At 54.0% G+C, this 230,686-nt stretch carries 198 protein-coding genes, 3 rRNA genes, 1 pseudogene and 5 riboswitches (1 of these 207 cut by a window edge); of the genes and pseudogenes, 152 read left to right on the top strand and 50 right to left on the bottom strand.

The window, feature by feature from the left end; translation table 11 throughout:
- The 4 genes from NST04_RS01010 to NST04_RS00995 all read right to left on the bottom strand — a co-directional run.
- A protein-coding gene (locus NST04_RS01010) for a polyprenyl synthetase family protein (protein ID WP_341182800.1) crosses the window boundary here: on the bottom strand, positions 1-260 show its start. 721 nt of this gene lie to the left of the window's left edge; the window shows 260 of its 981 coding nt (coding positions 1-260); it begins with the start codon at positions 258-260; its stop codon lies off the left edge, out of view.
- Positions 261-278: 18 nt separating this feature from the next.
- Positions 279-728, bottom strand: a complete 450-nt coding sequence (locus NST04_RS01005; protein WP_341182799.1) for a hypothetical protein — start codon at positions 726-728, stop codon at positions 279-281.
- A 238-nt stretch (positions 729-966) separates the two neighbouring features.
- Positions 967-2,844 carry an FAD-dependent oxidoreductase gene (locus NST04_RS01000; protein WP_341182798.1) on the bottom strand — a complete coding sequence of 626 codons (1,878 nt, stop codon included), beginning with the start codon at positions 2,842-2,844 and terminating at the stop codon, positions 967-969.
- A 49-nt stretch (positions 2,845-2,893) separates the two neighbouring features.
- Positions 2,894-3,799 (bottom strand): FMN-binding protein, encoded by a 906-nt coding sequence (locus tag NST04_RS00995; RefSeq protein ID WP_341182797.1) that lies wholly within the window; start codon positions 3,797-3,799, stop codon positions 2,894-2,896.
- Between the two features lie 484 nt (positions 3,800-4,283).
- Between NST04_RS00995 and NST04_RS00990 the strand changes: the two genes are divergently transcribed.
- The 5 genes from NST04_RS00990 (at position 4,284) to NST04_RS00970 (ending at position 8,649) form a co-directional block, all read left to right on the top strand.
- Positions 4,284-4,487: a CsbD family protein gene (locus tag NST04_RS00990; protein ID WP_341182796.1), complete on the top strand. Its 204-nt coding sequence runs from the start codon at positions 4,284-4,286 to the stop codon at positions 4,485-4,487.
- Positions 4,488-4,680: 193 nt separating this feature from the next.
- Positions 4,681-6,096: an ATP-binding protein gene (locus NST04_RS00985; protein WP_341182795.1), complete on the top strand. Its 1,416-nt coding sequence runs from the start codon at positions 4,681-4,683 to the stop codon at positions 6,094-6,096.
- Positions 6,097-6,197: 101 nt separating this feature from the next.
- Positions 6,198-7,472, top strand: coding sequence for an MFS transporter (locus NST04_RS00980; RefSeq protein WP_341182794.1), 1,275 nt, complete (start codon positions 6,198-6,200; stop codon positions 7,470-7,472).
- Between the two features lie 24 nt (positions 7,473-7,496).
- Positions 7,497-8,159, top strand: a complete 663-nt coding sequence (locus tag NST04_RS00975; protein WP_341182793.1) for an oxidoreductase — start codon at positions 7,497-7,499, stop codon at positions 8,157-8,159.
- Between the two features lie 109 nt (positions 8,160-8,268).
- A complete protein-coding gene (locus NST04_RS00970; RefSeq protein ID WP_341182792.1) occupies positions 8,269-8,649 on the top strand; it encodes a RidA family protein in 381 nt (126 codons plus the stop codon).
- A 121-nt stretch (positions 8,650-8,770) separates the two neighbouring features.
- On the opposite strand, the gene NST04_RS00965 is transcribed toward NST04_RS00970, so the two are convergent.
- A complete protein-coding gene (locus NST04_RS00965; protein ID WP_341182791.1) occupies positions 8,771-9,535 on the bottom strand; it encodes a TspO/MBR family protein in 765 nt (254 codons plus the stop codon).
- A 198-nt stretch (positions 9,536-9,733) separates the two neighbouring features.
- Here NST04_RS00965 and NST04_RS00960 point away from each other — a divergent pair, with 198 nt between their 5' ends.
- The 4 genes from NST04_RS00960 (at position 9,734) to NST04_RS00945 (ending at position 16,960) form a co-directional block, all read left to right on the top strand.
- Positions 9,734-12,184 (top strand): glycoside hydrolase family 31 protein, encoded by a 2,451-nt coding sequence (locus tag NST04_RS00960; protein WP_341182790.1) that lies wholly within the window; start codon positions 9,734-9,736, stop codon positions 12,182-12,184.
- A gap of 125 nt (positions 12,185-12,309) precedes the next feature.
- Complete coding sequence (locus tag NST04_RS00955; protein ID WP_341182789.1) at positions 12,310-12,528, top strand: hypothetical protein; 219 nt, start codon at positions 12,310-12,312, stop codon at positions 12,526-12,528.
- A 328-nt stretch (positions 12,529-12,856) separates the two neighbouring features.
- Entirely contained in the window at positions 12,857-15,946 is a 3,090-nt protein-coding gene (locus NST04_RS00950) for a DEAD/DEAH box helicase (RefSeq protein WP_341182788.1), read from the top strand.
- Between the two features lie 39 nt (positions 15,947-15,985).
- Positions 15,986-16,960, top strand: a complete 975-nt coding sequence (locus tag NST04_RS00945) for a hypothetical protein (protein ID WP_341182787.1) — start codon at positions 15,986-15,988, stop codon at positions 16,958-16,960.
- A 724-nt stretch (positions 16,961-17,684) separates the two neighbouring features.
- Here the strand turns inward: NST04_RS00945 and NST04_RS00940 are convergent.
- Positions 17,685-18,347, bottom strand: coding sequence for a GTP pyrophosphokinase (locus NST04_RS00940; RefSeq protein ID WP_341185151.1), 663 nt, complete (start codon positions 18,345-18,347; stop codon positions 17,685-17,687).
- 284 nt (positions 18,348-18,631) lie between these two features.
- The gene (locus NST04_RS00935) at positions 18,632-19,006 is read right to left on the bottom strand and encodes a hypothetical protein (protein WP_341182786.1); all 375 of its coding nucleotides are present in this window, start codon (positions 19,004-19,006) and stop codon (positions 18,632-18,634) included.
- A 278-nt stretch (positions 19,007-19,284) separates the two neighbouring features.
- Here NST04_RS00935 and NST04_RS00930 point away from each other — a divergent pair, with 278 nt between their 5' ends.
- The 3 genes from NST04_RS00930 to NST04_RS00920 are packed head-to-tail and all read left to right on the top strand — an operon-like array spanning position 19,285 to position 21,325.
- Entirely contained in the window at positions 19,285-20,115 is an 831-nt protein-coding gene (locus NST04_RS00930) for a zinc ribbon domain-containing protein (protein ID WP_341182785.1), read from the top strand.
- Between the two features lie 36 nt (positions 20,116-20,151).
- Positions 20,152-20,970, top strand: a complete 819-nt coding sequence (locus NST04_RS00925) for a TrmB family transcriptional regulator (RefSeq protein WP_036722147.1) — start codon at positions 20,152-20,154, stop codon at positions 20,968-20,970.
- 49 nt (positions 20,971-21,019) lie between these two features.
- Positions 21,020-21,325 (top strand): hypothetical protein, encoded by a 306-nt coding sequence (locus NST04_RS00920; protein WP_341182784.1) that lies wholly within the window; start codon positions 21,020-21,022, stop codon positions 21,323-21,325.
- A 345-nt stretch (positions 21,326-21,670) separates the two neighbouring features.
- Here the strand turns inward: NST04_RS00920 and NST04_RS00915 are convergent, their stop codons facing one another.
- Positions 21,671-22,624: a diacylglycerol/lipid kinase family protein gene (locus NST04_RS00915; protein ID WP_341182783.1), complete on the bottom strand. Its 954-nt coding sequence runs from the start codon at positions 22,622-22,624 to the stop codon at positions 21,671-21,673.
- Between the two features lie 190 nt (positions 22,625-22,814).
- On the bottom strand, positions 22,815-23,153 hold the full coding sequence (locus NST04_RS00910) for a DUF4870 domain-containing protein (RefSeq protein ID WP_341182782.1): 339 nt from the start codon (positions 23,151-23,153) through the stop codon (positions 22,815-22,817).
- A gap of 527 nt (positions 23,154-23,680) precedes the next feature.
- Here NST04_RS00910 and NST04_RS00905 point away from each other — a divergent pair.
- The 7 genes from NST04_RS00905 (at position 23,681) to NST04_RS00875 (ending at position 29,694) form a co-directional block, all read left to right on the top strand.
- A complete protein-coding gene (locus NST04_RS00905) occupies positions 23,681-23,869 on the top strand; it encodes a hypothetical protein (protein ID WP_019913840.1) in 189 nt (62 codons plus the stop codon).
- A gap of 409 nt (positions 23,870-24,278) precedes the next feature.
- A complete protein-coding gene (gene coxB, locus NST04_RS00900; RefSeq protein WP_341182781.1) occupies positions 24,279-25,328 on the top strand; it encodes a cytochrome c oxidase subunit II in 1,050 nt (349 codons plus the stop codon).
- 128 nt (positions 25,329-25,456) lie between these two features.
- Complete coding sequence (ctaD, locus tag NST04_RS00895) at positions 25,457-27,295, top strand: cytochrome c oxidase subunit I (RefSeq protein WP_341185150.1); 1,839 nt, start codon at positions 25,457-25,459, stop codon at positions 27,293-27,295.
- Between the two features lie 6 nt (positions 27,296-27,301).
- Positions 27,302-27,928 carry a cytochrome c oxidase subunit 3 gene (locus tag NST04_RS00890; protein WP_341014855.1) on the top strand — a complete coding sequence of 209 codons (627 nt, stop codon included), beginning with the start codon at positions 27,302-27,304 and terminating at the stop codon, positions 27,926-27,928.
- A 4-nt stretch (positions 27,929-27,932) separates the two neighbouring features.
- A complete protein-coding gene (locus NST04_RS00885; protein ID WP_341014852.1) occupies positions 27,933-28,256 on the top strand; it encodes a cytochrome C oxidase subunit IV family protein in 324 nt (107 codons plus the stop codon).
- Between the two features lie 28 nt (positions 28,257-28,284).
- Complete coding sequence (gene ctaG, locus NST04_RS00880; protein WP_341185149.1) at positions 28,285-29,193, top strand: cytochrome c oxidase assembly factor CtaG; 909 nt, start codon at positions 28,285-28,287, stop codon at positions 29,191-29,193.
- Between the two features lie 36 nt (positions 29,194-29,229).
- The gene (locus NST04_RS00875; RefSeq protein ID WP_036722160.1) at positions 29,230-29,694 is read left to right on the top strand and encodes a DUF420 domain-containing protein; all 465 of its coding nucleotides are present in this window, start codon (positions 29,230-29,232) and stop codon (positions 29,692-29,694) included.
- Between the two features lie 112 nt (positions 29,695-29,806).
- On the opposite strand, the gene NST04_RS00870 is transcribed toward NST04_RS00875, so the two are convergent.
- Together NST04_RS00870 and NST04_RS00865 are read right to left on the bottom strand one after the other, a co-directional pair.
- Positions 29,807-30,190 (bottom strand): DUF6516 family protein, encoded by a 384-nt coding sequence (locus tag NST04_RS00870; protein ID WP_341182780.1) that lies wholly within the window; start codon positions 30,188-30,190, stop codon positions 29,807-29,809.
- A 29-nt stretch (positions 30,191-30,219) separates the two neighbouring features.
- Entirely contained in the window at positions 30,220-30,897 is a 678-nt protein-coding gene (locus tag NST04_RS00865) for a helix-turn-helix domain-containing protein (RefSeq protein ID WP_341182779.1), read from the bottom strand.
- A 195-nt stretch (positions 30,898-31,092) separates the two neighbouring features.
- Here NST04_RS00865 and NST04_RS00860 point away from each other — a divergent pair, with 195 nt between their 5' ends.
- Positions 31,093-32,076, top strand: a complete 984-nt coding sequence (locus NST04_RS00860; protein ID WP_341182778.1) for a phosphotransferase enzyme family protein — start codon at positions 31,093-31,095, stop codon at positions 32,074-32,076.
- Positions 32,077-32,396: 320 nt separating this feature from the next.
- On the opposite strand, the gene NST04_RS00855 is transcribed toward NST04_RS00860, so the two are convergent.
- The 3 genes from NST04_RS00855 to NST04_RS00845 are packed head-to-tail and all read right to left on the bottom strand — an operon-like array spanning position 32,397 to position 36,474.
- Positions 32,397-33,986 carry a methyl-accepting chemotaxis protein gene (locus tag NST04_RS00855; protein WP_341182777.1) on the bottom strand — a complete coding sequence of 530 codons (1,590 nt, stop codon included), beginning with the start codon at positions 33,984-33,986 and terminating at the stop codon, positions 32,397-32,399.
- 29 nt (positions 33,987-34,015) lie between these two features.
- Positions 34,016-36,016: a chemotaxis protein CheA gene (locus NST04_RS00850; RefSeq protein ID WP_341182776.1), complete on the bottom strand. Its 2,001-nt coding sequence runs from the start codon at positions 36,014-36,016 to the stop codon at positions 34,016-34,018.
- Positions 36,017-36,045: 29 nt separating this feature from the next.
- Positions 36,046-36,474, bottom strand: a complete 429-nt coding sequence (locus tag NST04_RS00845) for a chemotaxis protein CheW (RefSeq protein ID WP_341182775.1) — start codon at positions 36,472-36,474, stop codon at positions 36,046-36,048.
- 211 nt (positions 36,475-36,685) lie between these two features.
- Here NST04_RS00845 and NST04_RS00840 point away from each other — a divergent pair, with 211 nt between their 5' ends.
- From NST04_RS00840 to NST04_RS00810, 7 genes are all read left to right on the top strand, one after another.
- Positions 36,686-37,645: a tyrosine-type recombinase/integrase gene (locus tag NST04_RS00840; RefSeq protein ID WP_341182774.1), complete on the top strand. Its 960-nt coding sequence runs from the start codon at positions 36,686-36,688 to the stop codon at positions 37,643-37,645.
- Positions 37,646-38,529: 884 nt separating this feature from the next.
- A complete protein-coding gene (locus NST04_RS00835; protein ID WP_341182773.1) occupies positions 38,530-39,258 on the top strand; it encodes a hypothetical protein in 729 nt (242 codons plus the stop codon).
- Positions 39,259-39,310: 52 nt separating this feature from the next.
- The gene (locus tag NST04_RS00830) at positions 39,311-39,721 is read left to right on the top strand and encodes a GntR family transcriptional regulator (protein WP_341185148.1); all 411 of its coding nucleotides are present in this window, start codon (positions 39,311-39,313) and stop codon (positions 39,719-39,721) included.
- A complete protein-coding gene (locus NST04_RS00825) occupies positions 39,721-40,650 on the top strand; it encodes an ABC transporter ATP-binding protein (RefSeq protein ID WP_341182772.1) in 930 nt (309 codons plus the stop codon). The genes NST04_RS00830 and NST04_RS00825 overlap by 1 nt, the downstream gene beginning before the upstream one ends.
- 2 nt (positions 40,651-40,652) lie before the next feature.
- Positions 40,653-41,555, top strand: coding sequence for an ABC transporter ATP-binding protein (locus NST04_RS00820; protein WP_341182771.1), 903 nt, complete (start codon positions 40,653-40,655; stop codon positions 41,553-41,555).
- A complete protein-coding gene (locus NST04_RS00815) occupies positions 41,548-42,837 on the top strand; it encodes an ABC transporter permease (RefSeq protein WP_341182770.1) in 1,290 nt (429 codons plus the stop codon). Before NST04_RS00820 ends, NST04_RS00815 begins: the two co-directional genes overlap by 8 nt.
- 41 nt (positions 42,838-42,878) lie before the next feature.
- Entirely contained in the window at positions 42,879-43,079 is a 201-nt protein-coding gene (locus tag NST04_RS00810) for a hypothetical protein (protein ID WP_341182769.1), read from the top strand.
- A 77-nt stretch (positions 43,080-43,156) separates the two neighbouring features.
- Here NST04_RS00810 and NST04_RS00805 read toward each other — a convergent pair whose 3' ends face one another.
- The gene (locus NST04_RS00805) at positions 43,157-44,050 is read right to left on the bottom strand and encodes an AraC family transcriptional regulator (RefSeq protein WP_341182768.1); all 894 of its coding nucleotides are present in this window, start codon (positions 44,048-44,050) and stop codon (positions 43,157-43,159) included.
- A 139-nt stretch (positions 44,051-44,189) separates the two neighbouring features.
- Between NST04_RS00805 and NST04_RS00800 the strand changes: the two genes are divergently transcribed.
- Positions 44,190-45,848, top strand: a complete 1,659-nt coding sequence (locus NST04_RS00800; RefSeq protein WP_341182767.1) for a family 43 glycosylhydrolase — start codon at positions 44,190-44,192, stop codon at positions 45,846-45,848.
- 18 nt (positions 45,849-45,866) lie between these two features.
- Positions 45,867-46,073 (top strand): hypothetical protein, encoded by a 207-nt coding sequence (locus NST04_RS00795; RefSeq protein ID WP_341182766.1) that lies wholly within the window; start codon positions 45,867-45,869, stop codon positions 46,071-46,073.
- A gap of 431 nt (positions 46,074-46,504) precedes the next feature.
- On the opposite strand, the gene NST04_RS00790 is transcribed toward NST04_RS00795, so the two are convergent.
- Complete coding sequence (locus tag NST04_RS00790; protein ID WP_341182765.1) at positions 46,505-46,960, bottom strand: hypothetical protein; 456 nt, start codon at positions 46,958-46,960, stop codon at positions 46,505-46,507.
- A gap of 134 nt (positions 46,961-47,094) precedes the next feature.
- Positions 47,095-47,264, bottom strand: a riboswitch (cyclic di-AMP (ydaO/yuaA leader).
- Between NST04_RS00790 and NST04_RS00785 the strand changes: the two genes are divergently transcribed.
- Positions 47,238-47,498: a hypothetical protein gene (locus tag NST04_RS00785; RefSeq protein WP_341182764.1), complete on the top strand. Its 261-nt coding sequence runs from the start codon at positions 47,238-47,240 to the stop codon at positions 47,496-47,498. (Overlaps the previous riboswitch by 27 nt.)
- A gap of 1 nt (position 47,499) precedes the next feature.
- Here NST04_RS00785 and NST04_RS00780 read toward each other — a convergent pair whose 3' ends face one another.
- The 3 genes from NST04_RS00780 to ytxJ form a co-directional block, all read right to left on the bottom strand.
- Positions 47,500-48,831, bottom strand: coding sequence for a WD40 repeat domain-containing protein (locus tag NST04_RS00780; RefSeq protein ID WP_341182763.1), 1,332 nt, complete (start codon positions 48,829-48,831; stop codon positions 47,500-47,502).
- A gap of 107 nt (positions 48,832-48,938) precedes the next feature.
- The gene (locus NST04_RS00775; protein WP_341182762.1) at positions 48,939-49,181 is read right to left on the bottom strand and encodes a glutaredoxin family protein; all 243 of its coding nucleotides are present in this window, start codon (positions 49,179-49,181) and stop codon (positions 48,939-48,941) included.
- Complete coding sequence (gene ytxJ / locus NST04_RS00770; RefSeq protein ID WP_036700214.1) at positions 49,178-49,504, bottom strand: bacillithiol system redox-active protein YtxJ; 327 nt, start codon at positions 49,502-49,504, stop codon at positions 49,178-49,180. The genes NST04_RS00775 and ytxJ overlap by 4 nt, the downstream gene beginning before the upstream one ends.
- A 229-nt stretch (positions 49,505-49,733) precedes the next feature.
- Here ytxJ and NST04_RS00765 point away from each other — a divergent pair, with 229 nt between their 5' ends.
- Entirely contained in the window at positions 49,734-50,456 is a 723-nt protein-coding gene (locus tag NST04_RS00765) for an SDR family NAD(P)-dependent oxidoreductase (RefSeq protein WP_341182761.1), read from the top strand.
- 48 nt (positions 50,457-50,504) lie between these two features.
- On the top strand, positions 50,505-51,140 hold the full coding sequence (locus NST04_RS00760) for a ThuA domain-containing protein (protein WP_341182760.1): 636 nt from the start codon (positions 50,505-50,507) through the stop codon (positions 51,138-51,140).
- A gap of 106 nt (positions 51,141-51,246) precedes the next feature.
- Here NST04_RS00760 and NST04_RS00755 read toward each other — a convergent pair whose 3' ends face one another.
- On the bottom strand, positions 51,247-52,134 hold the full coding sequence (locus NST04_RS00755) for a CHAD domain-containing protein (RefSeq protein WP_341182759.1): 888 nt from the start codon (positions 52,132-52,134) through the stop codon (positions 51,247-51,249).
- 224 nt (positions 52,135-52,358) lie between these two features.
- Between NST04_RS00755 and NST04_RS00750 the strand changes: the two genes are divergently transcribed.
- Positions 52,359-53,264 carry a lipoate--protein ligase family protein gene (locus NST04_RS00750; RefSeq protein WP_341182758.1) on the top strand — a complete coding sequence of 302 codons (906 nt, stop codon included), beginning with the start codon at positions 52,359-52,361 and terminating at the stop codon, positions 53,262-53,264.
- A 298-nt stretch (positions 53,265-53,562) separates the two neighbouring features.
- On the opposite strand, the gene NST04_RS00745 is transcribed toward NST04_RS00750, so the two are convergent.
- Positions 53,563-54,345 (bottom strand): carbon-nitrogen family hydrolase, encoded by a 783-nt coding sequence (locus tag NST04_RS00745; RefSeq protein WP_341182757.1) that lies wholly within the window; start codon positions 54,343-54,345, stop codon positions 53,563-53,565.
- A gap of 107 nt (positions 54,346-54,452) precedes the next feature.
- On the opposite strand from NST04_RS00745, the gene NST04_RS00740 reads away from it, so the two are divergent.
- From NST04_RS00740 to NST04_RS00705, 8 genes are all read left to right on the top strand, one after another.
- Positions 54,453-54,881 (top strand): MarR family winged helix-turn-helix transcriptional regulator, encoded by a 429-nt coding sequence (locus NST04_RS00740; protein ID WP_341182756.1) that lies wholly within the window; start codon positions 54,453-54,455, stop codon positions 54,879-54,881.
- Between the two features lie 39 nt (positions 54,882-54,920).
- Positions 54,921-55,556 (top strand): nitroreductase family protein, encoded by a 636-nt coding sequence (locus tag NST04_RS00735; RefSeq protein WP_341182755.1) that lies wholly within the window; start codon positions 54,921-54,923, stop codon positions 55,554-55,556.
- 24 nt (positions 55,557-55,580) lie between these two features.
- Positions 55,581-55,877, top strand: coding sequence for a putative quinol monooxygenase (locus tag NST04_RS00730; protein WP_341182754.1), 297 nt, complete (start codon positions 55,581-55,583; stop codon positions 55,875-55,877).
- A gap of 209 nt (positions 55,878-56,086) precedes the next feature.
- A complete protein-coding gene (locus NST04_RS00725; RefSeq protein WP_341182753.1) occupies positions 56,087-57,715 on the top strand; it encodes a phospholipase D-like domain-containing protein in 1,629 nt (542 codons plus the stop codon).
- Positions 57,716-57,782: 67 nt separating this feature from the next.
- Positions 57,783-58,163 (top strand): hypothetical protein, encoded by a 381-nt coding sequence (locus NST04_RS00720; RefSeq protein ID WP_340944898.1) that lies wholly within the window; start codon positions 57,783-57,785, stop codon positions 58,161-58,163.
- 116 nt (positions 58,164-58,279) lie between these two features.
- Entirely contained in the window at positions 58,280-58,606 is a 327-nt protein-coding gene (locus NST04_RS00715; RefSeq protein WP_036700195.1) for an ArsR/SmtB family transcription factor, read from the top strand.
- A 106-nt stretch (positions 58,607-58,712) separates the two neighbouring features.
- Positions 58,713-60,491: a SulP family inorganic anion transporter gene (locus NST04_RS00710; RefSeq protein WP_340944895.1), complete on the top strand. Its 1,779-nt coding sequence runs from the start codon at positions 58,713-58,715 to the stop codon at positions 60,489-60,491.
- A gap of 547 nt (positions 60,492-61,038) precedes the next feature.
- The gene (locus NST04_RS00705; protein ID WP_341182752.1) at positions 61,039-61,746 is read left to right on the top strand and encodes a DUF1361 domain-containing protein; all 708 of its coding nucleotides are present in this window, start codon (positions 61,039-61,041) and stop codon (positions 61,744-61,746) included.
- Here NST04_RS00705 and NST04_RS00700 read toward each other — a convergent pair.
- A complete protein-coding gene (locus tag NST04_RS00700) occupies positions 61,743-62,108 on the bottom strand; it encodes an MGMT family protein (RefSeq protein WP_341182751.1) in 366 nt (121 codons plus the stop codon). The two genes, NST04_RS00705 and NST04_RS00700, sit on opposite strands and share 4 nt — an antisense overlap.
- 295 nt (positions 62,109-62,403) lie before the next feature.
- On the opposite strand from NST04_RS00700, the gene NST04_RS00695 reads away from it, so the two are divergent.
- The 10 genes from NST04_RS00695 to NST04_RS00650 all read left to right on the top strand — a co-directional run bounded on the left by NST04_RS00695 (position 62,404) and on the right by NST04_RS00650 (position 72,357).
- On the top strand, positions 62,404-63,951 hold the full coding sequence (locus NST04_RS00695; RefSeq protein ID WP_341182750.1) for a spore germination protein: 1,548 nt from the start codon (positions 62,404-62,406) through the stop codon (positions 63,949-63,951).
- Between the two features lie 38 nt (positions 63,952-63,989).
- Entirely contained in the window at positions 63,990-65,105 is a 1,116-nt protein-coding gene (locus NST04_RS00690; protein ID WP_341182749.1) for a Ger(x)C family spore germination protein, read from the top strand.
- 2 nt (positions 65,106-65,107) lie between these two features.
- Positions 65,108-65,311, top strand: coding sequence for a hypothetical protein (locus NST04_RS00685; RefSeq protein ID WP_076083870.1), 204 nt, complete (start codon positions 65,108-65,110; stop codon positions 65,309-65,311).
- A gap of 27 nt (positions 65,312-65,338) precedes the next feature.
- On the top strand, positions 65,339-66,463 hold the full coding sequence (locus tag NST04_RS00680; RefSeq protein WP_340944886.1) for a GerAB/ArcD/ProY family transporter: 1,125 nt from the start codon (positions 65,339-65,341) through the stop codon (positions 66,461-66,463).
- A 127-nt stretch (positions 66,464-66,590) separates the two neighbouring features.
- Positions 66,591-67,211, top strand: coding sequence for a hypothetical protein (locus NST04_RS00675; protein ID WP_341182748.1), 621 nt, complete (start codon positions 66,591-66,593; stop codon positions 67,209-67,211).
- 15 nt (positions 67,212-67,226) lie between these two features.
- Positions 67,227-67,523 carry an antibiotic biosynthesis monooxygenase family protein gene (locus tag NST04_RS00670; RefSeq protein ID WP_341182747.1) on the top strand — a complete coding sequence of 99 codons (297 nt, stop codon included), beginning with the start codon at positions 67,227-67,229 and terminating at the stop codon, positions 67,521-67,523.
- 16 nt (positions 67,524-67,539) lie between these two features.
- Positions 67,540-68,340, top strand: a complete 801-nt coding sequence (locus tag NST04_RS00665; RefSeq protein ID WP_341182746.1) for a phosphotransferase family protein — start codon at positions 67,540-67,542, stop codon at positions 68,338-68,340.
- Positions 68,341-68,380: 40 nt separating this feature from the next.
- A complete protein-coding gene (locus NST04_RS00660; RefSeq protein WP_341182745.1) occupies positions 68,381-68,926 on the top strand; it encodes a DUF1697 domain-containing protein in 546 nt (181 codons plus the stop codon).
- Between the two features lie 161 nt (positions 68,927-69,087).
- Positions 69,088-71,289, top strand: coding sequence for a glycosyltransferase family 39 protein (locus NST04_RS00655; RefSeq protein WP_341182744.1), 2,202 nt, complete (start codon positions 69,088-69,090; stop codon positions 71,287-71,289).
- 84 nt (positions 71,290-71,373) lie between these two features.
- Positions 71,374-72,357: a glycosyltransferase family 2 protein gene (locus tag NST04_RS00650; RefSeq protein WP_341182743.1), complete on the top strand. Its 984-nt coding sequence runs from the start codon at positions 71,374-71,376 to the stop codon at positions 72,355-72,357.
- A 159-nt stretch (positions 72,358-72,516) separates the two neighbouring features.
- Here the strand turns inward: NST04_RS00650 and NST04_RS00645 are convergent, their stop codons facing one another.
- The 4 genes from NST04_RS00645 to NST04_RS00630 all read right to left on the bottom strand — a co-directional run bounded on the left by NST04_RS00645 (position 72,517) and on the right by NST04_RS00630 (position 77,249).
- A complete protein-coding gene (locus NST04_RS00645; RefSeq protein ID WP_341182742.1) occupies positions 72,517-73,923 on the bottom strand; it encodes a transposase in 1,407 nt (468 codons plus the stop codon).
- A gap of 376 nt (positions 73,924-74,299) precedes the next feature.
- Positions 74,300-74,866, bottom strand: coding sequence for an FAD-dependent oxidoreductase (locus NST04_RS00640; RefSeq protein WP_341182741.1), 567 nt, complete (start codon positions 74,864-74,866; stop codon positions 74,300-74,302).
- Positions 74,867-75,096: 230 nt separating this feature from the next.
- Complete coding sequence (locus NST04_RS00635; RefSeq protein ID WP_341182740.1) at positions 75,097-76,566, bottom strand: sensor histidine kinase; 1,470 nt, start codon at positions 76,564-76,566, stop codon at positions 75,097-75,099.
- Positions 76,563-77,249 (bottom strand): response regulator transcription factor, encoded by a 687-nt coding sequence (locus tag NST04_RS00630; RefSeq protein ID WP_341182739.1) that lies wholly within the window; start codon positions 77,247-77,249, stop codon positions 76,563-76,565. The genes NST04_RS00635 and NST04_RS00630 overlap by 4 nt, the downstream gene beginning before the upstream one ends.
- 489 nt (positions 77,250-77,738) lie before the next feature.
- On the opposite strand from NST04_RS00630, the gene NST04_RS00625 reads away from it, so the two are divergent.
- The 3 genes from NST04_RS00625 (at position 77,739) to NST04_RS00615 (ending at position 82,570) form a co-directional block, all read left to right on the top strand.
- The gene (locus tag NST04_RS00625; RefSeq protein ID WP_341182738.1) at positions 77,739-78,902 is read left to right on the top strand and encodes a glucose-1-phosphate adenylyltransferase; all 1,164 of its coding nucleotides are present in this window, start codon (positions 77,739-77,741) and stop codon (positions 78,900-78,902) included.
- 24 nt (positions 78,903-78,926) lie between these two features.
- Complete coding sequence (gene glgD, locus NST04_RS00620) at positions 78,927-80,030, top strand: glucose-1-phosphate adenylyltransferase subunit GlgD (protein WP_341182737.1); 1,104 nt, start codon at positions 78,927-78,929, stop codon at positions 80,028-80,030.
- 107 nt (positions 80,031-80,137) lie between these two features.
- Positions 80,138-82,570, top strand: a complete 2,433-nt coding sequence (locus tag NST04_RS00615; RefSeq protein WP_341182736.1) for a glycogen/starch/alpha-glucan phosphorylase — start codon at positions 80,138-80,140, stop codon at positions 82,568-82,570.
- Positions 82,571-82,805: 235 nt separating this feature from the next.
- Here the strand turns inward: NST04_RS00615 and NST04_RS00610 are convergent, their stop codons facing one another.
- Positions 82,806-83,285: a GAF domain-containing protein gene (locus NST04_RS00610; protein WP_341182735.1), complete on the bottom strand. Its 480-nt coding sequence runs from the start codon at positions 83,283-83,285 to the stop codon at positions 82,806-82,808.
- Between the two features lie 231 nt (positions 83,286-83,516).
- On the opposite strand from NST04_RS00610, the gene NST04_RS00605 reads away from it, so the two are divergent.
- From NST04_RS00605 to NST04_RS00595, 3 genes are all read left to right on the top strand, one after another.
- Entirely contained in the window at positions 83,517-83,816 is a 300-nt protein-coding gene (locus tag NST04_RS00605) for a hypothetical protein (protein ID WP_036700151.1), read from the top strand.
- Positions 83,817-83,995: 179 nt separating this feature from the next.
- A complete protein-coding gene (locus tag NST04_RS00600) occupies positions 83,996-84,574 on the top strand; it encodes a GNAT family N-acetyltransferase (protein ID WP_341182734.1) in 579 nt (192 codons plus the stop codon).
- A gap of 9 nt (positions 84,575-84,583) precedes the next feature.
- Positions 84,584-86,098: an MDR family MFS transporter gene (locus tag NST04_RS00595; protein ID WP_341182733.1), complete on the top strand. Its 1,515-nt coding sequence runs from the start codon at positions 84,584-84,586 to the stop codon at positions 86,096-86,098.
- 147 nt (positions 86,099-86,245) lie between these two features.
- Here NST04_RS00595 and NST04_RS00590 read toward each other — a convergent pair whose 3' ends face one another.
- Positions 86,246-86,713 (bottom strand): MarR family winged helix-turn-helix transcriptional regulator, encoded by a 468-nt coding sequence (locus NST04_RS00590; RefSeq protein ID WP_340757330.1) that lies wholly within the window; start codon positions 86,711-86,713, stop codon positions 86,246-86,248.
- A 335-nt stretch (positions 86,714-87,048) separates the two neighbouring features.
- Between NST04_RS00590 and NST04_RS00585 the strand changes: the two genes are divergently transcribed.
- Together NST04_RS00585 and NST04_RS00580 are read left to right on the top strand one after the other, a co-directional pair.
- A complete protein-coding gene (locus tag NST04_RS00585; protein ID WP_341182732.1) occupies positions 87,049-87,849 on the top strand; it encodes an ABC transporter ATP-binding protein in 801 nt (266 codons plus the stop codon).
- Entirely contained in the window at positions 87,846-89,096 is a 1,251-nt protein-coding gene (locus tag NST04_RS00580; RefSeq protein ID WP_341182731.1) for an ABC transporter permease, read from the top strand. Before NST04_RS00585 ends, NST04_RS00580 begins: the two co-directional genes overlap by 4 nt.
- Positions 89,097-89,234: 138 nt before the next feature.
- Here NST04_RS00580 and NST04_RS00575 read toward each other — a convergent pair whose 3' ends face one another.
- Positions 89,235-90,494, bottom strand: a complete 1,260-nt coding sequence (locus NST04_RS00575) for a BaiN/RdsA family NAD(P)/FAD-dependent oxidoreductase (protein WP_341182730.1) — start codon at positions 90,492-90,494, stop codon at positions 89,235-89,237.
- A gap of 197 nt (positions 90,495-90,691) precedes the next feature.
- On the opposite strand from NST04_RS00575, the gene NST04_RS00570 reads away from it, so the two are divergent.
- From NST04_RS00570 to nadE, 3 genes are all read left to right on the top strand, one after another.
- The gene (locus NST04_RS00570) at positions 90,692-92,377 is read left to right on the top strand and encodes an ATP-binding protein (RefSeq protein ID WP_341182729.1); all 1,686 of its coding nucleotides are present in this window, start codon (positions 90,692-90,694) and stop codon (positions 92,375-92,377) included.
- 182 nt (positions 92,378-92,559) lie between these two features.
- A complete protein-coding gene (locus NST04_RS00565; RefSeq protein WP_341182728.1) occupies positions 92,560-92,994 on the top strand; it encodes a BrxA/BrxB family bacilliredoxin in 435 nt (144 codons plus the stop codon).
- A 146-nt stretch (positions 92,995-93,140) separates the two neighbouring features.
- A complete protein-coding gene (nadE, locus tag NST04_RS00560) occupies positions 93,141-93,950 on the top strand; it encodes an ammonia-dependent NAD(+) synthetase (protein ID WP_341182727.1) in 810 nt (269 codons plus the stop codon).
- Positions 93,951-94,025: 75 nt separating this feature from the next.
- On the opposite strand, the gene NST04_RS00555 is transcribed toward nadE, so the two are convergent.
- The gene (locus NST04_RS00555; protein WP_341182726.1) at positions 94,026-94,844 is read right to left on the bottom strand and encodes an alpha/beta hydrolase family protein; all 819 of its coding nucleotides are present in this window, start codon (positions 94,842-94,844) and stop codon (positions 94,026-94,028) included.
- Positions 94,845-95,125: 281 nt separating this feature from the next.
- Between NST04_RS00555 and acpS the strand changes: the two genes are divergently transcribed.
- Both acpS and mutY read left to right on the top strand, forming a co-directional pair.
- Positions 95,126-95,530, top strand: coding sequence for a holo-ACP synthase (acpS, locus tag NST04_RS00550; RefSeq protein WP_341182725.1), 405 nt, complete (start codon positions 95,126-95,128; stop codon positions 95,528-95,530).
- A 31-nt stretch (positions 95,531-95,561) separates the two neighbouring features.
- A complete protein-coding gene (gene mutY, locus NST04_RS00545; protein WP_341182724.1) occupies positions 95,562-96,935 on the top strand; it encodes an A/G-specific adenine glycosylase in 1,374 nt (457 codons plus the stop codon).
- Positions 96,936-97,315: 380 nt separating this feature from the next.
- On the opposite strand, the gene NST04_RS00540 is transcribed toward mutY, so the two are convergent.
- A complete protein-coding gene (locus tag NST04_RS00540) occupies positions 97,316-97,738 on the bottom strand; it encodes a hypothetical protein (RefSeq protein ID WP_341182723.1) in 423 nt (140 codons plus the stop codon).
- A 194-nt stretch (positions 97,739-97,932) separates the two neighbouring features.
- On the opposite strand from NST04_RS00540, the gene NST04_RS00535 reads away from it, so the two are divergent.
- From NST04_RS00535 to NST04_RS00485, 11 genes are all read left to right on the top strand, one after another.
- Complete coding sequence (locus tag NST04_RS00535; protein WP_341182722.1) at positions 97,933-98,970, top strand: LacI family DNA-binding transcriptional regulator; 1,038 nt, start codon at positions 97,933-97,935, stop codon at positions 98,968-98,970.
- An 862-nt stretch (positions 98,971-99,832) separates the two neighbouring features.
- Positions 99,833-101,248 carry an extracellular solute-binding protein gene (locus NST04_RS00530; RefSeq protein ID WP_341182721.1) on the top strand — a complete coding sequence of 472 codons (1,416 nt, stop codon included), beginning with the start codon at positions 99,833-99,835 and terminating at the stop codon, positions 101,246-101,248.
- 156 nt (positions 101,249-101,404) lie between these two features.
- Positions 101,405-104,314: an extracellular solute-binding protein gene (locus NST04_RS00525; RefSeq protein WP_341182720.1), complete on the top strand. Its 2,910-nt coding sequence runs from the start codon at positions 101,405-101,407 to the stop codon at positions 104,312-104,314.
- Between the two features lie 72 nt (positions 104,315-104,386).
- Positions 104,387-105,292 (top strand): carbohydrate ABC transporter permease, encoded by a 906-nt coding sequence (locus NST04_RS00520; RefSeq protein ID WP_372238099.1) that lies wholly within the window; start codon positions 104,387-104,389, stop codon positions 105,290-105,292.
- Between the two features lie 5 nt (positions 105,293-105,297).
- Entirely contained in the window at positions 105,298-106,161 is an 864-nt protein-coding gene (locus NST04_RS00515) for a carbohydrate ABC transporter permease (RefSeq protein ID WP_036700030.1), read from the top strand.
- A gap of 19 nt (positions 106,162-106,180) precedes the next feature.
- Positions 106,181-107,623, top strand: a complete 1,443-nt coding sequence (locus tag NST04_RS00510) for a tetratricopeptide repeat protein (RefSeq protein ID WP_341182719.1) — start codon at positions 106,181-106,183, stop codon at positions 107,621-107,623.
- Complete coding sequence (locus tag NST04_RS00505; RefSeq protein WP_341182718.1) at positions 107,610-108,233, top strand: Yip1 family protein; 624 nt, start codon at positions 107,610-107,612, stop codon at positions 108,231-108,233. The genes NST04_RS00510 and NST04_RS00505 overlap by 14 nt, the downstream gene beginning before the upstream one ends.
- A gap of 18 nt (positions 108,234-108,251) precedes the next feature.
- Positions 108,252-110,792 (top strand): DUF5696 domain-containing protein, encoded by a 2,541-nt coding sequence (locus NST04_RS00500; RefSeq protein ID WP_341182717.1) that lies wholly within the window; start codon positions 108,252-108,254, stop codon positions 110,790-110,792.
- Positions 110,792-111,691 (top strand): carbohydrate ABC transporter permease, encoded by a 900-nt coding sequence (locus NST04_RS00495; protein WP_209877854.1) that lies wholly within the window; start codon positions 110,792-110,794, stop codon positions 111,689-111,691. The genes NST04_RS00500 and NST04_RS00495 overlap by 1 nt, the downstream gene beginning before the upstream one ends.
- A 22-nt stretch (positions 111,692-111,713) precedes the next feature.
- Positions 111,714-112,727 (top strand): carbohydrate ABC transporter permease, encoded by a 1,014-nt coding sequence (locus NST04_RS00490; protein ID WP_081751074.1) that lies wholly within the window; start codon positions 111,714-111,716, stop codon positions 112,725-112,727.
- 15 nt (positions 112,728-112,742) lie between these two features.
- Positions 112,743-115,412 carry a glycoside hydrolase gene (locus tag NST04_RS00485; protein ID WP_341182716.1) on the top strand — a complete coding sequence of 890 codons (2,670 nt, stop codon included), beginning with the start codon at positions 112,743-112,745 and terminating at the stop codon, positions 115,410-115,412.
- Positions 115,413-115,612: 200 nt separating this feature from the next.
- Here the strand turns inward: NST04_RS00485 and NST04_RS00480 are convergent, their stop codons facing one another.
- Positions 115,613-116,221, bottom strand: a complete 609-nt coding sequence (locus NST04_RS00480; protein ID WP_341182715.1) for a superoxide dismutase — start codon at positions 116,219-116,221, stop codon at positions 115,613-115,615.
- Positions 116,222-116,637: 416 nt separating this feature from the next.
- Here NST04_RS00480 and NST04_RS00475 point away from each other — a divergent pair, with 416 nt between their 5' ends.
- From NST04_RS00475 to folE, 5 genes and pseudogenes are all read left to right on the top strand, one after another.
- A complete protein-coding gene (locus tag NST04_RS00475) occupies positions 116,638-117,057 on the top strand; it encodes a GNAT family N-acetyltransferase (RefSeq protein WP_341182714.1) in 420 nt (139 codons plus the stop codon).
- A 231-nt stretch (positions 117,058-117,288) separates the two neighbouring features.
- Positions 117,289-117,879: a signal peptidase I gene (gene lepB, locus NST04_RS00470; RefSeq protein WP_341182713.1), complete on the top strand. Its 591-nt coding sequence runs from the start codon at positions 117,289-117,291 to the stop codon at positions 117,877-117,879.
- A gap of 35 nt (positions 117,880-117,914) precedes the next feature.
- A pseudogene (gene queG / locus NST04_RS00465) lies at positions 117,915-119,105 on the top strand (tRNA epoxyqueuosine(34) reductase QueG); the annotation flags it as partial.
- A gap of 119 nt (positions 119,106-119,224) precedes the next feature.
- On the top strand, positions 119,225-119,470 hold the full coding sequence (locus tag NST04_RS00460; protein WP_076161298.1) for a YneF family protein: 246 nt from the start codon (positions 119,225-119,227) through the stop codon (positions 119,468-119,470).
- A gap of 65 nt (positions 119,471-119,535) precedes the next feature.
- Positions 119,536-120,129, top strand: coding sequence for a GTP cyclohydrolase I FolE (gene folE, locus NST04_RS00455; RefSeq protein WP_341182712.1), 594 nt, complete (start codon positions 119,536-119,538; stop codon positions 120,127-120,129).
- Between the two features lie 418 nt (positions 120,130-120,547).
- Here folE and NST04_RS00450 read toward each other — a convergent pair whose 3' ends face one another.
- Together NST04_RS00450 and NST04_RS00445 are read right to left on the bottom strand one after the other, a co-directional pair.
- On the bottom strand, positions 120,548-121,735 hold the full coding sequence (locus NST04_RS00450; RefSeq protein ID WP_341182711.1) for a Fe-Mn family superoxide dismutase: 1,188 nt from the start codon (positions 121,733-121,735) through the stop codon (positions 120,548-120,550).
- Between the two features lie 186 nt (positions 121,736-121,921).
- Positions 121,922-122,920 (bottom strand): alpha/beta hydrolase, encoded by a 999-nt coding sequence (locus tag NST04_RS00445; protein WP_341185147.1) that lies wholly within the window; start codon positions 122,918-122,920, stop codon positions 121,922-121,924.
- A gap of 285 nt (positions 122,921-123,205) precedes the next feature.
- On the opposite strand from NST04_RS00445, the gene NST04_RS00440 reads away from it, so the two are divergent.
- The 3 genes from NST04_RS00440 (at position 123,206) to NST04_RS00430 (ending at position 127,586) form a co-directional block, all read left to right on the top strand.
- Positions 123,206-123,958, top strand: a complete 753-nt coding sequence (locus NST04_RS00440) for an IclR family transcriptional regulator (RefSeq protein WP_341182710.1) — start codon at positions 123,206-123,208, stop codon at positions 123,956-123,958.
- Between the two features lie 165 nt (positions 123,959-124,123).
- Positions 124,124-126,343 (top strand): response regulator transcription factor, encoded by a 2,220-nt coding sequence (locus NST04_RS00435; protein WP_341182709.1) that lies wholly within the window; start codon positions 124,124-124,126, stop codon positions 126,341-126,343.
- 223 nt (positions 126,344-126,566) lie between these two features.
- Complete coding sequence (locus NST04_RS00430; RefSeq protein ID WP_341182708.1) at positions 126,567-127,586, top strand: ABC transporter substrate-binding protein; 1,020 nt, start codon at positions 126,567-126,569, stop codon at positions 127,584-127,586.
- Between the two features lie 94 nt (positions 127,587-127,680).
- On the opposite strand, the gene acnA is transcribed toward NST04_RS00430, so the two are convergent.
- Positions 127,681-130,425, bottom strand: a complete 2,745-nt coding sequence (gene acnA, locus NST04_RS00425; RefSeq protein ID WP_341182707.1) for an aconitate hydratase AcnA — start codon at positions 130,423-130,425, stop codon at positions 127,681-127,683.
- A gap of 309 nt (positions 130,426-130,734) precedes the next feature.
- Here acnA and NST04_RS00420 point away from each other — a divergent pair, with 309 nt between their 5' ends.
- The 8 genes from NST04_RS00420 (at position 130,735) to def (ending at position 137,786) form a co-directional block, all read left to right on the top strand.
- Positions 130,735-131,763, top strand: coding sequence for an amidase domain-containing protein (locus NST04_RS00420; protein ID WP_341182706.1), 1,029 nt, complete (start codon positions 130,735-130,737; stop codon positions 131,761-131,763).
- A 19-nt stretch (positions 131,764-131,782) separates the two neighbouring features.
- Positions 131,783-132,874: a D-alanine--D-alanine ligase gene (locus NST04_RS00415; RefSeq protein ID WP_341182705.1), complete on the top strand. Its 1,092-nt coding sequence runs from the start codon at positions 131,783-131,785 to the stop codon at positions 132,872-132,874.
- A gap of 47 nt (positions 132,875-132,921) precedes the next feature.
- Positions 132,922-133,239, top strand: coding sequence for a hypothetical protein (locus NST04_RS00410; RefSeq protein WP_341182704.1), 318 nt, complete (start codon positions 132,922-132,924; stop codon positions 133,237-133,239).
- Positions 133,236-134,243 (top strand): UV DNA damage repair endonuclease UvsE, encoded by a 1,008-nt coding sequence (gene uvsE / locus NST04_RS00405; protein WP_341182703.1) that lies wholly within the window; start codon positions 133,236-133,238, stop codon positions 134,241-134,243. The genes NST04_RS00410 and uvsE overlap by 4 nt, the downstream gene beginning before the upstream one ends.
- Before the next feature lie 180 nt (positions 134,244-134,423).
- On the top strand, positions 134,424-135,311 hold the full coding sequence (locus NST04_RS00400; RefSeq protein ID WP_341182702.1) for an inositol monophosphatase family protein: 888 nt from the start codon (positions 134,424-134,426) through the stop codon (positions 135,309-135,311).
- Positions 135,312-135,327: 16 nt separating this feature from the next.
- Positions 135,328-135,618 carry a hypothetical protein gene (locus NST04_RS00395; protein ID WP_341182701.1) on the top strand — a complete coding sequence of 97 codons (291 nt, stop codon included), beginning with the start codon at positions 135,328-135,330 and terminating at the stop codon, positions 135,616-135,618.
- A 207-nt stretch (positions 135,619-135,825) separates the two neighbouring features.
- Positions 135,826-137,118, top strand: a complete 1,293-nt coding sequence (locus NST04_RS00390) for a stalk domain-containing protein (RefSeq protein ID WP_341182700.1) — start codon at positions 135,826-135,828, stop codon at positions 137,116-137,118.
- A gap of 104 nt (positions 137,119-137,222) precedes the next feature.
- Positions 137,223-137,786 (top strand): peptide deformylase, encoded by a 564-nt coding sequence (gene def, locus NST04_RS00385; RefSeq protein ID WP_341185146.1) that lies wholly within the window; start codon positions 137,223-137,225, stop codon positions 137,784-137,786.
- Between the two features lie 432 nt (positions 137,787-138,218).
- Here the strand turns inward: def and NST04_RS00380 are convergent, their stop codons facing one another.
- Positions 138,219-139,535: a glutamate-1-semialdehyde 2,1-aminomutase gene (locus NST04_RS00380; RefSeq protein ID WP_341182699.1), complete on the bottom strand. Its 1,317-nt coding sequence runs from the start codon at positions 139,533-139,535 to the stop codon at positions 138,219-138,221.
- Positions 139,536-139,640: 105 nt separating this feature from the next.
- The gene (locus NST04_RS00375) at positions 139,641-140,699 is read right to left on the bottom strand and encodes an LCP family protein (protein WP_341182698.1); all 1,059 of its coding nucleotides are present in this window, start codon (positions 140,697-140,699) and stop codon (positions 139,641-139,643) included.
- A gap of 102 nt (positions 140,700-140,801) precedes the next feature.
- On the opposite strand from NST04_RS00375, the gene bcp reads away from it, so the two are divergent.
- Together bcp and NST04_RS00365 are read left to right on the top strand one after the other, a co-directional pair.
- Positions 140,802-141,263, top strand: a complete 462-nt coding sequence (gene bcp, locus NST04_RS00370; protein WP_341182697.1) for a thioredoxin-dependent thiol peroxidase — start codon at positions 140,802-140,804, stop codon at positions 141,261-141,263.
- 120 nt (positions 141,264-141,383) lie between these two features.
- Positions 141,384-145,670, top strand: coding sequence for an acyl-CoA dehydratase activase-related protein (locus NST04_RS00365; RefSeq protein WP_341182696.1), 4,287 nt, complete (start codon positions 141,384-141,386; stop codon positions 145,668-145,670).
- 208 nt (positions 145,671-145,878) lie between these two features.
- Here the strand turns inward: NST04_RS00365 and NST04_RS00360 are convergent, their stop codons facing one another.
- Positions 145,879-146,562: a DinB family protein gene (locus tag NST04_RS00360; RefSeq protein ID WP_341182695.1), complete on the bottom strand. Its 684-nt coding sequence runs from the start codon at positions 146,560-146,562 to the stop codon at positions 145,879-145,881.
- 130 nt (positions 146,563-146,692) lie between these two features.
- Between NST04_RS00360 and NST04_RS00355 the strand changes: the two genes are divergently transcribed.
- Positions 146,693-147,145, top strand: coding sequence for a MarR family winged helix-turn-helix transcriptional regulator (locus NST04_RS00355; RefSeq protein WP_341182694.1), 453 nt, complete (start codon positions 146,693-146,695; stop codon positions 147,143-147,145).
- A complete protein-coding gene (locus NST04_RS00350; protein ID WP_341182693.1) occupies positions 147,142-148,674 on the top strand; it encodes a DHA2 family efflux MFS transporter permease subunit in 1,533 nt (510 codons plus the stop codon). Before NST04_RS00355 ends, NST04_RS00350 begins: the two co-directional genes overlap by 4 nt.
- A gap of 278 nt (positions 148,675-148,952) precedes the next feature.
- Here the strand turns inward: NST04_RS00350 and NST04_RS00345 are convergent, their stop codons facing one another.
- Both NST04_RS00345 and NST04_RS00340 read right to left on the bottom strand, forming a co-directional pair.
- Positions 148,953-149,906 (bottom strand): helix-turn-helix transcriptional regulator, encoded by a 954-nt coding sequence (locus NST04_RS00345; RefSeq protein WP_341182692.1) that lies wholly within the window; start codon positions 149,904-149,906, stop codon positions 148,953-148,955.
- 38 nt (positions 149,907-149,944) lie between these two features.
- Positions 149,945-150,625: a DedA family protein gene (locus NST04_RS00340; RefSeq protein WP_341182691.1), complete on the bottom strand. Its 681-nt coding sequence runs from the start codon at positions 150,623-150,625 to the stop codon at positions 149,945-149,947.
- 108 nt (positions 150,626-150,733) lie between these two features.
- Between NST04_RS00340 and NST04_RS00335 the strand changes: the two genes are divergently transcribed.
- From NST04_RS00335 to NST04_RS00325, 3 genes are all read left to right on the top strand, one after another.
- A complete protein-coding gene (locus NST04_RS00335) occupies positions 150,734-152,158 on the top strand; it encodes a polysaccharide deacetylase (RefSeq protein WP_341182690.1) in 1,425 nt (474 codons plus the stop codon).
- A gap of 225 nt (positions 152,159-152,383) precedes the next feature.
- Positions 152,384-153,859 carry a DUF58 domain-containing protein gene (locus NST04_RS00330; RefSeq protein ID WP_341182689.1) on the top strand — a complete coding sequence of 492 codons (1,476 nt, stop codon included), beginning with the start codon at positions 152,384-152,386 and terminating at the stop codon, positions 153,857-153,859.
- The gene (locus NST04_RS00325; RefSeq protein WP_341182688.1) at positions 153,828-156,218 is read left to right on the top strand and encodes a DUF4129 domain-containing transglutaminase family protein; all 2,391 of its coding nucleotides are present in this window, start codon (positions 153,828-153,830) and stop codon (positions 156,216-156,218) included. Before NST04_RS00330 ends, NST04_RS00325 begins: the two co-directional genes overlap by 32 nt.
- Before the next feature lie 47 nt (positions 156,219-156,265).
- On the opposite strand, the gene NST04_RS00320 is transcribed toward NST04_RS00325, so the two are convergent.
- Positions 156,266-156,514 (bottom strand): hypothetical protein, encoded by a 249-nt coding sequence (locus NST04_RS00320; protein ID WP_341182687.1) that lies wholly within the window; start codon positions 156,512-156,514, stop codon positions 156,266-156,268.
- 295 nt (positions 156,515-156,809) lie between these two features.
- Here NST04_RS00320 and guaA point away from each other — a divergent pair, with 295 nt between their 5' ends.
- A complete protein-coding gene (gene guaA / locus NST04_RS00315) occupies positions 156,810-158,348 on the top strand; it encodes a glutamine-hydrolyzing GMP synthase (RefSeq protein ID WP_341182686.1) in 1,539 nt (512 codons plus the stop codon).
- A gap of 118 nt (positions 158,349-158,466) precedes the next feature.
- Here the strand turns inward: guaA and NST04_RS00310 are convergent, their stop codons facing one another.
- The 4 genes from NST04_RS00310 to rsgA all read right to left on the bottom strand — a co-directional run bounded on the left by NST04_RS00310 (position 158,467) and on the right by rsgA (position 161,397).
- Complete coding sequence (locus NST04_RS00310; protein ID WP_341182685.1) at positions 158,467-158,976, bottom strand: DUF3278 domain-containing protein; 510 nt, start codon at positions 158,974-158,976, stop codon at positions 158,467-158,469.
- Entirely contained in the window at positions 158,966-159,169 is a 204-nt protein-coding gene (locus NST04_RS00305) for a helix-turn-helix transcriptional regulator (RefSeq protein WP_341182684.1), read from the bottom strand. Before NST04_RS00305 ends, NST04_RS00310 begins: the two co-directional genes overlap by 11 nt.
- Before the next feature lie 150 nt (positions 159,170-159,319).
- Positions 159,320-160,327 carry an aminoglycoside phosphotransferase family protein gene (locus NST04_RS00300; RefSeq protein WP_341182683.1) on the bottom strand — a complete coding sequence of 336 codons (1,008 nt, stop codon included), beginning with the start codon at positions 160,325-160,327 and terminating at the stop codon, positions 159,320-159,322.
- Positions 160,324-161,397, bottom strand: a complete 1,074-nt coding sequence (gene rsgA / locus NST04_RS00295; protein WP_341182682.1) for a ribosome small subunit-dependent GTPase A — start codon at positions 161,395-161,397, stop codon at positions 160,324-160,326. The genes NST04_RS00300 and rsgA overlap by 4 nt, the downstream gene beginning before the upstream one ends.
- 538 nt (positions 161,398-161,935) lie before the next feature.
- Positions 161,936-162,035, top strand: a riboswitch (purine riboswitch).
- 128 nt (positions 162,036-162,163) lie between these two features.
- Here rsgA and NST04_RS00290 point away from each other — a divergent pair.
- The 13 genes from NST04_RS00290 (at position 162,164) to NST04_RS00230 (ending at position 181,060) form a co-directional block, all read left to right on the top strand.
- Positions 162,164-163,564, top strand: a complete 1,401-nt coding sequence (locus tag NST04_RS00290) for an NCS2 family permease (RefSeq protein ID WP_341182681.1) — start codon at positions 162,164-162,166, stop codon at positions 163,562-163,564.
- Between the two features lie 157 nt (positions 163,565-163,721).
- Positions 163,722-165,722, top strand: coding sequence for a hypothetical protein (locus NST04_RS00285; RefSeq protein ID WP_341182680.1), 2,001 nt, complete (start codon positions 163,722-163,724; stop codon positions 165,720-165,722).
- Positions 165,719-169,555 carry a glycosyltransferase family 39 protein gene (locus tag NST04_RS00280; RefSeq protein WP_341182679.1) on the top strand — a complete coding sequence of 1,279 codons (3,837 nt, stop codon included), beginning with the start codon at positions 165,719-165,721 and terminating at the stop codon, positions 169,553-169,555. Before NST04_RS00285 ends, NST04_RS00280 begins: the two co-directional genes overlap by 4 nt.
- 95 nt (positions 169,556-169,650) lie before the next feature.
- Entirely contained in the window at positions 169,651-170,628 is a 978-nt protein-coding gene (locus tag NST04_RS00275; protein WP_341182678.1) for a glycosyltransferase family 2 protein, read from the top strand.
- Entirely contained in the window at positions 170,618-171,022 is a 405-nt protein-coding gene (locus tag NST04_RS00270) for a GtrA family protein (RefSeq protein ID WP_036696898.1), read from the top strand. Before NST04_RS00275 ends, NST04_RS00270 begins: the two co-directional genes overlap by 11 nt.
- A gap of 67 nt (positions 171,023-171,089) precedes the next feature.
- Positions 171,090-171,743 (top strand): class D sortase, encoded by a 654-nt coding sequence (locus tag NST04_RS00265; RefSeq protein WP_340944387.1) that lies wholly within the window; start codon positions 171,090-171,092, stop codon positions 171,741-171,743.
- A gap of 126 nt (positions 171,744-171,869) precedes the next feature.
- A riboswitch (cyclic di-GMP riboswitch) is annotated at positions 171,870-171,951 on the top strand.
- Between the two features lie 73 nt (positions 171,952-172,024).
- Positions 172,025-172,105: riboswitch (cyclic di-GMP riboswitch) on the top strand.
- A gap of 13 nt (positions 172,106-172,118) precedes the next feature.
- Positions 172,119-172,928, top strand: a complete 810-nt coding sequence (locus tag NST04_RS00260; RefSeq protein ID WP_341182677.1) for a transglutaminase-like domain-containing protein — start codon at positions 172,119-172,121, stop codon at positions 172,926-172,928.
- A 365-nt stretch (positions 172,929-173,293) separates the two neighbouring features.
- Positions 173,294-174,854, top strand: a 16S ribosomal RNA gene (locus NST04_RS00255).
- A 250-nt stretch (positions 174,855-175,104) separates the two neighbouring features.
- A 23S ribosomal RNA gene (locus NST04_RS00250) occupies positions 175,105-178,032 on the top strand.
- A gap of 78 nt (positions 178,033-178,110) precedes the next feature.
- A 5S ribosomal RNA gene (gene rrf / locus NST04_RS00245) occupies positions 178,111-178,227 on the top strand.
- The 16S, 23S and 5S rRNA genes sit together here, the layout of an rRNA operon.
- Positions 178,228-178,457: 230 nt before the next feature.
- Positions 178,458-179,204, top strand: coding sequence for an acyl-[acyl-carrier-protein] thioesterase (locus tag NST04_RS00240; protein ID WP_341182676.1), 747 nt, complete (start codon positions 178,458-178,460; stop codon positions 179,202-179,204).
- Positions 179,205-179,364: 160 nt separating this feature from the next.
- Positions 179,365-179,952 carry an RNA polymerase sigma factor gene (locus NST04_RS00235; RefSeq protein ID WP_341182675.1) on the top strand — a complete coding sequence of 196 codons (588 nt, stop codon included), beginning with the start codon at positions 179,365-179,367 and terminating at the stop codon, positions 179,950-179,952.
- A complete protein-coding gene (locus tag NST04_RS00230; protein ID WP_341182674.1) occupies positions 179,927-181,060 on the top strand; it encodes a DUF4179 domain-containing protein in 1,134 nt (377 codons plus the stop codon). Before NST04_RS00235 ends, NST04_RS00230 begins: the two co-directional genes overlap by 26 nt.
- 111 nt (positions 181,061-181,171) lie before the next feature.
- On the opposite strand, the gene NST04_RS00225 is transcribed toward NST04_RS00230, so the two are convergent.
- Together NST04_RS00225 and tsaA are read right to left on the bottom strand one after the other, a co-directional pair.
- Positions 181,172-182,077 carry an AraC family transcriptional regulator gene (locus NST04_RS00225; RefSeq protein ID WP_341182673.1) on the bottom strand — a complete coding sequence of 302 codons (906 nt, stop codon included), beginning with the start codon at positions 182,075-182,077 and terminating at the stop codon, positions 181,172-181,174.
- A gap of 18 nt (positions 182,078-182,095) precedes the next feature.
- Positions 182,096-182,539, bottom strand: coding sequence for a tRNA (N6-threonylcarbamoyladenosine(37)-N6)-methyltransferase TrmO (gene tsaA / locus NST04_RS00220; protein WP_341182672.1), 444 nt, complete (start codon positions 182,537-182,539; stop codon positions 182,096-182,098).
- 130 nt (positions 182,540-182,669) lie between these two features.
- Between tsaA and NST04_RS00215 the strand changes: the two genes are divergently transcribed.
- The 23 genes from NST04_RS00215 (at position 182,670) to NST04_RS00105 (ending at position 211,372) form a co-directional block, all read left to right on the top strand.
- Positions 182,670-184,808, top strand: a complete 2,139-nt coding sequence (locus NST04_RS00215) for a DNA topoisomerase III (protein WP_341182671.1) — start codon at positions 182,670-182,672, stop codon at positions 184,806-184,808.
- 146 nt (positions 184,809-184,954) lie between these two features.
- A complete protein-coding gene (locus NST04_RS00210; protein ID WP_341182670.1) occupies positions 184,955-186,235 on the top strand; it encodes an MFS transporter in 1,281 nt (426 codons plus the stop codon).
- A 45-nt stretch (positions 186,236-186,280) separates the two neighbouring features.
- A complete protein-coding gene (locus NST04_RS00205) occupies positions 186,281-186,544 on the top strand; it encodes a DUF1294 domain-containing protein (RefSeq protein ID WP_036693313.1) in 264 nt (87 codons plus the stop codon).
- 50 nt (positions 186,545-186,594) lie between these two features.
- On the top strand, positions 186,595-187,029 hold the full coding sequence (locus NST04_RS00200) for a universal stress protein (RefSeq protein ID WP_209992053.1): 435 nt from the start codon (positions 186,595-186,597) through the stop codon (positions 187,027-187,029).
- Positions 187,030-187,182: 153 nt separating this feature from the next.
- A riboswitch (purine riboswitch) is annotated at positions 187,183-187,284 on the top strand.
- A 243-nt stretch (positions 187,285-187,527) separates the two neighbouring features.
- Positions 187,528-188,013, top strand: coding sequence for a 5-(carboxyamino)imidazole ribonucleotide mutase (gene purE / locus NST04_RS00195; RefSeq protein ID WP_341182669.1), 486 nt, complete (start codon positions 187,528-187,530; stop codon positions 188,011-188,013).
- Entirely contained in the window at positions 188,010-189,365 is a 1,356-nt protein-coding gene (purK, locus tag NST04_RS00190) for a 5-(carboxyamino)imidazole ribonucleotide synthase (protein ID WP_341182668.1), read from the top strand. The genes purE and purK overlap by 4 nt, the downstream gene beginning before the upstream one ends.
- A 6-nt stretch (positions 189,366-189,371) precedes the next feature.
- Complete coding sequence (purB, locus tag NST04_RS00185) at positions 189,372-190,667, top strand: adenylosuccinate lyase (RefSeq protein WP_341182667.1); 1,296 nt, start codon at positions 189,372-189,374, stop codon at positions 190,665-190,667.
- Positions 190,668-191,036: 369 nt separating this feature from the next.
- Positions 191,037-191,927: a phosphoribosylaminoimidazolesuccinocarboxamide synthase gene (locus NST04_RS00180; RefSeq protein WP_341182666.1), complete on the top strand. Its 891-nt coding sequence runs from the start codon at positions 191,037-191,039 to the stop codon at positions 191,925-191,927.
- A 119-nt stretch (positions 191,928-192,046) separates the two neighbouring features.
- Positions 192,047-192,292, top strand: coding sequence for a phosphoribosylformylglycinamidine synthase subunit PurS (gene purS / locus NST04_RS00175; RefSeq protein ID WP_039298247.1), 246 nt, complete (start codon positions 192,047-192,049; stop codon positions 192,290-192,292).
- Between the two features lie 5 nt (positions 192,293-192,297).
- Positions 192,298-192,987, top strand: a complete 690-nt coding sequence (gene purQ, locus NST04_RS00170) for a phosphoribosylformylglycinamidine synthase subunit PurQ (protein ID WP_341182665.1) — start codon at positions 192,298-192,300, stop codon at positions 192,985-192,987.
- On the top strand, positions 192,965-195,211 hold the full coding sequence (purL, locus tag NST04_RS00165; protein ID WP_341182664.1) for a phosphoribosylformylglycinamidine synthase subunit PurL: 2,247 nt from the start codon (positions 192,965-192,967) through the stop codon (positions 195,209-195,211). Before purQ ends, purL begins: the two co-directional genes overlap by 23 nt.
- Positions 195,196-196,692, top strand: a complete 1,497-nt coding sequence (gene purF, locus NST04_RS00160; protein WP_341182663.1) for an amidophosphoribosyltransferase — start codon at positions 195,196-195,198, stop codon at positions 196,690-196,692. Before purL ends, purF begins: the two co-directional genes overlap by 16 nt.
- Positions 196,693-196,815: 123 nt before the next feature.
- Positions 196,816-197,196: a hypothetical protein gene (locus NST04_RS00155; protein WP_341182662.1), complete on the top strand. Its 381-nt coding sequence runs from the start codon at positions 196,816-196,818 to the stop codon at positions 197,194-197,196.
- Between the two features lie 236 nt (positions 197,197-197,432).
- Positions 197,433-198,473, top strand: coding sequence for a phosphoribosylformylglycinamidine cyclo-ligase (purM, locus tag NST04_RS00150; RefSeq protein ID WP_341182661.1), 1,041 nt, complete (start codon positions 197,433-197,435; stop codon positions 198,471-198,473).
- Complete coding sequence (purN, locus tag NST04_RS00145; protein WP_341182660.1) at positions 198,473-199,090, top strand: phosphoribosylglycinamide formyltransferase; 618 nt, start codon at positions 198,473-198,475, stop codon at positions 199,088-199,090. Before purM ends, purN begins: the two co-directional genes overlap by 1 nt.
- Before the next feature lie 573 nt (positions 199,091-199,663).
- A complete protein-coding gene (gene purH / locus NST04_RS00140) occupies positions 199,664-201,211 on the top strand; it encodes a bifunctional phosphoribosylaminoimidazolecarboxamide formyltransferase/IMP cyclohydrolase (RefSeq protein WP_341182659.1) in 1,548 nt (515 codons plus the stop codon).
- A 23-nt stretch (positions 201,212-201,234) separates the two neighbouring features.
- Complete coding sequence (gene purD / locus NST04_RS00135) at positions 201,235-202,500, top strand: phosphoribosylamine--glycine ligase (RefSeq protein WP_341182658.1); 1,266 nt, start codon at positions 201,235-201,237, stop codon at positions 202,498-202,500.
- A 211-nt stretch (positions 202,501-202,711) separates the two neighbouring features.
- Complete coding sequence (locus NST04_RS00130; RefSeq protein ID WP_341182657.1) at positions 202,712-204,034, top strand: SEC-C metal-binding domain-containing protein; 1,323 nt, start codon at positions 202,712-202,714, stop codon at positions 204,032-204,034.
- Positions 204,035-204,170: 136 nt separating this feature from the next.
- The gene (locus tag NST04_RS00125) at positions 204,171-205,013 is read left to right on the top strand and encodes an NmrA family NAD(P)-binding protein (RefSeq protein WP_341182656.1); all 843 of its coding nucleotides are present in this window, start codon (positions 204,171-204,173) and stop codon (positions 205,011-205,013) included.
- 19 nt (positions 205,014-205,032) lie between these two features.
- Positions 205,033-205,569, top strand: a complete 537-nt coding sequence (locus NST04_RS00120) for a PadR family transcriptional regulator (RefSeq protein ID WP_341185145.1) — start codon at positions 205,033-205,035, stop codon at positions 205,567-205,569.
- Between the two features lie 287 nt (positions 205,570-205,856).
- Positions 205,857-207,899 carry a methyl-accepting chemotaxis protein gene (locus NST04_RS00115; protein WP_341182655.1) on the top strand — a complete coding sequence of 681 codons (2,043 nt, stop codon included), beginning with the start codon at positions 205,857-205,859 and terminating at the stop codon, positions 207,897-207,899.
- A 197-nt stretch (positions 207,900-208,096) separates the two neighbouring features.
- The gene (gene ilvA / locus NST04_RS00110) at positions 208,097-209,359 is read left to right on the top strand and encodes a threonine ammonia-lyase IlvA (protein ID WP_341014658.1); all 1,263 of its coding nucleotides are present in this window, start codon (positions 208,097-208,099) and stop codon (positions 209,357-209,359) included.
- A gap of 1,302 nt (positions 209,360-210,661) precedes the next feature.
- Positions 210,662-211,372, top strand: a complete 711-nt coding sequence (locus NST04_RS00105; protein WP_209875501.1) for a hypothetical protein — start codon at positions 210,662-210,664, stop codon at positions 211,370-211,372.
- Positions 211,373-211,535: 163 nt separating this feature from the next.
- Here NST04_RS00105 and NST04_RS00100 read toward each other — a convergent pair whose 3' ends face one another.
- Entirely contained in the window at positions 211,536-212,474 is a 939-nt protein-coding gene (locus NST04_RS00100) for a hypothetical protein (RefSeq protein WP_341182654.1), read from the bottom strand.
- Positions 212,475-212,515: 41 nt separating this feature from the next.
- Entirely contained in the window at positions 212,516-213,178 is a 663-nt protein-coding gene (locus NST04_RS00095) for a DUF1129 family protein (protein ID WP_341182653.1), read from the bottom strand.
- A gap of 185 nt (positions 213,179-213,363) precedes the next feature.
- Between NST04_RS00095 and NST04_RS00090 the strand changes: the two genes are divergently transcribed.
- From NST04_RS00090 to corA, 13 genes are all read left to right on the top strand, one after another.
- Positions 213,364-213,564: a hypothetical protein gene (locus tag NST04_RS00090; protein WP_341028655.1), complete on the top strand. Its 201-nt coding sequence runs from the start codon at positions 213,364-213,366 to the stop codon at positions 213,562-213,564.
- A 204-nt stretch (positions 213,565-213,768) separates the two neighbouring features.
- Positions 213,769-214,599 carry an alpha/beta hydrolase family protein gene (locus NST04_RS00085; protein ID WP_341182652.1) on the top strand — a complete coding sequence of 277 codons (831 nt, stop codon included), beginning with the start codon at positions 213,769-213,771 and terminating at the stop codon, positions 214,597-214,599.
- Positions 214,600-214,682: 83 nt separating this feature from the next.
- Complete coding sequence (locus tag NST04_RS00080; RefSeq protein ID WP_341182651.1) at positions 214,683-215,459, top strand: DODA-type extradiol aromatic ring-opening family dioxygenase; 777 nt, start codon at positions 214,683-214,685, stop codon at positions 215,457-215,459.
- Positions 215,460-216,148: 689 nt separating this feature from the next.
- Positions 216,149-217,258, top strand: coding sequence for a DUF3048 domain-containing protein (locus NST04_RS00075; RefSeq protein WP_341182650.1), 1,110 nt, complete (start codon positions 216,149-216,151; stop codon positions 217,256-217,258).
- Positions 217,259-217,463: 205 nt separating this feature from the next.
- Entirely contained in the window at positions 217,464-218,081 is a 618-nt protein-coding gene (locus tag NST04_RS00070; RefSeq protein ID WP_036693257.1) for a DUF47 domain-containing protein, read from the top strand.
- A gap of 12 nt (positions 218,082-218,093) precedes the next feature.
- Positions 218,094-219,083: an inorganic phosphate transporter gene (locus tag NST04_RS00065; protein ID WP_341014650.1), complete on the top strand. Its 990-nt coding sequence runs from the start codon at positions 218,094-218,096 to the stop codon at positions 219,081-219,083.
- A gap of 333 nt (positions 219,084-219,416) precedes the next feature.
- Positions 219,417-220,145: an amino acid ABC transporter ATP-binding protein gene (locus NST04_RS00060; RefSeq protein ID WP_036693252.1), complete on the top strand. Its 729-nt coding sequence runs from the start codon at positions 219,417-219,419 to the stop codon at positions 220,143-220,145.
- A gap of 33 nt (positions 220,146-220,178) precedes the next feature.
- On the top strand, positions 220,179-221,033 hold the full coding sequence (locus tag NST04_RS00055) for a glutamate ABC transporter substrate-binding protein (protein ID WP_341182649.1): 855 nt from the start codon (positions 220,179-220,181) through the stop codon (positions 221,031-221,033).
- Between the two features lie 185 nt (positions 221,034-221,218).
- Positions 221,219-221,869: an amino acid ABC transporter permease gene (locus NST04_RS00050; protein ID WP_341182648.1), complete on the top strand. Its 651-nt coding sequence runs from the start codon at positions 221,219-221,221 to the stop codon at positions 221,867-221,869.
- 29 nt (positions 221,870-221,898) lie between these two features.
- On the top strand, positions 221,899-222,549 hold the full coding sequence (locus NST04_RS00045; protein WP_340944346.1) for an amino acid ABC transporter permease: 651 nt from the start codon (positions 221,899-221,901) through the stop codon (positions 222,547-222,549).
- An 87-nt stretch (positions 222,550-222,636) separates the two neighbouring features.
- Entirely contained in the window at positions 222,637-223,926 is a 1,290-nt protein-coding gene (locus NST04_RS00040; protein WP_341182647.1) for an ATP-binding protein, read from the top strand.
- 3 nt (positions 223,927-223,929) lie between these two features.
- On the top strand, positions 223,930-224,832 hold the full coding sequence (locus tag NST04_RS00035; protein WP_341182646.1) for a response regulator: 903 nt from the start codon (positions 223,930-223,932) through the stop codon (positions 224,830-224,832).
- Positions 224,833-225,033: 201 nt separating this feature from the next.
- A complete protein-coding gene (gene corA / locus NST04_RS00030) occupies positions 225,034-225,993 on the top strand; it encodes a magnesium/cobalt transporter CorA (RefSeq protein ID WP_341182645.1) in 960 nt (319 codons plus the stop codon).
- A 26-nt stretch (positions 225,994-226,019) separates the two neighbouring features.
- On the opposite strand, the gene NST04_RS00025 is transcribed toward corA, so the two are convergent.
- The gene (locus tag NST04_RS00025; protein WP_341182644.1) at positions 226,020-226,568 is read right to left on the bottom strand and encodes a tyrosine protein kinase; all 549 of its coding nucleotides are present in this window, start codon (positions 226,566-226,568) and stop codon (positions 226,020-226,022) included.
- Between the two features lie 374 nt (positions 226,569-226,942).
- On the opposite strand from NST04_RS00025, the gene NST04_RS00020 reads away from it, so the two are divergent.
- The 4 genes from NST04_RS00020 to rlmD all read left to right on the top strand — a co-directional run.
- Positions 226,943-227,233 carry a YerC/YecD family TrpR-related protein gene (locus tag NST04_RS00020; RefSeq protein WP_019913624.1) on the top strand — a complete coding sequence of 97 codons (291 nt, stop codon included), beginning with the start codon at positions 226,943-226,945 and terminating at the stop codon, positions 227,231-227,233.
- Positions 227,234-227,236: 3 nt separating this feature from the next.
- Complete coding sequence (locus NST04_RS00015; protein ID WP_341182643.1) at positions 227,237-228,001, top strand: sirohydrochlorin chelatase; 765 nt, start codon at positions 227,237-227,239, stop codon at positions 227,999-228,001.
- 242 nt (positions 228,002-228,243) lie between these two features.
- Positions 228,244-229,134: a diacylglycerol kinase gene (locus tag NST04_RS00010; RefSeq protein ID WP_341182642.1), complete on the top strand. Its 891-nt coding sequence runs from the start codon at positions 228,244-228,246 to the stop codon at positions 229,132-229,134.
- Between the two features lie 34 nt (positions 229,135-229,168).
- On the top strand, positions 229,169-230,686 hold a 1,518-nt coding region (rlmD, locus tag NST04_RS00005), incomplete at its 3' end, for a 23S rRNA (uracil(1939)-C(5))-methyltransferase RlmD (RefSeq protein ID WP_341182641.1).

The raw sequence follows: 230,686 nt of genomic DNA, 5'->3' as shown, positions 1-230,686 counted from the left end.
TCATGAATCAGTGAGGCCACATGGATAAATTCAGCCGCAGCGGATAATTGCAGGGTTCGGCGTTCGGCGGGTTTCAGTCCAAAACGGCTGCCGACAATGACCATCAGCGGGCGGAGGCGTTTGCCGCCGGAGCCTGTCAGTTCAAGAATGCTCTGCGCCAGCTGCGACTTTTTGGGAACATCCTTATCGCGGGTCACCAGATTCTTAATTTCGCGGTTAATTTCATTCAGATCGATATTCAGTGCTTCATGCAGCTTCATCGTTCGTGTTCCCACCTGTCAAATGGCTTTGCTGGTACGGCTTCGTTGTCTGCGCTCCTGAATGAGGAATTCACCCAGCTCCCTGGCAGGATTGTGTTCCGTGAACTCTCCATTTGAACGTTCGATCTGCATTTTTTTGATGGAAGGGGCCATGTAGGCCACCAGATCCAGCTCCCGGCATTTCACTGCAAATTGCAGATAGAAGCTGTAGAGGTAATCTCCATCCAAAATATTGCGGGTCAGGTCAGGATGATGTGGGACACATTCCATATGGCGCTGTGCTGCCACGGTAAGAATGGTATAAATGCCTAGTAAATGGATTTTGCGGTCATATTCCAGATCATGGCGTTCCAGTACCGAGAGCATTTGCTCACATTCTGCCGGAGAGAGAGACAACTGAATTCCGGCAATATCAGACATTTCAGCCTGAAGCAACCGGAACGTATCTTCAATGATTTTTTGGTCCACAAGCTTCTCTCCTTCTTGTCGGTTTTGCTGGAGGATCCGAATCCCTGATTATCCCTACAAAACCACTTTGTTGAAAATGCGCACATAAATGTACAAGCACCTCGTTAAACAAGGAGAGTAATGTGTCCTAGGGACACATTACTCTTAAGAATATCCTATTCAGCTTGCAGCAGCGCAGCTTATGCATCCGCCGCTGTTATAAATGAATGTAGTTCTTAAACACCGGTTACCCGGTTCATCAGTCGGTATACAGATACCAGCGCCGGACGAGGGGAATCCTCTTCCACTGCTTCTTGAGCCAAGGAAGAACATAGTAATCCAGACCGAACACGCTGCCGGAACCGCCGATGCAGGCAATCGCTGCCCCAACATACCAGAGCATTTCTGTCGCTGCCATCTTGGTGGTCCAGATCATAACCGCCATACCTATCGTGGCCAGAGCCGAGATAGCTGTGAACAGACCAACGATCAGCATTACACCGAAGACGATCTCGGCACAAACCATACCGATTTGGAACCATTTAGCCAGGAAGGTGTAAGAACCGTCCGGGTTGTAGAACATGAGATCCATGAACCAGTTAGAGATATCATAAATGAAGCCTGGAACCGGAAGAGCCGATACAGCTTCTTTGGCAGTGGATACTGCGGAAGCGGCAGATTGGGCATCTACGGTAGTTTTGACTGCATCCACAGCCTGACTTGCTGCTGATGTGGCGTCTGCATAAGGAGCCGCAGGAATCAGGAAAATCTTATTTGGATCAACCCAGATTTTGCGGATCTTCTCTATACCTTCATATAACCACATTCCCCCTAGCAGCATACGGAGCGGAACGAGCCAGAAGTTCGGCGAGCGCTTGGAGAAGTAACCGCCGACGAAGCTCTTGCGGTTCTCAACATGGAAGAACTCGTGCATCATGTATGTCCAGACCTTGTTGAAGCCCACAACCTGGGACAGATAGAACATATTGATGAAATGTTTGGACAACATAGCCATGAAGCCGGTCAGCATGAAGAACTTGCCGGGAAGACCAACGTTCGCTACACCGTAGCGGCTGCCGATCGAAACCATAGTGCCGTGGAAGCCTGGTTTGTATGCTTTTTTAGGCGTACCCTTGATATCTGCAGTGATATTCCCTGCGATAATCGGAGCGGCTTGTTCAGCATTCTCAACCATTTGCGGAACTGGACGCTCTTCGCCTTCAGGGATGAAGAAGATGTTATCCCCTACAACGTATACGTTCTTATGGTCAACACTTTCAAGGTGTTCATTGGTAACAATACGTTTGCGGCCTTGCTGCTGAACATCAAGGTTGCCGACGATTTCGGAGCCTTCAACACCGGCTGTCCAGACGATGGTCTGTGCATCCACGATGTTCTTCTCGCCGAGGGCAACGGAGCCTGCGCCTACTTCGGTGATTTTGGCGCCGGTAACGATTTCTACCTTCAGCTTGCGCAGACGGGCTTCGGCTTTCTGAATCAGCTTATCCGGCAGGATAGGCAGAATCTTCGGAGCCATATCAGCCACGACCAGTCTGACTTCGGAAGGATCGATGAAGAATTCTCTGCAGAGCTCGTCGCGCTGTTCGGCCATTTCACCTACAAGCTCAACGCCGGTGAAGCCGGCACCGATGATTACGAAGGTCAGCATAGCGCGGCGTGTAGCCGGGTTCTTTTCCTTCGCAGCTTTGGTGTACATGTCGCGGATCTGACGCTTCAGGGCAACTGCATCATCGTAGGACCAGAAGGAGAAGGTGTTCTCTTCTGCTCCAGGAATTCCGAAGAAGGTTGGCTTGCTTCCTGTGCCGATGACCAGATAATCATAAGCATAAGTGGCTTTGTCGGACTTTAGCTTCTTGTTCTTGAAATCAATGTTGCTGATCTCATCCAGAACAACATCTACCTTCAGGCCGGCAAAGATTTTCTTCAAGTCAATTTTGATCGAATCCTCAGGTGCGCGATTCGCAGAAACCTCATGCAGCTCAGTCAAAAGAGTGTGATATGGATTTCGGTCGATCAGTTTGATTTCTACATCTTTGTCGTTCTTAAATTTCTTTGCCAGTTTCTTAGCCGTGAGTACGCCGCCGTAGCCGCCGCCCAAAATGACTATTTTCTTCAAGAGAAACTCACCTCATTCATCTGATTAGCTGCAAAAGGGTAGCGAATAATTATTTCGCGCCTTCGAGTGCTTTTTGTGCAAGTGTGAAATATTCACCAACGTGGATAGATACGCCGGAGATTGCGTCTGTCTTACCTTCAGCATCCAGGGTAGGAGCTACGCCTTTGTTCTCAAGGAAGTATTTCTCGGCAAGGGCGATTTCTTCATGCCATTCAGCAGCAGCGCCGCCGGCTTTCATGCCGTATTTGCCGTCTACAGAATATTGTTTCTTATCGTCGCCTGCAGCATTCACACCGCTGAAATTAACAGCTACAACGTTGCCGTTAGCAACAGACAGAGCTACAGTGGACTTCCAGCCGGATTTAGCATCCATTTCGCCTTCAGCGGTATATCCGCCATCTTTGTATGGGCCTGCTTGTGCAGGGCCGGCAGCAAGTGCAGCCTGAGCCGCGCCAACGAAATCACTAACGTGTACGGATACACCGGAGATTGCATCTGTTTTGCCTTCAGCATTTACAGTAAGAGCAGCAGGATCTTGTTTTTCAATCAGGTAGGCTTCAGCAAGAGCAGCCTGTTCATGCCATTCGGACTTTGCACCACCGATTTTAACCAGACCGTAGTTGCCGTCCTCGGATACTTTTTTCTTCAGGTCGCCCGCATTTTTAACATTGAAAGCATTCCAGTCAGCTTTGGTGATTTTGCCGCCTTCTACAGTCAGTTGTACAAAGGTCTGCCAGCCAGTCTCTGGATCGGCATCCACTGTACCGTAGTAGGTTCCGTCCTGGTACTTGCCTGTTTCGGCTGCTGGTGCAGCAGTTGCTTCAGCTGCGGCAGTAGCAGTTGCTACAGGTGCTGTTGTTGCAGCAGCGTTCTCTGCTTTGTTGCTGTTGCCACAACCTGCGAGTAAAGTACCCAGTACCAGAGCGCTCGACAAGATTACAGAAGCTTTTTTCATTTTGATATGACCTCCAAGAAAATAGTTTAAAATATATATATTAAAATGTAAAACATTTTAATAGCGTTGGAAGTGATAAAAATCACTTTATAAATGATAAATGTCACTCTCATCTCGGTCTTAAGTCCCTTTTTGTAGCAGGCATACGACATATATCGGCAGGCAATAAGAAAAAATTTAATCATATCGTTTCTTGTTCGATGGCATTTTAGCACAAGCATTGAAACTATCATGTGAAAATAATCACTTAAATCATAAATAAATTTACTTCTGAAGTATATCAAATTTTAAGATAGTTGAATAGCTTTTTATAAAGACTTTTATGTGACAAAAGTTGAGTTATTTTGCACGGTTTTACCCCGTTGCAGGTTGCAGCCCCTGCACTCCTTGGCGATTCAGCGAAAAGTCATAGGGGTAATAGATCACAAGCAATTATAAGCTTTCGCCAGACATTAAATTAGACAACTAAGGAGATGAGCTTGTAGTGGATAACAATGTGATCAAAGGTAAGTGGCTGCAGATTAAAGGTGAAGCCAAGAAGCAATGGGGCAAGCTGACAGATGATGATCTGGATGTCATCGACGGTGAAAAAGACAAGCTGGTAGGCAAGCTGCAGGAGCGTTACGGCCATTCCAAAGATGAAGCCGAAGCGGAGTACCATAAGTGGGAGTCCTCCCACCGCAGCTAATCAGCAGTTCATAATAAAGGAAAGAGCGCAAATTGTATCTGATTTGCGCTCTTTTGCTGTCTTCCGGACATGCGGCAGCTTTCATTCTCATATATATACATATGCAATAGCCCTCACGCTTCATGTTTTCATTCCTCCAGTATGATACTATAAATATTATATGTGAACTTATTTTCGCTGCAGGAGTGAAGCCATGGAATATGTCAAAATCTTTTTTGTGAATACAGCTTTACTAATCACTCTGTCCTATCTGGCGAATCTAATATACAAGTACACCGTAACCCACGCATCCGAGCCTGTTAAAAGAGTAAGCTGGGTGCTGCTCGCGGTCTTCGCAGGGTGGATCAGCACCTTTTTCGGCTACAGACTGCATGAGCATGTCATTTTTGACCTGCGGTACGTACCGCTTATCATCTCAACACTGGCTTACCCCCAGCCCTTGGTTCTGATTATCATTGGAATCGCAACCGGGCTTACGCGCCTGACCTTCGGAGTGAACGAGGCAGCGCTGGTAGGCGTGCTGAATCTGACTATCCTGGGCTTTGTCTGTGCCGCTCTAAGCCTATGGATGAAGCGTTCGTCTTTCTCGATGATGCATAAGGGGATTGTCACCATCTTGGTAGTCAATGTAGTGAATGTGCTGAATATTGCCGTATTTGGGGTCATTCCCACACATGATTACATAACGAAGATTCTGCCGGTTACCTTTCCCGCAGGCCTTGTCCTCAGCGCTCTGTTCGCGCTGATTATCCGCGATTTCCATCTGGACCTGATGCGTACCGGACAGATCATTAGAGCGAATAAGCTGTTGTCCGAGCAGACGGAGGAGCTGCATAAGAATAAAATTGTGCTCGAGGAAAGAGCCAAGCAGCTCATGCTCGCCTCACAGTTCAAATCGGAGTTCCTGGCGAACATGTCCCATGAACTAAGAACCCCGCTGAACAGCATTATTAATCTGTCCCAGATGATAGAAGAAGGCGATGGGTCCCTGAGTGCGGAGGAGCTTGCTGAATATGGCGGGATCATTCACCGGTCGGGGGAGGATCTTCTGTCGCTCATCAATGATATTCTCGATCTGTCCAAGGTGGAGGCCGGGAAGCTGGATATTATTATAGAGGATTTAAATACCAGCGAGGTCCCTGATCTGCTCGTTCAGCAGTTTGGCGTCTTAGCCAGACAGAAACAGCTCACCTTCAGCGTCTCTCTGGACGAAGGGGTACCGGCCGTGATCTACACGGACCCCCAGCGGGTGCAGCAGATTCTGCGCAATCTGCTCTCGAATGCGTTCAAATTCACGATGACTGGCGGGGTCACTATGAATATCCGTGTAGTGGAACGTCAGGAGGGGGCTGCTTCGCAGAAGTGGATTGCCTTTGAGGTGCAGGATACCGGAATCGGCATTCCCCCGGAGAAGCATGATTTGATCTTCGAAGCCTTTGAACAGGCGGATATCAATGTCAGCCGCAAGTATGGCGGTACGGGACTGGGTTTGTCTATCAGCAATGATCTGGCCAGGCTCCTGGGCGGATTCATTACCCTGCATAGCCATGAAGGCCAGGGCAGTATATTCTCCCTACATTTGCCTCTACATTCAGGCGCGTCCGTCTAATCCCCGCAGCTCCAACTTTATTTGTGATTTCGGTGTATTGACAGGAATCTGGTGCTGAGTAGAATGAAGCAAAAGCCGCATCAAAGGAGAGTCATTCCCCCATGAACATCATGAGAAGCCGGCCGCTGCGGAACCGTTCCAAGGATTTGCGCAAGGCCTCCGTACACCGCAAGAATCTGCAGATCGCTACCTTTGAGGGGATACCATCCACCATATTCCAGGTGCTGCTGCAAGGCCAATTTCTTACAGGATTCCTGTTATACCTGGGTGCCAGCTCCAGTCAGATCGGATTTGTCCTGGCGCTTACTACGCTGGTGAACGTCGCACAGATCGGTGTGGCCTTCCTGATCCAGAGGCTGCCGAGCCGTAAGTGGGCGCTCGTGACTTTTATTGGCTTACACCGTCTGTTGTGGGGATCTACGGGGCTGGTTCCGTTTATTTTCCCGCAAGAGCACTGGGTTACCGCCTTCATCGTTCTGTATACCATTGCTTTCATTGCGAACACCGCCGGTGGTGTGCTCTGGAACTCGGTTATCAGTGACCTGGTGCCTGCAAGGGTCCGGGGCCGGTATTTCGGCATTCGTAATACATTCCTTAATGCACTGGGAAGCCTGGTGATGTACGGGGGCGGTATTATTCTTGACCGTTATCCGGGCGGACACGGATTCCTTATCCTGTATATTGTAGTGTGGATTTTCTCGATCTCGAACATCGTGGTGTTCTTCTTCTACCCGGATGTGCCGTTTGAGAAATCCGAAGAGAAGGCCTTTCTGCCGATGCTCAGGAAGCCGCTTCAGGACAAGCTGTTCATGAAATCCACGCTGTTCCTGTCTGCATGGCTGCTGCTGCAGAACCTGACTGTCCCGCTGTATTCGTATGTCATGCTGCAGCTGCTGAATATCAATTATGAGAAGCTGTCCCTGTTAAATGTGGCACAGACGGTCTTCATGATGGCCAGCTTCTATGTATGGGGCAACCTGAACGCCAGGCACAGTAACAAGAGGCTGCTGCTCTGGACCTTGCCGATTATCGCGGTCTCTTCCCTAATCTGGGGGCTCTTGTCCGTGCTGCCGATGCTTCCTGTATTATTCGCAGCCCATATTGTGTTCGGTGTGGGCGTGGGCGGCTTCAACCAGCTCGCGTTCAACTTCATTATTGGCGATACGCCGAAGCGCGAACGGCCGATGTATATGGCAATGTATGCGGCGCTTACCGGACTGGCGGCCTTCTTCGGCCCGCTGCTGGGCGGCCGTATCTACGAATGGATTAAGGAATGGCCGCAGTGGATGCAGATCTACGGCATGCAGTTAGTGGTAGGCGTGCTGATGATACTCCTGGCACTGCTGCTGGGCCGCCGTATTCTGAGGGATGAATAGGAGGAAGATAAGGAGGCTATTTCGGTGAGAAGAATTGCATTGGTACTGGGAGCTACAGGCCTGGTCGGCAGTGCGTTGACCCGGGACCTGCTGGGCGGGAGTTGGGACGAGGTCCGTGTACTGGTCCGCCGTCCGCTTGCGCTTGAGCATCCCAAGCTGAGACAGATTCAAGTAGATTGGGACCGGCTTGAGCAATACAGCGGGGAATTCGCCGGTGTATATGCAGTATTCTGCTGCCTGGGAACAACAATTAAGCAGGCGGGTTCGCAGGAGCAGTTCGAACGTGTAGATTTGGAATATCCGCTTGCCGCTGCGGCCCTGGCCAAAGAGCATAACGTGAAGCAGTTCCTGGCTGTGTCCTCTATGGGAGCCAGCGCCAAATCACGCACCTTCTATAGCCGGATTAAGGGGCGGACGGAGGAGGGCCTGATTGCTGCCGGATTCCACGGCCTGCATCTGTTCCGGCCGTCCCTGCTGCTGGGCGACCGGGCAGAATTCAGGCTGGGTGAACGCGCAGCGGCTGTGCTGATGAAGGCGCTGGATTTCGCCATGGTAGGCAAGGCTGCGAAGTTCCGGGCCATTCCAGCAGCCACGGTTGCGCGGGCGATGATGAATATTGCTCTGGCTGATACAGGCGGCGTGCATATCTACACGAATGAAGTCATTCATGTGATCGGCAAGCATTAACCGGGCAGCAGGGTTTGCAAACCGCAGACTACAGGACTTACAATAGGCATACGATTAGAATGTATATAGCGGTCTACAGGCCGCGTACAGCATGCAGGAGGCGTTCACTATGTCCAAGAAACAAGTAGCTACAAACAAAGCTCCCGGAGCGATCGGCCCTTACAGCCAGGCGATTGTTGCCGGCAACTGGGTCTACACTTCAGGCCAGCTCGGAATGGACCCGCAGACGGCGGAACTGCCGGTCAGTGTGCAGGAGCAGGCACGCCAGTCGCTTAACAATGTGAAGGCCATCCTGGAAGAGGCCGGAGCATCAATGGATCAGGTAGTGAAGACAACCGTGTATCTGAAGGATATGAATGATTTCGCGGCGGTTAACGAGGTGTACAGCACCTTCTTCACCGAGCCCTACCCGGCCCGCAGTGCCGTTGAGGTAGCCCGTCTGCCGAAAGACGCGCTGGTCGAGATCGAAGCGGTAGCGCGCAAGAAATAAGACCCCGGCCGGTTACAACCGGTCAAGGTATAGCACAGCGAAATCCCCCGCACGTGAATCAGGCGTGCGGGGGATTTTGCGTTCACATATCCCAAAACAGAAAACCATTAATTCAATTTATCTAGTATCTGCTGCGGGAACGGCGCGGAGTCAGCAGCAGCCAGATACTGTAGAGCAAGAGAAGTCCTGCTGCAATCAGGCTGGTGAAATACACCTCATTCGTGTCCTTATGCTCCATAGCAATGGCGATGTAGGCCCAAACGAAGACGAGCGGGTAGATGCTGTCCCGGTACGGGTAGCTTACCAGCACAGCCAATACAGCACCGACGCAGAGCATGATGACTGCCCAGAACGGGGCACTGAGTCCGAAGCCGTCCCAGTCATTCTTCACCAGCACAACGCTGACATTGACAATGGTGGCTACCGAGATCCAGCCGAGGTACAGGCTGAACGGCAGCTTCACGAGCCATTTCTCGCCAGCCGTGGGATCTGCGATGAAGCGGGTCTTGCGGTAAATGACGATCAGAGAGAGCAGCAGAAGCACCATCGCCACCAGCGACAGCTCAATGTACAGATAATGCCAGAGGAGCAGCCAGCCCATATTGAAGATACAGCTGAGCATGAACCAGATCCCGATCCGCTGGACAGACTCCCTGCCCCCGGTATCGCTGCGGAACTGATAAATAATGAATCCCGCCAGCAGCAGATAGATCAGGGACCAGATGGAAAAAGCATATCCGGCCGGTGTGAGGTACGTATGATACCTGTCCGAGATTTCGGCGGTGCTGTTCCCGCCAAGCGGCAGGACGACCGAAAGGGTATTGACGGCAATGACGCCGAGGAAGAGCAGCAAATTCCCCCACTTATAAGGATTAGTTCCAGTCATATGACCACTCCCTAACTTGGTTGATAATTACGTTTTGGCCTTGGCCTATATAGAATATACCCGCTTTGGCAGCAAATAAGACTAATCCGGCGAAAAAAATGACCAATTGGTCATAACAATTGCGGATAGTATTCCTGAGGCCCGGGGTAATATGTAGTCAGGAAGTAGATCAGCAAGCAGCGAAGGGAGAGAAGATACATGGAGAGCAGTGAGGCGATACGCCCCGAGAAGATGGGGCCGCTGGTGATGAAGGAGACCTGGAACACGCCGGGCAGTGTGGTGTCCTGGGAACGCTCCGAGAATATCTACATTGTCAGGGGGGAATGCGCCGGAATGGCTTTTATCTTTCTGAGCGATGATATGTTCCGGATGAAGGTCTTCCATGATAAGGTGCCGGACCTGACCACCTCGGAAGCGGTGCTGAAGGACTGCTGTATTCCGCATCTGTTTCCGGTAGAGGAGACGGAGGAGCAGCTCATTTTCTCTACGGGTGCCATCCGGCTGATTATTGAGAAGGTCTCATTTCTGCTCCGTGTGGAGAATACGTCAGGCAAGGTGATTATGCAGCAAAATCTGACGAGCTGGAACCCGCGCGGCGCAAGCCATGCCGAATATGATATGCAGCCGGACTCGCATTTCTACGGACTGGGTGAGAAGTCGAGCTTCCTGGATAAACGCGGGGAGCGTTATACGAACTGGAACACCGATGTGTTCGCCCCGCATCTGCCGGAGATTGAAGCGCTCTATGAGTCGATTCCGCTCATTATCCACATGCACGGTGACCTCTCCTACGGGCTGTTTCTGGATAATACGGGCCGGAGTGATTTCGACATGCGCTCGCACGGCATTGCTTTTACCATTGGCTGCTCTACAGGAGCGTACGATATCTATTTCATTAACGGGCCTGAGATGAAGGATGTCGTCAAAAGATACACCACGCTCACCGGCCGGATTGCGCTTCCGCCGAAGTGGGCGCTTGGTTACCACCAGTCGCGCTACAGTTATATGAATCAGCAGGAGGTGCTGCAGCTGGCCAAGACCTTCCGTGAGAAGAATATCCCGTGCGATGTGATCTATCTGGATATCCACTATATGGACGAGTACCGCGTATTCACTTTTGACCCTGTTAACTTCCCTGATCCGCAGAAAATGATCTCGGAGCTCGCGGAGCTGGGCGTGCGCATTGTCCCGATTGTCGATCCCGGCGTCAAAAAAGACCCCAAATACGAGGTGTATAAGCAAGGTGTGCTGGAGAAGCACTTTTGCCGCCGCCTGGAGGGCGATATTTTCTTCGGTGAGGTGTGGCCGGGGATCAGCGCCTTTCCGGATTTCAGCGACAGCCGGACTGCCGAGTGGTGGGGAGATCTGCACAAATACTACACGGAGCTTGGCATTCAGGGCATCTGGAACGATATGAACGAGCCTGCGGTCTTCAATGAGACCAAGACAATGGATCTGGATGTGATGCATTTCAACAACGGGCGGGCGGTTACTCATGAGGAGTACCATAACTTGTACGGGATGATGATGTCCAAGGCGACCTATGAGGGGCTGGCCGAGCATATGGGGGGCGAGCGTCCGTTTGTGCTGACCCGTGCCGGGTATGCGGGCATCCAGCGCTATGCGGCCGTATGGACCGGCGATAACCGCAGCTTCTGGGAGCATATGGCGATGGCGATGCCGATGGTGCTCAACATGGGGCTGTCCGGGCTGGCCTTCTCGGGGCCGGATATCGGCGGGTTCGCCCATCATACGTCGGCGCAGCTGCTGGTGCGGTGGACGCAGATGGGTGTCTTTTTCCCATACTGCCGCAATCACTCCTCCATCGGGACGCTGCGCCAGGAGCCGTGGTCCTTCGGAGAAGAGGTGGAAGGGATTCTGCGTGAATTCATCGGGCTGAGGTACCGCTGGATGCCGCATTTGTATAATCTGTTTCATGAAGCGGAGAAGAGCGGTCTGCCTGTCATCCGTCCGCTGGTGCTCGAATATCCGCGTGATCCGCATGTCAGTAACCTGTGCGACCAGTTCCTGCTGGGTGAAAATGTGCTGATTGCCCCGGTCTACCGCCCGGATACGGATCACCGCTCTGTCTATCTGCCGGAAGGCCGCTGGCTGGATTATTGGGACGGGGAGATCCACGAAGGCGGACGCCATATTCTTGCGGCTGCGCCGCTGCACATCATGCCGATGTATGTGAAGGCAGGAAGCTTCGTGGCCGAAGGCCCGCTGAGACAATATGCGCTGGAGGATACGGAGGAGACAATTATTTTCCACCTCTATGGGGCGGAAGCGGCTGAGGGCTTCTCTTCGTCCTTCAGGCTGTATGAGGATGACGGCCACAGCTTCAGCTACCGCAAGGGGCAGTATACGGAGCTTACCGTGCAGGCTGAAGGCGGGGAAGGTGTGCTTGCACTGAAGTGGGCATATGCGGTGCATGACTACAAGCCGCGCCGGGAGACGCTGCGGTTCGCGCTCTGCTATCCGTTCTTCACTGTTGCTGCGGTAGAGGGGCTTGCGGAGATTAGTCTGGAAGAGCTGAATGAAGGGGCGCTGGGCTGGGCCCGGAACGGCAAGAACGGCGCGATCATCGTTCAGGTAGCGGACGCTGCCGGGGGCGGGGAGCTGCGGATTCTGGCGGATACGGATTAGGGGGCAGGTAAATATAACCCGTCATAGTGTGGTAGTCCAGCACGAGTTGCTGCACGGGATTGGAGGACCGGCTTGCCTGGAGAGGCAGGCTGGTTCTTTCTGCTGTGCTAGGGGAGAGGCGGCTGATGCAACCCCAACCTGATGACAGTGATGCTGCACTTTTCGGGACTTTCCGCGGCTATATGCTGCCCAAAATGCAACAATCCCTGTATTATTTCGAGCATTACTCCAAAATGTTGTATGAAAGGCATGAATCCCGCTCATCCAAGCGGCTGGTAGAGAGAATTGCTGCCATTCTTACAACTTTCCCCCTGAAGGCCGTCTATTATTTGAACCAGAGTTGACATTTGTGCAACACCTTGGTGCTTTGCATCATTTATGGCCCATTTGGCGCTGCTATCCCGCTGCCTGGACAGTAATGGCCTGATCTGAACAACAATCTGCTGAATATCACAGAAAATGTGCAGAAAAGTTTTTAAATATAGGCTTTTTCGTATAAGATGAAGGGATGAAGAAAAAGTTGCAGCAAACAACGTAACAGGAAGGCTGTACGGCTAGAGCTATTACCGTCGGAGCAGCTTCATAATATATTTCTCGCGCAGCAGGAGGCAGTCTTCCGGAGTGGAAGGGCTGCTCTTGCTGTTTGCTCACAAGAATGGAGATCAACCAACAATGATTAAGCATCTGTATGCAATATGGTTAGGGGACGTATTATTCTGCTTCTCGGGCGAAACCTCCGAGCCGAAGGTGGACGCATGGACACGTGTGATCAAACGGCTGGAGCTCCGCAGTGGCTGGCGTCCTTTTGCGGGTGCTGCCCTGCGGCTGGCGGAGGTGAAGTATCCTGCGGCCGCTGCTGCGGAGGGCAAGCCGGCGCGGCGCGGACTGCCTGGACGTACGCTGGAAGGACTGGCGCTGTCTCCGAAGGATGCCTTCGAGCTGCTGCTGGCCTGGGATGAGCAGGCGAGCCGCGCCCAGGGCATTGAGCCTGGAGGAGAGCTGCGCTACTGGTCGGCAGCGGCCCGCTTCGCGCTGGAGCTGATGGGCAAAGGCGGGATTGTGCCCGGAGCTCAGCCCCCGCGCAAGGTGGGCTCGCGGCGGCGCGGCGGCGAACAGGCTGCTGCCGTATGCTGGTCACCGGCGTTCCGGGAAGAGGCGGATAAGGAGTTCTTCCTGCAGATGGCGGCTTCTATGCCGGTGCTTGCGCTCGGCACGCATGTAGCAGAGGAAGGCGACCTGTCCTCGCGCGAGGAAGCGGGCGGGTATGTGCTGTATTCCTTCCTGCAGGCGGTCATGACCGCTGAGATCAAGAATGTGGTTGCCGCCCATGAGAGCGCGCTGGCGCCGTATAAGGCTAACTACCGCCGCGGCTATTCTCCGCTGACTGAGCTGTGGTGGAACAGTCTGCTCACCGGCAGCCGGGATATTCCCGTGCAGGGGACCCCGGCTGAGGTGACGGAGCTGCTGACCGTGGTGAACGAGACGGCGGCCCATGAGGTGCCGCATTTCGAGACCGAGGAGGCCCGCAGCGGACAGCTTAGTCTGGGCCTGCGGCTGGAGCCGCCGGCGGAGGAGAGCGAGCTGTGGCAACTGACCTTCTGGGCGGAGAGCCGGGAGGAGGGGGAATTCTGGATTCCGGCGGAAGCGGTGTGGAGCAGCCGGGAGCGGGAATTCACTCTCTGGGGCAAGCGATACCGCAATATCCAGCAGCAGCTGCTTGCTGCGCTGGGACGGGCGGCGAAGAGTTCGCCGGATATCCGGCGATCGCTGGCTGAACCGGCTCCGCGCGGAATTGAGCTGGCGCCGGAGCGGCTGTATTTCTTCCTGAAGGAGAGCGTGCAGCTGCTGCGGGAGCGGGGAATTACGGTGCAGATGCCATCGCGCTGGAGCCGTGAGGGACGTCGGCGGATCGGCATGAGAATGAAAATGCAGCCGCCGGTTGGCGGAATGGATGGTCCGGTTCAGCCGGCGCTGGGCATGGAAGAGCTGATCTCCTTCCGCATTGAAGCCTCTTTGGGGGATTCGGACATCACTGAGGATGAACTGAATGCCCTGGTGGAGGCGGGTGTGCCTTTTGTGCGCTTCCGGGGAGAATGGATTGAAGTGGACCCGAAGGAAGTGCGTCAGGTCCTGAAGTATATTAAGCGTGGTGAGAGCGGAGAGATGACCGCAGCCGACTGGATGCGCCTGGAGGCTGAAGAGGGCGAGGAGCGGCTGTGGAAGGGTATGTCGGTTACCGGCATGGAGACCTCGGGCCTGCTGGCTTCCCTCATGAATGGCGATGTGCTGCGCGGAATGCCGCTGCGTCCCGTGCCGGAGGATCTGAACGGGACACTGCGTCCTTATCAGGAGCGGGGGTATCAGTGGCTTACCACGCTCAGCAATCTCGGCTTCGGCGTCTGCCTGGCTGACGATATGGGCCTCGGCAAAACCATACAGGTCATCACCTGCCTCCTGGACCGGGCGCTGAATGCCCCGCCAGGTGAGAAGCAGGAGCCTGTGCTGATTCTCTGCCCGACCTCGCTGCTTGGCAACTGGCAGCGGGAATTGCAGCGCTTCGCCCCTTCGCTTAGCCTGCATATTCACCATGGAGGGCGGCGGGTGCGCGGCGAAGGGTTCAGGGAACTGGCGGCCAGCCATGAGATTGTGCTGACTACCTACCATTTGGCGGGCCGGGACAGTGAGGATCTGGCCGGGGTACGCTGGTCTACCGTTGTGCTGGATGAAGCGCAGTATATCAAGAATCACCGCACCAAGCAGGCGCAGAGCGTCATGAAGCTGAGCGCGCCGAACCGGATCGCAATGACCGGGACTCCGGTGGAGAACCGGCTGGGCGAGCTGTGGTCGATTTTCCATTTTCTCAACCCAGGCTATCTGGGTACGTACCATTCCTTCCGCCAGCGTTATGTGTCGGGAGAGGGCGGCGAACGGCTGCGTGAGCTGCACCGGCTGGTCTCGCCCTTCCTGCTGCGGCGTCTCAAGAGTGACCCGGATATCTCGAAGGATCTGCCGGAGAAGCTTGAGCTGAAGTCTTATTGTCCGCTTACGGAGACCCAGGCCGCGCTGTATCAGGGGGTTGTGGATGAGATGCTTGGCGTCATCGGTGAGCGCTCGGGCATGGCCCGGCGGGGACTGGTGCTGTCTTCCCTGACCAAGCTGAAGCAGATCTGCGATCATCCCCAGCTGTTCCGCAAGGACGAGGGGCGGAGCCTGCGCAGTGAGCCTTCGGGCAAAATGGACGTCATGTTCGAGGTGCTCGACAGCATCTCCGAGCTTGGCGAATCAGCGCTGATCTTCACCCAGTATGTAGCTATGGGCGAACTGCTCGTCAGCCGGCTGGCCCGAAGATACGGGCAGACACCGTTGTTCCTGCATGGCGGCATCTCGAAGCGTGATCGCGACGAGATGGTGCATGCTTTTCAGGAGGGAGAAGGTCCGGCCTTCTTCGTTCTCTCGCTTAAGGCAGGCGGCGTCGGCCTCAATCTGACTCGGGCCAACCATGTGCTGCATTATGACCGCTGGTGGAACCCGGCTGTAGAGAATCAAGCGACGGACCGCGCCTTCCGGATTGGACAGCACAAGAATGTACAGGTGCATAAGCTGATCTGCCAGGGAACGCTGGAAGAGCGGATCGACGAGCTGATTGAACGCAAAAAAAGCCTGTCCGAGCAGGTCGTCGGCTCCGGCGAGAACTGGTTGACCGAGATGTCGAACCATGAACTCAAAGAGCTGATTGAACTGCAGGGACAGGATTGGATGTAGATTGTGCAAAAGATTGTAAGGCAGAAGGAGGAAACATCTATGAATGAGCTGCTGGAGCTGCGGCTGGAGGTGCTGCCCGGGGTCATCAAGGCCACCGGGACTGTGGGGCCTGCTGCTGAAGCAGCAAACAGACGCAGCAGCAAAGCTGGAGCGGGGAAAGAGAAGCAAGGGGAGCTGGGCCGGCGGGTGGAGAATAAGCAGCTGGTGCAGCCAAGGGAAGGAGAGCGGGTGGAAGCAGTGCCGCAAGTGCAGCAAGGAGAAAGGGCAGGGAACAGGCAGGGGGCGGAGCAAGGGCAGGGAAAAAGGACGGAACCCGTGCTGCAGGTACAGCAAGGACAGCAGGCGCCACTATCGCAGGTGCAGCGGGAGGCTGTCACTCTGCTTATTCCACAGTGGACACCCGCCCGGAAGAATGAAGTGCTGCATCAGCTCGCTGCGCATCCGGGTGAACTGTATGACCTGCTGCAGGGCAGCCTGAATGGCGGGCTTGCTGCGCTGGAGTTGCTGCCTGCGGATGATGAGTTGAGGCTGGCAGCGGATGAACAGGGCACGGGTCTGCTGCCCGCCGAGAAACTGGTGGAGCGGATCAGTCAGCAGCTTACCCAGGAGCCGCTGCTTGCGTTCGCCCTGCGCGGACTGTCCAAGGAAGAGCTGCTCTCCGGTGTGTTCGCCCTGTGGGCGGAACAGGAGAACGAGCGGAGTGCGGAAGAAGATGCGCCTGCATCTGTGTCGCTCGCGGCCGAGTTAGCCCGGCTGGAGCGCAAGGGTCCGGCTGTATCCTCTGGAGAATGGCTGGCCGAGGCTGCGGCTGAAGGCTCACTGCACCAGCCGGGGCCGCTGTTTCATGAGATCTCCTCGCGTCCTTTTCCGGCAATGCCTGAGGTAATGGAACCGGAGGAGGATTGGAGCGCACTTCTGCCGCAGACACCGAAGGCCCGTGAAGGGCTTGCGCTGCTGATGCGCCGGGTCTCGGAAGCCGCCGCGAAGCGGGCGGCGGGCTTGAATAAGCTGTAGCTGCGGGTTCGTGAGGTGGGCTTGAATAAGCTTTGGGTGCATGGGTTCGTGAGTAGGGGCTTGAGTAAGCTCCAGGTTCGTGGATTTATAGCTGGGCTTTGAGCAAGTTGTAGGTGCGTGGATTGGTGAGTAGGGGCTTGAGTAAGCTGTAGGTGCATGGGTTCGTGAGGCGGGCTTGAATAAGCTGTAGGTGCATGGGTTCGTGAGTAGGGCTTGAATAAGCTCCGGGTTGCACGGATAGGTTCAGTGGGATTGAATGAGCTGTAGGCTACAATGTTTGTTCGGCGACTGAAGCTGCTCTTTAAGTAATATAGAGTGTAAACTAGACCAACTGGTGGAAATGAATCAGATGCTGGGACACGAACGCAAGAGATGATCTTACAAGTAATATTAGTTTTGAGAGCAGTGCGCCGGGGAGGCTGCAAGGGAATGAAGGGGATAAATCCCACTGAATCAGCCAGAAGTCGGTGTGCTGAGGTAGCCAATATTCTTCGGGCGGGAATGAGGTGCAGAAGTGCCCCTGAATTGGCCTAAACCGGGCGGAAGGCGGGAATGAGGGGCAGAAGTGCACCTGAATTAGCCCAAACTGGGTGGTAGGGCGGCCCTACCACATCAAGCCAAAAACAAAAGAGGAGCACAAAAGTGCCCCTCTTGTAGCCGGATAAAGGCCTAGCTGCGGCCAATTCATCCTAAGTTTATGTGTGTTCTGTACTGCACTGCACAATTAAGACTCGTTACCGCTGCTGCCTTCTGACAGCTCCAGGATCTCCCGGCGCAGACGGAGCATCTTCTGGTCGAGCTCATCGGCGGCACGGGCGGCTTCCTTCAATTCCTCGGCCACATGAGAGGGCAGCTGTTTGTCGAATTTATAGTAGAGAATATGCTCCATGCTGGCCCAGAAATCCATGGCTAGCGTACGTAGTTGCATCTCTGCCTTCACCCAGCGTGTGCCATCCAGCAGCACCAGCGGTATAGCCACGATAAGGTGCAGGCTCTGGTAGCCGTTCGGCTTCGGATGGGCGATGTAATCCTTAATCTCAAGCACACGGATATCCTCGCGGGCGCACAGGTGATCCACCAGCCGGTAGATATCCTTCACGAAGGCGCAGACAATCCGCATCCCTGCAATATCATGGATGTGCTGTTCCATATTATCCAGGTTCAGCTCATAGCCCTTGCGCTGCATCTTTTGCACAATGCTCTTCGGTTCTTTGATCCGGCATTTCACATGCTCAATCGGGCTGAAGCCGTCACGCACCTGCCACTCGGTCCGGATGATATCGATTTTATTCTCAAGCTCATTCAGAGCATGGCGGTACAGCGCCGGCAAAGCCTTGAAATTCTCAACCTGCTTGGCAAAATCCTCGTTAATCTGCCACTTCTGCATATCCTTCACGTGGACCTGCAACTTGTTCAATGTTACTTTTGTACTATCATATTCTTCCACTGAAACTCTCCCGGTGATCGTAATTTGTGACTGTAGACCATGAATGGATGACTACGGCAATCATATACAGCGCTAGCTGCGGTTCTGATTCTATCTTAACCGATGTACAGCCCCGGAAGCAAAATAAAACCGTAACCCTGGCCGAAGAGAAACATTCTTCCCTCCGGCGCGTATTAGCACAGTATAGGCATTAATCCGTTCTTATGGCGTAGCTCCGTTCATTCTTATTTGTTGGTGGGGGAGCCAGTGCCGTAACCTTCATCCTGGTAGCCCGTATTCTCGAGCTTCTGCAGGACGTTCAATCCTTCGATCTGAAGGCGGGTCTCGTCAGTGCCGTGGTCGTGCAGATACTGGAACAGGCGGATGGTGGCGTCATCGAACTGCTCTGCGGCATCATCATGATCGGCTGACTTGTAGGGAACCAGAGCACGCCTGAAGGCGTATTCATCCCCGCTGGCCAGATCGGCCAGGAGATCCTGAAGCACGGTCAGCCCGTCACTGGACAGCAGAACTTCGTAGTCACCGGATTCGCCCCTCTCTTCCTGAATCAGACCGTGATTCACTGAGACGAAATATCGGTTAAGGTTATCGTTAGGCACAATTCATCCCTCCATCATTCGATAATGTACGGGTACGCAGGAACGAAGAACAGCAGAAGGCAAAATGTATGATTGCTTCTTCCGCAGCATACTCATTCCAATATGAACGCTAGCCGCTCTACTTGGTATTTACCACATGACGACAAATAATGAATCTGCCGTGGACTTTTGGTATGATAGAATCACGTTTCCGCTGCTGCATGGAGCGGCAATCGGAATGGAAGGATATACGCGGCTGCGAATCAGCCTATTCTCACTCTGGAGAAGGAGGAACTACAATGAATTTACTGCAACGCATTAAAGACGGTGCCAGCCGGGTGAGTGAAAAAGCGCAAAGCTCGGTGGAAGTGAGCAAGCTGAATGGGCAGATTTCGGATATTGAGCATGAGATGCAGGTTGAATTTCTGAAAATGGGGAAGCTGTTCTACGAGGGATATCGTTCAAGGGATATGTCGGTGGCTGAAGGCAAGATGATCGAGCTTGCGCGGGGCTGTAACAAGCTGCAGGAGCAGATCGAGGACGTACGCTCAAGAATTGCCGAACTGAGGAATGAACGCTTGTGCGCCTGCGGTCAGATCGTAGGGCTGGATGCCAATTTCTGTCCGCATTGCGGACGTAAGCTGGAAGCACGCAAGCCGGAAGATAAAGAGATTTCACTGCGTAAAGAGCCGGCTTCGGCGGCCGCCGCTGCTGCAGCGCCATCTGCGGTTACCGTACATACGGTGCTGGAGCATGAAGATGAGGAAGACCAGTACTACGGCGAGGAAGAGCTGACCGAAGCGGAACGCGAGCTGGCGAGAAGACCCGAAGCACGTGTGCAGTACGCGGAGGTGCTGCCCGAACTGGAGGAAGAGACAGAGCTGGAGGAAGCAGAACGGATGGCTTCAGGTTCTGACCGGAGCCGCCGGGAGGCAGATGAACTGGAACGGGAACGGGAGCGGCAACTGGAGCTGGACCGCCGGATCAGGGACTGGAAAGCAGGTGAGCCAGCCGAAGAGCGGGTGGCCGGAGACGCGGATACACGGGAGATCGTGAATTGCCAGATCTGCCGCGCCGATCTGCCGAAGGGCTCCATGTGGTGCCCGCGCTGCGGCTCGGAACAAATATAGACAGTGTAGTACTGACAGCTTAGGGGGACAACATAGATGGAACAGTTGCTGCTGCATCTGCGCAATTTGGGTTTCACAGAGATGGAATCCAAAATTATGGTTGAGCTGGCCACCAAGGGCCAGGCTTCGGGCTACGAAGTGGCAAAGCAGCTAGGAGTATCAAGATCGAACGTATACGCGGCGCTTCAGCGCCTGACTCAGCAAGGCTATGTGCGCTGCGGAGAAGGGGAGCCGGCACGATATAGTGTGCTGGACCCGGAAGAGCTGGCCACGATGATATCCGGCCGGGTGCAGGCCTCGCTTGCCTATATGGAGAGTGAAATGCCGCGCGGGGGGCCGGTCAGCCCCTCCTTCTACAACGTGGAGGGTGACCGGAATGTCATTGGAGAGCTGGTCCGCCAGCTGAATCTTGCCGCTCAGGAGATTGTAGTGGATGTGTGGCGGGAGGAAGCCTCGCTGCTGCGCAGTGAGCTTGAGCAGGCGGAGAAGCGCGGAGTGAAGCTGCTGTGGGCTTTTGACGGCGGCGATGCTGTACCGGCACCTTATCCGGTATGGCCGCCCCTGCCGGGTAAGCCGGAACGCAGCGGAGGCCGTAAGTTCTCCTTCGTCGTGGACCGGAGCTGGTGCATGCTCGGCATGCGTTATGAGGACGGGAGCGCCCAGGCCGTGATTACCGAGCATCCGGTGCTGGTGGAGCTGCTGCTCAAATCTTTTACACAGGAATTGGTATTGTTCGAGCTGGAAGAAGATATGGGTCCCGAACTGCAGCGGCGCTACGGGGAGCGCTACAGCCGGATCTACAGCAAATATGTGCTGCATGATCAGGAGGAATCCGGAGAAGAGCCGGAGGAATAGGGCTGGAGTAGTAAGTGCCCAAGTTCACTAAGCGAGGGAGGTGACAAGCATGGAGTGTATTGTACATTTTGAAGTGCAGCATGCAGATGGCATCAAGCCGCTGCGCGGACTGCTGTTCCTGGAAGAGGGCAAGACCCCGGGAGAACGGGAGCTGGTGGAGATGTTCAAGGACATGAAGTTCAACGTCCGGCTGGATAACCGGGAGAAATGGATTTTCAAGCCCGTGGCTCCGGGAGAAAGTTATTCCGAGATCCGCATTACCAGCTTTGACAACGGGAAGAAAAACAGCAAGCCGGAGGGTGAGCTGAAGTCGATTGTCGGTAACTTGCTGCCCCAGAAGCCAACAGGGCTGTAACCGGAGCGGCGGGGTTCCAGATAACAAAGAGCAGGTCCAGAGGAATTCCCGGGGCCTGCTCTTTGTGTTGGGAGAAATATTATTCCAACTTTTTCATTAGCCAAACCAATCTGCTTCCTTCTAACGGACCTGAGAGACTCTATTCCTTGGAGAACACCACTTTTGGTGTCTTAACGGACAGAGTGGACCTTAAGGTTGCTCAAAACGATACTTAAGAGCAGTATTTCAGAGAATAAGGTCCGTATGGTCCCTTACTTGCCTGATTTATGACTTTCATCCAGAATAAGAGCGCCTCAGTCCGTTATGCCGAGCCACATATGTGCCTACAGTCCCGCCGCACCCGTCCTAGACGCTGGCGTGACAGGAACCAGGCCCGGCTTCGCCCGGCGCCCCGGCTGCTGCCAGCGGCGAGAGCACGCGCAGCGCGCCCGGCTCGCAAGCCACGGCCAGCGGCGCGGTGCCCAGCGCTTCGCCGTCGCCGATGGCGTGGCGCGGCTGTGCGAAGTGCACGGCTACGCTGTGTCCGCGCAGCATCGTGACATAGGGCAGCTTCGTGTGCCTGCCCTTCACCACCGTCGGGAACAGCCGCAGCAATTGCCCGCGGCTGACCCCGTGCACGACGCAGACGTCAAGCAGGCCGTCGCCTGATTCCGCCTGCGGGCAGATCAACAGCCCGCCCCCGTAGCTGGGCAGGTTGCAGACCGAGACCAGCCACGCCTGATCGAAGGCCTGCTCCTTGCCGTCGCAGGTCACGCTGACGCGGCAGGGCTTGAAGGTCATCAGCGTATGCAACACGCCGAAGATATAGGCTAGGCGCCCGGCGCCAATGGCGTTACACAGCCGCTTGTAGCGGCTGCCGTTCACATTGACGGCCACCTGCGCGTCGAAGCCGCTGGCCACCGCGGTCAGGGTGAGGCCACCTGCCGCGTGAAGCAGATCGGCTTCGATGCAGTGCTCCTGCAGCGCGTGATCCAGCGCTGCCCCGGGCGCGAGCGGGATGCTGAACCCGCGCGCGGTGTCATTGCCCGAACCCGCCGGGATGACTCCCAGCGGGACCCCCCTGCGCCGCAGTGCGCCCAGCACACTGTGGATCGTGCCGTCGCCGCCGACAACGATGGCGGCGCGCCAGTCCTCGCGGCGGGCCAGCGCGTGCAGCACCTGGCTCTCTGCGCTGTCAGCGCTCTGTGTGAATAGCGCTTCATACGCAGCGGCCCGCTTCTCAAGCAAGGCCTGGATGGTGTGCCAGGTCCGCAGCCCTGCTCCGCCGCCGGAGCGGGAATTGATGATGAACAAATACATGGATGCTTCCCCCAGCCTGTAGATTCCTGCATGTCTTATCCCATTGTAAGGAGCGGACAGGCAAAAGGGAAACTATTTTGAAATACAAGAAATTATAGGTTTCACACGATAACTTATCCTTCTATTTCTCGCCGAAACGAATACCGTTCTTTTAAAGGACGGCATTCGTTTCCACTTGTGCATCATGGAGCTACAGCTGCCGTAGCTGGCTTTCGGCGATTTCTCCCACCCAGGGGAGCTTGAACCATCTGCTGCCGAGGGCATGGTAGATCATCAGGAGCCAGACTGCGAAGCTGCAGAGGGAGATCAGGGCGCCCGCGAGATCACCGAGAAGCGGAATGAAGCCGCTGAGTACATGAGCGATCATAAGAGCTCCGAAGGCAATCAGGGATTGAAGCGAGTGGAACAGGACGAAGCGGCTGCGCTTCTCCAGAGCGAGGAAAATAATCGCACCGATAAACGGGAAGAAATAACACAATGCAGCGGCAATGTTATCGGGCAGTCCGGTGGATGATCTGAAAGGCGTCAAAGGGCTCACTCTCCTTGGATTGTAGAGGAAAAGGCAAGTAGCATTGGTGCTTCTTCCCTACAAGCCTATGAGGTGTCCAGGCAAAGTATGAGCTGTGCGGGGCTGCTGTCCAATAATTTCTGGGGATAGGGGGCATACTATTGTCAGGTTCCGAAACGGGAGGGCAAGCATATACTATAAAAAATTTCCATTTGCATTTTTACATGGAAAGGTGGAAGTTAATCTGGAATATGATACAATATAACGATAAGGCCCGAAAGGAGTGATTCAGCAAGTGGCTCTTCGGGTAATTAAAGTGTCAAGGTGTCTTTGCAGTGGGACATCCTTACTCTCAGCCCAAATCACGACGAACCTGCTTCACCGGCAAGGCGGAATTCCAAGGTACTGGAATGGCAGTCTGGACGGGTAATGCAAGCCGCGTATGTGTAATTGGTTCTTAACTTGCATTTCAAGGTTACGGCGAACTTTTCATCATGCATTCTCTACAACGGAGCATTCATTTTCAATGTTTTGGGAGGGAACTGATCATGGCAAGTAAAGGTCATAACGAAGTCAAGGAAAGTCTACGGGAAATGACACGTATTTTCCGGCCCAAAGATCCCAAGAAATTTGTGAAAGAGTATGTCCGGAAGTATCGGATCACGGGAGGCTATGAGGAAGAGCTGACCATGGTGGTGGAGCATGAACTGGTTAGAATGAATTCATCCGTCTCCTGAAGAAGCGGGCAGATTCTGTTTCGTGCTGTGTGATGCCGGGCAACTATATATGTAAGCTACATTCAAGCGATAACATCCATGAGGATTCTCATAAACCGTGCCCGGACAGCCTGCTGCTTCTGGAATCGGTTTTTTTTGTATGTTCTTTGCAGATTATCCTCGTATGTCAAATGAATGTTTAGACACAAATACATATGAATACGCTTCAGAAGTAGTTTAACAGTTTTCCGGAAAAATTGAAAGCGCTTATAAAATCAGTATTGACAAGCTTTCGGAGACTTTAAAATGATTTTGTGAATTTGTTGTGAACGATTGACAAAATCGTAGGCCGAACTTATATTAATAGTGATTGTTATAATTGACAGGAAAATACTCTAATCTACGAATTCGGGAAAAGCGGGGTAGATCAATGATGAAAACATGGCAGGCTGGTAAGCGGCTTCTTCCCATGACCGCAGCACTTGGACTCCTTCTGGCCGGATGCGGGCGGGAGGACTTGTCGGTACTCAGACCGCAGGGACCCGTAGCAGAAAGCTCTTACGGACTGATGAAGCTGTCAATCACGATCATGATTGTGGTGCTGCTGATCGTCTTCTCCATTGCGGCTTATGTATGGATTCGCTTCCGCCGGAAGAAGGATCAGAATGAGATTCCGGAGCAGGTGGAGGGCAGCTTCAAGCTGGAGGTGCTGTGGACAGTCATCCCGCTTATTCTCGTCATTGTGCTGGCGATTCCTACGGTGAAGGTGGTGTTCGCTGCCGGCAATGATCATTCGGATGACAAGGATGCGATCAAGGTCAAGGTGACCGGCCACCAGTACTGGTGGGAGTTCGAATATACGGATTATGGAATAACGACCGCGCAGGATCTGATTATTCCTACAGGCAAGCACATTGCCTTCGAGCTGAGCACCAAGGACGTGCTGCACTCCTTCTGGGTACCCTCGCTGGCCGGGAAAATGGATACTAATCCCGACGGCACGGTGAACCGCTTCAGCTTCAGTGCGCCGAATGAAGGCGTTTACCGGGGGAAATGCGCAGAGCTGTGCGGACCCTCCCACGGGTTCATGGAGTTTAAGGTGAAGTCGGTCAGCGGTGAGGCCTTTGACAAGTGGGTGGCTTCGATGAAGGCACCGGAGTCAGTGATGCCGGAAGACCCGGTACTGGCTGAGAAGTTCAAGTCCCAGTGCCTTAGCTGCCATGCGATTGGCAGCATGCCTGCATCACCGGTGGCTCCCAGCCTGACCGGAATTGGTTCCCGTGAATCCGTTGCCGGGATTTTGCTTAATGATGACACCCGTGAAGACGGAGCGCCGGTTCTGGAGAATCTGAAGACTTGGCTGCATGATCCGCAGAGCGTGAAGCCCGGCAACAAGATGCCGAATCCGAAGGATAAGGGCTTAAGTGATGAAGAGATCGACGGCATTGCCGAATTTTTGGCCGGTTATACGCTGGATTAGGGGCCTATGACTGAAGTGGAAGCAGCATATTTGATAAGGGGGTACGTACCTTGGCTCACGCAGCGCAATCCTTGCAGCCCTCCCAGCCCTTGAAGCCCGGCCACAGCGCCAAGCGGCATACCGGGCTGATGGACTGGATTACCACCGTCGACCACAAAAAAATAGCCATCCTGTATCTATGGGCCGGCGGCCTGTTCTTCGGCATCGGTGGCCTGGAGGCAATCCTGATCCGTATCCAGCTGATCAAGCCGATGAACACCTTCCTGGATGCCCAGACCTTCAACGAACTGATTACCATGCACGGCACGACCATGATCTTTCTAGGAGTCATGCCGGTTATTTTTGCGCTGATGAATGCGGTGATTCCGCTGCAGATCGGCGCGCGGGATGTCGCCTTTCCTTTCCTCAACTCGCTGGGCTTCTGGACCTTCCTGTTCGGCGGTCTCTTGCTTAACCTCAGCTGGGTGATGGGCGGCGCACCGGATGCGGGCTGGACAGCGTATACCCCGCTCTCCGGTAAGGGATACAGCGCTACGCACGGGGTGGACTTCTATACGATCGGTCTGCAGATTGCGGGCCTGGGCACCCTGATTGGCGGAATTAACTTCCTGGCTACCATCATCACGATGCGCGCGCCGGGGATGTCCTTCATGCGGATGCCGATGTTCGCCTGGGCTACCTTTATTACCTCAGCCATTATTCTATTTGCCTTCCCTGCGGTTACTGTAGGACTTGTCCTGCTTACCTTCGACCGGATTCTGGACGCCAATTTCTTCAATGTTGCCGGTGGGGGCAATCCCGTACTGTGGCAGCATATCTTCTGGATCTTCGGCCATCCCGAAGTATACATTCTGATTCTTCCGGCCTTCGGCATCATCTCCGAGGTCATTCCGACCTTCTCGCGTAAGCGGCTGTTCGGATACAGCTCCATGGTCTTCGCGACGATTCTGATCGCCTTCCTGGGCTTCATGGTCTGGGCGCATCATATGTTCACCACCGGCCTCGGTCCGGTCGCGAACGCCTTGTTCTCCGTGTCTACTATGCTGATTGCCGTTCCGACCGGGATCAAAATCTTCAACTGGCTGTTCACCATGTGGGGCGGACAGGTACGGTTCACGACTCCGAACCTGTTCGCAGCCGGGTTCATTCCCACCTTTACGATGGGCGGGGTAACCGGGGTGATGCTGGCCTCCGCGCCGGCCGACTTCCAGTTCCATGATACGTACTTCGTGGTGGCGCATTTCCACTATGTTATTGTCGGCGGTCTGGTGCTCGGGCTGTTCGCCGGGCTGCACTACTGGTGGCCGAAGATGTTCGGGCGCATGCTCAGCGAGACCTTGGGCAAGTGGACCTTCTGGACCTTCATTATCGGGTTCCACTTGACGTTCTTCGTGCAGCATTTCCTGGGACTGATGGGGATGCAGCGGCGCGTATTCACCTATTTGCCGAACCAGCAGTTTGATACGCTCAACCTGGTCAGTACAGTGGGGGCGTTCCTGATGGGAGTGGGTATGATTATCTTCCTGGTAAATGTGTTCTTGACCTCCAGACGGCCGGCGGATGCGCCGGAAGATCCGTGGGAAGACGGGCGGACCCTGGAATGGACGATCCCATCGCCGCCGCCGGAATATAACTTCAAGCAGACGCCGCTGGTGCGGGGCCTGGATGCTTTCTGGAAAGAGAAAATGGCCGGGCATAAGGGGATGACCCCGGCGGAGCCGGTTGGCCCGATCCATATGCCGTCGGCCACGATTCTGCCGTTCCTCATGTCCGTCGGTATCTTCATTGCAGGCCTTGGCTTCATGTTCAGCCGTGATGAATTCAGCAGCAGCATCATGAGTTTCCTGTTCAATAACTATATTGTTACGGCGCTGGGGCTTCTTATTACCTTCGGATCAATGCTGATGCGGTCGCTGTTTGACGATCACGGCTGGCATATTGAACCCGAAGAGCTGGAAGGAAGGTGAGCAGAGATGACAACGGCACATGCTGAAGCAGCGGACGGTACACTCCCGCATGAACCTGAGAAAGCGACCCTGGAAGGACGGAATAAAGTGCTGGCCTTCTGGCTGTTCCTCGGAGGGGAAGCGGTACTCTTCGGCACCCTGTTCGCGACCTTCCTGGCGCTGCGCAATCAGACGAATGAGGGACCTTCGGCGGCGGAGCTGTTCCATCTGCCGCTGGTTGCGGCAGCGACCCTGCTCCTCCTGGTCAGCAGTCTGACCAGTGTGTTCGCCATTCAGGCTATGCACCGGGGGAATGTGGCCCAACTCAGGAACTGGCTGCTGGTAACCGTCCTGCTTGGTCTTGCATTCCTGATCCTGGAGATCTACGAGTTCAGCGTATATGTCAGACATGAGGAATTCGGGATGACGACGAGTGCGTTCAGCTCGGCCTTTTATACGCTGGTCGGGTTCCATGGTGCCCATGTGGCGTTCGGAATTCTGTGGATCGCCGTGCTGATCGGACAATTGCTGCATAAAGGCTTGACGGTCGTTACCGCACCGAAGATCTATGTGTCGGCAATGTATTGGCATTTCATTGATGTGGTGTGGGTCTTTATCTTCACAGTCGTATACCTGCTCGGAAAGGTGGGGTGAAGCCATGACGACGAAGCAGCCTTCTACAGATTCTGCGGTGAAGCACCGGCACCGTCCGGAAGGACCGCAGCGGCATATTGTGGTGTTTGTATTCTCCGTGGTGCTGACACTGATCGCTTTTGCCGCGGTGGCGGCCGGAGGGGTGAATGCTACCTTTGCGATCATCCTGCTGCTGGTAATGGCTGTGCTGCAGGTGTTCCTGCAGATGGGCTTCTGGATGCATCTGAAGGACAAAGGGCATATGCTCCCGATTATCTTCATGCTGGGCGGTTTTTTTATCGCAGGCACCTGTATTGTAATGGCGCTCTATTGGGTATGGTGGGATTGATTCTATCTCCGGGGAGGTCTTGAGGATGATACCGGGATTGCAATATTTCAGCTTTACGGAACTATGGAGTCCGCTGTTTCTGGCCCTGATGCTCCTCCTGACTGCCGGATATTTTGTGCTGATCGGACCGCTGGCCTCCCGTTTTGAGGGCAGCACTGCAGTCCCCTTCTGGCGGAGGGGGCTGTTCTTATGCGGAATGCTGGCCCTCTATCTCGCGCAGGGAGGACCAGTCAGTCTGCTGGGACATATCTTATTTTCCTTCCATATGGTCAGTATGGCCTTGTCCTATCTGGTGGCGGTCCCGCTGATTATGCTCGGGATCCCCGACTGGTGCTGGCGCGCCCTGCTGCGGGTGAATCCGCTGAAGGGACTGGCTTTTCTCGCGAAGCCGGTGGTGGCGGCCCTGCTCTTCAACGGCCTGTTCTCGCTCTATCACATCCCCGTCATCCATGATTATGTCATGCTGCATTTCACCGTTCACCGTCTGTATTATGGCGTCCTGTTCCTGACCTCGGCGCTGATGTGGTGGAATCTGATCAACCCCCTGCCGGAATACCGGGCGCTTAGCGGTCTGGGACAGGTGGGTTTCATCTTCCTGAACATGGTGCTGCTGACACCGGCCTGCGGGCTGATCATTTTTGCGGGCTCCCCCCTCTATGCTACATATAGCGACCCGGGCACCTGGGCGAAGGCGATGGGCTACTGTGTTCCGCAGAGTCCGGCTGCATTACTGCAGGCTTTTGGCGGTCCCGGCTTCTTCGGATCTCTGTCCCCCAAGGTAGATCAGCAGGTTGGAGGCATCGTGATGAAGTTCATTCAGGAATTTATTTTCGCCTCGATGCTTGCTTATGTGTTCTATCATTGGTATAAAAAAGAGAACGGACAAGAGGACACAGATGTGTCCGCGTCACCCTCTGCACTGGCGGAGGAGGTCTGAACTATAATGAGCTGGTAAGTACCGAGGGGGATATTCATGGATATTTTCACATTGTTTCCTACGATCAGCACATCGTTCATCGTCATAAGCGCGGTGCTGGTGGCAATCGGCTGGAGACAGATCATTCAAGGCAAACGCGAAGCGCACAAGAAGACGATGATTGCGGCTGCGGTGGCAGCGATTCTGTTCTTCCTGGTGTACTCGTCAAGAACGGTGTTCGTAGGCAATACCTCCTGGGGCGGCCCGGATGAGCTGACGACGATCTACCATGTCTTCCTGATCTTCCACATCGTGCTGGCTACCGTCGCTGCCGTATTCGGCATCACTACGCTGACGCTCGGCTTCAAGGCCAAGTATGCCAAGCACCGGAAGTGGGGACGGGTGACCTCTGTCATCTGGTTCATCACCGCCATCACCGGAGTTGCTGTCTACGTGCTGTTGTATATCTTCTATCCAGGCGGCCACACGAAGCCGGTCTGGGAGATCATCCTGGGCGCTTAAGCCGAGGGGAAGAGAAGCCTGGAATCATAGGGGAAAAGCCTGTCCATCTGCCGCTGCTGCGGGGGAGGGGCGGGCTTTTTTAGGCTGAACGAAATCGAAAATGATTAGGTTGCTATATCTTTTTTGCTGCTACCAGTGAAAAAAAGATGTGCTCCATTATTGCTGGTAACTCCTGATGATACACATTAGGATAACGTGTCATATTAGTAAGTTTGGCATCCGCGGGGGGATGAATATGATAAGGCTCAGTGGATGTCTGATAGCGCCTATCATCTTTATGCGGCTCGCTGTGGAATTTTAAAATATCTGCCCCGTGTTCATCCACCCAGTCGTAGAAGTATATCTCTATTCGTCCCCTGCTGAGATGTTCAGTTATAAGTAAACGGGACATATCCGTGAACACAAATGTGTGCCGGGTAAATGAGATGGAGGTGAACAGACCGCTGCCATCCCCATCACATGAGTTCATAATAATATTCGAAAAGTCTTTCTCCAACTGGCTGATGTTGGATGGAGGGCGAGTATTCAGTCCCAGTTCCTTTCAACGGAGTACAGCAGACTGGACCATTGTACTGCGTCCCGAGATTGTGCTGGGGTCAAATCAGTTTTTTTGCCCAGTGTCTCTTCGAATGTTCCGCCATATTTTTTTTCAAAATGAACGACAGCATTAAGTATTTCAGCCATTTCCTCAGCTGCTGTCATTTCTTTATTTCTGCCTGAACGTATTTGCTCTGCTTCATAACGTATTGCAGCATCTGCTATAGCTGACTTCATTCCAGTAGGAGAAGTATAAACTGCGTTCTCAGGAAATCTAACTTGTTTGTAACGCTCTCCTTTTTCAACACCGTCAAATCGCCCAAGGGCAATCCAATTATGGATCGTAGCAATACTTACCCCGAAGAATCGGGCGACATCTCCTGTTGTGTAGACTTTAGTGCCTAATACTTCAGCCTCCATCCCTACAGTAACCATGTGGATTAGCACTCGTTGCAGAGCCTGCTCGGAATTACCATGAACCAAATGACTATCCACGGCCTGAAGCACTTCTGAAGGATTATGAATGGAATTCCGTTCAATATAATTGGCCAAAGCCTTAATAAACATTGACATCTGCGTTTCGGTCTCGTGTAGATGTGTCTTGAATACTTCGGAGATCGACAATGCTTCTGACAATGCTCTTTCCTTTTCTGTTACATTAAACATATACATCACCTCAACTCCATTCTAACACTTCTCGTTTAAACTTAAAACAACTTAAAATTTACCGTGATTAACTTAAACTTAACTTATATTATTGCCTGTTTTCGAATGATATAATGTATGTTATTAAAAAAATCCAGAAATAGAAGGTATACATACAAAGGAGAAATTATGGACCCACACATCAAACGAATGTTCATGGACGAACATGCTGCTGAAGGTGCTAGGCGCTTTGGGATTAACCCTGAGGAGCTGATCTTCATTGGAGGCTTTCAAAACTTTATTTATTCCTATATTCGCGATGAATCCCAATATATTCTTCGGTTTACTCCGGGGACACTTCGTACCTCTGAAGGAATTGCAGCCGAAATCGAATGGATTCGTTACCTCGCGGAGAAGGGGGTGTCAGTGTCAGCTCCGGTCTCATCGGTGAATGGAAGGGATGTTGAGCGTATTCATGGGCATCCGATGGATTTTTACGCAGCCTCGTTCAATTATGCACCCGGCACAAAAGTTGGATATCCGGAGTGCCTGCGGAACCCGATGCTATACGAACAATGTGGCCGTATTACAGGCCGTCTTCATGAACTGGCTAAGCGGTACAAGCCGGTATTCAGAAGACATACCTGGGAGACTAACGAATACCTCGTGCGGGCAAAAGATTATTTACCGGCAGAGCTTAGGCCCATTTTGCATGCCCTTGATGAAATAAAAGCAGAGTTGGCCAGTCTGCCTGTTACCTCAGATAATTTTGGATTAATTCACGGGGATATCAACGTAGGTAATTTCATGGTAGATGAATCAGGGAAGATCACGCTTTTTGACTTCGATGAGTGCCAGTACAGCTGGTATGCTGAGGATATTGCTATCCAGCTCTATTATTTACTATATGTATTTGGAGAAGATTCGAGGTCTGAACGTAAGGAGCAATACGAGCTTTTTATCCGGCATTTCGAGCTAGGCTACACGGAGGATGGCAGGCAGCTCCCCGATGGCTGGAAGAGTCAGCTGGAGTTGTTTCTTAAACTGCGTGAGATTATCGTAGTTGTGGGCATGCACCGGAGTTGGGATTTAACACAGGCTGACGATTGGACCCGCGGGTTCTTGCAAGAGAGTACAGTGCGTATTACCAAGGGGATTTCGTTAATCGATGGGTTCGGGGAAGAGGGGCCACAATCATAGTTGGAAAAAGCACATTTAATTTCAGTGATACAGACGGTTGCAGGTAAGCAATTGGAAAAAGTCCACCTAATTTCGAGAAATTCCTCTGTTTAGACGAAATTGTAGAAATTAAGTGTTGTTTGTCCCACTACTGTTTGCAAATGGGGCGATGCCGTCAAAATAGATGGACAAAATCCAATTAACGTCACTGGTTGCGTTTAGAACTGTACACTTTTCCCGGCCGATCCCGCAAGAACAAGTGGAAACGGCTTTGCCGTCCTTTAACAAAAAAACCTGCAAGCTCCCAAAGGGAACTTGCAGGCAGCCGTATAAACCAAGAACTACAACCGGAACGAAGACACCGTGCTCTGCAGCTCCTCGGCCAGGCTGGCCAGGGACTGGGCGGAAGAGGCGGTCTCTTCGCTGCTGGCGGCGGACTGCTGGGTGGTGGCGGAGATGCTCTCCACGGCAGCGAGGACGTTGGTGGACTGGGCAGCTTGTTCTTCGCTGGCGGCGGCAATTTCGGAGATCTTCTGGCCGGCGTTGTTGACCATCGTCACGATCTGATGGAAAGAAACGCCGGTCTTCTGCGACAGCTCCGCACTCTCCTGCACAGCGCTCACGCTGTAGCGTGTATTTACCTGCATCCCCTTGATGATGCTGGTGATCTGCTTGGTGGCCTCGCCGCTGCGCTCGGCCAGCTTGCGCACCTCGTCGGCCACAACCGCGAAGCCGCGGCCCTGCTCGCCTGCTCTGGCTGCTTCAATGGCGGCATTCAGAGCGAGCAGGTTGGTCTGATCTGCAATATCCTCGATGACATCGATAATCTCGCCGACCTTCTGCGAGTCCTCCTCAAGCTTAGCCATCTGCCCGCTGACAGCCTCCATGCTCTCCATCGATTCCTGAATGATGCTGTTCCCATTCTCGGCAATGGTTACCGTCTCATCGGAGATCATCGAGGCCTGCTCGGTATTCTGGGCTACAGAGTGGATCGCACTGGAGAGCTCTTTGAATAACTCGCTGATGGTCCCGGCATCATCCGCTGTAGTCGTGCTGCCGCTTGCCACCTCTTGCGTACTGGCAGAGATCTCCTCGGCGGCGGCGGACAGGCTCTGGGAATGCAGCAGGATGGAGCCCACTGTCCTGCGGAGGCTAGCGACCATCTCGTTCACCTTGGCAGCCAGAATGCCGATTTCATCTCTGGTATCGATATCGGATTGGCTGCGCAGGTCGCCGTCAGCCACCTTCGAGAGAACCTTGACAACCTTCGCCAGCGGATTAGAAATAATGCGGGAGATGATATACCCTAACAGGATGCACAGAATAACCGCGCCGATAATAATGCCGAGGGTAATGTTGCGTGAAGAGCTATAGAGTACGGCTCCAGCCTGCCGGGCCTGATCCGCTTCCCTGGTATTGGTGAGAATCAGATCGTTCAGGATCTGCTTCAAGGTATCGCCCTGACTATTAAGCGTGCTGCTGCGCAGCATCTCCAGCAGCTTCTCGTCCTGTCCGCTCAGCGCGAGGCTGACCAGGGAATCGTAGGTAAGCAAATATTCATTCCAGGCAGCTTCAAAAGGGGCAATGGTCTGAACCGATTCCGGGCTCAGCTTGGTTTTGCGGAAGGCGGAGATGCTATCTAGTACGTTCTGCTTCTCTTTTTTATAATCATCCACCCGCTGCTGGCGTTCCTGAGGGGTCTGCTTAATGTACAGATCCCTGACGATGCCGCGCATGACGGAGAAGCTGTTCTGCGAGCTCTGCAGGGAGGAGACGGGAACCAGATTGTTCACATACATATCATCCAGACTCTTATTGATAGAGCCGAGATTGCTCAGTCCGTAGAGACCCACGAAGGAAAGAATGACAGCGACGATCAGGAAGGACGAGATTAATTTCACGCTTGTTTTTAGATTATAGAACCATTTCATACCTGTTTCCCCCAATAAAGATGATTTTGTTAAGCGAAAACTCCCGTAGTGAAAAATAAGCTGGCTATGTCTATGATCAGTGCGATATTTCCATTTCCCAGGATGGTAGCTCCTGATATATTCTCTGTCTTGCCCATGTAGGCGCCGAGCGATTTGATTACGATATCCTGATTGCCGATAAGTGTATCTACGGCCAGTGCCAGCCGTTTCTCGCCCCGCCCCACGATGATCAGCGGAATGGATGCTGCGCTGCCGCCAGCAGCGGAGGGAAGGCGCAGGATATCCTGCAGCCAGACCACCGGTATGAGCTGATCCCGTGCGGTAATGACAGGCTGGCCCCGGACAGAGCTGATCTCCTCTGGAGCGACACGGACGATCTCGGCCACACTGCTCATGGGAATCACGAAGGTGGCTCCCCCGGCATGAACGAGCAGACCCCGGATGATGGCGAGCGTCAGGGGCAGGCGAATCCGGAAGCGGGTGCCTCTTCCCCGGGTGGTCTCGATATCGATCATGCCGTTAATCCGTTCAATGTCATTACGGACGATATCCATCCCGACTCCGCGGCCGGAAATATCACTGATTTGCTGAGCTGTGGAGAAGCCGGGCCGGAAAATAAGCCGCAGCGCCTCATCCTCAGTCATCCCGCCGGCCTCTTCTGCCGTAATGATGCCCTTCCGCAGAGCAGACTCTGCAATCAGGGCGGAATCGATCCCGGCCCCGTCGTCCTCGATGACCAGGATGACCTGGTTGTCCTCGTGGGAGGCGGCGACGCGGACGGTTCCTGTCTCGCTTTTGCCGGACTTGCGGCGGATTTCCGGGGTCTCTATGCCGTGATCGACAGCATTGCGCAGCAGATGGATCAGCGGGTCGCCAAGCTCCTCAATGAGCGTCCGGTCCAGCTCCGTCTCTTTGCCTTCAAGGACCAGCTCAACCTGCTTGTTCAGGGAGCCGGACAAGTCCCGGACCATGCGGGGGAGACGGCTCAGCAGCTGCTCTATCGGCAGCATCCGCACCTTAATCATGCTCTCCTGCAGCTCGCTAGTAATCATAGCCAGATGGTCGGCAAGCTGGCCGAGCTCCTCTGTCAGATCATTGGTTCCGTATTGCTGGTGGAATCTGCGGTTCAGCAGATGGAACCGCGTCTGGTCTATGACCAGCTCGCCCGCCAGGTTCATCAGCTTCTCCAGACGCTCCACCTGGACGCGGATGGTTTGCGGTTTGGTTTTGTCAGCGGCAGACGGCGGAGATTCGGGTACTTCCGGGAGCTCCAAGCTCCTCGTCTCCGGATGGGGTGGTCTCATGTATTCACCCGGACGCGGAGAATCGTTAAGCACTTCTTCTATGTATATACGATCAACATCCATAATGGATAAGACCTCCTGACGGAGCTCCCCGATATCAAGCTTGGGCGATAGTAACCAGGACGCCTCGTCAATCCGGCTGTCGTGGTCCTCTATCGCTTCCAGCTCCGGCTTCATGCGCAGGACTGCAGCGACACTCCGCAGCTTGGCATCGATCAGGTGAAGGCGGGGCAGCTTCATCTCACAGCCGGGAGAGAGCCACACATGCACCCAGAACAGCTGGAGGGGAAGCTCCGTCTGACTTGTCTGTACAGCAGGGAGCTTATCCTCAGGCTTCTGCTGTCCCGCCATTCCGAATGTACTCAGCCGCTGAATCAGACTGGACACATCTGTGCTCTCCTGATCCGTAGCAGCGATCTCGCTCTGCAGCGCGCGCATGCCGTCCAGAGCTTCGAAGAACAGACGGATCAGCTCCGGCGTGACCGTTCGTTCCCCGCCCCGCATCTGATGAAGCAGATGCTCCAGATGATGCGTGACCTCCTTCAGCCCGTTGTAGCCCATAGAGGCCGAGGAGCCCTTAAGGGTATGGGCCGCCCGGAAGAACTGCTGGATTCCGTCTGCGGTCTCTCCAGCCTGCTCCAGTCTGAGCACCTCATCCTCGATCAGCTGCAGCTGGTCCTCCAGCTCCTCCAGAAAAATCCCTCGGTATTCCGATAAATCAACCATGGTTCGCCTTCTCTCCGTATAGCCTTTATTTAGTCGCGCAGCAGGATCTCATCCAGCCGCAGAATGCCGACCAGCTCGGAAGAAGAGAAGCCTACTCCGTTGAAGAAGGAGCTGCTGATTCCGGAGATGCTGCCCTGTGCAGGCTGAATATCGCTGAAGGTTGTCACTTTATTCACGTTGTCGACAATGACGCCGAGAGACTCCTCCTGGTGATGAACCACCAGAATGCGTGTATGCTTGGTATGGGCCACTTCCTCCATCTGGAGCAGCACTCTAAGGCTAAGCACCGGCACGATTTTACCCCTGAGATTGATAATGCCCTTAACATAGTGACGTCTGCCGGGGATCTCCGTTATTTCCTGCATTCTTATAATTTCATGGACATCTGAGATCGGGATCGCATAATGCTCGTGATCTATCCCGAATTCAACATATTGTTTCTGCAAAACAGTCTCCATAGTTACCCTCCGGCTTCTCATATTACTTAGCTGGCCCGCAGCCGCTATTCTGTCTTACCTCTCCCTCCTGAGTTCTTCGCGTTACCTTCTGCTGATCTTGTGTGTTCCGGCCTTTAGCCATCTCTGTGTGATAATGGGACAAAATACCACGAAAATGTCGTACAATATCACTTATGCGACATGTTTAATCCTGAGGAGTGATGAAAAAAGAATGAGCCAGACCGAATTTAGCCGTACGGCGCTCAGCTTGGTGTACCCGGAAGAGGGCTGCCTAAGTGATGATCAGATTGTTCAGATGTTTATGGCTACCTGCTGTACGAATGTTAATACCGGTCGAAATTATAAGCGGGCGATTGCCGATTTCCGCAGATTTATTGCTGGTACCTCTTTGCGGGAAGTGAGCTGGAGGGAGATTGAGGCGTATAAAATTTTCCTGACGCAGGGGGGCTACAGCTCTCAGAGGCAGCTGGCACCGGCAAGCATAGCGGCATTCCTTGCGCCGTTGAAGTCTTTTTATAAATGGGGGAGTGACCAGCATATCGGTTTTTTTGCAGTGAATCCGACCTCTTCGGTGCGCATCCCCAAAATAACCGTGACCAGCCGCAAAAACTTCCTGACCAAACGGGAGGTGGGAGAATTACTGAATGTACTGGAGAAGCAAGGACTGCGCAATTATCTGATCGGGCTGACGCTGGTGGTACTGGGTCTGCGGGTATCGGAGCTGACGGCGATGAAGTGGGGGGACTTCCATAATGATCTGCTGGAGACCTCAGTCTGGCTGACCGTGGAGAACGGCAAAGGGGGCAAGCCCAGAGAAATCAAGGTTCCGCCGACTCTCTGGCAGCTGTACTCCAAGTTGTCTGATACCCTGCCAAGGAAGGAAGAGGTCACCCCGGAGCAGAGGATGTTTCCGTTATCTTCACGGCAGGTGGAACGGATTATTAAGAACGCCGGAGCAGCCAGCACGATTGAGAAAAAGCTGACGCCGCACTGGCTGCGGCATACGAATGCCACACTGGCCTTGCTCCAGGGAGCATCGCTTCAGCAGGTTCAGGAATCGCTGGGTCATTCCCACATCAATACCACCCAGCGGTATCTCCATACTGTTCAGCAGATTCAAAAGGCTGCCCCGGATTTTGTAGAGGACAGCCTGCGGACGTTCATTCAATAAATGGAATTCGACAAATATTGCAGAGACACGAATTGAATAAAGTTGTGGAAGCGGAGGGGCTGATCCGGCGAAGTTTCTATACAGAAGTTAGGAAATGACCTATAATAAACGCATTGCTGTTTGATTATGCGCAAGTATGCATAGTTTCTCTTGTTCAGCTCCAAAAAAGTCGCATAAGTGATATTGTACGACAAAAAACGTCAAAGTATACATACTGACTTAGCTTCTTGTGGTTTATTGTAATCAAATCCGGCACTTGTGCCGTAAATCCTGCGTATGCTCCTATAAATGAAGTTCAACCCCGCCCATGTGCGGGGTTTTTTTGTTGTAATAGGAAACTATATTTCCTGCCGCTGCGGAAAAGGTGTGTGTGAATTTGTGGATAAGAGTAAACCGAATACAATGGGCAGGTATAGCGGCACACGGCCTGAATGTATGTGGAAAACAGCATACATTGTGTTCGCAAGCAGGCACACGGCCTGAACGTATGTGGAAAACAGCATACATTGTGCTCGCAAGCAGGCACACGGCCTGAACGTATGTGGAAAACAGCATACATTGTGTTCGTAAGCAGGCACACGGCCTGAACGTATGTGGAAAACAGCATACATTGTGTTCGCAAGCAGGCACACGGCCTGAACGTATGTGGAAAACAGCATACATTGTGTTCTTGCAAAGGTAATTTTGTTCACCCGTTAGGGTGATTTGGTTGTGATTGGAAATCGAAAAAATAAAAATAGCCGAGGTTTTCTGTTGACAGTGAAATGCACAGGTCATATACTGTGTATATAGATATATACAGTAAGCACACATAGATACACACTGAAGTTAAGCAGATCTGGCGGCTCTGCCGCTCAAAGAAGAATAAAGCGAGGTTAAAGGTTATGACGACGTTAAAGCAAGCTTGGGTCATTGTACGCAGCGAATTCCACGGTGACCGCTGGAAGCTGCTGTGGGCGCTGCTGTTCTCGCTCCTGTTCATGGGATATTTTGCTGCGCTGTCAGGAATGGTCATTGATGATAGTCTCAGCGGGAGTGATGGAAGGATGCTGAGCGATGTTCTGATGATTACGATGACTCTCATGCTGAGCATCAGCTTCTCCCGGCGGACGATGAAATATCTGTCTGAAGATTCTTATACCCGGATGCTGGCGTATATGCGTGCATTACCGGTGCCTGCTGAGGTTATCCTTTGCAAAAGAAAGCTAAACGCGCTGTTCGCCATTGCTATGAACGGCATGCTCTACTTCAGCTTAATATACCTAATCAGCCCGGGGTTGCGCAGTGAGCTGCCGGTATCTGCTTATCTCGCCTTCGCCTTCACCTGGGTGGGGTACGGTCTGATTGTCTCCGGACTCTATATATTGATTGAGTTCTCGGTGAGCGGCAAAGTCTACTTCTGGTCCATATCGGTCATTATGATACTGTCGGTAGGGGCTGCGGGCCTGGTCTACCTGACGGGAGGCAATATTCTGCTCGCTACGGTCGCTGTCTCCAGGTCATGGGGGCTGGGCTCTCCGCTGATGTGGGGTGCGCTTGCGGCGGGTGCTCTATCCATGCAGCTATTCTCCAAGTGGACGATTCGCCGGCTGAAGAGCCGTGATCTTGTATGAGACGGGGCAAGGCGTTCATCCGGGGGCCGGGCCTGGAAGGCAGGTGTAAATGATGTGGATACCTATACAAATTAATGAGAACAGCGCAGAGCCGTTGTATCATCAGATCGAAACGCAGCTCAGATCGCTGATTATCTCGGGCACGATTACAGAAGGGACGCTGCTTCCTTCCATCCGCGAATTCGCGGGTGACCTGAAGTGCAGCGTTATTACAGTCCGCCGCGTCTATCAGGATCTCGAGAACGAAGGCTTGCTGCGGACCCGGCAGGGGACGGGTACCTTCGTATCCCATATCGGGACCGGTGCCATGGAGGACTATAAGCAGGTGACCGTCCGCAAGGCGCTGGAGAGCGCCGTGGAGGCGGGGCTGTCCGTGCATTGCAGTGAAGAGGAGCTGACCAGGCTGTTCACAGAGATTGTGAAAAGCAAATACGGGAAGCAGGCAGAAAGAGGGGGAAGCTGATGGGCCAGCAAGCTATAGAACTGCGGGATGTTTGCAAGAAGCGGCGGAACAAAACCATCGGGCCGATGAATCTCAGGCTGCCGCAAGGATATATTACAGCGCTGGTGGGCCAGAACGGCGCGGGCAAAAGCACGCTGCTGAATATGCTGCTGCAGCTGATTTTGCCGGATGAAGGGGAGATCCGCTGGTATGAAGAGACTTACCGCGGCGTGCTGCCGATGGAGCTCCGGCAGACCATCGCCTATGTGCCGGAGATGCCCCAGCCTGAGGAGAACTTCTGGACGCCTGTTGAGGCGGCTGCCTTCCGCAGCCACTGGTATCCTTCCTGGGACCAGAGCTACTTCGGGGAGCTAATCCAGAGGTTTGAAGTGCCGCAGAATGCCAGACTGGGTAAAATGTCTAAGGGAGAGCGGCGCAAGTTCGAGCTTGCCGCCGCCCTCGCGGCGAAGCCCCGGCTGCTGCTGCTGGATGAGCCGTCTTCGGGCCTGGACCCTTTTGCCTGGAAGACTATGATTGATACGCTGCAGAACTATATGGAGGAGCACGAGGCGACGATTGTCATCTCGACCCATATTGTGGATGAGGTGCGGCGGCTGGCCGATTACATCGTGCTGATGCACCAGGGGCAGCTGCTGGGAATGGCCGAGAAGGACAGCCTGTTTGGTTCATGGAGTGAAATATGGGTTCAAATTGAGGGAGAGCAAGAGCTGCAGGAACTGGCGGCCGAGCTGCCGCAGGCGTTGGAGCTGAAGCTGGAAACGCCGGGTATAGCTTCATTTTTAACCCAGCAAATTTATCTGTATGAGAAACGCATTCACGATTTGGGCGTAAAGGTACTCAAGAGCCGCAGCCTGGAGCTGGATGAAATTCTAAGCTTATGGACCCGGGGACATCGTCCGGTTCTGATCGACCAGAAGAGAGGGGAATAAGAATGGAAGCATTGCAGTTGAAGCAGGTAGTGAAGCAGTACGGTGAGAAGACAGCCGTCAACGGAATCAGTCTAAAGGTGGAGCAAGGCGAGATTTACGGTCTGCTGGGCGCCAACGGTGCCGGCAAAACAACAACTATGCGCATGGTGCTCGGCCTGATCTATCCCGACGAAGGGAGCATCCTCTATAACGGCAAGCCGTATAGTAAGGAGCTCCAGCATCTGATGGGCTATCTGCCGGAAGAACGGGGATTGTATCCGAAGGTCAAGGTAAGCGATCAGATTATCTATCTGGCTCAGCTTCGCGGGATGTCCGCCAGTGAAGCGGATAAGAGCCTGAAGTACTGGCTGGAACGCTTTGATGTACCTGAATATTACAATAAGAAGATTGAAGAGCTGTCCAAGGGTAATCAGCAAAAGATGGGCTTCGTCGCCGCAGTGGTCCATAAGCCGAAGATTCTGATCCTGGATGAAGCCTTCAGCGGCCTCGATCCGGTCAATGTGGAGCTGCTTAAGGATACTGTTCGAGAGATGCGGGATCTGGGAACGAGCATTCTGTTCTCCACGCACCGTATGGAGCATGTTGAAGAATTATGCCGCAATATCACGATTCTTGACCGTTCGAACACCGTAGTTCAAGGAGATATCCGTGAGATCAAGAAGGGGTATCCGCGGGAAGAGGTTGTACTGCGCACCGCCGGGGAAGTTAACGGACTTGCCGGGATTGCCGGAGTTACCGGAGTGCAGCGGCAGGAGCGCGGGTATGTGTTATCCATCAGTGACCTGGGAGCGGCGCAGCGGATTCTGCAGCTGGCTGTGGCTCAGGGCGAGGTCGAGCACTTCGAGATTAAGGAACCGACGCTAAACCAAATCTTTATCAGAGCGGTGGGTGAATCCAATGAATAAAATGGCAACCATTATCGGCTTCACATTCAAGAACAAGGTAAGAACGAAATCCTTCATGATTACTACCCTGATTCTGGTGCTTCTGCTCAGTATCGGGATGAATATTCCCTATTTTATCAAGGTCTTTAAAGGCGAAGACGGTGCCAAGGATGCGACACAGATCGGAGTCGTTGCCGAGCAGGGCTTCCGGCCTGCCGAGCTGCTGCTCGCTTATACTCCGCCGGCTGAAGCCGAAGATAAAGTCGTATTTACCGCTTATCCTTCTGCTGATGACGCTGCGCTGAAGCAGGGTCTGCAGGATGAGAAGATCGAGGGGTATCTAACCTTTGCCGCAGAGGGTAGTGAAGGCGTGCCTCCGGTAACGTATCACAGCAAGGACGGAGACATCAGCAGCAAGCTGAGAACGAATCTGCAAGCTGCTCTGCAGCAGGTGAATACCGGGCTGATTGTCGGCGATAAGCTGACCGAGAGCCAGGTGGCGGCGATCTTCGCTCCGGTGTCGATTGATACTGCGCAGCTAAGTACGGACGGGGCGGCAGGTGGCGCAGACCAAGTTCGGGATAAACCGCCCATTAACTATGTTGTGGTCTATATCCTGCTGATTCTGTTCTTCATGTCGGTGATGATGACCGGCAACATGATTTCAGCCGAGATTACCTCGGAGAAAAGCTCGCGCATAATGGAGATTCTCATCACCAGCGCTTCGCCACTCACCCAGATGTTCGGCAAGGTCATCGGAATCTTCCTCGTCGGATTGATGCAGATCGCCATTATCTCGGCTGCCATCGCGCTCAACCTGATGCTGCCGCATAATTCCACGATCCTGAGCGATTTCGATCTGAATCTGGGACAGCTTAATGTCAGCATGATCGTCTATGGCTTCATCCTGTATATCCTGGGTTACTTCCTGTACGCCCTGATGTATGCCGCTGTCGGCTCGATTGTCAGCCGGACAGAGGATCTGGGACAGGCCGTGATGCCGGTCATGATGCTGGGCTTCGTCAGCTTCTACCTGCCGCTGTTCAGTATCTCGAACCCGGATACCCTGCTGGTGAAGGTCGCCAGCTTCGTGCCATTCACCTCTTCGCTCAGCCTGCTGCTGCGGATCGGGGTCGGCCATGTGGCCTTCTGGGAGATCATGGTCTCGCTGGCGATCCTGCTGGCTACAACCTTCCTCTTCGGCTGGCTCGCCGCCAAGATCTACCGCACAGGCGTCCTGATGTACGGCAAGCGCCCTAGCATCAAGGAGATCAGAAAAGCGATGAAGGCTTATAAAATCTAAGATTGTATACAAAAATAAAACCCTGCTAAGGAGTGTCTAATATGATTAAAAAACAATTCAAAAACCAACCGGTATCGACTCTGTTCCTGGCCTCACTCGCAGCCATTGCTGCCAGCCAAGTGATTCAGCCTAACGGAAGCAATGTGATGGATTTCTCGCAAGGGCTGCTGTTAGGGATGGGCCTGGTAGGGATGATGATGACGATTGTGACCCTGGGTAAATCTAAGAAACGCAGCGAATAAGACGAAGCTGTAACCATGATATATAAAGCGCGCAACAACAAAACACCCACTGCCCCATAAAGGCAGGTGGGTGTTTGCTATACACTATTATTTTTACGAAAGTCAGAAGGGTTAATTCCCGTCCATCTTTTGAATTGTCTGCTGAAGTGGGAGAGGTTCTTGTAGCCTAAACGGTTTGAAATCTCATTTAAAGATATCCTGGGCTGCTGGAGTAATATTTTGGCCTCCTGCAGCTTTAAGTCAGACAGATAGGTGCGGGGCGACATTTTATATATTTTTTGAAATACCTCTAATCCGTAGTTGGGGCTGATCCCAAGCGAAGCGATGATGGGCTGGATGTGAAGGGTGTAATCTGAATTTCCCTGGGCGCAATTTGTCTTAAAAGCCCGCTTGATGGCTTCGGCAATTTCTTTGGCGTATTTCGCAGTGGTCATGGACTGCTTAGTACGTGTCTCCGTCTGAACCGGCTGGATATCTACTAGCACCTCCAATAATTCGAACAAGACCATTTGTGCTTTTAGCTTCGCCTTGGTGAACGACAACTCAGGCTCATGCAGAATATCGATCCATTTTTGAAGGCATTGTTTCAACGGGTCATGATACGTATTGGAGGGCTTATAGACCCAATCGCAGTTTTTTAGTATTTTCATCCGCAAGGAGGGCTCGTCTATATCGAAATGCGCACAGAAATAGGTCATCGATGTAGCGGAAATACACTTATTCGTATGCTCGAACCCAGGCGGAATCAGCAGAATATCATCACGGTTCACAATGAATTGTTCATGATCCGTCCTTGTCTCTTGAGCACCATCCAGCACAATCAGAATCTCAAAGGCATGGTGGGATTCTGTCATCATGCTCCAATCGGCAGGAACGGTCTGTGTATGTGCGCCAAAAAAACGTATATTCCAATCAATGCGCGGCAGCAGCAGCGTCTGTGCACCTGTGAGCTGGCTATTCCTATGTTCCAATTTGCAGCACCTGCCTTTGATCTGGGTAAATCTAGCCGTAATCATCCCATCGCATAAGGACGTTACTAGTTATTATAATATACATAGACAATAGGAAAAGGGTAAATAATATGGCTAAACAGCGAAGGGAAGCAAATCAATGACGAAGATTAATAATCCTATAATCCCTGGAATGGCACCAGATCCCTCTATTATTAGAGTGGATGATGTGTATTATATTGCGACATCCACGTTTCACTGGAATCCCGGCATTCAAATTTTCCAATCAACAGATCTGGCCAATTGGGAGCTGACTGCCTTCGCACTGAATAAAGGGGAAGTCAATCTAAGGGGGACAAATACTCCAGCCGGGATCTGGGCGCCGCATCTATCCTATGATTCCAGGACGAAGCGGTACTGGTTAGCCTATTCTCATATGTTAAACATGGCAGGCCGTGAATTCAACTCGGATTCCTATGCCATGTGGGCGGAAGATATCCATGGCCCTTGGTCGGAGCCCATCTATCTGACATCCATAGGGTTCGATCCGGCGCTTTTCCATGATGAAGATGGCAAACACTTTGTGTCCATTCTTGAATGGGAGACCCGTGAAGGGTACCAAGCGCCTGGACATATTGTGATCGCTGAATTTGATTTGAATGCGGGGAAGCTGGTTGGACAATGGCACCGTGTGACGCAAGGCTTCACCAGCCGCGGCTGTGCTGAAGCACCGCAGATCTATAAATATAGAGATATGTACTATCTGCTATTAGCAGCTGGCGGAACGGGTTATGCTCATGGTGTTGAGATTGGGCGTGCGGAGCATATATTTGGTCCCTATGAACCGCATCCGTCGGGGGAGCCGATCATCACCTCCTCGCCGCGCCATTTATTTTCACTGGGTAATCCGGATGCCGGGCATTTTGAGATGTATAATCCAGGTTCAATCATGCAAAAAGCAGGTCACGGCTCATTAGTTCAAACCCAAACAGGCGAATGGTACATTGCCCATCTAATGTCACGGCCAGTGGAAGGAACGCTACTGAATCCATTAGGCCGCGAAACCTCGATTCAAAAAATGCATTGGACAGAGGCTGGCTGGCTGGAAATGAAGGATGGATCGAATGTAGCCAAAATGGAAGTTGAGGGGTTAGCAGGTGTTGAACTAGAGGGGGACAGACTCTCTCATGACGTATTTGATGATTTTAACCAGGAGCACTATGATATTCACTTTCTGACTCCATACCGGGAGCAGCAAGCAGCATGGGTGAATACGGTTGAACGTCCGGGTTACTTACGCATTCATGGAGAGAATTCATTCTTCTCACAGATTAATCCGGCGATGTTGGCCACGCGTGCAACCTCCCTCCATTATGAAGTTCAGACCAAGGTGGAGTTTCATCCCGATCATTATTCGGAAACGGCGGGGATGGGGCTATACTATGATTCGAATAATTGGCTGTACGTTCACTTGACCCACTCCGAATCAGAGGGCACCGTTCTATCTGTACTACAGGCCAAGCTGGGAGAACGTATTGAGCTGGTCCACCATTACATTCCAGTCCCTGAAGACACAGCAGAGCTCAAGCTTATCTATCATTCAGGCATCGCGAGTATCCTTTACCGCTTCAGGGATAACGGGGATTGGCAAGCTTTTGTAGAGAATATCGATGCTCTCTATTTGTCGGATGAAGGCGTGAACGGAGAGCCCGGGGAGATTGGCGGATTTACAGGCTTGTTCAATTTCATCGGTTCCGTGGATGCCCACCAGCATGACTCCTTCGCTGATTTTGAGTACTATAGAGTTAAGAATTACTAACAGGAGTGGTGAATGGTTGTGAAGAAAAGTAGACAAACCCCCGTGCTGGTCGCGGCCTCGATCCTGCTCATCATTATCAGCAGCCTGATCCCCTCGGAGCAGTCGGCTTGGCTGGGGGCGTTACAGACCCTTATGCTGGGAGCCGGATTGCTCGGCTGCTGTATGGCCTTTTGGCGGTTTGCCAAGGGCGGTAAGGATGGTAGGAGTGGGAAAGGCAAGAGCTGAGTTCTAGGTAATGGACGGTTGGCGAAGACTGGATCGATGCATCGGATGGTTGAGCTATGTAAGGTGAGCCAGGCACAGTATGGGTGCGTGCTGGTGCTGAGAGTCAAGGACTAAGTCGCGGCGGATGTCGCGGCTTTTTTGTTTTGTAGGCGGACTCAGAGGCCCTTATTTTGTGAAAAGACCGATTATCTCCCCGTTGCGGACTGAGAGGACGTTAAGAGGCTGGGTGGAGCGAAAAATGAGGCATGGGTACATTAAGCGCCTCTCAGTCCGCATGGACTTCAGAATGGTCCCATTTGCCAAAATAGCGGATCTGTAGTCCGCAGCCCGCCCGCCACATCAGACTCCTTCTGCCGCATCCGTATCCTGATTCCGCCACATCCAACTCATTCCGCCGCACTCATTCCTATAGCCCATGCTAATCCCCCGACTCATCCCGCCGAAGGGCGGTGGACCGCAGGCAAGGCCGAATGTGCGGCTGCCATCTGTTCGCGTATTCCTCTTAGCCGGGCCTTCAGCTCGGGAATGCTGCACTCCAGGATCAGGCTGATGTCGGGCAGGGGGAGCTGGATGCCGTACCATAAGGCACTGGCGACATGATCGTCCCATTTAAGCAGGGCAGGAGCGCAGCGGCTACGATCCCGGGTGAGCATGGCACATTGGCGGATGCACTCTCTGTAGGCAGCCGCAGCAGCACCGTCCCCGGAGAGGCTGCCCTTCAGCCATAGTGGATGGAGTGCCACGAAGGTGGCGGTGGTTGCTTGTTCGGCACGGGCGCCTTTTTCCAGCAGCAGACAGCTAAGCGCATAGACGGGCCCGCTATATTGCTGGGTGTAGTGGTTGAATCCGGCAGCAGCTGTTAGTTTGGGCGGTAAGGGGTCAGGCATGTGGTCACGTTCCTTTCTGAATCTATACTGTGCAGTTCATTCCAGTGCGCAAAAAACCGCAGGCAGAGGAGGACCTCTGCCTGCGGTTTTGGGTAACAGGCATAAGACGCCTGGCACAAAAGCTTGGCGGATCAGGGCTCTCTCCTTACGCTTACGAGGTTAGCTGTCGGATTCGGACGGTGAGAGTCGCCCTACCTGCCGGAGACCTGCGCGTGGCATTCTCCTTCGGATTCACCCCAAGTCGGCCAGACGGCCGGATGGTTCCCCCGTTTTCCACATGACGGAAATTCAGCGTGCATGCATTGCTCATTTTCATGAATACACTCATTTGCTTTCAACACGAATCATACACTTTTCGGAGGTGGGTTGTAAAAATGGAAAAGAGTGCTATTCGCCTTATTTTCAGCAAATGGCTGAATGGCTGTGCATAGGGAAGCCAAAACTCACATTTGTAGCAGATTATCTGCCATTTATCTCGCTCAAGCGCTGTTTTTTATTTTTGGCAGACGGCGGTGGGGATGAAGGCCCCTTGTATTAGACTACCACCACAGCGGAACCTTCTGATTCTTCCAGGCAATGATCCGCTTCACCTCACGAACGGTTCCTGTTGTAATCGCATAGTTGCTTCGCTGCGCTGCATGAAGGTCCAGGAAGTGCAGCATCCCTCCATAAGTCCCTACAGCCAGCAGAGTCTCATCCCGATTGACAGCTAAGCCTGAAATAGTGCTTCCGGCATAATAACGCCACAGCTCCCGCCCCTCTGCATCAATGAGCCTCAAGTAGCCATAGGCATCGCCAATCACAACACCATTCTTCAGCGCTGCCGCCGCATACACCCGGGCTTCCTCGTTAACAAGCGGATATTCCTGATCTGCCGGGAGTTCTCCTCCTTCCACATCTTCAAGGGGAACGGCAAGGGTAACGCCATTATAGAAGTGGCAGGAATTGTACCATACGCTATGCTGGTCCTTTGTAAATATTGTATAGTGCGGGTAACTGGATTCCGGATTGAATAGGTGAACCTGCCCTGAAGTTGTGTCATATAAAAGATGATCACTGCCCTGGCTGCCATAGGCAATCCATCTTCCATCCGGAGAGACGGCACCATGCGGCATGTCAATTTCAATATGCTCCAGCTCATCTGCTTTATATTCTTCGAGATCCGGATGCAGCAGCTTCACCTCCCAGGGCTTCTCCTGCGATTGCTGGACCAGGAAAATCCCCTGGCTCGTAACAAGCAATAACGCCCCGCCCCCGTTAAAAGGAATGACCTGCTCCAAGGGTAACGCCTGGTCCAGGCTCTCTATGTCCAAGACGGGAAAGTCCGGGTCCAGTGCTTGAATCGTTCCATTCAGCTCACGCCATGAGAGGGTGGCTACAACTGTACCCTGAAGTGTGCTGTTCATAGAATGCATAATGGTAATCCCCTGAGTTCCGGCGAGCGCATAGAACTGATTATCAGGAGATGCCCCAACCAGGCTATACTCGCCGAATACGGAAATAACATCCTTATGTACAGCCACAACTGCTTTCTTCTCCCAAGGGGTGCCGGTGCTGAATACCACAGCATCATCACTGATGAAATGGATACTGCGGATCGCCTGCATCTCCTTCTGAAAGTGGCCGGAGAGCGGCCACGTTGCCGCCGGCAATTGCGCCCGCAGCTCAGCAATCTCACCGCGCTCATTAGCTCCCCGAATCATCTTATAGATTTTGGCAGCGAGGGCACCGCGTGTATCCTCTGCGGGTTCATTTCCCGCTTTGTCCCAGCCTTCAGTCAGTCCTTTATGTACGAATTGGTTAACGTCGCGCGCATAACGCTGCCCTTCTTCACGCCATTTAGCAGCCTGCTCATCTTGTAGCCAGTTCAATTGATCAGTCCTCCTGTTCCAGATATATATAAATATACATATTTTACATCAATGAATCGCAAAAAAAAGGTGCTGCTCCTCTTGAGAGGAGAGCACCTTTGTGTATATTACAGAACAGCAGCATCCATAAGCTCCTGGAGCTCAGGAAGATTGAAGCCCTTGACTGCGCGGTCCCCGGATACAGTGACTGGAATGCCCATGAAGCCCAGCTTCTCCACTTCCTCCTGATAGACCGAGCTTGTCATCACATCCCGCACCTCGAAGGGAATGCCTTTGCTCTCCAGCAGCTGCTTGACCTGATTGCATTCGCTGCAGCCGTAGGTCGAATAGACAATTACGTTCGCGCTCATTGTTCCACTGCTTCCTTTATCGCTTTTTGGGTAATCTTCCAGTGTGAGGTGTTCCAGCGGACTTCGCTGTCCTCCAGCAGGAAGATTTGCGGGGATTCATGCTTGATCCCGAAATCCTCAGCAATTTGATTGGAGACAGGACGGTCTTCGATCACATGGACAACGGCTGCAGGAGTATCTGAATGCTGGGCATAGGCCTGGAATTCCTCGTTGGCCTTGGCGCTGATCGGGCAGGTGGTGCTGTGCTTGAAGAGCAGTTTTTTGCCAGGCTGCCCGATATATTGCTCTAGTTCTTCCTTGGTGTGAATTTGTTGAATAGACATCGGAGGATCACCTTCCTGGGTAAGAGTTAATGAAACCTGTTGTCAACAATTGTGTTGTTAACAACTATTAGTCATGATTGTAGCATAGTTCAAAATTAAAGCAAAAGTAAAGTTCTGCTTAGCCCGGCCCCTCCCTTGCAGGATGTTGTTAACGGCCCGAGGCCATGCTAATGTGAGAGGGATGAACCTAGGCTCGGTGCATAATCATGCAGATATGAGGGGGGAGCTCATGAAAAGGGTTGCTTGTGTTACCGGTGCTGACCGTGGACTGGGATTTTGCCTCGTTCGATCTCTTTTGGAGAGTAAGTACATGGTGTTTGCCGGACAGTATTTGCCGGACCCTGCGGCATTGGAAGCTTTGAAAGCGCAATACCCGGATAGCCTGAGGCTGGTCCCTCTTGATATCGGCAATGCAGGGAGCGTAAAGGAGGCTGCACGGAGTATTGCCGGGAGTACAGGGCACCTTGATATAATTATCAATAACGCGGGGATTATCCACCGGTCGGATGATGCAACGGTGCTCGTGGATATGGATGATGAAGCAATGGCGGAGATTTATAACGTGAACACGCTGGGTGCGCTGAGGGTGAGCAATGCATTGATGGGCTTACTGCTGCAAGGCCGCCAGCGTCTGGTGGTTAATATCTCATCGGAGGCCGGAAGCATCGGACGGAACAAGCGGATCAATATGTATGGCTATTGTATGTCCAAGGCAGCGCTTAATATGCAGTCTTCGCTGCTGCACAATCATCTGCGTGCGATGGGCGGACAAGTGATGGTCTTCCATCCCGGCTGGCTGCAGACCTATATGAACGGGGAGAAGGATGCGAAGGCGCCTGTAACTCCTGAAGAATCGGCAGGCAAGATTATGACGATCGTTCATAACCATAAGATGTATCTGGCCGAAGAACCGGCTTATATTGATCTGGACGGCAATCTCTGGCCCTGGTGATACGGACATTCAGACAGGCTATCTTGGCAAAAGAGAGGTGTGTACATCATGTCTTCATACAAAGCACTGGCGTTCGGCAGCTATACTGAAGTGAAGTACCATCCCTTCGAGGGAGTAGACCGTGAACTGGAGCAGCTCCTTGAGCCCGAGTTCCAGGTGGTCTCCACCGAGGATTACGGACGGATGAACCGGGCAGAGCTGGCAGATTGCAGACTGGTGATCTCCTATACGGAGTTCTCCGAGGAGCAATTACCCGCTGCGCAGAGCGGGGCCCTGCTCGCTTATGTGGCTGGCGGCGGCGGGCTGCTTGTCGTGCACAACGGCATATCCCTGCAGCGTAATCAGGAGCTTGGGGCGATGCTGGGAGCCCGGTTCACCCATCATCCGGCGTTCACAGCGCTGCAGATGAAGGTGACTGCGCCGGAGCACCCGATTATGGAGGGGATCTCTGATTTTGTGATAGAGGACGAGCCTTATTATTTCGAGCGGCATCCCCATTTCGGGACAACGGTGTTGGCCGAATATCCGCATGACGGAGCGATGAGACCGGCTGCATGGTGCCATGCCTTCGGTGAAGGCCGGGTGGTCTATCTGATGCCTGGGCATCATCTGCCTTCCTTCTCCTCAGAGCCGCTGCGCCGGATGATCCGCAGAGGCGGATTGTGGGCTGCCGGAATGCTGTAATACGTGACGCTTATGATAAAAGGCAGGATACCGCTTGGATAACATGCGGTGTCCTGCCTTTGTGTAAGAAATGGGATGATCAGCTATGATGCCCTATTTCGGGGGCTTAAGCATCAGCAACAGGGACGACCCCGTTCTGATGAAGAGCCTCCAGTATCTCTGCCCGCAGCGTATCGGTGAAGGCGGCCCAGACTTTTTTGCCGACATCCAGCTCTTCGCGTCCAATCGATTGCAGCGTCTCCAGCCACACCCGCTTGTCATTAATGAGTCCGAGCTGGTCCTGGATGTCCTTATAGAAGGCTTCATGGGCATGGAATTTCTGATCCAGCGCAAAAGCAGCCGCATTCGCCGTATACCGCAGTTCCTTGGCGGCGATCCGCAGCTCATGCAGAGCTTCGAAGGCTTCCTGCGATTCGGCTGCCGGACCCTTGAAGAGGGTCTTGCAGGCTTTTTTCTTTTGTTCAAAGGCGACTTCAAGCTCGCGCATGGCGACATTGGCGTCTTTTTTGGCAGCGAGAGGCTCTAGCCCTGTCTTAATAAAAGGTGTCCACAGCGCTTCGAGCGCTTGGCCGGACAGCTTGGGCAGTGCCTTCTTCAGCTTCTTGCGGGCGGCCTTCCGTGTATCCTTCTGGTGTTCTATTACCGCCTTCAGCAGCTTGGCAGTCTTCTTATCGCCCGCCGCCTCCGCCGCCTTGCGCCGGTCCTCAAATGACCCGATCAGCACATCTGCATCACGGACTCTGCCGAGCTTCTTCTGGGCCTGCTTGAAGCTGGCGTACAATTCTGCCGTTGCAGTATGGCCCGGATCAAGAATGGACAACAGGGTCAGCAGCTTGCGGCTATTGATTCTGGCCTGATGAATATCCTCATCGTTGAACCCTTTGCGTGCATCCTTGCTGTAGTCCTGAAAATTAATATACAGCTTGTGCATGGCCTGTTCCCATTGCCTGGATTTACTTAGTTGCCTGTCCTTTGCCTGTGGTTCGGTTGTCATGCAGCATCACTCCTAGAGGTTGTGTATAGCATGAGCTTATGCGCGAATCTTATGGCTGGTATATTCTTCTTTACTACATTAAGGATAACGGGTTCGCTCCGTCATTTCAAATCTGTAAGGGTATACAAGGCCGGTTGTACGGTGCGGGGAGAGATCGGTTACAATGTGAATAGTTAACGGAGTTAAGATTAGCGCAGGTCTTATAGATAGAAAGGGGAATCAGCATGCGGAGTGAACCTTATGATGTACTGGAGAATGGGGCGGCGGGAAGGCTGCCGGAGCAGATGGTCCTCTTCACGCATACCGGCGGTGAGGCAGGGGAAGAGAGAGAAGAGGCATCTGCGGAGGATATGCTGATTCCGTTCGCTTTTGAAGAGGTGCTGTGCCGTGATGTCGGGGCCGGGAGGGTCCCGCCGGTGCTGCATCTCTGGAGCCACCCCGGAGGAGTCGCGCTGGGGCTGCGGGACAGCAAGCTGCCCCGCGCAGCAGAGGCGATGCAGGCGCTGGAGCAGCAGGGCATCCGTACGGCAGTCCGCCATTCGGGCGGCGCTGCGGTACCGCTGGATGCGGGAGTAATCAACGTGTCCCTCCTGCTGCCGAAGCCTGCGGGCAAGCTGGACTTCCACGATGATTTCCGGCTGCTGGCTTCGGTCATTACCGAAGCGGTAGCTGCGGGCTATCCGCAGGCAGCCGCGCAGATCCGGGCGGAGGAAGTCACTGGGTCGTATTGCCCCGGTGACTTCGATCTGGCGATCGGCGGCCGCAAGTTCTGCGGCATCGCCCAGCGCAGACAGAGCAGCGCGTACTTCGTCCACGCGTTCGTGATTGTGTCCGGCCCGGGGCTCGCGCGCGGTGAGCGTATCCGCCGCTTCTATCAGGAGGCAGCGGACGGCGATGCCTCCCTGGACTATCCGCGCGTGCGGCCGGAGACCATCGCCGCGCTCGCGGAGCTTGGCGGCCCGTCTTCGGCGGCCGAATTCACCGCGGGCATCCGGCAGGCAGTTGAAGGCCGGGGAACCCGCCTGCTGCCGTCGGATCTGCTGCAGCAGGAGACGGGCTACAACCTGCGGTACAGCGACCCGCAGGTGCTTGAAGCAGCGCGTATGCTGCGCGAGAGGTACGCCCGCTGAGGCGGGCGGCTTCTGGCGGCAGCTGTGGCCGGATGTATGCGAAAAATCGAACACAATGTGCGGTTAGAGGGCGCACGGGCCGAATGTATGCGAAAAACAGCATACAATGTACAGGCTGGAATGTGCGCGGCCTGAATGTATGTGGAAAACAGCATACAATGGGCAGGTGAGGGTGTGCGAGGCCCGAATTTATGCGAAAAACAGCATACAATGGCCAGGCCGGAGACAGTCCAAGAGGATGACCGCGTGGGCAATAGATGGAGCCCCGCGATCATCCTCTACGTTTGTACCGTCCAAACTACATATACAACTCCGGACGCCGGTCCGCGAAGACCGGGATCTGCCCCCGTACCTCCCGGACCCGGGCGAGGTCAAGCTCGCCGCTGAGGATCTCTTCGCCGCCGGAGGCCTCGCTGACAATCTCGCCCCACGGGTCGATGATCAGGGAATGTCCGGCGAAGGTATTCGCCGGATCAGCGCCCGCCCGGTTACAGGCCACCACGTAGCACTGGTTCTCAATCGCCCGGCTGATCAGCAGCGCGCGCCAATGAGCTAAGCGGGGCAGCGGCCATTCGGCGCTGATGAACAGGATCTCGGCCCCTCCCGCCATATGGACCCGGACCCATTCCGGGAACCGGATGTCGTAGCAGATCAGCCCGGCGCAGGAGATACCGTCCAGCGTGAACAGTCCTTTTGTACCGCCGGGCTGGAGGTAGAGATGCTCCTCCATCAGCTTGAACAGATGAAGCTTGCTATACTCCCCGGTGCACGCCCCGCTGCGGTCAAAGACATACATACTGTTCGTAATGCCGCCGTTCTCCTGCCTGACGGCAATAGAGCCGGCGACGATATTCACGCCGTATTCCCGGGCCAGACCTGACATCAAGGCACCTGTGGTCTGTCCGCCGGGGTCCGCGATCTCACCCAGCCGGGTCAGATCATATCCCGTTGTCCATAGCTCGGGAAGAATAATGCAGTCCGGCCGGCCAGCGGCAGCCTCACGAATTTTGCGCCCGGCGGCAGCATAATTCACCTCCGGTTTGCCAAATGCTATATCGAGCTGAATCAGGGCTATTCTCATACAGCAGCCTCCTCCAAAAATTATTAGTTGACGGGTCAACGAATTGGGTGTAAAGTATGTTTTGTCGAAAAGGTTTTGCACAATTTACTTGCGTTAGGGGGTTAATCTTGAGCAAAGTTCAGCCGGATGAACATAAGATCTTTCAACTGCTGCAGGCCCTGCACAAAGAAATCGGCCCCAAATTCGAGCGCTGTGCCGGCATGACGCCAACCCGCTTCAGGCTGCTGCAAGAGCTGTACCGGACTTCCGAGATCAGTCAGATTGCACTGCAAAAGCTTCTGGAAATCGACGCAGCAGCAGTTACCCGCCACCTGAAGGGACTTGAAGAGAACGGGATGATTGCCCGCCGCAATAATCCATCTGATAACCGGGTGACGCTAGTCTCCCTGACCGGTCAGGGCCGGGATCATATCCATGACTACCGGGAGAGCAAGACCGAGTTCATCAGCGATCTGCTGAACGGATTCAATGAACAGGAGCGCACGGTGCTCGCAGAGATGCTTACCCGGCTGCAGCATAATATCAATGTACTGTAGCTGTAACCTATAATCAAACCCATAAAGGAGCACTTTCACATGAACACTACCAAAAACAATGATTTCACCAGCATTATTACAGGACGCCGCTCGATCCGCAAATATGATCCAGCGGTTAAAATCAGCAAAGAGGAAATGACAGAGATTCTTACAGAGGCTACACTGGCTCCTTCATCCGTGAATATGCAGCCTTGGCGTTTTGTGATCATCGAAAGCCCGGAAGCCAAAGCTAAGCTGGCCCCTATTGCCAAGTTCAACCAGACTCAAGTCGAAACCTCTGCAGCGGTGATTGCCGTATTCGGTGATATGAATAACTTCGATTACGCTGAACAAATCTACGGAACGGCTGTTGAACGCGGACTTATGCCTGCCGAGGTAAAAGAAAGACAGCTTGCCGCCCTCGGCGCCCACTTCGCCAAGCTGCCCGCAGATGTGAATAGAGAGACTGTGATGATTGACGCCGGTCTGGTCTCCATGCAACTGATGCTGTCCGCCCGCGCACACGGGTATGACACTAATCCGATCGGCGGATTCGAAAAGGATCAGATCGCTGAAATGTTCGGTATGGACAAAGAGCGCTACATTCCGGTTATGCTGATCTCGATCGGCAAAGCGCTGGAGGAAGGCTACGCCTCCGTCCGTCTGCCTATCGACACGATTGCTCAGTGGAAATAAATCTATTCTAGGAGGAATAACCCCATGTTAATTATCCATGCCCTGCTTCATGTGAATCCTGCACGGGAGGAAGAGTTCCTGGCCACAGCGAAGACGCTGATTGCCGCCACGCACGAAGAAGAGGGGAACCTGTCCTACGAGCTGTATAAGCATGCAGCAGACGGAAGCCTGTATCTTATGGTTGAGACCTGGCGTGACCAGGCAGCCATTGCCGCTCATAATACAAGCCCGCACTTCACCGCCTTTGCCGCCAAAGCGGGAGAGTTTCTGACTGCACCGCTTGATGTTAAGGTGTATAGTGCTGAGGAATTGAGCAAATAATGGAATTCCGGGATGCTCCGGCAGTCTAATGACTGCTGCGGCATCCTTTTTTTGTTTTGGGGTCCCCGCAAAGCACCTGAGTCATCTTATTTTGAATGACACCATGCCGTTTATAAAACGTACAAGCCGGGTATCTTACCTTACCCTGACTTGACTTGTCATTTGCTGGCGAAGCAAGGCGCGGGAAGAACGAAGGAGATGAAGACAGCATGACTAGTGTACATAACAATCACCGGTTAACCTCAATTTCTGCTGCTGCGGACCAGGACAAACAGCTCCAGCAGGATCTCATAGATTACGTGAATTATCACATTTCGGGCGGCTCCCTGGCCTCGCTTACCGAAGGTGCGGAGGAGGCTGAGCCGGCTTTTGCCCCTCTTTTGCAAAATGATACCGCGCGCGCTTACCGACAGGAGTGCGGGGGCGTCATAACGGATATGCAGCAGCTCGAACAGCTGCCGGGTATAAGCCAGGAATGGCTTAATCAGCTCGCGGATACAGTAGCAGGACTCGATTCCGGCAAGCTCAGGGCTCTGGCCCCGCAGACCACCCGGCATAACCGGGTAGATCCTTATGTGAACGGACCACAATGTCTGGACATGCTGCTCGGCGAGATCGGCAAGGCTGAGCGTTACATTCATCTGTCCGTGATGCTGTTCTTCAATGACCATTCAGGGAACCTTATCGCTAGTGAGCTGCTTCATGCACTTGAACGCGGAGTAGAGATTAGAATCATGGTGAATTATACGGTCACTGCGCTCGGATACGGCCAGAACCTGGAGGTGGGGCAATTCTCCAAGATTGCCGGGCGTCTGGAGCAGGCAGGTGCAAAACTGCTGGATACCTTCCACTCCTATTACGGTGCAGAGGAATGGGCTGCGAAGCGCAAAGTGCTGAAGTCACAGGGCGTGCCTGAGAGCATCCTTTTTCTGCAGGATAAGGTTCAGGAGGATGTGGAGGTGACCGGGCTGAATGTGATTGACCACCGCAAATTCATGATTATAGACGGAATAACTTCCATTATCGGCAGTCTGAATATCGGGGACCAGTATACGTTTGCCACCCCCATTCAGGAAGCCCCGGGCCAGCAGGTAGATGGACGTCCGCTCGGTATCCCCGCCAAGGAAGAGGAATGGCATGACGGCTGCTTCAGGATTCAGGGGGCTGTAGCCCAGTCACTGAACGCTGTTTTTCACTCCAGGTGGCTGCCGCTCGGGGGAGATCACTTTGACCTGACGTCACCCTTCTATCGTCCTGCGGTGGACTATGCATTTGGGGAGGAGGAGTGTACTCTCTTCGCGAGCTTTCCCGGCAACCCGGTGAATCTGATTCAGCAATATATTCTGGATGTGATCACCTATGCGGCCGATGAGACCCTTATTGTGAATCCGTATCTGATCGATCAGGCCTTCTGGGACCGGCTGGGTGAAGTGGGGCCGGAGCGCGCCTGCCATCTCACCATCTGCAATCCGCTGGAGGTTAATGATCATCCGACGAACCGGGCGGCGGTGCGCAGCAACATGTACGTTCCCTTTTGTAACGGCGTATCCTTCTATGATTATAGTGCGACTGAACGCTTCTCCCACTGGAAAATCATCTACGACCACAGAGCGCAGGCGGTATTTCACGGCTCTTATAATATTAATGAACGGAGTGCCTGCCATGATTACGAGCTGGGCCTGCTGGTGAAGGGCAGAAGCCTCGCCGAGAAAGTGAAGCACATGATTGATTATGACCTCAGCGTATCGCGCCGGATCACCGGCAAACACGAGTTCTTCAAGCATCCTTGGCTGCATCCCAGCACCTATCTGAACAAAGCAACACAGAATTACACCTGATATCCTCTCCTGCGCCCGGTCATGTATAATGACGTTATACCAATGAACGAAGATGGAGCTAATGAAGATGAACATACACATTCTTGGACAAGGTCCCCGGACCGGGGAAATCAGATTCGCGGCAGCGGAATGGGGGGAAGCCAGAGCCATCTGGTGCGGACCGCCTGTTCAGCCGGGTGAGGAATGGGTGGCAGAATGGGAGCTGCCGGCGCTGTTCATGAGCTGGGTCGATATTGTGCCTGCTCCCGGCGGTGCCTTTGGCCTGCGTATCGAAGGGGATACGGTCATCCTGACAGGCGTGCTGGAAAATATAGAGGAGGACGGCACGGGTTATCTGCGGATCGGTAGCGACCTGATCATGTTCGAATGTCTGGGCGAACCGATGGCACTGGGCGGCTTCGTCGAGCTGAGGACCCGTGAAGCCAGGCTGTATCCGGTGAATCTGTAGGGGCCGCAGGGCCCCCGGCGGACGAACTATTTCCTGCCCCGGCATAGCCACCTTCAGGCAAATGAGCTAATATAATATAGATTGAAACAAGTAACAGCATAAGGAGCAGAAGTCTGATGAACAGCGATATTCAACAATTTAAGACGGAATTCTTCAAGGCGCTGGCTCACCCGATGCGGATTCGGATTCTGGAGCTGCTTAGCGAAGGCGAGAAGAATGTGAACGAGCTGCAGGCGATCCTGGGTTCGGAAGGCTCTGCGGTATCCCAGCAGCTGGCCGTCCTCAGGGCCAAAAATGTGGTCACCAGCGTCAAGGAAGGGACCACTGTCATCTATGCCCTCCGTGATCCTCTGATTAAGGAGCTTCTGGCTGTAGCCAGACAGATCTTCGACAATCATCTGGTGAGTACTATTTCCCTGCTTGAAGGCATCCGCAGCGAATAACCCCGGCCTCCGGGGGCGGATTACCCCGTTGACAAGAGCAGCGGGCAGGAGTAATGTGGGTATTATATTCAAATAATCAGATATTCAGAGAAAAGAAGGTTAGAGGATGACAGGGTGGGGCCGTTTCAAAGGCTATAACATTGCTTCGCTGCGCAAGGATATCATTTCAGGGACAATCGTCGGCGTTATTGCCATCCCGCTTGGGATGGCATTTGCTATTGCTTCCGGTGTGAAGCCGGAGTACGGAATCTATACAACTATTGTGGCCGGCATACTGATTTCCTTATTTGGCGGGTCCAGGTTTCAGATTGGCGGGCCTACGGGTGCATTCATTCCTATTTTGTTCGCTATTGCCATGCAGTACGGGTATGAGAATCTGCTGATTGCCGGAATGATGGCCGGGGTGATTCTTGTCTTGATGGGTGTTCTGCGGCTTGGGGTATTGATTAAGTTCATTCCGAAGCCGGTGACCATTGGTTTCACGGCCGGGATTGCCGTTATTATCTTCAGCGGGCAGATTGCGAACTTCCTTGGCCTGAGGGATATGAAGCGGCATGAGAGCTTCATCGACAATATGAAGGAGATCGGGGCGCATCTCTCCACAATCAATCTGTACAGTATTCTGACTGCGGGGGTATGTCTCGCCGTAGTGGTGCTGGGGTTGCGGTTTGCCCCGAAGGTGCCGGGTTCTCTAATTGGACTGTTGTGTGCCACGGTTATCGCAGCCCTGTTCTTCAGCGGCAAGGTGACGACCATCGGCTCTGCCTACGGAGATATCCCGAATACACTCCCCAGCTTTCACTTCCCGGTCATTACGTGGGAGAAGATCAAGCTGCTGATCCGTCCGGCTTTTGTCATTGCGCTGCTGGGGGCCATTGAGTCGCTGCTCTCCGCAGTCGTGGCCGACGGCATGTCGGGCAGCCGCCATGACAGCAACCGTGAGCTGATCGGCCAGGGGGTCGCTAATATCGCCGCGCCGCTCTTCGGCGGGATACCGGCTACCGGTGCGATTGCCAGAACCGCCACCAATATCCGCAGCGGTGCCGCTTCTCCGCTCTCCGGGATCATTCACGGTGTGGTGGTGTTCCTGATCCTGCTGCTGTTCGCCCCGTACGCCTCCAGCATTCCGCTGGCAGCGATGGCCCCGATTCTGATGGTCGTAGCCTGGAATATGAGTGAACGCAAGGAATTTCTCCACCTGCTGAAGCTGAAGACCGGGGATTCACTGGTGCTGGCGATTACCTTCCTGCTGACGGTATTCGCTGATCTGACCGTGGCGGTAGAGGTGGGGCTGATACTGGCCGTTGTCCTCTTCGTCAAGCGTATGGGTGAGGTGCATAGAATCTCCAAGGTGCTGCCTGACCCGTCTTCCGTCAAGGTCGAGGCCCATATGGTAACCGAGAGCCACGACTGTCCGCAGATCGGAATCTACAATGTGGAGGGACCTCTGTTCTTCGGCGCTGCCTACCGCTTCGACCACACCATGCCCGAGCTCGGCCCGGATCAGCCTAAGCTTATCCTGCTGCGCATGGGCAAGGTGCCGCTGATGGATACGACAGGCGAGGCCAATCTGGCTGCGCTTGTGAAGGAGCTGCAGAACGCTGGCGGCAGGCTGATGATCTCAGGCATCCAGAGCCAGCCGCTGGAGCTGCTGAAGAAGACAGGACTGTATGACCGGATTGGGGCAGCCCAGTTCTATGATCATACCGGCGAAGCGATCAATGATGCGCTGGGAAGCGTGAATCCCAGCCGTTGCCGGGGCTGCGAACATGCGGCCTTCAGAGAATGCAGCGCCCTCTCGGGGCTGGAGGAATCCTCATCGCGCAGCGCTGCCTTCAAGGGGCGCACTCCGGCGGTGGCCCGCAAGCTGAGCGGCGGGGTATAAGTATAACCTGCGCGCTGCAGGGTCAATGCGGGTACAAGGCAACCTTGGCTGCCGGTCCGCAGGCAGCAGTTGCAGCTAGGGTAAATCATACACAAGCAGTGTTTCCCTTCGGGGTGGCGCTGCTTTTTTATTTTTGGGGTAAGGGCCAGTAACATTTATAGATAAATCCTGCACAAAATGCAACAATGCTACCCAATAGAAGCGGCTTATGCTGAAATCCTGCACAAAATGCAACATCTCCGGCGCTAACTTGCTCTAACTACCGGAAATCCTGCAAATTATGCAACATTGCTTCCTAGCCAGTAACATTTATAGATAAATCCTGCATAATGTGCAACATTGCTGCTTCATACAAGCGGCTGGTGAGAGAGAAAGTTTCAGGAGTGGCAGAGTTAGGCGGAGGTGGCGCATAGGCCAAATGTATGTGAAAAACCAAAACCGACCACAATGCGCAGCGTGAGGGCACAGCCCCTGATATTGGACTATCCAGCCCCATATTTGTACAATTACATAAATGGACTATATCAACGTAAGGGGATTATCCTTCATGAAAGAACTGAATTACACCAAGGTCTTCATCCTTCTGGCTGCTATGACGGCGGCAACACTTGCTGTATACCGCGTTGTTTCGCTGCAGACGGATACGTTCTATGCCTTTCTGCTCTGGAATCTGTTTCTGGCCTGGGTGCCGTTCTTCTTCTCCATGGCCGCGCATGAGCTGGATAAGCGGAAGATCGGGGGGCTGCTGATTTTGCCGCTGGGCGTAGCCTGGCTGCTGTTTTTTCCGAATGCGCCTTATATTATGACGGATCTGATCCATCTGACTGTCCGCAAAAGCAAGTATATCGTCGGCGGAACGATCCAGAACCGGTACTGGTATGATCTGACCACCCTCCTCCTGTTCACCTGGAGCGGCTGGCTGACCGGATTTTTCTCCCTGTACCAGTTCCAGCACGTGATCTACCGGAAAAGCAACATGCTGCTCTCGTGGGTCTTCGTCCTGTTCGCCTGTGTCATGGGCGGCTACGGCGTCCTGCTCGGCAGAGTCTACCGGCTGAACAGCTGGGATGTGCTGACGGACCGCCATCAGCTCTACCGGCTGGTCATGGACAGTCTGAACCGGCAGTCAGTGTTCTTCAGCCTGTTCGTCGCCTTTGTGCTGCTGGTGATTTATGCCACGATGTATTGCCTGCTGAACGGGCTGGCGGGCGGGAGCCGCAGGAGTTATTCCGGGGGCCGGAGGAAGACAGGTTAAGCGTCCTCCTCATCGCCGGGTTCAGGCGGAAGCTCCAGGTCCATCTCCAGCTCCGGAGCCGGAACATACTGGTAACGCTCCAGGTCAACCACGCCCCGTTCATCGAAGATAACGCCCTCTCCGGTTAAATATAGCTGCTGCAGGGAGGCGGATTCGTCTTCGGTGAGCGAGATCATACCCTTGGCGTTGATGACCCTGTGCCACGGCAGCTTGTACTTCCTGCTCATGGAATGCAGAATGCGCACGACCTGCCGGGCCGCCCGGGGACTTCCCGCCGCCCGGGCAATCCCGCCGTAGGTCATGACGGAGCCTTCCGGGATCGACTGAATAATGAGAATAACTTTTCGCGTGAATGGTGTCATTTTACGTGCTCCTTTTACCTTTCTCTGTCTGTAACAGTCCCACCGCTGTTTTCTAACTGTACTAACCATAACATAAAGCGGCGGCTGCAAGGAGCATTTGCCTTAGTGGAGCAGCGGCTGACGATATCATACGAAGCTTGGTCCAGCCTGCCCCTCTGTTACAGAGCGGGCTTATTTGCTGTGCCGTTCAAGGGCCGGGTGGCATCTGCCTCTCCCATGCAGTAAATTCTGGCGAATAGGAGTCAGAGAGACGGGGGATAATCAGAGCAATAGATCTCTGACAGGAGTGATAGCAGTGAAGAACAAGCATTCTGCACTGAATAGTGAAGCTGCCGGTACCCTGTCCGCGCATCCTCCGCTAAGCCCTTCGCTGGAGGAGACGGTGGAACGGCTGCGGAAGATTTTCAATAACGACGGGACACTGAGAGTAAGGATCATAGAGAACAGTCAGGGTGCTCCCGTCCGCTGCGGATTAATCTATGTCGATGGAATGGTGGACCGGAATCTGATTCAGACGGGGATCATCAAGCCGATACTCGCTTACCAGCCCGCAGAACAAGAGCACCGGGACCCTGCAGCCCTAATGGAGAGAATCCGGATGACTGTCATTGATACCCCGGATGTCATGGTCTCCGAGGAGTTGGATGGACTGATAGGGGCGATCGTCAGCGGGAAGGCGGTGCTGCTGCTGGAAGGCTATGCCGGAGGGCTTATCATCAATGTTCAGGGCTGGGACTCCAGAGCGATAGAAGAGCCTACTACGGAAAAAACGGTGCGTGGCCCCCGTGAGGGCTTCACCGAATCGCTGCTTGTGAATCTGACCCTGATCCGCCGCAGGGTGCGGGACCCGGATCTGAAAATCGAATTCATGGAAATCGGAACACGCAGCAAGACGCAGACCTGTATCTGTTATATGGGAAGTCTGGCCTCTCCCGATATTATTAAGGAGCTGTATGACAGGCTGGAGAAGGTAGAAATTGATCTTATTCTGGACACAGGTTATCTGTCCGAGCTGATCCGTGACGAGCCCTACTCTCCGTTTGAAACCGTTGGAAGTACCGAACGGCCGGACACACTCGTGAGCAAAATCATGGAGGGCCGGGTTGCGGTCCTCGTCGAAGGCACCCCTTTTGCGCTGACCGTTCCTTATGTATTCGTTGAGAACTTCCAGGCCAGTGAGGATTATTATATCAACTATTATTTTGCATCGTTTAACCGTGTGCTTAGAGTGTTGGGAGCCTTCATGTCGATCAGTATCCCGGCCGGTTATATTGCCCTTGTAACCTATGCCCAGGAGATGGTTCCCACCCTGCTGCTGCTTAGTATTGCGACTGCCAGGCAATCGGTGCCTTTTCCAACCATAGTTGAAGCGCTGCTTATGCTGACCATCTTCGAGGTGCTGCGGGAAGCGGGGGCACGGATACCGACATCGATTGGCCAGGCTGTAAGCATCGTCGGGGCGCTGGTGCTGGGCCAGGCTGCCGTGGATGCGCGGATTGTCAGTGCGCCGATGGTCATTGTGGTGGGGTTGACAGGGATAACGACGCTGCTGAATCCAAGGCTGACCGGTCCGCTGATCATCGCCAGACTGGCGCTGCTGGGCAGCACCTTCTTCCTGGGCCTCTACGGATATTTCTTTGGTCTGCTTGGTCTGGTCATTCACCTGATGAGCCTGCGCTCCTTCGGCGTCTCTTACATGCTTGGGGTAGGCTCGATCCGCCCCCAGGATATTAAGGATACAACCATTCGTGCGCCCTGGTGGGATATGAATTTGCGGCCTGCGGTGATTGGAATGCGTAACCGAAGACGGAAGCCGTCCAAGAGACCGGCCAAGCGGTTATGAGATCTCTGCCGAGAGGGTGTACCTCTCTTATCTCACTGTTGCTGCTGCTGAGCCTGGGACTCACCGGCTGCTGGAATTATGCCGAGGTGGATGATATGGCGATTGTAGCCGGAGTGGCCATTGATAAGAATGAGGATGGGAAGCTGCTGCTCACAGCAGAGATTGTGGATACAGGCGGGTCGGCGGACAAGGCTCAGGCGGGCTACAAGATGGTCAGCCTCAGCGGGAATACGATGTTTGAAATCGTCCGCAATATGATCTCTATGACCGGCAAGAAGCTTTTCTGGAGTCATGCGAAGGCCATAATCATCAGTGAGGAAGCCGCCAGAGAGGGGCTAGTCAAAGTCATTGACTGGTACAGCCGGGACACGGAGACCCGCTCGGATGTGTTCATCTTCGTGTCTGGAGAGAAGACGGCCCGTGAGATCCTGAATATGAAAAGCACCACGGAAGCAATCCTGTCCTTTGAATTGGCCCAGATGATGCGTGATGAGAAGTATACGAACAACGCCCCGACGGTGGAGATATGGGATTTCATCGATAAGCTGGAGACTTCAGGGATTAATGCGACGGCCCCAATCATTCATATTCACCGGAAAAATGGTGAGCAGAGCGAAAGGGTGGCAGGTACCGCCGTATTTGTGAAGGACCGGATGGTGGGCAAACTGAGCGGCGATGAGACGAAGACGATGCTTATCGTCAAAAATGTACTGCAGGGAGGGGTGTTGGCTGTAGATGATAAGCGGGGGAATCCGGCGTATTCCCTGGAGATTATCTCCAATCACTCCAAGCTGAAGCACACAATAGTGGATGGCAAGCTCCAGATACAGATTCATACAGTAACCAAGACAGGGCTGGATGAGGTGATGACACCGGAGGGATTCCTGAAGGATGAGACGATTCAGGATATCGAGCAAAGGGCAGCTGAGCGGCTGCAGGCGGATATTCTGGCGTTAATTCATAAGATGCAGCAGCAATATGAGGCTGATATTTTTGGCTTTGGCGAGAGCTTGTACGAGAACCAGCCTAAGCTCTGGGCCAAAGTGAAGGACCACTGGCCTGAGGTCTTTGCCGGTCTTGAAGTGAGCGTCAAGTCCAAGGTGACGATACAGAGCAGTGCCAAGACTTCGCGGGCCATCCGGCTGGGGGATTAAGTATGTTCATTTACGTGATATTGATCTACGCATTGATCGCTGTAATTGATCCATATGGGCTGCGGAAGAAGGGAATGAAGCGGGATTTCCTGGTCTGCTCCGCCCTGTACCTGATCTCCTTCGGGCTGGCCTTCGCACTGTCGATGCGCTGGGAGATTCCCAGTCCGTCCCCGCTGTTTGTGGAATGGGTGAAAAAGCTATATTAGAGCGCACCGCTGAAGGAGGAGGAGAGAGTGAGCAAAGAGACTATTCCGGCTGGACAGTCCATCAGCATCGCTATATTATTTGTCACCGGCGCTTCCCTGTTCCTGGGAACTTCGTCACAGTCCGGCAACAGCAGCTGGATTGCCCAACTCTTGGCGATACTGCTGGCCGTTCCGCTTATGCTCGTCTATGCGAGACTCCATGTCCTGTTTCCGGGCAAGGATCTGTTTGACATGCTGATTGCAGTGTTCGGCTCCGTCCTGGGACGGATGCTTTCCTGTCTGTATATCTGGTATGCTTTGCATCTGGGAGCGCTGGTGCTGCGCAATTTCGGGGAGTTCAGCAAGACCGTGGCCTTAACCGCAACTCCGATGCTCGCACCTATGCTTATGATCGGCCTGCTCTGTATCTGGGTCGTCCATGCCGGGATAGAGGTGCTTGGAAGAAGTGCTAAGTTTCTCCTGTTATTCTCGCTAATTGTGATTGTAACCCTGCAATTGCTCTCAGTGCCCAAGTTTGAATACCATCATCTGAAGCCGCTACTCAATACAAGGTTTGAACTTATTCTTGCAGATACAGCAGGCTCGTTCACCTTCCCCTTTGCCGAGATTGTGGTCTTTCTGGGCGCATTCAGCGCCATTCCGGCCAAGGGCTCTGCCAAGCGGGTGCTGGTCAGCAGCACATTGATTGCAGGGGGGATCATTATTATGATCACGCTGCGTAACCTGCTGATACTTGGCCCTGATATTCTGTCCGGTCTGTACTTCCCCTCTTACGTGGCGGTCAGCCGGATTAATATCGGCGATTTCGTTACCCGGATCGAGGGCTCGGCGGCCATAGTGTTTGTTACGGCGCTCTTCGTCAAGGTCAGTCTGTGCCTGTATGTAACCTGCAACGGGATAGCGAAAGTATTCAAGCTGGGGAGCTACCGTTCTGTTGTGCTTCAGATGGGGCTGATCATGGTCTATCTGTCGGATTTTATCTATTCCAATATTATGGAAATGGAGTATTTCGCGTATCATATTTACAAGATATATGCACTCCCGTTCCAGGTGCTTATCCCTGTATTGCTGTGGCTTACAGCGGAGTTTCTCGCCCGCAGAAGGAGCAGCAGGCAGCAGGCTCTTCCAGAGCAGCAGCCGGAAGGATCATAAACGCAGAAGCGCCATCTCCTAGCCCCGCCCATGCGGGGCTGTCCGATTTTCAACCTGTCCTGAAGTTAGCTATAATGAGAGGCAAGAGAGAATCTCATAGAACAGGTAGGAAAGGCGTGGATGATAGATGAGCGTATCCAGCATTGTAATGTCCTCACATTGGGGCAGAGAGGTCAGACATAAGCTTATTACTCAAGGCTCCAAGGTGCTGGCGGTGGTGTTTCCGGGACAGAATTATTCCGCCGAGCGGCCGCTGCTGGATTATGCGGGCAAGCTGGCCCGGGAATACGGCTGTGACCTGCTGCTGTTAGAATACGGCTACCAGGCTGCCAGAGTGGCCTTCAAGCGCGAAGAGATTGATATTGTTGCCGAGGAATGCAAGATTGCGCTTGCTTCACTTCCCGACTACGAGCAGCTTTTGTTCATCAGCAAGAGTATGGGGACGATTATTGCCGGTAAGGTGGCGTCGGAGCCCGGAATGGGCGAGAAGGTCTCGCATCTGTTCCTTACACCTGTTGCGGAGAGCCTTCCGTTCATCCGGCAGAGCCGGGGCAGTGTGATTTACGGCGGGAGTGACCCGATGTTCACCGGGCGGCATCCCGCCGAGCTTAGCAGCATGAAGCAGGTAAGAGTATACAGGATTGACGATGCCAACCACGCTCTGGAAGTGGACAGTGTCAACGAATCGCTGGCTGTGCTGCTGGTTATTATTAATTTCTATCATGAGTTTTTCCGCGATTCACTATAAAAGGGAGATGAGAGCATGATTACAGAAGCGGCAATGCTGCAGGTGAAGCCGGGACAGACTCATTCCTTCGAGCAGAGCTTCAAGGAGGCCTCCCCGCTGATTGCTTCAATTGACGGGTATTTAGGCCATGAGCTTCAGCACTGTATGGAAGATGAGCACAAGTATCTGCTGATTGTCCGCTGGCGCAGCCTGGAGGATCATACGGTAGGCTTCAGGGAATCGCCCCAGTATCAGGAGTGGAAGGCGCTGCTGCATCATTATTACAGCCCTTTTCCTGTAGTAGAGCATTATACGAAGGTTAGTCTGGATTAGTGGAGAGGGTACGTATATGCAGGGGAAGGTAATCGGTCAAGGCAGAACGGCTGAAGTGATGGAGTATGGGGAAGAGAGAATCCTTAAGCTGTACCGCGAGGATGTTCCGGAAGAGCATGTGGACTTGGAATACCGCATCAGTAAATGGGTCTATGAACAAGGTGTTGCTACTCCGCAGCCCCATGAGCGGGTAGTTGTAGAGGGCAAACAGGGAATTGTATATCAGCAGATCGCCGGTCCTACCCTGCTGCAGCAGATGAACCGGAAGCCTTGGCTGAACTTCAGCGGCTTCAAACAGATGGCCGCCCTGCATTACAGCCTCCATCAGCTTGACGGCATGGGCGAAGCCGGAGCGCAGAAGAAGCGCCTGGAGCAGCAGATTATCGCGGCACCCATGCTTGAGACAGAGGAGAAAACACAGATTCTGTCCCGGCTTGCCCGGCTGCCGGACGGGGAGAAGCTATGTCATGGAGATTTCCACCCGGATAATATCCTGCTGGACGATAAGCTGTGGGTCATTGACTGGATGACCGGCGTCCGCGGCAATCCTGCTGCAGATGTGGCGCGGTCAGTAATCATGTTCAGTATCGGGGCCATGCCTCCGCAGGCTTCCGTGTTCGCTAAGGGGTTCCTGGGGTTCGCCAGAAAACGGCTGACCGCACAATATGTCGGCAGGTATCTGAAGCTGTCAGGCTTGGCACATGAGGAGATCGAAGCGTGGATACTGCCGGTAGCGGCGGCACGGCTCGTAGAAGGCCTTCCGGTTCCCGAGAAGGAGCTGCTGGTCCGCGAGATCCGCAGACGCCTGAGAGCATAGACCTGCCGGTAACAGACTGTATAGGGGAGGCAGACCACAGATGAATACATACATTGCCTTGCTGCGCGGCATCAATGTCGGCGGCAACAAAGTGATCAAAATGCAGGATCTGAAGGCCGCGCTCGGGACACTTCCATTCATGAATGTACGCACTTATATTCAGAGCGGCAATGTTATATTTGAGAGTGAAGCGTTAACCGGCGACGGGCTGGCGGAGATGATTAGCGTGAAGATTCTGGAGACCTTCGGCTTTGAAGTACCGGTGATCATCCGTTCTCTGGAGGAGCTGGAGACAGTTATTGCCGGCAATCCGTTCCCGCAGAGTGAACAGGAAGCCTACAAGCGCCTGTACGTCTCTTTCCTGGCAGCGGAGCCAGCCGCTGAAGCGCTGGAGAGGCTCCGCCCCTATGAGGATGGAGCTGATAAGCTGCGGGTGATCGGCAGGGAGCTGTATGCCCTCTATGAAGTGAGTGTAAGCGAGTCGCCGCTGTTCAAGGTGCCGTTCGACAAGCTGCTGGAAACGGCGCTTACCGCGCGCAACTGGAACACCCTGAACAAGGTAGCGGCGCTGGCCCGTAAGCCGTAAAGGAAATAGTAGCTCTACCAAATACCCCACCGGGACATCTCCTGGCGGGGTATTTGGCGTGTCCGGCACGTTCAGCAAACATTCAGCGGGCATTCATTACGGGTTAAGGTACAGATGCCATAATACACCTAAGAAATGAACGAATCGGAGTGGATCATACAATGAAATTACTGAAGAGGCCGGGTATCGATGTTGTCCTGCTAATGATTATGCTGCTGGCAGCCGTCCTGTACGGATACGGAATCTGGAATGACCAGTATGCCAATACGTACTATACAACCGCAGTGGGCAGCATGCTGCAGAGCTTTCATAACTTCTTCTTCGCTTCCCTGGATTCGGCAGGGTCTGTAACGGTTGATAAGCCGCCGGTAACCTTCTGGCTGCAGACCTTAAGCGCGCTTGTCTTCGGCCTGCATGGCTGGAGTGTCATTCTGCCGCAGGTGCTCAGCGGTGTGGGCTCGGTACTCTTAGTCTATCTGCTGGTGAAGCCTACTTTCGGACGGGCGGCGGCACGGCTTGCAGCGCTCGTTATGGCCGCTACTCCGGTAGCAGCGGCGGTAAGCCGGACGAACAATATTGATACGCTGCTGGTGTTCACACTGCTGCTGGCGGCATGGTTCCTGTTCAGAGGCACCCGGACCCACCGGCTTGGCAGCCTGCTGGCAGCCTTCGGACTCATCGGTGTCGCTTTCAATGAGAAGATGCTGCAGGCGTATATGGTTCTTCCGGCCTTTTATCTATTCTATCTCCTGGCAGCCAAGGTGAACTGGAAGAAGAAAACCGGCACCCTTGCAGCCTGCACGGCCTTACTACTGGCAGTGTCTCTATCCTGGGCGGTAATTGTCGATTCCATTCCGGCGGATGAGCGTCCTTACATCGGGAGCAGCGGCACCAATTCTGTGCTGAATCTGGCTTTTGGCTATAACGGTGTGTCCCGTCTGACCGGTGACCGCAGCACTGGCGGCGGTGGAGGCGGCTTCGGTGGCTTTGGCGGTGGCGGCATGCCAGAAATGGACGGGGAAATGCCGGACTTTAACGGTCAATTCCCGCCCATGGATGGAGCTGGCGGGCAAGGGACGATGACCGGCCGTGATTCCGCCGCCGTGGACAATCAGAGCCGTGACAGCGGCGGGGCTGCCTCAGGCCAGGACGGACGCGGTGGCGGAATGGTGCCGGGCGGTCAGGACGGCGGGCGGCGCGGAGAAGGAGAGAACGGAGGATTCGGCGGGTTCGGAAGCCCGAACGGACGCGGTGGGATGAACGGCGGCGGTGGCGGCATGTTCAACACAGGCACTGCCGGTCCGCTAAGGCTGTTCCAGCAGGAGCTGTCCGGCCAGGCGAGCTGGCTGCTGCCGTTCGTGCTGCTTGGCAGCATCGGGATCTTGGCCAGCCTGCGCCGCAGGAGCTTCACCCGGCAGCATAAGGAAGCCCTGTTCTGGCTGGCCTGGCTGGTTCCGGTCATGGGATTCTTCAGCATCGCCAGCTTCTTCCACCAGTACTACCTGATCATGATGGCTCCGCCGGTGGCGGCGCTGGCAGGTGCAGGCTGGTCTCAGCTCTGGAGCTACTATAAGGAGCGGAAGACCTGGCTGTCCTGGCTGCTGCCCGCAGCGGTGCTGGCTACAACGGCGCTTGAGGTATACATTATCCGTCCGTATAACGATACTATCGGCAGCGGGTGGTCCGTAGGCATACTGGCAGCAGGTATTGCAATGACAGTAGTGCTGATCATTCTGCGGCTGCTGAAGGCGGTACGGGGTAAGCCTTCCTGGTTACATGCCGCTGCGGTAACAGGATTTCTGGTGCTGCTGATTGGCCCGCTCTACTGGGCTTTCACACCGATTGCCTATGGCAATAATAGCATGACGCCGGCAGCAGGTCCGGATAGCGGAAGTTCCTTCAGCTTCGGTAGGGGGAATATAAGCAACATGGGCAACGCGCCTGGCGTGGACACCAGGGCCGGAATGGGCGGCATGGGGGGAAGGAATAACGCCGCTGGTATTAATGAGTCTCTGATGGGCTATCTCAAGGAGCATAATACCGGCGAGAAATATCTGTTCGCAGCGATGGATTATGGTACGGCAGGCCCTTATATCATCGACGAAGGGGAGCAGGTTGTTATCCTGAACGGCTTCAATGCGTCAGATACGCCTTACACCCCGGACACCCTGAAGGCGCTTGTGGCGAGCGGGCAGGTGAAGTACTTCCTCGTCACCAACGGCGGCATGGGCGGGGGGCGTGGCGGCAGCTCGGAGATTACGGAATGGATTACCAAGAACGGCACGGAGGTTCCGGCCGCAGACTGGCAGGGAACACAGAACAGCGGCAATGCCGGAACCCTTTATGAGATAACCCTGAACTAACCTGCGGAAGCAGGAGATCAGGAAGCGCGTATATCCGGCCCTTTGCCGGCGCGCTTCCTTACTACTTTTGAGGAGGAGCTGCCCATGAGTGTTCAAGTGCGCTATTCCATTATTATACCGATGTTCAATGAAGAGGCTGTTATTCAGGAGACGTACCGGCGCATCAAAAAAGTAATGGGCACAACAGGCGAGCCCTACGAGCTGATCTTCGTCAATGACGGCAGCACCGACAACTGCGCACAGATGATCGAGGAGTACAGCTATTGGGATGAAAGTGTGAAGCTGATCGATCTGTCCCGCAATTTCGGGCATCAGGTCGCTATTACGGCAGGGATGGATTATGCGCTGGGCGATGCGGTTGTGATCATTGACGCGGATCTCCAGGACCCGCCCGAGCTGATTCCGGAGATGATTGCGGAGTGGAAGCAGGGCTACCAGGTTGTGTATGCCAAGAGAATCAAGCGAAACGGAGAGTCCCTGTTCAAAAAATGGACGGCCAGCTTATTTTACCGGGTGCTGCGTTATTCGACAGATATCTCCATTCCGGTGGATACCGGCGATTTCCGCCTGATGGACCGCAGGGTCTGCGACGAGCTGAAACGTCTGCCCGAGAAGAACCGCTTCGTGCGCGGTCTCGTCAGCTGGGTTGGATTCCGCCAGAAGGCGATAGAATACGAGCGGGAGGAGCGTCTGGCCGGAGAGACCAAATATCCGTTCAGGCGGATGCTGAAGCTGTCGCTGGACGGGATTACCTCCTTTTCTTATAAGCCGCTGAAGCTGGCGGGCGTTCTTGGAGCACTGCTGTCCGTATCCGGCTTTCTGTACCTGATGTATGTGCTGTACCTGGCACTCTTTACGGATGCGGCCGTGAAGGGCTGGGCATCGATGATCGGAATCACCTTGACCTTCAACGGGTTCGTGCTGCTCATGCTGGGTATTCTGGGCGAGTATGTCGGACGGATCTATGATGAATCGAAGGGCCGTCCCCTCTACATCGTTCAGGAGTTCTACAGCGGCAGGCCGCAGCAGAGCACGCAGGAGCAGAGAGTCGCCAATCTCAACAAATAACCATATTTCTTAAGTAAGCGAACTTACTTGTGAGGTAGCCCCATTTCTTTTGGCTGGATTTATTCAAATATTGGATCTGTTGTAATTAAGAGTCAATTTCATAATTCAGTTTGCTAAATAGCAAGATTTGGCCAAAATCTAAAATCAATTTTTAAAAAATCAGGCTACTTGCTGGGAGTCTTTCAACTGTTGGTTCAACTTGTCTAACGCAAACTTGCTCAAATTGTACGCGAGCGTACTGAGCTGGAAATCGACACTTGCCCGGACACCGCGGTGGCGTGTGCGTTTCAACCCGAAATACTCTTTGAGATAGGCAAATACACGCTCCACGGCCGTCCGCTTGTTGTATAGCGTGGTAAAACTTTCGCTGCCTCTGGCGGGATAGGTATGCAAACGCAAATCCGTTTGGATGCGAATTTTAAACACTTTTTGGCAAGAGGTACCGGACAGCGCACAGCCTTGGCATTCACTAGGCCGGGTGTACTTCAGGGTCTCATATTTGGCCTCAAAACTGTCGTAACGGTACGCATGCCCTTGAGCGCACACCGGCGTGTAATCCAGATTCATTCCCGCAGGCGGGTCTTTGTGGTGAATCAGAGAAATCGCAGGATAGGCGCCGAGCGAATGAATCAACTGGTAGATTGCCGCGCAGTCGTAGCCCTTGTCGCCCAAGATATGCTTGACCTTTAGCATGGGAAACTTCAGGAGCAGGCCTTTGAGAAGGACGACCGCCATACGCTGGTCATTCGGATGGGCTGAACTCCAGAGGCCGCTTAGGATATACTGGCTGTCCGTGTCGACCAGCAGATTCGCCTTGAACCCGTAATAGCTGGTCATTCGGCCCTTCGTATTTTTCTTGTCACAACGCGCAGCATGCCGGGGCAACGCGGTCAGCAGTTCATCGTACGTGTAGGGCAACATCGCTTCAATGGTTTTCTGGAACGGTCCGAGACTTTGTTCATAAGCTTCCATTTCCTCGCGCCGACGTTCCTTTTCCGCCGGGGACGGACGACCAGGCTTGCTATACCTGGGTTTCTTCAGCGGCTTGTTCACCGTCTTCGGCTCAGGCTCGGAATGTTCGAGCTGAAGTTGTTCAGCCACCGGAGCTTCACCTTTCTTTTGCTCCCGGCGAGCCGCACGACGCTTGGAGGCCGATTCGCTAAATTGGCAATCCCACGCCTCGACCATGGAGGAATCCACAGCAAGATGGGTGCCGCTCACAAACCCTTCTTCTAGGGCAGATGTGACTAGGCGATCCTGCAGTTGTTCCAGCATTCCCGTTTGCTCCAGCGCATGAATCAAACGAGAATAGGAGGCCTGGCTGGGAATGTTGTCCGAGCCCGTAAACCGGCACTGGACTCGAAATTCGTTGCTATGATTCAATCGCCGGACCAAGGCAGAGACAAACTCGATGTTCTCCATTTTAGCAATCAGCAGCGAGTAGATCATGGCAGGTACGTTTAATTTTTCAGGCCGTCCGCGATGGCTCTTTTTCCCCAGTGCGAATAGAACTGGAGCTAAATGTAAGTGTTCAAAGATTTGGCTGTATTTATCTTCCGGAGCCATCTGGAGCAATTCCTCAAAGGAAAACAGTTCTTCTTGTCGAATAGAATAGATAGGGATTACCTCTTTTCTTCTCGGGTGTTGGTTTCGTCGCCTATAACTTCGAGAATTTGGGGAGGTACTCCTTTTTCTATGCTCAAAAAAACCAGATATAGCAAGGGTTTTGAATTATGAAATTGTCTCATTAATACAACAGATCGCCTTTTGGATGAATTAAAGTGAAATCTATTGTAGAAAATGCAATTGGAGCTAGTACATGCACTACGGTCGTAGCGCTAACTCAGATAGACGAGCATGTCTTACTCAAATAAAAAGGGGCTGTCCCAATAGTCATGTAATGACCATTGGGACAGCCTTTTGGTGACTAGTTGCAACCAACCTATGCTTTCAGCAAATCGTGATCGACATAACGTGCGCCGTTCAGCTCACTGATAATGTTGACGGCAACCTTGGCGCCGTCCCCGGCAGTGATAATGGCGTGTACGCTCATTCCGGCAACGGTTCCGGCGGCCCAGATCCCGTCGATATTGGTTTTGCCTTCCGGAGTGGCGGCAATCACCGTCTTGATTCTTGGCTCCGTACCCTCCTTGGTGGTTACCCCGGCTGCGGCAGCCAGATCCGTCAGTACACCTGTCGCCAGCACGACATGCTTAGCCTCATAAGTAGCTCCGCTCTCTGTGCCGATGACGAAGCCCTCACCGCTGGCTTCAAGCGATGTCGCCTGTCCGGCGACCAGCTCGGCCCCGAACTTCACGGCCTGTTTATGTCCGGTCTCTACCAGCTCAGGTCCGCCGATCTCACTAATTCCGTAATAATTCTCATACCAGCCTCTGCGGGTCATACCTTTGTCATTGTCAATCAGCAGTGTTTTTTTGCCGGCCTTGGCAGCGAACAGGGCGGCGCTTGCACCGGCAGGACCGGCACCGATAATGGCGATTTCATACATGAGATAACCTCCTAAAAGTTTTGATAGCATACTCTTCATTGAATCACATCGCAAAACTTGCTTCGGAAGCATATGCCTAAGTTTTGATAGCATACTCTTCATTGAATCACATCGCAAAACTTGCTTCGGAAGCATATGCCTAAGTTTTGATAGCATAAGCCTCATTGAATCACATCGCAAGACTCGCTTCATTCCTGCTTACTATTATATCGCTATTTACAGCTCATTGGCTAATCCCGCAGGCAGGGAAGAAAGATCTTAAAGGCAGCCCCCTCACCCGGGGTGCTGGATACAGTAACGTCTCCCTGATGCGCTTCGGCAATGGACCTCGTAATCGATAATCCAAGCCCGGAGCCGCCGTATTTGCGTGTGCGGGAGGAATCGCTGCGGTAGAAGCGGTCGAAGACATGCGGGAGATGCTCCGCAGAGATGCCGGAGCCGTTATCCTTCACGGTCAGCTCTGCCCGTTCTCCCTCAGCGTGCAGCGATATATGGATGATGCCCTTGAGCGCATCGGTATGCTGAACCGCATTGTGGAATAGATTAAGAAGGACCTGTCTGATCTGGTCAGGATCAACCAGGCAACGGATGCCGCAGGCCAGGTCGAAGACGACCTGACGCTCTCCGGCCAGCACCCGGAGTTGCGCCTGCATGTCGTCGATCAGCTCGCCCAGCAGTACCTGCTTGACCCGCAGCCGTGGCGCGCCGTCCATCCGGGCGAGCAGAAGCAGGTCCTCCACCAGCTTGTTGATGCGTTTGGCTTCACCGTGCATGCTGTTCAGCGCGCTGTAGAGCTGTTCCCGGTTATCGGCAGCTCCGCGCAGAAGTACCTCCAGGAAGCCGTAGATGGATGTCAGCGGCGTCCGCAGCTCATGGGAAGCATCTGCAGCGAACCGGCGCATCTGCTCTTTCGCCTCCCGCTCATTCTTGAACGAAATCTCCAGCCGCTCCAGCATGCCGTTGAAGGACTGGGCGAGCTGGTCGATCTCAAGCTGGCCCTGCTCCTCAGGGAACCGCACATTCAGGTTGCCGGCATCAATAATCTGGGCTGAACGCCCCATGTTGGATAAGGGGACCAGCGTTTTGCGCAGGGCAGGCAAATACAGCAGCAGCCCGGCCAGCAGAGCCGTTACCGACAATGCGCCGAAGATAAGCAGCTGCTGCAGGATGACATCCTTCAGCGGTCCGGTCTCCACCGTCATCTGCAGGAGCATCCGGGCAGCACCGGGCCTGCCGAGATTCATGAAGACCGCCAGATGCCGGCTGCCATCCCCGGCGGTAATCAGCTGGTAACTCCCGCCCCTCTTGTCCTGGGGGAGCTTCAACAGCTGGTCATAGGCCTCATTACTCATTCTCGGTGCAGGCGAAGCAGACAGGGTCTCCTCCTTCAAATCCATAAAGCTGCCGTCCTGATTATAGATAGCGAGGGTAGTATGGGCGTCGAGCAGCAGGGGGCGCCGGTCTCCCCCGGGCCGTCTGTTACCTGCATTATTGAAGATTTCAAATGGCACAGAGCGTATCTGGGTCTCCATCGCCTCTGCCCGGTTGCTGTATATGAAATTCCGCATGAGTACATACTGGAGTGTGCCAATCAGTATAAGCAATCCTGAGAGAATGAGCAGCGAGGCGGCGAGCAGCTGCTTGCGCAGGGAAGGCGGAGCATGGAATCTGCCCGTGAATCTACGGGTCCGGGCAGTCATACCAGATCCACCCGGTACCCGGCCCCGCGCAGGGTGCGGATGATCCGGTGCTCCTTGTCGCCGAGCTTCTCCCGGAGGGAGCGGATATAGACCTCCACGATATTCTCCTCCCCGCCGAAGTCATAGCCCCACACCTTGTCGAGAATCATCGGCTTGCTCAGGACCAGCCCGTGGTTAATTACCAGATACTGCAGCAGCTCATATTCAGTCGGAGACAGCTCCAGCACCTCATCCTTATGGCGGATCTCCTTGCGGCGGCCGTCAATCCGGAAGGGGCCGTACCGGACCTCGCCGAGCAGGCCGGGGAACTGGTTGCGCAGCCGGGCCTGAATCCGGGCCAGCAGCTCCTCGAAGCTGAACGGCTTCACCATGTAATCATCTGCGCCCAGAGACAGGCCCGTCACGCGGTCGTCCACCTCATCCTTGGCGGTCAGCATGATGATCGCCACCTCCGCTTCCTCGGAACGGAGGCACCGGCAGACCTCGAATCCGTCCATGCCGGGCATCATTACATCAAGGATAACAACATGCGGCTTGAAGTCGGCTGCCGCTGCCAGGGCTTCAGCGCCATCTGCGGCGGTCTGTACCTCAAAGCCTTCGTTCATTAGGCCCAGCTCCAGAAACTGAAGGATATGAGGCTCATCATCCACCAAGAGTAGCCGGACACCTTGTGGCGCTTTCATTAGCATTTCCTCCATTTTAAGTAAGTATAGTTAGTGTAGTATGTCCATATTATGAATTCCCCGGTTGAACGTTTGCTGAAAATAGGCCTTTGGAGCCACGGATTCGATTCATTCCGGCCGATTGCGGTTAATCATAATGGTTATCTTATTATAGAAATATATTAACGCCATTCATCTGAAAAATAGTTATAAATTTAAAGTTTAAGGCAGGCAATAAAGGGTTTTGACGGCGGATCTAGAACACTTTAGAATATAAGGATACAAGCTGGTTTTTGCGCTTTATCACTCTGCTTAACCGGTAACCGGTCCTGTTCAGCTGTTTTCCTCCCCGTATAATTCGTATTCATCCTGTCACTGCATTTCTTTTGGGCTACATCTTTTCATAACACTTCTTTTTAGGGTATCTATTTAGGTCTACACTTCACAGCATAACTCATTCAACCTAATTTATTACATGTTACATTACCCATAAGTCAAGGAGGCTCTTCCATGAAGAAAAAAGAGATGGTAGCCATGCTATTGGCGGGAGGCCAAGGGAAAAGATTGAAAAGTTTGACCAAATCGATTGCCAAACCGGCTGTATATTTCGGAGGAACCTACCGCATCATCGATTTCCCTCTAAGTAACTGCTCGAATTCAGGCATCGATACCGTGGGTGTGCTGACACAATATGAACCGCTGGTGCTGCATTCGTATATCGGGGTCGGCAGCGACTGGGACCTGAACCGCAAGGATGGCGGCGTATTCGTCTTGCCTCCGCATGAACGGGAGAACGGAAGCAGCTGGTACCGGGGAACGGCAGATGCGATCTACCGCAATCTCAAGTTCGTGGATCAGTTCGATCCGGAGCATGTGTTAATCCTGTCGGGAGACCATATTTACAAGATGGATTATCATGCCATGCTGCAATATCACAAATCCAAGAACGCTGACTGCACCATCTCGGTCATTGACGTACCGCTGGAGGAAGCGAGCCGCTTCGGCATATTGAATACAGAAGATGATCTCAAAATTTACGAGTTTGATGAGAAGCCGGCCCAGCCTAAGAGCACGCTTGCCTCTATGGGTGTATATATTTTCAAATGGGATGTTCTGCGCAAACATCTGCTTGAGGACGGAGAGAACACCGACTCGTCGCATGACTTCGGCAAAGATATTATACCGATGATGCTGGGTGAAGGCCAATCCCTGTATGCTTATCCATTTGAAGGCTACTGGAGAGATGTGGGTACGGTAGATAGCCTGTGGGAAGCGAATATGGATCTTCTGAGCGATACACCTCCCCTGAACCTGAATGATACCGGCTGGAGAATTTTCACCCGCAATCCAAATCAGCCTGCACAATATGTGGCACCGGGAGCCAAGGTATCGAGCTGCATTATTAATGAGGGCTGCATTGTGCATGGCGAGGTGAAGCATTCGGTACTCTTCTACGGGGTAGAAGTTGGCGAAGGCAGTGTAATTACCGATTCTGTCATTATGCCCAAGGTGAAGATCGGCAAGAACGTGAGAATTCACAAAGCGATCATCAGTCAGAACACGGTCATTGAGGATAATATGGAAATCGGCGTCGACCGGGAGAATGAGGATGAAATTCTACTGATCGACAGACGAAGCAAGAAGCTCAAATCTGTAGCAGCCAAAACCATATAACCACAAGAGGACGGGGGATTAACGATGAAAGAGCTTATGGGCGTAATTAATCTTGATCATGAACTGGATAATCTCAATGAATTGACCTATTTCCGCTGCGGAGCAGCGGTCCCCTTCGCCAGCCGTTACCGGCTGATCGACTTCGTCTTGTCGAACATGATGCGTGCGGAGCTGGAGAGCGTAGGGCTGTTCGTCCGCCGCAAATACCGCTCACTGATGGATCATCTGGGCGACGGCAAATCGTGGGATATGAACCGCAAGCATGGCGGACTGTTCATCCTGCCGCCGGACTGGAATGACCCTACGGACACTTCCATCGGCGATCTCCAGCATTATCATAACAATCTCGATTTCTTCAAAAGGGCTGCGGCCAAATATATCGTCTTCTCCGGCAGCCAGCATATCAACACGGTGGATCTGCAGGACCTCTATCAGTATCACCTGGAACAGGGTGCAGACGTAACGATGGTCTACAAGCAGATCGATGAGCTTCTGCCCGAGCATGACCCCTGCCTGCGGGTCGAGCTTAATGACGACAACCTCGTTACGAATATTCACCATGAGAAGCATCATCCGAATGTGTATCTGGACATCTTTATTATGGAGAAGAAGCTGTTCCTGGAGCAGGTGGAGCATTGTATCGCCCATGGCGAGAGCTATTTCTTCCGCGATGCGATTCAGAAGAACCGCCACAAATTCAAAATTTCCGGCTATGAATATAAGGGTTATCATGCCGTTATCAATTCCCTGGAGAGCTACTATAAGAACAGCCTGGAGCTGCTGAAGCAGGAGAATTACTTCGGCCTGTTCAAAGAGAATCCGGTACAGACCAAGATTAAATACGAAGCGCCTACCCGTTATCTGGATAGCGCGTCGGTCAGCAACTCGCTGGTGGCCAACGGCTGTGTAATCGCCGGGTCGGTGGAGAACAGCGTTATTTTCCGGGGCGTACAGATTCGTAAGGGTGCGAGAATTATTAATTCTGTGATTATGCAGAAATGCGTCATTGAAGAGAATGCCGTGATTGAGAATGTTATTATGGACAAAGATGTGCATCTCAGCAAAGACCGGATACTCGTTGGAGACAGCAGGCGTCCATTTGTCATAGCCAAGAGCAGCAAGATATAATATCTGGATCAGGGGAAATGTGCCGCTAGGGGCATTTCTTCTGATCCAGTGTTGTAATAGGCACTATTATCAACAAATACATGCATTCTGTAAGGAGGAACCTGCTGTTGTTCAACGATAAAGAGACTTTCAAACAAGTGTTCCGCGAGAAACTCATCGGGAAATTAGGCAAGCCGCTTGAAGAAGCTTCGAACGCCGACATTTATAATATTCTCGGCAACATGATCCGCGAGAATGCCGGTAAGGACTGGGCGGCCACCAATCAGAAGTTCAAGATCGACAAGGATAAGCAGGTATACTATTTCTCCATGGAATTCCTGATCGGCAGGCTGCTGGGCAATAACCTGCTGAACATGGGTGTGCTGGAGGTCGTTCGCGAGGGCCTTGCGGATCTGGGATTCTGTCTGCAGGATATCGAAGAGGTCGAAGCCGATGCCGGCCTGGGCAACGGGGGGCTCGGGCGCTTGGCCGCCTGCTTCCTGGATTCGCTCGCTTCCCTGCAATATGCAGGACACGGCTGCGGCATCCGTTATAAATACGGCTTGTTCGAGCAGAAGATTGTAGACGGCTATCAGGTGGAGCTCCCGGATTACTGGCTGCAGAATGATAACGTGTGGGAAGTCCGCCGTGAAGATAAGCAGGTAGAGGTGCATTTCTGGGGACATGTGGACACCCGCTGGGAGAATGATGAGCTTGTGTTCGAGCACAAGGATTATGAGGCTGTACGGGCGGTTCCGTATGATATCCCGGTTATCGGTGCAGACCGCAGACATGTGAACACGCTGCGGAACTGGAGTGCCGAGTCCATCACCCAGCCATCGAGAGTTTTCGGTGCTCAGGGCGGTACGGATTATCACAAATTCCTGGAATACAAGCGTTCGGTGGAGTCCATCTCTGAATTCCTGTATCCCGATGATTCCCAGTACGAAGGCAAGCTGCTTCGTCTGAAGCAGCAGTACTTCATGTGCAGTGCCGGCCTGCAGAGTATTATCCGGACCTTCGCCAAGACAGGCCTGCCGATTGACAGCCTGCCTGACAAGGTAGCCCTGCATATCAATGACACTCACCCTACGCTGGTGATCCCTGAGCTGATGCGCATTCTGATGGATGTCTATAATCTGGGCTGGGATCAGGCCTGGAGCATGACTACCCGGATGGTATCGTATACTAACCATACCATTCTGAGCGAAGCCCTGGAGAAGTGGCCGATCGGCATGGTCAGAGAGCTGCTTCCGCGCATCTTCCTGATTATTGAAGAGATTAACGCCCGCTTCTGCGGCGAGCTGATGAGCAAATATCCTGGAGACCAGGACCGGATCAATCAGATGGCGATCATCCATGACGATCAGGTACGCATGGCACATCTGGCGATTGTCGCCAGCCACAGTGTCAACGGTGTAGCGGCGCTGCATACGGAGATTCTGCAAAAGCGTGAGATGCGGCTGTTCAATGAGATGTATCCGCACCGCTTCAATAACAAGACCAACGGCATTACGCACCGCCGCTGGCTGCAGCATGCCAATCCCGAGCTTGCCGGACTGATCAGCGAGTCGATCGGCACCCGCTGGATGCATCAGCCCCAGGAGATGATCGGACTGATCAAATACAGTGAGGATGCCTCCTTCCAGGAGCAGGTGGCCGCCATCAAACGCCGCAACAAGCTGCACCTGGCTGAATATATCACGAAAAAGCACGGTATTGCGGTAGATCCTGACTCGATCTTCGATGTACAGGTCAAGCGCCTGCATGCCTATAAGCGTCAGCTGCTGAACGTGCTTCATATTATGCATTTGTATAATCAGATCAAGGATAATCCATCCATTAATATCGTGCCGCGGACCTTCATCTTCGGTGCCAAGGCTGCTCCAAGCTATCATCTGGCCAAGCGGATCATTAAACTGATCAATACGGTGGCTGATGTAGTGAACAAAGACCCGGACATTAACGGGAAGATCCGTATCTTCTTCCTGGAGAATTATTCTGTATCGCTGGCGGAGAAGATTATTCCGGCCGCTGATGTCAGCGAGCAGATCTCCACGGCGAGCAAGGAAGCCTCCGGTACCGGCAATATGAAGTTCATGATGAACGGTGCGCTGACGATTGGAACCATGGACGGGGCTAATGTGGAAATGCATGAGATGGTAGGGGACAATAATATGTTCCTGTTCGGCCTCCGTGCAGAGCAGGTACTTGATTATTACCAGTACGGCGGATACCACGCCCGTGATATTTACAATGGCGACGGCCGGGTAAAAGAAGTCTTGGATCAGCTAATCGTCCCAGGCCCCTTCAGTTCCCATGCCCAGGAGTTCGATACGCTCTTCCAGTCGCTGATTGACAACAATGACGAATTCTTCGTGCTTAAGGATTTCGCCAGCTATGTGGAGACCCATGTCAAGATTGACCTGGCTTACCGGAATCAGAAGGAGTGGCTGAAGAAGTCCATCATCAATATCGGCCATTCCGGCAAGTTCTCCAGCGACAACACGATTAGCCGCTACGCCGCCGAGATCTGGCATATCGATCCGGTCCGGCTGTAACGCCATAGGTACGGCCTGCAGCTTCATAGCCGCAGCTTCGGGCGGTGTAACCAGAGCAGCAAAAGCCGCCCCATCCAGGAATCATTCCTGCGGTGGGGCGGCTTTTTTGATAGATAAGAATTGATATGTTTTGGGGTCCCCGCAAAGTACCTGAGTCATCATCAAAGCTAAGCTCCACTTTGCGGGGTTATTTTGAGTTTCAGGGCTTATTTGCTGCTGATAATGAAGGCTAGCTTTACAGCACCTCGGATACCATGGCTGCGAACCGTTCGAGGAAGCGGCGCTCCTCGTCGTCGAAGCGGTGCTTGAGCGGGCTGTCGATATCCAATACGCCATAAAGGGTGTCCCCTTTGACCAGCGGAACAACTATTTCACTGTTAGAGGCAGCATCACAGGCAATATGCCCCGGGAAGGCATGGACATCGCCGACCACTAGTGTGCGGCGTTCAGCGGCTGCGGTTCCGCAGACACCGCGGCCCATCGGAATCCGGATGCAGGCCGGAAGTCCCTGGAAGGGTCCGAGCACCAGCTCTTTGCCGTCAAACAAGTAGAAACCGGTCCAGTTGGTGTCCGGCAGAGAGAGCTTTAACAGCGCCGAAGCGTTGGCCAAGTTGGCAATGGCGTTCGGTTCACCCTCCATCAGTGCCCCGAGCTGGCTGAGAACGGCCTCGAACCGTTCGCTGCGAGTGCCATCATAAGGCATGGCTTGAAACATGAAGCATCACCTTCCTGTACCTTGAGTCAGTATGAATCCCATAACTGTTAACTATCAAGATAGTACAGGGAAGCGTGATACGTCAAGTACAATCAAGGATTAACAGGTATTTCCGCTTAGTGGAAGAAGAGGAAGAAGTAAGAACCCTTGAAGTGAGGATGTTTCCGGGAACTCAGGGCAGGGTAATGCTTTTATAAATACAGCAGGCTAGGTAGCCAGAAGGAGTGAAACATGCGCGCTGATGTACAGAACTTGTTTATTGGAATCCATATGCTATATTGTGCACATGAGAAGGATCTGACACTAACGGAAATGCTGCCGGAGCTGGAGAACCTGGGGTACCGGGTGGCGGAGCGCGAAGTGAAACAGGAGCTGGAACGGCTGACCCAGGAGAATTTCCTCACCGCCCATGGCGACGCTTATAGTGTCACGGGAACGGGAATCGAAGAATTCAAAGCCATTCAGGCCAAGCTTGGGGTACTGTGCACCGAAGTGCTTAAGCCGGTTAAGGCAGCGGGTGCGTCGGGTTAATTCTGAATGCTGCTGCACGGAATGTAACATAACATTTGGTATAAGGTACAGCGTCTGACCGTGTGGCGGCAAGCCATAGGGTCAGACGCTGTTTGTGATGGGTAAGCGGAAGTGACAGGTAAACGCGCCGCCCGGGCAGAATAAGATGTATACTGGTAGGGTTGAAAGGGGACGGGAACATGTATGTGTGCGGAGGGGTTATCCCGGAATTAAGCGGACGGAGGGTGCATCTGCGGGCGATGCTGCCTGCGGACGCGCAGGCGCTGTTCGGGATTTGGAGCCATCCGGCGGTAGCGCCTTGGCTGGATGGCCCGCCTCTGTCCTCTGTGGAGGATGCAGAAGCACTGATTGCCTTGCTGGCGGAGTGGGCCGCGGAGGAAGAGAGCCTGCGCTGGAGCATCCTTGACCCGGAAGGCAGTGTCATCGGCAGCTGCGGCTATAACCACTGGCAGCTTCAAGGCGCTTACCGGGGAGAGATCGGCTTCGAGCTGTCACCGGCAGCCATGCGCCGGGGGTACATGCGGGAAGCGCTGGAGCTGGTGCTTGCGTTCGGCTTTCAGAGCATGGGGCTGAACCGGATGGAAGCCCTGTGCCACCCGGACAACCTTCGCGCAGAGCGGCTGCTCACGGGACTTGGCTTCCGGCAGGAAGGGCTTCTGCGGCAATACCGGCATACGGCGTCCGGCTATCAGGATGTAGTGATGTACTCCCTGCTGCAAGGCGATACGGGCGCAGGAGAGAGAACAGAGAGAACATAGAGAGAGGGTATGGATTCATTGAGTTCACTGGGGGAAAAGCAGCGAAAGTTAATATTGACAGGCGTACTGCTGGCTACATTTCTGGCAGCGATTGAAGGGACGGTAACGGGTCCGGCGGGACCGGCTATCGTAGGGGATTTTCAGGGGATGCAGTGGCTGAGCTGGATCTTTACAGCTTATCTGCTGGCGATGGCAGTGACCACGCCGATTTTTGGTAAGCTGAGTGATCTGATCGGGAGGAAGCCCGTGTTCATAGGCGGCGCTGTAGTCTTCCTCGCAGGCTCGCTGTTATGCGGGATCTCGCAGAGTATGGAACAGCTGATCATTTACCGGGGGATTCAGGGGATCGGTGCCGGGGCGCTGATTCCGATGACTTTTACCATTATCGGAGATATCTATAGCCTGAAGGAAAGGGCGAAGACGCAGGGGCTGCTTAGCTCGGTGTGGGGAATTTCTTCGCTGGTCGGACCGCTGCTTGGCGGTTATGTAGTGGATTACTTAAGCTGGCGCTGGGTATTCGTGTTCAATCTGCCCTTCGGCCTGCTGTCGATTATCTTCATCTCGCGTTACCTGAAGGAAGAGAAGGTCCGTCGCAAGACGAAGATCGATGTAGCCGGAGTGCTGCTGTTCGCTGCAGGGATGGGGGCGCTGCTGTTTGGTCTGACGACAGGGGGGCAGAGTCTGCCTTGGACTTCTCCGCTGCTCCTGGCTATTCTCCTCGCGGCTGTCCTGCTGCTGGTGGTGTTCCTGTTCGTGGAGCGCCGGGCCGCCGAGCCGATGCTGCCGCTGGAGCTGTTCTCCATCCGTAATATTGCAGTCTCTACAGGTGCGAATCTGCTGGTCAGTACGCTCATTATCGGCCTGTCTACGTATGTTCCGCTGTGGGTACAGGGTGTATTCGGCAAAAGCGCCGCCCTCTCAGGCCTGCTCCTGGCACCGATGTCGGTCGGCTGGATGCTGGGCTCCATTGCGGGCGGGCGGATGATTCTGCGCGCAGGCACGCGCCGCACGGGAATGCTCGGCTTGTCACTGATTGTTATCGCGGCTGTCGGACTAACGCTGATGAATGCAGACTCCTCCCAGCTGCTGCTTCTGATACTGATGCTGTGCTGCGGGGTGGGCTTCGGCTATGCCTCGACCGTCTTCACCATTATCGCCCAGTCCTCGGTGCAGCATGAGCAGCGCGGTGCGTCTACGGCACTGAACACCTTCACCCGCTCACTCGGGCAGACGGTGGGGGTGGCGATCTTCGGTTCGTGGCTGAACTTCAGCATTGACCGTAAGCTGGCGGAACAGCCGGGAGCCGCCGCCTCCGGCGCGGATATCAACCAGCTGCTTAACCCGCATAGCGGAAGCGTACTGCCTAAGGAAGCCTGGAGCAGTCTGCAAGGTGCGCTGGAGGGCGGTCTGCACTCCCTGTTCATCGTAATGGCGGTGTTCGCTGTGATCTCCCTGGTGATCTCGGTGCGTCTTGACCAAGGGGTGCCTTCCATACAGGAAGCAAGCACACCGTCGAAGCGTTAAGCTTGAAGTCTTAGCACGGATTGTCCTGATTATTGTATGCGAAAAAAACAAAGGGCTGTTCCAAGCAGCTGTTTCATGCTTTTTGGAACAACCCATATTCGGCTGAATTAGTGAATAGATTCACAACCGCTGATTCCTCAACTACCCTTATTTGCGCGGGAGCGGGGAAAGCTTCTCGGCTTGCAGGCCCATCTTCTTCAGCAGCACAATCATCTGTTCCTTCTCTTCGTCGCTGAGTCCGCTGAAGGCCAGATGCAGGCGCTCCGAGTACTTCGGATACATCTCGTTCATCAGACGTTCGCCCTCTGTAGTCAGCTCGGCAAAAATAACGCGGCGGTCACTAGGGCAAGGCTTGCGCTGCAGGTACCCGCGTTCTTCCAGCTTGTCGATCACATAAGTAACGTTGCCGCTCTGAAGCAGCAGCTTGGCACCGATCTGCTGGATCGGCTGCGATCCTTTGTAATAGAGAACCTCCATAACTGCGAAGGCGGTCGGGTTGAAGCCTTCGATCTTGCTGCCGGTTACAGCATGCTCGTTAATGCTCTTGAAGGACTTGGCAAAAACTCTGTACAAATGCAGGGTCAACTGAGTATCGCGTTCATAGGATTGTATCATGCTTCTCCACCTCTATTGTTAATCGTACGGGCTTATCCGCACGGTTTGGAATACTTGCTTCCTGATATCTAGTTTTACAATACGTCAAACAAAGATTGAAGAACATGTCATTTGTCACAATAAGCACACTTTTAATAATAAAAAATTGAACAATCTTTTGAAGGTGCTAAAAAAATGTATACCTGTGCGAAATTTGAAGTCGGCCACCGGTAGTCCGTATAATGAAGGCTACAGACTGCGGGACGGGTGAAGGGTGAAAATTATTGCAGCAAAGGCCTGTCTATGGTGCTATGATCGCATTATATTCAATGATGATACAGGGGATGGAGATAGAGATGGAAGAGACAGAAGGTCTGGATGAACAGAAGGCTCCGAAGCAGACGGAGGACCTGATCAACAAGTATTACGACGACGACGATGATGATGAGGATGAAGAGGATACCGTGCTTGATGTGGTGATTGAGGAAGCGGGCTATGAGGCAGGAGACATCCGCATCTCAGGAATCTCCTTCCAGGTGAAGAAGGGTGAGCTGCTGGGACTGATCGGACCGAACGGGGCCGGCAAAAGCACTACCATCAAGACGCTGCTTGGTCTGCTGAAGCATGCCAAGGCCCGGGTGAAACTGGGCGGCGAGAACCAGTCCTACGCCTACGTACCGGAGCAGCCGGTATTCTACGAGGACCTTACGCTGTGGGAGCATTTGGATCTGGCCGCTGCCGCGTACGGCTTAAGCTATGAAGCCTTCGAGTCTACGGCGGAACAGCTGCTGGTACAGTTCAGCATGACCCATGTGCGGGATGATCTGCCGGCGGGCTTCTCCAAGGGGATGAAACAGAAGATGATGCTCATGCTCGGCTTCCTGGTACAGCCGGATGTCTATATAGTGGATGAGCCGTTCATCGGGCTTGATCCCAGGGCCACCAAGGATTTCCTGCGGCTGCTGGAGGCGGAGCGGGAGCGCGGTGCCGGGGTGCTGATGTCCACGCATGTTCTGGATACAGCGGAGAAAATCTGCGACAGCTTCATTCTGATCTCCGGAGGCAAAATTGCCGCCGAGGGGACACTTGCGGAGATACGCGGGGAAGCGGGGCTGCCGGAGGGATCGCTGTTTGATTGCTTCGACGAATTAACATGAGCCGGAATTCATTTGCGTTCCCGGCTGCAAGGAATCTCTTAAGACGAAGACTGTTCTCCCATTTCCGGGAGCAGACGGCTATTATCCGTACGGCTGTAGACTGGACAGTCCTGCTGTATATCCTCATCCCGGGGGGCCTCCTCGGGGGCCGCTTCTATTATGGCTACTGGAACGGTGATCTTCCGGGCTGGTTCAGCCATGTCCCCTTTGTGGTCGTGCCTTCGCTGCTGGCCATTCTGCTGGCTACGGGAGGCATCGTGCTGCTGCTCCAGGAAGGGGATCTGCTGTTCCTGCGGCAGCGGCAGAACTGGATCAGCACGATCCTCAGGGGCGGAATGGTCTATAGTCTAGCGGTAACTGCGCTGAAGATGGCGGCGGTATACGTCATTCTGCTGCCGTTTCTGATCCGCGGCTATGATCTGAGCGCGGCAAGCGCCTATGGCTTGCTGGCGCTGACGATAGCCTGCAGTTGGGCCGTTAAGCTGCTGGGCCATATCGTCAAGGTGCAGCGGCAGGGCTTCCGCCGCCGGCTGTGGCTGATCCTGGCGGTGGCCGTACCCTGCGGGATCTACCTGCGTCTCGCACTCTTCTGGAAGGACAGCCCGGCCCTTCTGTTCCTTGCGGCTGCCGCCTACGCGGCAGTGACCGTCCTGGCCTTCAGAGCCCGCCTGCGCCTGCGCGGCACGTTCATGAATGATGTGCGCGAGGACTACAAGCAGCGGATGAGCATTGCAGCGATTCTGCTGCGCCGTGTGCTGGATAAGCCGCGCCCGACACGCTACAAGCCCTGGATCTTCCGCAAGTCACAGCCGCTGCTGGCTTCGAAGTTGCCTGAGAGCCGCTTCGCCGCCGCAGGGATCAAGGCGATGCTGCGCAATCCGGCCCATCTCAAGTTGTATTTGCAATTCACCGGGGTGTCGCTGGTGGCAATATTTATTGTGCCGGTAGTGCTGAAATGGCTGCTGTACGCCATCTTGACTTGCCTGATGGCCTATTGGCTGACCTCCTTCTGGAATCTGTTCTCCGGGGATGACTATATCGGCATTCTGCCGTTCACCAAGGTGCAGAAGGCGGATGCCGGTTCCAAGGCGATGCCTATCCTGCTGACGCCCTTCGCCGTCTTATGCTCAGCAGTACTCTGCATTCCGGCCTACGGCTGGTGGGGCTTGCTGATCTTCATCCCTGTCGGGGCTGCCGCCGGAATCTGGATCGGCCGCATATTCAGTGTCATAAGGTTTGCCAGATAACAGCAAGAAGCCTTCCTCCACAAGCCGGGGGAAGGCTTCTTGCTGTTAGGTCTGTTATGGCAGCATTCCGGAGGCTGATATATGCTTCCCGGATGCCACACCAGGGAGCCGCTACATACAGGCGCTGCTTATCCGCTTTTACTGCTCCGCCGCATGCTTGCCGGCCGTATAGCCGGTGGAGAAGGCAGCGGTAATATTATAGCCGCCGGTATAACCGTGAATATCAAGAATCTCACCGCAGAAATAGAGGCCTGCGGTCAGCTTGGACTGCATGGTCTTGGGGTTGATCTCCTTGAGCGCAACTCCCCCGCCGGTCACGAAGGCTTCCGCAAGGGAACGTGTCCCATGAACCTGAACGGGCATCCTCTTCACCAGGGCAGCCAGCGCCCCAAGGCCAGTCTTGGGCAGATGATGGCCTGTAATCTCCCCATCAAGCCCCCCCTTCGCCAGCAGCAGCGGGATCAGGCGCTCGGGCAGGAGTCCCTTCAGCGAGTTGCGGATAGCCTTCTTCGGCTCCAGATCGAGCTTATTCTGGAGCATAGATTCCGCCTCCTGGAGGGACAGGTCCGGGAACAGGTCGATGGACATCTCCACGGTGTCGGTTCCCGACTTCTGCTGAACCTGGCGCAGGAACTGGCTGCAGCGCAGCGCAATCGGGCCGGATAAGCCGAAATGGGTGAAGATCATATCTCCCCGGTGGGAGATCACCTTCTTGCCCCTCAGATTCCAGACGCTCAGCGTGACATCGCGGAGGGACAAGCCCTGCAGCTCCCCGGATTTGATCCACGGCTCCCTGGAGAGAATAGGGACCTCAGTCGGGAACAGCTCCGTGATCGTATGTCCGGCAGCGGCAGCCCAAGGGTACCCATCGCCGGTAGATCCGGTCTGCGGCACGGACTTGCCTCCGGTGGCGATAATGACAGCCTTCGCGCTGAAGGCCTTGCCTGACTCCAGGCGGATGCCCCGGACGGCCCCTTCCTCGTAGAGCACCTCACGGACCGGGCTGTCCGTCATGATCTGCACGCCAAGACTACGGACCTTGCCAACTAGCGCAGAGACTACGCTTGCGGCCTTGTCCGATACAGGGAACATCCGCCCGTTATCCTCCTCCTTCAAGGCGATGCCCAGCCCCTCAAAAAAATCTATAATATCCCGGTTGTTGAAATGGTCAAACGAGCTGTATAAAAAACGGCCGTTGCCCGGTATATGGGCGATCAGCTCTGAGGTCTCCTTTATATTGGTAACATTGCAGCGCCCGCCGCCCGAAATCCCCAGCTTGCGGCCGAGCTTCGCCCCTTTGTCGATCAGAAGTACGGACGCCCCGTGTCCGGCTGCGGCTACGCTGGCCATCAGCCCGGACGGGCCGCCTCCAATGACGATTACATCATAGCTATTCATTCATTTGCTCCTTTTGCTTATTGCTACACTCTATTAACGGCATCATACCATTCCAGACGGAGTGTAGCCAGATCCTGAGTGTCGAAACCTGATTATCGTTGTCAGGAAAGCGCGGTTATGCTTTAATCTAAGTGGAAAAGGAATTTTAACCAATTTGAGGAGTGATTGCAATTATTTATGCGGTAAAGGATATTTTATTGCAAATATCAGCTGCCTGCATGTTCCTGTTTCTTTTTCAGTGGAGGCTGGACCGGGGCGATCCCCTGCGCCGGAACATCAGGTTCCCCGATGATCATATCTTTCTGATGATCTGCTGCGCGCTGGGCATTACGCTGTGCATGGCCCTATCGGCTACGATGTTCGGGGTGGTCTATTTGAATCTGGCGATTCTCCCGGCCTATATCGGGATCTTATATGGTAACCTGCCCTCCAGCGTGTACCTGGCACTGTATTTCTTCTTCTGTACTGCATTATTTTCGATGCCGTCAGGGATAGAGCATCTTTTCTTGAATACAGGGGTGCTGATGTATCCGCTGCTCTTCGGCATGTCCGGGCTGTTCAAGAAATCCGCGATTCCCGGCAAAATCGGCATTCTGTGGGGCGCGCTTTTTCCGAGCATGCTGTTCATTGTCATTGTACCGAATATGCAGGGCCGGAGCATCCTTAATATCCATCCTGCTGAAGCTGCCCTGGCCGGGTTATATGCCTTGACGGCCTTAATTCTGGGCGCCTTGTTTATCGTCTATATCGATAAGGCCTGGGACAAGCTGCAGGTCAAGATACAGATGCAGGGAATCTCGGAGAAATTCCAGTGGGAATCGGAGAAGTTGCAGCAGATCACGAATGTGGTGCCGCTGAATATTATGGAGTTCGATGACAACGGGTATGTGACGGAGCTGAATGAATACATGCTGACTCTGATGCAGCGTCATTGCCCCCTGTTGACCAGAGAGGTTATTTTGTCGAGTCCGGCAAGAGAGGTCTTCGGCCAAAGCATGGATCAGGCTACCCTGGCCCGGTTAGAGGGCGTTCTGCGCAGCAGACAGCGTTCCAATACGAAGATCAGGGTCGATTCGATGACCTATCATATTTTTACCGCGCCGCTCCAGCATGAATCAGGGCTGCCGGGCGGAGTCGTCATGATTATTCAGGATTTGACGGAAGAGGAGAAAATCCGCAGCGAGCTTGACAATGTCGAGCGCCTGTCGCTGGTCGGGCAGATGGCTGCGGGAATTACGCACGAGATCCGTAACCCGATGGCGGTAGTACGCGGCTTCCTGCAGCTGATGCGGGAAAAGAGCCCGGAGGATCTCCATTCCTATTATCATATTGTTATGGAGGAGCTGGACCGGGCCAACAGCATCATCAATGACTTTCTGTCGCTGGCACAGACCCGTGTATCGGACAAGGAGCCGGCCGGCCTCCAGCCTATTCTGGAGGAGCTTACGCCGCTGATCTGGGCGGATGCCAATCTTCGCGGCCAAAGTGTAGAACTGAAGATCAGTCCTACGATGCCGCTGCTAGAGCTCAATGTCCGGGAGATTAAGCAGCTGATTCTGAATCTGGCCCGCAACGCCATGGAGGCGATGGAGGCCAAGGGCGTACTGACGCTGGCTGCCTGTGAGCATGAGGATACCGTGCTGCTGATTATAACGGATACCGGAAGCGGTATGCCCGAGAGCCAGCTGCAACAATTGTTCACCCCGTTCTTCACCACTAAGAGCCAGGGGACAGGTCTTGGCCTGTCGCTCTGTCTTAGTATTGCAGAGCGGCATAACGGGACGATCCGGGTAGAATCGGAGGTCGGTTGCGGGACCTCGGTCATCGTTACTTTTCCGGTAGAATCCAGAGAGGGAGCGCTCCAGAGCCCTGTATATATGTAGCGGATTCCGGGAGGACGGGCACCGTTTCGGGGCTGTGCAGCGGCAGGCTGGAGCAGGCTGCTTCTCTTGCTTTCGCAGAGTATGTATGTATAATAAAGTTAGCAAGTAGTGCTGGAACGCGGTAACGTTATCCGGGTCCAGGGCCGTATCTCAATTCAAGTGATGAAGGAGAGTGCAGAGAAATGTCCATGTCTTTTAATCAATATATGAGAGATTCTATTCAACCTATGCGCGACGATCTGACAAGCATCGGATTTCAGGAGCTGTTGACCCCGGAGGATGTGGAAGCAGCCCTTCCGGCAGCCAAGGGAACTTCGCTGGTTGTTGTTAACTCCGTATGCGGCTGTGCCGCCGGACAGTGCCGTCCAGGGGTAGCCCAGGCGCTGCAGAACGAGATTCTGCCGGATCACCTGTTCACCGTATTTGCCGGTCAGGAGAAGGAAGCTACCGCCAAGGCACGTGAATATTTCGCTCCGTATCCGCCATCATCCCCGTCCATCGCCCTGATGAAAGACGGCGAGCTGGTTCACTTCATCGAACGTCACGGTGTGGAAGACCGTTCGGCCGCCGAGATTGCTGCGGAGCTGAAGGAAGTTTTTGACCGTGTGTGCCAGTAATAATGAACTGCAGCCTGAGGGCAGCAGCATGAATAAGTAATGATCCCGCATCAGCCAGCCGTCAGCCGGAGGCTTGGCTCATGCGGGATTTTTTTTCTACTTGTAATAGGGCTAGGGAATACAATTCTAAGAAACGGGGTGGTCCTGTGAGTCTGCAGGAAGAGATTATTGCTACGCTGGGAGTTAAGCCGGTAATTGATACGGATGCGGAGATACGTAAGCGTGTAGATTTTCTGAAAGCGTATGCGCTCCAGGCGGGGGCCAGAGGTCTGCTGATTGCGATTAGCGGAGGTGTGGATAGCGCGGTGGCTGCGGGTCTGTGCAAGCAGGCTACGGACGAGCTGACGGCGGAGCAAGGCAAGGAGTATATGACACTCGGGGTATTCCAGCCCTACGGGGAGCAGGAGGATATTGAGCACAGCTATGCGGTGGCCCGGGCTTTTGAGTTGACCCATACGGTGGAGACCAATATCGAAGAAGCGGTGAACGAGATCGCCCTGGAGGTCGAGCATAGCCTGAAGGCCCTGGGACAGCACAAGCATATTACCCATCAGGGCAAGGGGAATGTAAAAGCGAGAACGCGGATGGTGATGCAGTATGCGCTTGCTTTTGAGAACAATCTGCTGGTGGTGGGTACCGATCATGCTTCTGAAGCCATTACCGGATTCTATACGAAGTGGGGCGATGGTGCCGTCGATATTACACCGCTCTCTTCCCTGAACAAACGGCAGGTACGTCAGCTGGCTGCGGCACTTGGCGTGCCGGCGGATATCGTGACCAAAGCGCCGACGGCCGGACTCTGGCCGGGCCAGACGGATGAGACAGAGCTTGGAATCACCTATGAGGAGAACAGCGATTATCTGGAGGGGAAGACCGTCAGCCGTGAAGCGGCTGAGAAGCTGGAGCGCTTCTTCCGGAGAACGGCGCATAAGCGCGATAGTATTCCGGGGATCTAAGCAGGTTATGCCGGAGCCGCCGGGGCGCTGTGTTTGATGCAGACGCTCCGGCGGTTTTTTGGTAAGAGTAAGAATCTACTTCGCCAGTACCCGGTTGATGAATTCTCTGGTAGCGGATATCGCCTGTTCCAACTGGGGTGTCGTTCCGGCAAAAGGATGAACGGTGCAAAAGGTATGATTGCCGCCTGGAATCTGCACCCATTCAATATCCGGCCGCAGCCTGATCAATTGCCCGGAGCCGCGGCGCAGATGCTCTCCGTCCTCACTGCCTTGAATCAGAACGGCCGGGAAGCTGGCCTGCTTCATCCGCTCCATAATCTGGTAACGCTCCGCCTGCTGCTCCAGATCCTCTATAATGATGGCATCCAGCGGCATTTGCTGTCCGGTCCGTCCGTTGAGCACATGGGTCCGGCCCTTTTCCCGCATCTCACTCTTCTGCTGCTCTGTGAACAGATCCAGGTTAGTGATCCCGTTCCAGGAGATGACCCCGGCGATTTCTGCCGGATGATCCAGTGCGTAGAGGAGTGAGTCGCCCCCGCCGCGGCTATGCCCTAGCAGGAACAGCGGGAGGCTGCCGAACCTGTGGTGCTGGCTCAGATAAGAGAGCAGGATCTCCATATCCTTGATCTCACGCTGGTAGGTGTTGCGGGCGAATTTGTCCAGCTCGGTGAAATTCTGCAGATCCTCGCCGATGCCGGCATGGGAGAAGTTGAAGGTGATTACTTCATGCTCGTCGCTGAGCGCCTGTGCCGTATACGGGAACATCCCCCAATCCTTAAAGCCTTTATAGCCGTGAGCGATGACTATCACACTGCGGGCCTCTCCCTGGGCGGGAAAATGGGAACAGCGAAGCACCGCATCCTCACCTGCGGGTAATTCAAAATTACGGGACATAAGGTATTCTTCCTTTCCTACATATCTTGGAACTGGCGGTTGTACTTCTTTACCTGATATACCTGATTTGTGCGTGATAGACTTTCAGTTTTTTTTCTTTTAAGATAGCAGAAAGCTGACGCTAAGACTATTATTAATAATACTTGGTCAAGATGCTGACAGGCTTCACTGTTACATGAGATCTGTGGAGTCCTAGCAAGATCATATCATTAGACGCAGGGTAAGGATAGAAGGTAATATAAGAGGGTTAAGGAATGCAGAGACAGGAGAGGTGTGGGAGTGTGATTTACGGAATCGGGCATGATGTGCTGGAAATCGGCAGGGTTGCCGGGATTACGGAGGGCAGCCTGGGCAGCCGCTTCTCCCGGAGAATTCTGACCCGGCAGGAGCTGGCGCTGGCCGCAGGCAAAGGCGCAAAGACCGCGGAATTCATCGCCGGAAGATTCTCGGCCAAGGAAGCGGTTGTGAAGGCGCTCGGCTGCGGAATCGGTCAGATGGTGGGTTTTCAGGACATTGAGATTCTGCCGGATGCACTGGGCAAACCAGTAGCCATCCTGTCTGCGGAGGCCTGGTCCCGGCTGGGGCTGCCGAAGGAGGAGTATGTCATTCATCTCACTATTACGCACAGCCGCGGACTGGCCTCTGCCTTCGCGGTGGTGGAGCGGACACCCGGCTACAGCCTGTAACTATATAATATGAACGGCAAGGAGAATAACGATGAACACAGATGAGAAGCACATAGAAGCGCAGCAGGAAGCCAAGTTATTCTTCAGCCGGTTCCTGCTGGAATGGTACCACCTCCAGAAGCGGGACCTGCCGTGGCGGCGCCACCGCAACCCGTATTACATCTGGATCTCAGAGATTATGCTGCAGCAGACCCGGGTAGATACGGTAATTCCTTATTTCAACCGTTTCATTGAGCAATTCCCGACTGTAGAGGCGCTCGCTGATGCACCGGAGGAAGAGGTGCTGAAGTGCTGGGAGGGACTTGGCTACTACTCACGTGCCCGGAATCTCCAGCATGCCGCGAAGCAGGTCAAGGAGCTGTACGGAGGTCAGGTACCGGATGACCGCGATGCCGTATTCGGCCTCAAGGGCGTAGGCCCGTATACCGCCGGTGCTATTCTGAGCATCGCGTTCAACCGGCCGGAGCCGGCGGTGGATGGCAATGTGATGCGTGTCTTATCCCGGTATTTTCTGATTGAGGATGACATTGCCAAAGGCCCGACCCGTGTGAAAATGGAAAAGCTCGCCGCCGAGCTCATCCCCGAAGGGGAGGCGGGCAGCTTCAATCAGGCGCTGATGGAGCTTGGCGCGCTCATCTGCACGCCGAAATCACCGCGCTGCCTTCCGTGCCCGGTGATGGAGCACTGCGCCGCGCGGCTGGCGGGCTGCGAGGCCACGCTGCCCGTCAAGACCAAGGCGAAGCCGCCGCGTCCGGAGGAGCGGCTGGCTGCCCTGGTAGAGGGCCGCGGCGAGCACGCGGGCCGGGTACTGATCCGGCAGCGGCCGGCTAGCGGGCTTTTGGCCCGCATGTGGGAGCTGCCGCACTGGCCTGCGCCGCCTGCTGAGGCCGGCGGCGCGCGCGGTGCGCTGCTGCCGGAAGCGGCAGCGCTGGACCGGCTGCGCCGGTCCATGAGCCAGGCCGGGATTCATGCCCGGCCAGAGGGGCACTGGATGGCTGCGGAGCATACATTCAGCCATATTGTGTGGACCCTGCAGGTGTACCGCTGCAGGGAAGAGGCGGCGCTGCCGCTGGCAGCGGAGAGCCGCGCCGTGTACGGGGCGGCTCAAGCGGAGCGCGGCGACAGCGCGCTGGGCGCGGACGCTGAAGCGGCACATGCGGAGCGTGCGGATGGCGCGCTGGGGGTGGACGCTGGGGCGGCACATGCGGAGCGCGTGGCTGCGGCGCTGGGGATACAGCCAGCGGAAGACGCACCGCTGGCGCTGTTCGACAGCGGGGATGCCGCAGCCGATGCGGCAGACAGCGGAGCGCAGCGCTGGATCAGCCGCGAGGACATGAAGAATTATGCCTTTCCGAATGTGTTCCTCAAGCTGCTGAACAGCTATTTCGATGAGCAAGAGACGTAGGCTCTAAGCCACAGCTGTGATGCTGTTACCCGCTGAGCGATACAGTCCACCGAGATATGAGTAGCACTGCTGCCGGTTGCAGTGTAAAGATTAGTATGTTTAGTGCTGAACGAGGGTGCTTCTCTTATCTTCTCACCAACGCTGCAACGGCTGCCGTCCTTCTAAAAAGAGTGCCTCCGCTTCCGTGTGCTGTTGAGCAAATGTGTGGCTATCGGATGTGGACAAACTGGAACTATATATTACCTGACCTCAACAGCCGAAAGTATAGTATATGTGCGCCACTAACGGAAGTGAGCCGCCGCACGGCGCAATCAAAGGGATAAATCCCATTAAATGAGCCGAAAGTGAGCCGCACGGTGAAATCAAAGGGATAAATCCCATTAAAAGTACCGAAAGTGAAGCCGCACAGTGAAATCAAAGGGATAAATCCCATTGAATGTGCCGAAAGTGGGCTGCACGGTGAAATCAAAGGGATAAATCCCATTGAATGTGCCGAAAGTGGGCTGCACGGTGAAATCAAAGGGATAAATCCCATTGAATGTGCCGAAAGTGGAGCCGCACGGTGCAATCAAAGGGATAAATCCCATTAAAAGTATCCAAAGTAGGCAGCAGGCGTAAATGAGGAGCACAAATACCCCTGAATTGGTCAAAAGCGGGCGGTTGAGCAAAATGAGGAGCACGAATGCCCCTGAATTGGCAGAAAGCGGGCAGTTGAGCAAAATGAGGAGCACAAATACCCCTGAATTGGTCAAAAGCGGGCGGTTGAGCAAAATGAGGAGCACGAATGCCCCTGAATTAGCCAAAAGCGGGCGATTAGCTGAAATGAGGGGCACAAATGCCCCTCAAATCCGCTGTACCCATCCCCCGCGCCCTACCCCTGCCCTCCTCACCCTGGCTCTCAGCCGACTTCCCCACCTCACCCCAACCCAACCCCCGCACCCATCCGCCCCGGATGTAAGTTGCATAAGCCAGGAACGCGAGACCAAGGAGGTAAAGGATGAAGACGATTACCATATATGATATCGCCAAGGAGGCCCAGGTGTCCGTAGCCACAGTCTCCCGTGTCCTCAACAATACAGCTCCGGTCAAGGAGAGCACCCGGGAGATCATCATGGCTGTGATTGAGAAGCACCAGTTTCAGCCGAACGCGCTTGCCCGCAGTCTGCTCAAGAAGGAGACCGGCACGATCGCCATGATTTTGCCTGACATCACCAACCCCTTTTTCCCGGAAGTCTTCTGGGGAGCCGAAAATGTAGCCAGAGAGAAGCATTATACCTTCTTCCTCTGCGATACGGCGGGTGAGCATAGCCGCGAGTCGGAGTACCTTAGCATTCTTCGGGAGAAAAGAGTGGACGGGATTATTTTCCTGGGCGGCAGAATTAACCTGAACCAGTGCCCGCCGGCGTTGTCACAGGAAGTCGTGGAGCTGTCGAAGCATGTGCCGATCGTGCTGGTCAACGGTAATCTGCCCCGGAGCGGCCTGCACCGCATTTATACCGATGAAGAGGAAGGGGCCGCACTGGCCACCCAGCATCTGCTGGACCTGGGGCACCGGAGAATCGGGTTCCTCGGGGGAATGGAGGAGACCTCCACAACCCAAGTGAAGCTGAAGTCTGTGAGGATGAAGCTGAAAGAACAGGGGCTTACGCTGCGCAAGGATTGGGTCATGTTCCACGACTTCTCGATCGAGGGCGGGCGGGCGCTGATGGACCGGATGCTGGAGCAGGAGGACCGGCCGACAGCGGTGCTGTGTGTGAATGATTTTACAGCTATCGGGGCGTTGAAGTCTGCCACCCAGCATGGGCTGAAGATACCGGAGGATCTGTCGATCGTCGGGTTCGACGACTCGCCCTTGTCCAGAGCGGTAATTCCGGAGCTGACCACGGTGTCGCAGAACACCAACCAGCTGGGGGAGCTGTCTGTAGAGATGCTTCATGAGCTGATCAGCGGCAGAAATCCCAAGAAACGGACGGTACTCCAGCCAAAGCTGGTGGTACGCGACAGCACGGGACGCCCGAAAAATCCTGCAGAATAGTTCTTAGAATAGCCAGCAATATCACCCGCCGGAAGCTGCTTACCAACCAAGTCTGCCGCGCACGTATTCGAGTATGTTCATCCAGGGGCGGTCAAGAACTTTCCAGGCGTATGTGGAGTGCGTCAGCACGAGGGGGCCTGTATACTGGAAAGTTTTTGGATTGAAGCATGAAATTTGTGTAAAGTAGGATTGACCAGCGGATAACCAGAAGTTATAATGAAATGGATTTCATGAAACCCATTTCATTATTTTTTAGGTTTTGAGTAAGCGGTTACTCTAGCGGTACATAAGGGACAAGGCGAGTTAGCGAATTTGATGACAATTTGAAAAATAAAAGAAATTCGCAGCCGTAACCAACCAGTTACCCTGTATTTCCCACAAGAGAAGCCGCCTTCAGAGGGACGGCATGACCCGTGCACAGCTAATCCGTGTATTCCCTCTGAAGCAGTACCGCTCTTAATGGAACGTCATGGGCCGTACAACAAGCCGTCTCCGTCCCTCCAGAGAAGTACTACCTTCAGAGCGACGGCATAGCCCATGTATCGCCGCGTATTTCTCTCTGTACCGGCACCGCCCTTAGAGAGCGGCAATAACCGTATCCAAGCTCATTTACCAAGTTTTTTACCATTTCCAGGCTTATCTTAAGAGCTTATATGCTGGCATACGCCACTATATAAATATGACATTGTGAAGGGAGCGGGGGGGACGGACGCAGACATGCTTGGATCATTTCAATCTTGGATCATTTCAATCTTGGATCATTTCAATCTTGGATCATTTCAATCTTGGATCATTTCAATCTTGAATCAGTTCAATCTTGGTTTGGCTTAACATCACTGAAATTAGGGGAGCGTGGCGAACAGTGAAACAGTTAAAGAAGAAAAGCTCGGCTTGGCTCATGCTGCTGACAGCCGTAGTTACACTTGTAACCGGTTGCAGCGGCGGGAATAATGCGGCTGCACCGGCAACACCGGCGGCGGAGGCGACTCAGGCTCCGGCAGCCAGTGAAACGCCAGCAGCGGCAACGGAAGCGCCTTCGGCAACACCGGCTGCAAATCTGAACGGGCGGGAGATCCGCATTTCCCACTGGTGGGATGCCACTCCTGTCGGGGATTCAGAGGCAGATGAGCTTGCCCGCGAGCGGATCAAAGCCGTGGAAGAGAAATACAACGTCAAGATTAAATACCTGAATACAGAGTATTGGTCCACCGCCGAGAAGCTGTCCTCTTCCGTTATGGCAAGCGATCCGTTTGCCGAGATTGTCCGGCTGCCGGACGGCTTCATCTGGGGCCTGATGCATGGCGGCTTCCTTACACCGCTGGATGATTATCTGAAGGATTCACTCATCGATCAGAGCGTGATTGATTCCATGCGCTTCGGCGGCGACAAGGTCTATGGCCTGGAGAGCTGGTACAGCCCGAACGACAGCGGCGTGTTCTACAACAAGCGTATTTTCAAGGAAGCAGGCCTGAAGGACCCGCAGCAGCTGATGGATGAGGATAACTGGAACTGGAATACGATGCTTGATGCGGCGAAGAAGCTGACGATTGACAAGAACGGGGACGGGAAGATGGACCAGTACGGTCTGGCCGGAGCCCATTATGTAATCTCAGAGCTATTGATCGCCAGCAACGGCGGCAAAATCTATGACGAAGCTACCCAGAAGGCGGTCTTTGACTCACCGGCATCGATGGAAGCGCTTAACTTCTTTCATAAGCTCTATACCCAGGATAAGGTATTCAAGCCTAACGAGGGCAATGACTGGGAAGATCCGGCTAAGTATTTTGGAGAAGGAACGGTGGCTATGTATCCGGGCGGTCTCTGGGAAATCGAGGGGCGTATTCTCGGCAAGATGAAGGATGAATGGGGATATGTCTATATTCCAAAAGGCCCGCAGGCCGATAAGTACTACGATCCGCTGGGCCAGACAGCAGCCTATGCCATTCCCAAAGGGGTCAAGGATGCGGATACCATCGTGAAGATCTGGGAGGATCTGCAGCCGTTCGACAGCTGGCAGGAGAACCGCAGATTGTCGATGGAGAATGTTTTGCCGGATGAAGCCTCTATCGCCAATGCGATGAATGATGAAGGTAAGGTGGAGCGGGTCTTCGGCGGACGTTACGGCGGTCTTGGCGTCAAGGATCAGCTCGATAAGGTGACTGAGAAATTCCTGAAGGGCGAGATTACACCGTCCACCGGGGTGGCCCAAGTCATTGGAACGGCGCAGGCCGCAGCCAAGAAGGTACTGAGCGGTGAGCAGGATAAAGAGAAGAAATAGGGAACAGGACAGCTTATAACAAGGGCAATACCTGCTTGTCCTGCGAAGTACCTGCTGTGTTAGTCCGCAGAATCGGCAGCCGCCCTTATAGGGCGGCGTAGCCGTGTGCACCTGTATCACTCTTAATTTGCAAGTCTGCTAGAGGAGGGAACCCGAGTGAGAATATCATTATCCCGGCGGATGATGAACCGGACGCTTGTAACCGTCATGCTGATCTCCATGATGGCGCTGCCTGCGGCAAGTGCAGAGCTGCCTGCTGCCCAGGCACAAGGTGTGACGGGGAACGGGCAGGAGATGCGGCAGCCGCCTGAGGGCAGCTATGAGCATTATCTGCAGCAATACGAGGGCGGGGAGCAGCCCCGTGAAGAAATTATGCTGAAGGGAGCCGATTATACCGGGGCCGAGGGGATGAGCCCGGAGGTGCTGACGGAGCTTGGCGGTGAGACGGGAAGATACGTCAGAACGGAGGAGAGCGGTTCAGTGGAATGGCAGCTGGATGTGCCGAAGTCCGGGCTGTACCACATCTCTGTCCGGTATTATCCGGTGAAGGGCAAAAGCTCGGCGATTGAACGTGAGCTGCTGATCGACGGCAAGCTGCCGTTCACCAGCGCCCGCAATCTGTCCTTCGGGCGGATCTGGGTCAATGAGAGCCCGGTGATCCAGCAGGATAACCGGGATAACGATCTCCGGCCGCGCCAGATTGAGGCCCCGGCCTGGCAGGAGACCCTGCTGAGAGATACGGAAGGCTACTATGAGGAGCCTTACCAATTCTATCTGTCGGCCGGAAGGCACACTTTGGCGATGGTATCCAGCAGAGAACCGATGGTCATCGACTATATTAAGCTGCACAGCTACGCTGCACCCGCTGCCTACGCAGAGGTGAAGCAGAGCTACGAGGCCAAGGGATATAAGGCCACCAGCGGGCACGCGGTGAAGGTGCAGGGGGAAGCGGCGGCCTACAAGTCCTCCCCGACCCTGTATCCGGTCACAGACCGCTCAAGCCCTTCAACAGAGCCGTACGATGTCTCCAAGATCAGAATGAATACCATTGGCGGCAACAACTGGCGGGTACCGGGCCAATGGATCGCCTGGGAGGTGGAAGCGCCGGAGGACGGTCTGTACAACATCACCATCAAAGGCCGGCAGGAGCTGCTAAGAGGGATATATTCCACACGCTCTATGCGGATTGACGGAGAGATTCCGTTCCGGGAGATGCTGCAGATTCCGTTCTACTATGATTCGGATTGGCAGATGAACCGGCTGGGGAACGATGAGGAGCCTTATTTATTCTATTTAAGTAAAGGGAAACACGAATTGCAGCTGGAGGTCAGCCTTGGAGCCATTGCGCCGCTCTTGCGCCAGGTGGAGGCCAGTGTGCTGGACATTAATGCGATGTACCGCAAAATCCTGATGATTACAGGCAATGTGCCGGATCCGTACCGCGATTACAGGCTGGAGGAGCAAATCCCGGATATGACGGCGGTCTTCCGTGAGCAGAGCAAGATTCTGTATGGTGTATCGGAAGAGCTGGTCCGGCTTACAGGGGAAAAGAGTGATAAAACCGCAACCTTGAATAAAACTGCCTATCAGCTGGCGGACATGGCCGATAAGCCGGAAACGGTGCAAAAGCGGCTGTCGCAGTTCAAAATCAACGTGGGCAGCGTAGGCTCCTGGATTCTGGAGGTACGGGAGCAGCCGCTGGAAATTGATTACCTGCTGCTGTCTTCGCCGGAAGTGAAGCTGCCAAAGGCGAATGCTTCCGGGTTCAGGAAGCTTGTGCATGAGGTGTCGTCCTTCACCCATTCGTTCTTCGAGGATTACAACACCATTGGCAATACCACGGAGAACGGAGAGACCATTGATGTATGGATCGGAACCGGCCGCGACCAGGCGCAGGTGCTGAAGGCAATGATTGATGATACATTTACCCCGCTCACCGGCATCGGTGTCAATCTGAAGCTGGTGAGTCCGAATGTGCTGCTGCGCGCCTCGCTGGCCGGGGAAGGCCCGGATGTGGCGATGCAGGTCGGCAATGATATGCCGGTGAACTTCGGGATGCGCAAAGCGGCAGAGGATCTGTCGAAGTATCCCGGCTATGAGGAAGTGGTGAAGCAGTTCAGAGACAGCGCGCTCGTGCCGTACCGGTTCGAGAATCAGGTCTTTGCCCTGCCGGAGCAGCAGATCTTCAACATGCTGTTCTACCGGAAGGATATTCTGCAGGAGCTGAATCTTGAGCCGCCGCAGACCTGGGATGAGGTATATGCAATGATTCCGGTGCTGCAGAAGCACCGGATGGATATGGCGCTGCCGCTCGCGCAGACGACAGGCGTGCCGGTGCTGGAGGTCAACCGCGCCTATGCCATGCTGCTCTATCAGATGGGCGGGTCCTTTTATCTGAATAACGGAGCGAAGAGCGGACTGGATACAGAGACCGGGCTGGCTGCCTTCAAGGACTGGACCAATTTCTATACCAGCTACAAGCTGCCGCTGATCTTCGACTTCCCGATGCGGTTCCGCACCGGCGAGATGCCGGTCGGCATTCAAGACTATACCTTCTATAACTATCTGAGCGTATCCGCGCCGGAGATTAAGGGGCTATGGGAATTCATTCCGGTTCCGGGCACGAAGCAGCCGGACGGCAGTATCCGCAGGGATGTGGCCAGCGGGGGCACCGCCGCATTGATGCTTAAGCAGGCTAAGAACAAGGATGCCGCCTGGGAATTCATGAAGTGGTGGGTAGACAAGGATTCGCAGGTCCGCTTCGGCCGGGAGATGGAGGGCCTCATGGGCGCGGCTGCGCGGTATCCGACCGCCAACGTTGAAGCGCTTAAGGAGCTGCCGTGGCCGACAAGCGATTACCGCCATCTGGAGGAGCAGTGGCAATGGGTGCAGGGTGTGCCTGAGGTGCCGGGCGGTTACTTCACGGGCCGACATCTGGACAATGCGCTGCGCGAGGTCATCAACAATGGAACGAATACCGCCGATGCCCTGTACGATTATGTGCAGGAGATCGACTATGAGATTGATCAGAAGAGAGCAGAGTTCGATTTGAAACGAAGGGAATAGGGAGGGACTCTTGTGCAGAAAGTCAAAAATACGGCCGAACCCTTGATTCAGCCCCGGCTGTCCCCTTCCGGGCTGCGTAATTACTGGGCATTGTTCGGCAAGGATGTGCGGCGGGATAAACACCTGTATATCCTGCTGGCTCCATATATGGTGCTGTTTCTGTTGTTTACCGTGCTGCCGGTGGTGATATCGATCATCTTCAGCTTCACGCACTTCAACATGCTGGAGATGCCGCGCTGGATCGGCTGGGAGAATTATTCCAAGCTGCTCTGGAACGATGATGTGTTCCTGATCGGGGTCAAGAATACGCTGATTTTCTCAGTGGTTACCGGACCGGTCAGCTATATCGCCTGTTTTCTGTTTGCCTGGCTGATCAATGAGCTGAACCCCAAGCTGCGGGCGTTTATGACCCTGATCTTTTTTGCGCCGTCCATTTCGGGGAATGTATTCTTCATCTGGCAGATTATCTTCTCCAGTGACTCCTACGGGATTATCAACGGCTTTCTGATGCAGCTTGGTGTAATTTATGAGCCGATCCAATGGCTGCAGGACCCCAAGTATATGCTGGGGATCATCATGCTGGTACAGCTCTGGCTAAGTCTGGGGACCAGCTTCCTGGCCTTCATCGCCGGACTGCAGACCGTTGACAAGACGTTATATGAAGCAGGGGCTGTGGACGGTGTCAAAAACCGCTGGCAGGAGCTGTGGTTCATTACGCTGCCTTCCATGCGCCCGCAGCTGATGTTCGGCGCGGTCATTCAGATCACGGCGTCGCTGGCAGTTGCCGATGTAGCTATGGCGCTGGCAGGCTTCCCGAGTGTGCAATACGGGGCGCATACGATTGTAACCCATCTGGTGGACTACGGTACGATCCGCTTCGAGATGGGCTATGCCTCGGCGATTGCCACCGTGCTGTTCGTGATGATGCTGGGCAGCAATCTGATTGTCCAAAAGCTGCTGAAGAGGGTGGGTGAATAAGCGGGATGAAGCTGGCGATACGTCTGAACAAAAAAGTAAACCGTTCCTGGCAGGTCGATGCCCTGCTGTTCCTGGCCCTGGCCGGATTCGGATCATTCATGGCGATTCCGTTAATTTATGTCATTAACAATGCGTTCAAGCCGCTGGATGAGCTGTTTATTTTCCCGCCTACGCTGTTTGTACGCAATGCCACGCTTGAGAACTTCGCCAATCTGTTTCAGGTGATGAAGAATTCCTGGGTGCCGTTCTCCAGATATATATTTAACACCGTATTCATTACCGCCGCCGGTACAGCCGGGCATATCCTGCTGGCCTCGGCGGCGGCTTACCCGCTGGCAAAGCATAAATTCCGCGGCTCTAAGGTGCTGTTCACCGTGGTTGTCCTGTCGCTGATGTTCTCGCCGCATGTCACCGCGATACCGAACTATATGATTATGTCCGCTCTGGGCTGGATGGACACCTACCAGGCGGTTATCGTTCCTGCCTTTGCCTATCCGCTGGGACTCTATCTAATGAAGCAGTTCATGGAGCAGATCCCGGATGCGCTGCTGGAGGCGGCGAAGATTGACGGGGCAAGTGAATACCGCATTTTCTGGCAGGTCGTCATGCCGCTGGTGAAGCCGGCCTGGCTGACGCTGCTCATCCTGATGATGCAGATGCTGTGGGGCACGGACGGCGGCAGCTTCATCTACAGCGAGCAGCTCAAGACGCTGCATTACGCGATGGGCCAGATTATTCAGGGCGGGATCGCCCGTGCAGGAGTCGGGGCCGCAGTAGCGGTGATTATGATGACGGTGCCGATTGTGACGTTCATTCTGTCACAGAGCAATGTGATTCAGACGATGGCTTCGTCCGGCATGAAGGACTGAAGCGATGGAGGCGTTAGGGTTGAGAATAAAGTCATCGATACTGGTGCTTGTATCCGTGCTGCTGCTTGTGAGCCTGTGTCCAAGGCCGGCCGGGGCTGCGCCGTATGAAGGATATACCTACTCCTACTGGGGCGAGGCGGTTCAGTCGCCGATTGCCTATCTTCCTTCGAGGGCCATCGGCGGGCTAGAGGCAGGAACAGGAGCCTGGAATGCTCCGGGGGACCTGTTCGTTTCGGCGGAGGGGCTGCTGTACGTGCTCGATTCCGGGAACGGGCGGATTGTGGTGCTGGATAAGGAGTGGAACACACTCCGTGTTATCGAAGGCTTTCAGAACGGGGAGAAGAAGGACAGCTTCAATAACCCGGAGGGACTCTTCGTTACGGACGCCGGCCGGATCTACGTGGCAGATACGGAGAATGGGCGGCTGGTCGAGCTGGACGGCACAGGGACCTTCGTGCGGGAGATTGGACCGCCGAAGGCGGATGTGATCGGAGCGGGTTTTGAATATTTTCCGCGGAAGGTGATTGTTGATAAGGCGGGCCGCATCTATGTGGTTGGCAGAGGGGTCTATGAAGGGCTGATCGAGTTCGACAGCGACGGGCAGTTCACGGGCTTCATGGGCACGAACAAGGTGCAGTTTGATCCGGTGGATCTGTTCTGGAAGTCGGTATCGACCAAGGAGCAGCGCGAGAAGATGGTGCAGTTCATTCCGCTGGAATTCAATAATACCGATGTCGATGAGGATGGCTTCATCTATACCACTACAGTGGATAAGAAGACCTTTTCTCCGGTAAAAAGACTGAATCCCTCCGGCATCGATGTCCTGCGGGTCAGCAAAGAGATCCCGCCCATCGGCGATCTGAGCCGGGACCGCTCCGCCTTCATTGATATTGATGTGACCGGAAACGGAGTCTACCGGGTACTGGACTCCACGCGCGGGCGGGTGTTCACCTACAATGAGGACGGCAAGCTGCTGTATGTCATCGGTCAACTAGGCAGCCAGCTCGGTACCTTCAAGAACCCGGCGGCGGTGGAGAGCTATGAGAATGCAATCTATGTACTGGACCGTGATCTGGGGAGAATTACCGAGTTCACAGTGACTCAGTTCGGCAGCATGGTCAATGAAGCCAACACCCTGTACAGCTCCGGTAAGCATGATGAAGCCGCTAAGCTGTGGCGGGAGGTGCTGAAGCTGGATGCCAACTATGAGATGGCGTATGTCGGCATCGGCAAATCGCTGCTCCGCCAAGGCGAATATAAGGAGGCTATGACTTATCTGAAGCTGGGTAATGACCGCGAATATTACTCCAAGGCGCTTGGGAAATACCGCAGGGAGTATATGCGCGATTATTTCAGCCTCTATATGACCGGAATAATAGCCGTGCTGCTGGGCGGCTACGTCATCGTCCGCCTGGTAAAGTGGCCGAGAAAGGAAGGGAGGGTTCAGGATGCCGTTTCTTAAGGACATTAAATATTCACTGCATGTAGCAGTGCACCCCTTCGATGGATTCTGGGATCTGAAATACGAAAATAAGGGCAAGCTGCGCATGGCACTGGGCATTCTTATGGCCCTTACCCTGACTATGATTGTGAAGCGCCAATATGTAGGCTATGTGGTCAATTATAATCACCCGCTTGCACTGAACAGCATCAATGAGCTCAAGTATATTATTTTCCCGTTCCTGCTCTGGTGCCTGGCGAACTGGTCCCTGACGACGCTGATGGACGGGGAAGGGAAGTTCGGAGAGATCGTCATTACGACAGGCTACGCCCTGCTTCCGCTGATTCTGATCAACATTCCCAATATCCTGCTCAGCAACGTGATCACGCTGCGGGAGGCTTCCTTCTATCATTTGCTGGATGCTCTGGCCACGCTCTGGTTCGTATGGCTCTTGTTCATCGGGACCATGACCGTTCATCAGTACACGGTGCTCAAAACGATTACAACCATGCTGCTGACGCTGGCTGTGGTGGGCATCATCATCTTCCTGGGCCTGCTGTTCTTCAATCTGATCCAGCAAATTGTCAGTTTTGTCTATACCGTCTACCAGGAGCTTTCACTTCGCGGATAAGAAAGGAGGAGCCAGGCTTTGAAGAAGAAGCTAACCATCATTGCAATTGTACTTATGCTCAGCGGGGCAGCCGTTCTGCCTTACGCGGACTTGGCGGAATCCGCACCTGAAGCGGAAGCGGCGGTACAGTTTGAAGTGCAGAGCGGGCAGAATACCCGCACCCCGGAAGCGCCGGAGCTATCCGCAGATCTGAAGGCGGCCCTGGACAACGAGTATTTGACCCTGTATCTGAATCAGACGACTACGGAGGTTGCCGTTAAGGATAAGAAGAGCGGAGCGATCTGGTATTCTAACCCACAGGACCGTGAACAGGACGCTGTTGCCACCGGCTATAACAAATCCAAGCTGAATGTGCAGGTAGAGCTGACCTACTATGACAGTAAGGGCAATCTCATGAACTACGACAACTACACCCACAGTGTGCAGAGTGGCCAGTTCACCATCGAGGAATCAGCCGATAGCCTGAACATCGTGTACACACTGGGGGAGGTCAAGAGCAACATCGACGGCATTCCCAAATACATCAGTGAAGAACGCTTCCGTACCCTGATCATCGGCCGCCTTGAGAAGGAGAGCGACAAGAAGGAGATTGAGAAGCGGTTCAGGTACGATGAATCGAGTAAGCGGTATGAGCGAAGAGATACCTCCTTCAAGGGAGTGGGGCTGAAGAAGGTAACCACCTTGTTTGGGCAGATTGGCTATGATGAGGCGCAAATCGCCATCGATAAAGCCGCCTACGGTGAAGAGGATGACGGAGCCGCCCTGGTGACACTTCCCCTGGAATACCGGCTGGACGGGAAGCAGCTGAAAGTAGGCATCCCGGGCGACAAGGTGCGGTATCCGGATACCATGCACATTCAGACATTGTCGCTGCTTCCGTTTTTTGGGGCGAGCGGGACAAAGGATGAAGGCTACAGCCTGGTGCCGGACGGCTCCGGGTCACTGATACACTTCAATAATAACAAGCTCTATGCTACCCCTTACCGTACAGCGATGTACGGGCCGGATGCTGCGCTGACCCAGCTGGGGCAAGTGCAGAAGGAGGAGACCGCAAGGCTGCCTGTATTCGGCATGAAGGTTGAAGACCGGGGCTTCCTGGCGGTGATCGAGAGCGGGGACGCGGTTGCGGCTGTGGAGGCAGATGTCAGCGGGCGGCTGAATCAGTATAACAATGTCTTCTCCAGCTATACGCTGGGCAGTCTGGAGGAAGTGACACTGACCAACGGCTGGCGCTCCAGTACAGTGAAGCAATTTCAGGCGGGGATCTACCCCGGAGATATCACTGTAGCGTACAGCTTCCTTGATCAGGAGGAAGCCAGCTATTCAGGTATGGCCGCGCATTACCGGGAGTACTTAATCGAACATACCGGGATGGCAAGGCTGGACGGGACAGAGAACGTTCCCTTTTACCTGGAATTGATCGGCGGCATTCCGAAGAAGAAATTCTTCCTGGGCATTCCTTACAGCGCTTATGAGCCGCTTACCTCCTTCAAGGAGGCCAAGGCCATTCTGGAGCAGATGCAGGAGAAGGGGATCGGGGACATTCAACTGCGGTATACCGGATGGTTCAACGGCGGCATCAACCATAATTACCCGAAGGGCGTATCTGTAGACAGCAAGCTTGGCGGGACCGGTGGGCTTAAGGAGCTGCAGGCCTACGCACAGGATAAGGGGATTACACTGTATCCCGATGCTTCTTTCCTGCAGACCTTTCCGGAAGCCAAGGGACTCCGCAAGTCACAGGCCTCCCGGCTGATTACGGGTAAGCTGGCGCATACGTATCCCTTCGACTTCTCCATGCTGAAGCTGGATGTGCAGGAGCCCTCCGGTTATGTCGTCAGCCCCCGGGTATTGCCGGGTGTGGTAGACGGCTTCCTTGGGGATTATGCAGAGCTTGGAGTAGACGGCTTGTCCCTGCGGGATCTCGGCAGCGGGCTGAATTCCGATTTCAATGCGGAGGAACTGGTTGACCGCCAGCAGGCCGAGGGAATCGTCAAGGAGCAGATGGAGCGTATGAGCAGCTCGGTGCCCCGCCTGATGGTGGAAGGCGGCAATGCGTACGCGGCTCCCTTCGCCCGCCATATAGTGGCTGCGCCCATGCAGAGCAGCGGGTTCAATATTACGGATGAGAGCATCCCTTTCTTCCAGATGGTATACCACGGTTATCTGCAATATGCCGGAACTGCCTGGAATATGGCTGACGATCAGGATGCATCGCTCAGTCTGCTGAAGGCGCTGGAGACCGGGAGCGCACCGTATTACACCTGGTTCTATGCTGATCCTTCCGCGATCAAAATGACGGGCTTTGGCAGCCTCTACTCCGCCGATTACCGCAGCTGGATTGACCAGGCAGCCGGGCAGTATCAGGCGTTGAGCCTTGTGCTGAAGAATGTCCAGTCCCAGACGATCAGAGAGCATAAGAAGCTGGCGGAAGGTGTCTATCAGACGACTTATGAAGCAGGCACCACGATTATAGTCAATTACAACCGTGCGCCGGTGAGTGTGGGCGGAGTAACCATAGACGGACGGAATTACCGGGTAGGAGGTGAGCAGCCATAATGAAGCTTAAGAAGCTGTCCCTGGAGCAAAAAAACAGATATTACGGCCTGTACTTTATTCTTCCCTGGTTCGCGGGCTTCTGCTTCCTGTTCCTGACGCCGCTGCTGTCTTCCCTGCGGTTCAGCCTCAGTAACCTGCAGGTCAATGATGAGGGCTTCACGCTGAAGTATATCGGACTCGCGAACTTCCGGGAGGCGCTGTTCTCCCATGAATCCTATGTCCGGACATTAACGGAATCCGTGATGAATATCGTGCTGAACACCCCGCTTATTCTGATTTTCAGCCTGTTTTTCGCCGTGCTGCTCAATCAGAAGTTCCATGGCAGGGTGCTGGCCCGGGCCATCTTCTTCCTGCCGGTCATTCTGGCCTCGGGCATTATTGCCAGCATTGAGAACGGGGATCTGATGCAGTCCGTTGTGCGCAGCGCCAGTGATTCCACGGGCGGAGGCCTGTCGGTGATCAAGAATCTGGAGCTGACCACGCTGCTGATCGAATCCGGTCTGAGCCCCACCGTGGTGCAGTATCTGACTGGAGCGGTGAGCCGGATCTATGAGATTGTCAGCCAATCGGGCGTGCAGATTCTGATCTTTTTGGCGGGGCTGCAATCGATCTCCCCTTCCCTGTATGAGGCGGCGAAGATTGAAGGCTCCACAGGCTACGAGGCCTTCTGGAAAATTACGTTTCCGATGATCGGCCCGCTGATCCTGACGAATCTGGTCTATACCATCATCGACAGCTTCATCAGCGACCAGACCAGCCGCATGGTGGTGGATACAGCGTTCAAGAGCTTCAATTTCGGGCTGAGCGCAGCCATGTCCTGGATGTATTTTGCTATCATCGCGCTGCTGTTGTGGGTAACGACGGCGCTGATCTCACGTAAAGTCTTTTATCAAGACTAGCGGCTTGGAAGGAGGAGCATTCATGAAGACAGAGACCGCAGCAATGCCGCACCGCTCTAAGAAAGAGCAGCTGCACCGGCTGGCTTCGGCCGCCTATTGGGTGGAATTTTCGAAAAAATGGTTGTGGGTGATCGCCCGTTTTGTGCTGGTCTTCGGCATATCGTTCGTCATTCTGTACCCGATCCTGCTGAAGCTGTCGATTGCATTCAAGAGTATGGACGATTTGTATGATTCCACCGTGATCTGGGTACCGCAGGCGTTCACCCTGGAGAACTTCAGGCTCGTATTCAAGGCGATGAACTATCCGGCAGTACTGCGGAATACCATGCTGTTGTCCTCAGCGGTCATGGTGCTTCAGACCATCATCTGTGTGCTGGCCGGTTACGGCTTTGCCCGGATTAAGTTCAAGGGGAGCGGGCTGCTGTTCGCGGCAGTGATCTTTACGATCCTTGTCCCCTCCCAGACAATCATGATCCCGCTGTACCTGCACTTCAAGAACTTTGACCTGTTCGGCCTGATTGAGCTGTTCACGGGGAAGCCGGCGAATCTCATTAACACGTATTGGCCGTTTATTATTTCTTCTATGCTCGGGATGGGCGTTAAGACAGGGCTGTATGTCTATATTTTCCGCCAGTTCTTCAAGGGCATTCCACGGGAGATTGAGGAAGCGGCCTATGTGGACGGAGCAGGCTATTTCACCACCTTTGCGCGGGTGATTCTGCCCAATGCCATTCCGTCTATGGTAACGGTGATGCTGTTCTCCTTCGTGTGGCAGTGGAATGACTCATTCTTCACCAACATGTATCTGAATGAACCGAAGGTCATGTCATCGATGATGTCATCGGCGGGCTATGGCATTGCTACCTACATGACCGGTGGCGGCCAGGCGGCGAATTCACTGGTTCAGGACCCGTTCTTCATGTCCATGATGATGAATACCAGTGTGCTGATGGCGATTCTGCCGCTAATTATTCTCTATGTATTCGTTCAGCGGCATTTCGTAGAGAGTGTGGAGCGGTCCGGTCTGGTCGGTTAGGAGGAGGATAGGAGCATGAAGCGGCTGGCAGTTACGGCGGTTATCGGCGTTGTTCTAGTATGTGTTGTAGTTGTAATTCTGTTCAGTAATAGGAAAGAGGAGGAAATCCCTGTGCAGCACCAGAAACCGCCGGATGCGGCAGTGAAGATAGACGGCAATGTCCGCTATCAGACTATCGATAACTTTGGCGCGTCCGACGCCTGGTCCATGGACCCCCTGGGGAAGGAGTGGACCGAAGAGAATAAGAACAAGGTGGCTGATTTGCTGTTCTCACGTACCGAAGGAATCGGGCTGTCGGCCTGGCGCTTCAATATAGGCGCAGGCTCGGTAGAGACCGATCAGGCGATCATTCCAGATCCGTGGCGAAGAACGGAAGCCTTCAAAATAACGGAGGAAGCGCCGTACGACTGGAGCAGGCAGGCAGGCCAGCAGTGGTTCCTGCGGGCGGCTAAGGAGCGCGGAGTCGAATCCCTGATTGCTTTCGTCAACAGCCCGCCGGTCTGGATGACCCGCAACGGCCATGCCCAGCCTGATCCGGAGGTAGGGTCCAGTAATTTGAAGGAAGGCTCTGAAGCTGCCTTCGCCTCCTTCCTGATTGAGGTGCTGGAGCATTTCAAGCAGGAAGGGCTGGAGTTCGATTATATCAGCCCCGTTAACGAGCCGACCTGGGACTGGAATCATGCGCAGCAGGAAGCCAGCCGGTACAACAATGACGATCTGAAGCGGGTGATTCTGGAGCTGCATGCCCAGCTCCGTGCCAGCGGGCTGGAAGCGCAGATCAGTGCCCCGGACGGGGTGGAGATTACCTCTCTGCTGGATGATGAACACTACCAGGAATTCACGGGCAGCGGCGTCTATTCCAGCGGGGCTAACAGCCTCGGGCTGGGGAAATACCGTGAATACATTAAGGACCTGCTGGGTGATCCTGTGCTGAAGGAAGCGGTAGGCAACAAGATTGCCTCGCATTCCTACTGGTCCGATTACAGCCATTCCGGCGATGACCGCCTGGTGAAGCTAAGACAGCTGCTGGAGCGCAATCTGAAGCAATATGATCCGCAGGCCAAATACTGGGTTACCGAATACTGCATTATGGGCGATTACGGCCCGGGGCGGGATTTGGGGATGGAGCCGGCACTACAGGTGGCGCGCACCATCCACTTTGATCTGACGGAGGCGAATGCAGCCGCATGGCAGTGGTGGACCGCAGTGTCCAAAGTAGATTACAAGGACGGCTTGCTGTACACCGACTACAATCAGCCTGGAGACGGGCAGAACATCCTGACCTCGAAGATCCTGTGGTCGCTAGGCAATTACAGCAAGTTCATCCGCCCCGGAGCGGTGCGGATTGCGCTCTCCGGTCTGAGCCAGGAAGCCGGAAGTGAGCTGCTCGGCTCGGCTTACGTGCACGAGGAGGAGCAGAGCATGACGGCGGTGCTGGTGAATGACGGCCTGGAGGAGAAGCGGGTGCAGCTCACCTTGAGCGGACTGGGACTGAAGGCATCTGCCTTGCGTTCCTATGTAACCAACGCGCAGCTGGATCTAGCCCGCGGCGAGGATGTGGCCGCTGATGTAGCTGCTGATGGGACAGCAGATGGGGAGCAGGTATTCCAGGCCGTTATCCCGGCCAAGTCGGTGGTGACCCTGGTGGCAGGCGGGCCGGAGCTAGAGGAGCAGGCAGGCCAGCCGGGTGAGGTTGCCGGAACTCAGGTTACCGGGACTCAAGCTGCACAGGACATTCCGGCGGCGGCGGACTATGCGGGCTATCTGTTCAGCTATTTCACAGGCGAAGGGACCGGGGACGGCGAGCAGGTATACTTCGCCCTCAGCGAAGGCAATGACCCGCTGCATTGGCAGGAGCTGAACGGCGGGAAGCCTGTGCTAATCTCCCCCTTGGGCAACAAGGGAGTCAGAGATCCCTTCATCATCCGTTCACCTGAAGGTGGACAGTTCTATCTGATCGCCACCGATCTGAAGATCAACGGCAATTGGGATTGGGGCGCAGCCCAGACACAGGGCAGCCGGTCGATCATCGTGTGGGAATCGGATAATCTCGTGGACTGGTCGGAGCCTTGGGAAGCCAAGGTCTCTCCAGAGGAAGCAGGGAATACCTGGGCACCTGAAGTGATCTATGACCAGGAGAGCGGGGAATATATCGTATTCTGGGCCTCGCGGATGTACGCCGATTCCGCTCACACCGGGGACGCCTACCAGACAATCCTGTATAGCAAGACACGCGATTTCCGCGCGTTCACAGAGCCGCAGGTCTATATGGACTACGGGTATTCGATCATTGATACCACTATGGCGGCATATAACGGGAAGATTTACCGATTCACCAAGGATGAGCGCGAGCAAGGCCCGGAATCCCCTTTTGGCAAAATGGTGTTCCAGGAGTCCCTGGATTCAATATTTGCGCCTGAGGTGAAGCTGCTAAGCGGGAGTGTCGGCGGACTAAAGGGCATTGAAGGGCCAACCCTGTTCAAATCCAATACAGAGAAGAAGTGGTATCTGTTTGTGGATGAATTCGGAGGGAGAGGGTACATCCCGCTGGAGACGGAAGATCTTGATTCGGGTCAGTGGACGGTATCCACTGATTATGAGCTGCCGGCCAGCCCCCGCCATGGAACGGTAATTCCGGTCACCCGGCGTGAGTACGACGCTCTGAACGCCAAGTTCAGGCAGTGAATTCAGCCTGGCTTAGCGTGGCAAGTGGAAACGGCATTGCCGTCCTTTTAAAGGACGGTACCGTTTCAGCGAGAAATAGAAGGATAATTTAGCATGTGCAACATCTAAATTCTTATATTTTATACAAAAAACAGGTTCACCCTTGCCGTTACGGCAGAGGTGAACCTGTTTGCTTAGAGCATCATGCTGAAAGCTGATGCTTATTTCGCGCTTTCGTAACGCTTGCCGACTTCTTCCCAGTTCACTACGTTCCAGAACGCCTTGATGTAGTCAGGACGTTTGTTCTGGTAGTTCAGGTAGTAGGCATGCTCCCATACATCGAGTCCGAGGATTGGAGTTGCGCCTTCGCTGATCGGGTTGTCCTGGTTCGGTGTGCTGGTTACAGCAAGCTTGCCGTCCTTCACAACGAGCCAAGCCCAGCCGCTGCCGAAGCGTGTAGTAGCCGCAGTAGCGAAGTCTTCCTTGAATTTATTGAAACCGCCCAGCTCGCTGTCAATGGCAGCAGCCAGTGCGCCAGTAGGTGCGCCGCCGCCGTTCGGTCCAATCACTTCCCAGAACAGGGTATGGTTGGCATGTCCACCGCCGTTGTTGCGGACCGCTGTGCGGATCGCTTCCGGTACAGCGTTCAGGTCGGTCAGAAGCTCATCGATGCTTTTGTTTTGCAGTTCGGGTGCCTTTTCCAGTGCGGCGTTCAGGTTCGTCACATAAGTGTTATGGTGCCTGTCATGATGAATCTCCATCGTCAATGCGTCGATGTGTGGTTCAAGTGCGTTGTTCGGATACGGAAGTGCCGGTAATTGAAAAGCCATGGAAAAATCCCTCCTGATTATATGTTGGTTTTGGTATATATCCGTTGAGATACTACTATTAAAACGCATCTGGAACAATAATGCAACACTAAATAAACATTATTGTTTAAAAAGTATTTTTTCGTCCTCAGCTCACCGAAAGTGTTAAGCCTATGTTAAACTGATAAGACTCGTAACCGGGACGTTTTGACTACTAGAATTTCCTAATACATGTTAAATATGAAACTATATTGAATGTAAACGCTTCATATCAAGCGCTTTCAAAAGAAAAATGATGATAACGCGAGAAAAGTGTGCTTTAATAGAGACAAAAGCAGGTATTCCTCGGTTTTTGATGCTTTTTTCCGTTTTATACTGTTATGGAAACTCCTTCTTTTTGTAAAATCATAAGCCATAGAAAAGGGAGACTTGAAAGTATGCACGTTCGTTCCTTTCAATTAAGCGATGTAACTCCAGTGACTGAATTGCTGCAGACCGCATTATCGGAAGAATGTTTCGAGAGCACGATCGAGCCCTTCTCCAGGCAATTGTCATGGGATTCTGATCTCATTGTAGTTGCTGAGGATGAAGGAGAAATCATCGGTGCGCTGATTGGTACGATTGAGAAGAATCACGGCTGTTATTTCCGCATTGCCGTCCATCCGGATTACCGCCGCAGAGGAGTCGGCAAGAGTCTTGTAGCGGCTATGGAGAGCAGATTTCAGGCGCGGAAGGTCAGCGGCATTTATGTTGCCGTCGATGAACACAATTCTTTTGCAATGCCTCTCTATGAAGCCATGGGTTATGACGAGAACCACATCTTCAAATCCGTGCGCAAGCTAAGCATTGTCGGGTAACTGTTGCTGAACCGCTGCTGTAAGCGGAATCAAAGGTCAGAGTAGAGAACTGTTGCAGGGCGGATACTTTGAATATGGGTATTCCTGCATAGTCTGTTTCATTATACTAAAGCATATCTTCCCTATGTCCATTGCAAATGGGCGGGAGATATGCTTTTCTATTGTTAAGGAACGGATAACCCAATCGAAGCAAGTAGGTGGCCTATGAACCGGGAGCTTGAAGAAGATTTCATGCGCAGCCGTAGACAAAGATACAGATCAGTAACGCATAACAAGTCCAGACAGAAGTCCGGAAGAACGTGGATCAAGGATATGCGGGAGTGGATCATTACGGCGGGGATTGTGTTCGCTGTGATGTCGCTGCTTAATATCTATGTGTTCAATGTGTCTACTGTAATCGGCCAATCCATGCAGCCTACCCTGTATCAGGGAGAGAAGCTGATTATTAATAAAATCGCCCTCAGCTTCGGGAATCCGGGCCGCGGGGAGGTTGTCGTCCTTCATGATCCCAGTACGGGACCCAGCCGCAAGGAATATCTGGTCAAGCGGGTAATCGGCATTCCCGGCGATATCATTGAAGTGCGGAACCAGCAGCTCTATCTCAACGGCAAGCTGCTGGATGAGCCATACATTGATACGTCTATAGAAGATCCCGATTTCAGCAGCCTGACGGTGCAAGCGGGGACCTACTTTGTCATGGGGGACAACCGGCATGCCGGAGCCAGCAAGGACAGCCGTTATTTCGGCGCTGTCGCAGGGGAGAGTATCGTGGGTAAGGTATCCCTGATCTGGTGGCCTATCTCTAAGATGAAGGCCCTGTAGAGCAACCTTATTCAATCTATAAAGGAGAGGCGGATATGCACCTCAACATCCAGAAAGGTTACGCTCCGCCTCCTTCCAGGTGGGAGGAACTTAAGGCTGAGATTAAGGCGGCTGCAGCTGAGCTCGGTATTGATGATATCGGGTTCACCACTGCGGAGCCGTTTTTATATTTGAAGAACATTCTCCAGGAGCATCGGGACAACGGCTATGAATCCGGGTTCGAGGAGCCGGATCTGGACAAGCGGACCGTTCCGGCCCTGCAGTCCGGGGAGCAGCCGCTCTCCATCATTGCCATTGCGGTGGCCTATCCCTCCAAAATGGAGGACCCGCCCAAATCCGAGCCGGGTGCGCGCAGAGGTATCCTGGCCCGCGCCTCCTGGGGCCAGGATTACCATCATGTGCTTCGGGAAGCGCTGGCGAAGCTGGAGAGCTTCATCCGTCAGCGCGTCCCGGATGCCGTGCTTGAGAGTATGGTGGATACGGGAGCGCTTGTAGACCGGGCTGTAGCAGAGCGGGCGGGCATAGGCTTCAGCGCCAAGAACTGTGCCATAATCTCACCCAAGTGGGGATCATGGATCTATCTGGGGGAGATGGTGACGAATCTCCCGCTTCCCCCGGACCAGCCTGTAGAGGAGGGCTGCGGCGATTGCACCAAATGCATCGACGCCTGCCCTACCGGCGCGCTGGTCGGCCCGGGGCAGCTCAATGCCCAGGCCTGTATCTCCTTCCTGACCCAGACGAAGGGCTTCCTGAGCGATCACTATATGACCAAGATCGGCAACCGGCTGTACGGCTGCGACACCTGCCAGATTGTCTGCCCGCATAACCGGGGCAAGAACTGGAACCACCGCCCGCAGCTTCTGCCTGACCCTGAGGTGGTTAAGCCGCTGCTGATGCCGATTCTGGACCTCAGCAACCGGGAGTTCAAGGAGAAGTTCGGCAGCAGCTCGGCGGCATGGCGCGGCAAGAAGCCGATCCAGCGCAACGCGGTCATTGCGCTGGGCAATTTCAAGGAGGCTTCGGCGGTGCCGAAGCTGACGGAGCTTCTGCTGAAGGAGCCCCGGCCGGAAATGCGCGGAACCTCGGCCTGGGCGCTCAGCCGCATCGGCGGCGAAGAAGCGCTGGCGGCTGTTGAGCAGGCGCTGAAGAGCGAAGAGGACAGCACGGTGCGCGACATGCTGGAGCAGGCTGTAGGCAAACTCCGGGAGCAGGGAGCGGCAGACGAAGAATGAACCGGCCGGCAGCGGGATTTGCCAATTGCTGTCCAGTTGTTGAAATGCTATGATAGATTCGCGTGCCTGAATAGGGTTATCGCCAGACAATAGAGTACAAAGGTGGATTACAGATGAATATTGCATTGCCTATTATTACGCTTGTGGTAGGTCTGATTGGCGGATTCTTCATCGGTGTGTATTATCTGCGCAGACAGATGACAACGATGCAGAATGATCCTGAAATGCTGCAGAAGGTTGCCAAGCAAATGGGGTATAACCTGAACGGGAAGCAAATGCAGCGTGCCCAGCAGATGATGAAGAATGGTAATCCGCCGGGACGGCCTGCTGCGGGCAAAGGAAATTCCCGCAAGAAGTAATGTAATAATGAGGAACGTATGAAATAGATAAGAGTCAGCTGCAGGTGCGGAAGGAGGGAGTTTTCATGGGGGGCATCAAGGAGTACAAGAACGGGAAGGTTTCTGTAAACCGGGAGCAGATTGAATATCATGTAGAGAAGATTCTGGAATTAATCGGTGAGGATACCAGCCGTGAAGGCCTACTGGAAACACCGGCCAGAGTGACCCGGATGTATGAAGAGATCTTCGGCGGTTATTCCGTTGATCCGCGCGAAGCGCTGGGCGTAACCTTCGACGAGTCTCATGAAGAGCTGGTTATTGTGAAGGATATTGTCTACTATAGCCAATGCGAGCATCACATGGCTCCATTCTTCGGCAAGGTGCATATCGGCTATGTTCCCAGCGGCCGCATTGCCGGACTCAGCAAGCTGGCCCGGCTCGTAGAAGCGGTCAGCCGCCGGTTACAGGTGCAGGAACGTATCACAGCCCAGATCGCCGACATCATGACCGAGGTGCTGAATCCGCACGGTGTCATGGTTGTAGTTGAAGGGGAGCATCTGTGCATGTGTGCCCGGGGCGTGAAGAAGCCGGGCAGTAAGACGGTTACGATGGCCACCCGCGGTTCATTCCGCGAGGACGCTGCGGCAAGAGCAGAGTTCCTGGCCCTGATCAAGGAATAGGAACGGATAAGCCCGCCTGCCACTTCGACAGTGGCGGCGGGCTTTTTTTGCGCGGGGAATGCGTGGGGCGACACGCCACAGCTTCTAATAAATTTAGAAAAATCCTGCAAGAAGTACAACAATGCTGTCCGATAGAAGCGCCCTATGCGGAAATCATGCACGAAATGCAACAAATGCAGCGCTAACTTGCTATAAGCACCTAAATTCCTGCAAATGATACAACAATACACCGCAACCAGTCATATTTCTAGAAAAATCCTGCAAAAATTGCAACAATGCTGCCTCAAACAAGCGGTCAGTGAGAGTGAATGCCCTCAGAATTGACCATAGAAATAGATACGCAGAACACCGCCATGAGAGGGGAAAATCCATCAGGATTTATGCGGCATGCGGCGGAAACCGAAGACACCACAGAGCCTTAGAAAGGCTCCCAGACCAGCTTGCGGGCAGCCCCGTAGCGCTCGGCGACATAAGGCCAGTTGACGACTCTCCACCAGTCCTGGATGTAATCGGCGCGGTTGTTCTGATGCTTGAGGTAATAGGCATGCTCCCACACATCGAGTGCCAGCAGCGGAACGACATCCCATTGGGACAGGTTCTGATGCTTCTCAGCCGTCAGAATCTCCAGTCTGCGGCTGCGCGGGCTCCAGACCAAGAGGGTCCATCCGCCGCCCTCGACTTTACCCGCGGCCTCAGTGAACTGGGCCTTGAAGGCTTCGTAGCTTCCAAAGCTGCGTTCTATGGCGTCCAGCAGGGCACCGGAGGGCCGGCCGCCTCCTTGCGGGGACATGACATTCCAGAAGATCGTATGCAGATAGTGTCCGGCCCCATTGAAAGCAAGCTCCCGCTCCCAATGCTTAACCAGATCGAAGTCGCCGCTCAGGCGCGCTTCCGCCAGCTTGTTCTCCGCCTTGTTCAGGCCGTCTACATAGCTCTGGTGATGCTTGTCGTGATGGATGATCATCGTCTTCTCGTCAATATACGGCTCCAGTGCATTATAAGCATAAGGCAGAGGGGGAAGCGTATGCCCGCCGATGGGAACCGGGCCTGCCTCGCGGGATTCCCATAACGGAACTGCGAAGCTTCCTGTTCCCTGAAGACTTTCTCCGCTTGCAGCCGGAGCGGGTGAAGGAGCGGCTTCAGCCTGCGCCGGCGGATTCATCCGCAGCATCCCGGGCCCGTAGTCCGCAGGGGTCAGAGCAGCCAGCACAGCGAGGAAGTATTCAGACTCCCGGATGAAGTGCAGCAGCGTGGTTCCTGCCAGGGGGAAGGCATTGACGGCGGCGCTGGCTGCCTTCATGGCCTTAAGATGCCTGATGAATTCGGCGGATTGGTCGCAGGCGGTGTGCAGCAGCAGCCCGGCTTCGGCGGATGGACTCCCGGGACCGCCAGTGTCCGGTGCCTGCGGAGTGGAAAGCAGATGCTGGGCCGCCTGTTCTGTAGCCAGGAATACAATGGCCCAGTCCTCCAGCAGCTTCACATAAGGCTCCTCTAGGCGTGGGATGATCTGGATTAGAACCTCGGCATGCTCCTTCTCCTGTTTTTTCCAGAAGGCGATTTCCCCTAGAATCTGTACTGGCGGCGGTGCAACGAATACATATGGCATGACATGTAGTCCTCCCGTCCTAAAGTTTCATCGGTCCATTATATGCGGGAGAGGAACAGCTTATGAGACTAGCCTGTGCGGGGAATCGCGGTGGACTGAAGGTCCTGGTGCCACGCACAGTAAAAGGCATGCACAGAATGTATCACAAGATACATCTGCACATGCCTTAGGGTAACGATAAGAAGCTTATTTGCTTGCGGTTGGATTGCTGTGGCTCCCGCCGATCTGGGCCAGCTGTACATTCCCGAGAAAAGCGGATACCCGCCGCAGATACTCACGCGGGTGCTCGCGGAACAGCAGCTCATGATGGCTGTTCTCCACAATCCATGAATCCGAATACGGATTGCTCTGGTTCGCCGCCAGCTCCTCGGCAATCGGATAAGGTGCCTTATCGTCCTTAGTGCCATGCATGAACAGCACCGGGAACGGATAATCCTCCGATTTGACCTTGGAATAAGGAATCTGATTCAGTCCTGTGCCGTTCAGCACCGGGAAGAGCATCTCCATAATCTCCAGCGAAGGCTGGCGGGGAAGATTGATGTTCTGCTTGATGTTATGGTACAGGGTGTCCGGCTCCAGCAGGAAGGTGCTGTCCAAAATCATCGCATCCACATCTTTGGTTACAAGTCCTGCCTGCAGGGCGGTGCCTGCGCCCATCGAGAAGCCCCAGACCACAATCTGGTCTGCCCCCTGCTCCTTGGCGAACTCAATGGCTCCGAGCAGCTGCTGGGATTCTTTTTTGCCGCCGGTTGCGATATCCCTGTCGGTCTTGGAGGCGAAGCCGTAGTCGAACATGACGACATTGAATCTCAGGCTGTGCGCATAGTGGGCCAGATCATACATGGGAACCCAGCTCTCTTCGCGGTTTGCGCCGTAGCCGTGACTGAAGACAATGGTCTTGGTAGCTCCCTTGGAAGGAATATACCATCCCTCCATCATCCGGCTGCCGTCCTTGGCAGGGAAGCTGATATCCTCGTAAGCGAGCCCCTTGGCCTGATAAGGATTGGAGTAGAGCGGGGCTACGGTAGGATTCGAGAGTACCCAGGCGATATAGGCATGCAGAGCGATGAAGCAGAATACAAAGAAGAAGAATACGGATAACAGCAGGGCCACAATGATGTGCTTGACGCGTATCATCCGAATCGGAATTAAGGTTGACGAAGCAGGCTTATCCTCGTTAGGCATACGGGAGACCGGCGCGCCGGGATGACTAGTTGCCAGATTCATAAGGTCCCCTCCTGGAAAAATTCAAGATTCAGAGCATGAATAGTTCATATATTTAATCGTAAATTTATGCCCTTACAAAGTCAATGGAAATGGTTCTTTTGTAATGTAACTGTAAACTGCGGACGGCTGATTATGGATACGGAATCTGCTGGACTTTATTTAGGCTTTTGCACTAAGATAGGGATATCTTAATAATTATGTAACCGGGTTTCAATAGGTGAAACATGTGAAGGGGAGATCGGGGTGGAAGACCGGAAGCTGACTGTACGCGCCGTAGAACGTGCGCTGGATATATTACTGTGCTTTACTCAGGATAATGATGATTATGACCTTAGTCTCACGGAGATCTCTGCGAAGATCGGCCTGCATAAAAGCACAGTGCACCGTCTGTTGACTACACTGGAGGAGAAGGGCTTCCTGCAGCGGGACGAGGGGACTGACAAATACCGCCTGGGTATCCGCATCTGGGAGCTGTCCACACATCTTCCGACGCTGAACGAGCCGGCGGCTCTTCTGCTGCCCGCCATGGAGCGGCTGCGCGACCGCCTGGGCGAGACAGTCAGCCTGTATCTGCGCGACAATCTGGAGCGTGTGCGCATTCAGGCGGTGCAGAGCCGCCAGGCTATCCGCCGGGTAGCCCAGATCGGTGCAAGGCTGCCGCTCTCGGTAGGCGCATCCAGCAAGGTGCTGGCTGCTTACGCGCCGCCTGAAGTGCAGGTCAGGCTGCTGGCCGACCCCGCATGGCCGGACAGCGTAGACCGCAGCCTGTACCTGGAGCAGCTGAAGGAGATTACCCGCCGCGGCTATGCGACCAGCTTCGAGGAACGGGAGCCGGGAGCGGCAGCCGTGGCTGTGCCCATCGCCGGCCGGGCCGGGGGCGTGGTAGCAGCGCTCTCGCTGTCCGGCCCGGTCAGCCGTCTGTCGCGGGAGACTCTGGAGGAATATGCTGTCATTTTAGCTGAGGCCGCTGCTGAAATGGGCCTAATGATGAGCTGAGCTGGAGGCCTCCGGCAGCAGATCCGCGCAGGAAAACTTTAGGAAATGCAGGCTATTCAGCCTTCGACATTCATTGTATATCTAGTTAAAATGGACTATCATTAGTAATGATTAGCTAAATTGAGATTGAAGAAATAAGAGGAATCCAGTGCACGAGGTGATGGGATGAAAGTAGTTATACCCGATTCACTGATGGGAGAAATTCAAGAGCTCCAGGATACGTTCGGCTCTGTTACGGGTCAGGCGCTTGTGCTTACGGATCAGGCCGGGAATGTGGTTACCCGCCCAACGCTGTCCGGAATATTCTATCAGAAGATGTTTAAATCTTTACAGGTCATAGAGCGGCCCTTCGAGCCTGCATTGCTCAGATTGGGCCCCTTATCATATCCTGCCATACTTGAGGAGTGGGTCCCCGGGCTGAAGTATGTGGTCAGTCCGCTGGTTCCTGACTATGGACAGACGTACTATTTATGGTCCGGCTTATATATGGAAGAAGGCACCCGCGGGCTTGTGCTGCAGGCGTTCGAGGCCAAGATGCGGAATCACCCTGACTATGACATGCTGAAGGATGTACTGGCCGTCATGCCTGAGCTTAGCCGGGAAGGCATCGTCAGCATCAGGGGGAAATTGAGTGTGCTCGGGAATGTGCTCTCCAAATTGCTGGCGGGGTGCGCAGTGAAGCCGCTGGAACAGAGACGGGGTCTGCTGATTTCCCAGCTGTTATCCAATCTGGAGAGTGAGTTCCTGAAGATAGAGGTTGTGCTGCAGCAGATGGCCGGTACGTTATCTGATGCAGAGCTGTATGCCTTTGCCCAAGAGGAGGAGGCCGGCCAGTTCAAGGTGAAATATTCTGCCGGCAAAGAAGCAGGACTCCTCATGAATGCCGGGTTCCAGCAAGGAGACGGTTTTCTGGGGCAGGCAGTTCTGGGCATGGAGCCCAGGCATTGGCAGAGTGTTGCCCAAGATTCGAGATCGTTATTCTTCACCCAGCGCGGGATGACGCAGCCGGAATATTTGTCATGCTATCCGGTGAGAATTCACAGCGGGAAGAGAGCGTTGCTGCTCGCTGTGGGCTTTGGGAAGAGCCGCCTGATACAGGACTATGCCCAGTACGAGCAGAATGTTACTGCGCTCCTGGGCTTATCCGGACGGGGGGAGCAGCTGGTACAGCGTGAAGCCCTGCGCAGGGAGGCCACCCTGCGTTTGAAGGAAGCTGCCCGCCTGCTGCCGCAGGCCGCATCCACCCAGGAGTTGGGCGCCGGGCTGCTGGATATGATTATGGGCATGCCTTTCTTCCCGTCATCGGTGCTCGTATTCTTCGAGGAGCAGCCGGACGATACCCATTACGCCAAGGGGTGGAGGACGGAGGAGATTATGCCGTATGTCCAGGACCTCCAGTCCCGTTACTCCTCGCAGGCCTTTCTCTCTTCTGCGATCATCAACGGGGAGGTGGAGGGGCAGGTCCTGCTCGAATGTCCGCTGATTGCCGAGAAGGTATTCAAGGGCATTCTGTCTGTGGGCTTCAGACGCCGCAGCGAAGCTGAGGAGTGGCTGTCCTTAACGGGCTGTCTTGCCAGTCTGGCGAGTACTTCGATCCGTCTGATCGAGAAGGAAGCCAGACATATGAAGCAGGCAGGGGTCTTCACCAGCCAGACGCTTCATTATCTCCAGCTCAGTAATCCCGAGCTGCACCGCCTGTCGGCAGAGGCTTCTGCTATGGCGTATGAGCTTGCCCGTTATACAGGGCTGCCGGAGCGGGAGTCAGAGCAGATGAGAACGGCTGCGCTGCTGGCTCCGTTCAGGCTGGAATTCCTGCATGGGTACGGATTCTACCTGGAAGAGCTTTCTTTGCTGAAGCAGGTGGACCAGTTTGCTTCGTTCTATTTTGAGATCAATAAGCCTTCGGTCTCTGTCACTGCCCAACTGCTCGTGCTGGTGCTTCATCATTCAGGCAAAGGCGCAGACAAGGAGCTGCTGGCGGACGCGGATCTGGAGTGGCTGAACCCCTCCCGCTTCTATCTGGATGACCATGTGGTCGGGGAGCTATACACTGAGCCGCGCAATACCTTCCAATCCTTTTTGCGCAGCCGCTCGGAAGCGATGCCCGTCAAAAGAGGTGTGTCTGCAGGGAAGCTGCTGAACAGTACAGCGCTGAAGACGCCCAAGGAGGAATGGGGAATCTCACCGCGTGAGGAGGAAGTGCTGGAGCTGATTATTCTGGGCAAGACGAATAAGGAGATTGCCAGCGCCTTGTTTATCAGCGAGCATACCGTCAAGAATCATCTAAGCCGCATTTTTAATAAAATGAACGTAACGGACCGTTCACAGATCATAGCTCTGGTCTATAAAAGAATATTCGATTCCGAACGTATCGAGATGTCCTGAAGGCCTCCTGAGGCTGCGATAATTTATCCGCTTATTTCAGAGAAATGCAATCCCCTTTCCAGCGAAAGGGGATTTTTTGCCGAAACGGTACAGTCCCTTAAAAACACAGCAAAGACGTTTCCACTTGCTGCGGAAAAGTACGGGGAGTTGTCAGTCTGCGAACTCTATGATATATTACTAATGATAATGATTATCAATATCATATATACATAGGGGGATTATCTTGCGATACTCTAAACAAAGTCTTGTCCTGATTGTTTTTACTCTCGTCATGGCTGTCCTGCTGGCAGCCTGCGGTTCATCGGCTAACTCCGGCTCTGGCTCCGGGACGGCAGCGAATGCACCTGCACCTGCAGCTTCTGAAGCACCCACGGCTGCTCCGGCTACTGGCAATTCTTCCGCTGAAGCAGAGATGGTTACTTTCCAGGATGGTGCCGGTGAGGTTCAAGTGCCTAAGAATCCACAGAGAATCGTGGATACTACAGCCTTTTATACAGGATATCTCCTGGCGCTGGGTGTGAAGCCGGTAGGGGTCATGCAAGGAGCCAAGGATAGTCCGTATCTTGCAGAGATGCTTGAAGGGGCAGAAGGGCTTGGTGATGATGTCACCCCGGAGAATATCCTGGCCCTGGAACCTGACCTGATTATTGTGTATACCGGAACAGAAGGCATCGATAAGCTGAAGGAAATCGCGCCTGTGGTACAGATTAAATATGGCGCTAAGAATTATAAGGATCAGATGCTCGACTACGGCAAGCTGGTGAACAAAAATGATGAAGCCAAGGCCTGGATCGCCCAGTGGGAGGCCCGCATTGCTGAGTTGAAGCCGCAGGTACAGGCTGCTGTTGGCAATAAGACCGTATCCATCCTGAATCCATATGCCAAGGGGCTGTATGTCTTCGGGCATAACTATGGCCGGGGCGGTGAGATTCTGTATGGTGAGTTCGGGCTGAAGGCTCCCGCAGAAGCGCAGAAGGAGGCCATCGACAGCGGAACAGGCTGGGCTTCCATTTCTATGGAGAAGCTGCCGGACTATGCCGGAGATATTATTTTCACCTGCCCATGGTCAGGGGATACTACAGACCCGAAGATTGTCTATGACAATCCGCTGTGGAAGGGGCTTCCGGCGGTCAAGGCAGGAAATGTATTCCAGCTGAATCCTGCCGCCGATACGTACAATGACCCGATCTCCCTGGAGAAACAGCTGGATTTCATTACGACCAGCCTGCTGTCGGTCAAATAGGGCATTCCTGAATAAGACAAAAAGCTGCGCCGGTATCAGACTGAAATCTGATACCGGCGCAGCTTGTATAATGATCTAGCCTTATGAAGCTGTCTTATTCTACCGGCTGAGCCGCTTCTGAAGCTGTAGCATCTGCCAGCATCTGGCGGAGTACCGTCTGCAGAATACCGCCATTGCGGTAGTAGTCGATATCTACGCTGCTGTCGAGACGGGCAATGACCGGGAAGTCGAACTGGGTGCCGTCTTCACGGGTAGCAGTGACTGTCAGCTCCTGTCCGGGAAGGACATGGTTGTCAAGACCGGTAATGTCGAAGGTCTCGCGTCCGGTCAGTCCCATGCTGCTCCAGCCATGGCCTTCCTGGAACTGCAGCGGCAGCACGCCCATGCCGACGAGATTGCTGCGGTGAATCCGCTCGAAGCTCTCAGCGATGACGGCTTTGACTCCGAGAAGGAGTGTTCCCTTGGCGGCCCAGTCGCGGGAGCTGCCTGTGCCGTATTCTTTACCGGCGATAACGATCAGGTTCTGTCCGGCCGACTGGTACAGCATGGAGGCGTCATAGATCGACATGACCTCATCGCTTGGCAGGAAGGTGGTTACGCCGCCTTCTGTTCCAGGAGCCACTGCATTGCGGATACGGATGTTGGCGAAGGTACCGCGCATCATCACCTCATGATTCCCGCGGCGCGAGCCGTAGGAGTTGAAGTCGGCGCGTTCCACGCCATGTCCCCGCAGATATTCTCCGGCCGGACCGGATGCTGTGATATTCCCGGCCGGTGAGATATGGTCGGTAGTGACGGAATCGCCAAGCAGCGCAAGTACACGCGAGCTTCTGATATCCTTAATGTCAGAGGCACCGTCTGCCAGATGCTCGAAGAATGGCGGATTCTGAATGTAGGTGGAGTTGCTGTCCCATTCATACAGCTCGCCTTCCGGTACCGGAATGTTATTCCAGCGTTCATTGGCCGTGAATACATTCTCATATTTGCTGCGGAACATTTCAGGACTGAGCGAGCGCAGGGTGGCTTCGCGGATCTCGGCTGTAGTCGGCCAGATATCGGCCAGGAAGACAGGCTCACCCTGCGGGTCATAGCCCAGCGGCTCGGTCTTCAGGTCAATATTCACTGTGCCGGCCAGAGCGTAAGCGACAACCAGCGGCGGTGAAGCGAGATAGTTGGCTTTGACCTGGGCATGCACGCGGCCCTCGAAGTTACGGTTCCCGGAGATGACTGCGGCAACCGTCATATCATGCTCGGTAATGGCTTCGCTGACTTCATCCGGCAGCGGGCCGGAGTTACCGATACAAGTGGCGCAGCCGTAGCCGGCCAGGTAGAAGCCGAGCGCTTCCAGCGGCTTCAGCAGATCCGCCTTCTGCAGATATTCCGTAACGACCAGCGATCCGGGAGTCAGGCTGCTTTTGACATATCCGGGCTTGGTCAGACCGCGTTCTACAGCCTTCTTGGCAAGCAGTCCTGCGCCCAGCATTACGCTCGGGTTGGAGGTGTTCGTACAGCTCGTGATGGCTGCAATGACAACCGCTCCTGTTGAGAGCTTGCTGCTGCTTCCGTTCTTGTGCTGAATCTCAACTTCTTCGGCAATCTTCTCGTCGCTGAGGCCATAGCCGCCCTTATCGACAGGTGTACGGATAATGCCTTCGAAATTCTCCTTCATATGGGTAAGCTCTACCCGGTCCTGCGGACGCTTCGGTCCGGCCAGGCTGGGAACCACAGAAGCCAGATCCAGCTCAATGATATCGCTGAACGTAGGGTCCGGTGTCTCTGCGGTGCGGAACATGCCCTGCGCCTTATAATAATCCCCTACCAGCTCTACCAGCTCATCCGGGCGTCCGGTGCTGCGCAGATAGGCCAGCGTCTCATCGTCTACAGGGAAGAAGCCGATCGTTGCACCGTATTCAGGAGCCATGTTGGCTACTGTCGCACGGTCTGCCAGACTGATGTTCGCCAGACCCGGGCCGTAGAATTCGACGAACTTGCCGACTACGCCTTTTTTGCGCAGCATTTGGGTAACGGTAAGGGCCAGATCGGTAGCAGTAGCGCCTTCCATCAGACTGCCGGTCAGCTTGAAGCCGACGACATCCGGGGTAACGAAATACAGCGGCTGTCCGAGCATTCCTGCTTCAGCCTCAATTCCGCCGACGCCCCAGCCCACTACGCCAAGGCCGTTGATCATTGTCGTATGGGAATCCGTGCCGACCAGGGAATCCGGGTAGACAACGGTCTCTCCGTCAATGGTCTTGGTGGCCGCCACAGAAGCCAGATACTCCAGATTCACCTGATGCACAATTCCGGTTGCCGGAGGAACCGCACGGAAATTATTGAAGGCGGTCTGTGCCCAGCGCAGGAAGCGGTAGCGCTCCTCATTACGCTCGAATTCTACGTTCATATTATATTCAAGGGCATCCGCCGTTCCGAACGCATCAACCATAACGGAATGGTCAATAACAAGGTCAACCGGTACAAGCGGGTTGATCTTCTTCGGGTCCCCGCCCGCCTTCTTGACGGTATCGCGCATAGCCGCGAGATCGACAACTACAGGCACGCCGGTGAAATCCTGCAGGACAATCCGGGCAGGAATGAACGGGATTTCCTTATTGCGGTCAATGCCGCCGGACCAGTTAGCCAGCTGCTTGACATGTTCTTCGGTAATCGCCCGTCCGTCATATTGGCGGACAGCCGCTTCGAGTAATACCTTAATGGAGAATGGCAGGGAGGAAATGTCGCCTGTACCTTGCTCCTCCAGAGCGTTCAAATGATAGTAGCGATAAGTTTTGCCACCTGATTTCAGGTTCTTGGCCAATGAGAAATGGTCCTTGCTTGGCATATATGCGCCTCCTCGTTTCATCTGGTGAAACTACATTTCATAATTTATATACTTTAAGTATAACGTTTACAATGGGGGGAGTAAAGTTTTTTTTGCTCCTTGATGTAAGGTATATTCAGGGTTCACACAGATGCATAGAACCCTCTGCCCCCTGACTTCCCTGCAGTTAAATCGCTCCCGCTTCCGTATAGGTGCAAGCAATCCTTCATATACATAGGACAGCAGCCATAATGGCGGTGATACCGTGAAGGAATATTCTTAGCTTACATCATATACATTCTTATCTGTGAACGAAAGGGCGGAGTATGAATGGAGCAGCAGTGGAAGAAAAGTCTCTATGTCTATGTGGACCAGCTGAACAAGGGGCGGGTTGCACCTGGCGCTGAGCCGCGCCACACCACGATCAGGGACCCCCGGTTCCTGGACGAACAGCGCACGCGTTCCCGCCGGATCGCCCAGTGGTACACCCGCCGGGGCATTACTCCGCTGCGCGGGGAGACGGGGGTGCGGACGCTGCGGACCGTGCGGCAGAACCCAGCTGAGGTGGTCGCCGATGTGGCGCTGCACAGCGCCTTCTATTACGAGAAGGGCGGGATGACGCACCGTGAGGATGTGGTGGAGTCGGAACGCCTGACCTTTGTACGTGAAAAGGACGGCTGGGAAATTGTGAACGTGGAGCGCCGTGTGCCTGAGCGGAATGGGGTACGCAAGGTGGTGGAGAAGGACCCGGCTCTGCGGCTCTCGGAGTGGGGAGAGGCTCTGTCCGATCCGCGTCCGTCCCAGCCGCTGCTGAACCGCCGTGTCCTGAAGGGCGCTAGTGGTGTTCGAGAGGTGCGCTACCGCCGGGAAGAAGCCGCAGCCTATGCTGACCTTTGGTGGAAGGAAGGGAACCCGGAGTTCGAGATTTTTGAGGTGGACTGCACCAATTACGTCTCTCAATGTCTCTTTGCAGGGGGAGCACCTATCAACTATACTGGTAAAAGAGAAACGGGCTGGTGGTACAAGGGCTATAATGGAGCCCAGGAATGGTGGAGCTTCAGCTGGGCGGTCTCCGACAGCCTGAAGCGTTATCTGAGCGGGAGCCGGGGAAGCGGGCTGCGTGCAGAGATTGTCGAGCGGCCGGAGCAGCTTCAGCTGGGCGACATTATTCAGTATGACTGGGACGGGAACGGACATTATCAGCACAGCACGATTGTTACCGCATTTGATGCGGGAGGGCAGCCGCTGGTGAATGCGCGGACGGTTAGCAGCCGTCACCGCTTCTGGGATTACAAGGATTCCTACGCCTGGACGGACCGGACGGCTTATCGTTTTTTTCATATTAATGACTATTTATAGTTCAGAAAGAGGTTAATGCATGGGGAACGCTAAAACTACCGTAGGACTGGTGTACGGCGGCAAATCCGGAGAGCATGAGGTATCGCTGCAGACGGCTTATGCGGTTATGAACGCTTTTGACTACGATAAATATGAGATTATTCCGTTCTATATCTCCAAGCAGGGGGTATGGAAGGTAGGTGCAGTGCTGGAGGCTCCCTTCCCCGCAATTGAGCAGCTTAAGCTCTCCGGGGTGGCTGGTGATATGGGCACGGCTCTGAATGCCTTGTTCAGCGGGCTCAGCGGAGGCGAGCAGGTCATCGACGTGATGTTCCCGCTGCTGCATGGTACGAACGGCGAAGACGGCACCATTCAGGGACTGTTCGAGATGGCGAATATCCCGTACATCGGTGCAGGGGTACTGGCTTCATCAGCGGGCATGGATAAGGTCGTTATGAAGAAGCTGTTCGGCGAGGCGGGGCTGGAGCAATGTGACTATTGCTACTTCAATGCTGTGAGCTGGAGACAGCGCAAGCATGAGCTGATTATAGATCTGGAGGATAAGCTGGGGTATCCGGTCTTCGTCAAGCCAGCCAACCTGGGCTCCAGCGTAGGAATCTCCAAGGCTACCGACAAGGAAAGTCTGATCAAGGCTGTGGACTATGCTTTCCGTTATGACACGAAGGTGATTATTGAGGAGTTCGTGGATGCGCGGGAAGTGGAGGTGGCGGTACTCGGCAATGAGGAGCCGGAGGCTTCGGTTCCGGGTGAAATCGTCTCTTCCGGTGAATATTATGATTATGCGGCCAAATACACTGACGGCAAGTCACAGATGCTTATCCCGGCACCTGTCGATCCCGAGGTAGCGGATCGTCTGCGGGAGTCGGCGATACTGGCCTTCAAGGCTATTGAGGGCAGCGGGATTACCCGGGCCGACTTCTTCCTGCGGAAGTCTGACGGCAAGATTCTTATTAATGAAGTGAATACCATGCCCGGCTTCACCCCGTTCAGCATGTATCCTCTGCTGTGGCGTGAGACCGGTGTGTCCTATAAAGTACTGCTGGACCGTATGATCGGGCTGGCGCTGGAGCGTTACCGGTTCAGACAGGGCCTGAAGTACGATAATGAATAAACCACGTTGATCGGCGGGAGTATTCCAGCCGGGAAGGAGAGAGATGCATGGGGTTTCAATCAGAATTCAATTCGGTGTGCAAGTTCAAGAATGAGCAGGAGCTGTACGAACTGCTGGAGTACGGACGTACCAAAATGGTGAAGCAGGGCTTCCGTGTCTATCCGACCGGCCAGAAGGTGATCGCCTATACCCCGGAGAATGTAGCGGTGGCCATTGTCAAAATTTCTGCGTCGATCGCAGAAATCAATTTTCAGGGCAATGAGGTTACGGCGGTGGAAATGGATCTGGTCCGTAAGCTGAATGAGGAAGAGTCACGCGTACAGACGGCTCTTGCCTTCGAGATGTTCTTCGGGGAAGAGGGATGATCGTCCGCTTCGGCTATGTCGCCATGTCTACGGTGATTCCTGACTGTTCTCCCTCCAAAACGATGACTATGGCAAGCTTTAACAAACTGGGCGACCGGGAGGCGGGCCTTCGTAAGCTGGAATCCATCGCCCGGATGAATCTGCATAATACGCTCCGTCTGCTGAAGCATAATGTCGGCTCGGATATTAAGGTCTACAGGCTCACCTCCAAGCTGGTTCCGCTGGCAACCCATCCTGATCTGGCGGACTGGAATCCGCTGGCTGCTCTTGCGGAGGAATTCGCTGAGGTGGGTAGCTATGTGAAGAAGCACGGGCTGCGTGTCAGCTTCCACCCGGATCACTTCACGGTGCTGAGTACACCGCGGCCGGAGGTGCTTGCAAGCTCGATCCGTGATCTGCAGCATCATACAGATATGCTGGACTCGATGGGGCTGCCGGCGACGGCTAAGAGCAATATCCACATCGGCGGCGCCTACGGGGACAAGCCTTTGTCTGCGGAACGCTTCTGCGTGCAATGCTCTGCACTGCCGCTTGCACTTAGAGAGCGGATGACACTGGAGAACGACGACAAGACGTTCAACGCGGTGGAGACGCTGGAGGTGTGCCGCAGAGTGGGACTGCCGATGGTGCTGGATATCCATCACCAATGGGTCAACAATGAAGGCGAGTTCCCCTGGGAGCTGTGGCCGGAGATTCTGAAGACATGGACAAGCCCTCTGGCGCTGAAGGATGTGCCGCCTGGCGCTCATCTGCCGCCGAAGATTCACGTGTCCAGCCCGCGCAGCCCGTCTGATCCGCGCAGCCATGCCGATGGGGTGGAGCCGGCACCGCTGGTTGCTTTTCTGAAACGGATTGCTGCGGATACTCCCGCCGTAGATGTGATGATTGAGGCGAAGCTCAAGGATGGCGCCCTGTTCGGTCTGATGGAGGAGATGAAGGGACTGGCTGAGGGCGGGAATGGAATTATGGTACTAAACGGAGCCAGCGTGAATATAGAACCATAACTGGCAAAAAACTTGACAGTTAGGCTTTATAGCGGTGCCAGCCATGACTTGATAAGTCAGCTGAAATGAGGTACGTTGAAAGAAAGTTGAGCAAGCATGTTCTAAGGCAGAGAAATGGTATCCTGCGGAAACAGTGTTCCCCGGGAGAACAATCATGCGCAAAGAAAGCGGAGTGAAGAGATGAGTCCTGTAAGTCCTGATAACCGAAATGAACGGCAGCCCTATGTAGTTACAAGCAAGGGACATACGGCGGCAGCCATCAATGCTGCGGCCAAAGCGGGGGAATGGATCAAGAGCAGACAAGGCCAGGTGAAGGAGCTGGGCAGTAAGACATCGGCCCAGGATCTGGTCACGGAGGTCGATAAGGGTGTGGAGCAGATGATCCGCCGGCTAATCCTGACCCATTATCCCGACCATGCCATCCTTGGCGAGGAGGGTGTTGAGCCTGGTGCGGAGGCATTGACGGCCGCCCTGGATGAAGCGCGGGAGCATGAGTACCTGTGGATCGTCGATCCGATAGACGGCACGACCAATTTCGTGCACGGCTTCCCGTTCTATTGCGTATCGATTGCTCTGGTGGTTAAGGGAGAGCTTACGGTAGGCGTGATCTATGATCCGATCCGGGACGAGATGTTCGTGGCCGAGAAGGGGAAGGGTGCATACATGCACGGGATTCCTACGAAGGTATCAGCGGAGACACTGCCGGGTAACAGCCTGATCGCTATGGGCTTCCCGCCGGACCGCGTGTTGGCCCAGCCGGCGAATATGGCCGGGCTGCAGCAGATTATGCCGCAGGTTCGCGGCATTCGTGCAGGAGGATCGGCGGCACTCCATCTGGCTTATGTTGCTGCCGGACGAGTGGACGGGTATTGGGAGGTTGGACTGAGCCCTTGGGATTGCGCGGCCGGGGTGCTGCTGGTGCTGGAATCCGGCGGCAAGGTCACGAATACGCTGGGCGATCCCTACGATATCAGCACACGCCATGTAGTCGCAAGCAATGGACGAATTCATGATTATCTGGTTACGTCCCTGCAGGCTGCAGATGCCACAGGCTTCAAGAAGCAGTAGGAGGGCTTACACTGTTATGAATGAGAATGAAGATCTGGAGCGGAGACTAAGCGAGCTTCTGGAGGACGGCGAGATGCAGCAGGCGGACCGGCAGGCCAAGGAGATCCGTCAGATTTCGCCCAAGTATGAGATTCGCATACAGACTACACTTGACCCTATAGTCGAAGAGACGCTTCGTTACCGCAAAATCGCTTATGAGCTGGATGACCGGTATGATAAATATGTGAAACGCTCAGACCAGGCAAGCGGTCAGCCAAGCACTGGCGGACCGAAGAAATCTTCAGAATCGGGCAGCGGGGAGCAATAAGCTGCTGCTGTTATCCCAGGAGCGGTTTTCCGAATAATCGGAAGACCGCTCTTTTGTGCAAATATAAGAATCTATATGTTTCACACGATAGATTATCCTTCTATTTCTCGCTGAAACGGTACCGTCCTTTAAAAGGATGGCAAAGCCGTTTCCACTTGTGCGAGGCGGGATGTTAGAATAGAATTATACTAATTTAGGAGGAATACGATGCTGAAGACATGGAGAAGGTTAATATCAGCTTCTACTAGCGGACTGCTGTTGTTCACCGTATTAATTAATGTGCATGCAGGTCCGGCGGATGCTGCTGCAGCAGCCGTGGCGCAAGGAACGGAGCAGGATGTCTTTCGTATCGTAGCACTTGGAGATTCCATTACTGCCGGGTATGAGCCTGGAATGACTGATCCCAGCGTGAAGCCGTACGGATACGCTGAGCGATTACTGGAGCAGGGCTGGTATCATGGGAGAAGTGAGCTTAAGAATTATGGCATCTTGGGCCTTAAGACAGCGGGACTGCTTCAATACACCGGAGCTATTAAGGACGGTGCGGCCATTACGCCGGAGGCCATTCAGCCAGGGCTGTCTGATCCGCGTACCTTGCAATTTGCCGCGCTGGCCCCGCAGATTAGAACAGAGCTCGCTGCGGCGGATCTCATTACCATTACCATCGGCGGTAATGATGTCAGCAGCCTGTTCTTGAATTACAAGACGCTGACTGATGCCGATTTCGCTTCCCAGCTTGCGGAGCGTCTGACGGAATACAGCAGTAATGTAACAGCGCTGCTGAAGAATGTCCGGGAAGTGAATCCGCAGGCAACCATTCTGCTGGCCGACCAGTATCAGCCTGCTCCAAAAATCGCTCTGGGGGCTTCGTATGACAAACTGATGAATGCAGCTGCACAGTTCACCATCGCGGCTGAGAATATCGCGGCTACCCTGAACCAGGCAGGCGCTCCTCTTAAGGTAGCTCATGTAGCCGCGAAGTTCGCCGGTGTAGAGGGATCGCTAACTCATATCATCGGAGCCGGGGCGGCAGACTTCCATCCTACGCAGCTTGGATATGAACGGATTGCTTCTGTATTTGCTGAGCTGCAGTGGGGGGAATACCGTACGCCGGCAGTAACGGCGATGGCTTCGGAGACAGCACCGATGTCCATCGTGGTGAAGGGTAAGGAGCTGAATACACCCAATAAGCCCATTCTGAAGAACGGGCAAAACTTCCTGGCGCTGAAGGATATTCTGAATGCGGTCTCGGCGGACGGCAAATGGGATAACAAAACCTCCAGCGCGACCGTAATTTACGGCGGAAGAACGGTGGTTATTACAATCGGCTCGAAGACCATTAAGGTGAACGGTGCGGATGTGGCGATTGATACTCCAGCTTTTCTGCACAAGGTCGGTAAAGAGGATAAAACCTATCTTCCGCTCGCCGCGCTCGCTACCGGACTGGGCTTCGATGTGAATTACAGCAGCAAACTGCGGACAGCTTTCATTAATCCGTAGTCGCGCATAATCTAACCATAGCATCATCAAATCAGTCCCGTAGTGGAAAAGGTGGATGAACCCAGTTGTCTAGTATAAAGTATAATGCGGATTACATCATCACGATGGAGGATATCATACGGGAAGGCGACCCTGTCCTGCGTTCGGTAACGCAGCCTGTACAGTTGCCGCTGCAGGCGGAGGACCGCGGTGCGCTGCAGAGCATGATGCAGTTCCTGAAGAACAGTCAGGATGCCGAGATGGCTGCCAAATATAAGCTGCGCTCAGGGGTAGGCTTATCCGCCAATCAGATCGGACTATCGAAGCGGATGTTTGTCATGTATTTGAAGGATGATAACGGCAAAAATGTGGAATATACCTGGGTGAATCCTAAGATTACCAGCCATTCGATGGCCATGGTCTATCTGCCGGAGAGCGAGGGCTGCCTGTCTGTAGACCGGCCGGTGCACGGCTTCGTACCGCGTTATGAGTCTGTGAAGGTCAGGGGCTTTGATCTGAACGGCGAGGTGATAACCCAGAAATTCAAGGGTTATCAGGCGATCATTATCCAGCATGAGATGGATCATCTGGACGGAATGATGTTCTACGACCGGATCAATCCGCAGAATCCGTTCAAGCTTCCGCAGGATGTGGAGATCCGCAGCCTGTATGAGCAGAAGGGCAAGTAGCGGAGGGTGGCGGATGAGCCTCGCTTAAACGCTGTATCTGTTCGTAGCGTATCTGTCCGTTTGGATAAGCCAATCGACTTTTAAATGATGAATGAGGGGGTGTCTCAGGCCATGTGCATGGCTGTTGAGACACCCCCTCATTGTTATGCAGGAGCCCTGCCGAACCGGGACGCTCCTGTATAGGAAAGGCTCTATTATCCTGCGTGATGGACTGGGAGGCCCTTATCCAGAGAAAAATTACAAATCCTCAGGCTAGGCGGACACGGAGGACGTTAACTTATCACTTTTTGGTCTCTATCAGCTGAAAAGACAGGGTTAAGAGCTTCTGAGTCCGCGCTAGGCGTAAAAATCGGATTTATCGCAACAATAGCGTCTTCTCTGTCCGCATAGGTCTATGATAAGCGTATTGAGGAGCATGGCCGGCGCTGCGGATTACTTCTCCGCAGCCATAGCCGCGAACGAAGCCTCTGCTGCTTCGAGGGTGAGGTCGATGTCGGCATCCGTATGGGCGGTGGTCAGGAACCACGCCTCATATTTGGACGGGGCCAGGTTGATGCCCCGGCTCAGCATATGCCGGAAGAAGCTGGCGAACATTTCACCATCGGTATCCTGTGCTTCTTCATAATTCGTAATGGGATGGCTGCAAAAATGTGTGGAGAAGGCGCCGCGAATCCGGTTGATGGTGAGCGGAATGCCGTGACGGTCAGCGGAGGTCTGAAGTCCTTCGGTCAGCCGGATGGCCAGACGCTCCATCTCGTCATAGACGCCTTCTGCGCTAAGCACCTCCAGGCAGGCAATTCCTGCCGAGATCGAGGCAGGGTTACCGGCCATCGTGCCGGCCTGATAAGCAGGGCCGAGCGGAGCGACCTGCTCCATGACATGCTTGCGTCCGCCGTAAGCACCGATCGGCAGCCCGCCGCCGATGATTTTGCCGAGGGCCGTCAGATCGGGAATAATCTCCTCATGATTCGCAAGACCGGCATAGGTCTGGGTGGAGCCATAGTGGAAACGGAAAGCGGTAATCACTTCATCATAGATAACCAGGGAGCCGTTCTCGTGCGTCAGCTTGCACAGGCCTTCCAGGAAGCCCGGCTGCGGCATAACCATACCGAAGTTGCCGACAATCGGCTCAACCATAACGGCAGCCACATCCTGGCCCCATTTCTCCAATGCTTCACGCAGGGCATCCAGATCATTAAAGGGAACGGTGATGACCTCTTGGGCGATGCTGGCCGGAACGCCTGCGCTGTCTGGAATACCCAGGGTCGACGGGCCTGAGCCTGCGGCTACAAGCACAAGGTCAGAGTGGCCGTGATAGCAGCCGGCGAATTTGATGATTTTGCTGCGCTTGGTGTAGGCGCGGGCGACGCGGATGGTCGTCATGACGGCTTCTGTACCGGAGTTGACGAAGCGTACTTTGTCCATCGAAGGAATGGCTTCCTTCAGCATCTTGGCCAGCTTGATCTCAAGCCGGGTTGGTGTTCCGTAGAGCAGTCCGTTCTGCGCGGCCTCTGTAATGGCAGTGGTGATATGCGGGTGGGCATGTCCGGTTATGATCGGGCCGTAGGCGGCCAGATAATCAATATATTCATTGCCGTCCTCATCCCAGAAGCGTGAGCCTCCGGCGCGTTTCATGAAGACAGGAGCTCCTCCGCCTACGGCCTTAAAGGAGCGGGAGGGGCTGTTCACACCCCCGACAATATGCTGGAGAGCTTCCTCGTATAACTGTTCTGATGTGCTGCGGTTCATAGATAATGTTCCTTTCTTCTTGGCTTGCGCCCATGGGAAAGGGCGAACCGCGGCTGATTCCCGCTGTCCGCCCGCCCCGTGTGCCAAGCATGGTTATATTGGATGTTACTTTGTTACCGGTGATGCTGTAGGACTGCTGCCTGGTGAAGCCTCTGCTCCAGGAGTTGGCGATGGTTCCGGTGCAGTGAGTGTATCCTCTACGAACTGCTTCAGTGCCTTCTCGCTGCTGAAGCTTATCACCTGGGAGCCGTCCTTGAGGGTCTTCTCCCGGATCAGCTTCATCGGCGGAATCTGCTCGCTGCCGCCCATAGAGCTGTCATAACCTACAGCGCCCAGCTTCCACATGTCGCTCGCGTCAAGGTTCGTGTCGATATAAGGCGTAACCTGACCGAGAATATTCGGCAGCTTGATGATCGAAGTGGTACTGATCACCTTGTCCGCCACCGCCTTAAGGAAGCCGCGCTGGCGCTCGGTCCGGGTGAAGTCGGAGGTGGCATCATGGCGGAAGCGTACATACTGCAGCGCCATTTTGCCATCCAGGTGCTGGAAGCCTTTTTTGAGATCAATATCGTATTCAGGCCCGTCTGCCTTAGTGGTGTAGCGCATGTCCTTCTCGACCTCATAGTCCACACCGCCCACGGCATCCACCAGCTTAATGAAGCCCTGGAAATCGGTATAGACATAATATTGAATCGGAATGCCGAGCAGGTCGCTTACCGTCTGCATCGCCGTATTGGGTCCGTAAGTAATGGCGGCATTGATCCGCTGGGTCCCGTGGTCGGGAATATCAACATACGTATCACGCAGAATAGAGAAGACATAGAATTTCTTCTTCACCGGGTCCAGAGAGGCCACCAGCATGGTGTCGGAACGCGGCACCTCGCCCTTCTTCACCCCGCGGCCATCCACGCCCATGAGCAGGATGTTAACCGGCTCTGTGCCCTCCCATTCAGGGGGCTGAACCGCCTCCGCCGAGGCTGTAGGAACATTAGCAAACGGAGAAGCTTCGCCTGTTTTATGAAGGTTATCCAACTGGTTGTAAATAGCAGTGAAATAGTAAACCAGACCTCCGATAATTAAAAGGAGTATGATTGCCAGAGTCCAGAGCAGCGTTTTCTTCTTTGACTTGCCGGCTTTTGCGTGCCGGTTCTTTCTTGGCGGCATTTCGTTCGTCCTTTCCAGTTCACATTCTCTACATTATAATTTCTTTTGGGAAGACACGCAATTTCAGAAATCATTAACCATATTACAAGGAGTGAATAATAAATGAATATCACTATAGGGGACAAGGTTCCGGACTTCACACTCCCTGCGTCAACAGGGGCTAGCATCAGCTTAAGCGACTATCGCGGCAGGAAGGTGCTGCTCTATTTCTATCCCAAGGACAGTACTCCGGCCTGCACTCAAGAGGCTTGTGATTTCCGCGATGCCCACGATACCCTTGCCGCTAATGGGGCAGTTGTACTTGGAATCAGCGCCGATCCTCTAGCCTCGCACAGCAAATTTATTGCCAAGAACAGCCTGCCCTTTCCGCTATTGTCCGATGAGGACCATGCAGTGAGCGAATTGTTCGGGGTATGGCAGCTTAAGAAGCTCTACGGCAAGGAATTCATGGGCATTGTCCGCTCTACTTTTCTGATTGATGAGGAAGGCATTCTGAGCGCAGAGTGGCGAAAGGTCAGAGTGAAGGGCCATGTAGAGGCCGCATTAGAACAAATCGTGAAATAATTAAGTATGCTGGGAATTAATTGTATTTGTCTGTTACTTTTCTAACAGCTATAGCCACGCTCACTCGTGATATAGTTGCCTCATATTACTTCAAATTTGGAGCAAGGTATGGGGGATGGCATGAAGAGACTGCGTATTGGGCTTGACGTCGGATCAACTACGGCCAAATTGGTAGTTATGCAGCGGGATATCATTATATATCAGGATTATGTGCGTCATTTCAGTGATATAAAAAAGGCGGCGGTCACCCTGCTCTCAGAGGTTCAGCAGAGGTTCCCCGGCAGTGAAGCAGCGCTCACCGTAAGCGGCTCCTCCGGGTTATCCCTGTCTAAGCTAGGGGAGATTCCGTTTGTCCAGGAGGTTATTGCCTGCACGAGGGCGATCAGCGGACGGATTCCAGAATGTGATACCGCGATTGAGCTGGGCGGCGAGGATGCCAAAATCATCTATCTCAGCGGCGGCATTGAGCAGCGGATGAACACAGCCTGTGCAGGCGGTACAGGGGCATTCATCGATCAGATGGCCTCTCTGCTGCAGACGGACCCTGCCGGGCTGAATGCGCTTGCGGTGAAGCATGAGCGGATCTATCCCATCGCTTCGCGCTGCGGGGTATTTGCCAAGAGCGATGTGCAGCCGCTGCTGAATGAAGGAGCGCGGCGAGAGGATGTGGCGGCCTCGATCTTCCAGAGCATCGTGAACCAGACCATCAGCGGCTTGGCCTGCGGACGTCCGATCCGCGGGCGTGTTGCTTTTCTCGGGGGACCGTTGACCTTCCTGTCCGCTCTGCGGGACCGGTTCACGGAGACGCTTGGACTGAAGAAGAAGGAGGTGCTGTTCCCGGAGCACTCGCAATACTTCGTGGCCATCGGTTCGGCGCTTGCCGAGTCAGATCCTGTGTTCCTGCCGCTTAGCGGCTGGATTGCCCGGATCATGGCTGTAGACTTCTCTCAGGACCGCGCGGAAGATGCAGAGCTGGCGCCGCTGTTCAGAGCGCCGGATGATCTGGCGCAGTTCCGGCTACGCCACGGTAAGGCGACAGCACCGCGCTCTGCGCTGGCCGCTTACCGGGGACCGGTCTATCTCGGTATAGATGCCGGCTCGACCACGACAAAGCTGGTAGTTACCGGAGCGGCGGATGAGATTCTGCATACCTTCTATGGCAGCAATGGCGGCAATCCGCTGCAGTCGGTCACTGACGCGCTGAAGGAGCTCTACCGGATTCTGCCCTCTGGCTGCTACATTGCTGGGGCTTACGCAACCGGTTATGGAGAGGGTCTGGTCAAGGCGGCGCTGCGGATGGATGGCGGGGAAGTAGAGACGGTGGCCCATTACAAGGCAGCCTCCCGGTTCATGCCGGAGGTCGACTTCATCCTCGATATCGGCGGCCAGGACATGAAGTGCATCAAGATCCGCGGGGGAGCGATCGACAGCCTGATGCTCAATGAAGCCTGCTCGGCGGGCTGCGGCTCCTTCCTGGAGAGCTTCGCTTCCGCACTGGAGCTTGGCATAGAGGAATTCGCCGCTGCTGCGCTCGAATCGAAGGGGCCGGTGAATCTCGGCTCGCGTTGTACCGTGTTCATGAATTCCAAGGTGAAGCAGGTCCAGAAGGAGGGGGCGACACTTGCCGATCTCTCGGCGGGGCTTGCCTATTCTGTGGTGAAGAATGCGCTGCAAAAGGTGATCAAGATCCGTAATCCCGAAGATCTGGGCCGGAATATCATTGTTCAGGGCGGCACCTTCTATAATGAGGCTGTCCTGCGGGCTTTTGAGCTGCTGACGGGAAGAACGGTAGTCAGACCCGACATCGCTGGTGTGATGGGCGCTTACGGCTGTGCGCTGATTGCCAGAGAACAGGCTGCCCCGGAAGGAATCAGCACAATTCTCGGACCGGAGGAGCTGGAGAGCTTCCAATATTCCGTCGCTCCAGGCCGGTGCAGCCGCTGTGCCAATAACTGTGCGCTGACCATCAGCCGGTTCCCGGATAAAAGCTTCCATGTGACAGGGAACCGCTGTGAACGCGGCGCAGGCGGCAAGAAAGAGAAGAACACGCTGCCGAATCTGATGCAATATAAATATGAACGGTTCTTCGCCTACGAGGGCCTGCCTGAGGTGGCAGCGGTCCGGGGGACGGTTGGACTTCCGCGCACAATGAATATGTTCGAGAATTACCCGTTCTGGCACACCTGTTTCACCTCGCTGCGCTACCGGACCGTGCTGTCTCCGAAGTCGAGTAAGAAGCTGTATGAGAGTGGAATGGATACCATTCCTTCGGAATCCATCTGCTATCCGGCCAAAATGGCTCACGGGCATGTGCAGCACCTGATCGGCCAGGGCGTGGACTTCATCTTTTACCCGGCGGTGGTGTATGAGAAGAAGGAGGATGATGCGGCGCAGAATCACTTCAACTGCCCGGTGGTTGCCTCCTACCCCGAGGTGATCCGCAATAATATGGACGGCTTGAAGGAGCAAGGGGTTCCACTGGTCAGCCCGTTCCTGACCTTCGACGATATTCCGGCGCTAACCCGGGTGCTGGCTCGAACCTTCGCCGAGGTGCCTAAGGAAGAGATTGCGGCTGCTGTCCAGGCGGGATTGGCGGAAGCGGAACAGGCGAAGAACGATGTGCGTACCAAGGGCGAGGAGACGCTGGTTTTCCTCACGGAGACAGGCACGAAGGGAATTCTGCTCTGCGGGCATCCGTATCATGCCGACCCTGAGATCAATCACGGGATTGCGGATATGATTACCGGTATGGGACTTGCGGTGCTGACCGAGAATTCGATCTGCCATCTGGACCGCAGCGAAGGGGACGTTGGGGTAGTGAACCAGTGGACCTACCATGCACGGATGTACCGTGCAGCCCGGCTGGCGGCGGGAAGAAATGATCTGGAGCTGGTCCAGCTTACTTCCTTCGGCTGCGGGATCGATGCGATCACCTGCGATGCGGTTCAGGAGATTATGGAACGTCACAACAAGGTCTACACGCTTATCAAAATCGATGAGATCAGCAATCTCGGAGCCGCGCGGATTCGCCTGCGTTCGCTCCAGGCCGCGATGCGTGAGCGCGAGAGAGGCGAGGTTAAGCCGCAGCTGCTCTACAAGCCGCAAGTCAATGTGCCGTTCACCAAAGAAATGAAGGATACCTACACCATCCTTGCTCCGCAGATGTCGCCGATTCACTTCGAGCTGTTCGAGCGGGTCTTCCAGGATGCGGGCTACCGGCTGAAAATTCTGGAATCGACTGGTCCGCAGGAGACGGAGGAAGGCCTACGATATGTCAACAATGATGCCTGTTATCCGGCGATTGTAACGATTGGGCAAATGCTATCGGCACTGAAGAGCGGCGATTACGACCCGGACCGGACTGCTGTGATTATGTCGCAGACTGGAGGAGGTTGCCGGGCGACCAATTATATCTCCTTGCTGCGCAAGGCGCTGAAGGATGCAGATCTGGGGCAGATCCCGGTAATCTCCCTGAATGCCTCCGGGATGGAGAACCAGCCGGGCTTCCGCATCAGCCTGAAGCTGGCGAACCGTCTTATCGCCGCAGCGTGCTACGGGGATCTGATGATGCGTCTCTTGCACCGCTTCAGACCGTATGAAGCAGTGCCGGGAAGCGCAGAGGAATTATTCCGCGAAGGAATGGGCCGCTGCAAGGGCAGCCTGTCAAACTTCTCGTTCCGCGAATATAAGCGGCTGACCCGTGAGATTGTAGCCGGGTTCTCGCGGCTGCCGGTCATCCCGGCGGATAAGCCCAAGGTGGGCATTGTCGGGGAAATTCTGATCAAATTCCATCCGGATGCCAACAACCATATCATCGACATGATTGAGGCCGAAGGCGGAGAGGCCGTGATGCCTGATTTCCTGGACTTCATTTTCTATTGTGTCTACAATCCGATCTACAAGGCCGAGCAATTCGGAAAAAGCAAGCGGCTGGGCTATATCAATCCCATGCTGATCTCCTATCTCGAAATCTACCGCAAGCCGGTCAAGGTAGCGCTGGAGCAGGCTGGACTATCCAAAGGCCGGGAAAATATCTACGGTCTGGCCGAGAAGGCAAGCCGCCTCGTGTCGGTTGGCAACCAGATGGGCGAAGGCTGGTTCCTGACGGCCGAGATGATGGATCTATTGGATAACGGCGTGAGCAATATTGCCTGCATTCAGCCTTTTGCCTGCCTGCCGAATCATATTACCGGGCGCGGGATGATTAAGGGGCTTAAGGATCTATACCCTGGCGCGAACATCGTCGCTATTGATTATGATGCCGGAGTCAGCGTGGTCAACCAGGCCAACCGGATTAAGCTGATGATGTCGATTGCCAGCGGAATTGCAGCCGGCACTCAGCCGTCACCGGACGAGGTGGCACAACTGGTGCCAGTCATGGCCGGTGGTGTGGGCTGCCAGGGGTAGAGCCAGCCGGCTGCGAATAAGCAGCGGTTGAATAGATTAAGAGCGGACCGGAGGGAACTCCGGTCCGCTTGTTTGCCTTTCAGGGCTCAACCCCCATGTGTGCGGAGAACCGAAGACATGGGGCCCGCGGGAGGCAAGTGGAGAGAATGTAGTCGGAAAACCGACTATATTGGGCAGGCACGGAGCACGTGGGCCGAATCCCCCAGAGTCACTTCTGCAGCTTCTGCTTCACCCGCATCGCTTTGTTCAGATGGACGAAGTTATGCCGGGTAGCCGGCATCAGCACATGACCGGCAAAGGTTTTGCCGCCCCAATAATCCATTACCCACTGCTCGCTGTCCAGTACGGCCTTCTCTTCCCGGACTCTCTCGAATTGCGCCGGAGTTGCCTTCATCCCGAGCTGTCCCGGCTCCAGAGCAGACAGGATGGAACGCGTTCTGCGGGCGACAGCACGCCGGTACTCGGATAGCGCTCCGAGATTCACCTCTCTACTGAGAGTAGCGACATCCTCTTCACTCATTCCGTTGCCGGAATGAACGTAAGGAACCTCCAGCCTCCGGGTATACTGACCGGAGTATAGCACCTGCTCACGGTCTGCCCCCAGGATGTTCATGGTGATATCCTCAATCCGTGCACTGTGCCAGAGATGCCAGACTATAGAATTACGGCTGCCGGGTGTCTGCACCGGGTAGCTGCGCACGGTGGACTCCAGCAGCTTGTCCCATAAGGTATCCTCATAGGTTACCTGTTCCCCGCTGCCTTCAGAGGCGTAGAGGGCAGAATGCAGTTCCAGAATGATAGCTATGGCTTCAGTATGCGCCTCCGGCTTGGTGATGATCCTGGGCAACATTTTATGCTGCCTGTTCCAGTGATTTCGTTGTTCTGTATTCATGTTTAATCCTCGCTTTCCGTAATTTTTCAGAAAATTTCTGCAAGAAAATCATTGACGGATAAATAGGTAAATTGTAAAATAGTTCGTATGCGAAGTATTATTGTGCATTATGCTTGTGGAGGGATAAGGCTTGGAAGAAAAGGAAAAGCAACTGGACGATATTCTGTCCTCTTTCCGCTGCATTACCCATAATTTCCAACAGCTGCTGTGGAAGGATGCAGAGGAGCTTAACATCACATCTACCCAGCTGATGGTATTGCGTAAGTTATCCTTGCATCCCGATATCGGGATCACGGAGCTGGCCGATCTTCTGCATCTGGGCAACAGCGCAGCCAGCGGTGTAGTGGACCGGATGGTGAAGGCCGGACTGATTACCAGAGAACGCTCGCAGCGCGACAGACGAATATTCAAGCTGGCGATGACTGAGAAAGGCAAGGAGATCCGTCTGCTCAGCAGACAGTCACTCCGAAGACATTTGCAGCCCTTGGCAAATATTCCTGCGGAGGATGTACAGGAGCTGCTGCGGCTGCATGGTGAAATTATCCGAATTCTAGAACAAGGGAGAGACAACAAGAAGCTATGAGTACAATTACAGCCGGTAATGCACCGTCCAAGACGGTCCGCAGAGGCCCAATTATCGCAGCGCTCCTGATCGGCGCCTTCGTGGCGCTATTGAATCAGACACTGATGAATGTGGCACTGCCCAAAATGATGGAGGATCTGAATATTCTCGCCAATACGGCCCAATGGCTGACGACAGGGTTCATGCTGGTTAACGGTGTGCTTGTGCCGATCAGCGCCTATCTGGTGGAGAAATTTACGACCCGTCAGTTGTTTACGACAGCAATGATGTTATTTTCGATAGGTACTCTAGTCTGTGCAATAGGAACAGGCTTTGAGATGATTATGGTCGGCAGAGTCATTCAGGCCGTGGGTGCCGGAATTCTGATGCCGCTGATGAACATTGTGTTCCTGCGCATTTTCCCGATTGAAGAACGGGGCAAGGCGATGGGACTGATGGCGGTTGCGATGATTTTTGCTCCGGCTGTCGGCCCTACCTTGTCCGGTTGGGTCGTGCAGAACTATTCCTGGCGCGTGCTGTTCTACATCGTGCTTCCGCTGGCCATTTTCTCGATGCTGCTCGGTATGAAGACTATGCAGAATGTCGGTAAGCTGACTTCTCCGAAGCTGGATAAAACTGGTGTGATCTTATCGACCCTGGGCTTCGGCGGGCTGCTCTACGGCTTCAGTGATGCCGGAACAGACGGCTGGGGAAGCACGACGGTTATTCTCTGCCTGATCCTGGGTATCGTGTCCCTGGGGCTGTTCGTATGGCGTGAGCTGACCACGGATAAGCCGCTGCTTGAGTTCCGCATTTTCCGCTACAACATGTTCTCCCTGACCACCGTGATCAACATTATCGTCACCATGGCTATGTATGCAGGGATGATCCTGCTGCCGATTTATCTGCAGACGATCCGAGGCTTCACACCGATGGAATCCGGACTGATGCTGCTGCCGGGTGCGATTCTGATGGGAGTGATGTCACCGATCACCGGAATTATATTTGATAAAATCGGCGCCAGATGGCTGGCGGTTATCGGCCTTGCTATCACCACTGTGACTACCTGGGAATTCAGCCAGATCAGCACCACTACCACCTATACTCACCTGATTCTGACGTATACGGCCCGCATGTTCGGGATGTCGATGCTGATGATGCCTATCGTCACCGCCGGGCTGAACCAGCTGCCGCAGCGTCTGGCTTCCCATGGTACAGCCATGTCCAACACCCTGCGTACCGTAGGCGGCGCACTGGGGATGGCCTTGTTCGTCAGCCTGATGACTAACCGTACGAAGAGTAACATTACCGATGCACTGGTAAGTGGTGCAGTGTCGAAGACAGATAAGGCTGCAATGCTTAAGCTTACACAGGACGCAACGATTAACGGGATTACCCACGCTTTCGCTGTAGCAACCTGGGTGACTGTTGTTGCTCTGGTACTGGCGCTGTTCATCCGCAAGACCTCACCGCAGCCTGATTTCCTGAAGACGGAAGAAGCGGAAGGCGGACAGCCGCAGCCGAACCTGACGAAATCACAGAGAGCCTAATCCTGTATACATTACAAAAAAGACGATCCGGTATAACCGTTAACGGTTACCGGGTCGTCTTTTTGCGTCTGCGAACCAGGGTGGAATTGCCCCACTGTCCTTCATGTTCCCCAGTCTCCCAGTCCAAAACCGGCTTCTCCCTTAGAGTATAAACCGGCAAACCTGACAACATGGATTCAGGTTCGGATGCGGATGGAAAAAGATTGTACATGCTTGAATGCGGGTGGAGTAAAGAGGAGGTCATGCGATGGCGAATTGAAAATGCTAAGGGGCGGCGGTTATTGCCGCTCCGGCAAGTCTGCTGAATATGCCGCCGCGACGCCGCGGGCCACCTCGCCTAATCTGCGGCGGACATGCTCCGGTCCCAGCACCTCCAGGACGGTCCCGAAGCTTAGCAGGAAGCCGTACAGCCAGTCATTCTCAGGGTACTGGAGTGTGAGGGTATATCCGCCGGTAGCATCCCGCTGGAGCGTCTCACAGTCGAAGTATTCCTCGGCTAGATGCTTGCCTTCCGGCGTGAAACGCAGCGTGACCGGCGTGAGATTCTGCGGTTCCCTCCAGGCACTGCTCCACGGCAGCTCTGTAAGCGGGATATCCTGGCGGATATAGTGCCTGTTCTCCTTCACCAGCGCTTTCATCCGCAGCAGCTTGAAGAGGCGGAAATCCTGACGGTCCTGGCAGAACCCGTATAAGTACCAGAACTGTCCCTTAAGGACCAGCGTATATGGCTCGATTGTACGCAGACTTACCCTGCCTTCGGCCGTTATATATTCAAAAGTGACCATGACCTCTTCCTCCAAGGCTTCTTTAAGGAGGTTCAGCCGCTCCTCCAGCGGAGCTGTCAGCTCCCAGGGCGAGAAATCGACGATCATTTGGGTGGTTTTGCTGCGGAAGGCGGCGATCTGGGAGGGAGGGACAACGCTGCTGATCTTCTCCATCAATAGCTGGTGACCCTCTCCTCCGATAGAGGAGGCGCTTTGCAGCGCACTGAATATATCGGCCAGCTCGCGTTGCGATAACACATTGCGGTCCAGCCGGTAGCCCTGCATGAGGCCGATGCCGCCCCCTGAGCCCTGAAAGGTTACCACAGGGATACCTGCGCTGTTAATGCTGTCTATATCGCGGTAAATCGTACGCACGGAGACCTCGAACATATCGGCCAGCTCCTTGGCCTGAATCAGCGGCCGGTTGAGCAGCAGAATGACAATGGAGAGCAGACGGTCTATTTTCACAGGGATACCTTCTTTCAGGCGTTAGGTGAGGTTCTGATTCAGCGGGTCTTGGAGGTTTCTTTAACCTTCACTTGGACCTTGGGTTCAAGCGTAGCCACTGGCTTGCGCCGGCGCAGCCGGAGAGAAATGGCAGCCCGGTAACGGTAGACGACAATCAGCGCGGCGATGGCCAGCACACCTACCGCAATCCAAAGGGCGTAGGATTCGATCAGGTGGAAGATGCCCATCCACTGCGGGCCGAAGATTTTGCCGATTCCGAGGAATAACACTACCCAGAATATTGCGCCCCCATAGGCATACATAGCGAATTTACGGAAGGGCAGGGCGATAATCCCGGCAAAATAGCCAGTGAAGTGGCGGACGCCGGGGATGAAATAGCCGATGGAGATCAGCACGCTGCCGTATTTCTCGAACCAGCGCTGTGTCTTTTCCAGCTTGGCGGGAGAGAACATGAACCATTTGCCGTACCGCTGGATAAAGGGCAGACCGGCCTTCAGTCCGATGAAATAAGTGATGGTCATCCCGATTGTAGTGCCTAAGAAGGCTACGATCACCAGTGTGAAGAAATCCAGCCTCCCTGTGTAAGAGAGAAATCCTGCGAAGGCCATCGTGGTCTCCCCGGGAAAAGGCAGGGCGATAAATTCGAGCAAAAGCCCGAAGAACAATACGCTATATCCATAGCTCGCAAACAATTCCTGTATCCATTTCAGCATATCCATAGATTCTTCACTCTCCAAAGGCTGCGCGCCTATTCTATTCTGAAGCTTGTCTTCATACAATCTACCAAATGGTGCAGGTGCGCCAATAGAATGCTGGAGGTAGAGAAGATGAAGGACAATCGGGAAAATCCTATCCGCCGCATCATGATCTGCGGGTTGCTCGTTATTGCTGTTGTGCTGAGTCTAGGTGTGTCAGCCTATGGAGGGCAGGGGAATTCTTCCGGTTCGCGGAGCACGTACTCCCTGCAGGCTGAAGCAGGCAGTGCGTTACCTCTACTCTCTAAGAATAATGCTCCGGCTGTCCCGGTGCAAGATTTGCGCCCGGCAGCGGCCAGAATGACAACCGCAGAATTGCGGCAGCCGCACGTTTTAAGCGGTTCAGCCTCTAGGGCAGGTACGCAGCGTCCTGCTCCCGCTATACAGCAAGTATCTGCTGCTGCGGGGAAAGCTGCTCCAGCAGCCGGACACCGCAAGGAGAAGGTGGTCTATCTGACTTTTGACGACGGGCCAAGCGCAGTTACTCCTAAGGTGCTTAGCATATTGCAGGAGCAGGGGGTTAAAGCGACCTTCTTCGTGCTTGGGGATCAGGCCGCAGGCCGTCCCGAGCTGATCAAGGCCATCTGGGAGCAGGGTCATGCTATCGGCAACCATACCTATAATCATAATTATCATGATTTATATAGCGGCTTCAAGGAGTTCTGGCGCCAAATCAAACAGACGGAGGAAACGGTACGTGAGATCACAGGCATCCGTCCGCAGCTGGTCCGTGCGCCGGGCGGCACGTTCGGCCATTTCGACAGCACATATTTCAATCTGCTGAAGCAGGCAGGCTACGGGGTGATGGACTGGACTGTGGACAGCGGGGATTCCCGCCGCCGGGGAGTGCCTGCTGCGGAGATTCTACAGGCTTCTGTGGCTGACTTGACCTCTTCCAGTGTGGTATTGCTGCTGCATGACGGATCGGGCCATGAACAGAGCGCCAAAGCGCTGCCGGCTATCATTGAACGCTACAGAGCAGCTGGTTATGAGTTCGGTGTTCTGGATGCGCAGAGTGATCCCGTACAGTTCAGGGTGTCCTCCAAGGCAGCCTCTCTTCATAGGAGCAAACCGTCACAGGATTGGATATCGGCCAATATTGCCCCGAATGCAGAGTTGCTTGCACCAGGCAAGGCGCTTGCACTTGAGATTGGAGGGATGGAGACCAAGCTGAAGCCCGGAGAGTACCGTCTCCAGGACGGACAGTACTATGTTCCGCTACGCGCCACCGTAGAACGGCTGGGTGGACGGGTTGGCTGGAATGCGGTTACCCGGAGCGCAGCTGTCAGCTGGAACGGCCGCAGCATGACGTTAGACTCACAGAAGCAGGAGGTGGGCATTCACTGGCCGGACGGTACAGCAGAGTACAAGGCGGCACAGGTGCAGCTCCAAGGCTCCTCCCTCTGGGTCCCCCTGCGTATGCTGCTGGAGGCGGCAGGTCATCCGGGTGCAGAAGCCTTTGTTAATGCAGAGGAGCGCAGGGTTACTGCAGCTTAAGGCGGATATCCGCGTTGGAAGGTGTGCTGGACGGAGGGGACGGCAAGGAGAGCAGAAAACAGGGGGAGCTTGCGGGGAAAAGCGGCTGCTGAATGTCTGGGCATCCTTTTTCGTGGAAAGAATAGATAGCAACAGGCCTCAGCAAGTAGTATAGCCAGAGAAAGTACAGGCTGCCGGGGGCTAGTCTATGACCATGGAAGGGTGTCCTCCTTGTCCTCATCATCATTGACGGATCCGAAATCACAGGTATTTTCACAGCAGAACAGGTACGGGAATGCAGAGATTGCCGGGTTCCCCCGGAAGCGCATCCGCCGCGCAGTCAAGGAGTGGGGGCGAATGCTGCTCCTGATGGCGGTTACCGGAGGGCTGTATATGTGGCGCGGCGGAGAATCGCTCCTGCTGCTGCTGACAGCTGGCGGAGTGGTTATGTCCGGCGGCCTGCTGATGCAGCTCTGCGGTCCACGGCGAGTTAGTGTCCAGCGCACGATTACTCCTGCGCATCTGTCTGCGGGGGATGACGCTATTGTGGAGGTTCAGATTTCTTTTGCCGCCAGAATCCCGCTGCCCTGGATGATTGTGACCGATTACTGGAGCGGGGGAAGCCATCAGGAGCTGCTGTTTCCCGGCTTCCGGCGCTCGTTCAACTATTCGTATGAGCTGCTGTCTGTCCCCAGAGGGGTGCATCAGCTTCACGGGTGCAGTGTAACCTGGGGAGATCTGCCTGGGCTGTTTACAGGCGGCTGCCAGCCGGGCGGCAAGGCGGGCTTCAAAGTGCTGCCAAGAGCTCTAGATATGGGCGCAGCAGTGCCGGACACCGGCTTGCTGTCCGGAGACCGTGCATCCGGGAGGGGGAACCACAGCAGCCCGCAAGCAGCGGATATCCGTGATTATGCGCCGGGTGATCCGTTCAGCCGGATTCACTGGAAGAGCAGCGCCCGTAAAGGCAACCTGCAGAGCAGAGTGCCGGAACGTGAATCGGGGCAGATGACCTGCATCGTGCTTGCGAGCAGTCCGGCGGATTATGAGGTTCCCGGCGGTGCGTATGCTCCCCGCAGCCAGCGGAGGTCGGTGATCCCGGCCTTCGAACAGGCGGTATCGGCTACTATGGGGCTGCTGCTCTCTGCCGAGCGCTCCGGCAGCTACATCCAGCTCTTCAGTGGAGGCTGGCCTGAAGGAATGGCCAGGCATGAGGGGGTGGGCCAGATCCCCGGGAGGGTCCGGGAACTGCTTACAGAAATTGCCCCCTCCGGTTCACAGAGTCTCAGCAGATTGCTGGAGGACGCGTCGCAGAGCTGGATTCCCGGGATGACGGTATCCGTCATTACCGGCCGGCTTGAGGAAGAGTCGGCGAGAACGCTGGCCCGCTTCCTGGTTCAGGGAATCAGGGTGGAGCTGTATTATGTCTGGGACCAGCCTTCTAAGGGCCGGACTCCCGGTAATCCTGTGCGGAGCCCGGCCGGAGCAGCGGGGACAATGCCGGAGCTATCCCGCAGCAGCAGGCTAGCACCGGGAGGGTGGGAACCAGCCGGACAGCAGGATTCAGCAGCTTACGGGAACAGCAGACCGCCTGCCTCGGATACGATTGCGGGAAGTCTAATGCGGCTTGGCGCGAGGGTTCACTGTCTGAGCCATGCTGCTCCTGCACAAGGGTACAAGGGGGCGGAGCCTGATGAATTTCCGGATAACTCCACCTCCTGCTAGTGCGGGTACGGATGGCGCCAGTCCGAAAGACTCCACCCACAGCAGGCAGCTCCGCTACGGAAGCATCGTGTTTACATTGGCAGAGATGCAGGAATCGGACCTTGCAGAGAACAGCCCCGCAGGTAAAAGAGAGAACAGCCCCCTGTACTATCGCGGCCTGTTCTCTTTGGCGATTATGGGCGTCTTTGGGCTGTGGCTGCTGCCGCTCTACAAATTGTCTGCGGCAGCGGACCATACACAGCTCCTGCGGCTTCTGATGCTCTCGGCAGCAGCACTGCTCGCCTGGGGCTGTCTGCTGTTACCCCGTCTTGTACAGGTGAGCGGGCAGTTTCTGCTAATCTTTATGACCTGGTATGGCCTCTGTGCTGCTGCGGGAGGCGGGGGCGGGTGGCTAAAGGTCTATGCCATGGAGAAAAGCGGACAGGATGCCCTGCTGCTGCTCTCCGGTAGGATCTCTGCATTAAGCGAGGACAGCAGGCTGCTGATTCTGGTGCTGGGCTGGGGACTGCTGGTGTCCTCCGTCCAGCAGCTCGCGCTGTACAGAGGAAGTATTGCGCTGTTCACCGGTGTAACGCTGGTGTATCTGCTGGTGCTGGATATGGGCTATGCCGTTAATACTTCCGGGGATGTACTGGTCACGGCGGGGCTGATCCTGTGGCTGCGGGCCTTAAGCGGCCTGCTCCATCTGCAAGAACGGACAGGGAGGCAGTTTCTTCCTTACGCCCGCTGGGGAGCCAGGGCGTTATCGGCGGCTGTGCTGGTGACGCTGGCCGCCTGGATAGCCGGCCAAGGGCTGGGCGCACGCCCGGCTGCCCCGGTTACACTGCAGCCGGTCCTGGACAAGCTGGAGCACTGGGCTGCGGCGCAGAGACCGGAGGACGCAGACGGACCTATAGCTGGCAGCACCGGCTATAGCATGGAGGACAGAGAGCTTGGCATGCCCCTGACACCAAGCACGGAGGCAGCCTTCACAGTCACTGCTTCCCGTCCCTACTACTCGCGGGGGGAGAGCATGGCGTATTATGACGGGCGCCGCTGGATCAGGAGCGGTGCCGCGTATTCAGCGCTGAATCTGCCCCGCCTGTCCGGGGCGCTGCCCGCTCTGGCGAATGCTTCATCCGCCGGGGGGCAGACCCTCATCCAGCGGGTTCAGCTCGCTGCGCCTTCCACTGGAGGTGTGCCGCTGTTCAGTGCAGGCGCTATCACAGATGTGCAGAACATCCGGCTTGCGGACGGAAGCCAGCTGGGTTACGTGCTGGCCAGCCCGGACAGGCTCAGCTTCCGCTTGCCGGAAGTCTACGGCTCCGCAGGGGTTACGGAGTATACCGTCAAGTCTGTTCTGCCGCCAAGTGATCCTGCAGTCCTGCGGACGCTGAGGGGGAGTGATCCCCAAGAGGTCCGCAGCCAGTATTTGCAGCTCCCTGCTGCTCTGCCGCCCAGAGTGCGTGCACTGGCCGGCGATCTTACCGCTGCTGCGGCGAGCCGTTACGATGCTGCCGTAGCTGTAGCCGGCTATCTTCAAGAAGGCTACACCTATTCGCTGAAGACCCGCGTGCCGCCGTCCGGTGCCGATTTCACCGATGATTTCCTGTTCGGGACCCGTCAGGGCTATTGTGTGCATTTTGCCACTGCGATGACGGTCCTGCTGCGCAGCAGCGGCATTCCGGCGCGGTATGTCCAGGGCTACGGCCCGGGAACCGCCGTGCCCGGCTCTGTGCCGCAGCGCTACAGCGTGACCGGCGGCGATGCCCACGCCTGGGTCGAGGTCTATTTTCCCGGCGCGGGCTGGGTCCCCTTCGACCCCACGCCCTCCGCCGCTGCCGCCGCTGCCCCCGGCGCGGCTGCTACGGACCCGGCGGCTGCCGCCGCGCCGCCGGACACCCGCCGCTCCGCTGCGCTGCACGCGGATGCGCTCACCGCCGCCCTGCCGCAGGCGGGCGGCCCGGACCGTGCGCCGCTTGCGCTGGCGGCGCTGGTGCTGGCTGCCGCCATCCGCTGGCGGCGCAGCCTGGCCCTGCTGCCGGCGGTGCGCCGCGCCGGCAGGCTTGGCCGTGAGCGGCAGCTGCGCGCGGCCGCTCTGGCCTGGCACGGGCTGGCGGCGCGGTATGGGCCGCCGCTGCCCGGGGTTACCGCCAGGGAGTACGCAGACTCCCTGGCTATCGAGGACGGGCGGCTGCGCGCCGCCGTCCGGGGGTTTGTACGCCAGTGGGAGACCCTGGCGTATGGCGGCGCCGGAGGCGGCGTGTCCTCTACGCCTTTCGCGCCTATGTCGCCCTCGTCGCCACCCAGCGCTGCCGATACCACAGACATAGAGGCTTTCATGGCCCGGTGCCTGATGATCACTTTCCATCTAACCTGATCGAGAAGCGGCGTCCCTGCATTTGCAGCGGACGTCTTTGTGACGGTTCAGCTTGCCGCTACAAATGTAATCGAAAAACCGACCACATTTACCACTGCATGGGCACGAGGACCAAATGTAATCGAAAAACCGACCACATTTAGCGCTGCGTGGGCACGAGGACCAAATGTAATCGAAAAACCGACCACATTTAGCGCTGCATGGGCACGAGGACCAAATGTAATCGAAAAACCGACCACATTTAGAGCTGCGTGGGCATGAGGACCAAATGTAATCGAAAAACCGAATACATTCAAATGCACGCTTCCCATAGTAGCGCAATACTACCAGTCACGGCTGTAATTCTTCACTGTATTTCCATAACATAGAGACAGGCTCCCGTTAGCAGTGAATCGGCAGACACTTGCTCATCTGCAGGTATTCCGTATTGTCATGGCCGCGAGCCTGTTCTGCTACCTTTGCCCCGTGCAGGCATTACCTCCTCCACCCTGCCACAGCTATCCCAAAACCTTAAAACAGAGGGACCCCATTTCCTTGACGCTGAGAATTAACCATGAGTATAATGAATCCAATAATCAAGGGAGGCAAGTAATGAACAAGCCAAATGAAATAATCGTTGTTCTGGATTTCGGGGGACAGTATAACCAGCTTATCGCGCGCAGAATTCGTGACCTGGGGGTATACAGCGAGCTTCTGCCCTACAATACACCGATGGAGAAGATTAAGGCCTTATCGCCCAAAGGGATTGTATTCTCAGGCGGGCCAAGCAGTGTCTATGCGGAGAATGCACCACATGTAGACCCGGCGATTTACGAGCTCGGGCTGCCGATCTTCGGTATCTGCTATGGGATGCAACTGATGGCACAGCAGCAGGGAGGCAAGGTGGAACGCTCCGCCAAGCGCGAGTACGGCAAAGCAGATGTGGAATTCGCACCCAGCTCCGTGCTGGCAGCGGGCCTTGAGAGCAAGCAGACGGTATGGATGAGCCACGGCGACCATGTAGTGGAGCTTCCGGAGGGCTTTAAGCTGGATGCCGGTACAGAGAGTGCGCCGATTGCAGCCATGAGCAATGATGCACGCAAATTCTTCGCCGTTCAGTTCCATCCTGAGGTACGCCACTCCGTGAAGGGGAATGAGATGATCTCGAACTTCCTGTACGAGGTCTGCGGCTGCGAGGGCAAATGGACAATGGAGTCGTTCATCGAGGATGCTGTGAAGGACATCCGTGATAAAGTCGGCGACAAGAAGGTGCTCTGCGCACTCAGCGGCGGCGTGGATTCCTCTGTTGTGGCGATGCTGATTCACCGGGCGATCGGCGACCAGCTGACTTGTATGTTCATCGACCACGGCCTTCTGCGCAAAGGTGAAGCGGAGAGCGTCATGGAGACTTTTGTCGGCAAGTTCGATATCCATGTTGTCAAAATCGACGCCCGCGACCGCTTCCTCGGCAAGCTGGCCGGTGTCTCCGATCCCGAACAGAAACGTAAAATCATCGGCAATGAGTTCATCTACTGCTTCGACGAAGAATCGGCCAAGCTGGGTGACTTCGCGTTCCTGGCCCAAGGTACACTGTATACCGACATCGTAGAGAGCGGTACGGCAACTGCACAGACCATCAAGTCGCACCACAATGTGGGCGGGCTGCCGGAAGATATGAAATTCAGTCTGATCGAACCGCTGAACACCCTCTTTAAGGATGAAGTCCGTAAGCTGGGCGAAGAGCTGGGCATGCCGCATGCGATCGTATGGCGTCAGCCTTTCCCGGGTCCGGGTCTGGCAATTCGTGTGCTGGGCGAAGTGACCGAAGAGAAGCTGACCATCGTCCGCGATTCCGACTATATTCTGCGTGAAGAGATTGCCAAGGCGGGTCTCGACCGCGAGATCTGGCAGTATTTCACTGCACTTCCTAACATGAAAAGCGTTGGCGTAATGGGTGACGAGCGTACGTATTCCTACACCGTCGGCATTCGTGCGGTAACCTCCATCGACGGCATGACCGCTGACTGGGCACGTATCCCTTGGGATGTACTGGAGAAAATCTCCGTGCGCATCGTCAACGAAGTCGACAACGTGAACCGCATCGTCTACGACATTACCTCCAAGCCGCCAGCGACTATTGAGTGGGAATAGACATAGGTTAAAATTAAAACTCTCTTCTACCGGCAGGCTTCTGCCAATAGAAGAGAGTTTTTTGTCGGATACGGTACCGTCCTTTAAAAAATCATCAAAGCTGTTCCCGCTTGTATTTCTATACGATTTTTTTAATATTTCTCTTTTGAAGAAAATATGTAATGATGCCAAAGGCAGCGCCTGCAGTACACCAGATCAGAATGTTGAACAAGCGGATGTCAATCTTATCACCAGCTAACGCCGGGAACAGGAACTCCATCAGGACGAACATAGTAATGCCCCACTGGGCACCGGCCAAGAAAAACTTTTTCTTCAATGCTTTAATGATTTGTTCATAATCTGCATCGGTGTCATATTCCGTTTCGGCAACTCCGGTTTTGCGGAGCCGGATCAGGATGTAGTACGCTACGAACTGCTGAACAATGAACAGAGCCATAGTTCCGAACGTGAAGGTGTGGTTGAGGGTATCAATAATTAAGCTGATGAGCATCAGACCGGATGTCAGATACAAGGCTTGCATGCAGGCAACGGCAAGAATCCGGTGGATCTCTGCCCGCTGATACTCATCTCTTTCCTCCGAATATCCAATAAATGGCTTCAACATTCTCTTCTCTATTTTACTCAGCATTACTATTTACCTCCCAGAAAAGTGTATTTAAATCAGAGTTCAGGGCCTTGGCCAGCTTAACGCATAAATCCAATGAAGGATTATACTTGTCATTCTCAATCAGATTGACCGTCTGCCGGGCAACTCCGACCTCCTTCGACAGAGCAAGCTGCGACATACCGGAGCGTTTTCTGTATTCGGCAACCCTGTTCATATCGATTCCTCCTTGAAAAAAAGTCGCATATATATGACTAATCGTTTGTTCATCATACTCTCCATAAGTTTATGTGTCAAATATATATGACAAGAAAGAACTCCAAAACCCTATATTAGGCTTTGGAGTTCTTCCCGCTTAGGCGGACAGCTACAAGCTCTTCAATTCATAAATCTTCTCTAGCGTACGAAGATTCTCCGCCTTCCCGTCATCCTCCTCCGTATGGAGATACCCTTCCACCATCCGGTATCCGAATACGAGCAGGATGAATTCGTAGACGCAGTGGCCGGCAAGCGGGGCAATCTCTCCCGCATATTCTGCGAAGCCCCGGTAATAAGCAGGGACACACCGCTGGTAGTATTCAACCATGTGATCAAGATCCGCCTCATCCGCAATCAGGCTGGCGATGTCCTCGCCGAGGTAGCCCCAGCCCGAGGTATCCCAATCAATCAGCGCGATGGTCCCGCCGGTATAGATGATGTTGGTTACCCAGAAGTCCCGGTGGCACAGTACGAGGGGCAACTTTTCAATCCGGGCAAAGATATCGTCCGACTGCTCGTCGATGTCGATGAGCATTTGCCGGATATGCTGCGGGAAGTCACATTCCTCCGAACGGATATAGTCGTAGACGAGCGGCCAGGACCGGTAATGCAGATAGGTGTTCTTCATGAGATCCGCATGGCTCAGGTTGGTCAGACTCTGCAGCACTTCAGGCTGCGCTGCGTATAATTTGCCTTGATAGCGTCCCAGCTCCAGTGCCGCCTGTTCATACATATCGCCGGTCAGCTCCAGGCCGGAGATGCCATCCATATATTCCAGCCATAATCTCATTTCATCCCCGGCTTCATTCATCTCAGCGTGATAACACACCGGCCAGCGGAAGGATTCCGTGAAGGTTGCACCGAGTGGCGAAGCGTAGAGGTCATATTCCCGCCGCCAGGAAAGCGGATCATCGTATCGTTCCCATTTCTTCTGGATTTTCAGCACAATACGGTACGGCAGCTGCTCTCCGTCAGCCGTTTCGGCTGTTCCGGTAACCAGCTGCACATCCCCCAAGGTCCCGCCATGTAGCTGTAACGTCTGGTAGTCAGCAGCTGTAATCGTTGTTTTGAAAAGCGCACTTAGTGCAGTATATAACGCTTCAGTTGGAATCTTCATTTTTTTCGTCCTCCGTTTTTCTTCATTTGCTTGCGCTGCATAGCAGCTGACTGATTGCGGGCATCCTTGCCCCTGAGATAGTTAGTTCTGTTCTGCACGAATTGGTTCTCCTGCTGCTGGGCCATGTAACGCTCCCAGCGTTCACGCGGCAAGGAACCGTCCGCAAGAGCGGCAAGAACGGCGCAGCCCGGCTCGGCCTCATGGCGGCAATCCTTGAACCGGCATGCGGAGAACCTTTCCTCCACATCACTGAAGCCGGCAGAGATGCCTTCGTCAGCGCCGAATAATCCAAGCTCACGCATCCCTGGGGTATCGATTACCATTGCGCCCGAGGGGAGCATGAATAATTGACGGTGTGTAGTTGTATGCCGTCCCCGGCTGTCTTCCTCCCGGATGGCACTGACCTTCATCGCATCCCGTTCCATCAGGGCGTTGAGCAGTGAAGATTTTCCGACCCCGGACATACCGAGGAAGACGACAGTCGAACCTGGCTTAAGATAGACATCAAGCTCATTCAGCCCGTGACCGTTATGACTGGACACTGCATGCACCGGCACATCCGGCATGCTCTGCTGGACTTCTGCCAGCGGGCGGCTCCAGTCTCCAGTAAGGTCTGCCTTCGTCAGAATGACCACTGGCTGGCCCCTGCTCTGCCTGGCCTGGGTCAGATAACGCATCATACGGGTGACATTGAAATCCCAGTTCAGGGAGGACAGAATAAATACATAGTCAAAGTTGGTGGCCACGACCTGCTCCAGAATAGTTTTGGTATAGCCAGCGGCATGACCCGAATAATTCGCCCGCGAGAACTTGGAGCGGCGGGGGAGCAGCGTAACGATGAGTGAATCTCCGCTCCCATTCGGGAGAAGCAGAACGAAATCACCGACACACGGGAAGTCCTCCCGGGTTTCTGCACTGTGATAGAAGGTGCCTTTGAGCACAGCCGTTACCTCGCCCTGTGCGGTTATAACGGTAAACCGCTCCCGCTGGAGCTCTGTAATTCTTCCGGGCAATAGTCCTGAAGGAATTTCCTCTATTTCTGTATATCCATAGGTTTTTAGATCAATCATGATTTTGGGTTTAGCTCCTTTTAAAGTTGTTTTGTGGACGCAAAAATGCCGCGGAACAGCAGCCTCAAGAAGAAGCTGCTGATCTGCGGCATCAGGATGCAAAGAAGATACGACCTTCATCGTATCCCGCAAACAGCAATATTCACGAAAGGTTACTTGGGATGGCATACCAAATAATACGGGCTTTGCCCGCCTTTTTAAGAAGCATGCCTGCTATGCAGTTCTAAACTGAAACCACCATATAAGTAGTAGCCAATTCAAACATCCCCTTTCGGATAAGGAACTTGTAGGAAAATTGATTGCTTATCGCTAAGCTCATTCAGGTTAACATATGTTGGCGCGCTAATCCATGTAGAGATTAATTATAATTAATTTAGTACGGACCTCTCCGCATTTAGGCTGCAATGTTTGGGGAATTCTCTCTGAACCAAGCGGGATTTGTCATAAAAATGTTCAATTTACGAACATTTATGTAAACCTGACGGGCAATGTTCGTATTTACCATTGACAAGGCATGTCATCTCCCCCTAAAATGATAAAGCGCTACAGCAAATATATTCGTATAATTCCGGGGATCGGCCCGGAAGTCTCTACGAGGTCACCGTAATGACCTGGCTACGATTAAGAAGAGCAGCTTGTTCTGGGATGACCGGCAATGGTCCGGGATTTCGGGCAGCGATCTCTTTTTTCGGGCCGGTGTCTTCCCAGATGCCGGCTTTCTGTGTTGCTGTATTGGCACAACATACAACCTTAGGGGGAGAACCATTTGAACCGCTTTTTCAAACTGAAAGAGAACGGCACCACAGTACGTACAGAGATCATGGCCGGTATAACCACGTTTATGGCAATGGCTTATATTCTGTCGGTTAATCCAAGCACTCTGACTGCCTTCGGCCGCATTGATATGGGCTGGTATTCCGTATTCCTTGCGACGGCGCTGGCAGCCGGTATTTTCACCATTGCCATGGGGGTATTCATTAACTTCCCGGTCGCTCTGGCACCTGGTATGGGCCTTAACGCATATTTCGCTTCCGTAGTCTTATCCTCTGCCACCACTGAACATGAGTTCACCTGGCAGATGGGTCTTACCGCCGTATTTATCTCCGGGATTATCTTCATCCTCCTGACCATTACCCGGGTCCGGCAAATTCTGCTCACTGCCATTCCTGACAGCCTGAAGCATGCGATCACTGTAGGTATAGGGATGTTCATCACCATTATCGGCTTGAAGAACAGCGGACTGATGACTATCGGCGTCGAAGCCGGAAGTGATATCGCCGCTAACAAATTTACAGATGTACTTTCTTTTGAAACTGTAATTCATATGGGCAGCCTGGAGAACACCAATGTCCAGCTCGTGATTATCGGACTGCTGCTGATCTCTATTCTGATGGTATTGCGCGTTCGCGGTGCTATTCTGTTCGGAATTCTCGGAACTACCGTGGCTGCAATCCTCATGGGTGCTGTAGATTTCAGTTCACTGAGCAATCCGCAGACGCCATGGGTGCCTGACTTCACACAGCTGAACTTCTGGGAATTCGACTGGGAAGGTATTATGCACACCGGTATCGTATCGGCGATTGCCACCTTTACCTTCGTAGAATTGTTTGATACCTTCGGTACGCTGGTAGGTACTGCTGAACGTGCCGGAATCATGAAGAACCCTGAAGAGGGCAAAAAGCGTGTCGGAAATGCCATGTTCGTAGATGCGGTAGCTGTTGCGGGCGGTGCGATGCTGGGTACTTCCACCACTACCGCTTACGTTGAGAGTGCAGCCGGTGTAGCTGAAGGCGGACGTACGGGTCTGACTGCAGTAACTACAGGGATCTGCTTCCTGCTTGCCCTGTTCCTGGCTCCGGTAGTCGCACTGATCCCTGGTCCGGCCACAGCAGCAGCGCTGATTATTGTTGGTGTACTCATGGCTCAATCGATCCGTGACATTGACTTCCAGGACATGGTACTGGCAATTCCGGCCTTCCTGACCTTCGTAATCATGCCGTTTACGTATAACATTGCCAACGGAATTTCATTCGGGATTGTTACTTATGTTATTCTGGCTTGTGTTGCGAATATCGCCGGCAAGAAGAAATATGATATCCACTGGATGATGTGGGTGCTGGCGGTGCTGATCATTCTGCGTTATGTTCTGATCGGCAGCCAAGGCTAATAAGCTCCACGGATTCTGACTTCCAATCTGCGGTCTCTTCATTATATGAAGAGGCCGTTTTCTTTTTTGTTCTTGTAAGGGGCACGCGCCCGGGAGAAGCTGGGCTTTACCCTTTTCATTAACCAATATTTAGATTATATTGTTGAAGAGGTGATAAATGGTGTCCGGTGTATTCAATCGAGTGTACAAGTCCTTCCGTAGCCAGCCCTGGCCAGTGCTGCTGTTCCTGCTTGGGGCAATGGTCCGTATTCTATACATAACTTCTATTCCACCGGGACTGAATCAGGACGAAGCCTCTATCGGCTATGATGCCTATGCCATATTGCACTACGGAATGGACCGGAATGGTGTTCATCTGCCGATTCATTTAATCGCCTGGGGCAGCGGGCAGAATGCGCTCTATGCCTACTTGTCCATGCCGTTCATTCTGTTGTTCGGACTAACGCCGTTGTCTGTACGGGCGGTTAGCCTGATCATGGGACTACTGGGTATGCTGTTTTTCTATCTCATTATGAAAAGACTGTCGGTCTCGCCTGGGGCCGGAACAGCTGCTATGTTCTTTATCGCCATTAATCCGTGGCATATTATGATGTCCAGGTGGGCGCTGGAATCGAATCTGTTTCCTACGATGATTTTGATAGCCGTATACTTTCTGCTGCGCGCCTTTACGAATTCAAGGTGGCTGTATGCCTTTACCGGTATGCTGGCTCTCTCGCTGTATGCTTATGGAACAGCGTATTTTTTCGTCCCGCTATTTGCACTCGGTACGGCAATTCTTCTATTATATAGCAAGGTCCTGCGGCCCCGTGCCTTGGCCTGGAATTTTATATGGTTTGCGGCACTGGCGCTGCCTATATTACTATTTATTATCATTAACCGTTACGCCATGCAGGATATAGCTACTCCGCTGTTCACGATTCCGAAGCTTACGACGCCGCGCGTGGAGGAGATTTCATCCGTATTCGGCGGCAGGCTGTGGCAGGCCGCTGCGGATAACCTTAGTGCCTTCAGCAAGCTGATGTGGAGCGGGAGCGACGGCTTGCCCTGGAACTCCATCTCTCCTTACGGGTATGCGTACCCGCTTGCGTTGCCTTTTGCCCTGCTCGGTCTGATCGTTCTCCTGCATTCCTGGTGGACAAGCCGGCGGGAGAGGGAGAGCGCCGGCAGGGGAGCCGTGCTGCTCTGGTTCCTGGTGGCGGTGCTTATGGCGCTGATTACAACTGTGAATATTAACCGGATTAATATTATTTTTTATCCGTTCATTATGCTGGTAAGCACCGGATTCGTCTGGCTGGCAGGCAGAGTCAAAGGCGCAGCCATCCTGGCGGCGGCCGGATTCGCCGTGATGTTTATTTTATTCTCCAACACGTATTTCCGCGATTTCCCTGAACAAATCGGCCCAGCCTTTTATGAATCTTTGGGGGAGGCTGTCGGATATGCTTCCGAACACAGTACTGGTGAAGTCTATCTTACGAATCAGGTGAATATGCCTTATATTTATGTACTGTTCTATGAGCAAATCAATCCGCATGATTTCCTGAAGTCCGTTCAGTATGCCAATCCGGGAGAAGCCTTTCAGCGGGTATCTTCCTTTGGAAGATACAGGTTTGAGGATTTGAACAGGGTGCCTGCGAATACCGCATATATCTATGCGAATACTGCTGTGCCGCCTGCGGCAAGTGCCGGATCTAGAGTGAAGCGTTTTGCCAACTATAGCGTACTGCTCACCAGTGAACAGACAGACTGGTCTCAAGACACACCTAAGACTGCTGCAGGCGAGTTTGTGAATGGCGGATTTGAGGAAGGGACAATGGGGTGGACCTTCTCTGCTGGTACGGGAGTGGCCGGCAACAACCCCTTCGCCGGGAGTAAGCTGGCATATCTGGATCCCGGAGCGGAGACCATCGTATCGCAGACTTTTACCGCCACAGCCGGTGAGTACAGACTGACCGTTATGTCCAGTAGCGGAGGCAGCGGCGGGAAGATCGGCATTCGGGCAGCCGGTAAGGTGCTTGCCGAGACAGAGCTGCCTGCGGCGGAAGCCTATCAACAGGTCACACTTCCTGCGGTCACTCTGGAGCAGGGGATACAGGCAGAAGTATACATAACCGGCGGTAATGGCTGGATTAACATTGACGAGGTGAGGGTAGAACGATGACCAAGAATGTACGTGCAGCGGCAACCGTTATATTAATGCTCTTCTTATTTATTCTTCCTGTAACAAGCATTTATGCCGAAAGGAATCTATTGCAGAACCCGGGCTTTGAAGAAGGGGAAGAGGGGGCCCCGGCAGGCTGGAGCAAGGACATGTGGATTGCCGGAGATGCGGCAGGCTCCATATCCGTTCAGTCCGAAGAGGTTCATTCCGGCAGCAAAGCGGCGGTTATCGAGAACCTGGAGCCTAATCACCTGAAGTGGGTGCAGACCGTTACCGTTGTGCCGGATAGCTACTACAGAATCTCTGGATATGTCAAAATAGCCAGCATCGCAGGCGGGGGAATCGGGGCCAACATCTTCCCGGTAGGCATTGGGGGCGGTTACCCCGCTACCAGCGACACCGGCGGTGAATGGCAGCGTCTGGAGTTCATCGGCCAGACCGGCAAGGAGCAGACCGAGATCGGAATCGGCGCTGCGCTCGGCGGCTATGCTAATCTGGTTCAGGGCAAGGCCTATTTCGATGATCTGTCCGTAGAGAAGCTGGATACAGTGCCGGAGGGATCGAATATAATTTCGCTGGACAGCGGAGCCCAGGCTCCCCCGGCAGATGCGGATGGAGGAAGCAAGCCGGAGGAAGTGCCGCATAAGGTATCTCCGGCCAAGCTGCTGCTGCTCTCTGGAGCTTTCTGCCTGTTCTTTGCTTTTCTATACACAAGAGCCTTCCGCAGTGAGCGTCTGCTGAGACAGGAGGATGTAATCTACACCCGCTGGCTGTACGTTTTGTTCGGGGCGGCATTCATCCTGCGGATCTGGATCGGCCTTACGGCCCAGGGCTACAAGAATGATATGAACACCTTCATGGCCTGGGGCCAGCGCCTGACTGACCTTGGACCGGGCAAATTCTATGAGGAAGGTTATTTCGCTGATTACCCGCCGGGGTACTTATATGTGCTATACCTGCTGAGCCTGCTGCGCGGATTGTTTAATTTTGCGGGCGGATCAGGTGCCGAGACGGTTCTCTTCAAGCTGCCTGCGATGCTCTCTGATTTGGTGCTTGGCTGGATTATCTATAAGAGCGCGCGTACAAGGCTCGGCTCCGGGCTGGCTATGGGACTAATGATGCTGTTCCTGTTCAATCCGGCTGTGCTGATGGACTCGGCAGCCTGGGGGCAGGCGGATTCCTTTTTCCTCATCTTCCTGCTGCTCAGTATAATGGGGGTTGTTGATAAGCGCTTTGTACGTGCGGCGGTCTTCTTTGCCGTCGCTACATTGATCAAGCCGCAGGCGCTGATCTTCACACCTGTGCTGCTGCTTGCCTTCTACCATCACCGGGCCTGGAAGCAGCTTGCGCTGGGCGCCCTGTACGGACTGGGGATTTTTCTTGTCCTCGCAGCCCCGTTCTTCTGGAACAACGGCGGGTTTGCAGGCTTGATTAACCTTTACAAAAGCACACTGTCCTCCTATCCGTATTCCACAGTGAATGCATTCAACCTGTATGCCTTGACCGATCCGATGTGGTCGGCGCTGGACGTGACCTGGCTCGGCATCCCTTACCGTATCTGGGGCTTTATTTTCATCCTGGTAGCAGTTGCACTTGCAGCGTATTATTCCTTCAATACCAAGGACCGCAAGGATCTCTCCAAGTCCTACTTCATCGCTATGGTGCTGATCACGATTGTCTTCGTATTCGGTACCAAAATGCATGAGCGTTACTTGTATCCGGTACTGATCCTGTCCTTATTCGCCTTCATGGAGAGCCGGGACCGGCGGTTCCTGACCCTGTTCCTCGGGTTCTCTCTGACCCAGTACATCAATGTTGGTTATACGCTGGCGTACCTGAATACCGGCGGAAATCCGCCGGCTGACGGCATTGTGCTGGTTACAGCTATTACCACTATCATTCTTGCGATATATCTGCTCTATATTGGATACGATGTATATATCCGCCGAACTGCGAAGCTTTTACCTGAGCCGGTTACCCCTAAGGAGGCGTACGCAGCAGATCTGCTGCTTGCAGAAGGCATCAAGCCGCTTGCCCCTGCTGAGCGGCGTTCTCCGCTGAAGCTGAAGCGCAGAGACTGGATCTGGATGCTCGGCATCACCGCGTTGTACGGAGCGCTTGCCCTCTATCATCTGGGTGATAACAAGGCACCTGAGACTCTGTGGGAGCCGGCGGCCAGCGGTGAGAGCTTCTATGTGGATCTGGGGCAGGCCCGTCAGCTGGAGCGGGTTAATGTCTTCGGTGGTGTCGGGACCGGGAAGTTTCAGCTGGAATTCAGCCAGACCCCTGATAATTGGAGCAACCCGCTTGAGGTAAGCGAGGATGTCGGCAATGTCTTCATCTGGAAAAGCCAGCCGCTTAACGTATCCGCAAGATATGTTAAGCTCTCGGTTACGTCTCCAGGCTTCACTCTTAACGAGATGGCCTTCTATGAGCAGGGGGCACCGAAGGTCCCTCTGACCATAGCAAGCGTAACACCTGATTCGGGAGCAGCTAAAAGAGGAGCGCCGGCCAATCTGTTCGATGAGCAGTCCGTCATACCGGAGAACTCTAATTTCATGAACAGTACGTATTTTGATGAGATCTATCATGCCCGTACGGCTTATGAGCATTATCATAATATTGTTCCTTATGAGAATACGCACCCGCCGCTTGGCAAGCTGCTGATCGGGCTAGGAATGGAGCTGTTCGGCGTCAATCCGTTCGGGTGGCGGATCATAGGCACCTTGTTCGGGATTGCGATGCTGCCGCTGATCTATATCATGGCCATGCGCTTGTTCCGTAAGACTACCTATGCGGCACTGGCAACAGGATTGTTCGCTCTGGACTTCATGCATTTCACCCAGACGCGGATATCAACCATCGATGTGTACGGTGTATTCTTCATTATGCTGATGTTCTATTTCATGCAGCGGTATTTCACGATGAATTTCTACCGGGTGCCGCTGCGGACAACGCTTGTTCCGCTGTTCTGGTCAGGACTGTTCTTCGGTATCGGGGTTGCTTCGAAGTGGATCGTGATTTACGGAGGCGCGGGGCTTGCTATTATGCTTGCGCTGGTACTTTTTGAACGCTACAGAGAATACAAGGCTGCCGGACGTCTGCTGGCTGAAGGCAAGCTGGGCGGACAGGAACTCAAAGCCGCCTGCAGGACCGCAGATCAGTTCTTCTGGAAGAATACAGTGATCACCTTGGTTAGCTGTATAGGATTCTTCATTGTTATTCCGGGTATCGTATATAGTTTGTCCTTCATTCCTTCACTGTCTGCATCAGCAGAGGGCTTCACCGTTAAGGGCCTGATTGATGCCCAGAAGAATATGTACAACTATCACAGCCAGCTTGTAGCAACACATCCGTTCGCCTCCTCCTGGTGGGAGTGGCCGTTCATGAAGCGTCCCGTGTGGTTCTTCAGCGGCGGCGAAGGCTTACCCGCAGGCAAAACGAGCAGCATAGTTACCATGGGCAATCCGCTGATCTGGTGGACAGGAATCTTCGCAATGCTGGCCGCCGTATGGTTCACTGTGAAGCGCCGGGACAAGAACCTGTATATGATCTGGATCGCCTTCTTCTCACAATATGTTCCCTGGATGCTTGTGCCGCGTGAGACGTTCCTGTACCATTACTTTGCGATGGTGCCGTTTATGATTCTATCCATTGTGTACATCCTGAAGCTGCTTGACAGCAGGTTCCAGGGTGCCAGATATTTGCGGTACGCCTATGTTGCGGCTGCCGCCATCCTGTTTGTAATGTTCTATCCGGTCTTATCCGGCATGCAGGTGAACAGCAGTTATATCATTCAAGTACTTCGCTGGTTCCCTTCCTGGGTATTCTAGGAGGGGAGCTGTAAGAGCCCATAGTTGTTGAAAGCTGATGTTGAAGAGGCGCATCAAAGAAGCTGTGGCTTACAATAAATTTAGGAGGAACCCTTGTGAAGGCCAGATATAGTGTAATTGTGCCCATGTATAATGAGGAGGAAGTCATTCAGGTAACCTACGAGCGGCTCAAAAAAGTAATGGATGAGTGCGGGGATACCTATGAGCTTGTGTTCGTCAATGACGGCAGCCGGGACCGTACGGCTGAGATTATGCGCGGAATCAGTAATAGGGATGAGCATGTCAAGCTGATTGACTTCTCCCGTAACTTCGGCCACCAGGTGGCGATTACGGCGGGCATGGATTATGCTGAAGGTCAGGCTGTCGTGGTGATTGACGCAGATCTCCAGGACCCGCCGGAGGTCATTCTGCAGATGATCGCCAAGTGGAAGGAAGGCTATGAGGTAGTCTATGCCAAGCGGCTGAAGCGCCACGGAGAGACTTTTTTCAAGAAGGTTACGGCCAAAATCTTTTACCGTCTGCTCAGCAGCATGACCAGTGTGGAGATTCCCACAGATACCGGGGATTTCCGGCTGATCGACCGCAAGGTCTGCGATGTGCTGCGCGGTCTGAAGGAGAAGAACCGTTATGTACGGGGGCTGGTGAGCTGGGTCGGCTTCCGGCAGACCATGGTGGAATATGTGCGGGAGGAACGCTACGCCGGGGAGACGAAATATCCGCTCAAAAAAATGATCCGCTTTGCGCTCGACGGAATCACCTCCTTCTCGCATAAGCCGCTCAAAATCGCCTCCTATATCGGCTTCTTCCTGTCCTTCTCCAGCTTCATCTACCTGTTCCTGGTCTTATTCCAGAAGGTCTTCACCTCCTGGACCGTGCCGGGCTGGGCGTCCATTGTCGGGGTGAACCTGTTGTTTAACGGCATTGTGCTGATGCTGCTGGGCGTCATTGGGGAATACATCGGACGGATCTATGACGAATCAAAGGATAGACCGCTCTATATCGTGCGCGAGACCAGAGGCTACCCGGATACAGAGTCTGAAGACACCCGGAAGGAAAGCGATTATGCAAGATAAGGCTTGGCGCGCAGGCATGATCCAGTTTCTGAAATTTAATGCGGTGGGCCTGCTTAACACATTCATAGATTTTGCGGTATTTACCCTGCTGCATTCCCTGGGGATGCTTAACACCCCTGCACAGATTATTTCCTATAGCGCCGGGACGGCCAACAGCTTTTTCTGGAATAAGAAGGTGACCTTTAAGGGAAGGGACAGAGGCGGGAATGGCGGCTTTGACCGGATGCAGCTGGTGAGATTTATTGTGCTGAATCTGCTGGTGCTGGGCATTTCGGTGCTGTTGATTCATCTTCTGACTGACCGGCTGGGGATACAGGTGCTCCTGGCCAAGGTGCTGGTTACCTTCATAACAGTGATCATTAATTTCTTTGGAAGCCGGAAATGGGTATTCTAAAGAGACAGTATATCTTCCCCGTATTCTGCGGCGGGAGTACTTATTCTATATTGCGGAGGCGATTGTCATGCGGAAGTTATCCTATTTGATTATACTTGCCGGGGTCCTGATTATGCTCTACCCCAAAGGAAGCGAATGGTACGAGGACCGTCAGCAGCAGAAGCTGCTGGAAGAGGCCGAACAGGCCTATAGTGAAATCGTTCCTTCGGCTACCGCTCCTGCCAGCCAGGATCTGAGCAAGCCTTATGCGGAAGTCACCCAGCTGCTGGCGGAAGAGTCTGGTGCAGAAGAGCCGGTGCCCACTACAGCGCCCGAGATTGAAGTTGGAGGCAAGATCACTGCCATTATTGAAATTGACAAAATCGATCTGAAGCTGCCTGTACTGGAGGGCGCCACCAAGACTAATATGAAGCATGCTGCGGCGCATATGAAGGAGACAGCTCCGATTGGCGCGGTAGGCAATGCAGCGATTGCGGCACACCGGTCAAGAACGGCAGGGCGGCTGTTCAACAGACTGGATGAGGTCGGTAAAGGGGATACCATTACTGTTATTACAAGCGGCCAGGAATACAAATATGTTGTATATGATGTATCTATTGTAGAGCCTACTGATATTTCGGTACTGAAGGGAAAGGATGATGATAAGATTCTGACCCTTATTACCTGTGATCCGCTTGTCAACCCGACCCACAGACTTATCATTCATGCGAAGCTGACCTGAATCCATCAAGACAAGGCGATAAAGGTCGAAAAAACATAAAATTTTAGTATATTTGTGGTGGAATCTAGCAATTTGGGTCTTGATAATAGATAGAGGTATGGTAAGATAGAACTATCAGAAGCTAATACACGATAACGGCAAACCTATCGAAAGATAGGGACGCAAAGCTACAGGGCCTTCCCGTCATGGATGGCAGCCAGCTACCGAATGAAGAGGCTTTTTTTGTTTGTTTTAATTCAGAATCTGTCATTATGTGGTAGTAGATTGGACAGATAAAGCTTATACGATAACGGCAAACCTATCGAAAGGTAGGGACGCAAAGCTAAAGGGCCTTCCCGTAAGAATGGCAGCCAGCTACCGAAAGGGGTTTTATCCATGAAGAAGTTTTATTTAATGTTGATTACACTTTTTGTGATCGTCACTTCTGTACAGACAGGCACTGCTCAAGCCGCTAATGCAGATTCAAGCTGGTTAAATGTTGGACAACTTGATCAAGGGATTATCGGGGTATCGTACGATGTTCCTAAGGATAAGAAGATGAAGCTCATGATTACCAAGGGCAACAACAGCTATACTTACAACTTATACACTTCCAAACCGAACGAGACGTTCCCGCTGCAACAAGGTAATGGCTCTTATAAGGTCTCTGTTCTTGAGAATACTACCGGCAACAAGTACAAAGTACTGTCTTCCGAGACTGTATCTCTCTCCATGAGCAATGTGAATGCCGTATATTTGAGCTCCGTACAGAATGTAAAGTGGAGTTCTTCCGATAAATCCGTTCAAAAGGCAGCTCAGCTTACAAAGGGTCTGACTACAGATGCAGACAAAGTTAAGGCTATCTACAATTACATCGTAACTAACGTGAAATATGATTACTCTTTGGCTAACAGCGTAAGCACAGATTATATTCCGAACAACGATAACACGCTTGCTACCAACAAAGGAATCTGCTACGATTACGCATCCTTGTTCGCTACAATGCTCCGCAGTGAAGGTATTCCAACCAAATTGGTTATGGGAAATACAAGCTATGTAACTTCATACCATGCCTGGAATGAAGTGTTCCTGAACGGCAAATGGGTAACGATTGATACTACAGTCGATGCAGGTCTGGGTAAAAACACAGCATCAACTGAACTGGTCAAATCAGCAAGCAAATATACTGCAGCGAAATTCTACTAAGAATAGCTGTGAACTATAGCATTACCTGAGAATAACCCGCTTAATTATTAAGCGGGTTATTTTTATTTATATAAAGGTTGCTTTTTAATAGAAGGATAGGTTATTATAAATAAGCGTTGTTGAGCGGCAAAGGAAATGAGAGATTACTTAAATAAGTGATTTCAAAAATAAAGCTTGCATTGCTCGGATGAACGTGATATATTATAAGAGTTGCTGGTGACGCGGTGAGCGGCGCTGACAACGAGCTTGATCTTTGAAAACTGAACAACGAGTGAGTATAGGAAATCACTTCGGTGAGATCCAAATTAGAGAATGTAAATTCTCGTCAGATGTTTCAAAATGAGCAATCGCTCTTTCTAAATACCAATTTGGAGAGTTTGATCCTGGCTCAGGACGAACGCTGGCGGCGTGCCTAATACATGCAAGTCGAGCGGAGTTTGAGAGGAAGCTTGCTTCCTTTCAGACTTAGCGGCGGACGGGTGAGTAACACGTAGGCAACCTGCCCTCAAGCCTGGGATAACTACCGGAAACGGTAGCTAATACCGGATAATTTCTTTCTTCTCCTGAGGAGAGAATGAAAGGCGGAGCAATCTGCTGCTTGGGGATGGGCCTGCGGCGCATTAGCTAGTTGGTGGGGTAACGGCCCACCAAGGCGACGATGCGTAGCCGACCTGAGAGGGTGAACGGCCACACTGGGACTGAGACACGGCCCAGACTCCTACGGGAGGCAGCAGTAGGGAATCTTCCGCAATGGGCGCAAGCCTGACGGAGCAACGCCGCGTGAGTGATGAAGGTTTTCGGATCGTAAAGCTCTGTTGCCAGGGAAGAACGTCCGGTAGAGTAACTGCTACCGGAGTGACGGTACCTGAGAAGAAAGCCCCGGCTAACTACGTGCCAGCAGCCGCGGTAATACGTAGGGGGCAAGCGTTGTCCGGAATTATTGGGCGTAAAGCGCGCGCAGGCGGTTATTTAAGTCTGGTGTTTAAACCTTGGGCTCAACCTGAGGTCGCACTGGAAACTGGGTGACTTGAGTACAGAAGAGGAAAGTGGAATTCCACGTGTAGCGGTGAAATGCGTAGATATGTGGAGGAACACCAGTGGCGAAGGCGACTTTCTGGGCTGTAACTGACGCTGAGGCGCGAAAGCGTGGGGAGCAAACAGGATTAGATACCCTGGTAGTCCACGCCGTAAACGATGAGTGCTAGGTGTTAGGGGTTTCGATACCCTTGGTGCCGAAGTTAACACAGTAAGCACTCCGCCTGGGGAGTACGGTCGCAAGACTGAAACTCAAAGGAATTGACGGGGACCCGCACAAGCAGTGGAGTATGTGGTTTAATTCGAAGCAACGCGAAGAACCTTACCAGGTCTTGACATCCAACTAACGAAGCAGAGATGCATCAGGTGCCCTTCGGGGAAAGTTGAGACAGGTGGTGCATGGTTGTCGTCAGCTCGTGTCGTGAGATGTTGGGTTAAGTCCCGCAACGAGCGCAACCCTTGACTTTAGTTGCCAGCAGGTTGGGCTGGGCACTCTAGAGTGACTGCCGGTGACAAACCGGAGGAAGGTGGGGATGACGTCAAATCATCATGCCCCTTATGACCTGGGCTACACACGTACTACAATGGCCGGTACAACGGGAAGCGAAGCCGCGAGGTGGAGCCAATCCCAGCAAAGCCGGTCTCAGTTCGGATTGCAGGCTGCAACTCGCCTGCATGAAGTCGGAATTGCTAGTAATCGCGGATCAGCATGCCGCGGTGAATACGTTCCCGGGTCTTGTACACACCGCCCGTCACACCACGAGAGTTTACAACACCCGAAGTCGGTGGGGTAACCCGCAAGGGAGCCAGCCGCCGAAGGTGGGGTAGATGATTGGGGTGAAGTCGTAACAAGGTAGCCGTATCGGAAGGTGCGGCTGGATCACCTCCTTTCTATGGAGAATCGTCTTCTGCAATGAAGACATTCAAATCGGAAGCTTCGCTTCCAAACCAATCAGGTTTAGGCCTGTTACTCACTCGTTGGTCAGTTTTGAGAGTTTAAGCTCTCATCTTTACCTTTGATCCTTGAAAACTGGATACCGAAACGAATTTGCGTTTTAGAACATCTTTTAGCTGAAACTTGTGTAAGCAAGTGGAAATAGTTATTAGTTGCTACCGTGATTTTCCTTAGGGAAAACACATTGGTTAAGCTACTAAGAGCACACGGAGGATGCCTAGGCGCCAGGAGCCGACGAAGGACGTGGCGAACAACGAAACTGCCTCGGGGAGCTGTAAGCAAGCTTTGATCCGGGGGTGTCCGAATGGGGAAACCCAGCTGTGGTAATTCGCAGTTACTCGTATCTGAATACATAGGATACGCAGAGGCAGACCAGGGGAACTGAAACATCTAAGTACCCTGAGGAAGAGAAAACAATAGTGATTCCGTCAGTAGCGGCGAGCGAACGCGGAACAGCCTAAACCAAGAGGCTTGCCTCTTGGGGTTGTGGGACGTCTCACATGGAGTTACAAAGGAATATGGTAGGCGAAGAGGTCTGGAAAGGCCCGCGATAGAGGTAAAAGCCCTGTAGCCGAAATGGTATTCTCTCCGAGACGGATCCCGAGTAGTGCGGGGCACGTGAAACCCCGTATGAATCCAGCAGGACCATCTGCTAAGGCTAAATACTACCTGGCGACCGATAGTGAAACAGTACCGTGAGGGAAAGGTGAAAAGCACCCCGGAAGGGGAGTGAAATAGAACCTGAAACCGTGTGCTTACAAAAAGTCAGAGCCCTTTTTATGGGTGATGGCGTGCCTTTTGTAGAATGAACCGGCGAGTTACGTTTAACATGCAAGGTTAAGGTGAGAAGCCGGAGCCGCAGCGAAAGCGAGTCTGAATAGGGCGACTTAAGTATGTGGACGTAGACCCGAAACCGTGTGATCTACCCCTGTCCAGGGTGAAGGTGCGGTAACACGCACTGGAGGCCCGAACCCACGCATGTTGAAAAATGCGGGGATGAGGTGGGGGTAGCGGAGAAATTCCAATCGAACTCGGAGATAGCTGGTTCTCCCCGAAATAGCTTTAGGGCTAGCCTCGGTGAATGGAGTGGTGGAGGTAGAGCACTGATTGGGTGCGGGGCCCGCAAGGGTTACCAAGCTCAGTCAAACTCCGAATGCCATTTACTTCTTGCCGGGAGTCAGACAGTGAGTGCTAAGATCCATTGTCAAAAGGGAAACAGCCCAGACCATCAGCTAAGGTCCCCAAGTGTGTGTTAAGTGGGAAAGGATGTGGAGTTGCACAGACAACCAGGATGTTGGCTTAGAAGCAGCCACCATTGAAAGAGTGCGTAATAGCTCACTGGTCGAGTGACTCTGCGCCGAAAATGTAACGGGGCTAAACACACCACCGAAGCTATGGCTAGATACTTTGTATCTGGGGTAGGGGAGCGTTGTATATACGTTGAAGGTGTACCGTAAGGAGCGCTGGAGAGTATACAAGTGAGAATGCCGGTATGAGTAACGAAAAGATCAGTGAGAATCTGATCCGCCGAAAGCCCAAGGTTTCCTGAGGAAGGCTCGTCCGCTCAGGGTAAGTCGGGACCTAAGGCGAGGCCGAAAGGCGTAGTCGAAGGACAACAGTTTGAAATTACTGTACCACCGTAATCCGCTATGAGCGATGGGGTGACGCAGGAGGGTAGTGACGCGGACTGATGGATGTCCGTCTAAGCAGTGAGGCTGGTGTGTAGGCAAATCCGCACACCGTAAGGCTGGGCTGTGATGGGGAGCGAAAATTACAGTAGCGAAGGTCATGATCTCACACTGCCAAGAAAAGCCTCTAGTCAGGAGAAGGTGCCCGTACCGCAAACCGACACAGGTAGGCGAGAAGAGAATTCTAAGGCGCGCGGAAGAACTCTCGTTAAGGAACTCGGCAAAATGACCCCGTAACTTCGGGAGAAGGGGTGCCTCGGTAGGGTGAATAGCCCGAGGGGGCCGCAGTGAAAAGGCCCAAGCGACTGTTTAGCAAAAACACAGGTCTGTGCGAAGCCGTAAGGCGAAGTATACGGGCTGACGCCTGCCCGGTGCTGGAAGGTTAAGGGGAGCGGTTAGGACTTAGTCCGAAGCTGTGAACCGAAGCCCCAGTAAACGGCGGCCGTAACTATAACGGTCCTAAGGTAGCGAAATTCCTTGTCAGGTAAATTCTGACCCGCACGAATGGCGTAACGACTTGGGCGCTGTCTCAACGAGAGATCCGGTGAAATTTTAATACCTGTGAAGATGCAGGTTACCCGCGACAAGACGGAAAGACCCCATGGAGCTTTACTGCAGCTTGATATTGAATTTGGGTACGATCTGTACAGGATAGGTGGGAGCCGTGGAGGCAGGAGCGCAAGCTTCTGCGGAGGCGCCGTTGGGATACCACCCTGATCGTATCTAGGTTCTAACCTAGTGCCCTTATCGGGTACGGGGACCGTGTCAGGCGGGCAGTTTGACTGGGGCGGTCGCCTCCTAAAGAGTAACGGAGGCGTTCAAAGGTTCCCTCAGAATGGTTGGAAATCATTCGCAGAGTGCAAAGGCATAAGGGAGCTTGACTGCGAGACCTACAAGTCGAGCAGGGACGAAAGTCGGACTTAGTGATCCGGTGGTACCGCATGGAAGGGCCATCGCTCAACGGATAAAAGCTACCCTGGGGATAACAGGCTTATCTCCCCCAAGAGTCCACATCGACGGGGAGGTTTGGCACCTCGATGTCGGCTCATCGCATCCTGGGGCTGAAGTAGGTCCCAAGGGTTGGGCTGTTCGCCCATTAAAGCGGTACGCGAGCTGGGTTCAGAACGTCGTGAGACAGTTCGGTCCCTATCTGTCGTGGGCGCAGGAAATTTGAGAGGAGCTGTCCTTAGTACGAGAGGACCGGGATGGACGTACCGCTGGTGCATCAGTTGTTCCGCCAGGAGCATGGCTGAGTAGCTACGTACGGACGGGATAAGCGCTGAAAGCATCTAAGCGTGAAGCCCCCCTCAAGATGAGATTTCCCAGTATGTAAGACCCCTTGAAGACGACGAGGTAGATAGGTTGGAGGTGGAAGTGCAGCAATGCATGGAGCTGACCAATACTAATCGGTCGAGGGCTTATCCAAAATTTCTATCACGCAGATTCGTTTCGGATTCAGTTTTCAGGAATCAAATTCCTGAAGCATTTACGCTGTAAATGCCCGTTTGGTGGCGATAGCGGAGGGGTTCCACACGTACCCATCCCGAACACGACCGTTAAGCCCTCCAGCGCCGATGGTACTTGGACCGAAGGGTCCTGGGAGAGTAGGACGTTGCCAAGCACACATGAGCCATTGTCGAATTGTCGACAATGGTCTTTTTGTATTTTCGGGGAAGCGTTGTGGACAGCCTGTGAGTAGATTGCAGGTTACTTGACAAGTGACGTATAGTTATACACATGTGGATAGTTTTAGTTTTTTTGATACTTCTCCCCAAAAGATGTGGATATCCGGTAGAATAATGTGGATAGGCACGGAAAATTGGGGATAGATAGGTGAGGGAGCCAAAAGTTATGGACAAGCACAGCAGCTTTTTGTGGACAGAGCAGTTCAGGGTTCAGGCAAGTGATACAGATTACCGGTCAAGGGGCAAGCTCTCCTTCCTGCTGGATATCATGCAGCGTGCTGCGGATTCGGCTGTAAGCAGTCTGGGGCTGAGTATGGAGAGTATGCTCAAGGCGGGAATGGGCTGGATGGTCATCACCCTTGATCTGAACCTGCAGCGTTTGCCGTCCCCGGGCGAGCTTCTGGATGTACACACCTGGAGTAAAGGGAATAAAGGACCGCTCTGGCAGCGGGATTACCGGATCTATGATGCCGAGGGTGTAGAGCTTGCTTCGGCACGTTCGATCTGGACTCTTGTGGATATTGCGAAGCGAAAAATTCTGCGACCGTCAGCCTTGCCTATTGTTGTCGAGCCGTATGTAGAGGATTCTGTAGGCAGTCTGCCGGATAAAGTGATTATTCCATCAGAACTTGCTTTGCAAGAGGTTTACCGTTATCAGGTGAGATATAGCGGGCTGGATAACAACAAACATCTTAACAATGCGCGCTATGCAGATTTATGCTGTGATGCTCTGGCGCTGGAGGAGTGGGAGGATTTAGAGCTTACGGGGCTTCATATCACCTATGCCCAGGAAGCCAAGTATGGTGAGGAGATCAGTGTTATGCGTTCTTCTCTGACTGAAGAAGGGGTATATGTGCGCGGGCAAGGCGGGGGACGGATCTTTTTTGAAGCTTGCCTGAAGCTTAGAAGATAGATTGGTGTCTGAGAGAGATACTTATATAGCGTTAAATCTAGACAGTTGCTCGAATTTCAGGGGAACTGTCTTTTGTCGTATTCGTCTATTTCTGTAGATGTCACAAATATACAACTGACATTCGTTATACAGGTGTAAAAGGAAAATGGAGGTGATTTCTTTGGAGCAAGGCAACCCCGGGGGCCCACCTGAATCCAAAAAGATTGAAGAAGCTATTCATAAGGTACACACAGGCGACAGGCAAGCTTTTACAACAATAATAACGGAGTATGAAAGGAAGATCTACACGTATTGCTGCTATCTCCTAAGGAGCCGTGAAGAAGCAGAGGATGCTGTGCAGGATATATTCGTGAAGGTGTATCAGCAGCTTTCGCATTATGAGAAGCGGGTATCTTTTTCGGCTTGGCTATATAAGGTGTCTTATCATCACTGCATGGACCAGCTTCGCAGGCGTAAACGCCGCAACCGGTTGCTGTCCCTTTATAAGCTGCAACTGATGACGCATCAACAAGCCTTTCCGGAGGAGTCGCCAGTAGATCAGATTTTTGAAAATCTAACTTCGGAAGAGCGTGGGCTATTAATCCTTCGTGTCATTGAACAATACAGCTTTGAAGAGATCTCAATGATTACCGGAAGCAGTTCGGCGGCGCTGCGCAAAAAATATGAACGGCTCCGTAAAAAACTGATTCAGCAAAAAGCGAATGAACGAGGAGGATGCACTCATGGAGAAGTGGCAGAATCAAACTGAGCAGCAAATGATGGACGACATTCGCAGCAGTATGGGGAGAGTGCAACTTCCAGTAGACAGCTATAATGAGCAGATTATGAACCGGATTGAGCATTTGGAGACTAGAGGAGGAAATAATTTGCTTAAAAGGACGCTGGCAGCCGCAAGCATAGCTGTAGCGATAGGGTTAGGTACGATAACCGCAGGATTCATCTCTCCTGCTTGGGCCGATACCTTGAGTCAAATTCCTGTCTTCAGCAGTATTTTCAAGCACACGGAGAACCCGGGACTGAAATTAGCGGCGGAACAGGGCCTGACTACTTCACCTAATATGAGCGTTACCAAGGATGGAGTGACGTTAAGCGTTACGGAGGTATTTTATGACGGAATCCAGTTGGCCATCGGATTCGAAAGAACTGGAGTAGCAGATGAGCGGGTACTTGCGGCGATTACTGATTATAAAACTCACGAATTCGATCAATCGACGAAAGGACTGCTGGGTCTGCCAGAGGTTACTCTGGCGACAGGAGAGCCTATCGGCTTCGGTTCCTCTATGACAGGAGACATAAAAGGACAACCGAATACCCTCTTATTGGAGCTTAGAGAACTGCACAATACTTCGGCCCTCGGAGACGAATTCAAGGTGAATATCCGTGTGCCGGTTGCTCAGATCGCCGAGCCTTTTGAGTTCCAGGTCACGGTGAAGAAGCTTGCGGAGGGAATCATTAACCTTACCCCGGGCCAGGGAGCGAGCAAAGACTCCTTCCATTACAAAGTAAAGCGTCTGGATATCACGCCTGCTGCCCTGAGGTTAGTGGTAACCAGTGAAGGGGAAGTGCCTGCATCACCGGAGCAGACAGGGGAATATGGTCCAACTGCGGTATTCTATGAGCTTGTGGATGATGCTGGTAATGTTGCTACTTCCAAGCAAGGGTATGTCTTGATGAAGGCCGTTCAGCATCCTATTGTGGATAGCCTGTACAATACCTTCCCGCAAACCCCTAAGACGATTACGGTCAGACCTTATACAATGACTTTGGATAATGAGCTGAAGCTCTTGTTGGATGCCAATGGGAAACCGGTCCGAACTTATCATAAGGACCTTGAGAGCACTATAGTAATTCCGTGAACCTGTGAAGGCAGGAATGGGTAAAATTGGATGTTTCTGGTCCGCGTCTGCTGTGCAGATGCGGGCTTTTTTTGATAAATAAGAATATATGTTGTGGGGTTATCTTGCTGATTAGAGCAGTGTTAACGGGATGTAGATTTCACTTACTGAATCCGGATGCTCCGGTCCGAGATAGTCCTTGCCGTAGTATTCAAATTCATAAGAGAGGTTCAGGCGGTAATCGGTTCTAGGCAGAAAAACGCCATAGATATATTTGTAGGTGGCAGAGACTTCTGCAGATGGCCCTGTATGCTTAAATCTGAGATAACGTGCTGGCGGCAGTGTATGAGTTGTTAAATTGCTGCCTGTTTGCCCGCAGCTCGACTGAACGGTAATGCCGGTACGTTCAGATGCCAGGGTGTTCAACTCGCAGGCAATGTGAAAGGAGATTCCCTGATCCTCATAGTTATCCGGCCAATAGCCTATCTGGTAATATTGTTCTGGAAGCTTACGGTCCGGGATAGCAGAGAGGCTGCTGAACAGCTGCTTCCATGCTGATCCGATGACCGACTGATCTTGCGTAACGGTTATGAACGGGCCCTGAAGTCTGATTGCACCAAGCTCAATCAGGTCAGGAGAGGCGCCCTTCTGGTCTGACCAATGTGGTAAATCAGCCGGCTGTAAGGGATGAAGCAGCAGAGGGATGTCCGGGTTAGACTTGTGGCGGATATGGGTGGGAGTAGTGTGCAGCAGTCTTTTGAAGGCCCGGGTGAAGGTCTCGTAATCATTATAAGCATAGTCCAGTGAGATTTCGTGAAAAGTCCGCTCGGGTCTGCCTAGAATATCCCTGGCCGCCTCGGAAATCCTCCGTCTTGCAATATAGTCGCCCGGTGTGAGTCCGGTAACCCCCTGAAACAGGCGGATGAAGTGGAACAGGGAATAGCCGGTCTCTCTGGAGAGGTCCAGAACAGACAGCGGCTGCTTCAGTTTCGATTCAATATATTCAATCGCCTGTAGAATGAGCTGGCTGTTCTTCATGAAGTCCTCTCCTCTAGGTTACTCTACAGTCCACTCTCCCCATGAGGTGGCCCATTCCGGCACTCTAACCTGACGAACACGGTCAGTTGAAGGGAAATAAGCTTTGATATCGAGCACGGGCGTTCCCGGATAGGCATCCAGTCCGCTGACCTCAACAATTCCCTGATCTAGGTCAACGGATAGAATACGGGCAACCGTAAGTCCAAGCGGATTAGGGCGGACTGGAGACCGGGTCGCAAACACACCGCTTACCGGAGCATCATAGGGAGGCTCGATCTGAGTAGTCCCCCGGAAGCTATCATCTGCAAACTCATGAATCCACCACAGGATCTGGCAGTGGCTGAAAGCATCTAACCCCTTCAAGGCAGGTCTGTATTCGGGTCTAATCTCAAGTTGCAGGTTCGGCTGTGTTCCGGTTACTACACCTACTGGTATAATATTATACGATTCTAAGGCGGACATTGGCTGTGACTCCTTTCGGCTGGGGGATGATTCTAGTCTACCGGAAGTGAAGGGAATTCGGCCTGATGATAATTGCGGACTTGTATGTCATGGTATAATAGGTTGTTGATGACAGGGAGGGGTTTGGACGATGAAGGTATTGGTATTGGCTGAGAAGCCGTCGGTGGCCCGTGAGATTGCGCGGGTGCTGGGCTGTGGAAATAAACAGAAGAGTTATATGGAAGGTCCGAAATATGTGGTGACCTGGGCGCTGGGACATCTGGTCGGCCTGGCTGAGCCTGAGGACTATAACAATAAATATGCAACGTGGGCGCTTGAGGATCTGCCGATTCTTCCCGAGAAGGCCAAGCTGAAGGTGCTGCGTGAGACCAGCCAGCAATATAAGGCTGTGCAGCAGCTAATGAAGCGGCAGGATATTGAGGAGCTGATTGTAGCAACGGATGCGGCGCGTGAGGGTGAACTGCTGGCGCGCTGGATTATGAATATGGCGGGCTGGAAAAAGCCGTTCCGGCGGCTGTGGATCTCTTCGCAGACGGATAAGGCCATTAAGGAAGGGTTCGCTTCGCTGCGGCCTGGACGGGATTTCGACCGGCTGTATGAATCTGCGCGCTGCCGTGCTGAGGCGGATTGGATGATCGGGCTGAATGTGACGCGGGCCTTAACCTGCAAGTTTGGCGCGCCGCTCTCTGCGGGGCGTGTGCAGACACCTACACTGGGAATGATTATGGACCGGGAGAATGAAATTACCGGCTTCCGTTCCCAGGAATATGATCTGCTGACTGCGGATTTCGGGAATTTCCAGGCGGGGTGGCGTGCTCAGGGCGGGGACGGCCGGATTTGGGAGCGAGAGAAGTCAGGTATTCTTAAGGATAAGCTTACAGGCCGCAGCGGACGGATCACCAAGGTGCAGAAGAGTGAGAAAAGCGAGCCGCATCCGCTGGCTTATGATCTGACAGAGCTGCAGCGGGATGCTAACCGCAAATTCGGCTTCTCGGCCAAACAGACCTCAAGTGTGCTCCAGAAGCTGTATGAACAGCATAAGCTGGTCACTTATCCGCGCACGGACAGCCGCTATTTGACCGCTGATATGACGGGTACGCTAAAAGAAAGACTCGACAGCGTGGCTGTCGGGCCGTATGCTTCCCTCGCCAGACCGCTGCTGCGGAAGCCGCTGCCGATTACGAAGCGGATTGTCGATGACAGCAAGGTCAGCGATCACCACGCGATTATTCCGACAGAGCAGACGGTGCTGCTCAATCTGCTGAGTACGGAAGAGCGGAAGCTCTACGATCTGATTGTACGGCGGTTCATTAGCCTGTTTTATCCTCCGGCCCGTTATGACGCCGTAGCTGTGACGGTAACCGTGGATGGTGAAAGTTTCTATGTGAAGGGAACTACCGTCAAGGATGCAGGCTGGCGTGAGGTATACGGCGGAGATATGAGCTCGGATGACGAAGAGGAGAATGCGGGGGATGAACCCGCAGCAGGCAATGTGAAGCTGCCGGAGCTGCGGGAAGGCGATAGCGTGAAGGTTGCGCGCTGCATCATCAAGCCGGGACGGACACATCCGCCGAAGCGCTATAACGAAGCCACGCTGCTGACGCAGATGGAGAAGCATGGGCTGGGGACACCGGCTACACGCGCGGATATCATCGAGAAGCTGGTCAGCTCAGATACAATTGAACGGCAGGGCAATCTGCTGCATCCGACCGGCAAGGGCAAGCAGTTGATTGAGCTGGTCTCGGGGCAGCTGCGTACACCGGAGTTGACGGCACGCTGGGAAGCGGAGCTGGAGAGAATTGCGCGCGGGCAGGGTCGCCCGGAGCCTTTTTTGCAGGGGATCCGGAGTATGGCACAGGAGCTGGTGTCCGGGGTGAAGAACAGCGGAGCGGAATACAAGTCGCATAATGTCTCTAACAGCCATTGTCCGGAGTGTGGAACAAGGATGTTAGAAAAGAAGACCAAACGCGGCAAGCTGCTGGTCTGTCCGAAAGAGGACTGCGGCTACACCCGGGCGGGCGAGAAGCAGTTGTCGAACCGCCGCTGCCCGCAGTGCCATAAGAAGATGGAGATGAAGGAAGGCAAGGCCGGGAAGTATGTGCAGTGCCTCGGCTGCGGCATTACAGAGACGATGGATAAGGACCACAAACATATCAATAAACGCGAGCAGCAGAAGCTGGTTCAGCAGTACAGCAAGACGGAAAGTGCCGGCAACAATCTTGGCGATCTGCTGAAGGCTGCGATGGAAGCGAAACAGAAGGGCGAATAGCTTAAGGAATAAGACTGCCGGGATATACCGGTGGTCTTGTTGCGGATTCAGGGCTGTTCAAGGGACGGTAGATATGCTTTACTTACAAAGATTGAAAAGGGATCAGGCTTCAGGGTTTCGATAAATAGAGTGGGGCAGGTGGAGAAGTGGCAGCGGCTGAAGGGATAGAGGGTGTGGTGAAAGCGGCAGAGGCTCAGGGTACGAAGGGGAGCAGCCGGTTGTATTTTCTGGTGATAGTCTTTATGTTCTGGTTCTCTTCGTATATCTATGTTCCGGTGCTCTCACCTTATGTGGAGCATCTGGGAGCTTCTTATGTCATGGTAGGAGCGGTACTTGGGATATACGGCCTGATGCAGATTCTGTTCCGGCTGCCGATAGGGATGGGTTCAGATGTACTTAACCGGCGGCGGCCGTTCATTTATCTGGGGCTGATCGCAAGCGGAGCGAGCTGTCTGCTGTTCCTGGCAGGGGCACATCCGGGCTGGGCGCTGGCGGCGCGGGCGGTCTCGGGAATTGCGGCATCGGCGTGGGTCGTGTACTCGGTGATGTTCGCGGGGTATTTTCCGAAAGAAGAGGCGGGCAGGGCTATGGGGATGCTCCAGTTCACCACGGTGATTGCCCAGTTGGCTAGTATGATGATCAGCGGCTATATCGTAGAACACTTCGGCTGGAATACTCCGTTCATCATCGGAGGGATTGTGGCGGTGGCCGCTATGCTGCTGGTCATCCGTCTTCCGGAGCAACAGCTGGAGAAGCGCACGGCGATTAAGCTCAAGGATCTGGCCGGCGTCGTGAAGGAACCGCTGCTGGTAAAAGTATCGCTGTTATCGGTGCTGGCCCATTGCGTGCTGTTCATTACGATGTTCGGCTACACGCCGAATCAGGCGCTCTATATTGGCGCGAGCAAAGGGAGTCTCGGCTGGCTGACGCTGGCTTTTATGCTGCCTCATGCGATAGCGACCCTCTATGGTGCTCGGCTGTTCGGCCGGTGGCTGGGGGACCGGGGGACGCTGATGCTGGGCTTTGCCGGAAGTGCAGTGTTCACGCTGCTCATTCCATCGATGCCAACACTTGCGGCGTTATGTGTAACACAGATCGGGAACGGCTTCATGCAGGGACTGATCTTCCCGCTGCTGCTGGGCAAATCCGTCTCCGGGGTAGCTCCGTTCAAGCGGGCGACAGCGATGGGGTTCTATCAGGCGGTGTATGCGATTGGCATGTCCGGCGGTCCTTTTGTAGCGGGATGGATGAGTGCGGCGTACGGTCTGCGAGGAGGCTTCTGGCTGGGCGCCATGGCAGCAGTGCTGGCGGCAGTGCTGTCCTGGTTCTGGATCAGGGAAGCCGGAGCCGCAGGCGGGCGGAGCAAGAAGAGCGGCAGTTGCAGGGCCGGTGATGTGAGGTTATTGGTTTTTTGCCGGAAAGGGTAATATAATAGAGAGCAAGGTAGGATGCTAGGAGGAGGGGCCGGAAGGATGGTCAAGGTGGTATTGCTGTGGTTCGCGCTGATCAACATTATCGGGTATGTAGTAATGTCGGAAGACAAGAACAAGGCCCGGAAAAGACGGGATCGGGTGCCGGAGAAAACATTGTTTCTGCTGGCGTTCATGGGCGGTGCGCTGGGTGTGCTGATTGCCATGTACCGCAAGCGCCATAAGACAAGGCATACTTCCTTCAGACTCGGAATTCCGCTGCTGCTGCTGCTGAATATGGTGCTGTATGGGTATTTTTTGAGGTAAGCCGCTTGAGGGCTTGGTAATGATGTAAATAATAGAAAGAGGTGGCGTAAATGTTATTCTCTAAAATTCTGCTTGCCTATGACGGTTCAAAGGCTTCGAATCAGGCTCTGGAACGGGCGATTGAGCTGGCTAAGGTAACTCCAGGGTCCTCCCTGTACGTCGTACACGCATTTGAATTCCCGCGGTTCTTCATCGGGGAAGCTCTCGCGCCTCTGCCGGCATCGGTGAACAAGGATTATTATGACCTCGCGGTCCAGACTACGGATGAAGTGAAAAGCCGTCTGGAAGCCGAAGGTCTAAATGCTACGGTAGAATTGCTGCAGGGATCGCCTGCGGAAATTATTCTGAATTATGCCAAGGAGCAGGATGCAGATGTGATTGTAATCGGCAGCCGGGGGCTGGGCGGTATCCGGGAATTCGTTCTGGGCAGTGTCAGCCATAATGTGGTGCAAAGTGCGCGCATTCCGGTGCTGGTTGTTAAATAATAGGAACTTTAGTAGAGGAACGCTGCGGCGTTCCCCTTTTTTTAGGCGAATTAGCGGGAATAAGATTTTCATTCATGCCCAAAAAGCGAACGATTTGCAGACATGATATGACAATGTTCGTGTTTAAGTTGACATGATGTGTAGGGCGTTGTTAAACTGAATCTATGAAGAGCTCGTATAAAACCGGGGATAGGGCCCGGAAGTTTCTACCCGGTAACCGTAAATTGCCGGACTACGAGGAAATAGGATAACTGGAACGACAGCAGATAGCCTCCCCGCAGACCGGGGCGGTGTTCCTGCATTCTCCTAACTGTTAGGATGGGGAGAGTGCGGCTGCCGGGCGGTTATCACCTGATTCCTTAGTAGTCCGGGTCCACCCGCAGCAGAATGCGTCTGGAGTCCGGGCTATTTTTCACGGTTCATGCGGGAATTGGCAGGAAACGGGACACACTGAAATCAGAGAAATCTCTATTACGGAAATGGAAGGCTGGGTGAACGATGTCTGTGCAAGTAGGTGTCATTATGGGCAGCAAATCGGACTATGAAACGATGGAGCATACCTGTGCGGTGCTGGAGGAGCTGGGCATAGCTTATGAGAAAAAGGTTGTCTCCGCACACCGCACGCCGGATCTGATGTTCCGTTATGCCGAGGAGGCGGCGGAGCGCGGCCTGCGGGTCATTATCGCCGGAGCGGGCGGCGCGGCGCATCTGCCGGGTATGGTGGCTGCTAAGACCACGCTGCCGGTCATCGGTGTACCTGTGCAGTCGAAAGCCTTGAACGGCATGGATTCGCTGCTGTCTATTGTGCAGATGCCGGCGGGTGTCCCCGTAGCCACGGTAGCTATCGGCCGTGCCGGAGCTATTAATGCGGGGCTGCTGGCGGCGCAGATCATCGGCGCCTTTGAGCCGGAGGTGGCGCAGCGGGTGCAGCTGCGGCGCGAGGCGACCCAGCGCGAGGTGCTGGAAAGCAGCGAGAGCTTATGAGCCCGGAGGAGCTGAAAGCCGGACGGCTGGAGGGTGGCGCGGAGCAGGCTAAGGCTGAGCGAAGGATGAAGGCTGAAGGTGCCGGGGCGGAACGCGCGCTAAAGGCTGAAGGCAGAGAGATAGCTGCCGGAGCGGAGCCGGAGCGGGAAGAGACCGGGGCGCAGCCGCCACGGACGCTGCTGCCCGGCGCAACGATCGGCGTGCTCGGCGGCGGGCAGCTCGGGCGCATGATGGCGCTGTCCGGCAGCGCCATGGGCTACCGCTTCGTGGCGCTGGACCCGGCAAAGGATGCGCCGTGCGGGCAGATTACGCCGCAGATCACTGCGGCGTATAACGACCGGGACGCCGCGCGCGAGCTGGCGCGGCGCTCCGACGTTATCACGTACGAGTTCGAGAACGTGGACGCGGGCGTAGCCGCGCTGCTGGCGGAGGAATCGTACGTGCCGCAGGGCAGCGCGCTGCTGTATACGACGCAGCACCGGCTGCGCGAGAAGGCGGCGATCGAGGCCGCAGGCGTGCCCGTTGCGCCGTACCGCAAGGTCGGCAGCCTGGCCGAGCTGGAAGCCGCGGCTGCCGGCCTGGGCCTGCCCTGTGTGCTGAAGACAGCCACAGGGGGGTATGACGGCAAGGGACAAGCCGTCATCCGCAGACCGGAAGAGCTGGCCGCAGCGTTCCGGCAGGTCGCTCCGGGTGCATTGGCCCAGGCAGACGGGGCCGCGCCAGTGGACGTCCCCGAGCTGGTGCTGGAGAAATTCATCACTTTCAAATGTGAGATTTCGGTTATCGCCGCCCGTAGCGCATCTGGGGAGGTCAAGAGCTTCCCGCCTGCCGAGAATATTCATGTGGATAACATCCTGCATCTCTCGATTGTACCTGCGCGGGTGCCGGAGGAGATTCAACAGCGGGCCTGTGAGCTGGCCGAGCGGATTGTCTCCGGCATGGAGGCGGTTGGACTGCTGGCGGTTGAGATGTTCGTGACGGAGGATGGAGAGCTGTTCGTCAATGAACTTGCGCCGCGTCCGCATAACTCCGGCCATTACACGATGGATGCCTGCGTAACCTCGCAGTTCGAGCAGCATGTGCGGGCCATCTGCAATCTGCCGCTGGGCGATACCTCACTGCTTACTCCTGTGGTGATGGTGAATGTACTCGGCCAGCATCTGGATGGAGCCATTCAGGCAGCCTGCCTGGCGAGTGAAGAAGCAAACAGGCTTGGGGTATCAGCCAAGCTTCATATATACGGCAAGACGGAGAGCAAGACCGGCCGCAAAATGGGCCATATCAACCTGCTCTGCAAGGATACCGGCGACGGATTGTCCTGGGTAGAGCAAACTAACCTTTGGAGGAACTGACAAGCTATGATCGAACGTTACAGCAGACCTGAGATGCGGGCCATTTGGACCGAAGAGAACAAATTCAACGCGTGGCTGGAAGTTGAAATCTGTGCCTGTGAGGCGTGGGCCGAGCTGGGAGTGATCCCGCAGGAGGATGCCGCGAAGCTGCGCAAGGATGCCAAATTCGACATCGCACGGATCGACGAAATTGAACAGGAAACGCGCCATGACGTCATTGCTTTTACCCGTGCGGTATCCGAGAGTCTTGGTGCAGAGCGCAAATGGGTGCATTACGGACTAACCTCGACAGATGTGGTCGATACGGCGCTGGGTTACCTGTTGCGTCAGGCCAACGAGATTCTGGAGCAGGATATTATCCGGTTTATTGAGATTCTAAAAGACAAAGCTATCGCCTACAAGGATACCCCGATGATGGGCCGTACCCATGGTGTACATGCAGAGCCCACGACATTCGGCCTGAAGATGGCGCTGTGGTATGAGGAAATGAAGCGGAACCTGGAGCGTTTCCGTCATGCAGCGAACGGCGTACAATTCGGCAAAATCTCCGGGGCCGTCGGCACCTATGCCAACATCGACCCGTTCGTGGAAGAATTCGTCTGCCGCAAGCTGGGCACCAGCCCGGCACCGATCTCGACGCAGACCTTACAGCGTGACCGTCACGCGGAATACATGGCGGCGCTGGCACTGGTTGCTACTTCCCTGGACAAGTTCGCTACCGAGATCCGCGCTTTGCAGAAGAGTGAGATCCGCGAGGTCGAGGAGGCTTTTGCCAAGGGTCAAAAGGGCTCGTCCGCGATGCCGCACAAGCGCAACCCGATCGGCTGCGAGAACATCTCCGGCCTGTCGCGTGTCATCCGCGGCCATATGATGACAGCTTATGAGAACGTGCCGCTGTGGCATGAGCGCGATATCTCGCATTCTTCCGTAGAACGGATCATCCTGCCGGATGCGACCATGCTGCTGAACTACATGCTGAACCGCTTCGGCAACATCGTGAAGAACCTGACTGTATTCCCTGAAAATATGAAGCGCAACATGAACCGTACCTTCGGCGTTCCGTTCTCCGGCCGCATCCTGACCAAGCTGATCGACAAGGGCTTCAGCCGCGAGCAGGCATATGATACTGTGCAGCCGCGCGCGATGCAGGCTTGGGAGGAACAGACCCAGTTCCGTGACATCGTGGAAGCCACCCCGGAAATCACAGCCGTGCTTAGCGCGGAGGAGATCGAGGATGCGTTCAACCCTTCCTGGCACCTCAAACATGTGGACACTATCTTCCGCAAGCTGGAGCTGATCTAATCTTTAAAAATAGTAAGTCAGTGGTGAAGGGATGAGCTGGAGAAGAGTTGGGCGGAGTGTTGGGGGAACTTGTTGTTCTGGAGCGTAAGCGGCAGAATTGAATTGTATAGGCAAGTTAATAAGGAACGGAGAGGAATTTTGGAACTGGAGAAGCGTCAGCGTTCGCCTTTATCCTCGGATTTTTACCGCGATCAGCGGTTCAAAATCAGGAAATCTGAGGATAACAGCGATCGGAAGTCCAAAATTTTTTGGAGTGTTACCAGTTAACTGACCGTTTATTTCAGTTCTCCAGCGTAGCGGAGAATGACGGCGCCCCAGCGCTTTTAGCCCAAATATACGCAAGATCATTTGTTCAAGGGGGGAAAGGTCATGACACACCTAGCCGTATCCACTGCCGTGGAACTAGTAAATGCGCCGCTGCTCTACAAAGGCAAGGTTCGTGAGCTGTATGATTTGGGGGATGAGGTACTGATCGTAGTGACAGACCGGATCTCTGCCTTCGATTATGTGCTGGATCCGGCGGTGCCGGACAAGGGCAATGTGCTGAACCGGCTCAGCGCCTTCTGGTTCGGCCAGACCCGGGAGCTGATCGAGAACCATGTGGTGCATATCGAGGTAGACAAGCTCGGGGATATTGTGAAGGACCGGGAAGCGCTGAAGAACCGGATCATGGTGGTCCGCAAAGCCGAGCGGATTGATATCGAATGTGTCGTGCGCGGCTGCATTACCGGCGGCGGCTGGCGGCAGTATCAGGAGACCGGTCAAGTCAACGGTATCGAGCTGCCTAAGGGACTGCGGAAAAATGCCGTGCTGGCAGAGCCTATTTTCACACCTGCGGCTAAGAATGATGTCGGTCACGATGAAGACATTCCATTTGAGCGGATGCAGGAGCAAATCGGCGCAGAGCTTGCTCAGGAGTTGAAGGAGAAGAGCCTGAAGCTGTTCGCTTTTGCCAGAGCCTATTGTGAAGAACGCGGCATCATCCTCGCCGATTGCAAATTCGAGTTCGGTCTGCTGGACGGTAAGGTGATTCTGATCGATGAGATCTTCACGCCGGATGCTTCCCGCTTCTGGGCCAAGGACAAGTACGCTCTGGATATTGAGATCGACAGTATGGATAAGGAGCCGGTTCGCACGTACCTGTCAGCCTCCTCCTGGGACAAAAACAGTACGCCGGACCCGTTGCCGGCTGAGGTGGTCGAAGAGACATCGCGCCGGTACCTGGATATCTATCATATACTTACCGGGAAGTCGCTATAAGGAAAACCCTCTTTTGTAAATTAGCCATTAAGTGTTAACTGTACTTAGCGTAGGTGAGCGTTTCTTTTTCAGATAAAGGCCCATTCAGTTCATTAAACTCTAGGAGGAACTACAAGCGTATGTTAAAAGCGACAGTCTACGTCACCATCAAGAAAAGCGTGCTCGACCCTCAGGGGGTTGCCGTGCAGGGTGCCCTGCATTCCGTTGGATTCCAGGAAGTTGAAAGTCTGCGGATTGGCAAGTATATGGAGCTGACCCTCGATACCGATAACCGCGCTGAAGCGGAAGGACGCCTGAAGGACATGTGCGAGAAGCTGCTGGCCAACACGGTGATCGAGGATTACCGCTACGAATTGGAGGACTAAACGTCATGAAATTTGCGGTACTTGTCTTTCCAGGCTCCAATTGTGACATTGACTGCTACAAGGCAGTAGAAGACAGTCTCGGCGAACCAGTAGATTATGTATGGCATACAGCGACAGACCTGTCGGCGTATGACTGCATTCTTGTGCCAGGCGGCTTCTCTTATGGTGACTATCTGCGCTGCGGCGCAATCTCCCGGTTCGCTCCGGTAATGGCTGAAGTGGCTAAGGCGGCAGAGCAGGGCAAATTCGTGCTCGGTATCTGCAACGGGTTCCAGATTCTGACCGAAGCAGGTCTCCTGCCGGGCGCGCTGCGCCGCAACATGTCGATGAAGTTCCGTTGTCATGACTCGGTGCTTAAGGTCGTTAATAACACAACCCCGTTTACTATTGACTATGCGAAGGATGAAGAGATCGTCATTCCTATCGCGCATGGCGAAGGCAATTACTATTGTGATGAAGAGACGCTAGCAGAGCTTCAGGCGAACAACCAGATTGTATTCACCTACAGTGACAACCCGAACGGTTCGGTGGCTGATATTGCCGGAATCAGTAATAAGGCGGGCAATGTAGTCGGCATGATGCCGCACCCGGAGCGTGCAGCGAACAGCCTGCTGGGCTCGGAAGACGGCAAACGGATGTTCACATCCATTCTCAAGACATGGAGGGATCGTTATGACGCAGCAAGTATCCGCTAAGGAGCCGAACGCAGAGCAGATCGCGGAGCAGAAAATCTACAGTCAGTTCGGTGTATCAGACAGCGAATATGAGCTCATTACCTCCTTCATGGGACGTAAGCCCAATTATACAGAAATCGGTGTGTTCAGCGTCATGTGGTCTGAGCACTGTGCATATAAGAACTCCAAGCCGCTGCTGAGCCGCTTCCCGACAAGCGGGCCGAAGGTGCTGATGGGACCGGGTGAAGGCGCGGGCATCGTGGACATCGGTGATAACCAGGCCGTTGTCTTCAAAATCGAAAGCCACAACCATCCGTCGGCGGTAGAGCCTTATCAGGGCGCGGCGACTGGAGTGGGCGGGATTATCCGCGATATTTTCTCCATGGGAGCAAGACCGGTGGCCTTGCTGAACTCCCTGCGTTTCGGGAAGCTGGAAAGTGACCGGGTCAAATATCTGTTCGAGCATGTCGTGTCCGGGATTGCAGGCTACGGCAACTGTATCGGCATCCCTACTGTCGGCGGGGAAGTTATGTTCGACAACAGCTATGACGGTAATCCGCTGGTGAACGCGATGTGTGTCGGTCTGATTGATCATGACAAAATCCAGCGCGGCGTTGCTAAAGGGGTGGGCAACCCTGTCTTCTACGTAGGTCCGCCTACTGGCCGTGACGGGATTCACGGTGCGACCTTTGCCTCTGTGGAACTGAGCGAAGAATCCGAAGCTAAGAAGACAGCGGTTCAGGTCGGCGATCCGTTCATGGAGAAGCTGGTAATGGAATCCTGCCTGGAGCTGATCGACAGCGGTATCGTCCTCGGCATTCAGGATATGGGCGCAGCCGGACTGACCTGCTCCAGCGCGGAAATGGCGAGCAAGGCAGGCAACGGTCTGGAACTCTATCTGGATCAGGTGCCGCAGCGTGAAGACGGGATGACCCCGTATGAGATGATGCTCTCGGAATCCCAGGAGCGGATGCTGTTCGTGGTGGAGCCTAAGGATGAGGCTCAGGCCCAGGAAATCTTCGATCGTTGGGGCGTCATCTGCCGCAAGGTGGGTAAGGTGACCGATGACGGCCGCCTGAAGCTGTTCCATCACGGTGAAGTAGTAGGCGATATGCCGGTGAAGGCGCTGGTGGATGAATGCCCTATTTATAACAAACCATCGGCAGTTCCTGCTTATTATGAGGAGAATGCCACGGTAGATACGCTCCGTTATGAAGAAGTTACCGATCTGGGCGGCGCTTTGCGTACCGTACTGGGTTCGCCTACGGTAGCAAGCAAAGCATGGGTGTACAACCAATATGATTACATGGTACGCACCAGTACTGCGGTTCGTCCGGGTTCCGATGCGGCAGTGGTAACCATTCATGGCACCCGCAAAGGTCTGGCGATGACGACTGACTGCAACGGCCGTTATGTCTATCTGGACCCTGAAGTGGGCGGACGCATTGCTGTCAGCGAAGCGGCGCGCAACATCGTCTGCTCCGGTGCCCAGCCGCTGGCGATTACGGACAACCTGAACTTCGGCAGCCCGGAGAAGCCGGAGATCTTCTGGCAGATGGAGCGGGCGGTAGACGGTATGGCGGAAGCTTGCCGGGTGCTGGATACGCCGGTTATCGGCGGGAATGTCAGCCTGTATAACGAAAATGCCTCCGGGTCCATCTACCCGACACCTGTTGTTGGCATGGTCGGTCTCATTGAAGATACGGATCACATTACAACCCAGGCGTTCAAGCAGGAAGGCGATGCTGTATTGCTCCTGGGTGTGACGAAGGCAGAGCTGGGCGGCAGTGAATTCCAGTATGCCGTTCACGGCGTGACTGAAGGCCGTCCACCGGAGCTGGACTTGGCTACAGAGCGCAAGCTGCTCGATGCTGTTCTGGCTGCGATTCGTAGCGGTGTGGTCCGTTCGGCTCATGACTTGTCTGAAGGCGGTCTGGCCGGAGCCCTGGCAGAGAGCTGTATCAGCGGCAGCACCGGCGCGAATATTGAACTGTCTGCGGGCGGATTACGCCCGGATGTGGCGCTGTTCAGCGAGAGCCAGTCCCGTATAATTCTGACTTCGGCACCTGAGCATGCAGAGGAACTGAAGGCGGCAGTTGCTGCGTACGGCGTGCCTGTAGAGATCATTGGAACCGTGGGCGGAGAGCGCCTGCGTGTTACACTGGACGGTTCGTCTGCACTGGATGAAGCTGTTAGCGAACTGAAGACCATTTGGGAGGATGCTATTCCATGTCTTATGAAATAAAGACCGGGAAAAAGCAGGAAGCCCCTATCCTGTGGACCGGCGACTTTTACAATGAAGGAACGGGCTCGGGAGATATTTTTGACACGTTAAAAGAAGAATGCGGCGTCTTCGGGGTCTTCGGACACCCGGAGGCTGCCTCCATGTCCTATTATGGCCTGCATGCCCTGCAGCACCGGGGAGAAGAGAGCGCGGGCATCTGCGTGGCGGATGGACGCGACTTCAACTATCACCGCGGCATGGGCCTGGTGAAGGAAGTCTTCGATAAAGACAAAATCGCTTCACTGGTGGGAGACATGTCCATCGGCCATGTGCGGTACTCCACCAGCGGAGACAGCCGGCTGACCAATGCGCAGCCGCTGGTCTTCAAATACCGTGACGGCGATCTGGCGATTGCCACGAACGGCAACATCGTCAACGAGCCGCTGATCCGCAAGCAGCTCGAACAGGGCGGCTCGATCTTCCAGACGACTAGTGATACCGAGGTGCTGGCGCATCTGATTGCGCGGTCACAGAAGGATTTTGTCGAAGCGACGAAGGATGCCTTGTCGCAGCTGGTCGGCGGCTTCGCCTTCCTCTTGATGACCAATGACAAGCTGATTGTCGCCTCAGATACCCACGGACTCCGTCCGCTCGTGATGGGCCGTCTGGGCGAAGCCTATGTCTTCGCTTCCGAGTCGTGTGCGCTTGAAGTCATCGGCGCTGAGCTGGTGCGTGATATTGAACCGGGTGAGCTGTTGGTGCTGGATCAGAACGGCTTCCGTGAAGACCGCTTCGCAGAGCCTAAGCGCAAAGCACTGTGTGCGATGGAGTACATCTACTTCGCCCGCCCGGACAGCGACCTGAACGGCTCCAACCTGCACTCCGCCCGCAAGCGTATGGGCAGCCGTATGGCGCTCGAAGCCTTCGTGGATGCGGATATTGTCACCGGCGTGCCGGATTCCAGTATCTCCGCCGCCATCGGCTATGCCGAGCAGACGGGCATCCCGTACGAGCTGGGACTAATCAAGAACAAATATACCGGCCGTACGTTCATCCAGCCCAGTCAGGAGCTGCGTGAGCAGGGCGTCAAGATGAAGCTCAGCGCGGTACGCCGCGTCGTGGAAGGCCAGCGCGTAGTGATGATCGACGATTCGATCGTGCGGGGTACCACTTCGCGCCGGATCGTCAACCTGCTGCGCGAAGCCGGAGCCTTAGAGGTCCATGTGCGGATTACCTCGCCGCCGTTCAAGAATCCGTGCTTCTATGGCATCGATACTCCCGACCGCCGGGAGCTGATTGCCTCTTACAAGACCATCGCCGAGATGTGCGAGGAGATCAACGCCGATTCTCTGGCGTTCCTCTCTCCCGAAGGGCTGATCCAGTCCATCGGCGGCTATAATAGTGACGACTATAAAGGCGGCCTATGCCTGTCCTGCTTCGACAATGATTACCCGACGCAGGTGGATTTCGGCGGGGAAGAGAAGGATGGATGCAGCTGTTAACATCCCCCTAAGTCCCCCTTGCGAAGGGGGATTCCGGAGGGCGCTGCCCTCCGGCCACCCGAAAGTTTGGTGGAAGGAGCTTGCTCTAAACTTGCTAAGTAGGCTTGGGTGCGGGTCCCCGCTTTGTCCCTGTGTGCTGCGCACGGACGGGACACGCTTAGCGGCGCTGCCCCCCGGCGGCCTGCGGTCCGCCGGCCCCTCCGGCTCCAGAATCTGTCCTGTTTGCTGCGCAAATCCGGAGATTCTGTCGCCTTAAGGCCCGCACGGCTTCGCCCCGTGCAGGCCAAGCTCCCGCCCCCGTCCTATTTGCTGCCGCAAAATCGGGGTGACGGTCGCTTTAAGAGCCCGCACGGCTTCGCCCGTGCAGGCCAAGCTCCCGCCCCCGTCCTGTTTGCTGCCGCAAAGTCGGGGGACCGGTCGCCTAAGGAGGCGCTGTGCGAAGCCCAGCGCCGACCCCTTGCCGCTGTGCAAGGCGCGAAGCTTCGGCTTGCGGCAGGGATTTAAACCCGGTGGTTGGAGTCATGGAGAGGAAATTTGGAACTGTAGGAGCGGTAGCGTCCGCCTTTATGGCCCGATTTCTACCGCAAATAGCGGTATCAATCAGGAAATCGGGCCATAACAGCGGCCGGAAGTCCAAATGTTCCTCGGAATGACGACTATAACCACCCCAGAAGTGAAGGTTTCAAATCCCTGCCGCCCCGAACCCGCGCTCTAAACTAATCTAAATGAGGTGTCCAAACGTGTCAGAAGCGTACAAGAAAGCCGGAGTGGATATTGCGGCTGGCAATGAAGCAGTAGAACGCATGAAGAAGCATGTGAAGCGCACATACCGTCCGGAAGTGATGACGGAGCTGGGCGGCTTCGGCGCCCTGTTCGGCCTGAATAAGGACAAGTACGAAGAGCCGGTTCTCGTATCGGGAACAGATGGTGTGGGCACGAAGCTGAAAATCGCGTTCGCGGCTGACCGCCACGACACGATTGGCATCGATGCGGTCGCCATGTGCGTGAATGACATCGTGGTACAGGGCGCTGAGCCGCTGTTCTTCCTCGATTATCTGGCCTGCGATAAGGTTGTGCCGGAAAAGATTGAAGCCATCGTATCCGGGATCGCGGAAGGCTGCCATCAGGCGGGCTGCGCGCTGATCGGCGGCGAGACTGCCGAGATGCCGGGCATGTATGCGGCGGGCGAATATGATATCGCCGGATTCACTGTCGGCGTGGCCGATAAGGCGAAGCTGGTCACCGGAGCAGACATTGCTCCAGGAGACACAGTTATTGGACTGGCTTCGAGCGGGATTCACAGCAATGGCTTCTCGCTGGTGCGCAAGCTGCTGCTGGAGGAAGACGGTTACGGCCTGGATGAGGTTGTACCGGAGCTGGGAGCGCCGCTGGCGGACGTTCTGCTGGCTCCAACCCGGATCTACGTGAAGCCGCTGCTTGCTCTGCTCGAACAGCTTCCGGTCAAGGGCATGGCCCATATTACCGGCGGCGGGTTCATCGAGAACATTCCGCGTGTATTGCCGGATAATGTAAATGTAGAGATCAACTACGGCTCCTGGCCGATTCAGCCGGTCTTCAGCCTGATGCAGAGCAAGGGGCAGGTAAGCAACCGCGACATGTTCACCACGTTCAATATGGGCGTGGGGCTGGTGCTGGTAGTGGCGGAAGCGGACGGAGAGCGTGCGCTGGAGCTGCTTAAGGCCAGCGGGGAAGAGGCTTACCGGATCGGCACGGTTACTAAAGGAGAGCGCATCGTTACCTTCACGGGAGTTGAAGTCTGATGGAGTGGAGCCGAATCGCTGTCTTTGCCTCTGGAACGGGCAGCAATTTCGCTGCACTGGTCCAGGCACAGCGGGAGGGCAGGCTGGGCGGAGGCAGCATAGAGCTGCTGGTCTCGGATAAACCGGAAGCGCCTGTAGCACAGCGGGCAGAGGAGGCAGGAATTCCTGCTCTGCTGCTGCGGCCGAAGGACTTCGCGGGCCGGGAGCAGTACGAGGCCGCGATTGTGGCTGAATTGCAGCGCCGGAACATCGGACTGGTGGTGCTGGCCGGCTATATGCGGCTGATCTCCCCCGTTCTGCTCGCACCGTATGCCGGACGGATCATCAACATTCATCCTTCGCTGCTGCCGGCGTTTGCCGGGAAGGACGCCATCGGGCAGGCGCTGGAGTATGGCGTGAAGCTGACGGGCGTGACCGTGCATTTTGTAGATGGAGGCATGGATACGGGACCGGTGATTGCCCAGCGCAGCGTGGAGGTCCAGTCTGGAGATACCGCCGAATCGCTGGCTGCACGCATCCATCAGGTGGAATACGCGCTATATCCTGAGGTGGTAAGTGCTTTTGCCGCCGGAAAAGTAGAATTGAACGGAAGAATGGCGACCATTGGCGATAAATAGAAGTAGCTGTATATTTCTCGGGAAATACTGCTGAGGCGTCAGAAATTGACGGAAGCTCTGGCGGCATGGCCGGAAATTGCGAAAATACAGGTTTGCTGGCATAAGGACAGAAGCACAAATAGCAGGACAGAAACTCCAGGAAATTCTAAATTAATAGTTTGTTCTACAGGATTCGTTGCTGTAATCATCCGGAGTTCATCCGGCAAACATTCATAGGCACGGGGATCATTTGATTTAAAGGTTCAGTATTCCCAACTCAATAAGCTAAGCTGCTGGAACAGGTGGATTTTCTCCATCTAATCTGGCTGATCTATGCGGTGAACGGAGCGTAAGTGGAAAAAGTACAGCTAATCCGGCCCCAATCGAATGATTGACCATATCTGGCGTCATTTAAGTGTACATTTTCCAACTACTGCCCCGCTACGTGCTTCCCCGCCGGAATTAGATAACAAAAATCCAACTAAATCAGCGCCAATGAGTGGGTGCAAGCCGTCTTCAAGAGCAGCCGATTCATCAAGTAACTCTTACAATACCCCAATAATCTAGCGTGAATCCAGAGGAGGACTATTCAAAGTGAGTATCAAGAGAGCGCTGGTCAGCGTATCGGACAAACAGGGCATCGTGGATTTTTGCCGCGAGTTGTCTGCATTAGGCGTAGAAATTATCTCCACAGGCGGCACCAGCACACTTCTCGCGAAGGAAGGCGTTCCGGTCATTGGCATCTCTGACGTTACCGGCTTCCCTGAGATCATGGATGGACGCGTCAAAACCTTACATCCAGCCGTACACAGCGGCCTCCTGGCCGTTCGTGACAACGAAGAGCATACCCGTCAGATGAATGAGCTTGGCCTTGATTACATCGACCTTGTCGTGGTGAATCTGTATCCGTTCGCGGAGACGATTGCCAAGCCGGATGTGTCTTATGAAGAGGCGATCGAGAACATTGATATCGGCGGACCGACGATGCTGCGTTCTGCGGCGAAGAACCATGCGTTTGTCAGTGTGGTGGTCGATGCGGCCGACTATGCGAATGTGCTTGAAGAAGTACGCGCCGGTGGAGATACAACCCTTGCAACCCGCAAACGTCTTGCGGCCAAAGTCTTCCGCCATACGGCGGCTTACGACGCCCTGATTGCCGATTATCTGGCGAATGTCACCGGTGAACCGCTGCCGGAGCGCTATACGGTCACTTATGAGAAAATCCAGGATCTGCGTTACGGGGAGAACCCGCATCAGAAGGCTGCGTTCTACCGCAAGCCGCTGGCGGCGCAGGATACCCTTACGGCTGCCGAGCAGCTGCACGGCAAAGAGCTGTCCTACAACAATATCAATGACGCGAACGCGGCGCTCCAGATTGTCAAAGAGTTCGAAGAGCCTGCCGTTGTAGCCGTGAAGCATATGAATCCTTGCGGAGTCGGTGTGGGCACAAGTGTCTATGAAGCTTATCAAAAAGCATACAATGCGGACCCTACCTCCATCTTCGGCGGAATTGTGGCAGCCAACCGGATTATTGATGCGGACACGGCTAATCTGCTGAAGGATATTTTCCTCGAAATCGTCTTGGCCCCAGGCTTCACGGACGAGGCGCTGGAGATCCTCACGAAGAAAAAGAATATCCGCCTGCTTAAGCTGGGCAACCTCAGCACTGCCGCATCCCGCAAGAGCAGCTTTGTGGTCACCTCCATTGAAGGAGGAATGGTGGTGCAGGAGAGCGATGTACACTCTGTGAATCCTGAGGAATTGCAAGTGGTAACCGACCGTAAGCCTACCGAAGAAGAGCTGAAGCAGCTGTTGTTCGGCTGGAAGGTCGTGAAGCATGTGAAGTCCAACGCCATCGTGCTGGCGGCTGACGATATGACGGTCGGTGTAGGTGCAGGACAGATGAACCGTGTCGGTGCGGCCAAGATTGCCATTGAGCAAGCAGGCGAGAAAGCGAAGGGTGCTGTTCTGGCATCAGATGCCTTCTTCCCGATGGGCGATACCCTGGAAATGGCTGCGAAGGCGGGCATTACGGCAGTTATTCAGCCGGGAGGCTCGATCAAGGACGAGGAATCGGTTAAGGTTGCCAATGAATACGGCATTGCCATGGTCTTCACCGGCGTACGCCACTTCAAACACTAGCACGCTGGGAGGATCAGAGCCTTATGGATATTTTAGTAGTCGGCGGCGGCGGACGCGAGCATGCGATCATCTGGAGCTTGTCCCGCAGTCCCCGTGCCGGTAAAATCTACTGCGCTCCCGGCAATGCCGGGATTGCGCAGCTTGCGGAATGTGTGCCGATCGGCGTCTTCGAGTTCGATAAGCTGACCGCTTTTGCCAAGGAGAAGAAGGTAGGTCTGGTAGTCATTGGACCGGATGATCCGCTCGCTGCAGGCATTGTGGATGTCTTCGAAGCCCAGGATATCCCTGTATTCGGCCCGCGTAAGAATGCCGCAGAGATTGAGGGCAGCAAGACCTTCATGAAAGATCTGCTGCATAAATACAGCATTCCGACAGCCGCTTATGAGAAATTCAGCGATTATGAGACAGCCCTGTCTTATCTGCGGAGCCAAGAGCTGCCGATTGTCATCAAGGCGGACGGCCTGGCCGCAGGCAAAGGGGTAACCGTAGCGTATTCCCGGGAGGAAGCGGAGCAGGCCCTTCAGGAGATTATGGTCGACAAGGTTTTTGGGGAAGCAGGGGCGCAGGTAGTCATTGAGGAGTTCCTTGCCGGGCAGGAAATGTCGATTCTGGCGTTCGTGGATGGTGAAACGGTGCGGCCGATGGCTGCGGCTCAGGACCATAAGCCTGTATTCGACGGCGATAAAGGACCTAATACGGGAGGCATGGGGACCTATTCCCCGCTGCCGCATATCGATGAAGCGATCATCCGTAAAGCGGTGGAGACGATTATTGAACCGACAGCCAAGGCTATGGTAGCTGAGGGACGGCCCTTCAGCGGCGTGCTGTTCGCCGGGCTGATGATCTCGCCGGACGGCAGACCAAAGACGATTGAATTCAACGCCCGCTTCGGCGACCCGGAGACCCAGGTAGTTCTTCCCCGGCTGCGAAGCGATCTGCTGGAGATCTTCCTGGCGGTGACCGAAGGCAGACTCGCCGATATTCCGATCGAGTGGAGTGACGAAGCGGCAGTCTGCGTGGTGCTTGCCTCGGAGGGGTATCCCGGGCCTTACCCGAAAGGTGTGCCGATCAGCGGGCTGGAAGACAGCGGCTCTGCGCTGGTCTTCCATGCCGGAACCGCACGCAGCGAAGACGGCGGATGGGTGACCACCGGCGGCCGCGTGCTTGGAGTGGTAGGCCTGGGGGCCACCATTGCCGAAGCGCGTACATCGGCCTATGCCAGTGCGGAGAGTATTACGTTTGCAGGTAAACAAAACCGCAGTGATATCGCAATGAAGGCACTGGTCTGAGGAGAAAGTCCCAAAAAAAGGACTGACAAGTTGTAGAAGAAGTGCTATAATACAACTCGTACGGGGGAAAATGTGCGGATATATACAGATAAAGGGTCTTTCCTTTCTAAGGAAAGGCCTTTTTTAACAATTCCATAACGAATGCTATAATAGTACAATAACAGCGATGCTTATGCGGATGTACAGTTACTGATTTAAGGGGGAATTAGTTTTGAGTAAGGTAGGAAGAAACGACTTATGCCCGTGTGGAAGCGGGAACAAATATAAGAAATGCTGCATGGAGAAAGACAGAGCGGCGGCCCAGTCGATGCTGCGGCTGGTTAACGCAGGAGATGCAGCTGCGCAAGCGCCTGTGACCATCCCCGGCGTAATTGTGCACGAGGAACAACCGGCTACGGTAAGTGCTGCCCCTGCTGCGGGCAAGCTAACGCTGCCTAAGCTGAAGAAGATGGTGGCGAAGGAGCTGAACTGGGAGCATCCGGCCCATGAACAGCTGGCGCTGGAGCTGATCGAGCACATGAGAGGCCAGTATGACCGGGAGCTGATTCTGGAAGCACTGCTGCTGTGGAACGGTTTCTCCCGCCAGACCAAGCCGGCCGTGAAGAAGACAGGCTCCTTCTGTGCGGCAATCGAATACCTGCTGTCCGAGGAATACGGCTTCATGCTGTCGCAGGCGGAGCTGGCGGATAAATACGCGATTACCACGGCCACGATCTCCCGCAAGGTTAAAGAGATCTATAACTATGTCGAGGAATACGGCATGACCGGGGAAGCGGACGATTTGATGGCGCTGAACGGAGCGGAAACTCCGCAGGAGAAGGCACAGACCCTTCTGGCCCAAGCTATGGAGGCAACCTCTGCGAAGCGCCGGGTCCAATTGGCGGAGAAGGCGCTGGAGCTCTATCCGGACAGCCCGGAAGCCTACCTTATTCTGGCCGAGGAGACGGAGAATGAGGAGGACGCCCGCGAGCTGCTGAAGGCGGGAATCGCCGCAGGCAGACGGGAGCTGGGCGAGTCTTATTTCACGAAGCATAAAGGGTTCTTCTGGGGGCTCTATGAGACCCGTCCTTATATCCGGATCTGCCAGAGCTACGCGGAATCCTGCTGGTTCGGCGGTAAGGCGGAGGAAGCAACAGAGATGCTGGAGCATATTCTGGAGCTTAATCAGGATGATAATACCGGTGCCCGCTATCTGCTGACTGCTGTATACCTGTATAGCAACCAGCTTGAAGAAGCAGAGCGGATTATTAAGAACTACGGTGAAGAGGATGCGGCGGCGGCTTTTGCCTATGACCGGATTGTGCTGGAGTTCAAGAAGAACGGGATTACCTCGCAGCTCAAAATGCTCTACCGCATAGCCCGCGGAGTGAACAAGCATGTGCCGGATTACCTGCTGGGCTTGAAGCGGCTGCCGAATAATCTTCCGGATTTTGTCGGGATGGGTGATCCCAATGAAGCGATTGAATATGTAATTATGCACTCGCGCTTGTGGGCGAGCCTGCCGGACCTGCTTAAGTGGATGCTGAAGCAATAGACGCTATAGATGAATACCAGACACAGTCCTTCGGGGCTGTGTTTTTTTGATAATACCCTTGCCAATATGGTCTAATTAGACTATATTATGAATTGTAGTCTAATTAGACTAAATTATCTGAAAAGAGGTCCTCCTAATGTTATTTATTACTGGAGCAACTGGAACCGTTGGAAGCCGTGTTGTACATCACCTCAAGTCTAAGGCTGTCCATTTCAAAGCCCTCACCCGGACACCGGAGAAGCTGATAAGTGATCAGAGCGATCACATGACTATCGTCACTGGCGATATTAAGGATTGCAGCACCTGGTCAGACAGCCTGAGCGGTGTGGAGACCTTATTCCTGATCCTGCTGGATGATGCCGAAGAGATTCTGCAGGCGGCCCGGGACAAGGGGGTGCGGAACATCGTGTTCTTATCCTCAGCTTCCATCAACCGCTCGGATGCCGGTTACAATGAGAACGCTATGAAACATAAGAAGGTCGAGGAGCAGATTCAGGCGTATGGCTTTCGGTATGTGTATATCCGGGCGGAGGCCTTCATGCATAATACCGTTTACTGGAGGGACCTTTTTAGATACAATAAGGGGACGATCCGGCTACCGGCTCTGGAGGCAAAGCTGGCCAGTGTGCATGAAGCAGATATTGCCGAAGTGATCAGTGAGGTTGTAGCGGATTTTGACAGATTCTCCGGGCAGGTCTTGACGCTCACAGGAGCAAATATTCTTAGCCAGCGGAACATATTAACACAAATCTCCAAGCAGCTGGGGCAATCCATTCAACTGGAAGAGCAGACGATCAGGGACTTCCGTTCTTATATGAGCAAGTACATCGCTGAAGAGTACATTACCCTTAGAGTTCAGGATTGGGAGTATAGCCTGAAGCATAAGCTCGACGTGACGGACACGGTGCTGACGATTCTTGGCCGGGAGCCTTATACGTTCAGAGAATGGATCGCGGAGCATCTCGGTGATTTTCAATAAATTCGGTGATTCTCAATAAATACAGAAAGAGGAATTCGCTATTATACCCTTACTTATACTGGGTCTGCTGAAGGATTGCGGACAATCCAGCGCTTATGAATTGCTCAGTGTCTTCAAGGAGCGGGATTACAGGTATCTTGTTCATATGACGAAGGGATCGCTGTATTACAACCTCCAGAAGTTAGCGGGTGAAGGCTTGGTCCGGCTGGTGGAGGTCGTGAGCGTCAACAACTATCCCGAGCAATATATCTACGAGATTACACCGCAGGGTGATGAGCATTTCAAAGGGCTGATGGCCAAATACTCGCTGCAGACAGACGATATTACGTTAGCCTTTTATATGACGACGCTGTTCGCCCACCAATATGATTCTGAGCAATTCAAGGCGGCTGTAGCGGTGCAGATGGAGCAGACACGGCGTAAGATTGCTGAGATTGACCATGCGCTGGATGCCAAGCAAGATAAGATCTATGATACGGCCAAATCGATGATGAATAATGTCAGAGCACACCATGAATTGAACCTGAAGTGGTTTCAAGAACTGCTGGAACAGTAGGACGGTGTACTCCTCATACTCCCTTTTATTTGCTGAATACAGCAGAGACGAGGGGGTATTTTTTTTATGTAAAAAACCTGACATGAAAAAGCCGGAATGAGGGGAAAACAGGGGTGTGACAGGATAATCGTGATAAAATACCTGACATGGTCACAGTTTTTTCACAGCTTACGGAGAAACGGTACAGGGATAAAGGGATTTTTTGCAGAAATAAGTCGAAAAGACAGAGAATAGCCGCAGGTAGAGCTTAAGGCCTGAGTCTATTGACATGGGGATGGGGGAGTTCTATGAAGGCATTAAGGAATATGGGGATTCGCGGCAAGCTGTTTTTATCAGTGATTTTGTCTGTGGTGGTTATTTTCATGGCCGTGTCTGTAGTGATCTACAGCAATGCCAAGCAGCTAATCGTGGACGGACTGAAGAGCTCGTTGACATATGAGAAAGGGGAGATCGGGGTACAGGTCAATGACCTGCTGCAGCCTGCTGTGGACAGTGTGGCGCTGCTTAATGCCAACGCCTATATCCGCGACTTCATTCTAAGGGTGAACGATGCGCAGACGCTGAAGACTACGGACGGGTACACGGAGCTGATCCAGACGCTGAACCTGATCAAGAACAACAATAAGAATCTGCTTAATGTATACATAGGTCTGGATGCGGTGAACAAGGTGATAACCCAGGATGAATTCGAGCCTCCGGCAGACTACGTGCTGAAGGAGCGAAGCTGGTATTCCGCTACGGCTGCGAACAAGCGTGTTACGATTACCAATCCTTATATTGATGCCGGGTCGGGCAAAATGGTCGTCAGTGTCAGCACACCGCTGCTTGATGATTCGGGCAAGCTGATCGGTGTGGCGAGTGCAGATATTTCGATTGAGCAGATTACAGCGGCGCTGGGCGCTTTTAATTATAAGGGCAGCGGCTATGCCGTGCTGATTGATGAGACAGGGACCTTCATCTACCATCCCAATCCCGATAATATCCTGCTGAAGAAGATGGCTGACCTGGGCGGATCGTGGAAGACTGTTGGCGATAAAATGCTGCAGTGGGGCTCTAATGTCATCCGGACGGACATGGACGGCGAGCCCAGCTATGTATCCTATTCACCGGCTGTGGCTAACCAGTGGTCAGTCGCGCTGATCGTACCGCAGAAGCATGCGGAGCTGGAGCTGAAGCGCTTCGAGCTGATTTTCTTCCTCTCGATTATGGCTTCAATCGCGGTGCTGTCTGTTCTGTTGTATCTGGTCTCCGGCAGTATTCTGAAGCAGATTCCGCTGCTCACAGCTGCGTTCGGACAGGCGAAGGAAGGAGACCTGTCGGTGAGGGCAAGAGTGACCGCGGGAGGCGAGATCGGGGTGCTGGCCGAGGGCTTCAACGATATGATTGCCTCGCAGCAGTCGCTGATTCAGGAGATCATGCACAGCTCGCAGAGTATCTCGGGCGCGGTGGGGAATACAGAGCAGAACGTATTCGTGCTGGACGGCAGCATCACCGAAATCTCTGGGGTTACGGAGGAGCTGTCGGCAGGCCTGCAGCAGACCGCCGCCTCGATGGAGGAGATGAATGCCAGCACAACCCAGATCGAGGCTGCGGTCAACGGGATTGCCCGCAAAGCCCAGGAGGGGGCGGAAGCCGCCGGAGAAATTAACATACGGGCGGAGCGGCTGAAGGAGATGGCAAGGGAATCCCGCACACAGGCGGATACCGTGTATGGGCTTAGTGAAGAGAAGCTGCGCACGGCTATTGAACAGTCGGGATCGATCTCGCAGATCAGCGCGCTTACGGGCGCCATTCTTGAAATCGCCGCCCAGACCAACCTGTTATCGCTGAATGCTTCAATTGAGGCGGCACGGGCCGGGGAAGCGGGCCGGGGGTTCGCTGTAGTAGCAGAGGAGATCCGTAAGCTAGCCGATAACTCGCGTGAGACGGTGACTGAGATCCAGGGAGTGACTGGGGCGGTAATTGAGGCGGTGTCCAATCTGGTGGAGGCTGCGGAGAGTATGCTTGGCTTCATGGACAGCCAGGTGAAGGAGGACTACGATGCCATGCAGGAGACCGGAGAGCGGTACAGTGAGGATGCCCGGTACATCGAGGAGCTGGTGACGGACTTCAGCGCCACCTCGGAAGAGCTGCTGGCTTCCATCCAGAGCATGCTTACTGCGATCAGCGAGACGGGGAGCGCGACGAATGAGGGGGCGGAAGGAGCGGGAGCCATTGCTGCCGGAGCGGAGCAGATCATCGGGCGGTCCGGCAGCATCGTGGCCGAGATGGAGGAGATTAAGCACAGCTCGGCGCAGCTGCTGAGTGCGGTGTCGAGGTTTAAGGTATAGAGGGCTGCGTTGAGCGGGCGGTCCGGCTGGTAGATGCCGGGCCGCCCGCTTGCTTACCGGCAGGGAGCTGCTGCGCTCAATTCCGCTCTCAGTGGATGTTATGGTGTGTGGAGAGGACAAGGGTTGAAAAAAAGTCCTCGGAAGAGTATGTTACAAGAAGCGAAACGATAAGAAAGAGACAGTGAGGCGGGAAAAACATGAGAGAAGGCGAAAACCGGATCGTAGGAATGGAAGATATTGTACGCGCACACCATGTGCTGCGGGAGGTTATCGTCCGTACGCCGCTCCAGCTGGATGCGGTATTGTCGGCCAAATACGGCTGTAATGTGTATTTGAAACGTGAGGATCTGCAGATTGTGCGCTCCTTCAAAATCCGGGGAGCCTATAATATGATCCGCAGTCTGTCTGACGAAGACAGAGCCAAGGGCATCGTCTGCGCCAGCGCGGGCAATCATGCTCAGGGTGTGGCGTATTCCTGCAAGGCACTAGGCATCAAAGGCAAGATATTCATGCCGAGCACTACTCCTAATCAGAAGATTAAGCAGGTCCGGCGCTTCGGCGGCGAATTCGTCGAGGTAATTCTGAAGGGGGATACCTTCGATGATGCCTATGATGAAGCGCTGCAGGCTTGCATTGACCATAGCATGACCCTGATTCATCCGTTCGATGAGCCGCGTATTATTGCCGGCAACGGCACCATCGCCATGGAGGTGATGGAGAATCTGGACAAGCCTGCAGACTTCGTGTTCGTCACCATCGGCGGCGGCGGACTGGCAGCCGGTGTAGCCACCTATATCAAGACGGTGAGCCCGGCAACTAAGGTTATTGGTGTGGAGCCTAGCGGCGCAGCCTCGATGATTGAGGCTATGGAGAGCGGCGAGGTGGTCACCCTGAAGGAGATTAACAAGTTCGTAGACGGCGCGGCGGTGAAGCGTGTGGGCGGCCTGACCTTCGATATCTGCTCGAAGCTGCTGGATGATGTGGTGAAGGTGCCGGAGGGCAAGGCATGTACCACTATTCTGGAGCTGTATAACGAGAACGCCATTGTGGTGGAGCCTGCCGGTTCCCTCCCGATTGCTGCACTGGACATGTACCGTGATCAGATCCGCGGCAAAAGCGTGGTCTGCATCGTCAGCGGCGGCAACAACGATATCGACCGGATGCAGGAGATCAAGGAGCGTTCCCTGATCTATGAAGGCCTTAAGCATTACTTCATGGTCAACTTCCCGCAGCGCGCGGGTGCCCTGCGCGAGTTCCTGACCGAGGTGGTCGGACCGGACGATGATATCACCCGGTTCGAGTACACGAAGAAGAATGAGAAGGAGAACGGCCCGGCCCTGGTCGGCATTGAGCTGATGTCCACCGATGCCTACGCTCCGCTGATTGAGCGGATGAAGCAGAAGGGCGTCGACTACGTGGAGATCAACAAGGATGTTAATCTGTTCAGTATGCTGATTTGATCCAGCAGCAAGAGGACACGTCCCTACTCACGTTGGCCCACTGAAGAATCACTTCTTTTTAACTCTACTTACAAATTTAGTTGAAAATAAGATACAACCACTACCGGATATTGGAGTGGTTGTATTCATTTTTACATCTATATAATTCTATTGCTCTGAGTTTTCTAATCTACAATGTCAATAAACGTTTTAGTTCACAGCCAAAATAGCCATTGCAGCTTGTTACATCCAGTACATCGTTCTTGGCCAGCATACGAGTTTTTAGTGATTCATCCTTTACATAGACGGCTTTTCAAAGCTTACGAACGAACTATCATACATAATTTACCAAGTTAATTTTTGGTTATGGCGTGCAATCGTATGGGTGGCGTCCACGATGATGGAAGTGTTTTGCAAAAAAAAAATAATGGCCAAATGCCACCGTCTTGCTGATGAGCAGATCCAGCAGACTCAAATCTTTTTGGGATAGTTATCAAAATTATTTAGGGAACGCGGTTCAGTGTGTAGGTCTCCTGGCGCCACCTCTAGAGAGAACTTGAAAGACAGGTCGTATCGGGAACGCTCAACAATATCCATTTTAGACAACTTAAAGATGGCTTTGAGAGGATTGGGGGTCGATCGCATTGTCGTTATCCAAATAGTAATTATCTTGAAGGTCCCCAAAATATGAAATAAAAATTCACCATTTCTTTAATATGACAAAGTAAATTCTCCTGCGGCACAACAATGTCATTCAGCGCCGTGTAAGCAGTAAGACCTCAAAACCAACGTTTGTTGCAAAATCAACCGCTCTCATCGGCTTTCGAGATTCTTTCTTATTTGTAAAAAAAGGTACAACCTCCTCTAAATGTTGAAGAGATTGTACCATATTTCGTGAGACTGACTTTTCTATGCCTTTGGAAACGCACCGTGAGTTATTTTATGTGTGTCATTGCAACTAAGATTATTATTTTTTAGGTTTTCTTCTAAAGTATACAATAGTATGAATTATTACAAAAAGAACGAGCGCTGATAAGAGTACATTGGTAATAACTAATGTTGAATTCAAATTATTTAAACCGCTAGTAGTCTCGTTGTTGGTATGAACTATTGTCGAATTAAGATTACTTACTTGACTCCCCACATTATTTATGGGTTGAACTAAATTGTCTGAATTCATTTTATTCCTCCATTCAAAGTTTAATATCTAATTATATGCTTTAATTCTTTTTTTTCCCACTACTTTTCTCACGAACAACCCTTCTTGAATATGGTAATATTTACATTGTAATAAAAATACATTTAATGAAGTGAATTCAAAAAATGATTAAGGTTAAAAAAATTCTATCCGCTTCTTTAACTACTGCCTTACTTCTTACCTCTTCGGCAATTGCTTCAGCTCAAACGGTATCGCCTACCGAGGCTGTTCAATCAGTTCAACAGGAATTCTCCTTACAACTTGATGACATGACCACAATTTCTACACCTTATGATCCTGCGCTCTATGATTTTCAAAGATCAGATTTATTTAACGAAGTAGTTGTTAAAGTAGTGGACAAGAACTCAGGTCAAATTGTGTCAACTTATGGTGAGAAAATTGAGGTGAAAAATAAGCCAGCTGGAATATCCATTATGGCAACTGGAACTTATAGTACTAGAACTACATATAGGACATTCACTGATCCTGGAGTTAATGGTCAGCACTTTGCAGGAGGAGATTTATACACTGTATACAACTGTTACCAATCAGGTTCTTTTGGACAAATCAATTCTGTTAGTAGTACTTACTGGTCTCCAATGCCTGGTAGTGGAAATTTCATATTAGAATCTCCAAATGCTCAGACGGTACCTACGGGTAACACGGGTAGCTTTCCTACTAATCAACTTACAACAACCGGTACAGTAGTACTCTCAACAAAAGAAACTAAAGCTTTTGGGACTTCAATTGGTTCCTTCTCCTACACTTCAGGATCAGACGGGTGGAGTAGATATGCAATAAGAAATGCAGCATATAACATTACATTTGGTAATTAAACTATTTATAGAGAATCTCGTCAGGGCGAGGCTACTGAAGGACTACTGTTTTTAACTCTAATTAAAAATTTAGTTGAAAACGAAGACATCCACTACCGGATTTGGTGTGGATGTCTTTGTTTTGGATGAAAATCACTTAATGAAGTTGATTGCACTATTTGTATCAGGGCTGAGGCACCTCAGTCTTCAGATACCGCTCCGCCGCGTCGTCCAGCAGGTAGCCGTTACTCTTCATCAGCTTCATGAAGCCCTCAAGCTTCTGCAGGAAGGCGCTTGTGCTGCTGTTCTTGGCCAGGATGCTGGTGTAGGCCTTCTGCGCCTCCAGATCCATCTCCAGATTATCGTAATGGAAGAGCGGAGTGTTGTTCTGGCCGTAGAAGGTGTTCACAGCATATTGGTTATACAGCGTCTTGACGGCCTGTACCCGGTTGGATTTGGGATAGGTCTGGATGAATTGCTCCTGGGTCAACGCACGGTCGGCCACCTCGCCCCAGGCAATGATCAGCCCGTTATCCTTGGAAGGAGGCAGATCTGACTCAGCCGCCATAATGGAAATATAGCTGCTGATATCCTCCGTTACATAAGGCTTATATTTGCGGTAAGCCGCATAATCAATCACCGGGTAAAAGCTGCCCTCGGCGGTATCCAGCTTGTACCCGCTCTCGCCCGCGCCTTGCAGCAGGGCGCGCAAGGCGGCGTTATCCGTACTCTCAGCCAGCTTCTCCATGCTGACTCCCCCTCTGTAGACGGTGAGGAGCTTCCGCTGGACCTCGCTGCTGCTGAATTTCTTCTCCCAGGAGGGGAGCAGCGCCTTATGCAGGTTCTCCAGCTTCAGCGTCAGTACAGTCGCCTGATACGGCGTGACTGCATACAGCTTCGTCTTCATATAGGAAATGGAGCCCGGCAGGTTGCCGCTGGACAGCAGCGGCAGCGCGGCCTTATAGACCGCTTCTGCATGGCTGGCAGTCTTAGCGCTTGCAGCTGCACCGGAAGTGCCTGTCTGGCTGCTTCCGCTGCCTTCGGCACCGGCCGGGACGGCTGCTCCTGCCTGAAGCCCCATGAGCAGGGCGATAGCGGCGGATAGAACGGCATGCTTTTTCATTCGAGTCTCCTCCTGTGTGGAATGGATGTGGGATACAGCCTCTAAGATGGGAAGAATATGAATTTCAGCCCTAGACCTCCGGCAGCGGCCAGAGCCAGACTGACCCAGGGCGAGACCGGAATCACCGGGAACAGATTATCGAGGAATAGGCCGGCGAATACCGCAATCACGGCAATTCCAATATAGATGCCCAGTGCCTTAATGTCGAAGGTCTTGGGCTTCGGACTGTCGTCCTCCGAGAGGGAGGCCATCCATTTCATAATAAGCTCAACCAGCAGGATGGAGCCTGCGCCTACAACGACCAGCGTGAACAGGCTGAGTTGGCCGAAGAGTTCGTGCGGACCGCCGCTCCACTGTGTAATCAGACCGGCAATGCCCATCGTCCCGAACAGCAGGGTCAGAGCGGACCAGGAGATCATCAGGGAGTTCTTCAGCCGGCTGCGCGGTGCGCGCGGCGGGGCGCTGTCCATCACGTCCTTGAAATAATCACCGGGCTTCTCGCCAAAAACCTGCTTGGCGTTCTTCCCCTTGGCTTGTCCCTTCAGCAGCAGCCCGGCCGCCTCCAGCAGCAGCTCCTCTGCACGTACAGCATCTACTGAACTGGCGCGCATCGCCAGAATCATATCTTCAAAATAAGAGCGGTTAGACGGCGTCATCTGCTCCCGCAGCAGGTTGTTCTGCTTAATCATAGCTTTGACTTTCATAGTGTGGACCTATACCTCCAGCATTGAGTGATCAGGATACCTTCAACCTAGAGTATACGTTTGTGCACCAGCCGTGTGCAAGGACAACGTTCGTTCACGAAGGTCTGAATAATCCTTTTGGAAGAGTAAACACTGAAGAGGTGGTGGCTTCACCAACTATAGCTAGAGGGAAGGCAGGGAGCGTTATGGAACAGGACAACAAGCAGGAACCGGGCAAGGCTGTGAACGGCGGCACCGCGCCTGCACCTACTAATGATGTGGGGGACTGGGGCAATTCTGACGGCTTCAGCCTATGGGATGCTGCGGGGCAGGGCCAGGAGAACGGGCTCGGGGATTGGGAAGGCCGGCAGGAGACACACGACATGTTTCACGACAGCTATGACTGAGTGATGCCTAAGCAGAGATAGGCCTCTTTTGCTCCTAAGGGAGTGGAAGGGGCCTTTTCTCCGGTAGAACAGTCTTAAGCTGCGGGCTTCATGCATATTGACAACAAATTAGCACAGATATTATAATAGACTCATTAATCATACTAAGTTAATCGGAATTATTATAATTTAAAATAAATCAGCCATTCAGGGGAGGACGCCGCAATGGAACGGAATATCATCATCCGGCATAACGGAGAGGAACTGACAGCGAGCATACATTATCCGGCCGCAGACCGGGCAGGGACAGGACGGTGCAAGAACCGGGTGCCGCTTGCAGTGATCTGCCACGGCTTCGTGGGCAGCCGGATCGGTGTCGACCGGATCTTCGTCAAGGCAGCCCGGGAGCTGGCGCAGGATGGCTATATGGTAATCCGTTTCGACTATGCAGGCTGCGGAGAGAGCAGCGGCGATTACGGCAGTGAGGATATGGAGTCGATGATCGGGCAGACCCGGGCAGTGCTGGATTACGGCATCGGCTCGGCCGATGTGGACCCGCAGCGTGTAACGCTGATCGGGCATAGTCTGGGCGGTGCGGTGGCGCTGCTGACCGGTGTCCGTGACCGGCGGGTGAAGAATCTTGTACTGTGGTCGGCTGTCGGCTATCCCTTCAATGATATCGTCAAGATTGTCGGCAGGGAAACGTTCGACCGGTCGGTGAAGAGCGGCTGCGCAGATTATGCCGGCTATTCGTTCACTCCGGTATACTTCAATTCCCTGGCCGCTTTCCAGCCGTTCCAAGAGGCCGGAAAGTTCAGCGGTGATGTGCTGGTCATTCACGGAACTTCCGATGATGTGATTCCTGTGGATTATGCATTCCTCTACCAGAAGCTGTTCTGGACCCGGCCGGAAGGACGGTGCGACAAGGAGATTATTTTCCAGGGCGATCATACCTTCTCTTCGGGTCCGGCGCAGGAGCAGGTGCTCAAGCGCACCCGGGACTGGATGAACCAGCAGGAGCATCTTCAGGAGGAATGGCAGAACTGGATGATATAGGAGCGGTAACTGCACTCGCAATGGCTGGGAATTAGCTGTAAAATAAAGGGGAAGACCATACCGGAAATGGAGGCTCTTACCCTATGAAATTACCGGCCTTTTTCATTGCGCACGGCTCCCCGCTGCTGGTACTTGAGGATAACGACTACACGCGATTCCTGCAGCGGCTGGGTTCGGATCTGGGGAAGCCCCGCGGCATTGTGATCTTCTCAGCTCATTGGGACAGTCCCGATCAGCTGATCACAGTGGACGCACAGCATGAAACGCAGCATGACTTCTACGGATTCCCGGAAGAAATGTATCAGCTGAGTTATCCTGCTCCAGGTGATCCCGCACTCAGCAGCCGTATTTCGGAGCTGTTCAAGAATAGTAATCTGCCCCATCAGCCCGTGCTGGGCAGGGGTCTGGATCATGGCGCCTGGGTCCTCCTGAGCACCATGTTCCCGCAGGCGGATATCCCGGTCGTGGCCTTATCTGTGGATTCGCTCCGCTCGCCTGAGGAGCAGTACAACATCGGACGGATGCTTGCACCGCTGCGTGAGGAGGGTGTCCTCCTGATCGGCAGCGGCGGCCTGGTTCATAACCTGAGGCTGCTGAAGCAGAAGGATCAGCCGGAGCAATGGGCGATTGACTTCGACGGGTGGATTGCAGAGCGGCTTAAGGCCTGGGATCTCCGCTCCCTGTATGCGTATGAGAAGCAGGCACCGCATGTGAGGGAGGCCGTACCTGCCTACGGCAAGGAGCATTTTATCCCGCTCTTCTACGTAATGGGTGCAGCCGATGAAGGCAGACGGGCGCAGCTGATGATCCAGGCCTACCAATACGGTACGCTCAGCCTGAACTGCTGGATGCTTGACTGAGAACTGACTACTATATGAATGACGAATGAATGGATACAGGATACAGCCGCTAATCGGGCTGTGTCCTTTTTTGTTGCGGGATAGTACATATTACAAAAATGGGAGGATATCCGAACCGGCGGAAAAGAAAGCGGGAACTGCGACTAAGGATGGCACGCCAGTTGGTGGGTAAGGTGTAGCTACGGGGGAATGGCAGGAAGACGGAAAGGTGCTGCGACTGCGTCCGGGAACAGCAGGTGGATTTTCTCCACTTGTTCAGGAGTGGTACATCACCTCTCCAACAGCAGTTGGAAAATCAGCACTTAATTATTGACGAACCAATCAAATTGGACTGAACTCTCGAAATTAAATGACGTTTATCCAATTAATTCCTCGGAATTCGCTGAATCCTCCAAATTAAGATACGTTTATCCATTTATTGCGTAGAGCAGATGATTGTTACAGAGCAGATGTCTGGTTCAGAGCGGATGGGAGTATGATCAGCACTGATGGTCCAATCTGATCCAGTCTGATCCAGCCGCAATGAGGCGTAGATGTATCCACCAGGAAATGTGTGAGGAAGTGTGTTCTGTGAAGATTTCTGCTGCACTCAAGACAAACTCTGCCAGCTATGATTAAATGAAGGAAGCGAGTTTCACAGAAAGAGAATCGAGAGAAGCAAGCTGTAACTTACGATTAGGAGGAACAACGTGTCTAGATCGATGAACCGTTATGTATCCCGTCCTGTATATGCTCTGGTCCTTGCCGCCGTGCTGCTCTCTGCCTGCGGGGAAGAGCAGGCCACGCCAGTGCCCGTGCGGGTGGTAGCGCCTACGGCGCAGCCGCAGCCGACCGAAGTTCCGCAGCCGTCGCCGACAGCAACGCCAGCCCCGGCAATAGCGGTCTCCGTCTTAACAGGCCTGCCGGTTGAGGAGGAGAGCCTGCCCCGGCCGCTCGCGGTCATGATCAATAATGCCCCGGCGGCCCGTCCCCAGTCCGGGATCAGCGAGGCGGATATTCTGTACGAGGTGTTGGCCGAAGGCGGTATTACCCGGCTGATCGGTATCTTTCAGAGTCATGCCGGGGTGGTGAAGATCGGGCCGATCCGCAGTATCCGCCCGTATCTGCTGGATATCGGCGAGAGCTACGGCGGTATAACGGTACATGCCGGGGGCAGTCCGGATGCTTATGCCATTCTGCAACGGCAGAAGAAGGCGGATATGGACGAAATCGGCCGGGCAGGGGCCTACTTCTGGCGGGACAAGGAGCGCAAGGCTCCCCATAACCTGTACAGTAATGCCGCCAAGCTTAGAGAGGGGGCAGCGAAGCTGGGGTATGCGGAGAACGTGAAGGTCCCCGGTTTTCTTTTCAATGATCCGGATTACATTCCTGTGGAGGGCACCCCGGCGCTTGGATTGAGTGTGAACTTCCTGCTGAAGAGCTACAATGTCTCGTACCAATATAATGCAGAGCAGCGTACGTATGCCCGTCTGGTGAACGGCAAGCCGCATCTGGATCTGAATAATAACCGTCCGGTGGAAGCGGCGAACATCATCGTGATGGGTTCGGACCATAAGGTGCTGGATGATGTCGGCAGGCTGCAGGTGGATACGGAGCTGGGGGGAGAAGCAGTGCTGTTACAGCGCGGCGTAGCGATTAAGGGCAAATGGTCGCGCAGCCCCGGAGACGTCATCCGGTTCGTGAAGAAGGACGGCAAGGAGGGGCTGATGTTCCCGGGAATCACCCATATTCTGATTGTCCCGAACAGCCCCTCGTTCAGCAGTCATGTCGAATATGCGCCGGCTCCAGCATCCCGCTAAGTTCAGCTGGGGAATTGAATGTTCGGATGATTATTTTCGTGAATACAGGGAATTGTTATTATAGTGTAAAAAAGTTCGGTTTTTTGTCTTCTATCCCTTCTGTCGATATGATAAGATAACAAGGGTTGTCATTCATTTTCATGCGGTTTACATGGAATGACTTCATTTTTTTCACGGCAATATTATGTAAAGGGGTCTTAGACTAATGAAGCTCAGAAAAAAGGATATATTCTTTGAGACGCTGGAAAACATGGCTGACACCATTGTTCAGGCTGCGGATTATTTCGCTCAGAATATCTCGACTCTCCAGGGCAATGTGGAGAACTTCGCCGCGGAGATGAAGAAATACGAATCCCAGTGCGATACTTACACACATACTGTCATCAAAGAATTGAACAAGACGTTCATTACGCCGCTGGAGCGGGACGACATCATGGATCTGATCACAAGCATGGACGATGTCATTGATGGTCTGGAGGCCTCAGCCTCGCGTTTCTATATGTATAACCTGCTGGATGCGGATGAGTATATTGTCCAGTTTGCAGAGATTCTCCGCCAGAGTGCATACGAGATCCAGAAGGCAGTTCATTTGCTCTCCCAGAAGAAGCTGCTGGCGATCCGCGAATACACCATCCGTCTGAATGATCTGGAGAACCAGGGCGATGAAGTCCTGCGTATCTGCACCAAGGCCCTGTTCGAGACTGTGAAGGACCCGATTGAGCTGATTAAACGCAAAGAATTGTATGAGCGGCTCGAGACCACCACGGATAAATGTGAAGACGTAGCCAACATGCTGGAATCGATCATCATGCGTAACTCATAAGGGGCCTCAAATATGGATACATCTATATATGTACTAGCTTTTGTTATCTTTCTTGCGCTGGCGTTCGACTTCATCAACGGCTTCCATGATACCGCCAATGCGATTGCTACCTCTGTCTCGACCCGTGCGCTGAAGCCGCGTACAGCCATCATGCTGGCCGCCTCGATGAACTTTATCGGCGCATTGATGTTCACCGGAGTGGCGAAAAAGATCGGGGGCAGCATTACCGATCCGACCCTGCTGGACAACGGGATAGACATTGTCACAGCGACGCTCATTGCGGCAATTATCTGGAATCTCGTCACCTGGTGGCTGGGTATTCCTTCATCGTCCTCCCATGCGCTTATCGGTGCGTTAGCCGGTGCGGTGTATGTAGGGGCAGGCACAGAGCATATCAAATGGAGCGGGTTCATTGAGATCGTAGAGGGGCTGATTTTCTCCCCGCTGATCGCTTTTGTAATCGGGTATATTGTGATGACGATTCTGAAGTGGATCTTCGCGAAGCGCAGTCCGCATACGGTCAACAAGGGCTTTCGTTCGATGCAGATCGTGACGGCCGCACTGCAATCCTTCACCCATGGTACGAATGACGCGCAGAAGGCGATGGGAATCATTACCTTTGCCCTCGTCACCTCGGGACGGCTCGATACGATGGAGGTTCCGCTCTGGGTTAAGATTGCAGCGGCTACATCCATGGCACTCGGAACGTCGATCGGCGGCTGGAAGATTATTAAGACGATGGGCACGAAGATTTTCAAAATCGAGCCGATCAACGGCTTCGCGGCGGATATTTCGGCGGCCTCTGTTATTTTCACGGCTACGCTGCTGCATCTGCCGGTGAGTACAACTCACGCGATCACCTCATCGATTCTGGGTGTAGGTTCAGCCAAGCGCTTCTCCGCTGTCAAATGGGGAGTGGCCGGACGGATCGTGGTTACCTGGTTCATTACCATTCCGATCAGCGCCTTGCTGTCGGGAGTAATCTTCAAGCTCTTCTTCTAGGACTGAACAGAATAGATTGCCTGGACAAGATGTCGCAGAAGCCATGGATGGCTTTAGGACATCTTTTTTTGCGTTCAGCGGTAAACCTCGGCGTAAGCGGAGGTTATTTTGATTTTTCAAGAGAGGAATGTCACAAAAGGCTACATCAAACTGATAAAAAATGTTGATAGGCATAAAAAGAAAATGAAATACATCACATATTTAAAAGAAAATAACATATGAGAAATAAATTTCGCGTAGTATTATGTAGGATTTGGTAGTCTCTGAAGTAAGGTTTGTTTTAAGTGTTACCATTGCTGACAAGCACGCGAATAGACAAAGGAGGCCTAGCCATTGATCGACTTTCATCAGGTAGACAAACATTACGGACAATTCCATGTACTGAAGGGCATTGACCTGCATGTTCAGGAAGGGGAAGTAGTAGTTGTAGTCGGTCCTTCCGGCTCCGGCAAGAGCACGATGCTGCGCTGCATTAACCGTCTGGAGACGATCACGAGCGGCGGATTAACCGTGGACGGTATAACTGTAAACGAACGTAAGACAGATATCAATACCCTGCGCAAAGAGATCGGAATGGTCTTCCAGCACTTCAACCTGTACCCGCACAAAAAGGTCATTGATAACATCACGCTGGCCCCGGTGAAGGTGCTGGGCTTAAGCAAAGCGGAAGCGGAGAAGACCGCAATGTATTATCTGGAGAAGGTCGGCATCGCCGACAAGGCAGAGTCCTATCCTTCCCAGCTGTCCGGCGGACAGCAGCAGCGGGTGGCGATTGCCCGGGGGCTGGCGATGAAGCCGAAGATTATGCTGTTCGACGAGCCGACCTCGGCGCTGGACCCGGAGATGGTCGGGGAGGTGCTCGATGTCATGCGCGCCCTGGCCCGCGAGGGCATGACGATGGTCGTTGTGACCCATGAGATGGGCTTCGCCCGCGAGGTGGCTGACCGGGTCATCTTCATGGATCAGGGGCAGATCGTGGAAGAGGCGGAGCCGGAAGCCTTCTTCGCCAGCCCGAAGGAAGAGCGGACGCGTACTTTTCTCAGCCGTGTATTAAGCCATTAAACTAAATATATAGGAATCCGGGGAGGAAACGAAATGAAAATGTCCAAGAGCTTCAAGGTGTTAAGTGTTCTGATGATTGCGGCCATGCTGGTCATTGCCGGATGCGGCAACAACAAGGGCAAGAACGAACCTGCGGCAGGCGGCAATGCTGCCGGAGGGGCAGCTGCTGACTCTGCGGCCATTGCCAAGATCAAGGAGCGCGGCAAGCTGCTCGTCGGCGTGAAGTTCGATACCCGCCTGTTCGGTCTGAAGGACCCGGCCTCCGGCAACGTGGAAGGCTTCGACATCGACATCTCCAAGGCCATCGCCAAGAAAATTCTCGGTGACGAGAATGCCATCGAGCTGAAGGAGGTCACCTCCAAGACCCGTATTCCGATGCTGAATAACGGCGAGATCGATATGGTGGTGGCTACCATGACCATTACGGAGGACCGCAAGAAGGAAGTTGACTTCTCCGACGTCTATTTCCAAGCCGGTCAGTCGCTGCTTGTGAAGAAGGGCAGCCCGATAACAGGCCTGGAGAGCATTACGAAGGATACGAAGATCCTCGGCTCCAAGGGGGCAACCTCGATCAAGAATATCAAAGAGAAGGTGCCGGGCGTAACGGTGCTGGAATTCGATAACTATCAGGATGCGTTCAGTGCGCTCAAGGCGGGCCAGGGTGACGCGCTCACTACGGATGATGCGATTCTGTATGGAATGGCCTCACAGGACCCCGGCTTCGAGGTGGTAGGGAAGCCATTTACCGATGAGCCATACGGCATTGCGGTCCAGAAAGGCAACGCGGATGTAGTTAAGGCGATTAATGATACACTGGCTGAACTGAAGGCGAATGGGGAGTATGATGCCATCTATACGAAGTGGATTGGTAAGGCTCCGGCTAAATAAGTCTGTTCCAAGCAAGGCCTATCTTCATCCAAGGGAAGAAGGAATATATAGATTGCACACGTTTTTTTCGTAGAAACGGTACCGCCTTTTCTAAGGACGGCAACGCCGTTTCTACTTGTTTGTAGGAACGGCTGCCATGCCGGGCAGGCACGAACTCATCGATAGCTAAAGGCAGGTGAACATTGATGGATTTCTCAATATTAACGAACTACTTCGGACTGTATATGGAGGGCTTCTACGGTACGCTGCTGTCCAGTGTGCTGGCCCTGACCGGCAGCTTTCTGATCGGCGCGGTCGTTGCCGTCTTCCGCATGACTTCAGTGAAGGGTCTGCGCTGGTTCGGCGCGGTGTATGTGGAATTTATCCGCAATATCCCGCTGCTGCTGGTCGTGTATATTTTCTATTACGGGCCTTCCGCTCTGGGCTTCACGCTGGACGGCTTCAAGGCAGGAACCATCGGACTCGCCGTATATACCTCGGCCTTCATCGCCGAAGCGATCCGTGCCGGAATTATGGCCGTGCCCAAGGGACAGATGGAGGCGGCACGTTCCTCCGGCCTCAGCTACATACAGACCATGCTGCATATCATTCTGCCGCAGGCGATCAAGCTGGTCATTCCGCCGCTCGGCAACCAGTTCATTAACCTGATTAAGAACTCCTCGGTACTGACTCTGGTGGCCGGTCTTGATCTGATGTACTTCGCCGACGGGATCTCTACAGAGACTTACCGTACCTTCGACACCTACATTTTCGTAGCGGTATTCTATCTGGTGCTTACGCTTCCGCTCAGCTACGGCGTACGGATCTGGGAGCGCCGGCTGCAGCGCAAATATTAAGAGAACGCTTGAGCTAAAGGAGGGATATTATGGATTTCACAGGTGCATACTCTGCCGATAATCTGAAGTTTCTGCTGGACGGCTTGTATGTGACGCTGATCGTTGCTTTTGTATCGATCTTCCTGAGCTTTATCATCGGCTGTATTATTGGCGTCATCCGCTACTCGGAGGTGCCGGTGCTGTCACCGGTCATGTTCTACCTGGTGGAGCTGATCCGTAATCTGCCGCTGCTGCTGATCATCTTCTTCATCCGCTTCGCCTTGCCGGAGGTCGGGATCAAGCTTGGACTCATTACTGCGGCCATTGCGGCATTAACCATCTTCGAGGCGGCGATGATTGCCGAGATTGTCCGCGGCGGCTTAATGTCGATCGACAAGGGGCAGATTGAGGCGGCGCGTTCCTCCGGTCTCAGCAGTGTACAGACCCTATGGCATATCGTGCTTCCCCAGGGGCTGCGGCGTATGGTTCCTCCACTTGTCAGCCAGTTCATCTCCCTGCTGAAGGATACCTCACTCGCTGTTGTGATTTCCCTGCCGGAGCTGATGCATAATGCGAACATTGTCATCGGCCATAGCTACAGCTATGCCATCCCTACGCTGGCGCTGGTTGCCTTGATTTATTTTGTCGTTAATTACCTGCTGTCGCTGCTGTCCAGAAGGCTTGAGCACAGAGCGGTATAACCTTAGCCGAATGAGGATTAAGCCATATTCAATCCAGTTCGGCTATGATACTATAGTTGTCAACCTCTCTAGGCAGGAGCAGTGGCGATGGGACAATCGATTCTGAGAATGAAGGCGGTACAAATTCTGCTGGTGGCCGCCGTTACTGCGGTAGCCGGAGAATTCAAGATCAATCCGTTTGACGGAGATGTCTTCCGCATTGCCATGGGCAGCAGCGCCTTCCTCCTATTCTTGCTGTTAATGAGGCAGCTGCCTTATATCCGCACAGGCTGTGCCACCGGGGTGGTCGTGCTGCTGTTCCGGACTGCCATGGATATGGTGGAGGGAAGCGGACTGACGGTAGAGCAGAGCCTTAGCAGCCACTTCTCGGCAATGATCTATTACATGGTGTTCGGCACACTGATGCGTGTCATCAAGAGCCGGATTGATACCTTCCATCCGCTGGTGCTGGGCGCCGTTGCCGCGCTGATCGATCTTCTGTCCAATGAGATGGAGCTGCTGACCCGGCTGATTGTGCTGGATTCGGCTACCTTCCGGTTGAACGAGTGGACGTACCTGATGGCGATAGCGGTCTTGCGTACGTATTTCACCACAGGGGTATACAGCAGTATCTCTGTCAGCCAGCTGCGTATCCGGGAGCGGGAGCAGCATGAACGGACCCAGCAGATGCTCGGATTCGGCTCCGGCTTGTACGGGGAAGTGTTCTACCTGAAGAAGTCCATAGGCACCCTGGAGCAGGTCACGCTGAACAGCTTCGAGCTGTATACCAAGCTGAAGGACGGGGAAGGCACGGGGCGTTACAGCCGGCAGGTGCTCGACATCACCCAGCAGCTACATGAGGTTAAGAAGGATTCGCAGCGGATTCTGGCAGGGCTGGTGAAGCTGGTGGAGCGTGAGGTGAACGGGGACATGCCGTTATCGGGCATTCTGCAGTTCGCGGTCAAGAGCAATGCCAAATATGCGGAAATGCTGGGCAAAGAGATTAAGTTCCATATTCACATCACCTCCGATTACACAACCGACAGCTACATTCCTCTATTGACTCTGCTTAACAATCTCACCGCCAATGCGGTGGAAGTCATCCAAGGGACAGGCAGCATCCATCTGAACGCTTATGAGCAGGACGGTATGACGATTCTGACAGTGACTGATAGCGGGACAGGCATCGGAAAGCGTGATCTGGACCTGCTATTCGAGCCGGGCTTCACCACGAAATTCGATGAAGAGGGCATCGCTGCCACGGGGATTGGGCTCTCTCATGTACGGGATATAGTGAATATGTTCGAGGGAAGCATTGCAGTTCAGCCGGTATCGCATATCGGAGGGGCCATGTTCCAGATTACAGTGCCGAGTATGAAGCTGCGGAAGGAGGAATAGAGGATGCCGCTATCATTCTGTATTGTAGATGACGACGCGTCGGCGAGAAGAATGCTGCAGCATATTATTGAGGACAGCGGGCTTGGTGAGGTGACGGGTACTGCAGCGAGCGGACAGGAGGGGATCGCTCTCATCCTGAGCGAGACCCCGGACATTGTGCTGATGGATCTGCTGATGCCGGACCAGGACGGGATTGAGACCATCCTCTCTCTTCAGGCACAGGGCTGCCGCTCCAAATTCGTCATGATCTCGCAGATTGAGAACGGGGATATGGTCAGCCGCGCCTACAGGAGCGGGATTGAATTCTTCATCCGCAAGCCGATCAACAAGATTGAAGTCGAATCTGTTCTATATAAAGTGAATGAGCGTTACGCCATGGGCCGTTATCTGGATGAGATCAAGCTGACGCTGGGCAAGCTGGAGGGCCTGCAGTTCGGTCTGCCGCAGCTGCCGCCGGGCAAACGGACCGTCAAGGAGATTGTCCAGCCGATTCTGATGAATATGGGCATGATCTCGGAGAATGGCAGCCGTGATATTATCACGATCATGGAGCTGGCGGTAGCCGAAGGGAAGAGCGGAAGTCTTCCATCCCTTAAGGAGCTGTATGAGCTGACTGCTGCCAAATACAGACCGGTGCCTGCGGAGGCAGCCAAAGAGGTCAAGGCTATCGAACAGCGTCTGCGCCGCGCCTTGGCGGCGGGTCTGACAAGTCTCGCGTCCATCGGTCTGACGGATTACGGGAATCCGAAGTTCGAGCATTATGCGCCGCTGTATTTCGACTTTGAAGAGGTGCGCCTGAAGATGAAGGAGATCGAACAGGGCCGGGATAGCGGCAAGGTGAAGGTGAATATTAAGAAATTCCTGCAGGTGCTGCATCTGGAGGTGCTGGAAGGCTTGGGCCGCTAAGCCGGATACTGGACCATGGGTCCGGTCTTTCGCCGCAAATAGCATCGTTAACTATAGAGACAGACCCAAGAAACCTCCGGAGCCGCTGTTCAGCGGGCTGGCGGTTATTTTTTTGCGGGGACATGCGGTACAATGGGAGAAAGCAACTAGAAGAGAGCAGCTCTGCTGCGGATTGCCTACATAGGGCGGAGGACTTATATTATGATACGAACACTTGCCGTAACACATACGGGTGAGATACTGACCGATCTGCTGCTTCAGGATATCGTTCTGGATGATTATGCCTGGATCTGGGCGGATTTCGCTATGCCGACAGAGGAAGAAACCTTGAGGCTGGACACCTATTTTCATTTTCACCCGCTAGCGATTGAAGATTGTATGCATGTCTTGCAGCGGCCGAAGCTGGATTATTACGAGGATGTGCAATTCTTCGTACTGCATTCGCTGAATGAGCGGACGCTGGAGGCCGAAGAGATCGACTTGTTCCTCAGCCCGAAATTCCTCGTCTCCTACCATCATCAGGACAAGCCGGAGATGGAGGAAGCGTGGCAGATGGTCAAAGCTGAGATTCATAGCCGCAAGGGCTGGTCGGGCGGGCCGATGGCCGCTGCTTACACCGTGATGGACAAGCTGGTCGACAGGTATTTCCCGTCCTTGTATACGCTGGAGGATGAACTTGCGGATCTGGAGAGCCAGGGCGGCAATGAATCGGTGGAAGAGCTGATGAGCCAGGTCTTCAATGTGCGCGGAAGGCTGCTGAAGCTGCGGCGGACGATTGTGCCGATGCGTGATCTGATGTACCGGATTGTCAATTCGCAGCATGTGCAGAGTAACGGCGAGGAGCGGGTCTACTTCGGCGATATCTATGATCATCTGCTGAAGCTGACCGACATGATTGAAGTTGACCGGGAAATGACCGCCGACCTGCGTGACAGCTATATCTCGCTCAACTCCAACCGGATGAACTCCATTATGAAGACACTCACGGTGATTACCACGGTATTCATGCCGCTGACGCTGATCGCCGGAATCTATGGAATGAACTTCAGGGTGATGCCGGAGCTGGAATGGAAATACAGCTATTTCGCAGTGCTGCTGCTTATGCTGGTGCTGGGGATCGGGATGTTCGGCTGGTTCCGGCGGAGCGGCTGGTTTAAGTAAAATAAAGCTGCGTTAAACGCCGCCGCTTAGGAACGGCGGCGCTTAACGGAGGAAGGCCCGCCGGATTTACGCTTCTTGGAGGTGGTATTGCGGCGCTTTGCGGCAGGGCGTCTTTTTTTGCGCCGTTTGGGGCTATAGAGGGCTGCATCCTCTTCGGCGGCGAGCTCTCCCGCTCCGCTTCCCTTGCCTTTGCCGAAGCCGCCCATCACAAGCTTCACCATCGGAGCCATCTGTGAGAAGCCCTGCATGACCTTCTGCACCTTGCCCATGGTGTTGACGATTCCGTCAATACCGCCCATCCGGTCAACGATTCCCTTGAGCTGTTCCATATTCGCCAGACTTCCAAGATTGCCGAGTCCGCCCAGAAGGCCTCCGGCCTTCGCGGTAGAAGCTTCTGCAGCAGGGAGCGCTAGTGCCGTCTCGGTGACTTCAGCGCCATAAGCAGGCAGCAGCTCAGGTTCTCCGGGAAGCGGGGCAGGTGTATAAGCAGATAGTCCCGGGTAGGGTGACGGATTGTAGGGTTCAGCCAGGGAACGGCCTTGCTGGCGGGAATGATTATAGTAATGCTGAGGCATAGGATCACATTCCTTCGTTAGTGGTTTGCTATACTGTATGTCATGGGCGAACAGACGGTATAGACGAATGCCCGGGTAACCGGGATACCAGCGGAAAAGGGCGGATGCCTATGGAGCGGCAGACGGAAGTGAAGAAACCGTGTCCATGCTTGATTTCGCACGGTTTTGTAGTACTATGAGTAAGGCGGTCTAACCTGGAAGCCGGAAATAGATTAGAATTAACCCCAGTGATGGTGTACGCCAGGGGTGGACGTTTGTCCATCGATTTCACTCTTTACAGCGTGAAACCGTTAATGCTTGAAAAATGTGCTCCAGTACAATATAGTAGAGGCAAGATAGTCACATTAAGTTAATGCTTAGGGGATGATAGGGCGATGCAGCTAAAGAAGCTAAACGATAAAAGTATCGATCAATTATTTGAGGCTATTTTAACATTAAAAAATATGGAAGAATGTTATGTATTCTTTGATGATTTGTGCACCGTGAACGAAATTCAATCGCTCTCACAGCGCCTTGAGGTTGCGCGGATGCTGGGCAAGGGGTCTACATATAATCAGATTGAAGCCGAGACGGGGGCCAGTACGGCAACAATCTCCCGCGTGAAGCGCTGCCTGAACTATGGCAATGACGGTTATAAGCTTACTCTAGAACGTCTGGGCCGATAATCTATGGTTCCGGGTGTATTGTTAATCAGTCACGGCTCCCGGGATCAGGCCTGGGTGTCGATGGTAGATGAAGCAGTGAGCCATCTCACGCTCCGGGAGGAGCTGCCGGTGGCAGTGGCTTTCCTTGAGCTGGTAGAAGGACGATTGATACAGGATGGAATTGATAAGCTGGAACATGCAGGGGTCACAGATATTATTGTGATCCCCTTGTTTGTTTCTTCCGGCAGTACGCATGTCGATGAGATAGAGTATGCGCTGGGCGCTAAGCCGGTTCCTGAGCGGGAGACCGACCTTGCGCCGTTCACGGTTGCCGCGAAGGTTCACTATGGCTATCCTGTCGATGATGATCCCGATATTGCGCAGATGCTGTGGGATAAGATTCGGGAACTGTCGAAGCATAACGGGCGGGAGATGGTGCTGCTGGTCGGACACGGCAGCAGGCACGACGGCTTCCGGCAGCGCTGGGAGCAGGGCATATCTTCACTTGCCGCGCGGGTACGGGAGGTTAGCGGGCTGGCTGCAGCTGATTACGGGCTGCTGAACCCGGACAGTGTAAGAAGCCGGGTGGAGCACTGGCAGAAGCAGGGCTATGATGTGCTGGTAGCTCCGCTTTTTTTGAGTGAGGGGTACTTCACTAAGGTTGTTATTCCGCAGCGGCTCGAGGGGCTTGAGTATGCCTATTCCGGCCAGACACTGCTGCCGCATCCGCTGCTGCCGCGCTGGATTCAGCGGCAGGTGGAAGCAGCGCTCCAGCGCCTTGAGGCTTGAAGTTCAACGTTAATTCGTAAGCGGATAATGTAGCTGATTATAGGATGCGCCAGTGTTCCATGTAGCCATGGCTGCCGCTGCTGCATACTTATATCTATACTTTGTGCTGTTTTTCCAGGCTTGGAGCCCGGGCGGCGGGTATAAATATATCCCTCCTCCGTCCCCCTGACATTGCTTGTGGGGTACAGAATTGGGTATAATCAGTAAAGTTATCCATTATATAAACAGGTGGCGTTCCGGTAATGAAAACTGCGAGATTGATTTATAATCCCACTTCTGGTCGGGAAGAAATGAAAAGACGACTCGCCGATATTCTAGACCGGCTGGATATGGGCGGTATCGAAGCTACCTGCCATGCAACAACGGGAGAGGGCGATGCTACTGCGGCTGCAGCCCAGGCTGTGGAACGCGGTACTTATGATCTGATCATAGCTGCCGGAGGCGATGGTACGCTCAATGAAGTGATTAACGGGATGGCGGAGAAGCCGAACCTTCCCCCGCTCGGCATATTGCCGCTGGGAACGACGAATGATTTCGCGCGGGCCATGGGCATTCCGAAGAATTGGGAGGAAGCCTGCGACCTGATTCTGCGTCAGGAAGCGCGCCTGATTGATCTCGGTAAAGCCAATGACCGTTACTTCATTAATATAGCAGGCGGCGGACAGCTGACAGAGCTGACCTATGAGGTCCCCAGCAAGCTGAAGACCATGATGGGTCAGCTTGCCTATTACCTGAAGGGGATCGAGAAGATGGCCAGCCTTGCTCCGCAAGAGCTGTATATCCGCGCGAACGGCCAGGAGATGATCCATGACGAGTTCATGCTCTTCCTGATCGCCAACACGAATTCGGTCGGCGGCTTTGAGAAGCTGGCTCCGGGTGCGCGTATCGATGACGGCCTGCTCGATGTGATTGCCGTTAAGAAATGCAACCTGGCGGAGTTCATCCGGCTGGTGCGTCTGACCATCCGCGGAGAGCACCTGAGTGACAAGAAGGTTATCCATTTCCGTACTGATGCCATGGAGGTAACCTCTCCCGGCTACGTCCAGCTGAACCTGGACGGCGAGCTGGGCGGCACCCTGCCGGGCAATTTCAGTATCCTGCCGCAGCATCTGCGGATTTTCGCGCAGAACTAATCGTGAAGAACATGAAAGAAGTGAACCTATACACATGAATAAACAACGCAGCAGGCGCAGCGCAAGCCGCCGGGAACAAGGGGCGGCCCCTGTCGCCGGACTGCCGGTGAATAAGAATGATGAGGTCCTGCTCGATATTATCGGCATGACCCATGAAGGTGAAGGGGTAGGCCGCGTAGAGGGCTTTACCCTATTTGTGCAGGGCGCTCTTCCCGGTGAGCGAGTCCGGGCCAGAGTGCTGAAGACCAAGAAGCAGTACGGCTACGCCAAGCTGCTGGAGCTGGTGCAGGCCAGCAGCGACCGTATCGCGCCGCCCTGCCCGATCTATGATCAATGCGGCGGCTGTCAGCTGCAGCATATGGACTACACGGCGCAGCTCGCGTGGAAGCGGCAGCTGGTGGTGGACAACCTGCAGCGGATCGGGAAGCTAGAGGTGGCTGGTGCGCCAAGTACAAGTAGAAGTGTAGTGGGCGGTAGCGCTGATACGGATGGTGAAAATGCAGGTGCGGCGGTTGAAGGTGGGAGTGCGGGCGATGCAAGTTACAGGGTTGAAGGCATCCGCGTGCTGCCCACCCTCGGCATGGACGAGCCCTGGCGTTACCGCAACAAGGCCCAGGTGCCTATCGGGGTGACCGAAGGCGGTCTGGTCGGCGGCTTCTATGCCCGGGGCAGTCACCGGATCATCGACATGGAGACCTGTCTGATCCAGCATGAGGACAACGACAAGGTCGTTGCTGCTGTCAAAAGCCTCGGCCGTGAGCTGGGCATCACCGCCTATGACGAAGAGACAGGCCGCGGACTGCTCCGCCATGTTGTGGTGAAGAAGGCATTCCGCACCGGCCAGATGATGCTGGTGCTGGTCACGAACGGCCGGGATATCCCGCATCTGGATGCTTGGCTTGGCAGTATACGTGAACAGCTTCCGGCAGTGGTCAGCATCTGCCAGAATATCAACACCCAGCGGACCAATGTCATCTTCGGTAACGATACCCGCGTATTGTGGGGCAGTGAGGTCATCTATGACTACATCGGGGAGGTCCAGTTCGCCATCTCAGCGCGTTCCTTCTACCAGGTGAACCCGGTCCAGACAGAGGTGCTGTATGGCAGAACTCTGGAATACGCTGCACTTACCGATAAGGAAACCGTGATTGATGCCTACTGCGGCATCGGCACCATCTCCTTATTCCTGGCGCAACATGCGGAGCAGGTCTACGGGGTTGAGATTGTACCTGAAGCTATCGAGGACGCCCGCGCGAACGCGAAGCTGAACGAAATGAATAACGTGAAGTTCGAAGTTGGCGCTTCGGAAGATGTCATCCCCGCCTGGAAAGAGCAGGGCATCACCCCGGACGTCATCGTCGTCGATCCGCCGCGCAAGGGCTGCGACCCTCGCCTGCTGGAGACCATCCTGCTGATGCAGCCGGAGCGTGTCGTGTACGTGTCGTGTAACCCGTCGACACTAGCCCGCGACTTGCGGGTGCTGGAGGATGGGGGCTACCGGACGGTGGAGGTTACGCCGGTGGATATGTTCCCGCATACGGTGCATGTGGAG

Origin of the sequence: Paenibacillus sp. FSL H7-0756 (genome assembly GCF_038006765.1) — a bacterium.
In the GTDB taxonomy this organism is placed as follows: domain Bacteria; phylum Bacillota; class Bacilli; order Paenibacillales; family Paenibacillaceae; genus Paenibacillus_AQ.
Note: the sequence above shows the minus strand (reverse complement) of the source record. Positions and strands in the feature narration are given on the sequence as shown.

What these genes read in the sequence shown, in the direction of transcription:
- NST04_RS00260 (WP_341182677.1), top strand. Translation starts at nt 172,119, where the DNA reads ATGAAGAAGTTTTATTTAATGTTGATTACACTTTTTGTGATCGTCACT.
- NST04_RS00955 (WP_341182789.1), top strand. Translation starts at nt 12,310, where the DNA reads ATGCAACCCCAACCTGATGACAGTGATGCTGCACTTTTCGGGACTTTC.
- NST04_RS00020 (WP_019913624.1), top strand. Translation starts at nt 226,943, where the DNA reads ATGCAGCTAAAGAAGCTAAACGATAAAAGTATCGATCAATTATTTGAG.
- NST04_RS00775 (WP_341182762.1), bottom strand. Translation starts at nt 49,181, where the DNA reads ATGAGCGCGAACGTAATTGTCTATTCGACCTACGGCTGCAGCGAATGC.
- NST04_RS00705 (WP_341182752.1), top strand. Translation starts at nt 61,039, where the DNA reads ATGAAAGAACTGAATTACACCAAGGTCTTCATCCTTCTGGCTGCTATG.
- NST04_RS00270 (WP_036696898.1), top strand. Translation starts at nt 170,618, where the DNA reads ATGCAAGATAAGGCTTGGCGCGCAGGCATGATCCAGTTTCTGAAATTT.
- NST04_RS00810 (WP_341182769.1), top strand. Translation starts at nt 42,879, where the DNA reads ATGATTAAAAAACAATTCAAAAACCAACCGGTATCGACTCTGTTCCTG.
- NST04_RS00915 (WP_341182783.1), bottom strand. Translation starts at nt 22,624, where the DNA reads ATGTATTTGTTCATCATCAATTCCCGCTCCGGCGGCGGAGCAGGGCTG.
- NST04_RS00460 (WP_076161298.1), top strand. Translation starts at nt 119,225, where the DNA reads ATGAATATTGCATTGCCTATTATTACGCTTGTGGTAGGTCTGATTGGC.
- coxB (WP_341182781.1), top strand. Translation starts at nt 24,279, where the DNA reads ATGATGAAAACATGGCAGGCTGGTAAGCGGCTTCTTCCCATGACCGCA.
- NST04_RS00735 (WP_341182755.1), top strand. Translation starts at nt 54,921, where the DNA reads ATGAACACTACCAAAAACAATGATTTCACCAGCATTATTACAGGACGC.
- NST04_RS00485 (WP_341182716.1), top strand. Translation starts at nt 112,743, where the DNA reads ATGAAGCGGCTGGCAGTTACGGCGGTTATCGGCGTTGTTCTAGTATGT.
- NST04_RS00890 (WP_341014855.1), top strand. Translation starts at nt 27,302, where the DNA reads ATGACAACGGCACATGCTGAAGCAGCGGACGGTACACTCCCGCATGAA.
- NST04_RS00010 (WP_341182642.1), top strand. Translation starts at nt 228,244, where the DNA reads ATGAAAACTGCGAGATTGATTTATAATCCCACTTCTGGTCGGGAAGAA.
- rsgA (WP_341182682.1), bottom strand. Translation starts at nt 161,397, where the DNA reads ATGATTGATCTAAAAACCTATGGATATACAGAAATAGAGGAAATTCCT.
- purK (WP_341182668.1), top strand. Translation starts at nt 188,010, where the DNA reads ATGAGCCCGGAGGAGCTGAAAGCCGGACGGCTGGAGGGTGGCGCGGAG.
- NST04_RS00830 (WP_341185148.1), top strand. Translation starts at nt 39,311, where the DNA reads ATGTGGATACCTATACAAATTAATGAGAACAGCGCAGAGCCGTTGTAT.
- NST04_RS00790 (WP_341182765.1), bottom strand. Translation starts at nt 46,960, where the DNA reads ATGCCTGACCCCTTACCGCCCAAACTAACAGCTGCTGCCGGATTCAAC.
- NST04_RS00600 (WP_341182734.1), top strand. Translation starts at nt 83,996, where the DNA reads ATGTATGTGTGCGGAGGGGTTATCCCGGAATTAAGCGGACGGAGGGTG.
- NST04_RS00755 (WP_341182759.1), bottom strand. Translation starts at nt 52,134, where the DNA reads ATGACAACCGAACCACAGGCAAAGGACAGGCAACTAAGTAAATCCAGG.
- NST04_RS00515 (WP_036700030.1), top strand. Translation starts at nt 105,298, where the DNA reads ATGAAGCTGGCGATACGTCTGAACAAAAAAGTAAACCGTTCCTGGCAG.
- NST04_RS00045 (WP_340944346.1), top strand. Translation starts at nt 221,899, where the DNA reads ATGGATTTCACAGGTGCATACTCTGCCGATAATCTGAAGTTTCTGCTG.
- NST04_RS00720 (WP_340944898.1), top strand. Translation starts at nt 57,783, where the DNA reads ATGAACATACACATTCTTGGACAAGGTCCCCGGACCGGGGAAATCAGA.
- NST04_RS00360 (WP_341182695.1), bottom strand. Translation starts at nt 146,562, where the DNA reads ATGAATACAGAACAACGAAATCACTGGAACAGGCAGCATAAAATGTTG.
- NST04_RS00205 (WP_036693313.1), top strand. Translation starts at nt 186,281, where the DNA reads ATGGTCAAGGTGGTATTGCTGTGGTTCGCGCTGATCAACATTATCGGG.
- NST04_RS00240 (WP_341182676.1), top strand. Translation starts at nt 178,458, where the DNA reads ATGGACAAGCACAGCAGCTTTTTGTGGACAGAGCAGTTCAGGGTTCAG.
- NST04_RS00230 (WP_341182674.1), top strand. Translation starts at nt 179,927, where the DNA reads ATGGAGAAGTGGCAGAATCAAACTGAGCAGCAAATGATGGACGACATT.
- glgD (WP_341182737.1), top strand. Translation starts at nt 78,927, where the DNA reads ATGAAAGAGCTTATGGGCGTAATTAATCTTGATCATGAACTGGATAAT.
- NST04_RS00595 (WP_341182733.1), top strand. Translation starts at nt 84,584, where the DNA reads ATGGATTCATTGAGTTCACTGGGGGAAAAGCAGCGAAAGTTAATATTG.
- NST04_RS00760 (WP_341182760.1), top strand. Translation starts at nt 50,505, where the DNA reads ATGTCTTCATACAAAGCACTGGCGTTCGGCAGCTATACTGAAGTGAAG.
- NST04_RS00080 (WP_341182651.1), top strand. Translation starts at nt 214,683, where the DNA reads ATGAAATTACCGGCCTTTTTCATTGCGCACGGCTCCCCGCTGCTGGTA.
- NST04_RS00380 (WP_341182699.1), bottom strand. Translation starts at nt 139,535, where the DNA reads ATGAACCGCAGCACATCAGAACAGTTATACGAGGAAGCTCTCCAGCAT.
- NST04_RS00085 (WP_341182652.1), top strand. Translation starts at nt 213,769, where the DNA reads ATGGAACGGAATATCATCATCCGGCATAACGGAGAGGAACTGACAGCG.
- NST04_RS00095 (WP_341182653.1), bottom strand. Translation starts at nt 213,178, where the DNA reads ATGAAAGTCAAAGCTATGATTAAGCAGAACAACCTGCTGCGGGAGCAG.
- purN (WP_341182660.1), top strand. Translation starts at nt 198,473, where the DNA reads ATGGAGTGGAGCCGAATCGCTGTCTTTGCCTCTGGAACGGGCAGCAAT.
- NST04_RS00985 (WP_341182795.1), top strand. Translation starts at nt 4,681, where the DNA reads ATGGAATATGTCAAAATCTTTTTTGTGAATACAGCTTTACTAATCACT.
- NST04_RS00365 (WP_341182696.1), top strand. Translation starts at nt 141,384, where the DNA reads ATGAAGAGACTGCGTATTGGGCTTGACGTCGGATCAACTACGGCCAAA.
- NST04_RS00945 (WP_341182787.1), top strand. Translation starts at nt 15,986, where the DNA reads ATGAATGAGCTGCTGGAGCTGCGGCTGGAGGTGCTGCCCGGGGTCATC.
- NST04_RS00905 (WP_019913840.1), top strand. Translation starts at nt 23,681, where the DNA reads ATGGCAAGTAAAGGTCATAACGAAGTCAAGGAAAGTCTACGGGAAATG.
- lepB (WP_341182713.1), top strand. Translation starts at nt 117,289, where the DNA reads ATGCGCAGCCGTAGACAAAGATACAGATCAGTAACGCATAACAAGTCC.
- NST04_RS00995 (WP_341182797.1), bottom strand. Translation starts at nt 3,799, where the DNA reads ATGAAAAAAGCTTCTGTAATCTTGTCGAGCGCTCTGGTACTGGGTACT.
- NST04_RS00960 (WP_341182790.1), top strand. Translation starts at nt 9,734, where the DNA reads ATGGAGAGCAGTGAGGCGATACGCCCCGAGAAGATGGGGCCGCTGGTG.
- NST04_RS00605 (WP_036700151.1), top strand. Translation starts at nt 83,517, where the DNA reads ATGCGCGCTGATGTACAGAACTTGTTTATTGGAATCCATATGCTATAT.
- NST04_RS00070 (WP_036693257.1), top strand. Translation starts at nt 217,464, where the DNA reads ATGAAGCTCAGAAAAAAGGATATATTCTTTGAGACGCTGGAAAACATG.
- NST04_RS00225 (WP_341182673.1), bottom strand. Translation starts at nt 182,077, where the DNA reads ATGAAGAACAGCCAGCTCATTCTACAGGCGATTGAATATATTGAATCG.
- NST04_RS00015 (WP_341182643.1), top strand. Translation starts at nt 227,237, where the DNA reads ATGGTTCCGGGTGTATTGTTAATCAGTCACGGCTCCCGGGATCAGGCC.
- NST04_RS00300 (WP_341182683.1), bottom strand. Translation starts at nt 160,327, where the DNA reads ATGAAGATTCCAACTGAAGCGTTATATACTGCACTAAGTGCGCTTTTC.
- acnA (WP_341182707.1), bottom strand. Translation starts at nt 130,425, where the DNA reads ATGCCAAGCAAGGACCATTTCTCATTGGCCAAGAACCTGAAATCAGGT.
- NST04_RS00800 (WP_341182767.1), top strand. Translation starts at nt 44,190, where the DNA reads ATGACGAAGATTAATAATCCTATAATCCCTGGAATGGCACCAGATCCC.
- NST04_RS00650 (WP_341182743.1), top strand. Translation starts at nt 71,374, where the DNA reads ATGAGTGTTCAAGTGCGCTATTCCATTATTATACCGATGTTCAATGAA.
- NST04_RS00610 (WP_341182735.1), bottom strand. Translation starts at nt 83,285, where the DNA reads ATGTTTCAAGCCATGCCTTATGATGGCACTCGCAGCGAACGGTTCGAG.
- NST04_RS00100 (WP_341182654.1), bottom strand. Translation starts at nt 212,474, where the DNA reads ATGAAAAAGCATGCCGTTCTATCCGCCGCTATCGCCCTGCTCATGGGG.
- NST04_RS00215 (WP_341182671.1), top strand. Translation starts at nt 182,670, where the DNA reads ATGAAGGTATTGGTATTGGCTGAGAAGCCGTCGGTGGCCCGTGAGATT.
- NST04_RS00865 (WP_341182779.1), bottom strand. Translation starts at nt 30,897, where the DNA reads ATGTTTAATGTAACAGAAAAGGAAAGAGCATTGTCAGAAGCATTGTCG.
- NST04_RS00885 (WP_341014852.1), top strand. Translation starts at nt 27,933, where the DNA reads ATGACGACGAAGCAGCCTTCTACAGATTCTGCGGTGAAGCACCGGCAC.
- NST04_RS00845 (WP_341182775.1), bottom strand. Translation starts at nt 36,474, where the DNA reads ATGGAGACTGTTTTGCAGAAACAATATGTTGAATTCGGGATAGATCAC.
- NST04_RS00835 (WP_341182773.1), top strand. Translation starts at nt 38,530, where the DNA reads ATGACGACGTTAAAGCAAGCTTGGGTCATTGTACGCAGCGAATTCCAC.
- NST04_RS00265 (WP_340944387.1), top strand. Translation starts at nt 171,090, where the DNA reads ATGCGGAAGTTATCCTATTTGATTATACTTGCCGGGGTCCTGATTATG.
- tsaA (WP_341182672.1), bottom strand. Translation starts at nt 182,539, where the DNA reads ATGTCCGCCTTAGAATCGTATAATATTATACCAGTAGGTGTAGTAACC.
- NST04_RS00675 (WP_341182748.1), top strand. Translation starts at nt 66,591, where the DNA reads ATGAGCGTATCCAGCATTGTAATGTCCTCACATTGGGGCAGAGAGGTC.
- NST04_RS00065 (WP_341014650.1), top strand. Translation starts at nt 218,094, where the DNA reads ATGGATACATCTATATATGTACTAGCTTTTGTTATCTTTCTTGCGCTG.
- bcp (WP_341182697.1), top strand. Translation starts at nt 140,802, where the DNA reads ATGAATATCACTATAGGGGACAAGGTTCCGGACTTCACACTCCCTGCG.
- NST04_RS00535 (WP_341182722.1), top strand. Translation starts at nt 97,933, where the DNA reads ATGAAGACGATTACCATATATGATATCGCCAAGGAGGCCCAGGTGTCC.
- NST04_RS00665 (WP_341182746.1), top strand. Translation starts at nt 67,540, where the DNA reads ATGCAGGGGAAGGTAATCGGTCAAGGCAGAACGGCTGAAGTGATGGAG.
- purQ (WP_341182665.1), top strand. Translation starts at nt 192,298, where the DNA reads ATGAAATTTGCGGTACTTGTCTTTCCAGGCTCCAATTGTGACATTGAC.
- NST04_RS00970 (WP_341182792.1), top strand. Translation starts at nt 8,269, where the DNA reads ATGTCCAAGAAACAAGTAGCTACAAACAAAGCTCCCGGAGCGATCGGC.
- NST04_RS00745 (WP_341182757.1), bottom strand. Translation starts at nt 54,345, where the DNA reads ATGAGAATAGCCCTGATTCAGCTCGATATAGCATTTGGCAAACCGGAG.
- ytxJ (WP_036700214.1), bottom strand. Translation starts at nt 49,504, where the DNA reads ATGTCTATTCAACAAATTCACACCAAGGAAGAACTAGAGCAATATATC.
- NST04_RS00815 (WP_341182770.1), top strand. Translation starts at nt 41,548, where the DNA reads ATGAATAAAATGGCAACCATTATCGGCTTCACATTCAAGAACAAGGTA.
- NST04_RS00730 (WP_341182754.1), top strand. Translation starts at nt 55,581, where the DNA reads ATGTTAATTATCCATGCCCTGCTTCATGTGAATCCTGCACGGGAGGAA.
- NST04_RS00965 (WP_341182791.1), bottom strand. Translation starts at nt 9,535, where the DNA reads ATGACTGGAACTAATCCTTATAAGTGGGGGAATTTGCTGCTCTTCCTC.
- NST04_RS00850 (WP_341182776.1), bottom strand. Translation starts at nt 36,016, where the DNA reads ATGGTTGATTTATCGGAATACCGAGGGATTTTTCTGGAGGAGCTGGAG.
- NST04_RS00410 (WP_341182704.1), top strand. Translation starts at nt 132,922, where the DNA reads ATGGGGTTTCAATCAGAATTCAATTCGGTGTGCAAGTTCAAGAATGAG.
- ctaD (WP_341185150.1), top strand. Translation starts at nt 25,457, where the DNA reads ATGGACTGGATTACCACCGTCGACCACAAAAAAATAGCCATCCTGTAT.
- NST04_RS00490 (WP_081751074.1), top strand. Translation starts at nt 111,714, where the DNA reads ATGAAGACAGAGACCGCAGCAATGCCGCACCGCTCTAAGAAAGAGCAG.
- purL (WP_341182664.1), top strand. Translation starts at nt 192,965, where the DNA reads ATGACGCAGCAAGTATCCGCTAAGGAGCCGAACGCAGAGCAGATCGCG.
- NST04_RS00035 (WP_341182646.1), top strand. Translation starts at nt 223,930, where the DNA reads ATGCCGCTATCATTCTGTATTGTAGATGACGACGCGTCGGCGAGAAGA.
- NST04_RS00040 (WP_341182647.1), top strand. Translation starts at nt 222,637, where the DNA reads ATGGGACAATCGATTCTGAGAATGAAGGCGGTACAAATTCTGCTGGTG.
- NST04_RS00765 (WP_341182761.1), top strand. Translation starts at nt 49,734, where the DNA reads ATGAAAAGGGTTGCTTGTGTTACCGGTGCTGACCGTGGACTGGGATTT.
- NST04_RS00335 (WP_341182690.1), top strand. Translation starts at nt 150,734, where the DNA reads ATGAAGGACAATCGGGAAAATCCTATCCGCCGCATCATGATCTGCGGG.
- NST04_RS00375 (WP_341182698.1), bottom strand. Translation starts at nt 140,699, where the DNA reads ATGCCGCCAAGAAAGAACCGGCACGCAAAAGCCGGCAAGTCAAAGAAG.
- purE (WP_341182669.1), top strand. Translation starts at nt 187,528, where the DNA reads ATGTCTGTGCAAGTAGGTGTCATTATGGGCAGCAAATCGGACTATGAA.
- NST04_RS00580 (WP_341182731.1), top strand. Translation starts at nt 87,846, where the DNA reads ATGAGCCGGAATTCATTTGCGTTCCCGGCTGCAAGGAATCTCTTAAGA.
- NST04_RS00785 (WP_341182764.1), top strand. Translation starts at nt 47,238, where the DNA reads ATGACGGAAATTCAGCGTGCATGCATTGCTCATTTTCATGAATACACT.
- NST04_RS00505 (WP_341182718.1), top strand. Translation starts at nt 107,610, where the DNA reads ATGCCGTTTCTTAAGGACATTAAATATTCACTGCATGTAGCAGTGCAC.
- NST04_RS00180 (WP_341182666.1), top strand. Translation starts at nt 191,037, where the DNA reads ATGACACACCTAGCCGTATCCACTGCCGTGGAACTAGTAAATGCGCCG.
- purB (WP_341182667.1), top strand. Translation starts at nt 189,372, where the DNA reads ATGATCGAACGTTACAGCAGACCTGAGATGCGGGCCATTTGGACCGAA.
- NST04_RS00670 (WP_341182747.1), top strand. Translation starts at nt 67,227, where the DNA reads ATGATTACAGAAGCGGCAATGCTGCAGGTGAAGCCGGGACAGACTCAT.
- mutY (WP_341182724.1), top strand. Translation starts at nt 95,562, where the DNA reads ATGAACACAGATGAGAAGCACATAGAAGCGCAGCAGGAAGCCAAGTTA.
- NST04_RS00710 (WP_340944895.1), top strand. Translation starts at nt 58,713, where the DNA reads ATGACAGGGTGGGGCCGTTTCAAAGGCTATAACATTGCTTCGCTGCGC.
- NST04_RS00590 (WP_340757330.1), bottom strand. Translation starts at nt 86,713, where the DNA reads ATGATACAATCCTATGAACGCGATACTCAGTTGACCCTGCATTTGTAC.
- NST04_RS00285 (WP_341182680.1), top strand. Translation starts at nt 163,722, where the DNA reads ATGGTGTCCGGTGTATTCAATCGAGTGTACAAGTCCTTCCGTAGCCAG.
- uvsE (WP_341182703.1), top strand. Translation starts at nt 133,236, where the DNA reads ATGATCGTCCGCTTCGGCTATGTCGCCATGTCTACGGTGATTCCTGAC.
- NST04_RS00750 (WP_341182758.1), top strand. Translation starts at nt 52,359, where the DNA reads ATGCGGAGTGAACCTTATGATGTACTGGAGAATGGGGCGGCGGGAAGG.
- NST04_RS00400 (WP_341182702.1), top strand. Translation starts at nt 134,424, where the DNA reads ATGAGTCCTGTAAGTCCTGATAACCGAAATGAACGGCAGCCCTATGTA.
- NST04_RS00625 (WP_341182738.1), top strand. Translation starts at nt 77,739, where the DNA reads ATGAAGAAAAAAGAGATGGTAGCCATGCTATTGGCGGGAGGCCAAGGG.
- NST04_RS00715 (WP_036700195.1), top strand. Translation starts at nt 58,280, where the DNA reads ATGAACAGCGATATTCAACAATTTAAGACGGAATTCTTCAAGGCGCTG.
- NST04_RS00325 (WP_341182688.1), top strand. Translation starts at nt 153,828, where the DNA reads ATGAATTTCCGGATAACTCCACCTCCTGCTAGTGCGGGTACGGATGGC.
- NST04_RS00390 (WP_341182700.1), top strand. Translation starts at nt 135,826, where the DNA reads ATGCTGAAGACATGGAGAAGGTTAATATCAGCTTCTACTAGCGGACTG.
- NST04_RS00700 (WP_341182751.1), bottom strand. Translation starts at nt 62,108, where the DNA reads ATGACACCATTCACGCGAAAAGTTATTCTCATTATTCAGTCGATCCCG.
- NST04_RS00640 (WP_341182741.1), bottom strand. Translation starts at nt 74,866, where the DNA reads ATGTATGAAATCGCCATTATCGGTGCCGGTCCTGCCGGTGCAAGCGCC.
- NST04_RS00855 (WP_341182777.1), bottom strand. Translation starts at nt 33,986, where the DNA reads ATGAAATGGTTCTATAATCTAAAAACAAGCGTGAAATTAATCTCGTCC.
- NST04_RS00925 (WP_036722147.1), top strand. Translation starts at nt 20,152, where the DNA reads ATGGAACAGTTGCTGCTGCATCTGCGCAATTTGGGTTTCACAGAGATG.
- NST04_RS00115 (WP_341182655.1), top strand. Translation starts at nt 205,857, where the DNA reads ATGAAGGCATTAAGGAATATGGGGATTCGCGGCAAGCTGTTTTTATCA.
- NST04_RS00825 (WP_341182772.1), top strand. Translation starts at nt 39,721, where the DNA reads ATGGGCCAGCAAGCTATAGAACTGCGGGATGTTTGCAAGAAGCGGCGG.
- NST04_RS00415 (WP_341182705.1), top strand. Translation starts at nt 131,783, where the DNA reads ATGGGGAACGCTAAAACTACCGTAGGACTGGTGTACGGCGGCAAATCC.
- NST04_RS00685 (WP_076083870.1), top strand. Translation starts at nt 65,108, where the DNA reads ATGTTCATTTACGTGATATTGATCTACGCATTGATCGCTGTAATTGAT.
- NST04_RS00050 (WP_341182648.1), top strand. Translation starts at nt 221,219, where the DNA reads ATGGATTTCTCAATATTAACGAACTACTTCGGACTGTATATGGAGGGC.
- NST04_RS00450 (WP_341182711.1), bottom strand. Translation starts at nt 121,735, where the DNA reads ATGCCATATGTATTCGTTGCACCGCCGCCAGTACAGATTCTAGGGGAA.
- NST04_RS00420 (WP_341182706.1), top strand. Translation starts at nt 130,735, where the DNA reads ATGGAGCAGCAGTGGAAGAAAAGTCTCTATGTCTATGTGGACCAGCTG.
- NST04_RS00305 (WP_341182684.1), bottom strand. Translation starts at nt 159,169, where the DNA reads ATGAACAGGGTTGCCGAATACAGAAAACGCTCCGGTATGTCGCAGCTT.
- NST04_RS00980 (WP_341182794.1), top strand. Translation starts at nt 6,198, where the DNA reads ATGAACATCATGAGAAGCCGGCCGCTGCGGAACCGTTCCAAGGATTTG.
- def (WP_341185146.1), top strand. Translation starts at nt 137,223, where the DNA reads ATGGAGGATATCATACGGGAAGGCGACCCTGTCCTGCGTTCGGTAACG.
- NST04_RS00630 (WP_341182739.1), bottom strand. Translation starts at nt 77,249, where the DNA reads ATGAAAGCGCCACAAGGTGTCCGGCTACTCTTGGTGGATGATGAGCCT.
- NST04_RS00860 (WP_341182778.1), top strand. Translation starts at nt 31,093, where the DNA reads ATGGACGAACATGCTGCTGAAGGTGCTAGGCGCTTTGGGATTAACCCT.
- NST04_RS00635 (WP_341182740.1), bottom strand. Translation starts at nt 76,566, where the DNA reads ATGACTGCCCGGACCCGTAGATTCACGGGCAGATTCCATGCTCCGCCT.
- NST04_RS00555 (WP_341182726.1), bottom strand. Translation starts at nt 94,844, where the DNA reads ATGTCCCGTAATTTTGAATTACCCGCAGGTGAGGATGCGGTGCTTCGC.
- NST04_RS00310 (WP_341182685.1), bottom strand. Translation starts at nt 158,976, where the DNA reads ATGCTGAGTAAAATAGAGAAGAGAATGTTGAAGCCATTTATTGGATAT.
- NST04_RS00645 (WP_341182742.1), bottom strand. Translation starts at nt 73,923, where the DNA reads ATGGCTCCGGAAGATAAATACAGCCAAATCTTTGAACACTTACATTTA.
- corA (WP_341182645.1), top strand. Translation starts at nt 225,034, where the DNA reads ATGATACGAACACTTGCCGTAACACATACGGGTGAGATACTGACCGAT.
- NST04_RS00025 (WP_341182644.1), bottom strand. Translation starts at nt 226,568, where the DNA reads ATGCCTCAGCATTACTATAATCATTCCCGCCAGCAAGGCCGTTCCCTG.
- NST04_RS00445 (WP_341185147.1), bottom strand. Translation starts at nt 122,920, where the DNA reads ATGCCTAACGAGGATAAGCCTGCTTCGTCAACCTTAATTCCGATTCGG.
- NST04_RS00950 (WP_341182788.1), top strand. Translation starts at nt 12,857, where the DNA reads ATGATTAAGCATCTGTATGCAATATGGTTAGGGGACGTATTATTCTGC.
- NST04_RS00105 (WP_209875501.1), top strand. Translation starts at nt 210,662, where the DNA reads ATGATTAAGGTTAAAAAAATTCTATCCGCTTCTTTAACTACTGCCTTA.
- NST04_RS00125 (WP_341182656.1), top strand. Translation starts at nt 204,171, where the DNA reads ATGTTATTTATTACTGGAGCAACTGGAACCGTTGGAAGCCGTGTTGTA.
- ilvA (WP_341014658.1), top strand. Translation starts at nt 208,097, where the DNA reads ATGAGAGAAGGCGAAAACCGGATCGTAGGAATGGAAGATATTGTACGC.
- NST04_RS00575 (WP_341182730.1), bottom strand. Translation starts at nt 90,494, where the DNA reads ATGAATAGCTATGATGTAATCGTCATTGGAGGCGGCCCGTCCGGGCTG.
- NST04_RS00200 (WP_209992053.1), top strand. Translation starts at nt 186,595, where the DNA reads ATGTTATTCTCTAAAATTCTGCTTGCCTATGACGGTTCAAAGGCTTCG.
- purD (WP_341182658.1), top strand. Translation starts at nt 201,235, where the DNA reads ATGGATATTTTAGTAGTCGGCGGCGGCGGACGCGAGCATGCGATCATC.
- NST04_RS00585 (WP_341182732.1), top strand. Translation starts at nt 87,049, where the DNA reads ATGGAAGAGACAGAAGGTCTGGATGAACAGAAGGCTCCGAAGCAGACG.
- purS (WP_039298247.1), top strand. Translation starts at nt 192,047, where the DNA reads ATGTTAAAAGCGACAGTCTACGTCACCATCAAGAAAAGCGTGCTCGAC.
- NST04_RS00280 (WP_341182679.1), top strand. Translation starts at nt 165,719, where the DNA reads ATGACCAAGAATGTACGTGCAGCGGCAACCGTTATATTAATGCTCTTC.
- NST04_RS00660 (WP_341182745.1), top strand. Translation starts at nt 68,381, where the DNA reads ATGAATACATACATTGCCTTGCTGCGCGGCATCAATGTCGGCGGCAAC.
- folE (WP_341182712.1), top strand. Translation starts at nt 119,536, where the DNA reads ATGGGGGGCATCAAGGAGTACAAGAACGGGAAGGTTTCTGTAAACCGG.
- NST04_RS00340 (WP_341182691.1), bottom strand. Translation starts at nt 150,625, where the DNA reads ATGGATATGCTGAAATGGATACAGGAATTGTTTGCGAGCTATGGATAT.
- NST04_RS00090 (WP_341028655.1), top strand. Translation starts at nt 213,364, where the DNA reads ATGGAACAGGACAACAAGCAGGAACCGGGCAAGGCTGTGAACGGCGGC.
- purF (WP_341182663.1), top strand. Translation starts at nt 195,196, where the DNA reads ATGTCTTATGAAATAAAGACCGGGAAAAAGCAGGAAGCCCCTATCCTG.
- NST04_RS00350 (WP_341182693.1), top strand. Translation starts at nt 147,142, where the DNA reads ATGAGTACAATTACAGCCGGTAATGCACCGTCCAAGACGGTCCGCAGA.
- NST04_RS00920 (WP_341182784.1), top strand. Translation starts at nt 21,020, where the DNA reads ATGGAGTGTATTGTACATTTTGAAGTGCAGCATGCAGATGGCATCAAG.
- NST04_RS00875 (WP_036722160.1), top strand. Translation starts at nt 29,230, where the DNA reads ATGGATATTTTCACATTGTTTCCTACGATCAGCACATCGTTCATCGTC.
- NST04_RS00475 (WP_341182714.1), top strand. Translation starts at nt 116,638, where the DNA reads ATGCACGTTCGTTCCTTTCAATTAAGCGATGTAACTCCAGTGACTGAA.
- NST04_RS00930 (WP_341182785.1), top strand. Translation starts at nt 19,285, where the DNA reads ATGAATTTACTGCAACGCATTAAAGACGGTGCCAGCCGGGTGAGTGAA.
- NST04_RS00480 (WP_341182715.1), bottom strand. Translation starts at nt 116,221, where the DNA reads ATGGCTTTTCAATTACCGGCACTTCCGTATCCGAACAACGCACTTGAA.
- NST04_RS00820 (WP_341182771.1), top strand. Translation starts at nt 40,653, where the DNA reads ATGGAAGCATTGCAGTTGAAGCAGGTAGTGAAGCAGTACGGTGAGAAG.
- NST04_RS00495 (WP_209877854.1), top strand. Translation starts at nt 110,792, where the DNA reads ATGAAGCTTAAGAAGCTGTCCCTGGAGCAAAAAAACAGATATTACGGC.
- NST04_RS00055 (WP_341182649.1), top strand. Translation starts at nt 220,179, where the DNA reads ATGAAAATGTCCAAGAGCTTCAAGGTGTTAAGTGTTCTGATGATTGCG.
- NST04_RS00655 (WP_341182744.1), top strand. Translation starts at nt 69,088, where the DNA reads ATGAAATTACTGAAGAGGCCGGGTATCGATGTTGTCCTGCTAATGATT.
- NST04_RS00940 (WP_341185151.1), bottom strand. Translation starts at nt 18,347, where the DNA reads ATGCAGAAGTGGCAGATTAACGAGGATTTTGCCAAGCAGGTTGAGAAT.
- NST04_RS00565 (WP_341182728.1), top strand. Translation starts at nt 92,560, where the DNA reads ATGTCCATGTCTTTTAATCAATATATGAGAGATTCTATTCAACCTATG.
- NST04_RS00725 (WP_341182753.1), top strand. Translation starts at nt 56,087, where the DNA reads ATGACTAGTGTACATAACAATCACCGGTTAACCTCAATTTCTGCTGCT.
- guaA (WP_341182686.1), top strand. Translation starts at nt 156,810, where the DNA reads ATGAACAAGCCAAATGAAATAATCGTTGTTCTGGATTTCGGGGGACAG.
- NST04_RS00840 (WP_341182774.1), top strand. Translation starts at nt 36,686, where the DNA reads ATGAGCCAGACCGAATTTAGCCGTACGGCGCTCAGCTTGGTGTACCCG.
- NST04_RS00435 (WP_341182709.1), top strand. Translation starts at nt 124,124, where the DNA reads ATGAAAGTAGTTATACCCGATTCACTGATGGGAGAAATTCAAGAGCTC.
- NST04_RS00395 (WP_341182701.1), top strand. Translation starts at nt 135,328, where the DNA reads ATGAATGAGAATGAAGATCTGGAGCGGAGACTAAGCGAGCTTCTGGAG.